The organism is Agromyces sp. PvR057 (genome assembly GCF_040547485.1).
Classification (GTDB): domain Bacteria; phylum Actinomycetota; class Actinomycetes; order Actinomycetales; family Microbacteriaceae; genus Agromyces.
Map to the genome: position 1 here is coordinate 55,956 of NZ_JBEPPT010000001.1, position 227,100 is coordinate 283,055.

General features: G+C 70.9%; 200 protein-coding genes, 6 tRNA genes and 2 pseudogenes (2 of these 208 running past the window's edge). 138 read left to right on the top strand and 70 right to left on the bottom strand.

The window, feature by feature from the left end:
• Together ABIC29_RS00255 and ABIC29_RS00260 are read left to right on the top strand one after the other, a co-directional pair.
• On the top strand, positions 1-555 hold the 3' end of the coding sequence (locus ABIC29_RS00255) for an allophanate hydrolase (RefSeq protein WP_116080368.1). It extends 1,119 nt beyond the left edge of the window; only the last 555 of its 1,674 coding nucleotides appear in the window; its start codon lies off the left edge, out of view; the stop codon is at positions 553-555.
• Positions 556-559: 4 nt separating this feature from the next.
• Positions 560-1,183, top strand: a complete 624-nt coding sequence (locus tag ABIC29_RS00260; RefSeq protein WP_055854685.1) for a TetR/AcrR family transcriptional regulator — start codon at positions 560-562, stop codon at positions 1,181-1,183.
• A 56-nt stretch (positions 1,184-1,239) separates the two neighbouring features.
• Here the strand turns inward: ABIC29_RS00260 and ABIC29_RS00265 are convergent, their stop codons facing one another.
• Positions 1,240-2,763: a high affinity choline transporter 1 gene (locus ABIC29_RS00265; protein ID WP_055854688.1), complete on the bottom strand. Its 1,524-nt coding sequence runs from the start codon at positions 2,761-2,763 to the stop codon at positions 1,240-1,242.
• A gap of 206 nt (positions 2,764-2,969) precedes the next feature.
• Between ABIC29_RS00265 and ABIC29_RS00270 the strand changes: the two genes are divergently transcribed.
• Entirely contained in the window at positions 2,970-3,995 is a 1,026-nt protein-coding gene (locus ABIC29_RS00270) for a LacI family DNA-binding transcriptional regulator (RefSeq protein ID WP_116080370.1), read from the top strand.
• Between the two features lie 103 nt (positions 3,996-4,098).
• On the top strand, positions 4,099-5,457 hold the full coding sequence (gene gdhA, locus ABIC29_RS00275; protein ID WP_354241675.1) for an NADP-specific glutamate dehydrogenase: 1,359 nt from the start codon (positions 4,099-4,101) through the stop codon (positions 5,455-5,457).
• A 31-nt stretch (positions 5,458-5,488) separates the two neighbouring features.
• On the opposite strand, the gene ABIC29_RS00280 is transcribed toward gdhA, so the two are convergent.
• Positions 5,489-6,997 (bottom strand): MFS transporter, encoded by a 1,509-nt coding sequence (locus ABIC29_RS00280; protein WP_116082105.1) that lies wholly within the window; start codon positions 6,995-6,997, stop codon positions 5,489-5,491.
• A gap of 5 nt (positions 6,998-7,002) precedes the next feature.
• The gene (locus ABIC29_RS00285; protein ID WP_116080372.1) at positions 7,003-7,428 is read right to left on the bottom strand and encodes a MarR family winged helix-turn-helix transcriptional regulator; all 426 of its coding nucleotides are present in this window, start codon (positions 7,426-7,428) and stop codon (positions 7,003-7,005) included.
• 122 nt (positions 7,429-7,550) lie between these two features.
• On the opposite strand from ABIC29_RS00285, the gene ABIC29_RS00290 reads away from it, so the two are divergent.
• From ABIC29_RS00290 to ABIC29_RS00305, 4 genes are read left to right on the top strand one after another with little or no spacing between them, the layout of a single operon-like run.
• Positions 7,551-9,335 (top strand): circularly permuted type 2 ATP-grasp protein, encoded by a 1,785-nt coding sequence (locus ABIC29_RS00290; protein ID WP_354241678.1) that lies wholly within the window; start codon positions 7,551-7,553, stop codon positions 9,333-9,335.
• On the top strand, positions 9,329-10,258 hold the full coding sequence (locus ABIC29_RS00295) for an alpha-E domain-containing protein (protein ID WP_116080373.1): 930 nt from the start codon (positions 9,329-9,331) through the stop codon (positions 10,256-10,258). The genes ABIC29_RS00290 and ABIC29_RS00295 overlap by 7 nt, the downstream gene beginning before the upstream one ends.
• Positions 10,255-11,100, top strand: a complete 846-nt coding sequence (locus ABIC29_RS00300; protein ID WP_116080374.1) for a transglutaminase family protein — start codon at positions 10,255-10,257, stop codon at positions 11,098-11,100. Before ABIC29_RS00295 ends, ABIC29_RS00300 begins: the two co-directional genes overlap by 4 nt.
• 57 nt (positions 11,101-11,157) lie before the next feature.
• Entirely contained in the window at positions 11,158-12,006 is an 849-nt protein-coding gene (locus tag ABIC29_RS00305; protein WP_354241682.1) for an alpha/beta hydrolase, read from the top strand.
• Positions 12,007-12,031: 25 nt separating this feature from the next.
• On the opposite strand, the gene ABIC29_RS00310 is transcribed toward ABIC29_RS00305, so the two are convergent.
• A complete protein-coding gene (locus ABIC29_RS00310) occupies positions 12,032-12,676 on the bottom strand; it encodes a histidine phosphatase family protein (protein WP_354241685.1) in 645 nt (214 codons plus the stop codon).
• Positions 12,677-12,734: 58 nt separating this feature from the next.
• Between ABIC29_RS00310 and lplAB the strand changes: the two genes are divergently transcribed.
• From lplAB to ABIC29_RS00330, 4 genes are all read left to right on the top strand, one after another.
• Positions 12,735-13,784 carry a lipoate-protein ligase LplAB gene (gene lplAB / locus ABIC29_RS00315; protein ID WP_116080377.1) on the top strand — a complete coding sequence of 350 codons (1,050 nt, stop codon included), beginning with the start codon at positions 12,735-12,737 and terminating at the stop codon, positions 13,782-13,784.
• A gap of 68 nt (positions 13,785-13,852) precedes the next feature.
• Positions 13,853-14,173: a hypothetical protein gene (locus ABIC29_RS00320; RefSeq protein ID WP_055854714.1), complete on the top strand. Its 321-nt coding sequence runs from the start codon at positions 13,853-13,855 to the stop codon at positions 14,171-14,173.
• A gap of 38 nt (positions 14,174-14,211) precedes the next feature.
• Entirely contained in the window at positions 14,212-15,081 is an 870-nt protein-coding gene (locus ABIC29_RS00325) for a DNA-methyltransferase (protein WP_354241689.1), read from the top strand.
• Between the two features lie 108 nt (positions 15,082-15,189).
• Positions 15,190-17,085 (top strand): MDR family MFS transporter, encoded by a 1,896-nt coding sequence (locus ABIC29_RS00330; protein WP_354244544.1) that lies wholly within the window; start codon positions 15,190-15,192, stop codon positions 17,083-17,085.
• Between the two features lie 7 nt (positions 17,086-17,092).
• Here the strand turns inward: ABIC29_RS00330 and ABIC29_RS00335 are convergent, their stop codons facing one another.
• From ABIC29_RS00335 to ABIC29_RS00355, 5 genes are all read right to left on the bottom strand, one after another.
• The gene (locus tag ABIC29_RS00335) at positions 17,093-18,097 is read right to left on the bottom strand and encodes a LacI family DNA-binding transcriptional regulator (protein WP_116080380.1); all 1,005 of its coding nucleotides are present in this window, start codon (positions 18,095-18,097) and stop codon (positions 17,093-17,095) included.
• 116 nt (positions 18,098-18,213) lie between these two features.
• Positions 18,214-19,686: a GH1 family beta-glucosidase gene (locus tag ABIC29_RS00340; protein ID WP_116080381.1), complete on the bottom strand. Its 1,473-nt coding sequence runs from the start codon at positions 19,684-19,686 to the stop codon at positions 18,214-18,216.
• Positions 19,683-20,615, bottom strand: a complete 933-nt coding sequence (locus ABIC29_RS00345) for a carbohydrate ABC transporter permease (RefSeq protein ID WP_116080382.1) — start codon at positions 20,613-20,615, stop codon at positions 19,683-19,685. The genes ABIC29_RS00340 and ABIC29_RS00345 overlap by 4 nt, the downstream gene beginning before the upstream one ends.
• Positions 20,612-21,709 carry a carbohydrate ABC transporter permease gene (locus ABIC29_RS00350; protein WP_116080383.1) on the bottom strand — a complete coding sequence of 366 codons (1,098 nt, stop codon included), beginning with the start codon at positions 21,707-21,709 and terminating at the stop codon, positions 20,612-20,614. Before ABIC29_RS00350 ends, ABIC29_RS00345 begins: the two co-directional genes overlap by 4 nt.
• A gap of 83 nt (positions 21,710-21,792) precedes the next feature.
• Positions 21,793-23,064 (bottom strand): ABC transporter substrate-binding protein, encoded by a 1,272-nt coding sequence (locus tag ABIC29_RS00355; RefSeq protein ID WP_199471211.1) that lies wholly within the window; start codon positions 23,062-23,064, stop codon positions 21,793-21,795.
• 218 nt (positions 23,065-23,282) lie between these two features.
• Between ABIC29_RS00355 and ABIC29_RS00360 the strand changes: the two genes are divergently transcribed.
• The 3 genes from ABIC29_RS00360 (at position 23,283) to ABIC29_RS00370 (ending at position 27,182) form a co-directional block, all read left to right on the top strand.
• The gene (locus ABIC29_RS00360) at positions 23,283-24,113 is read left to right on the top strand and encodes a M15 family metallopeptidase (RefSeq protein ID WP_354241695.1); all 831 of its coding nucleotides are present in this window, start codon (positions 23,283-23,285) and stop codon (positions 24,111-24,113) included.
• A 28-nt stretch (positions 24,114-24,141) separates the two neighbouring features.
• Positions 24,142-25,545 carry an MFS transporter gene (locus tag ABIC29_RS00365; RefSeq protein ID WP_354241698.1) on the top strand — a complete coding sequence of 468 codons (1,404 nt, stop codon included), beginning with the start codon at positions 24,142-24,144 and terminating at the stop codon, positions 25,543-25,545.
• A 98-nt stretch (positions 25,546-25,643) separates the two neighbouring features.
• On the top strand, positions 25,644-27,182 hold the full coding sequence (locus ABIC29_RS00370) for an amidase domain-containing protein (protein ID WP_354241701.1): 1,539 nt from the start codon (positions 25,644-25,646) through the stop codon (positions 27,180-27,182).
• Between the two features lie 135 nt (positions 27,183-27,317).
• Here the strand turns inward: ABIC29_RS00370 and pgm are convergent, their stop codons facing one another.
• Together pgm and ABIC29_RS00380 are read right to left on the bottom strand one after the other, a co-directional pair.
• On the bottom strand, positions 27,318-28,946 hold the full coding sequence (pgm, locus tag ABIC29_RS00375; protein ID WP_354241704.1) for a phosphoglucomutase (alpha-D-glucose-1,6-bisphosphate-dependent): 1,629 nt from the start codon (positions 28,944-28,946) through the stop codon (positions 27,318-27,320).
• 63 nt (positions 28,947-29,009) lie between these two features.
• Positions 29,010-30,299 carry a DUF445 domain-containing protein gene (locus tag ABIC29_RS00380; RefSeq protein WP_116080387.1) on the bottom strand — a complete coding sequence of 430 codons (1,290 nt, stop codon included), beginning with the start codon at positions 30,297-30,299 and terminating at the stop codon, positions 29,010-29,012.
• Between the two features lie 81 nt (positions 30,300-30,380).
• Here ABIC29_RS00380 and pheA point away from each other — a divergent pair, with 81 nt between their 5' ends.
• Both pheA and ABIC29_RS00390 read left to right on the top strand, forming a co-directional pair.
• Positions 30,381-31,337, top strand: coding sequence for a prephenate dehydratase (gene pheA / locus ABIC29_RS00385; RefSeq protein ID WP_116080388.1), 957 nt, complete (start codon positions 30,381-30,383; stop codon positions 31,335-31,337).
• A gap of 47 nt (positions 31,338-31,384) precedes the next feature.
• On the top strand, positions 31,385-32,095 hold the full coding sequence (locus ABIC29_RS00390) for a hypothetical protein (RefSeq protein WP_354241708.1): 711 nt from the start codon (positions 31,385-31,387) through the stop codon (positions 32,093-32,095).
• 310 nt (positions 32,096-32,405) lie between these two features.
• On the opposite strand, the gene ABIC29_RS00395 is transcribed toward ABIC29_RS00390, so the two are convergent.
• The gene (locus ABIC29_RS00395) at positions 32,406-33,422 is read right to left on the bottom strand and encodes a diacylglycerol/lipid kinase family protein (RefSeq protein ID WP_116080390.1); all 1,017 of its coding nucleotides are present in this window, start codon (positions 33,420-33,422) and stop codon (positions 32,406-32,408) included.
• 46 nt (positions 33,423-33,468) lie between these two features.
• Here ABIC29_RS00395 and serS point away from each other — a divergent pair, with 46 nt between their 5' ends.
• The 6 genes from serS (at position 33,469) to ABIC29_RS00425 (ending at position 38,840) form a co-directional block, all read left to right on the top strand.
• Positions 33,469-34,737 carry a serine--tRNA ligase gene (gene serS, locus ABIC29_RS00400; RefSeq protein ID WP_116080391.1) on the top strand — a complete coding sequence of 423 codons (1,269 nt, stop codon included), beginning with the start codon at positions 33,469-33,471 and terminating at the stop codon, positions 34,735-34,737.
• Positions 34,734-35,564, top strand: coding sequence for an HAD family hydrolase (locus ABIC29_RS00405; RefSeq protein ID WP_116080392.1), 831 nt, complete (start codon positions 34,734-34,736; stop codon positions 35,562-35,564). Before serS ends, ABIC29_RS00405 begins: the two co-directional genes overlap by 4 nt.
• 185 nt (positions 35,565-35,749) lie before the next feature.
• Positions 35,750-36,955, top strand: a complete 1,206-nt coding sequence (locus ABIC29_RS00410) for an LCP family protein (RefSeq protein ID WP_116080393.1) — start codon at positions 35,750-35,752, stop codon at positions 36,953-36,955.
• Between the two features lie 212 nt (positions 36,956-37,167).
• A tRNA-Ser gene (locus ABIC29_RS00415) sits at positions 37,168-37,252 on the top strand.
• A 66-nt stretch (positions 37,253-37,318) separates the two neighbouring features.
• A complete protein-coding gene (locus ABIC29_RS00420; RefSeq protein ID WP_354241714.1) occupies positions 37,319-38,638 on the top strand; it encodes an LCP family protein in 1,320 nt (439 codons plus the stop codon).
• A 113-nt stretch (positions 38,639-38,751) separates the two neighbouring features.
• A tRNA-Ser gene (locus tag ABIC29_RS00425) sits at positions 38,752-38,840 on the top strand.
• A gap of 395 nt (positions 38,841-39,235) precedes the next feature.
• Here ABIC29_RS00425 and ABIC29_RS00430 read toward each other — a convergent pair.
• The gene (locus ABIC29_RS00430; RefSeq protein ID WP_354241717.1) at positions 39,236-39,661 is read right to left on the bottom strand and encodes a MarR family winged helix-turn-helix transcriptional regulator; all 426 of its coding nucleotides are present in this window, start codon (positions 39,659-39,661) and stop codon (positions 39,236-39,238) included.
• 152 nt (positions 39,662-39,813) lie between these two features.
• On the opposite strand from ABIC29_RS00430, the gene ABIC29_RS00435 reads away from it, so the two are divergent.
• The 6 genes from ABIC29_RS00435 to ABIC29_RS00460 all read left to right on the top strand — a co-directional run bounded on the left by ABIC29_RS00435 (position 39,814) and on the right by ABIC29_RS00460 (position 47,284).
• Positions 39,814-41,289: an MFS transporter gene (locus ABIC29_RS00435; RefSeq protein ID WP_354241720.1), complete on the top strand. Its 1,476-nt coding sequence runs from the start codon at positions 39,814-39,816 to the stop codon at positions 41,287-41,289.
• Positions 41,290-41,682: 393 nt separating this feature from the next.
• Positions 41,683-42,684 (top strand): ABC transporter permease, encoded by a 1,002-nt coding sequence (locus tag ABIC29_RS00440; protein WP_354241723.1) that lies wholly within the window; start codon positions 41,683-41,685, stop codon positions 42,682-42,684.
• Positions 42,681-43,580, top strand: coding sequence for an ABC transporter permease (locus ABIC29_RS00445; protein WP_354241726.1), 900 nt, complete (start codon positions 42,681-42,683; stop codon positions 43,578-43,580). Before ABIC29_RS00440 ends, ABIC29_RS00445 begins: the two co-directional genes overlap by 4 nt.
• Positions 43,581-43,696: 116 nt before the next feature.
• A complete protein-coding gene (locus ABIC29_RS00450) occupies positions 43,697-45,250 on the top strand; it encodes an ABC transporter substrate-binding protein (RefSeq protein WP_354241729.1) in 1,554 nt (517 codons plus the stop codon).
• Positions 45,251-45,315: 65 nt separating this feature from the next.
• Positions 45,316-46,314, top strand: a complete 999-nt coding sequence (locus tag ABIC29_RS00455) for an ABC transporter ATP-binding protein (RefSeq protein WP_354241732.1) — start codon at positions 45,316-45,318, stop codon at positions 46,312-46,314.
• Positions 46,304-47,284: an ABC transporter ATP-binding protein gene (locus ABIC29_RS00460; protein ID WP_354241735.1), complete on the top strand. Its 981-nt coding sequence runs from the start codon at positions 46,304-46,306 to the stop codon at positions 47,282-47,284. Before ABIC29_RS00455 ends, ABIC29_RS00460 begins: the two co-directional genes overlap by 11 nt.
• 100 nt (positions 47,285-47,384) lie before the next feature.
• Here ABIC29_RS00460 and ABIC29_RS00465 read toward each other — a convergent pair whose 3' ends face one another.
• The 4 genes from ABIC29_RS00465 to ABIC29_RS00480 form a co-directional block, all read right to left on the bottom strand.
• Entirely contained in the window at positions 47,385-47,990 is a 606-nt protein-coding gene (locus ABIC29_RS00465; protein ID WP_354241738.1) for an SDR family NAD(P)-dependent oxidoreductase, read from the bottom strand.
• Positions 47,991-48,052: 62 nt separating this feature from the next.
• Complete coding sequence (locus ABIC29_RS00470) at positions 48,053-49,057, bottom strand: cyclase family protein (protein WP_354241741.1); 1,005 nt, start codon at positions 49,055-49,057, stop codon at positions 48,053-48,055.
• 67 nt (positions 49,058-49,124) lie between these two features.
• Positions 49,125-49,328: a ferredoxin gene (locus tag ABIC29_RS00475; RefSeq protein ID WP_354244550.1), complete on the bottom strand. Its 204-nt coding sequence runs from the start codon at positions 49,326-49,328 to the stop codon at positions 49,125-49,127.
• Positions 49,329-49,330: 2 nt separating this feature from the next.
• Positions 49,331-50,500: a cytochrome P450 gene (locus tag ABIC29_RS00480; RefSeq protein ID WP_354241744.1), complete on the bottom strand. Its 1,170-nt coding sequence runs from the start codon at positions 50,498-50,500 to the stop codon at positions 49,331-49,333.
• Positions 50,501-50,668: 168 nt separating this feature from the next.
• Here ABIC29_RS00480 and fdxA (ABIC29_RS00485) point away from each other — a divergent pair, with 168 nt between their 5' ends.
• From fdxA (ABIC29_RS00485) to ABIC29_RS00525, 9 genes are all read left to right on the top strand, one after another.
• Positions 50,669-50,983, top strand: coding sequence for a ferredoxin (fdxA, locus tag ABIC29_RS00485; protein WP_354241747.1), 315 nt, complete (start codon positions 50,669-50,671; stop codon positions 50,981-50,983).
• Between the two features lie 345 nt (positions 50,984-51,328).
• Positions 51,329-51,457, top strand: coding sequence for a hypothetical protein (locus ABIC29_RS00490; RefSeq protein ID WP_354241750.1), 129 nt, complete (start codon positions 51,329-51,331; stop codon positions 51,455-51,457).
• Between the two features lie 77 nt (positions 51,458-51,534).
• On the top strand, positions 51,535-52,410 hold the full coding sequence (locus tag ABIC29_RS00495; protein ID WP_354241753.1) for an SDR family oxidoreductase: 876 nt from the start codon (positions 51,535-51,537) through the stop codon (positions 52,408-52,410).
• Between the two features lie 123 nt (positions 52,411-52,533).
• Positions 52,534-54,027 carry an aldehyde dehydrogenase gene (locus ABIC29_RS00500; protein ID WP_354241756.1) on the top strand — a complete coding sequence of 498 codons (1,494 nt, stop codon included), beginning with the start codon at positions 52,534-52,536 and terminating at the stop codon, positions 54,025-54,027.
• Between the two features lie 250 nt (positions 54,028-54,277).
• A complete protein-coding gene (locus ABIC29_RS00505) occupies positions 54,278-55,567 on the top strand; it encodes a cytochrome P450 (RefSeq protein WP_354241759.1) in 1,290 nt (429 codons plus the stop codon).
• Positions 55,567-55,779 (top strand): ferredoxin, encoded by a 213-nt coding sequence (locus ABIC29_RS00510; RefSeq protein WP_354241761.1) that lies wholly within the window; start codon positions 55,567-55,569, stop codon positions 55,777-55,779. Before ABIC29_RS00505 ends, ABIC29_RS00510 begins: the two co-directional genes overlap by 1 nt.
• On the top strand, positions 55,776-56,195 hold the full coding sequence (locus tag ABIC29_RS00515; RefSeq protein ID WP_354241764.1) for a Zn-ribbon domain-containing OB-fold protein: 420 nt from the start codon (positions 55,776-55,778) through the stop codon (positions 56,193-56,195). Before ABIC29_RS00510 ends, ABIC29_RS00515 begins: the two co-directional genes overlap by 4 nt.
• Complete coding sequence (locus tag ABIC29_RS00520; protein ID WP_354241767.1) at positions 56,192-57,340, top strand: thiolase family protein; 1,149 nt, start codon at positions 56,192-56,194, stop codon at positions 57,338-57,340. The genes ABIC29_RS00515 and ABIC29_RS00520 overlap by 4 nt, the downstream gene beginning before the upstream one ends.
• Positions 57,337-58,566, top strand: coding sequence for a CaiB/BaiF CoA transferase family protein (locus tag ABIC29_RS00525; RefSeq protein ID WP_354241770.1), 1,230 nt, complete (start codon positions 57,337-57,339; stop codon positions 58,564-58,566). The genes ABIC29_RS00520 and ABIC29_RS00525 overlap by 4 nt, the downstream gene beginning before the upstream one ends.
• Positions 58,567-58,695: 129 nt before the next feature.
• On the opposite strand, the gene ABIC29_RS00530 is transcribed toward ABIC29_RS00525, so the two are convergent.
• The 6 genes from ABIC29_RS00530 to ABIC29_RS00555 form a co-directional block, all read right to left on the bottom strand.
• Entirely contained in the window at positions 58,696-59,109 is a 414-nt protein-coding gene (locus ABIC29_RS00530; protein WP_354241773.1) for a VOC family protein, read from the bottom strand.
• A gap of 57 nt (positions 59,110-59,166) precedes the next feature.
• Positions 59,167-60,324, bottom strand: a complete 1,158-nt coding sequence (locus ABIC29_RS00535; RefSeq protein WP_354241775.1) for an Mrp/NBP35 family ATP-binding protein — start codon at positions 60,322-60,324, stop codon at positions 59,167-59,169.
• Entirely contained in the window at positions 60,317-61,678 is a 1,362-nt protein-coding gene (locus ABIC29_RS00540) for an FAD-dependent oxidoreductase (protein WP_354241777.1), read from the bottom strand. Before ABIC29_RS00540 ends, ABIC29_RS00535 begins: the two co-directional genes overlap by 8 nt.
• A gap of 2 nt (positions 61,679-61,680) precedes the next feature.
• The gene (fdxA, locus tag ABIC29_RS00545; protein ID WP_354241780.1) at positions 61,681-62,004 is read right to left on the bottom strand and encodes a ferredoxin; all 324 of its coding nucleotides are present in this window, start codon (positions 62,002-62,004) and stop codon (positions 61,681-61,683) included.
• Positions 62,005-62,039: 35 nt separating this feature from the next.
• Positions 62,040-63,272, bottom strand: a complete 1,233-nt coding sequence (locus tag ABIC29_RS00550; protein ID WP_354241783.1) for an NAD(P)/FAD-dependent oxidoreductase — start codon at positions 63,270-63,272, stop codon at positions 62,040-62,042.
• A gap of 157 nt (positions 63,273-63,429) precedes the next feature.
• Entirely contained in the window at positions 63,430-64,251 is an 822-nt protein-coding gene (locus ABIC29_RS00555; RefSeq protein WP_354241786.1) for an IclR family transcriptional regulator, read from the bottom strand.
• Positions 64,252-64,440: 189 nt separating this feature from the next.
• On the opposite strand from ABIC29_RS00555, the gene ABIC29_RS00560 reads away from it, so the two are divergent.
• Genes ABIC29_RS00560 through ABIC29_RS00575 form a run of 4 tightly spaced genes read left to right on the top strand, consistent with a single transcriptional unit; the run spans position 64,441 to position 67,101 of the window.
• On the top strand, positions 64,441-65,235 hold the full coding sequence (locus ABIC29_RS00560) for an SDR family oxidoreductase (protein WP_354241788.1): 795 nt from the start codon (positions 64,441-64,443) through the stop codon (positions 65,233-65,235).
• A 14-nt stretch (positions 65,236-65,249) separates the two neighbouring features.
• Positions 65,250-65,894 carry a carboxymuconolactone decarboxylase family protein gene (locus ABIC29_RS00565; protein WP_354241791.1) on the top strand — a complete coding sequence of 215 codons (645 nt, stop codon included), beginning with the start codon at positions 65,250-65,252 and terminating at the stop codon, positions 65,892-65,894.
• Positions 65,891-66,376: an HtaA domain-containing protein gene (locus ABIC29_RS00570; RefSeq protein WP_354241794.1), complete on the top strand. Its 486-nt coding sequence runs from the start codon at positions 65,891-65,893 to the stop codon at positions 66,374-66,376. Before ABIC29_RS00565 ends, ABIC29_RS00570 begins: the two co-directional genes overlap by 4 nt.
• A 2-nt stretch (positions 66,377-66,378) precedes the next feature.
• Positions 66,379-67,101 (top strand): TetR/AcrR family transcriptional regulator, encoded by a 723-nt coding sequence (locus tag ABIC29_RS00575; protein WP_354241797.1) that lies wholly within the window; start codon positions 66,379-66,381, stop codon positions 67,099-67,101.
• 68 nt (positions 67,102-67,169) lie between these two features.
• Here the strand turns inward: ABIC29_RS00575 and ABIC29_RS00580 are convergent, their stop codons facing one another.
• A complete protein-coding gene (locus ABIC29_RS00580) occupies positions 67,170-68,222 on the bottom strand; it encodes an SDR family NAD(P)-dependent oxidoreductase (protein WP_354241800.1) in 1,053 nt (350 codons plus the stop codon).
• 59 nt (positions 68,223-68,281) lie between these two features.
• Between ABIC29_RS00580 and ABIC29_RS00585 the strand changes: the two genes are divergently transcribed.
• The 3 genes from ABIC29_RS00585 (at position 68,282) to ABIC29_RS00595 (ending at position 71,932) form a co-directional block, all read left to right on the top strand.
• On the top strand, positions 68,282-69,916 hold the full coding sequence (locus ABIC29_RS00585) for a flavin-containing monooxygenase (RefSeq protein WP_354241803.1): 1,635 nt from the start codon (positions 68,282-68,284) through the stop codon (positions 69,914-69,916).
• A 56-nt stretch (positions 69,917-69,972) separates the two neighbouring features.
• On the top strand, positions 69,973-70,314 hold the full coding sequence (locus ABIC29_RS00590; protein WP_354241806.1) for a hypothetical protein: 342 nt from the start codon (positions 69,973-69,975) through the stop codon (positions 70,312-70,314).
• A gap of 133 nt (positions 70,315-70,447) precedes the next feature.
• Positions 70,448-71,932, top strand: a complete 1,485-nt coding sequence (locus tag ABIC29_RS00595) for an MFS transporter (RefSeq protein ID WP_354241809.1) — start codon at positions 70,448-70,450, stop codon at positions 71,930-71,932.
• Positions 71,933-71,976: 44 nt separating this feature from the next.
• Here ABIC29_RS00595 and ABIC29_RS00600 read toward each other — a convergent pair whose 3' ends face one another.
• On the bottom strand, positions 71,977-72,669 hold the full coding sequence (locus ABIC29_RS00600) for a hypothetical protein (protein WP_354241812.1): 693 nt from the start codon (positions 72,667-72,669) through the stop codon (positions 71,977-71,979).
• A gap of 281 nt (positions 72,670-72,950) precedes the next feature.
• Between ABIC29_RS00600 and ABIC29_RS00605 the strand changes: the two genes are divergently transcribed.
• Together ABIC29_RS00605 and ABIC29_RS00610 are read left to right on the top strand one after the other, a co-directional pair.
• On the top strand, positions 72,951-74,447 hold the full coding sequence (locus ABIC29_RS00605; protein ID WP_354241815.1) for an MFS transporter: 1,497 nt from the start codon (positions 72,951-72,953) through the stop codon (positions 74,445-74,447).
• A gap of 58 nt (positions 74,448-74,505) precedes the next feature.
• On the top strand, positions 74,506-76,143 hold the full coding sequence (locus ABIC29_RS00610; RefSeq protein WP_354241818.1) for an MFS transporter: 1,638 nt from the start codon (positions 74,506-74,508) through the stop codon (positions 76,141-76,143).
• Between the two features lie 63 nt (positions 76,144-76,206).
• On the opposite strand, the gene ku is transcribed toward ABIC29_RS00610, so the two are convergent.
• On the bottom strand, positions 76,207-77,130 hold the full coding sequence (ku, locus tag ABIC29_RS00615) for a non-homologous end joining protein Ku (protein ID WP_354241821.1): 924 nt from the start codon (positions 77,128-77,130) through the stop codon (positions 76,207-76,209).
• 57 nt (positions 77,131-77,187) lie between these two features.
• On the opposite strand from ku, the gene ABIC29_RS00620 reads away from it, so the two are divergent.
• A complete protein-coding gene (locus tag ABIC29_RS00620; RefSeq protein ID WP_354241824.1) occupies positions 77,188-79,590 on the top strand; it encodes an ATP-dependent DNA ligase in 2,403 nt (800 codons plus the stop codon).
• Between the two features lie 58 nt (positions 79,591-79,648).
• Here the strand turns inward: ABIC29_RS00620 and ABIC29_RS00625 are convergent, their stop codons facing one another.
• From ABIC29_RS00625 to ABIC29_RS00635, 3 genes are all read right to left on the bottom strand, one after another.
• A complete protein-coding gene (locus tag ABIC29_RS00625) occupies positions 79,649-80,620 on the bottom strand; it encodes a DNA topoisomerase IB (protein ID WP_116080398.1) in 972 nt (323 codons plus the stop codon).
• Between the two features lie 5 nt (positions 80,621-80,625).
• Positions 80,626-80,892, bottom strand: coding sequence for a DUF7218 family protein (locus ABIC29_RS00630; protein WP_116080399.1), 267 nt, complete (start codon positions 80,890-80,892; stop codon positions 80,626-80,628).
• A 67-nt stretch (positions 80,893-80,959) separates the two neighbouring features.
• Positions 80,960-81,841: an SDR family oxidoreductase gene (locus tag ABIC29_RS00635; RefSeq protein WP_116082116.1), complete on the bottom strand. Its 882-nt coding sequence runs from the start codon at positions 81,839-81,841 to the stop codon at positions 80,960-80,962.
• A 316-nt stretch (positions 81,842-82,157) separates the two neighbouring features.
• On the opposite strand from ABIC29_RS00635, the gene ABIC29_RS00640 reads away from it, so the two are divergent.
• Both ABIC29_RS00640 and ABIC29_RS00645 read left to right on the top strand, forming a co-directional pair.
• Entirely contained in the window at positions 82,158-82,322 is a 165-nt protein-coding gene (locus ABIC29_RS00640; protein ID WP_199471216.1) for a hypothetical protein, read from the top strand.
• Positions 82,323-82,445: 123 nt separating this feature from the next.
• The gene (locus ABIC29_RS00645; protein WP_354241830.1) at positions 82,446-82,838 is read left to right on the top strand and encodes a DUF7882 family protein; all 393 of its coding nucleotides are present in this window, start codon (positions 82,446-82,448) and stop codon (positions 82,836-82,838) included.
• A gap of 84 nt (positions 82,839-82,922) precedes the next feature.
• Here the strand turns inward: ABIC29_RS00645 and ABIC29_RS00650 are convergent, their stop codons facing one another.
• Positions 82,923-83,246, bottom strand: a complete 324-nt coding sequence (locus ABIC29_RS00650; RefSeq protein WP_354241833.1) for a DUF7882 family protein — start codon at positions 83,244-83,246, stop codon at positions 82,923-82,925.
• A gap of 75 nt (positions 83,247-83,321) precedes the next feature.
• On the opposite strand from ABIC29_RS00650, the pseudogene ABIC29_RS00655 reads away from it, so the two are divergent.
• From ABIC29_RS00655 to ABIC29_RS00665, 3 genes and pseudogenes are all read left to right on the top strand, one after another.
• Positions 83,322-83,960, top strand: a pseudogene (locus tag ABIC29_RS00655) (LacI family DNA-binding transcriptional regulator); the annotation flags it as partial.
• Between the two features lie 132 nt (positions 83,961-84,092).
• The gene (locus ABIC29_RS00660) at positions 84,093-84,494 is read left to right on the top strand and encodes an MmcQ/YjbR family DNA-binding protein (RefSeq protein WP_116080401.1); all 402 of its coding nucleotides are present in this window, start codon (positions 84,093-84,095) and stop codon (positions 84,492-84,494) included.
• Positions 84,495-84,602: 108 nt separating this feature from the next.
• Positions 84,603-84,675, top strand: a tRNA-Arg gene (locus tag ABIC29_RS00665).
• Between the two features lie 133 nt (positions 84,676-84,808).
• Here the strand turns inward: ABIC29_RS00665 and ABIC29_RS00670 are convergent.
• Together ABIC29_RS00670 and ABIC29_RS00675 are read right to left on the bottom strand one after the other, a co-directional pair.
• Positions 84,809-85,081 (bottom strand): hypothetical protein, encoded by a 273-nt coding sequence (locus ABIC29_RS00670; protein WP_116080402.1) that lies wholly within the window; start codon positions 85,079-85,081, stop codon positions 84,809-84,811.
• Between the two features lie 103 nt (positions 85,082-85,184).
• Positions 85,185-86,198 (bottom strand): sulfite exporter TauE/SafE family protein, encoded by a 1,014-nt coding sequence (locus ABIC29_RS00675; RefSeq protein WP_354241837.1) that lies wholly within the window; start codon positions 86,196-86,198, stop codon positions 85,185-85,187.
• Positions 86,199-86,495: 297 nt separating this feature from the next.
• Here ABIC29_RS00675 and ABIC29_RS00680 point away from each other — a divergent pair, with 297 nt between their 5' ends.
• Together ABIC29_RS00680 and ABIC29_RS00685 are read left to right on the top strand one after the other, a co-directional pair.
• Positions 86,496-87,995 (top strand): hypothetical protein, encoded by a 1,500-nt coding sequence (locus tag ABIC29_RS00680; protein ID WP_147309099.1) that lies wholly within the window; start codon positions 86,496-86,498, stop codon positions 87,993-87,995.
• 13 nt (positions 87,996-88,008) lie between these two features.
• Positions 88,009-88,332 carry a GNAT family N-acetyltransferase gene (locus ABIC29_RS00685; RefSeq protein ID WP_116080405.1) on the top strand — a complete coding sequence of 108 codons (324 nt, stop codon included), beginning with the start codon at positions 88,009-88,011 and terminating at the stop codon, positions 88,330-88,332.
• A 358-nt stretch (positions 88,333-88,690) separates the two neighbouring features.
• On the opposite strand, the gene ABIC29_RS00690 is transcribed toward ABIC29_RS00685, so the two are convergent.
• Positions 88,691-89,173 carry a MarR family winged helix-turn-helix transcriptional regulator gene (locus ABIC29_RS00690; protein ID WP_354241841.1) on the bottom strand — a complete coding sequence of 161 codons (483 nt, stop codon included), beginning with the start codon at positions 89,171-89,173 and terminating at the stop codon, positions 88,691-88,693.
• Between the two features lie 447 nt (positions 89,174-89,620).
• Here ABIC29_RS00690 and ABIC29_RS00695 point away from each other — a divergent pair, with 447 nt between their 5' ends.
• Positions 89,621-90,184 (top strand): dihydrofolate reductase family protein, encoded by a 564-nt coding sequence (locus ABIC29_RS00695; RefSeq protein ID WP_354241844.1) that lies wholly within the window; start codon positions 89,621-89,623, stop codon positions 90,182-90,184.
• A gap of 39 nt (positions 90,185-90,223) precedes the next feature.
• Here the strand turns inward: ABIC29_RS00695 and ABIC29_RS00700 are convergent, their stop codons facing one another.
• Positions 90,224-91,003 (bottom strand): winged helix-turn-helix domain-containing protein, encoded by a 780-nt coding sequence (locus ABIC29_RS00700; protein ID WP_116080407.1) that lies wholly within the window; start codon positions 91,001-91,003, stop codon positions 90,224-90,226.
• Between the two features lie 549 nt (positions 91,004-91,552).
• Positions 91,553-92,185: a uracil phosphoribosyltransferase gene (upp, locus tag ABIC29_RS00705; protein WP_354241847.1), complete on the bottom strand. Its 633-nt coding sequence runs from the start codon at positions 92,183-92,185 to the stop codon at positions 91,553-91,555.
• A 43-nt stretch (positions 92,186-92,228) separates the two neighbouring features.
• Here upp and tadA point away from each other — a divergent pair, with 43 nt between their 5' ends.
• Entirely contained in the window at positions 92,229-92,696 is a 468-nt protein-coding gene (tadA, locus tag ABIC29_RS00710; protein ID WP_354241850.1) for a tRNA adenosine(34) deaminase TadA, read from the top strand.
• Here tadA and ABIC29_RS00715 read toward each other — a convergent pair.
• Positions 92,683-93,303: a TetR family transcriptional regulator gene (locus ABIC29_RS00715; RefSeq protein ID WP_116080409.1), complete on the bottom strand. Its 621-nt coding sequence runs from the start codon at positions 93,301-93,303 to the stop codon at positions 92,683-92,685. The genes tadA and ABIC29_RS00715 overlap by 14 nt on opposite strands.
• A 115-nt stretch (positions 93,304-93,418) precedes the next feature.
• Here ABIC29_RS00715 and ABIC29_RS00720 point away from each other — a divergent pair, with 115 nt between their 5' ends.
• Positions 93,419-94,204, top strand: coding sequence for an SDR family NAD(P)-dependent oxidoreductase (locus ABIC29_RS00720; protein WP_116080410.1), 786 nt, complete (start codon positions 93,419-93,421; stop codon positions 94,202-94,204).
• A 159-nt stretch (positions 94,205-94,363) separates the two neighbouring features.
• Here the strand turns inward: ABIC29_RS00720 and ABIC29_RS00725 are convergent, their stop codons facing one another.
• Together ABIC29_RS00725 and ABIC29_RS00730 are read right to left on the bottom strand one after the other, a co-directional pair.
• A complete protein-coding gene (locus ABIC29_RS00725; RefSeq protein WP_354241854.1) occupies positions 94,364-95,104 on the bottom strand; it encodes a glutamine amidotransferase in 741 nt (246 codons plus the stop codon).
• Positions 95,101-96,063 carry a cation diffusion facilitator family transporter gene (locus ABIC29_RS00730; protein ID WP_116080412.1) on the bottom strand — a complete coding sequence of 321 codons (963 nt, stop codon included), beginning with the start codon at positions 96,061-96,063 and terminating at the stop codon, positions 95,101-95,103. Before ABIC29_RS00730 ends, ABIC29_RS00725 begins: the two co-directional genes overlap by 4 nt.
• Before the next feature lie 22 nt (positions 96,064-96,085).
• Between ABIC29_RS00730 and proC the strand changes: the two genes are divergently transcribed.
• The 4 genes from proC to ABIC29_RS00750 all read left to right on the top strand — a co-directional run bounded on the left by proC (position 96,086) and on the right by ABIC29_RS00750 (position 100,086).
• On the top strand, positions 96,086-96,937 hold the full coding sequence (proC, locus tag ABIC29_RS00735; RefSeq protein WP_354241857.1) for a pyrroline-5-carboxylate reductase: 852 nt from the start codon (positions 96,086-96,088) through the stop codon (positions 96,935-96,937).
• Positions 96,934-98,280: a beta-N-acetylhexosaminidase gene (locus ABIC29_RS00740; RefSeq protein ID WP_354241860.1), complete on the top strand. Its 1,347-nt coding sequence runs from the start codon at positions 96,934-96,936 to the stop codon at positions 98,278-98,280. The genes proC and ABIC29_RS00740 overlap by 4 nt, the downstream gene beginning before the upstream one ends.
• A 112-nt stretch (positions 98,281-98,392) precedes the next feature.
• Positions 98,393-98,782: a YciI family protein gene (locus tag ABIC29_RS00745; protein WP_116082124.1), complete on the top strand. Its 390-nt coding sequence runs from the start codon at positions 98,393-98,395 to the stop codon at positions 98,780-98,782.
• On the top strand, positions 98,779-100,086 hold the full coding sequence (locus ABIC29_RS00750) for a DUF6596 domain-containing protein (RefSeq protein ID WP_354241863.1): 1,308 nt from the start codon (positions 98,779-98,781) through the stop codon (positions 100,084-100,086). Before ABIC29_RS00745 ends, ABIC29_RS00750 begins: the two co-directional genes overlap by 4 nt.
• A 73-nt stretch (positions 100,087-100,159) precedes the next feature.
• On the opposite strand, the gene rlmC is transcribed toward ABIC29_RS00750, so the two are convergent.
• Entirely contained in the window at positions 100,160-101,296 is a 1,137-nt protein-coding gene (rlmC, locus tag ABIC29_RS00755) for a 23S rRNA (uracil(747)-C(5))-methyltransferase RlmC (protein WP_116080415.1), read from the bottom strand.
• A 33-nt stretch (positions 101,297-101,329) separates the two neighbouring features.
• Between rlmC and ABIC29_RS00760 the strand changes: the two genes are divergently transcribed.
• Complete coding sequence (locus ABIC29_RS00760; protein ID WP_354241866.1) at positions 101,330-101,911, top strand: DUF402 domain-containing protein; 582 nt, start codon at positions 101,330-101,332, stop codon at positions 101,909-101,911.
• A 45-nt stretch (positions 101,912-101,956) separates the two neighbouring features.
• Here ABIC29_RS00760 and ABIC29_RS00765 read toward each other — a convergent pair whose 3' ends face one another.
• Genes ABIC29_RS00765 through ABIC29_RS00795 form a run of 7 tightly spaced genes read right to left on the bottom strand, consistent with a single transcriptional unit; the run spans position 101,957 to position 109,893 of the window.
• Complete coding sequence (locus ABIC29_RS00765; RefSeq protein WP_116080416.1) at positions 101,957-102,664, bottom strand: response regulator; 708 nt, start codon at positions 102,662-102,664, stop codon at positions 101,957-101,959.
• A complete protein-coding gene (locus ABIC29_RS00770; protein ID WP_116080417.1) occupies positions 102,661-105,165 on the bottom strand; it encodes a DUF4118 domain-containing protein in 2,505 nt (834 codons plus the stop codon). The genes ABIC29_RS00765 and ABIC29_RS00770 overlap by 4 nt, the downstream gene beginning before the upstream one ends.
• Before the next feature lie 5 nt (positions 105,166-105,170).
• Positions 105,171-105,779 (bottom strand): potassium-transporting ATPase subunit KdpC, encoded by a 609-nt coding sequence (gene kdpC / locus ABIC29_RS00775; protein WP_116080418.1) that lies wholly within the window; start codon positions 105,777-105,779, stop codon positions 105,171-105,173.
• Positions 105,780-105,805: 26 nt separating this feature from the next.
• Positions 105,806-107,983 (bottom strand): potassium-transporting ATPase subunit KdpB, encoded by a 2,178-nt coding sequence (gene kdpB / locus ABIC29_RS00780; protein WP_354241871.1) that lies wholly within the window; start codon positions 107,981-107,983, stop codon positions 105,806-105,808.
• Between the two features lies 1 nt (position 107,984).
• Complete coding sequence (gene kdpA, locus ABIC29_RS00785) at positions 107,985-109,658, bottom strand: potassium-transporting ATPase subunit KdpA (protein WP_354241874.1); 1,674 nt, start codon at positions 109,656-109,658, stop codon at positions 107,985-107,987.
• Positions 109,658-109,747: a potassium-transporting ATPase subunit F gene (locus ABIC29_RS00790; RefSeq protein WP_022891167.1), complete on the bottom strand. Its 90-nt coding sequence runs from the start codon at positions 109,745-109,747 to the stop codon at positions 109,658-109,660. Before ABIC29_RS00790 ends, kdpA begins: the two co-directional genes overlap by 1 nt.
• Positions 109,744-109,893 (bottom strand): hypothetical protein, encoded by a 150-nt coding sequence (locus tag ABIC29_RS00795; protein WP_158551730.1) that lies wholly within the window; start codon positions 109,891-109,893, stop codon positions 109,744-109,746. The genes ABIC29_RS00790 and ABIC29_RS00795 overlap by 4 nt, the downstream gene beginning before the upstream one ends.
• A 166-nt stretch (positions 109,894-110,059) precedes the next feature.
• Between ABIC29_RS00795 and ABIC29_RS00800 the strand changes: the two genes are divergently transcribed.
• Complete coding sequence (locus ABIC29_RS00800) at positions 110,060-110,455, top strand: hypothetical protein (protein WP_354241879.1); 396 nt, start codon at positions 110,060-110,062, stop codon at positions 110,453-110,455.
• 76 nt (positions 110,456-110,531) lie between these two features.
• Here the strand turns inward: ABIC29_RS00800 and ABIC29_RS00805 are convergent, their stop codons facing one another.
• A complete protein-coding gene (locus tag ABIC29_RS00805) occupies positions 110,532-111,200 on the bottom strand; it encodes a potassium channel family protein (protein WP_055854866.1) in 669 nt (222 codons plus the stop codon).
• Positions 111,193-112,638: a TrkH family potassium uptake protein gene (locus ABIC29_RS00810; protein WP_354241883.1), complete on the bottom strand. Its 1,446-nt coding sequence runs from the start codon at positions 112,636-112,638 to the stop codon at positions 111,193-111,195. The genes ABIC29_RS00805 and ABIC29_RS00810 overlap by 8 nt, the downstream gene beginning before the upstream one ends.
• Positions 112,639-112,711: 73 nt before the next feature.
• On the opposite strand from ABIC29_RS00810, the gene ABIC29_RS00815 reads away from it, so the two are divergent.
• The gene (locus ABIC29_RS00815; RefSeq protein WP_116080423.1) at positions 112,712-113,152 is read left to right on the top strand and encodes an ArsR/SmtB family transcription factor; all 441 of its coding nucleotides are present in this window, start codon (positions 112,712-112,714) and stop codon (positions 113,150-113,152) included.
• Between the two features lie 24 nt (positions 113,153-113,176).
• Here ABIC29_RS00815 and ABIC29_RS00820 read toward each other — a convergent pair whose 3' ends face one another.
• Positions 113,177-113,686 (bottom strand): GNAT family N-acetyltransferase, encoded by a 510-nt coding sequence (locus tag ABIC29_RS00820; protein ID WP_116080424.1) that lies wholly within the window; start codon positions 113,684-113,686, stop codon positions 113,177-113,179.
• A 118-nt stretch (positions 113,687-113,804) separates the two neighbouring features.
• Between ABIC29_RS00820 and ABIC29_RS00825 the strand changes: the two genes are divergently transcribed.
• From ABIC29_RS00825 to ABIC29_RS00855, 7 genes are all read left to right on the top strand, one after another.
• On the top strand, positions 113,805-113,903 hold the full coding sequence (locus ABIC29_RS00825; protein ID WP_003792170.1) for a 30S ribosomal protein bS22: 99 nt from the start codon (positions 113,805-113,807) through the stop codon (positions 113,901-113,903).
• Positions 113,904-113,986: 83 nt separating this feature from the next.
• Positions 113,987-114,262, top strand: a complete 276-nt coding sequence (locus ABIC29_RS00830) for a glutaredoxin family protein (protein WP_354241888.1) — start codon at positions 113,987-113,989, stop codon at positions 114,260-114,262.
• 143 nt (positions 114,263-114,405) lie between these two features.
• Positions 114,406-116,763 carry an arylsulfatase gene (locus ABIC29_RS00835; RefSeq protein ID WP_354241890.1) on the top strand — a complete coding sequence of 786 codons (2,358 nt, stop codon included), beginning with the start codon at positions 114,406-114,408 and terminating at the stop codon, positions 116,761-116,763.
• A 99-nt stretch (positions 116,764-116,862) separates the two neighbouring features.
• The gene (locus ABIC29_RS00840; protein WP_354241892.1) at positions 116,863-119,223 is read left to right on the top strand and encodes a sulfatase-like hydrolase/transferase; all 2,361 of its coding nucleotides are present in this window, start codon (positions 116,863-116,865) and stop codon (positions 119,221-119,223) included.
• Between the two features lie 114 nt (positions 119,224-119,337).
• A complete protein-coding gene (locus tag ABIC29_RS00845) occupies positions 119,338-121,674 on the top strand; it encodes an arylsulfatase (protein WP_354241895.1) in 2,337 nt (778 codons plus the stop codon).
• Positions 121,674-122,606 (top strand): HAD family hydrolase, encoded by a 933-nt coding sequence (locus tag ABIC29_RS00850; RefSeq protein ID WP_354241898.1) that lies wholly within the window; start codon positions 121,674-121,676, stop codon positions 122,604-122,606. Before ABIC29_RS00845 ends, ABIC29_RS00850 begins: the two co-directional genes overlap by 1 nt.
• Positions 122,603-124,225 carry a SulP family inorganic anion transporter gene (locus tag ABIC29_RS00855; protein ID WP_354241901.1) on the top strand — a complete coding sequence of 541 codons (1,623 nt, stop codon included), beginning with the start codon at positions 122,603-122,605 and terminating at the stop codon, positions 124,223-124,225. Before ABIC29_RS00850 ends, ABIC29_RS00855 begins: the two co-directional genes overlap by 4 nt.
• Here the strand turns inward: ABIC29_RS00855 and aspS are convergent.
• Complete coding sequence (aspS, locus tag ABIC29_RS00860; RefSeq protein ID WP_199471219.1) at positions 124,222-125,580, bottom strand: aspartate--tRNA(Asn) ligase; 1,359 nt, start codon at positions 125,578-125,580, stop codon at positions 124,222-124,224. The genes ABIC29_RS00855 and aspS overlap by 4 nt on opposite strands.
• 146 nt (positions 125,581-125,726) lie before the next feature.
• Between aspS and ABIC29_RS00865 the strand changes: the two genes are divergently transcribed.
• The 8 genes from ABIC29_RS00865 to pulA all read left to right on the top strand — a co-directional run bounded on the left by ABIC29_RS00865 (position 125,727) and on the right by pulA (position 140,328).
• Positions 125,727-126,371, top strand: coding sequence for a histidine phosphatase family protein (locus ABIC29_RS00865; RefSeq protein ID WP_116080430.1), 645 nt, complete (start codon positions 125,727-125,729; stop codon positions 126,369-126,371).
• Positions 126,371-126,991 (top strand): TlpA family protein disulfide reductase, encoded by a 621-nt coding sequence (locus tag ABIC29_RS00870; protein ID WP_116080431.1) that lies wholly within the window; start codon positions 126,371-126,373, stop codon positions 126,989-126,991. Before ABIC29_RS00865 ends, ABIC29_RS00870 begins: the two co-directional genes overlap by 1 nt.
• A 1-nt stretch (position 126,992) precedes the next feature.
• Positions 126,993-127,748 carry a cytochrome c biogenesis CcdA family protein gene (locus ABIC29_RS00875; RefSeq protein ID WP_502915436.1) on the top strand — a complete coding sequence of 252 codons (756 nt, stop codon included), beginning with the start codon at positions 126,993-126,995 and terminating at the stop codon, positions 127,746-127,748.
• A complete protein-coding gene (resB, locus tag ABIC29_RS00880; RefSeq protein WP_116080433.1) occupies positions 127,732-129,519 on the top strand; it encodes a cytochrome c biogenesis protein ResB in 1,788 nt (595 codons plus the stop codon). Before ABIC29_RS00875 ends, resB begins: the two co-directional genes overlap by 17 nt.
• Positions 129,520-129,571: 52 nt before the next feature.
• Positions 129,572-130,585, top strand: coding sequence for a c-type cytochrome biogenesis protein CcsB (gene ccsB / locus ABIC29_RS00885; protein WP_116082136.1), 1,014 nt, complete (start codon positions 129,572-129,574; stop codon positions 130,583-130,585).
• A 203-nt stretch (positions 130,586-130,788) separates the two neighbouring features.
• Positions 130,789-133,380, top strand: a complete 2,592-nt coding sequence (locus ABIC29_RS00890; protein ID WP_354241906.1) for an ATP-binding protein — start codon at positions 130,789-130,791, stop codon at positions 133,378-133,380.
• Positions 133,381-133,496: 116 nt separating this feature from the next.
• Complete coding sequence (locus ABIC29_RS00895) at positions 133,497-133,742, top strand: hypothetical protein (protein ID WP_354241909.1); 246 nt, start codon at positions 133,497-133,499, stop codon at positions 133,740-133,742.
• 514 nt (positions 133,743-134,256) lie between these two features.
• Positions 134,257-140,328 (top strand): pullulanase-type alpha-1,6-glucosidase, encoded by a 6,072-nt coding sequence (gene pulA, locus ABIC29_RS00900; protein WP_354241912.1) that lies wholly within the window; start codon positions 134,257-134,259, stop codon positions 140,326-140,328.
• A 51-nt stretch (positions 140,329-140,379) separates the two neighbouring features.
• On the opposite strand, the gene ABIC29_RS00905 is transcribed toward pulA, so the two are convergent.
• Both ABIC29_RS00905 and ABIC29_RS00910 read right to left on the bottom strand, forming a co-directional pair.
• A complete protein-coding gene (locus tag ABIC29_RS00905) occupies positions 140,380-141,012 on the bottom strand; it encodes a hypothetical protein (protein ID WP_116080436.1) in 633 nt (210 codons plus the stop codon).
• Between the two features lie 136 nt (positions 141,013-141,148).
• Complete coding sequence (locus ABIC29_RS00910) at positions 141,149-142,153, bottom strand: o-succinylbenzoate synthase (RefSeq protein ID WP_354241915.1); 1,005 nt, start codon at positions 142,151-142,153, stop codon at positions 141,149-141,151.
• Between the two features lie 170 nt (positions 142,154-142,323).
• On the opposite strand from ABIC29_RS00910, the gene metH reads away from it, so the two are divergent.
• Both metH and ABIC29_RS00920 read left to right on the top strand, forming a co-directional pair.
• Positions 142,324-145,860, top strand: coding sequence for a methionine synthase (gene metH, locus ABIC29_RS00915; RefSeq protein WP_502915458.1), 3,537 nt, complete (start codon positions 142,324-142,326; stop codon positions 145,858-145,860).
• A 223-nt stretch (positions 145,861-146,083) separates the two neighbouring features.
• Entirely contained in the window at positions 146,084-147,175 is a 1,092-nt protein-coding gene (locus ABIC29_RS00920) for a TerC family protein (RefSeq protein ID WP_354241921.1), read from the top strand.
• Here ABIC29_RS00920 and ABIC29_RS00925 read toward each other — a convergent pair.
• Together ABIC29_RS00925 and ABIC29_RS00930 are read right to left on the bottom strand one after the other, a co-directional pair.
• Positions 147,153-150,302 carry an ATP-binding cassette domain-containing protein gene (locus ABIC29_RS00925; protein WP_354241924.1) on the bottom strand — a complete coding sequence of 1,050 codons (3,150 nt, stop codon included), beginning with the start codon at positions 150,300-150,302 and terminating at the stop codon, positions 147,153-147,155. The genes ABIC29_RS00920 and ABIC29_RS00925 overlap by 23 nt on opposite strands.
• A 22-nt stretch (positions 150,303-150,324) precedes the next feature.
• Positions 150,325-150,888: a hypothetical protein gene (locus ABIC29_RS00930; RefSeq protein WP_116080441.1), complete on the bottom strand. Its 564-nt coding sequence runs from the start codon at positions 150,886-150,888 to the stop codon at positions 150,325-150,327.
• Between the two features lie 80 nt (positions 150,889-150,968).
• On the opposite strand from ABIC29_RS00930, the gene ABIC29_RS00935 reads away from it, so the two are divergent.
• The 3 genes from ABIC29_RS00935 to ABIC29_RS00945 are packed head-to-tail and all read left to right on the top strand — an operon-like array spanning position 150,969 to position 154,208.
• Positions 150,969-151,895, top strand: a complete 927-nt coding sequence (locus ABIC29_RS00935) for a 1,4-dihydroxy-2-naphthoyl-CoA synthase (protein ID WP_116080442.1) — start codon at positions 150,969-150,971, stop codon at positions 151,893-151,895.
• 34 nt (positions 151,896-151,929) lie between these two features.
• Positions 151,930-153,174 carry an AMP-binding protein gene (locus ABIC29_RS00940; protein ID WP_199471225.1) on the top strand — a complete coding sequence of 415 codons (1,245 nt, stop codon included), beginning with the start codon at positions 151,930-151,932 and terminating at the stop codon, positions 153,172-153,174.
• Between the two features lie 47 nt (positions 153,175-153,221).
• Complete coding sequence (locus tag ABIC29_RS00945) at positions 153,222-154,208, top strand: 1,4-dihydroxy-2-naphthoate polyprenyltransferase (protein WP_116080443.1); 987 nt, start codon at positions 153,222-153,224, stop codon at positions 154,206-154,208.
• A gap of 105 nt (positions 154,209-154,313) precedes the next feature.
• Here ABIC29_RS00945 and ABIC29_RS00950 read toward each other — a convergent pair whose 3' ends face one another.
• Positions 154,314-154,637: a DUF4229 domain-containing protein gene (locus ABIC29_RS00950; RefSeq protein ID WP_158551731.1), complete on the bottom strand. Its 324-nt coding sequence runs from the start codon at positions 154,635-154,637 to the stop codon at positions 154,314-154,316.
• Between the two features lie 72 nt (positions 154,638-154,709).
• On the opposite strand from ABIC29_RS00950, the gene ABIC29_RS00955 reads away from it, so the two are divergent.
• The 3 genes from ABIC29_RS00955 to ABIC29_RS00965 all read left to right on the top strand — a co-directional run bounded on the left by ABIC29_RS00955 (position 154,710) and on the right by ABIC29_RS00965 (position 157,912).
• Positions 154,710-155,156 carry a PLD nuclease N-terminal domain-containing protein gene (locus ABIC29_RS00955; RefSeq protein ID WP_116080445.1) on the top strand — a complete coding sequence of 149 codons (447 nt, stop codon included), beginning with the start codon at positions 154,710-154,712 and terminating at the stop codon, positions 155,154-155,156.
• Entirely contained in the window at positions 155,149-156,939 is a 1,791-nt protein-coding gene (gene menD / locus ABIC29_RS00960) for a 2-succinyl-5-enolpyruvyl-6-hydroxy-3-cyclohexene-1-carboxylic-acid synthase (RefSeq protein ID WP_116080446.1), read from the top strand. The genes ABIC29_RS00955 and menD overlap by 8 nt, the downstream gene beginning before the upstream one ends.
• 118 nt (positions 156,940-157,057) lie before the next feature.
• The gene (locus ABIC29_RS00965) at positions 157,058-157,912 is read left to right on the top strand and encodes a PPK2 family polyphosphate kinase (RefSeq protein WP_116080447.1); all 855 of its coding nucleotides are present in this window, start codon (positions 157,058-157,060) and stop codon (positions 157,910-157,912) included.
• Positions 157,913-157,933: 21 nt separating this feature from the next.
• Here the strand turns inward: ABIC29_RS00965 and ABIC29_RS00970 are convergent, their stop codons facing one another.
• Entirely contained in the window at positions 157,934-159,253 is a 1,320-nt protein-coding gene (locus tag ABIC29_RS00970; RefSeq protein WP_354241935.1) for an isochorismate synthase, read from the bottom strand.
• A 65-nt stretch (positions 159,254-159,318) separates the two neighbouring features.
• The gene (locus ABIC29_RS00975; RefSeq protein ID WP_354241938.1) at positions 159,319-159,603 is read right to left on the bottom strand and encodes a DUF427 domain-containing protein; all 285 of its coding nucleotides are present in this window, start codon (positions 159,601-159,603) and stop codon (positions 159,319-159,321) included.
• Between the two features lie 130 nt (positions 159,604-159,733).
• Here ABIC29_RS00975 and ABIC29_RS00980 point away from each other — a divergent pair, with 130 nt between their 5' ends.
• The 6 genes from ABIC29_RS00980 to ABIC29_RS01005 all read left to right on the top strand — a co-directional run bounded on the left by ABIC29_RS00980 (position 159,734) and on the right by ABIC29_RS01005 (position 165,943).
• Positions 159,734-160,441, top strand: a complete 708-nt coding sequence (locus ABIC29_RS00980; protein WP_116080449.1) for a class I SAM-dependent methyltransferase — start codon at positions 159,734-159,736, stop codon at positions 160,439-160,441.
• A gap of 169 nt (positions 160,442-160,610) precedes the next feature.
• Positions 160,611-161,735: a polyprenyl synthetase family protein gene (locus ABIC29_RS00985; RefSeq protein ID WP_116080450.1), complete on the top strand. Its 1,125-nt coding sequence runs from the start codon at positions 160,611-160,613 to the stop codon at positions 161,733-161,735.
• Between the two features lie 60 nt (positions 161,736-161,795).
• A complete protein-coding gene (locus ABIC29_RS00990) occupies positions 161,796-163,175 on the top strand; it encodes an FAD-dependent oxidoreductase (protein WP_116080451.1) in 1,380 nt (459 codons plus the stop codon).
• A 149-nt stretch (positions 163,176-163,324) separates the two neighbouring features.
• Positions 163,325-164,020, top strand: coding sequence for a prepilin peptidase (locus ABIC29_RS00995; protein ID WP_354241941.1), 696 nt, complete (start codon positions 163,325-163,327; stop codon positions 164,018-164,020).
• 27 nt (positions 164,021-164,047) lie between these two features.
• Positions 164,048-165,058: an alpha/beta hydrolase gene (locus tag ABIC29_RS01000; RefSeq protein WP_354241944.1), complete on the top strand. Its 1,011-nt coding sequence runs from the start codon at positions 164,048-164,050 to the stop codon at positions 165,056-165,058.
• A 42-nt stretch (positions 165,059-165,100) separates the two neighbouring features.
• The gene (locus ABIC29_RS01005) at positions 165,101-165,943 is read left to right on the top strand and encodes a hypothetical protein (protein WP_354241947.1); all 843 of its coding nucleotides are present in this window, start codon (positions 165,101-165,103) and stop codon (positions 165,941-165,943) included.
• On the opposite strand, the gene ABIC29_RS01010 is transcribed toward ABIC29_RS01005, so the two are convergent.
• Together ABIC29_RS01010 and ABIC29_RS01015 are read right to left on the bottom strand one after the other, a co-directional pair.
• Positions 165,927-166,415, bottom strand: coding sequence for a YajQ family cyclic di-GMP-binding protein (locus tag ABIC29_RS01010; protein ID WP_092964035.1), 489 nt, complete (start codon positions 166,413-166,415; stop codon positions 165,927-165,929). The two genes, ABIC29_RS01005 and ABIC29_RS01010, sit on opposite strands and share 17 nt — an antisense overlap.
• 174 nt (positions 166,416-166,589) lie before the next feature.
• The gene (locus tag ABIC29_RS01015; protein WP_116080456.1) at positions 166,590-167,609 is read right to left on the bottom strand and encodes a LacI family DNA-binding transcriptional regulator; all 1,020 of its coding nucleotides are present in this window, start codon (positions 167,607-167,609) and stop codon (positions 166,590-166,592) included.
• A 161-nt stretch (positions 167,610-167,770) separates the two neighbouring features.
• Between ABIC29_RS01015 and ABIC29_RS01020 the strand changes: the two genes are divergently transcribed.
• From ABIC29_RS01020 to ABIC29_RS01040, 5 genes are all read left to right on the top strand, one after another.
• Entirely contained in the window at positions 167,771-167,938 is a 168-nt protein-coding gene (locus ABIC29_RS01020) for a hypothetical protein (RefSeq protein ID WP_170298535.1), read from the top strand.
• Between the two features lie 4 nt (positions 167,939-167,942).
• Positions 167,943-168,665 carry a PH domain-containing protein gene (locus ABIC29_RS01025; protein WP_116080457.1) on the top strand — a complete coding sequence of 241 codons (723 nt, stop codon included), beginning with the start codon at positions 167,943-167,945 and terminating at the stop codon, positions 168,663-168,665.
• A 147-nt stretch (positions 168,666-168,812) separates the two neighbouring features.
• Positions 168,813-168,894, top strand: a tRNA-Tyr gene (locus tag ABIC29_RS01030).
• 133 nt (positions 168,895-169,027) lie between these two features.
• On the top strand, positions 169,028-169,909 hold the full coding sequence (locus ABIC29_RS01035) for an inositol monophosphatase family protein (RefSeq protein ID WP_116080458.1): 882 nt from the start codon (positions 169,028-169,030) through the stop codon (positions 169,907-169,909).
• Positions 169,910-170,170: 261 nt separating this feature from the next.
• The gene (locus ABIC29_RS01040; protein ID WP_147309101.1) at positions 170,171-171,679 is read left to right on the top strand and encodes a peptidoglycan DD-metalloendopeptidase family protein; all 1,509 of its coding nucleotides are present in this window, start codon (positions 170,171-170,173) and stop codon (positions 171,677-171,679) included.
• Between the two features lie 262 nt (positions 171,680-171,941).
• Here the strand turns inward: ABIC29_RS01040 and ABIC29_RS01045 are convergent, their stop codons facing one another.
• Positions 171,942-173,648: a glycoside hydrolase family 13 protein gene (locus tag ABIC29_RS01045; RefSeq protein ID WP_116080460.1), complete on the bottom strand. Its 1,707-nt coding sequence runs from the start codon at positions 173,646-173,648 to the stop codon at positions 171,942-171,944.
• Between the two features lie 271 nt (positions 173,649-173,919).
• Between ABIC29_RS01045 and ABIC29_RS01050 the strand changes: the two genes are divergently transcribed.
• From ABIC29_RS01050 to ABIC29_RS01065, 4 genes are all read left to right on the top strand, one after another.
• Positions 173,920-175,149, top strand: coding sequence for a sugar ABC transporter substrate-binding protein (locus ABIC29_RS01050; protein WP_116080461.1), 1,230 nt, complete (start codon positions 173,920-173,922; stop codon positions 175,147-175,149).
• A gap of 144 nt (positions 175,150-175,293) precedes the next feature.
• On the top strand, positions 175,294-176,934 hold the full coding sequence (locus ABIC29_RS01055; protein WP_116080462.1) for an ABC transporter permease subunit: 1,641 nt from the start codon (positions 175,294-175,296) through the stop codon (positions 176,932-176,934).
• On the top strand, positions 176,934-177,917 hold the full coding sequence (locus ABIC29_RS01060; protein WP_116080463.1) for a sugar ABC transporter permease: 984 nt from the start codon (positions 176,934-176,936) through the stop codon (positions 177,915-177,917). The genes ABIC29_RS01055 and ABIC29_RS01060 overlap by 1 nt, the downstream gene beginning before the upstream one ends.
• Before the next feature lie 118 nt (positions 177,918-178,035).
• Entirely contained in the window at positions 178,036-179,949 is a 1,914-nt protein-coding gene (locus ABIC29_RS01065) for a glycoside hydrolase family 13 protein (RefSeq protein WP_354241954.1), read from the top strand.
• A 48-nt stretch (positions 179,950-179,997) separates the two neighbouring features.
• On the opposite strand, the gene ABIC29_RS01070 is transcribed toward ABIC29_RS01065, so the two are convergent.
• Together ABIC29_RS01070 and ABIC29_RS01075 are read right to left on the bottom strand one after the other, a co-directional pair.
• Positions 179,998-180,315 (bottom strand): PAAR domain-containing protein, encoded by a 318-nt coding sequence (locus ABIC29_RS01070; protein ID WP_116080465.1) that lies wholly within the window; start codon positions 180,313-180,315, stop codon positions 179,998-180,000.
• Complete coding sequence (locus ABIC29_RS01075; RefSeq protein ID WP_147309102.1) at positions 180,315-181,589, bottom strand: COG1470 family protein; 1,275 nt, start codon at positions 181,587-181,589, stop codon at positions 180,315-180,317. The genes ABIC29_RS01070 and ABIC29_RS01075 overlap by 1 nt, the downstream gene beginning before the upstream one ends.
• Before the next feature lie 176 nt (positions 181,590-181,765).
• Between ABIC29_RS01075 and ABIC29_RS01080 the strand changes: the two genes are divergently transcribed.
• The 5 genes from ABIC29_RS01080 (at position 181,766) to ABIC29_RS01100 (ending at position 189,394) form a co-directional block, all read left to right on the top strand.
• Positions 181,766-182,389 (top strand): helix-turn-helix transcriptional regulator, encoded by a 624-nt coding sequence (locus tag ABIC29_RS01080; protein WP_116080467.1) that lies wholly within the window; start codon positions 181,766-181,768, stop codon positions 182,387-182,389.
• A gap of 181 nt (positions 182,390-182,570) precedes the next feature.
• Complete coding sequence (locus ABIC29_RS01085) at positions 182,571-185,876, top strand: hypothetical protein (protein WP_147309103.1); 3,306 nt, start codon at positions 182,571-182,573, stop codon at positions 185,874-185,876.
• A complete protein-coding gene (locus tag ABIC29_RS01090) occupies positions 185,873-186,493 on the top strand; it encodes a Pvc16 family protein (protein WP_116080469.1) in 621 nt (206 codons plus the stop codon). Before ABIC29_RS01085 ends, ABIC29_RS01090 begins: the two co-directional genes overlap by 4 nt.
• A 1-nt stretch (position 186,494) precedes the next feature.
• Positions 186,495-188,546 (top strand): ATP-binding protein, encoded by a 2,052-nt coding sequence (locus ABIC29_RS01095; RefSeq protein ID WP_354241959.1) that lies wholly within the window; start codon positions 186,495-186,497, stop codon positions 188,544-188,546.
• A gap of 173 nt (positions 188,547-188,719) precedes the next feature.
• The gene (locus tag ABIC29_RS01100) at positions 188,720-189,394 is read left to right on the top strand and encodes an eCIS core domain-containing protein (protein ID WP_354241962.1); all 675 of its coding nucleotides are present in this window, start codon (positions 188,720-188,722) and stop codon (positions 189,392-189,394) included.
• A gap of 11 nt (positions 189,395-189,405) precedes the next feature.
• On the opposite strand, the gene ABIC29_RS01105 is transcribed toward ABIC29_RS01100, so the two are convergent.
• Complete coding sequence (locus ABIC29_RS01105; RefSeq protein ID WP_158551733.1) at positions 189,406-190,167, bottom strand: hypothetical protein; 762 nt, start codon at positions 190,165-190,167, stop codon at positions 189,406-189,408.
• A complete protein-coding gene (locus ABIC29_RS01110; RefSeq protein ID WP_147309104.1) occupies positions 190,164-192,350 on the bottom strand; it encodes a hypothetical protein in 2,187 nt (728 codons plus the stop codon). Before ABIC29_RS01110 ends, ABIC29_RS01105 begins: the two co-directional genes overlap by 4 nt.
• A gap of 135 nt (positions 192,351-192,485) precedes the next feature.
• Here ABIC29_RS01110 and ABIC29_RS01115 point away from each other — a divergent pair, with 135 nt between their 5' ends.
• The 14 genes from ABIC29_RS01115 to ABIC29_RS01180 all read left to right on the top strand — a co-directional run bounded on the left by ABIC29_RS01115 (position 192,486) and on the right by ABIC29_RS01180 (position 209,892).
• Positions 192,486-193,328: a class II glutamine amidotransferase gene (locus tag ABIC29_RS01115; protein WP_116080474.1), complete on the top strand. Its 843-nt coding sequence runs from the start codon at positions 192,486-192,488 to the stop codon at positions 193,326-193,328.
• 118 nt (positions 193,329-193,446) lie between these two features.
• Positions 193,447-197,052 (top strand): phage tail protein, encoded by a 3,606-nt coding sequence (locus ABIC29_RS01120; RefSeq protein WP_116080475.1) that lies wholly within the window; start codon positions 193,447-193,449, stop codon positions 197,050-197,052.
• 139 nt (positions 197,053-197,191) lie between these two features.
• On the top strand, positions 197,192-198,772 hold the full coding sequence (locus tag ABIC29_RS01125; RefSeq protein ID WP_354241967.1) for a phage tail sheath family protein: 1,581 nt from the start codon (positions 197,192-197,194) through the stop codon (positions 198,770-198,772).
• A 40-nt stretch (positions 198,773-198,812) separates the two neighbouring features.
• Positions 198,813-199,259: a phage tail protein gene (locus ABIC29_RS01130; RefSeq protein WP_055854967.1), complete on the top strand. Its 447-nt coding sequence runs from the start codon at positions 198,813-198,815 to the stop codon at positions 199,257-199,259.
• Between the two features lies 1 nt (position 199,260).
• Entirely contained in the window at positions 199,261-199,710 is a 450-nt protein-coding gene (locus ABIC29_RS01135; protein WP_116080477.1) for a hypothetical protein, read from the top strand.
• Positions 199,707-199,865, top strand: a complete 159-nt coding sequence (locus tag ABIC29_RS01140) for a DUF6760 family protein (RefSeq protein ID WP_199471231.1) — start codon at positions 199,707-199,709, stop codon at positions 199,863-199,865. The genes ABIC29_RS01135 and ABIC29_RS01140 overlap by 4 nt, the downstream gene beginning before the upstream one ends.
• Positions 199,865-202,498, top strand: coding sequence for a hypothetical protein (locus ABIC29_RS01145; RefSeq protein WP_354241971.1), 2,634 nt, complete (start codon positions 199,865-199,867; stop codon positions 202,496-202,498). The genes ABIC29_RS01140 and ABIC29_RS01145 overlap by 1 nt, the downstream gene beginning before the upstream one ends.
• Positions 202,499-202,511: 13 nt before the next feature.
• A complete protein-coding gene (locus ABIC29_RS01150) occupies positions 202,512-202,943 on the top strand; it encodes a phage tail protein (RefSeq protein ID WP_116080479.1) in 432 nt (143 codons plus the stop codon).
• A gap of 15 nt (positions 202,944-202,958) precedes the next feature.
• Positions 202,959-203,723, top strand: coding sequence for a CIS tube protein (locus ABIC29_RS01155; protein WP_354241974.1), 765 nt, complete (start codon positions 202,959-202,961; stop codon positions 203,721-203,723).
• The gene (locus ABIC29_RS01160) at positions 203,710-205,551 is read left to right on the top strand and encodes a VgrG-related protein (protein WP_116080481.1); all 1,842 of its coding nucleotides are present in this window, start codon (positions 203,710-203,712) and stop codon (positions 205,549-205,551) included. The genes ABIC29_RS01155 and ABIC29_RS01160 overlap by 14 nt, the downstream gene beginning before the upstream one ends.
• Positions 205,552-205,610: 59 nt before the next feature.
• Positions 205,611-206,021, top strand: a complete 411-nt coding sequence (locus tag ABIC29_RS01165) for a GPW/gp25 family protein (RefSeq protein ID WP_055854980.1) — start codon at positions 205,611-205,613, stop codon at positions 206,019-206,021.
• Positions 206,018-207,967, top strand: coding sequence for a putative baseplate assembly protein (locus ABIC29_RS01170; RefSeq protein WP_116080482.1), 1,950 nt, complete (start codon positions 206,018-206,020; stop codon positions 207,965-207,967). Before ABIC29_RS01165 ends, ABIC29_RS01170 begins: the two co-directional genes overlap by 4 nt.
• Position 207,968: 1 nt before the next feature.
• Positions 207,969-208,559: a phage tail protein gene (locus ABIC29_RS01175; protein WP_116080483.1), complete on the top strand. Its 591-nt coding sequence runs from the start codon at positions 207,969-207,971 to the stop codon at positions 208,557-208,559.
• A gap of 1 nt (position 208,560) precedes the next feature.
• Positions 208,561-209,892, top strand: a complete 1,332-nt coding sequence (locus tag ABIC29_RS01180; RefSeq protein WP_354241979.1) for a zinc ribbon domain-containing protein — start codon at positions 208,561-208,563, stop codon at positions 209,890-209,892.
• Positions 209,893-210,018: 126 nt separating this feature from the next.
• Here the strand turns inward: ABIC29_RS01180 and ABIC29_RS01185 are convergent, their stop codons facing one another.
• Positions 210,019-212,598 carry an AfsR/SARP family transcriptional regulator gene (locus tag ABIC29_RS01185; protein ID WP_354241982.1) on the bottom strand — a complete coding sequence of 860 codons (2,580 nt, stop codon included), beginning with the start codon at positions 212,596-212,598 and terminating at the stop codon, positions 210,019-210,021.
• A gap of 271 nt (positions 212,599-212,869) precedes the next feature.
• Between ABIC29_RS01185 and ABIC29_RS01190 the strand changes: the two genes are divergently transcribed.
• The 5 genes from ABIC29_RS01190 to ABIC29_RS01215 all read left to right on the top strand — a co-directional run bounded on the left by ABIC29_RS01190 (position 212,870) and on the right by ABIC29_RS01215 (position 215,351).
• Positions 212,870-212,941, top strand: a tRNA-Thr gene (locus tag ABIC29_RS01190).
• A 49-nt stretch (positions 212,942-212,990) separates the two neighbouring features.
• Positions 212,991-213,064 (top strand) — tRNA-Met (locus ABIC29_RS01195).
• Positions 213,065-213,197: 133 nt separating this feature from the next.
• On the top strand, positions 213,198-213,989 hold the full coding sequence (locus ABIC29_RS01200) for a CPBP family intramembrane glutamic endopeptidase (protein WP_116080486.1): 792 nt from the start codon (positions 213,198-213,200) through the stop codon (positions 213,987-213,989).
• Entirely contained in the window at positions 213,986-214,522 is a 537-nt protein-coding gene (locus ABIC29_RS18990) for a DUF1905 domain-containing protein (RefSeq protein WP_502915437.1), read from the top strand. Before ABIC29_RS01200 ends, ABIC29_RS18990 begins: the two co-directional genes overlap by 4 nt.
• Positions 214,523-214,529: 7 nt before the next feature.
• Positions 214,530-215,351 (top strand): siderophore-interacting protein, encoded by an 822-nt coding sequence (locus ABIC29_RS01215; RefSeq protein ID WP_354241985.1) that lies wholly within the window; start codon positions 214,530-214,532, stop codon positions 215,349-215,351.
• A gap of 117 nt (positions 215,352-215,468) precedes the next feature.
• On the opposite strand, the gene ABIC29_RS01220 is transcribed toward ABIC29_RS01215, so the two are convergent.
• Genes ABIC29_RS01220 through ABIC29_RS01230 form a run of 3 tightly spaced genes read right to left on the bottom strand, consistent with a single transcriptional unit; the run spans position 215,469 to position 217,808 of the window.
• Positions 215,469-216,209: a DivIVA domain-containing protein gene (locus ABIC29_RS01220; protein WP_116080489.1), complete on the bottom strand. Its 741-nt coding sequence runs from the start codon at positions 216,207-216,209 to the stop codon at positions 215,469-215,471.
• Positions 216,206-217,399 (bottom strand): globin domain-containing protein, encoded by a 1,194-nt coding sequence (locus ABIC29_RS01225; protein ID WP_116080490.1) that lies wholly within the window; start codon positions 217,397-217,399, stop codon positions 216,206-216,208. Before ABIC29_RS01225 ends, ABIC29_RS01220 begins: the two co-directional genes overlap by 4 nt.
• Positions 217,400-217,403: 4 nt before the next feature.
• Complete coding sequence (locus ABIC29_RS01230; protein WP_354241989.1) at positions 217,404-217,808, bottom strand: group I truncated hemoglobin; 405 nt, start codon at positions 217,806-217,808, stop codon at positions 217,404-217,406.
• A 176-nt stretch (positions 217,809-217,984) separates the two neighbouring features.
• Here ABIC29_RS01230 and ABIC29_RS01235 point away from each other — a divergent pair, with 176 nt between their 5' ends.
• On the top strand, positions 217,985-218,218 hold the full coding sequence (locus ABIC29_RS01235; protein ID WP_116080492.1) for a hypothetical protein: 234 nt from the start codon (positions 217,985-217,987) through the stop codon (positions 218,216-218,218).
• A 66-nt stretch (positions 218,219-218,284) separates the two neighbouring features.
• Here the strand turns inward: ABIC29_RS01235 and ABIC29_RS01240 are convergent, their stop codons facing one another.
• Positions 218,285-218,635: a hypothetical protein gene (locus ABIC29_RS01240; protein WP_147309106.1), complete on the bottom strand. Its 351-nt coding sequence runs from the start codon at positions 218,633-218,635 to the stop codon at positions 218,285-218,287.
• 100 nt (positions 218,636-218,735) lie between these two features.
• Between ABIC29_RS01240 and ABIC29_RS01245 the strand changes: the two genes are divergently transcribed.
• From ABIC29_RS01245 to ABIC29_RS01260, 4 genes are all read left to right on the top strand, one after another.
• Positions 218,736-219,056: a DUF7882 family protein gene (locus ABIC29_RS01245; RefSeq protein WP_116080494.1), complete on the top strand. Its 321-nt coding sequence runs from the start codon at positions 218,736-218,738 to the stop codon at positions 219,054-219,056.
• Positions 219,053-219,259, top strand: a complete 207-nt coding sequence (locus ABIC29_RS01250; protein ID WP_354241993.1) for a hypothetical protein — start codon at positions 219,053-219,055, stop codon at positions 219,257-219,259. Before ABIC29_RS01245 ends, ABIC29_RS01250 begins: the two co-directional genes overlap by 4 nt.
• Before the next feature lie 8 nt (positions 219,260-219,267).
• The gene (locus ABIC29_RS01255; protein ID WP_116080496.1) at positions 219,268-219,543 is read left to right on the top strand and encodes a hypothetical protein; all 276 of its coding nucleotides are present in this window, start codon (positions 219,268-219,270) and stop codon (positions 219,541-219,543) included.
• A 153-nt stretch (positions 219,544-219,696) separates the two neighbouring features.
• Positions 219,697-220,011 carry a DUF7882 family protein gene (locus tag ABIC29_RS01260; protein WP_354241996.1) on the top strand — a complete coding sequence of 105 codons (315 nt, stop codon included), beginning with the start codon at positions 219,697-219,699 and terminating at the stop codon, positions 220,009-220,011.
• Here ABIC29_RS01260 and ABIC29_RS01265 read toward each other — a convergent pair.
• On the bottom strand, positions 219,998-220,204 hold the full coding sequence (locus ABIC29_RS01265) for a hypothetical protein (RefSeq protein WP_116080498.1): 207 nt from the start codon (positions 220,202-220,204) through the stop codon (positions 219,998-220,000). The two genes, ABIC29_RS01260 and ABIC29_RS01265, sit on opposite strands and share 14 nt — an antisense overlap.
• 244 nt (positions 220,205-220,448) lie before the next feature.
• On the opposite strand from ABIC29_RS01265, the pseudogene ABIC29_RS01270 reads away from it, so the two are divergent.
• The 6 genes and pseudogenes from ABIC29_RS01270 to ABIC29_RS01295 form a co-directional block, all read left to right on the top strand.
• Positions 220,449-221,402 (top strand): annotated as a pseudogene (locus ABIC29_RS01270) (manganese catalase family protein); the annotation flags it as partial.
• 244 nt (positions 221,403-221,646) lie between these two features.
• Positions 221,647-222,687, top strand: a complete 1,041-nt coding sequence (locus ABIC29_RS01275; RefSeq protein ID WP_116080500.1) for a LacI family DNA-binding transcriptional regulator — start codon at positions 221,647-221,649, stop codon at positions 222,685-222,687.
• A 105-nt stretch (positions 222,688-222,792) separates the two neighbouring features.
• Positions 222,793-223,527: an L-ribulose-5-phosphate 4-epimerase gene (locus ABIC29_RS01280; RefSeq protein ID WP_354242000.1), complete on the top strand. Its 735-nt coding sequence runs from the start codon at positions 222,793-222,795 to the stop codon at positions 223,525-223,527.
• The gene (locus ABIC29_RS01285; RefSeq protein WP_354242003.1) at positions 223,524-225,164 is read left to right on the top strand and encodes a xylulokinase; all 1,641 of its coding nucleotides are present in this window, start codon (positions 223,524-223,526) and stop codon (positions 225,162-225,164) included. Before ABIC29_RS01280 ends, ABIC29_RS01285 begins: the two co-directional genes overlap by 4 nt.
• A gap of 31 nt (positions 225,165-225,195) precedes the next feature.
• Positions 225,196-226,719, top strand: coding sequence for an L-arabinose isomerase (araA, locus tag ABIC29_RS01290; protein ID WP_116080502.1), 1,524 nt, complete (start codon positions 225,196-225,198; stop codon positions 226,717-226,719).
• Positions 226,720-227,100 carry the start of an aldose 1-epimerase family protein gene (locus ABIC29_RS01295; protein WP_354242006.1) on the top strand. 543 nt of this gene lie beyond the right edge of the window, so only the first 381 of its 924 coding nucleotides appear in the window; its start codon is at positions 226,720-226,722; its stop codon lies off the right edge, out of view. It abuts the gene before it with no gap.

Here is a 227,100-nt window from a genome sequence, read left to right on the forward strand (position 1 = left end):
GCCAATGCGCGCATGGGACGGTTCACGAACTTCGCGAACCTGCTCGACTACGCTTCCCTCGCGGTGCCGGCCGGGGCCGTCGACGGGGTGCCGTACGGTGTGATGCTGACCGGCCCGGCGGGATCCGATCGTCAGCTCGCCGAGCTCGCGGGCCTGATCGCAGATGCGCCGCACGACCTGCTCGTGGTCGGCGCGCACCTGGAAGGTCAGCCGCTCAACCATCAACTCGTCGCTGCCGGCGGCCGGCTTCGGGGTCGCGTTCGCACGGCTGCCGAGTATCGCCTCCATGCCCTCGGCACCGTGCCGCCGAAGCCGGGCCTTCGCCGAGTAGCCGAGGGCGGCGAGGCGATCGACGGAGAGGTCTGGACGCTGTCGGCCTCGGGATTCGGTGCGTTCGTCGCCGGACTCCCGCAACCGATGACCATCGGACGGGTGACACTCGAGGACGGATCCTCCGTCGCGGGCTTCCAGGCCGAGCACCTCGCCGTCGACGATGCCGTCGACATCACGAGGTTCGGCGGATGGCGCCGATACCTGGAGCAGCAGGCACAATAGGGAAATGGCATCATCGACCGTCGGGCGGCCGCGGATCACTCCCGGCCGGCCCGAGGTCGACCCGCGCACCGAGATCCTCGATGCCGCCGCGTCGTTGTTCGCCGAGCGGGGATACGCCGGCACGAGCACGCGCCGGATCGCCGAGCGAGCGGGCATGCGGCAGGCGAGCATGTACTACCACTTCGCGGGCAAGGAGGAGATCCTGCTCGCGCTCCTCGAGCCGTCGGTCGCGCCGACCCTCGAGCGCGCGGCGGACTGTCTCGAGGCCGCGGACCCCGTGGCAGCGCTCTACGACCTCGCGCGTGCCGACGTGACCACGCTCCTCGATGAGCCTCACAACATCGGCACGATGTACCTCGCTCCGGAGGTCGCCGCGGAGGCCTTCGCACCCTTCCGTCGCGCCAGGGCCGAGCTGGCTGGGGTGTACGGCGCGCTCGCGCACCGCATCGAACCGACGCAGGAGGAGGCCTTCGCCGGCGCCTGCTGCATGCAGCTCGTCGAGCTCGTGATCCCGCTGCGCCGCGAAGGCGAGGTGCCCGACGGCCTGCCCGAGCGCATCGCCGAGGCCTGCCTGAGGGTCGCACATGTCGACGAGGCGGAGATCGCACGGGTGCGCGCCCGCGAATGAGCACCGAGGCGGGCCGGGACGAACTTCTCGCCCCGGCCCGCCTCGTGTCGCCTGGGTCAGGCCGGCACGGGCACTTCCTCGCGGCCGCTCGGCGCCTCGGCCTGCTCGGCGCGCAGCGACTCGATCTCCGCGAGTTCGTCGGCGAGCTCGGCCTCGGTGCGAGGGCTCAGCCAGCTGATGAGGAAGAAGGCCGAGAGGCTGACGCCGAAGGCGATCAGGGTCGCCCAGCCGTCCAGGTCCGCGGTCACGAGGTCGTTCGGCACGTAGAGGATGTCGTTCGGCACGCCGTAGATCGTCGGCTGCAGCACGAGCAGGGTCAGGCGCACGATGAGTCCGAGCGCCGCCGACACCAGCGTTGCGACCCGGCCGGGGCGTCGCCAGAAGACGCCCGCGATGAAGGGCGCGGCGAGGCAGGCGAGCATGAGGTCGAAGGCGAGGGTCAGCAGGACGCCGGTCTGGCTCACGTTGATCGCCACGAGCCCGCCCACGACCACGATGGGGATCATCGCGAGGCGGGTCCAGGTCAGCAGCGGGTCCCGTGCACCCTGGACGGTCGTGCGGCGCAGCTTGAAGATGTTGCGGACGATGACGGCCGAGGTCGCGAGGATCGCGCCCGACGCGGTCGAGAAGGATGCCGCGACGATGCCGGAGAGCACGAGGACCGAGATGAGCGGCGGCGCCCAGCCGTCGAGGAGTTGGTACAGCACCGGGCCGTCCGCCGCAGTGAGCCCGAGCACGGCGGAAGCGGTGAGGGCGACGAGCGCGAAGATCGTGCCGATCGCGGCGGTGAGCGCGGCTGCGGTGAAGCACGAACGTCGCGCCACCTCGGGTGAGCGCGCTCCGAAGATGCGCTGCATGAAGTCGATGGCCACGAGGTCGCCGATGCCGAGGGCGACGAGGGTCGCCCAGTTGATCGCGGCACCCTGGGCCGGGTCGGTGAGCTGGCCGAGGTCGAGCGGGCCCCGGCCCTCGGGGATCACGATGCCGAACGAGAGCGCGGTCCAGCAGAGCAGGGCCAGTGCGGCGATGACGGTGATCGTCGTCTGGATCGCGGCCGTGTACGCGTCGGAGAAGAGTCCGCCGGCGACCGTGTAGGCGACGACGAGCGCCGCGACGATGACGATGCCCCAGGCGTAGGGGATGTTCGCGAACCGCTCCATGAGGAACCCGCAGGCGACGAGGTTGCCCGCGAGCAGGATGGTGAACGCGAACGACATGATGATGCTCGCGGCCACCTCGGTCCGCCGTCCGTACCGGACGCGGAAGTAGTCGCCGAGCGTGTAGAGCCGCATCGCGTTCAGCGGCCTGGCGAGGAACAGGCCTGCCAGGAGGAGGCAGATCGCGAGGCCGATCGCGAGCGATGCGCCCGACCAGAAACCGAAGTCGGCGGTGAGGTCGGTGTTGCCGACGGTGGCGTTCGCGTCGACTGCGGCGGCGGTCAGCGAGACCGCGACCAATGGCACGCCGAGTCGGCGTCCGGCGACGAGGAAGTTGTCGCTGTCGCCGTCGACCTTCTTGGCGACGATGATTCCGACGCCGAGGACGGCGAGAACGGTGATGCCCACTCCGAGGATGATCATGGGGGCTCCAAAGGGGATGAGGGTTTCTGTCGGTTGATAGAAACCGATCCTCTCGGTCCCGGGTACCCCTCCGGTTTTCGGGGATGTATCGGTCTTGTGAACTCACGGGCGCTCGCCCGGGGATCGCTTCCGTGGCATTCCGACGGATTCCTGACATCATGACCGGAGCGCCGTCGCCGCGGCGCTGATCGAACGGAGGACACCGAGTGGCAGTCAGTGTGAAGGATGTCGCGCTCGCGGCATCCGTCTCGGTCGGCACCGTCTCGAACGTGCTCAACCGCCCCGAGATCGTCGCGCCGGCCACCGTCGAACGGGTCCAGGCCGCGATCGAGCGGCTCGGCTTCGTGCGCAACGACGCGGCCCGCCAGCTGCGCGCCGGCCGCAGCCGCAGCATCGGACTCGTCGTGCTCGACGTGCGCAACCCCTTCTTCACGGATGTCGCCCGCGGTGCGGAGGATCGCGCCGCCGAGGAGCACATGACCGTCCTGCTCGGCAACAGCGACGAGAACTCGACCCGCGAGGGCGCCTACCTCGACCTGTTCGAGGAGCAGCGCGTGCACGGCGTGCTCATCTCGCCGCTCGCCGACGACATGCCGAGGCTCGCCAGGCTGCGCGAGCGCGGCACCCCGGTCGTGCTCGTCGACCGCGAGTCGCCCGACCGCGAGTTCTCGTCGGTCGCGGTCGACGACGTCGTCGGCGGGGAGCTCGCCGTGTCGCACCTGCTCGACTCCGGGCGACGTCGCATCGCCTTCGTCGGCGGCCCGGAGGGACTGCAGCAGGTCGCCGACCGCCTCGAGGGCGCCCGGCGTGCGGTCGCGAAGGTGGCGGATGCCGCGCTCGAGGTCATCCCGACCGACTCGCTCACGGTGCTGCAGGGCCGGGCCGCCGGGGAGATCGTGCGCGACCGGCCGGAGGTCGAGCGCCCAGATGCCGTGTTCGCGGCCAACGACCTGCTCGCCATGGGCCTGCTGCAGGCCCTCACGATGCAGGGCGGGCTGCGTGTTCCCGACGACGTCGCGCTCATCGGCTACGACGACATCGACTTCGCGTCCGCCGCCGTGGTGCCGCTCTCGTCGATCCGCCAGCCGGCGACGCTCATCGGCTACACCGCGGTCGACCTGCTGCTGAAGGAGGCGGCCGCCACGGCATCCGGCGTCGACGACCACGTGCACGAGCATGTCGTCTTCCAGCCGGAGCTCGTGGTCCGCGAGTCGACCCGCACCCTGGGCTGAGGTCGCACGTCACACGAACCGAACGTCGTTCGGCGCTGGGTAGTGTGGAAGGGGCCGCGCGCGACAGGCACCACGTGGCATCCGTTCGACAGAAGGGCGCGCGTTGCAGAACCGCACTGCCATCGAAGACGTCTACGCGGCGACGCTGCAGCGCAACCCGGGCGAGGTGGAGTTCCACCAAGCCGTGCGCGAGGTCTTCGACTCCCTCGGCCGCGTGCTCGACAAGCACCCGCAGTACGTGCAGGCCTCGATCCTCGAGCGCATCTGCGAGCCGGAGCGGCAGATCATCTTCCGGGTGCCGTGGGTCGACGACGCCGGGCGGGTGCGCATCAATCGCGGCTTCCGGGTGCAGTTCAACTCGGCGCTCGGCCCGTACAAGGGCGGGCTCCGCTTCCACCCGACGGTGCTGCTCGGCACGGTGAAGTTCCTCGGGTTCGAGCAGGTGTTCAAGAACGCGCTCACCGGCATGCCCATCGGCGGCGGCAAGGGCGGAAGCGACTTCGACCCCAAGGGCCGCTCCGACGGCGAGATCATGCGGTTCTGCCAGTCGTTCATGACCGAGGCCTACCGCCACATCGGCGAGTACACGGATGTCCCGGCCGGCGACATCGGCGTCGGTGCGCGTGAGATCGGCTACCTCTTCGGCCAGTACAAGCGCATCACCAACCGCTACGAGTCCGGCGTGCTCACGGGCAAGGGCGTGACCTGGGGCGGCTCGCTCGTGCGCACCGAGGCAACGGGCTACGGCGCCGTCTTCTTCACCGAGCACATGCTCGCGACCCGCGGACGCTCGTTCGACGGCGCCCGCGTGCTCGTGTCGGGCTCGGGCAACGTCGCCGTCTACGCGATCGAGAAGGTGCACGCGCTCGGCGGCGTGGTCGTCGGCGCCTCCGACTCGTCGGGCGCGATCCACGACCCCGACGGCATCGACCTCGATCTGCTGCGCGACGTCAAGGAACGTCGCCGTGAGCGCATCTCGGTCTACGCCGACGAGCGCGGCGGGCGGGCCCGGTTCCTGCCGGGGGCCTCCGTGTGGGACATCGAGAGCGACGAGCGCATCGACGTCGCCCTGCCGTGCGCGACGCAGAACGAGCTCTCCGAGGCGCAGGCCGTGAAGCTCGTCGCGGCGGGTGTCGTCGCCGTCGCCGAGGGTGCGAACATGCCCACCACGCCGGGCGCGATCCGCGTGCTGCGCGAGGCCGGCGTGCTCTTCGGCCCCGGCAAGGCCGCGAACGCGGGCGGGGTCGCGACGTCGGCCCTCGAGATGCAGCAGAACGCGTCGCGCGACTCGTGGGGCTTCGAGCACACCGAGGAGCGCCTGTCGGAGATCATGGCCGGCATCCACGAGCGCACGGCCGCGACCGCCGACGAGTACGGCGTGCCGGGCGACTACGTGGTCGGCGCGAACATCGCGGGCTTCACGCGGGTGGCCGACGCGATGCTCGCCCTCGGCGTCATCTGAGGCGCGCGCCGGCGCCGCGCCGGGCCGGCGGTCAGCGGCGCGGCGGCGCGTCCGCGGGCTCGGCCCGCCCTGCGGGTTCGTCCTGCCCCGCGGGCTCGGCCCGCGCTGCACCATCCGCCCGCTCCGCCCGCTCCGCAGCCTCCGCTCGCCCGCCGGGGAGCTTCGGCAGCGGGATCGGCGACGTCATCGCGACCTGGTCGGAGAAGGCCTCGGGGTCGGCCTCGTCGTCGACGGCCCGGATGGACCCGGTGGCGGGCGGGGCGACGCGGTCGCCTTCGGCGATGGCCTCTGCGGAGGCCGCGAGGGCGAGTCCGAACCGCCACGGCTGCTGCGGCATCCGCGTGACCCGAAGGCCGCGCGCCACCACGAGCCAGCCGACCCCCACGGCGAGCGCGACGAAGGCCGCGAAGGCGCCGGCGCCGAGCGCCCAGCGGGGACCCGCGGCATCCGCGACCCACCCGATGACGGGGGCGCCGATGAGCGTGCCGCCCATGAGGATCGCGGTGTACAGCGCCATGACGCGCCCGCGCACCGCGGGGTCGGTCGTGGTCTGCACGTAGCCGTTGGCGGTGGTCAGCAGCGTCACGGTGCAGAAGCCGATGAACACCAGCGAGGCGGCGAACGTGCCGTACGTCGGCATCAGCGCGGCGGCGACCATCGCGAGGCCGAGCGCACCGGTGCTGAGCACGACCACGCGAAGGCGGGCGCGTGACCGGCGGGCGGCGAGCAGCGCGGCGGTCAGCGACCCGATCGCGAGGATCGACGAGAGGATGCCGTACTCGCCGGCGCCCTCGCCGAACATGACGGCCATCGTCGAGGCGAAGATCGGGAAGTTCATGCAGAACGCGCCGACGATGAACACGATCGTCATGACCACGACGACGTCGGACCGGCCCGCGACGTAGCGGAAGCCCTGCACGAGCGCGTTGCCCTCGCGCGGCCGCCGCGCGTGCCTGATGAGCTCGCGCTCGCGCATGGCGAGCAGCGCCCCGATGAGGGCGAGGAACGTGAACGCGTTGATGAGGAACACCCAGCCCGAGCCGACGAGCACGATCAGCCCGCCGGCGACGGCCGGGCCGATGAGGCGCGCGACGTTGAACGAGGCCGCGTTCAGGGCCACGGCGTTCGACGCGTTCGGCCCGCTCACGAGGTCGGAGACGAAGGTCTGGCGTGCGGGGGCGTCGAAGGCCGAGGCGACGCCGAACGCGAGCGCGAAGCCGTAGAGGTGCCACAGCTGCGCGTGCCCGCCGAGCAGCAGCAGGCCGAGGCCCACGGCGAGCAGCATGAGCGCGGTCTGCGTGACGAGGAGCACCCTGCGCCGGTCGAAGCGGTCGATGACGGCGCCGGTGACGGGAACGAGCAGGAGCTGCGGCCCGAACTGCAGCGCCATCGTGGTGCCGACGGCGGCGGCGTTGTTGTGCGTCAGCTCGGTGAGCACGACCCAGTCCTGGGTGGTCGCCTGCATCCAGCCGCCGATATTCGAGATGATCGCGCCGATGAACCACAACCGGTAGTTGCGGCTCGCGAGCGATCGGAACATCGCGCTCACTGCGTGGCGATCCGATCCATGATCTCGGATGCCGCGAGCAGCGTCGCGCGTTCGGCCGGGGTGAGCTCGTGCATGCGTTCGGTGAGCCACGCGTTGCGCTTGTGCAGGGTCGCGGCGACGATCTCGCGGCCGGAGTCGGTGGCCGTGATGTTCGTCTTGCGGCGGTCGACGGGGTCGGGCGTTCGCACGACGTGCCCGTCGGTTTCGAGGCAGTCGACCGTGCGGTTCATCGAGGGCGCGCTGATGCGCTCGGCCTCGGCGAGTTCGGAGAGGGTCAGCGAGCCGTGCTTCGAGAGGTGCATGAGCACGGTCATCTGGCTGTCGGTCACGCGGTCGTCGGACTTCTGCGCACGCAGGCGCCGGGAGAGGCGCACGGCCGCGAGTCGCACCTGCGAGGCGGCCTGGTCCGGGAGTTCGGTCACGGATGCTTAGCCTAGCTCATTAGCGATGCTAAAGAAATCGGCGCCCGTCTCGACGGCGGGATGGCGCGGGCGCGACCCACGATGGAAACAGCCCGGAAACCGCGGAGTGGAATTCTCTGGTCATGGCGACACTCTTCGACGGATATGCCACCGCGGGCACCGACCGTGCCGGCCGCAGGCGACGTGCGGGGCGGCCGTGGGACGAGATGTTCCCCGACGGCGCCACCGGCGTGCGCGAGCCCTACCGCGAGCTCTACCCGGCTCTCGCCCGCATGTCGCAGGACGAACTGCGCGGCCGCACCGATGCGCTCGCGAGCTCCTACCTGGCGCAGGGCGTCACGTTCGACTTCGCGGGCGAGGAGCGCCCGTTCCCGCTCGACGCGGTGCCGAGGGTCATCTCGGCCTCCGACTGGGCGAGAGCCGAGGCGGGCGTCTCGCAGCGGGTCAGGGCGCTCGAGGCGTTCCTCGCCGACGTGTACGGCCCGCAGCGCGCGGTCGCCGACGGCGTGATCCCGGCGGCGCTCATCAGCTCGTCGACGCACTACCACCGTCAGGCGGCCGGCATCGTCGGGGCGAACGGCGTGCGCATCCACGTCGCGGGCATCGACCTGATCCGCGACGAGCAGGGCGACTGGCGGGTGCTCGAGGACAACGTGCGCGTGCCGAGCGGCGTGAGCTACGTGATCTCGAACCGGCGGGTGATGGCGCAGACGCTGCCCGAGCTGTTCACCTCGATGCGCGTGCGGCCGGTCGGCGAGTACCCGAACCGCCTGCTGCAGGCGCTGCGGGCGAGCGCGCCCGAGGGCATCGAGGACCCGACCGTGGTCGTGCTCACGCCGGGCGTGCACAACTCGGCGTACTACGAGCACACGCTGCTCGCGCGGCTCATGGGCGTCGAGCTCGTCGAGGGCCGCGACCTGTTCTGCTCGGGCGGCCGCGTGTGGATGCACACCACGGCGGGCCCGACCCGCGTCGACGTCATCTACCGCCGGGTCGACGACGAGTTCCTCGACCCGCAGCAGTTCCGGCCAGACTCGGTGCTCGGCGCCCCCGGCCTCATGCTCGCGGCGCGCCTCGGCCACGTCACGATCGCGAACGCGGTGGGCAACGGCGTCGCCGACGACAAGCTCGTCTACACCTACGTGCCCGACCTCATCCGCTACTACCTGGGCGAGGAGCCCGTGCTCCCCAACGTCGACACCTGGCGCCTCGAGGAGCCCGACGCGCTCGCCGAGGTGCTCGATCGACTCGACGAGCTCGTCGTGAAGCCCGTCGACGGCTCGGGAGGCAAGGGCCTCGTCATCGGGCCGGATGCCTCGAAGGCCGAACTCGACGAGCTTCGCGTGCGCCTGCTCGCCGACCCGCGCGGGTGGATCGCGCAGCCCGTGGTGCAACTGTCGACGATCCCGACCCTCGTCGAGGACGGACTGCGGCCCCGCCACGCCGACCTGCGGCCGTTCGCGGTCAACGACGGCACCGAGGTGTGGGTGCTGCCCGGCGGGCTCACGCGTGTGGCCCTGCCCGAGGGGCGCCTCGTCGTGAACTCGAGCCAGGGCGGCGGATCGAAGGACACCTGGGTGCTCGAGTCGAGGCCGCTGCCCGGGTTCGACACCGCCGGCCTGCCCGTCGTGGCCGAGGCCGCCGTCATGCCCCATCGCTCCGCAGGCGCGCTCGTCGCCGACCAGGCCTCGCCGAACACGCCGCCCGCGACGGGGCTGCACGGCGCCCAGGGCACGTACGCGCCGCCCGCCGCCGCTGTCGGCGAGACGCGCACGGCCTCGCCAGTGACCTCGTCGCCGCAGGACGAGGACGCCCCCGTGCGCCAGCAGCAGCAACAGCAGCAACAGCAACAGCAGCGGATGCCGCGGCATCCGATCGTCGAAGGCCGGGAGGTCGCATCATGCTGAGCCGCATCGCCGAGTCGCTGTTCTGGATCGGCCGGTACATCGAGCGCAGCGACGGCACCGCTCGCATCCTCGACGTGCACCTGCAGCTGCTGCTCGAGGACCCATGGATCGACGAGGACACCGCCTGCCGCGCCCTGCTCTCGGTCATGGGCAGCGAGGCCGAGGGCGACGAGCCGATGGGCCGCGACGACGTGATCACGCTGCTCGCGGTCGACCGCAAGCATCCGGCGTCCATCGCGCACTCGGTCGCCGCAGCCCGCGAGAACGCCCGGCGCGCCCGCGAGATCGTCTCGACCGAGCTGTGGGAGGCGCTGAACCACACGAACGCACGCATGCCGCACCGCGTCGCGAGCGACAAGACGCACGAGTTCTTCCGCTGGGTGCGCGACCGATCCGCGCTCGCGCTCGGCGTCGTGGATTCCGCCACGAGCCGCGACGAGGCCTGGCACTTCTTCGCCCTGGGCCGGGCGATCGAGCGCGCCGACATGACCGCGCGCCTGCTCGCCACCCGCTCGCTCACCGAGGCGAGCGGCCCGAGCTGGACCACGATCCTGCGCAGCTGCGGCGGCTACGAGGCCTACCTGCGCAGCTACCGCGGCGTGCCGTCGAGCGAGTCGGCGGCGGAGTTCCTGCTGCTCGACCGCCTGTTCCCGCGCTCGATCATCTCGAGCGTCATCCGCGCCGAGGAGTCGCTCCGCGAGATCGACCCGAGGGCCGGCCGCGTCGGCGTCACCGACCAGGCGAGGCGGCTGCTCGGCCAGATCCGGTCGGAGCTCGAGTACCGGCCCATCGCCGACATCCTCGTGGACCTCACCGGCCACATGGAGCACCTGCAGGGCGTCACCTCGGCGACGAGCGAGGCGATCAGGGCGCGATACTTCCCGACGAGCGTCGTCCCCGTCTGGATCGGAGAGGTCTCATGAGTCGCATCCGCATCGTGCACCGCACGGGGTTCACCTACGCCGAGCCGGCGACGGCGTCGTACAACGAGGCGCGCATGCTGCCGCACTCCGACGGGCACCAGTTCGTCATGCAGGCCGGCCTCGACATCCGCCCTGGCGCGAGCCAGCACTCGTACCTCGACTACTGGGGCACGCGCGTGTCGACGTTCGAGGTGCTCACCCCCCACCAGGAGCTCTCGGTCACGGCCACGAGCCTCGTCGAGGTGCACCCGGCACCCGTGCCGCGCTCCGAGCTCGGCTGGGACGAGCTCGCCGTCGCGGCCGCATCGACCGTGACGCTCGTCGAGTCCACGGGCCGTTCGCGGCAGACCGAACCACCGGCGGACGTCCGGGCGCTCGCCGCCGAGATCGTCGCCGAGGGAGGGGGCGTCAGCGAGACCGCCCTCGAGATCTGCCGCGCCGTCGGCTCCTCGATGGAGTACATGCGCGGCGTCACGGGCGTGCACTCCACGGCCGCCGAGGCGTGGGCCGAACGCAAGGGCGTCTGCCAGGACATCACGCACGTCGCGCTCGGCGCCCTGCGCTCGGCGGGCATCCCCGCGCGCTACGTGTCCGGGTACCTGCACCCCGACCCCGAGGCATCCGTCGGCCAGACCGTGGTCGGCGAGTCGCACGCGTGGATCGAGTGGTTCGCGGGGGAGTGGCGCGGCTACGACCCCACCAACCTCGTCGAGGTCGGCGACCGGCACGTGCTCGTCGGCCGCGGGCGCGACTACGGCGACGTGCCGCCGCTCCGGGGCGTCTACGCGGGCCCCGGCGCGTCGGAGCTGTTCGTCTCGGTCGAGATCACGCGCGTCGCCTGAGCAGGACGTTCGTCGCGGCACCTGTCGAGCGGATGCCGCGCCTGCCATGATGTGCGCATGCCGACGTTCACCGATGCGCACGGGGTCCACATCCACTACCAGGCGTGGCGGGTGCCAGAACCGACCGCGGTGATCCAGCTCGCGCACGGCGTCGGCGAGCACATCGGACGCTACGGCGAGCTGATCGCGGCCCTGAACGAGGCCGGCTACTCCGTCTGGGCCGACGACCACCGGGGGCACGGACAGACCGGGTTCGAGCAGCACGGCGGCGACCTCGACCGCATCGGCCGGCTCGGGCCGGGCGGCCTCCGGGCCACGATCGACGCCGTGCACCAGTTCACGGGCGTGATCCGCGAGACCGAGGGGCACGAGCTTCCGCTGGTGCTGCTCGGGCACTCGTGGGGCTCGCTGATGTCGCAGATCATCCTGAACCGGTACCCGCTCGACTACGACGCGGTCGTGCTCACCGGCACCGCCTACCGAACGCTGTTCGACATGAACGGCGGCGACCTCAACGCGCGGCACAAGCACCTCGGGCCGACGCCCGTCGAGTGGCTGAGCCGTGACCCCGCCGTGGCGCCGGCGTTCATGGCCGACCCGTACACGACCGAGGTGCCGCTGCGGAAGCTCTTCGGCACGCTCGACGCGATGCGCCTACTCGGTCGCCCGGCCCGGCACCTGCCCGTGGAGCTGCCGCTGCTCATCATGGTCGGCTCCGATGACACCCTCGGCGGCGAGGCGAGCGCCGTGAAGCTCGCACGGGCGTACGCGCGGCGCTCCGGCCTCGTCGACGTGACGCTCGTGGTCTACGACGACGCCCGCCACGAGGTGTTCAACGAGACGAACCGCGAAGAGGTGCGCGGCGACCTCATCACCTGGCTCGACGAGCGGTTCGCGACCGACTGATCCGCGACCGGCTGATGCGCGAGCGCTACATCTTGGCGTGCCACGGCGGCACGTCGTAGCCGAGCAGGCGGATGCGCGGGTGGTGCGAGGCATCCGATTCCGTCGCCCACGGGTAGACGATCGTCGTGACATGGCAGTTGCCGAGCACGGGGAGCAGGTCGCGGTAGCCGTCGGGGTCCATGCCGGCCAGCTCGCAGAACAGCAGGCGGATGAGGGTGGCGTGCGCCACGATCAGCACCCGACCGTCGGGGAACTCCTCGACGAGCTCGTCGAACACCGGAACCGCCCTGGCGATGCCGGCGCGGCCGGTCTCGCCGCCGGGGAACGGATTGCTGGCCGGTGCCCGGCAGAACGCCGACCACTCGTCGGGGTACTGCTCGGCGAGCTCGTCGGGCGTGAGGCCCTCGGCGTCGCCGAAGTCGATCTCGACCAGGCGTGGCTCGCTGCGCACCGGCAGCCCCGTCGTCTCTGCGGCGGGTGCCGCCGACCGCTGCGCCCGGCTCAACGGCGATGCGACGATCGCATCGAGCTCGGAGTCGACCGCCCAGGCGCCGAGCGCGGCCGCCTGCCCGAGTCCGTGGCGCGTGAGCGCGACGTCCGAATTGCCGGCGTACCGGTGGTCCGCGTGCCAGACCGTCTCGCCGTGCCGCGCCAGGTAGAAGGTCGTCATATCGCCAGCGTACGCATTCGAGGGTGGAACCGGCCGAGACATCCGTAGGCTGTCCCTCATGCACGGTGAGTACAAGGTCCCCGGTGGAAAGCTCGTGGTCGTCGACTTCGACGTGGTCGACGGCGTCATCCGCTCGCCCCGGGTCGCGGGCGACTTCTTCCTCGAGCCCGACGAGGCGCTCGCAGACATCGACGCGGCCCTCGACGGCCTCGCCGCGGCATCCGATGCCAAGAGCATCGCCGCCGCCGTCGCCGCCGGGCTCCGACCCGATGCGGTGATGCTCGGCTTCTCGCCGGAGGCCGTCGCGGTCGCCGTGCGGCGTGCGCTGACGGATGCCACGAGCTGGTCGAACTACGAGTGGGAGGTCATCCACGACCCCGCCGTGTCGCCGCGCGTGCACCTCGCGCTCGACGAGGTGCTCGCCACGCGCGTCGGCGACGGACGCCGCAAGCCGACCCTGCGCTTCTGGGAGTGGGACGAGTCGGCCGTCGTCATCGGCAGCTTCCAGTCCGTGAAGAACGAGGTCGACCCCGAGGGCGCCGAGCGCAACGGCTTCGATGTCGTGCGCCGCATCTCGGGCGGCGGCGCGATGATGATGGAGCAGGGCAACGTCGTCACCTACTCGCTCTACGTGCCCGCCGAGCTCGTGCAGGGCATGAGCTTCGCCGACTCCTACGCGTTCCTCGACGACTGGGTGCTGCAGGGCCTGCGCGCGATCGGCATCGAGGCGACCTACCAGCCGCTGAACGACATCGCGAGTCCGCTCGGCAAGATCGGCGGCGCCGCGCAGAAGCGCCTCGGCTCCGGCGGCGTGCTGCACCACGTGACCATGGCGTACGACCTCGACAACGAGAAGATGCTCGAGGTGCTGCGCATCGGCCGCGAGAAGATCAGCGACAAGGGCATCGCCTCGGCCGCGAAGCGCGTCGACCCGCTGCGCTCGCAGACCGGGCTCAGCCGTGCCGCGATCATCGAGGCGCTCATCCAGACGTTCACCTCGCTGTACGGTGCGACGCCCGGCACGGTCGCCCCCGACGAGCTCGCCGAGGCCGAGGCGCTCGCCGAGTCGAAGTTCGCGACGAAGGAGTGGCTCTACCGCGTGCCCTGAGCCGGCGCCGGCCCGCGGCATCCGGGACCCTGTGAGGAAGGCTCAACCGCCGCAGGTAGACTCGCCGGATGGATTGGTGGATCTGGCTCGTCGGCGCCGTGCTCGTCGCGGCCGTGCTGACGTACGCGGTGCGTCGCGGCTGGATCGACCTCTCGGACAAGACGCGCAAGGGCAAGCCGAGCGGCAGCGCCGTCATGATGATCGGCGACGAGGTCTTCGCGCCGCGCAAGTACGAGGCGCAGATCGAGCAGGAGCGCCAGGCCCGGCTGCCCGTGCCCGCGCCGGTTCCCGGTGACGGCGACAAGGGCATCTCGTATGCCGCGGCCGACGCCGACGACGGCGACCCCGACCGCTTCAAGGGCCGCATCCGCCTCGACGTCGAGCGCTGACCCGACCGGGCCCGCTCGGCCCTGCCAGACTGGAGCCCGTGACCCACGACGAGCCCGACCGCATCATCCACGCGGACAACCTCGCCGTGCTGCCGACCTTCCCCGACGGCCGCTTCACGCTCATCTACCTCGACCCGCCGTTCAACACCGGGCGCGCGCAGACGCGTCGTTCCACCAGCCATGTCAGGGTCGAGGAGACGGATGACGCCGCGCCACCGCCATCCGGAACCATCACCGGATTCGCGGGCAGGCGCTACGAGCGCATCCGGGGCGACCTGCTGCGCTACGACGACCGCTTCGACGACTACTGGGGCTTCCTCGAGCCGCGCCTCGTCGAGGCCTGGCGCCTCCTCGCCGACGACGGCACGCTCTACCTGCACCTCGACTACCGCGAGGCGCACTACGCGAAGGTGCTGCTCGACGCGCTGTTCGGGCGGGAGTGCTTCCTCAACGAGCTGATCTGGGCGTACGACTACGGCGCGAAGGCGAAGCGCAAGTGGCCGACGAAGCACGACACGATCCTCGTGTACGTGAAGAACCCGTCGTCGTACTGGTTCGACTCGACGACCGTCGACCGCGAGCCGTACATGGCGCCGGGGCTGGTGACGCCCGAGAAGGCCGAGCTCGGCAAGCTGCCGACGGATGTCTGGTGGCACACGATCGTGTCGCCGACGGGCCGAGAGAAGACGGGGTACCCGACGCAGAAGCCCGAGGGCATCCTGCGCCGCATCGTGCAGGCGTCGACGCGCGAGGGCGACTGGGTACTCGACTTCTTCGCCGGCTCTGGCACGACGGGAGCCGTGGCCGCGACCCTCGGACGCCGGTTCGTGCTCGTCGACGAGAACCCCGAGGCGATCGCCGTGATGCGCGCACGCTTCGCGAACATCGAGGGCGTCGAGTTCGCCTGAGGCGGTCACCCGTGGGCGCATCGCCCTTCTCGTAACCCCCTCTGGGGGAGTAGCGTCGGCCGGGTGACGGCTCCTGAACAGCACGCGCAGAACGCACCGGCACCGCTCATGACGCACCGGCAGATCCTGCTGGTGATCTTCGGGCTGATGTCCGCCATGTTCCTCTCGGCGCTCGACCAGACCATCGTCGGCACGTCGATGCGCACGATCGCCGACGACCTCGGCGGCCTCGAGCTGCAGGCGTGGGTGACGACCGCCTACCTCATCACGGCGACGATCACGACGCCGATCTACGGCAAGCTGAGCGACCTGTTCGGGCGGCGTCCGCTCTTCATCATCGCGATCGCGATCTTCCTGCTCGGCTCGCTGCTCTCGGGCATGTCGACGTCGATGTACGAGCTCGCGATCTTCCGGGCCATCCAGGGCATCGGCGCCGGCGGCCTCATGGCGTTGCCGCTCGCGATCATGGGCGACATCCTCGCCCCGCGCGAACGCGCGAAGTACCAGGGCTACTTCCTCGCGGTGTTCGGCATCTCGAGCGTGATCGGGCCGCTCATCGGCGGCCTGCTCTCGGGCACCGAGGAGATCCTCGGCGTGGCGGGCTGGCGGTGGGTCTTCCTCGTGAACCTGCCGGTCGGCGTGCTCGCGCTGTTCATGGTCATCCGGTACCTGCACGTCCCACGCTTCCACTCGGATCGCAAGGTGCGCATCGACTGGTGGGGGGCCACGTTCGTGATCATCGCGCTCGTCCCGCTCCTGATCGTGGCCGAGCAGGGCAGCGAATGGGGCTGGGGCTCGGCCTGGGCGATCGGATGCTACGTGGTCGGCGCGATCGGCATCGTCGCCTTCATCCTCATCGAGATCCGGATGAAGCAGGACGCCCTGCTGCCGATGAAGCTCTTCCGCATCCCGACCTTCTCGGTGGTGGCCGGCCTCGGCCTGCTCGTCGGATTCGCGATGTTCGGCGCGATGATGACGATCCCGCTCTACCTGCAGCTCGTCGAGGGCGCGACGCCCGCCCAGAGCGGCTTGCTGATGCTCCCGATGATCCTCGGACTCATGATCTCCTCGATCGCGAGCGGGCAGATCATCGCCCGCACGGGTCGGTACCGGATGTTCCCGATCCTCGGCACGGCGCTCATGGCGCTCGGCTACCTCTGGCTGACCTTCCTCACGGCCGACCGGGACATCTGGTTCATCATGGTCGGCATGGGCATCATCGGCCTCGGCCTGGGGCAGCTCATGCAGACGCTCACGATCGCCAGCCAGAACGCCGTGACCGCGCGCGACATGGGCGTCGCGACGAGCGCGTCGACGTTCTTCCGCCAGATCGGCGGCACGCTCGGCACGGCCGTGTTCTTCTCGCTGCTGTTCTCGCGCCTCGCCGAGACGCTCACCGCGGCGTTCAGCGACCCCGCGCTCACCGGGCCGATGGCCGAGGCGATGCAGGACCCGGCGGTGCAGGCCGACCCGGCGAACGCCGAGATCCTCGCGCTGCTCGGCACGCAGGACCCCGCACAGATCGGCGCCGCGCTCGACACCGACAGCTCGTTCCTCGTCGGCGCCGATCCGCGCCTGGCCGAGCCGTTCCTCGTCGGATTCAACGACGCGACGGTCTCGGTCTACTGGCTGGGCTTCATCGTGGCGCTGGCCGCGTTCGCGGTGGCCTGGTTCGTGCCGGCGCTGCCGCTCCGCCAGGTGTCCGCAATGCAGGAGGAGGCCGACGCGAGCGCCGCGGAGGCGGTGGCCGTCGCGCAGATCGGCGTCGCCGAGGAGCTCGACGAGGCGAGGGCCCTGAACGAGGCGGGAGGCCCCGACGAGCGCGAGCGGCGAGCGGATGCCGCATCCGGCCGCCACGCGATGGCCGGCGCGCCCGTCCCCGAGGAGGAGATCGACGAGGTCGCCCATCGGGCGGCTCGGCTCGCGGGATCGCCGATCGAGCCGACGACGACGGGATCGATGCACGCGATCGACGTCGACGGCCCGGCCGACCGCCGCAGATGATCGGGGCTCAGGCCGAGGCGCGGCGCACGAGGTGCGTCGGCATGATGTTGCGGCGGGGCACGTCTTCGCCGCCGAGGTGACGCAGCAGCAGGTCGGCCATCTCGAAGCCCATCTGCTCGGACGGCTGGTGCACGGTCGTCAACGGGATCGCGGACGAGGTCGCGGCCGGGCTGTCGTCGAATCCGACGACGGCGACGTCGCCGGGAACGGTTCGGCCGCGCTCGCGCAGCACCGAGAGGGCCCCGGTGGCCATGATGTCGCTCGCGACGAAGATGCCGTCGAGGTCGGGCACGCGCTCGAGCAGGCGCCGCGTGGCGGCGACGGCCCCGGCCGACGTGAAGTCGGCGGTCTCGACGGCGTCGGCGGGCAGGTCGGCTGCGCCGAGCGCTCGCCGGTAGCCCTCGAGGCGGTCGACGCTCGCGGGCATGTCGAGCGGACCGGTCACGGTGCCGATGCGGCGCCGACCCAGGTCGATGAGGTGCTGCGTGCCGATCGCACCGCCGTCGACGTTGTCGACGTCGACGAAGAAGTGGTCGCCGGGCTGCGAGGGGCGACCGCCGTAGACGAGCGGGAGCAGCATGCCGGCCTCGTGCTGCAGGTCGTCGCCCTCGTGGTGCGAGATGACGAGGGCCCCGTCGACGACGCCGGAGCGCAGGTACCGCACGGTCTTGTGGCTCGGATCGGTCGACGCGACGAGCAGGTTGAGCAGGTAGTCGCTCACGTCGAGCCGGCGCGTGATGCCCTGCACGATCGCCGCGAAGTAGGGATCGCCGAAGAAGAACGCCGTGTCCTCGGGAACGATCAGCGCGATCGCGCCCGACGTGCGGCTCGCGAGCGATCGCGCGGCACGGTTGGGTACGTAGTTCAGCTTCGCGATGGCCGCATTGACGGTGGTCACGACATCGGGTCGTACCTTGGGGGAGCCGTTGACGACCCGACTGACGGTGGCGCGCGAGACGTTGGCCTCGCGTGCGACCTCCTCGAGGGTCGGCACGGCGGGTCGTGTCTTCATGTCGTCACCCCCCTGCATTCGGTCAGTCTATGTGTGCGTCGACGGCCCCGCAGGCGGTGGAGGCCTGCTGGGGCCGCGGCTGCGGAGCCGTCGACGGATGCCGCGGTGGCTGCCGGTCAGGTGGCCGATGGGCCCGCCGGGAGCGACCGGCTCTCGATGATGGAGGAGTAGGAGTGCGCGCTGAGCTTCGGCGTGCGCTCCTGCGTGTCGTAGTCCACGCGCACGAGCCCGAAGCGCTTGTCGTAGCCCCATGCCCACTCGTAGTTGTCCATGAGCGACCAGTAGAAGTAGCCGTGCACGGGCACGCCCTCGTCGATCGCGTCGAGGATCGCGCCGAGGTGGCCGCGCAGGAACTCGGCGCGCTCCGCGTCGTGCACCGAGCCGTCGGGCTCCACGACGTCGTCGTAGGCGGCACCGTTCTCGGTGACGTAGAGGCGCACGCCCGCGGCATCCGCGTATTCCTCGTGGACGCGCTTGAGCAGCCGGCGAAGGCCGTCGGGCTCGACCTCCCAGTCCATCGCCGTGAGCGGAAGGCCCTGGGGGTGCCAGTGCACGTTCTCGGCGGCCGGGAACGGCGACCGCGTCGCACGATCGGTGGGCGCGGAGCCCGCGAGCACCTCGGCCGGCGCATGGCCGCTGACGTACTCGCCGTGGTAGTAGTTCACGCCGAGCGTGTCGATGGGCGTCGAGATGATCTCGAGGTCGCCGGGCTTCACGACCGCGTCGAGGCCGAGTGGGCCGAGGTCCTCGACCAGGTCGGCCGTGTACTCGCCGCGGAAGATCGGGTCGAGGAAGAAGCGGTTGAACTGGCCGTCGATGCGTCGTGCGGCGTCGACGTCGGCCGGGTCGGTCGGGTCGACCGCGTGCACCGGCGCCAGGTTCAGCGTGATGCCGAGCTCGAGCTCGGGGTCGCGCTCGCGCAGCGCCTGCACGGCGAGGCCGTGGGCGAGCATCAGGTGGTGGCCCGCGGCGATCCCGTCGGGCACGCTCTGGCGCCCAGGGGCGTGCGCGCCGCCGGTGTAGCTGAGGAACGACGAGCACCACGGCTCGTTGAGCGTGGTCCAGACGCCGACCCGGTCGCCGAGCGCGTCGTGCACCGAGAGCGCATAGTCGCGGAAGAGCTCGGCGGTGTCGCGGTTCGCCCAGCCGCCCTTCTCCTCGAGGGCCTGCGGCAGGTCCCAGTGGTAGAGCGTGAGCCACGGCTTGATGCCCGCGCCCAGGAGTTCGTCGACGAGGCGCGAATAGAAGTCGAGCCCCTCGGGGTTGACCGCGCCGCCGTCGGGCCGGATGCGGGCCCACGAGGTCGAGAACCGGTAGGTCTGCAGGCCGATGCGCTGCATGAGCGCGACGTCGTCGGCGTAGCGGTGGTAGTGGTCGCAGGCGACGTCGCCGTTGTCGGCGTTGATGACGGCGCCCGGCACGCGGCTGAACGCGTCCCAGATGGAGTCCTTGCGTCCGCCCTCGTGGGCCGCGCCCTCGATCTGGTAGGCCGCGGTGGCCGCGCCGAACAGGAAGTCGGCGGGGAAGGGGCGGTTCTCGGTGGCAGCGTCGTTCACAGCGCTGAGGTCCTCTCGGAGTTCGATGGTCATCCCTTCACGGCTCCCGCCATGATGCCGCTGACGAGCTGCTTGCCCGCGAAGACGAAGAGGATGAGCAGGGGGATGGTCGACAGCAGCACGCCGGCGAGCACGATGGAGTAGTCGACGAAGTGGTTCGACTGCAGCAGCGAGAGCGCCACGGGCAGCGTCGGGTCGCTGCGGTCGAGCACGATGAACGGCCAGAAGAAGTTGTTCCACGCGGTGACGAACGTGAAGAGGCCGAGCATGGCCGCCGCGGGGCGCGCCGCCGGGAGGCCGACCGTGAGGAACGTGCGGAACGAGTTGGCGCCGTCGACGCGGGCGGCTTCGAGCAGCTCGTCCGGCACCGACTGCTGGATGTACTGGGTCATCCAGAACACGCCGAACGCCGTGACGAGCGCGGGGATGATGATCGCGCCGATGTTGCCGGTCCAGCCGAGGTCGGCGAACAGGATGTAGAGCGGCACGACGCCGAGCTGCATCGGCACGGCCATGGTGGCGACGACGAAGACGAGCAGCCACTTGCCGCCCTTGAACTTCAGCTTCGCGAACGCCCAGCCGGCGAGGGTCGAGAAGAACACGACCGACAGGGCGATGAGCGCCGAGCTGTAGATCGAGTTCCAGAGCGCCCGCCAGAAGTTCACGGCCGGGTCGTTGACGACCGTCAGGGCGTTCTCGATGAAGTTGCCGCCCGGCAGCCACGACATGTTCGGGTCGCGGATGGTGCCGGCGTCGCCCGATCCGATGAGGAACGACCAGTAGTACGGGAAGATCGCCGAGCCGAGCACGATGGCGAGGGCCGTGTAGACGAACCATCCGGGGCGCGAGCCGCGCACGGGACGCGAGCGCAGGCGGCGCTTGGGGTCCTTCGCATCCACCGTCACCGCCGCGACGGTGTTCAGGCTGGTGGTCGCCTGGGTTGCGGGCTCCGTGGCGGTCATCGTGCCACCTCCGTGGTCTTGTCGTTGGTGTCGGCGCGGTGCTCGAGCTGCTTGCGGGCCGCTGCGGCGGCCGCGCGGCGACTGCGGCGGCTGACGCCGTCGCGAGTGCCCTCGTCTCGGACGAGGCGGTTGGTCACGAGCATGTTGATGACGCCGATGGCGAGGATGATGATGAACAGGATCCAGGCGAGCGCCGCGGCGCGGCCGAAGTTCCACTGCCCCCATCCGATGTCGTACAGGTAGAGCGAGATGGTGAGCCACTGCGAGTTCGCGCCGCCGGTGCCGTACTGGTCGTACATGCGCGGCTCGTCGAAGATCTGCAGGCCGCCGATGGTCGAGGTGATGATGACGAAGATCAGCGTGGGGCGCAGGCTCGGCAGCGTGATCGCCGTGAACTGGCGGAAGCGGTTGGCGCCGTCGATGGACGCCGCCTCGTAGTAGTCCCGCGGGATCGCCTGCATGGCGGCGAGCAGGATCAGCGTGTTGTACCCGGTCCAGCGGAAGTTCACCATCGTCGAGATGGCGATGTGGCTGGCGAAGGCGTCGCTGTGCCACATGACCGGCGGGAGGCCGAGGTCGGCGAGCGTGGTGTTCACGAGTCCGTACTTGTCGCCGAACATGTTGCTGAAGATGAGGGCCACGGCGACGGGGGCCATGACGTAGGGCAGCAGCACGCCCATGCGCCAGAAGGTCTTGGCGCGGATGTTCTGGTCGAGCATCGTCGCGATGAAGACGGCGAGGATCAGCTGGGGCACGCTCGAGAGCAGGAAGATGCTGAACGTGTTGCGCAGCGCGATCCAGAACTTCGGCTGCGTGAGCACGTAGACGTACTGGTCGAAGCCGATGAAGGTGCCGCTGTTGCGCACCAGGTCCCAGTCCATGAAGGAGATCACCGCGGTGTACGCGATGGGGAAGAGCCCGGTGATCGCGAACAGGATGAAGAACGGGGAGATGTAGAGGTAGGGGGAGAGCTTGAGGTCCCACTTGCTGAGCTTGTGCCCGAAGGCGATGCGGCGAGGGGTGCGCTCGGTGCGGTCGGGCCGTGCCTGCTCGGGGCTCGGGGCGGACGGCGGAGCCGTTTTTGTCGAGGTCACGGTCGTTCCTTCGAATTCAGGTGGGGGCGAGGATCGTGGCGGGCCGGGAATGCCCGACCCGCCACGTGAGAGGTCGGCTCAGATCAGCCGATCGCCTCGACCTCGGAGACCCACTGGTCCCACGAAGCCTTCTTGTCCTGCGTGCCGTCTTCGACGCGCGTGAGGGCCTTCTGCATGGCGTCGTTCACCTGGAAGTAGAACTGTCCCTTGAAGGGGGCGACGGTGACGGCGTTGGCGCGGTCCGTGAGGATCTGGCCGACCGGAGCGTTGTTGAAGTACTCGTTGGTCGAGCCGAGGAGCGTGTCGGACGTCAGCGCGTCGTTCTGGCTCGGGAAGGTGCCGGCGTTCTCGAAGGCCTTGACCTGCTGCTCGGGGGCGGTGAGCCAGTCGGCGAGCTTCTGGGCCTCTTCGACGTTGGCGCCGTTGGCGGGGACGGTCAGGTACGAGCCGCCCCAGTTGCCGCCGCCGTTCGGGAACGTGTTGGCGATGTCCCACGTGGTGACGTCCTCGGCGTTGCCCGAGATGACGCCGAGCATCCAGCCGGGGCAGAGCATCGTGGCGAAGGCGCCGTTGGAGAGGCCGGCCATCCAGTCGTCGGACCACTGGCCGAGGTGAGCGGACTGCGTCGCGCTGGCGTCGAGCACCTGGTTGTAGATGTCCTCGACCTCGGCGTTCTCGGTGGCCGTGATGTCGCCCGACTCGGGGTCCTCGTAGGCTGCATCGACCTGGTTGATCATGCCCTGGTAGGTGCCGCCTGCGGAGTCGAAGAACGCGTTGCCGGTCGCGGCGGTGTACTGCGCGCCGACCTCGAAGTACTTCGCCCAGTCGCCGTCGAGCAGCTTGGCGACCTCTTCGCGGTCGGTCGGGAGGCCGGCCGCGGCGAACAGGTCGGAGCGGTAGCAGACGCCCTCGGGGCCGATGTCGGTGCCGTAGCCGATGAGGTTGCCGTCGGCATCGGTCGCCGCCTCGGTCTTCCAGTCGAGCCAGCGGTCGTTCAGGTCCTCGGGAACGGGTGCGAGGAGGTCGGAGTACTGCATGACCTCGGGCAGCCAGTCGACCTCGATGGCCTCGACGTCGGCGAGGCCCTTCTTGCCGAGCTTCTGGAAGTAGTTGGCGCGTGCGTCGTTCGACGTCGCGGCGACGTTCTGCACGACCTTCACGTTCGGGTTGGCGTCCATGTACTCCTGGAGGAGCTCGTCGGTGTACCCGAAGTCGTTGAACGTGGCGACCGTCAGTTCGACCTTGCCGTCGCTCGAGCCCGAGTCGGACGAGGGGGCGCAGCCCGCTGCGATGATGGCGATGGATGCGGCGCCGGTGACGGCTGCGATCGCCCTGGTGCGTCGTGAAAGCTTCACGGTCACTCCTTTGTGTGCGTGTGATGGGTAACGGAATGGTCACGTGAGGACGCGCCGACCCACTGGGTGAGAGCGCTCTCACGATGCAGCCATGACTTTACGAGAGCGCTCTCACGAATGTCAATGAGAGCGCTCTCACCCACGGGCTTCGTTACCGAAGCGTGACCTTCGTGTCACCCCGACGAGGGGTGGGCCGAGCCCCGGCGTAGACTCGGGTGGTGTCTGCAGACGAGCCCGACCAGCCCTCCGAGGCCGTGCAGCGGCGGCGCCTGACGGTCGCCGGCGTCCTCAGCCTCGTGCTCGTGGCAGTCGCCGCGGTCGTCATCGGCGCCGTGGCCGGATCAGCGCAGGGCGCGACATCCGGGTCCCATGCGAGCGCGGGCGAGGGCGCGGTCGGCGGCGATCCGAGCACCGGTGCGACGCCCCGCCCGGCACCGTCCCAGCCCTCCGCACCGGCCGCCGTCGACACCTTCGACACGACGGCCAGGTCGATCGACGACCCTGCGAGCATCTGGGTCGTCGTCAACAAGCTGCGCCCGCTGAACCCGCAGGACTACGAGCCCGACGACCTCGTCGAGGTGCCGGTGGCCCACACCTGGGCGCCGCTCATGCGCCAGGAGGCGTCCGACGCGGCCGTCGCGATGTTCCAGGCCGCCGCCGACGAGGCCGACCTGTACCTCGCGTCGAACAGCGCGTTCCGCAGCTACTCGACGCAGGTCGACCTGTACGGCGACGGCAGCGACCCGACGACGGCCCCACCGGGTGCGAGCGAGCACCAGACCGGTCTCGCGATGGACATCGGCGCCGAGAACGGCTGCACGTTCGAATGCCTCGAAGACAGCCCGGAGGGCGAGTGGCTGCGCGCCAACGCGTACCGGTTCGGCTTCCTGCTGCGGTATCCGGCCGACAAGGTCGACGTCACCGGGTACCCGCACGAGGCCTGGCACTACCGCTACATCGGCGTCGAGCTCGCGACCGAGATGCACGACACCGGCTTCACGACCCTCGAGGAGTTCTTCGGGCTCCCGGCGGTGCCGCTGAGCACGTGATGTCCGTGGCGCGTGCCATGATCGGGCGATGAGCGAGCGGATGCCGCGGCCGGCCGGCACGGGTTCGCGTCGCTCGCGTCGCGGGCTCGCCCTGTCGGTGCTCATCGTCAACCAGCTGCTCGCGGGCATCGGCGTCGCGACGGGCATGGCGCTCGCGGCCATCCTCGTCGCCGACCTCACGGGCGTCGTCGCGATGGGCGGCCTCGCGCAGTCCGCGAGCGTGCTCGGCGCGGCGATCGTCGCGATCCCGCTCGCGCGCCTCGCCGTGCGTTCCGGGCGGCACGTCGCGCTGGCCGCGGGCTACGGGCTCGCCGCCGTCGGGGCCCTGCTCGTGGTCGCGGCGGCCACGAGCGGCTGGGTCGTGCTGGTGTTCGTCGGGCTCGCGGCGTTCGGGGCGGCCGCCGCGGCCGGGCTGCAGGCCAGGTTCGCGGCGACCGAGGTCGCGGCGCCGGGCTTCGAGGCGCGCTCGATGTCGCTCGTGCTCTGGGCCACGACGATCGGGTCGGTCGCCGGCCCGCTGCTCTCCGAGACCGGCGACCGCGTGGGTGCCGCGTTCGGGCTGCCGCATCTCGTCGGATCGTTCGTCTTCTCGGCGGTCGCGTTCGCGACCTCCACCCTGCTCGTCGCCACGCTCCTGCGCATGCCGCGCGCCGGCGTGCTCGAGACCGACGCGATCCCGGATGCCGCGGGGGGCCCGGTCGATCCCGTTCCCGGCCTCGTCGGGGTCGCCCCCGACCCCGGCGCGGGGAGCGCCGCCGGGGCCGAGGTCGCGGCTCCCGCTGCCGACCCCGCTGCCGGTGCCGGTGCTGCCGACGCCCCCGGGCAGAAGCCCGTCGGCTCGTTCGCCGCCCTGCGAGCGGCGTCGCGCTCGCCGCGTTCGCTCTTCGCGATCCTCGCGGTCGTGTGCTCGCACACCGTGATGGTGGGGGTCATGGTCATGACGCCCATCCACATGACCCAGCACGGCATGTCGCTGAACCTCGTCGGACTCGTGCTCAGCATCCACATCCTCGGCATGTACGGGGCGAGTCCGCTCATGGGATGGCTCGTCGACCGTGTCGGCTCCGTGCGGGTGATCCTGCTCGGCGTGGCGATCCTCGTCGTGGCGGCGGTCATCGGCATCCTCGCCCCGGGCGGCGACGTGATCTTCGTGCCGCTCGCCCTCGGACTGCTCGGGCTCGGGTGGTCCGCCGGCATGATCGGCGGATCCACCCTGCTCACCACGTCGGTCGACGCGAGGTTGCGCGTTCCGCTGCAAGGGGCGACGGATGCCGCGATGAACGTCGCGGCCGCGGCATCCGCAGCACTCTCCGGGTTGGTGCTCGGCGCGTTCGGATTCGCGGGTGTGAACATGGTCGCGTTGCTCGTGCTGGTGCCGCTCGCGGTGGTCGGGCTGCGGATGGCGATGCTCCGCCGCGCGGTCTCCGCGTGAACGCGCTCTCATAGGTCTCCCAGCGTTCGAGAGGGATCCTCACAAATTCGCGTGTTGGGCTGGGTGTCCCCCCGCACGACGACCCGAAACGCCACGGTTTGCTGAATCCCTCCGATCTCCCCGTCCTTCGCCGCGCCACCTTCCGGGCACCCGCCCTCGAATCCGAGCCCGAGCACGCACCCTCGAAGCGACGCCGCACGGCGCGCTCGAAGGGCGCTGCCGACGGCGTCGAGGCCGCGACGACGGTCGAGCTGACGGCGGAACCCGCCTCGATCGACGCGACCCGCGCGACCGAGACGACCCCCGTGATCCAGCAGGCCGTGGCGACCGCGACCGTCTCGATCGCCGCCGCCGAGACGGTGCCGGCGATCGAGGCGACCGCCCCCGCCGAGACGGCGACCGACGACGCGACCGAGCCGGCCGATCCGACCGAGACGGACACCGACGAGCTCGCCGCCGACGGCCCGGTCGAGGTCACGGACACGCGACGCGGAACGACGACGCCGCGACACCGCGCCGAGCGCGTGCGCAACCGCCGCGCCGTGGCGGGCAAGCCGGGCAAGTCGGCAGGCAAGGGTGCTGGGGCGTCCGTCCGACGCACGGCCGCACTCGGATCGGCCATGGCGTTCATCGGGCTCAGCGCGTTCGGCGCGCTCATCCCGGCCGACGCGGAGGCCTCCGACTCGGTCGCCGAGAGCGCGACCGCCGACCTGAGCGCCGACAGCATCGAGACCATCGCCGAGGCGACGAGGGCGGCGACCAAGGACTCGCTCACCCCGGCCGTCGCGGCCGAGCCGCTGCCCGCGATCACGAGCGGGCTCTCCACGGCGGCGGCCCCGTTCACCGGCGGAACGCAGGTGACCGTACAGGGCCGCTCGCTCGACGAGGTGGCCTCCGTCACGGTCGGCTCCACGCCCGCGACCATCGTCGCCGTCGACGACGCGCAGATCACGTTCCAGGTGCCGGCCGTCGCGCAGGCCTCGACCGGCGCGGCCGTCGACGTGACCATGACCGATGCGGCCGGCCAGCCGGTCGAAGTCGTCACGACCGAGGCGCCCGCCTCGTCGGTCGCGGGCCTCATCTCGTCGGTCGCGACCGCCGAGGTGAAGGGTGCCGCGACCGTCGGCGAGAAGACGGCGGCGCCCCTCACGCTCACCTACACGAGCGACGCCGGCATCGACGCGCAGCTGGCCTACGTCGCCACCTACTGGAGCAGCTACAACTCGGCCCAGTACCCCGTGTTCGGCGGCGTCGACTGCGCGAACTTCGCGAGCCAGTCCCTCGTGGCCCGCGGCTGGGCGATGGACGGCGGCTGGTTCTACGACGGGTCGACCGGCACGATGTCCTCGAGCTGGTCGAGCTCCACCGCGTTGCGCGACTACCTCCTGAGCCAGCCCGCCAGGGCGACGGCGCTCGACGACTCGCAGCGCGCCCAGGTCAAGGTCGGCGACATCGCCCAGTTCGACTGGGACTCCTCCGGCGACCGCGACCACACGGCCGTCGTCACGCGCGTCGAGCAGACCGACGCCGGCACCAGGGTGTGGGTCGGCGGGCACACGAAGGACATCGACTACTGGGATGTCGACGAGGCGCTGGCCTCGGGCGGCGGATCGGTCACGTACTTCTCGATCCACTGATCCCGGATGCCGCGCGGCGCACTCGCGCCGTCGCCGGTCGAGTAGGCCCGCCAGGGCCGTATCGAGACCCGTTGGCGGGCGGGGTCTCGATACGCTCCTGCGTCGCCACTCGACCGGCGATACGGCCCCGCAGGTTCAGCCGCCGAGGGCGGCGTCCACGACGCGCTTGGCCTCCTCCTGCACCTGCGCGAGGTGCTCGGCGCCCTTGAACGACTCGGCGTAGATCTTGTAGACGTCTTCCGTGCCGCTGGGGCGCGCCGCGAACCACGCGTCGGCCGTCTCGACCTTGACGCCGCCGATGGCCGCGTCGTTGCCCGGCGCGTGCGAGAGCTTCGCGGTGATGGGCTGCCCGGCGAGTTCGGTGGCCGAGATCGCATCGCCCGTGAGCTTGCCGAGGGCCGCCTTCTGCGCGGGGGTCGCCGCGGCATCCTTGCGCTCGTAGGCCGGATCGCCGAACCGCTCGACGAGGTCGGCGTAGAGCTCGGAGGGGGAGCGGCCCGTGACCGCGCGGATCTCGGAGGCGAGCAGGCACAGCAGGATGCCGTCCTTGTCGGTCGTCCAGACCGTGCCGTCGAACCGCAGGAACGACGCGCCGGCGCTCTCCTCGCCGCCGAACCCGACCGAGCCGTCGACGAGCCCGGGCACGAACCACTTGAAGCCGACCGGCACCTCCCAGAGCCGGCGCCCGAGGGCCGCGGCGACGCGGTCGATCATCGAGCTCGACACGAGGGTCTTGCCGATCGCGGCATCCGCACGCCACTCGGGCCGGTGCGCGAACAGGTACTCGATCGCGACCGCGAGGTAGTGGTTGGGGTTCATCAGGCCGCCGTCGGGCGTCACGATGCCGTGTCGGTCGGCGTCGGCGTCGTTGCCGGTGAGGATGTCGAAGCTGCTGCCGTGCTCGAGCACCGACGCCATCGCGCTCGGCGACGACGGGTCCATGCGGATCTTGCCGTCCCAGTCGAGCGTCATGAACGACCACGCGGGGTCGACGCGCTCGTTGACCACCGTGAGGTCGAGGCCGTACGCGTCGCGGATCGCGGCCCAGTAGTTGACGGATGCCCCGCCCAGCGGGTCGGCGCCGATCCTGATGCCGCTGCGCTTGATGGCCTCGACGTCGATGATGTTCGCGAGGTCGGCGACGTACGCGGTGCGGAAGTCGTAGGTCTCGACCGCGCTCGGCTCGGCCTGCTTGACCTCGCGGAGGCCGTCGGCGATGAGCTCGTTGGCCCGGTTCGCGATCCAGCCCGTCGCGTCGGAGTCGGCCGGGCCGCCGTGCGGCGGGTTGTACTTGAATCCGCCGTCCTGGGGTGGGTTGTGCGACGGCGTGATGACGATGCCGTCGGCCTCGCCCTCGGCGCGCTTGGCCGGGTCGTTGTTCCACGAGAGGATCGCGTGCGAGAGCGCGGGCGTCGGCACGTAGTCGTCGAACTGGTCGACGAGCACGCGCACCCGGTTGCCGACGAGCACGTCGAGCGCCGTGGTCTGCGCGGGCGCGCTCAGCGCGTGCGTGTCGGAGCCGATGAACAGCGGCCCGGTGATGCCCTGCGCCGTGCGGTACTCCACGATCGCCTGCGTGATCGCGAGGATGTGGTGCTCGTTGAAGCTCGTCGTGAACGAGGAGCCCCGGTGGCCCGAGGTGCCGAACGCGACCCGCTGCTCGGGCACGGAGGCATCCGGTTTCTGTTCGTAGTACGCCCTGATGAGCGCTTCGACGTCGATGAGGTCGGACTCGGTGGCCGGGGTTCCCGCGCGTTCGTGCATGCGCCCAGTCTGGCGCGACTCCGCGCCGGCCGCACCTTGGGGAGGTGCGAAACGCGCGAGCGCTCAGACGACGGCGTGCAGCGCCGTCGCGACGGAGAAGATCGCGAGCCCGGCGAGGGCGCCGACGACCGTGCCGTTGATGCGGATGAACTGCAGGTCGCGTCCGACCTGCAGCTCGAGCTTGCGGGTCGTCTCCGCGGCGTCCCAGCGCTCGACGGTCTCGGTGATGACGCCCGCGATCTCGTGCCGGTAGGTGCGCACGACGTAGGCCGCGGCATCCGTCACCCAGGTGTCGACCTTCGCGGCCAGCGTCTCGTCGGTGACGAGCCGGGTGCCGACCTCGACGATCGCGGAGCGCAGGCTCGCACGCAGCTCGCTCTCGGGGTCGGCGAGCGAGTCGTCGAGGGCGGCCTTCACGGCGGTCCAGGCCTCGCCCGCGAATTCGCGCACGCGCGGGCTCTCGAGCAGGTCGTTCTTGATGCCCTCGACGCGGGCGATCGTGGCGGGGTCGTGCTGCAGGGCCTCGGCGAGATCGGCGAGGTAGCGATCGATCGCCTCGCGCAGCGGATGCCGCGGGTCGTCGCGCACCGCGTGCACGAAGGCGAGCACCTCGCGGGCCGCACGATCGTCGACGAGCCGGTCGACGAAGCCGGGCATCCATCGCGGCAGGCGGTCGGAGACCATGCTGCCGAACGCCTCGGGATGCGCGACGAGCCACTCCTCGGCCTTGTCGAGCAGGCCGTCGACGGCGGCACGCTGCTGGTCGGCGGCCACGAGGCGTGCGCCGACGCGGCCGACCGACGGCGCCCACTCCGGCTCGAAGAGGTGCGTGCGTGCGAGGCGCTCGATGACGTCCTCGACGTCGTCGTCGCCCAGGAGCTCGAGAACCCCGCGGGCGGCGACGGATGCCTCCGCGGTCAGCCGCTCGGCGTTGGCGGGCTGCGCGAGCCACCCGCCGAGGCGGCGCGAGATGCCGATCGAGCGGAGCTTGCCGAGCACGACCTCGTCGGAGAGGAACTCGTCCTCGACGAAGGCGCCGAGCGTCGCGCCGATCTCGTTCTTGCGCGTCGGGATGATCGCGGTATGGGGGATCGGCAGGCCGAGCGGATGCCGGAACAGCGCCGTGACCGCGAACCAGTCCGCGATCGCGCCGACCATCGCGCCCTCGGCCGCCGCCCGCACGTACGCGAGCCACGGGATCTCGTCCTGCAGGGCGAAGGCCACGGCGAACACGATCGCGGCGAGGACGAGCAGCCCGGTCGCGAGGCGCTTCATGCTCCGAAGGGCCCGCAGGCGCTCGGCATCGGTCGGCACGGCTCGACGGCGGGCCGGCGTCTCGAGGGTCGAGGTCATGGCGTCCTCCTCACGGTTGGCGTGTCGCGGACGATCTCGACGCTAGCCCTTCGGCGCCCGACCGCTGGCTAGGCTTGCTGCATGACGGATGCCGCAGCCACGCCCCCCGACGAGACGTACTCGTACCTCGGGCCGGCCGGCACCTTCACCGAGGCCGCGCTGAAGCAGGTGCCGGAGGCGGCCGGCAAGACGTGGCGGTCGGTCAACAACGTGGGCGAGGCCCTCGCGGATGTCACGAGCGGTCGCTCGGTCGCCGCGATGATCGCGATCGAGAACTCGATCGAGGGCGGCGTCTCGGCGACGCAGGACGCGCTCGCGACGGTGCCCGGCCTCCGCATCGTCGGCGAGGTGCTCGTGCCCGTGAACTTCGTGCTCGTCGCCCGCCCGGGCACGACGCTCGCCGACGTGCGCACGGTCAACGCGCATCCCGTGGCCTACGCGCAGTCGCGCGGCTGGCTCGAGCGGCACCTGCCGGAGCACGGGCACATCCCCGCCTCGAGCAACGTGCAGTCGGCGGCATCCCTCTTCGACCCGGACAACGCGGCCGATGCCGCGGTCGCCCCGCCCGGCATCACCGACCACCACGACGTCACCGTGCTCGCGCGCGACATCGGCGACAACCCCAACGCCGTGACCCGGTTCGTGCTCGTGTCGCGCTCGCGCGCCCTGCCCGAGCCGACCGGGGCCGACAAGACGAGCCTCATCGTCGAGCTGCCGAGCGATGAGCCCGGCGCGCTCCTCGCCATGCTCGAGCAGTTCTCGACGCGAGGCGTGAACCTCTCGCTGCTCGAGTCGCGTCCGATCGGCGACGCCCTCGGCCGCTACCGCTTCGTCGTCGACCTCGACGGACACGTCGCCGACGAGCGCGTCGCCGACGCCCTGCTCGGCCTGCGCCGCACGAGCCCCAACGTCATCTTCCTCGGCTCCTACCCCCGCGCCGACCAGCGCGAGATCGAGTACCACGCGAAGTACGATGACGAGATCTTCATCGAGGCGCGCGACTGGCTGCGCGGCCTGCTGAGCGGCGAGCCCGACTGAGCGGCCGTCCGAGACCGGGCCAGGCCACCGACACCGAAGGACACGCGATGAGCAACGAGGCCGCGCGGGGCATCGACCCGAGGTTCGATCCGAGGTTCCAACGCGGGTACACGCCGGATGCCGCGGCGACCGCCTCGCCTCAGGCGTCCGTCGCGGAGGCCGCCACCGAACCCGCACTCGCCGAACCCGCCGCCGGTCGGGCGTCGCAGCGTCGTGAGACCGGCATCCGTGCGGAACCGGCCGTCGGACGCGAGGTCCGACCTCCTGAGCGCGTCGTCAGGCCGGATCAGCTCGACGACGACCATGCCGCCGCACTGCTGGCCTACTTCGGCCCCCCGGCCGACCGCGCGGCGGCCCCAGACGCCGCCGAATCCGACGAGCCGCAGCATCGGGGCCGCATCGGGCCGTCGCCCGCACCCGCCGAACCTGCCGACTCCGGATTCGACCGCCGACATGGCGAGCACGTCGACGTCGACGCGGACTCCGAGAGCGAGTCGCCGTTCGTGCGGCATCCGTCGCTCGCATTCTGGGTCGCGCTCGCCGCGAGCATCGGGTTCGTCGTCGTGGGCGTCGTGGTCTCGTGGAACGTGAGCCTCGAGCAGATGCGCCCCACCGGTCGCATGAGCGGGGCCGAGACGCAGGCGTTCCTGAGCGCGCTCTCCGCGCTCGGCATGGGCCTCGTGCAGGCGGGGGCGCTCGGCACCGTCGTCGTGCTCGCGATCTGGGCCGTGCAGTCCGGGCGCCGGCGGCACTCGTGAGGCGCTCGTCGACGCTGCTCCGCACCCCCGCGGTGATCGCCCTCGCCGCCGTGTTCGTGCTCTCGCTCGTCGGGCTGCAGGGCCTCTCGCGCGTGATCGCCGAGGGGTACGACGCCCTGAACTCCTGGGGCGGCGAGGCCATGTCCGAGGCGGACATGCTCGCGATGAACGAGCACTGGGCGATGCTGGGTGCGCTCGGCCAGGCCAGCGGTGCGCTCGGCGTGCTGGCCGCGGCATCCGCATTGGCCCTCGTGTTCGTCTGGTGCTTCTGGCCGCGGGGTGCACGCCCGACCGAGGTGCCGACCGGCGTTCAGTCGAGCGAGGACACGCGCACGATGAGCGCGGCGGGGTCGACCGTGAACCTGGCCGAGACCACGGTGCCGAACTCGTCGCCGTCGATCTCGAACTCCTCGGCGCCCTCGCCGATCTCGATGTCGACCGAGCGACCGCGCGAGTAGACGATCTCGCGTCGGCGGCTGCCGCCCGTGAGGTCCATGATCTGGCGGCCGAGCGCCGACTTGCGCAGCACCGGGTTCTCCCATGTCACCTTGCGCCAGATGAAGATCCACTCGAGGAAGTTGCGCGGCTGCAGCACGGCCATGTCGAGGCGACCGTCGTCGAGCTGCGCGTCGGGGATCAGCTCGATGTTGCCCGGCAGGTAGCCGAGGTTCGCCACGAGGATCGTCGAGACCTTCGACCGGTGCAGCCGCCCGGCATCCGTTCGGTAGTAGGCGCGGTAGGGCTTGGATGCCGGCAGGGCGCGCAGCCCGGCGTCGACGTACGCGAGCCAGCCGACGCGCTTCTTCAGGTCGGGGTTCGTGCTCGAGATCATGGTGGCGTCGATGCCGATGCCGGCCATCACGAGCGACGTGTGGGTCTCGGTGTCGCCATCGGGTCGCGTGATATCGGCGACGACGACGTCGACGGCACGATCGAGGCCCGTGAAGGCGAGCACCGCCGCGGCGTGCATGTCGTTCACCGGGATGCCGACGTTGCGCGCGAACAGGTTGCCGGTGCCGATCGGCACGATGCCGAGCGGGATGCCGCTCTCGCGGAGCCCGGCCGAGACCGAGCGCACGGTGCCGTCGCCGCCCGCCGCGACGACGAGGTCGACCTTCGCCGCGCGCGCCTCGAGGGCCATGCCCTTGCCCGGGTCGTCGACGGTCGTCTCGATCCAGGTCGGCTCCGCGAAGCCGTGCTGTTCGGCGACCTCGACGATGGTCGTGCGCAGGGTCTCGACGCCCTGCTTGCTCGGGTTGAAGATCACGGCGACGCGCGGTCGGTCGCCTGCGGACTTCGCCGCCTTCCGCATCTCGCCCCGCGCCACGGTGCCAACGGTATTGCATGCGGGCGCCGCGGATAGACTTGCACGCGTGATCGACCCCGTGCTGCTTCGAGAGAACCCCGACCTGATCAAGCATTCGCAGGAGCTGCGTGGCGAGTCCGCGGCGCTCGTGGATGCCGCGGTCGACCTCGATGCGCACCGCCGCAAGGCGATCTCCGCCTACGAGACGCTCCGCGCCGAGCAGAACGCCTTCGGCAAGCAGGTCGCCAAGGCGCCGAAAGACGAGAAGGCCGCGCTCGTCGCGCAGGCCCAGGAGCTCGCCGCCAGGGTCAAGCACGCCCACGCCGAGACCGCCGTCGCCGAAGAGGCGTTCACCGAGGCCGTGCGGCGCATCGGCAACGTCGTCGTCGAGGGCGTGCCCGCCGGAGGCGAAGACGACTTCGTGCTGCTCCGCGAGGTCGGCGAGCGCCCGACGTTCGACTTCGAGCCGCGCGACCACCTCGAGATCGGCGAGCTCCTCGACGCCATCGACATGCAGCGCGGCGCCAAGGTCGCCGGCGCGCGGTTCCACTATCTCAAGGGCATCGGCGCGCGCCTCGAGCTCGCGATCATGAACATGGGCCTCGACCGGGCGCTCGCGGCGGGATTCACGCCGCTCATCACGCCCACGCTCGTGCGCCCCGAGATCATGCAGGGCACCGGGTTCCTCGGCGCCCACGCCGACGAGATCTACCACCTGCCCGCCGACGACCTCTACCTCACGGGCACGAGCGAGGTCGCGCTCGCCGGCTACCACGCCGACGAGATCATCGACGTGTCGAACGGGCCCATCCGCTACGCGGGCTGGTCGACGTGCTACCGCCGCGAGGCGGGCTCGGCCGGCCGCGACACCCGCGGCATCATCCGCGTGCACCAGTTCAACAAGCTCGAGATGTTCAGCTACATCGACCCCGCCGACGCCGAGGCCGAGCACGAGCGCCTGCTCGCCTGGCAGGAGGGCATGCTGCAGGACCTGGGCCTCAGCTACCGCGTCATCGACACCGCCGCAGGCGACCTCGGTTCGAGCGCCGCCCGCAAGTACGACGTCGAGGCGTGGGTGCCCACCCAGGGCGCGTACCGCGAGCTCACCTCCACGTCGAACTGCACGACCTTCCAGGCGCGTCGCCTCGACATCCGTCACCGCACCGAATCGGGCAAGACGGCGCCGGTCGCGACGCTCAACGGAACCCTGGCCACCACGCGCTGGATCGTCGCGATCCTCGAGACGCACCAGCAGGCCGACGGGTCGGTGCGCGTGCCGGAGGCGTTGCGCGGGTACCTCGGCGGCCTCGAGGTGCTCGAACCCGTCACGCGATGAGCGAGCGGATGCCGCGGGCCGACCTCGTGACCGACCCGTGGTTCGTGGCGCTCGACGTCGACGGCACGATCATGCACGAAGACGAGTCGATCGACCCCGCGGTCGCGTCGGCCGTGGCCTCCGCCCGCGATCGCGGACACGAGGTCACGATCGCGACCGGCCGCTCGTGGTCCGGCACCTCGCCCGTGCTCGAGACGCTCGGGCTCCGGCCCGAGTACGTGGTGTGCGCGAACGGCGCGGTCACGATGAAGCGCGACGACGCGGCATCCGACGGGTACGTGCGAACGCACATCGAGACGTTCGACCCGTCGGCGGCGCTCGAGCGCATCCGCTCGTTCCTCCCCGACGGCCGGTTCATGGTCGAGCTCCCCGACGGCGACCGCCTCTACACCGCCGGCATGGACACGTGGAACCTCGACTCCGCGCGCCAGGTCGAGTTCGAGGGCCTCTTCGTGCCGAGCGCGACGCGCGTCGTCGTCGTCTCGCCAGAGCACGGCACCGACGAGTTCATGGACATCGTCGCCGGCATGGGCCTGCACCAGGTCAGTTACGCCATCGGCTGGACCGCCTGGCTCGACATCGCACCCGACGGCGTGAGCAAGGCGACCGCGCTCGAACGCGTCCGCGGCTGGCAGGGGCACGACCTCGACCGGGTCATCGCCGTCGGCGACGGACGCAACGACATCGAGATGTTCGCCTGGGCCGGCGCCGCGGGCCGTGCCGTCGCAATGGGGCAGTCGCCCGACGAGGTCAAGGCCGCCGCGACCGAGGTCACGGGCGGCATCGACGAGGCCGGCCTCGCCGTGGTGCTCGACACGCTGCCCTAGACGACGCGGAACCCGTCGATCGCGCCGCCTCCTTCTGGTCACCGGCTCGCAGAGTTACACTCGGCACTGGTGGGGGAGGGGGCCTCTTGGGCGATCACGGCGAAGGGTCCGATGGCGCCGATCCGGGCGTCCCGGGGCTGCCGCCGGCGCGGCCGCTGAAGCCCGTACCGCCACGGCACGGGCGGATGCCCCGGCACAGCGGATGGATCTCGGGCGCCAAGCTCGTGGGGGCGATCGTGGCGATCGTCGCCGTGAGCGGCATCGCGGTGGCGGCCTTCGCCGCCGTCGACCTCGTCTCGACCGCGGTCGCGAAACCGGCGCTCACCCTCGCGAACGAGGAGCTCCTCGAGGGCGTGCCCGACATCGGGGCCATGGAGGGCGGGCTCAACTTCCTGCTGGTCGGCAGCGACAAGCGGCCGGCCGACGGCGCCTTCGGCGACCCCGAGGAGGACTCGGCGGTGCTGAACGACGTCACGATGCTCGTGCACATCTCGCAGGACCACTCGCACGTCGAGGTCGTCAGCTTTCCGAGGGACATGCTCGTCTCCGTGCCCGAGTGCCCCGATCCCGCGGATCCGTCCGGCGAGCCGCTGTCGGCGCTCTCCTCGGTCAAGATCAACACCGTGCTCTCGTACGGGGGGTTCGGCTGCGTCGCCGCCACCGTCGAGGAGCTCACGGGCATCACCATCCCCGTCGGCGGCATCGTGGAGTTCTACGGCGTCGCGGCGCTGGCCGAGGCCGTCGGCGGCGTGGAGGTCTGCGTGGCCGAGGCGATCTCCGACGACTACACCGGCACCTACCTCGACCCAGGGATGCACACCCTCACCGGCATGGCCGCATTGCAGTTCCTGCGCACGCGGCACGGCGTCGGCGACGGCAGCGACCTCGGGCGCATCTCGAACCAGCAGGTGTTCCTGTCCGCGCTCATGCGCACGCTCCAGTCATCGGGGACGCTGAACGACCCGGTGAAGCTCTTCGCGATCGCGAAGGCGATCCTCTCGAACATGACGCTCTCGTCGGCCCTGCAGAACCCCACGAGCCTGATCTCGATCGCCCGTGCGGTGCAGGACATCGATCTGTCGAAGATCGCGTTCGTGCAGTATCCGACCGTCTACACGGATGACTTCAGCGCCGTCGAGCCGTCGGCATCCGCCGACGCCGTGAACACCGCGCTGCAGACCGACCAGCCGATCGTGCTCGACCCTGCGGCGACCTCGGAGTCGGAGTTCGGCACGGCGACCGATCCCGGAGCGGTGCCGCCCGCCACCGAACAGGCGCCGGAGGGCGACGGCACCGAGGAGGCGCCGGCGACGACGCCGGGAACACTGCCCTCCGATGTCACGGGCCAGACCGCGGCCGAGGTGCGCTGCTCGAGCGCGAACGAGGGCTGATCGGGCGCGGCCGGTCGGCCGGATGCGCTCCGAGCCGGTCGCGGGCGGTGCTCGGCCACGCCGTCGTCCGAGCCCTCGTCCGGGCTGTCGTGCGCGCCCCGAGTGCGCCTCAGCACGTTCACAGGGTGCCCTGCGAGGCTTGCTGAGATGCGAGTCGGCTAGAATCGTGGCCTGTCCGCCCCGGAGGTCGTCCCATTTCTCCGATGCGGCAAGGAGGGCTGTCCGAGCGGCCGATGGAGCTGGTCTTGAAAACCAGTGGGCAGAAATGTCTCGTGGGTTCGAATCCCACGCCCTCCGCTCTCGCGCCGATGTCCCCCTGCCGCCCCGAACCGTTCGCCCGCCGAAACGACGATCCCGAGAGAGGTGACCGTGACAGACGACCGCCAGTACAGTTCCCGGAACGCAGCGAAGAACCCCGCCATCGCCCGTCACGGCCGGCTGAAGCCCCACAGCGTCTGGCGCTCGTTCGCCAAGGTCGTCGCCTCGGTCGCCGCGGTCGCCCTCGTCTCGGGCACCGCGGTCGCAGCCTATGCGGCATGGGATCTCGCGAGCACGGCGCAGCCGACCGTCACCCTCGGCAACGAGAAGGTGCTCGAGGGCGTGCCCGACGTCGGTGCCATGGAAGGCGGCATCAACCTCCTGGTGGTCGGCAGCGACAGCCGGGAGGGCCAGGGCGAGTGGTTCGGCGATCCCACCGAGGAGACCGCCGTGCTGAACGACGTCACGATGCTGATGCACATCTCCGAGGACCACACCAACGCGTCGGTCGTCAGCTTCCCGCGTGACATGCTCGTCGACGTTCCCGAGTGCACGGATCCCGAGGATCCCGCCGGAGACCCGCTCTCCGAGCTCAGCGACGTGAAGATCAACACGGTCCTCTCGCACGGCGGACTCGGATGCGTCGTGAAGACCGTCGAGAACCTCGTCGGCGTGACGGTCCCGTTCGCCGGCATCGTGCAGTTCATGGGCGTCGCAGGCCTGTCCGAGGCCGTCGGCGGCGTCGAGGTCTGCGTCGCGGACCCCATCGAGGACGAGTACACCGGCACCTTCCTCGACGCGGGCATGCACACGCTCTCCGGCGTGGACGCACTGCAGTTCCTGCGCACCAGGCACGGCGTCGGCGACGGCAGCGACCTCGCCCGGATCTCGAACCAGCAGGTCTTCCTCTCGTCGCTCGCGCGGACCCTGCAGTCCAACGGAACCCTGACCGACCCCACGAAGCTCTACGGCATCGCGAAGGCCGCGCTCGCGAACATGCAGCTGTCCGACAGCCTCATGGACCCGACCCGCATGATCTCGATCGCCAAGGCCCTCAAGGACACCGATCTGAACAAGATCGCGTTCATCCAGTACCCGACGGCGTATGTCGAAGGCGGCGGCGCCGTCGCCCCGACCGACTCGGCCGAGTACGTGAACACCGCCCTCCAGAACGACATGCCGGTGGTCTTCGATCCGGTCGCGCAGGAGTCGGCGTTCGCATCGGCCGGTGACCCGAACGCCGTCCCGCCCGCCGAGGGCACGGAGCCCGTCGCCGATCCCGCGACCGAGGAGACGACGGATGCCGCGGCGCCCGTCGATCCCGCCGCGCCCGCCCCGACGGCCGAGGCGCTCCCCGGCGACGTGTCCGGCCAGACCGCGGCCGAGACGCGCTGCTCCTCGGGTCGGTCCCTCGACGACCAGTAGTCGCGACCCCGTGGCGGGCGTCCGAGCGGCGGGAGATCGCCGAGGGGCCCCGAATCGTGTTTCGCGGCATCCGCGGGTTATGATGGCAGTCGCGCGCGTGCAAGCGTTCGCGAGGAGACGTCGCATAGTCCGGCCGAGTGCACCACCCTGCTAAGGTGGAGTCCCCGTAAGGGGACCAGGGGTTCAAATCCCCTCGTCTCCGCGCTCTGGGCTGTTGAGAGAATTCAGCCCTTTCGTGAGAAGAACTTGCTTCAAAAGAAGCCCCCGACGTAACGTCGGGGGCTTCTTTTGCTTCTGGCAAGGAGCTTCGAGGAACTTCTGTCGCCCTGAGGGTGAAGAAGCGAATGGATCGCGTGTTTCGGGGCCTTTCCGGCGCGCCAATGGGGCTCGTGATGCGGGATGCGAGGGAGCAATGGTCCGAGGTGAATCGGCCGGCCACGAGGTTTGCGGCGACGGTGGCGCCCACGCTGGTTCTCCTTACGCGTCGATGACGTCTTCAACCGCCAGCGTCGTCGACGTCGGGCGTCCGAGGCCCGAGCCAAGGAATCCGCCGCGCGCCGTGGGAGGCACGAGGAGTTCAGCAATGCGTGCGCGTTGTTAACTCGCCGCGGTTCGCCTGCGTGCCTCGCGCGTCGCCGCGCTGTACTGCTCGATGTCCTGGTTGAGGCGATGCAACAGGTCGGCGAACGTCGCGACGTCTTCGTCTGACCAGTCCGACAGGATGTCGTCGAGTGCGCGCACCGATCGCTCGCGCACCTCCGTGAGGCTCGTCAAGCCAGCCCCCGTCAGTGCGAACTTTCGTGCGATGCCGCCGTCGGGATCCGGGATGCGCTCGATGAGGCCCGCACGCATTGCGGCGCTGGTTTGGCGCTGCACGGTCGAGGTATCGAGGCGGAAGAACTCGCTCAATTCTCCGATGGACTTCGGACCTTCGGCGTGGATGCGGCTGAGCAGGAGGTATGCGCTGCGCTCGAGGCCGTCCGCGGATCGGTGCTGAGCGATGGTGTACCGGCTGTGCAGCATCTGCTCGTACTCGATGTCGGCGACGCGACGTTGCATGGCGTTCCTCCCTTGGGTGGTGCCGAGTCTAGCGGAAAGTGTATAGTGCATATGCACAGCACATATGCATGATGCATATCTGCTGCATGATGCATAATGCAAGAGTTGGAGAACGCATGACTTCGCCCAGGGCCGTGGCTCGACCGGGCCTCATCGTCGCCGTCCTCGCGTTCGCGGGCATTGCGTCGTCGATCACCCAGACGATGGTCACGCCCTTGATCGCGCAGTTCCCCGTCATCTTCGACACGCCGTCATCGAACACCGCATGGATCGTCACGGCCACGCTGCTGGCTGCGGCCGTCGCGGTGCCGATCTCCGGCCGGCTCGGTGACCTGTTCGGCAAGCGTCGGATGATGCTCCTGCTCGCGCTGCCGCTCATCGTCGGCGGCATCGTCTGCGCGATCGCGCCGTCGGTCGAGATCATGATCGTCGGGCGGGCACTGCAGGGCATCGGATCCGGCATGGTGCCGCTCGGCATCGCGCTGCTGCGCGACGTCGTGCCGAAGGAGAAGCTGTCGTCGGCCATCGCGACGGTGAGTGCCACGCTCGGCGTCGGCGGCGCGATCGGCATGCCGCTTTCAGCCGCCGTCGTGGAGTTCGCCGACTGGCGCGTCCTGTTCTGGGCCGGGTCGGGAGTGACGGTGCTCGCCGCGCTCGCGATCTGGTGGCTCGTGCCGGTGCTTCCGGCAGGCGCATCCGGGCAGCGGTTCGACGGCCTCGGCGCCGTCGGCCTCGCCGTCGGTCTCATCGCCCTCATCCTCGCGGTCTCGAAGGGCTCGGAATGGGGCTGGGCCTCGTGGCCGACCCTCGGCCTGCTCGGCCTCGCGGTCGTGGTGTTCGCGCTGTGGGGGCTGTGGGAGACGCGCACGAAGGATCCGCTCGTCGACCTGCGCACGACCGCCCGGCCTCGGGTGCTGCTGACGAACATCGCGTCGATCTTCGTCGGGTTCGGCATGTACGCGAGCATGCTCGTGATGCCGCAGCTGCTGCAGTTGCCGTCGTCGACCGGGTACGGCCTCGGCCAGTCGATCCTCGCGGCCGGTCTCTGGATGGCACCCGCCGGCCTCATGATGCTGCTGCTCTCGCCGATCGGCGGCCGCATCACCGACGCGCGCGGCCCCAAGTTCACCCTCGTGCTCGGCACGGTGATCCTCGCGGCCGGCTACGGTGTCGCGCTCGTCGGCATGGGGAGCACCTGGGGCCTGCTCGCCACCAGCCTCGTCATCAACGGCGGCGTCGCGTTCGCATACGGGGCCATGCCCGCGATCATCATGGGCGCGGTGCCGCGCAGCGAGACGGCCGCGGCGAACGGCTTCAACACGCTCATGCGCTCGCTCGGCACGACGATCGGCGCCGCGATCATCGGGGTCGTGCTCGCGCAGATGACCGTTCCCCTCAGTGGTGTCGCCGTGCCGTCGGAGGCCGGCTTCCGCACGGCGCTCCTGATCGGTGCCGGCGTCACGCTCATCGCAGCGCTCGTGGCGGCCTTCATCCCGAAGTCGAAGCCCACGTCCGAGCCGGCGGATGTGAAGGTGAATGCCTCGATCGACGCGGTGCCCGGAGTGCTTGTCGGCGCCGGCACGAACGTGTGAGAAGGGTGCCCGTCGTCCGGTAGGCACGAGAAACGTCATGTCGCGCCTCGGAATGCCAGTTGTGCGGCGGCGGGCAATTATCGGATCAGTCGCTTAGTTCCTGCGCTACCAAGGGTGAGTCAATACCCCTGCCTTCTGGCGCCAGAGTTCTTGAAGCACACTGTCGTTCGACCCGGGGGACGGACCCAGGGCCAACAAATTGAGCGAAGGTGCTCAATAGTGGTTGACAAGCGATGAATGGGCCTGACACACTCCTCCTGTGTTGCGTTGTGTGGCGACATCGTTCTGTTCAGCAGAACGTCGGTGATGCAGCAAATCGCCGTCCGCTCGACAAAGGAGTCCGAGTGCAAGATCACGTTTCCAGCCGAGCTGATGCGCAGCGAGGTGCTTGCGATGTGGACTGACGTCTTCCGGCGCGTCGGGTACGCGCTCCTCGTCATCCTGCTCGTCACCATCGGCGTGCAGGCGCTCATGGCTCTTGCGCCGGGCTCGGTCGCCGAGGTGATCCTGGGTGAGGCGGCGACCCCCGAGGCGGTTGCAGCCATGAACTCGGAGCTCGGCTACGACCGGCCGTTCATCGTGCAATACCTCGACTGGCTGTTCTCCGCGCTGCAGGGGGACCTCGGCGTCTCTCCGATCACGCACATCCCGGTCATGGAGGCGATCATGCAGCGCCTCCCCGTGACGCTCGAGCTCGCGGTGCTGGCGCTGGGCATCGCACTCATCGTGGCCATTCCCCTCGCGGTGTTCTCGGCGGCGTTCCCGAACAGCCCCCTCGATCGCGGGATCAACGGCGTCACCTCCGCCTTCCTCTCGATTCCGGCGTTCGTCGCCGGACCGGTCCTCGTCTACCTCTTCGCGGTGACGATGAAGTCCCTCCCCGCACTCGGGTGGACGCCGATCAGTGAAGGCCTGGGGGAGAACCTGCGCAGCGCCATCCTCCCCGCGCTCGCGGTGGCGTTGACCGAGATCGCCGCGTTCCACCGCGTGCTGCGCGCCGACCTCATCGGCACGCTTCGCGAGGACTACGTCGCCGCGGCGCGATCGAAGGGCATGTCCCGGTCGTACGTCATGTTCCGCCACGCTTTCCGACCGTCGTCGTTCTCGCTGCTCACGATCTCGGGGCTCAGCCTCGCCCGGCTCATCGGCGGAACGATCATCGTCGAGTCGCTGTTCGTCCTGCCGGGCATCGGGCAGCTCATCTCGACCTCGATCATCCAGCGCGACGTCGTCACGGTGCAGGGCGTGGTCGCGTTCATCGCCATCGGATTCGTGGTCATCAACATGGTCGTGGACCTCGGCTACGGCGTCATCGATCCGCGCGTACGGCGTGCCCCTCGGGCGAGGAAGTCGCCGACCGCTGCCAAGGCCTCAGGAAAGGCGGTGCCGGCATGACCGTCGTCACGCGAAGCATCTCCGCGGTCTCCGCACCGCCGCCGGCACGATTCGGAACGCCGGTCGTCGCCCCGGCCAAACGCCGGTGGTCCGTCCTCGTCTGGTTCTCCTACTTCTGGATCGGACTCGTCGTGTTCCTCGCGATCTTCGCATCGGTGCTGCCGATCGCCTCGATCGACCAGGTCGTCGGGCCGCCCCGCCAGCCGCCGCAGCTCGGTTCGCTCGACACGCTGCTGGGAACCGACGGCACCGGCCGCTCCATGCTCTCCAGGCTGATCTACGGCGGCCAGGTGTCGCTCGTGGTCGGCAGCGTCTCCGCTCTCGGCGGGGTGCTCGTCGGCACCGCGCTCGGACTGTTCGCCGGGTACTTCCGCAGGGGCGTCGACTGGACCGTGACGCTTGTGGCCGACGTGCTCCTCTCCTTCCCCGCGCTCGTGCTCCTGCTGGCGATCACCTCGATCTTCTCGCCCAGCGTCCCGACACTGCTCGTCGGGCTCGCCCTCACGAGCACGCCGACCTTCATCCGGCTGGCTCGTGCGAACACCATGGCGTGGTCGAGTCGGGAATTCGTCCGCGCGGCCCGAAACATGGGCGCATCCGACGGCAGGATCGTGCTCCGCGAGATCCTGCCGAACGTCCTCCCGACCATCGCGGCCTACCTTCCACTGGTCGTCGCGGCGCTCATCGTCGCGGAGGGTTCGCTCAGCTTCCTCGGGCTCGGCGTTCCGCCGCCCACGCCGAGCTGGGGCGGCATGATCAACGCCGGCGCGACGGAGATGCGGACCTCGCCCCACCTCGTCTTCGTTCCCGCGACGGTGCTGTTCCTCACCGTCTTCGCCCTGAACCAGGCGGGGGAGCACCTCCGCCTGCGGTTCGACCGCACCCTGCACGACTGACCGAGACGTCTGAGCACGGTCGAGCGGCTTGCTCCGACCGCCCTTCGCCGTCCCGTTCAGCTGTCCGATCCGCAGCACCGACCCACCAAGAGAGAGACAGGATGACCATGATCACCATGAAGCGATCAACGTTGATCGCCGTCGTGACGGCGGCAGCTCTGCTGCTGACCGGCTGCGCCGGCGGAGGCGATGCGGCGACGAGCGATGGCGTCGCGGCGAGCGGGCCCGTATCCGGAGGCACGCTGCGTGTGCTCGAGGTCGTGCAGCCGACCGGCTTCGACCCCGTGCAGGTGTTCAGCTCGACGTCGATGCCGATCACGTACACCGCGCTCTATGGGCAGTTCGTCATCGCGAACGAGTCGACCGGCGAGTACGACTGCGGTCTCTGCGAATCGTTCACGACGAGCGACGGCGGCGCCACCTGGGACGTCGTCACCCGTGAGGGGATGACGTTCACCGACGGCACGCCCTTCGACGCGGCCGCCCTCAAGTACAACTGGGACCGGATGAAGGACCCCGCCCTCGGCTCGGCGAGCGCCGGTGTCGCAAGCCAGATCGAGAGCATCGAACTCGTCGACGAGCGCACGGCGAAGCTCCACATGGTCGTGCCGACGCCGGGCCTCCTCGGTCTCATGCCGATCTACTCGTTGCAGTGGATCGCCTCGCCCACCGCCCTCGAGCAGGGCCAGGAGGCGTTCAACAAGAACCCGATCGGTGCCGGGCCGTACGTCTTCGAGAGCTGGACGCAGGGCGGCACGCTCAAGCTGACGCGCAACGAGGACTACGCCGGCGACCCCGGCTACGTGGATGCGATCGAGGTCCAGGGCGTGACCGACAACACGCAGAGACTGAACGCGCTCATCTCCGGCCAGGCCGACATCATCCTGAACTCGGACGCGTCGACCTTCGTCGAGGCTGAGGCTGCGGGGTACACCAACGAGATCGACATCTTCAACGGCGGCATCGGCTTCATGTTCAACACGAAGAAGGCCCCGTTCGACGACGTCCGGGCTCGGCAGGCGGTCGCGTACGCGCTCGACCTCGAGCAGGTCTCCGATGCCGTGAACCGCGGCAACGGCAGCGTCCCGAAGACGTTGTTCACCAAGGAGTCCCCGTTCTACGAGGACATCCCGCTGCAGACCTACGACCGGGAGAAGGCACAGGAGCTCTTCGACGAGCTCGCTGCCGAAGGCAAGCCGGTCGAGTTCGCCTACACGGTGTTCCCGGGCACCGGCCCCGCCACGTTCGACGCGCTGCAGGCCCAGCTCGCGCAGTACGACAACGTCACCGTCACGGCGGACCAGCGGGATGCCTCCGAGCAGGGCGTCGTCACGACGACGGGCGACTACAACCTGGCGATGTCCTCGCTCGCGTTCGTGGACCCGGCCTCGCGCCTCTGGGGGGCGCTGCACGGCGACGCCAACCGCACGAACTACTCGGGCATCGACGACGCCGAGCTGAATGCGGCGCTCGACGCGGCGCTCGCCACGACCGACCCTGACGAGCAGAAGGCGCAGTACAAGATCGTGCAGGAGCGTCTGGCCGAGGTCGTTCCGTACGTGCTGTACCAGCAGTACCTGAACGGCGCGACCGTCACCGACCAGGTGCATGGCGTCGAGATGTACGGCTACACGCAGCCGGCGGCCGCCGGCATCTGGCTCCAGCAGTAAGCCGAGTCCGGGGCGCGGGCCGACCGCCCGCGCCCCGGTACCCATCGTTCAAGGAAGGAGCAGCGATGAGTGAAGACATGCTCTTGGAGGTCACCGACCTCCACGCGTACATCGGATCACCCAAAGGTGTGGTGAGGGCCGTCGACGGCGTCTCGCTCCGGTTGCGCCGCGGCGAAGCGCTCGGCATCGTCGGTGAATCCGGCTCGGGCAAGTCGGTCATGGCCCGCGCGATCATGGGCCTGATGCCCGCACGATCCGACCGTACCGGGGAGATCCTCTTCAAGGGGCGCGACCTGCTCGGGTTGTCGCGCAGGCAGCTCGAGGAGATCTGGGGGCCGCAGATCGCGATGGTGTTCCAGGATCCCGGCCGTTCCTTGAATCCGGTCGTCCGCGTCGAGCGGCAACTGACCGAGGGCATGCGCCGCCATCTCGGGGTCTCGCGCAGCGAGGCGGCGACGCGGGCACTCGACCTGCTGAAGGAGGTCGGCGTCCCCGACCCGGAGCGACGGCTCCGCGCCTACCCGCACGAGTTGTCCGGCGGCATGCGACAGCGCGTGATGATCGCGGTCGCGCTGTCCTGCGAACCCGACCTGCTCATCGCCGATGAACCGACGACGGCACTCGACGTGACCATTCAACGACAGGTGCTCGACCTGCTCCGCCGCGTGCAGATCGAACGGCGGATGTCGCTCATGCTGATCTCGCACGACCTCCACGTCGTCGCCGGCAGCACCGACCGCACCGCCGTGATGTACGCCGGCCGGCTCGCGGAGATCGGGGAGAGCCGCGAGGTCTTCGAGGACCCGCGGCACCGCTACACGAGCGCACTCCTGGCGGCGACGCCGTCGATCGACCATGCCCGGCACGCGCCGCTCGATGTCATCACCGGATCGTTGCCGTCGCCCACCGACCCGCCGACGGGGTGCCGCTTCGCACCCCGATGCGCAGCGGCATCCGAGGCATGCGAGTCGTCCCAACCGGCGATGCTCGAGGTCGCGAACGACCACGCCGTGGCCTGTTTCCACCCAACCGAGATGAGAGAAGGTGAGCTCGTTGGCCGGTAGCGGCAACGCGCACCTGCGCGGCGATGGGGCGATCCTGTCCGTCGAGGACCTCGACGTCGAATACCACACGGCACACGGCGCGTTCAAGGCCGTGGCGGGGGTCAGCTTCGATCTCCTGCCCGGCGAGACGCTCGGCATCGTCGGCGAGTCGGGCTGCGGGAAGTCGACCACCGGTCGCGCCGTGCTCCGCCTCGATCCCATCGCGGGCGGCACGGTCAGATATCGCGACGAGCGCATCGAGTCCGCGTCGCCTGCGCGCATGCGGGAGTTGCGTCGCGACATGCAGATGATCTTCCAGGACCCGGTGAGTTCGTTGAACCCGCGCCGGGCCGTCAAGGATCTGGTGATGGAGGGCGCCGCGATCGGCGGGGTCCCGAAGGCGCAACGCGACCTCGACGCGCCCGAGATGCTCTCGCAGGTCGGCCTCCCGAGCGAGCGATTCGCCGAGATGCTGCCCCGCCAGCTCTCGGGAGGCCAGGCCCAGCGCGTCGCGATCGGGCGGGCACTCGCCGTCAGGCCCGGACTGCTGATCTGTGACGAGCCGGTCTCGGCATTGGACGTCTCGGTGCAGGCCCAGGTGCTGAACCTGCTCGAGGAGCTCAAGCAGAAGTACGACCTCACGATCGTCTTCATCGCCCACGATCTGGGCGTCGTGCGGAGCTTCAGCGACAAGGTACTCGTGATGTACCTCGGCAAGACGTGCGAATTCGGCGACTCCGTCGAGGTGTACGCCCGTCCCGCCCATCCCTACACGCGCGGACTCCTCGACTCGGTGCCGTCTCCCGAGAGCGAGGACGGCTTCACCGGTCCGGCGCTGAAGGGCGACATCCCTTCGCCGCTCAATCCGCCGTCAGGGTGTCGATTCCGCGCTCGCTGCCCGATCGCGCAGGATCGATGCGCCGTCGAGGAACCCCAGATGCGCGAGGTGCGTCCGGGACAGTTCGCGGCCTGCCACTTCCCGCTCGACTGAACCGGCGTCGGGCGGGAGTGAAGGCCTGACCCGTGCAGATCGAAGAAGAAGGCGGCGTTCCGCACGAGCGGAACGCCGCCTTCGGCGTCTGCGGTCGGGATCAGTCGATCGAGGTCGTCGACACCGAGGCGCCGCCGTCGACGGCGATGATCGAGCCGGTCATGAAGGAGGCGGCTTCGGACAGCAGGAACACCACCGGTTCGGCGATCTCCTCGGGCTCCGCGAGGCGCTTGATGACCTGCCCGGCGGTGACCGGACCGATGTACTCCTCGGGGAGGTCCTTCGTGAGTCCGGTGCGCACCACCCCCGGGCACACCGCATTCACGCGGATGCCGTACCGTCCGTACTCGAGGGCGGCGGACTTGGTGTACCCGACGACGCCGTGCTTCGCCGCGGTGTACGGCGCGGTGAGCGGGGAGGGGAACAGCCCGGCGAGCGAGGCGGTGTTCACGATGGAGCCGCCGCCGTGCTCCTTCATGTACCGCAGTTCGTGCTTGAGGCAGAAGTACGGGCCTTCGAGGTAGAGCCTGATCGCCCAGGCGTTCAGGTCGTTGTCGTACTCCGCGAGTTCGTGCGTCGGGATGCTGCCCGCCGCGTTGTTGTGCGCGAAGTCGAGTGATCCGTAGCGCTCGACGACCGATTCGACCATCCGGGCGACGGATGCCTCGTCGGTGATGTCCGTGTTCGTGGAGGTTGCGCCGGACACGCCGGTGGGGCCGCCGTCCGTGCAGGACAGCGGCCCCTGGTGCGCGGCGCTTCGACTGCGGCTCAGTAGAGGAGCAGCGGGTTGATGAGGACGCCGGTCGAGCGGTGGATCGCCGTGGGAGCGGCGACCACCAGGCCGGTCGACGTGCCGGCCTCGCGGAGCGTCGCGACGGCCGGACCGAGCAGGCAGTTGTCGACGATGCCGAGGCCGATCGCGGAGATCAGGTTGTGCACCTCGAGCGATCCGCGCGCGTTGTGACGCGCGTCGTGGAAGTCCCACAGCAGCAGCCCGGGCTCCTTCGCGGCGATCCAGGCCGAGCCGTCCTCGCCGATGCCCGGACGGGCGACGGCTGCGGCCCCGCTCGGGTACACGTTGCCGGCGGCCTCGTAGCGGTCGCGCCCCTGGTAGACGACGAGGGCGTCGCCCGGCAGGAGGTCCACGCCGGTCGCCGCGAGGGCCGCGTCGAGCTCGGCCGCCGTGACCGGCTCCTGGGCGGTGACCCAGTCGACCCCGCGGACGGCGGTGATGTCGAGCACCACGGCGCGCGTGGCGATGCCGTGCTGCGCCCAGTTGACCATCGTGTCCTCGTCGGTCTGCGAGTTCCCGGCCGGGATCGGGCCGTGCCACGCGGCATCCGCACCGATGTGGGCCAGCCCGTCGAGGTGCGTGTTGTGCACGCCGTGCGCGTCGTACGAGATGACATCGCCGCCGTGTGCGTGACGTCCGTGCAGGCCGACCGTCACCTTCAGGTCGACGCTGCCGTGACCCTGGGGGAGGTCGGCGTTGCCGAGGGCGCGCCACTGCGCCGCTTCGGCCTCGGCGATCTCGCGGCCGTCGGCGAGCCGGTCGGGCCGGGTCTCGACTTCGCGCTCGAGCGAGATCGCCCGTCCGAGCCGTACCTCGGCGATGCCGCGCAGGCGAGCGGCCTCGTCGATGAGTGCGACCGAACCGCGGCACTGGATGCCGGGCACGTGGTGCGCGGCCTCGTGGTCGTTCGCGATGCGTCGAAGCCAGGGGTAGTACGGGTCGGGGCCGGCCAGTGCGGGCGCGGTCTGCTCGATCGTCATCGGGTGTTCCATTCTCGAGTTGCGGATGCCGCCACGTGCAGCGATGCGGAGGTCGCGGACCTACGGGTCACGGTGCTTCCCCGCTCAGGGCCAGCGAGCGGCTCGGGCAGATGTGCACGGCCTCCTTCGCCGCCGCGAGCTCGTCGGGGGACGCGGGCGCCGGGCGCAGGACCATCACGAGGCCGTCGTCGTCCTGGTCGAACGTGTCGGGGTCGGTGAAGACGCACTGCCCGGACCCGATGCAGGTCGACCGGTTCGCCGTGATCTGCATGGTCACCAGGCCACCGGGAGCTTGTAGACGCCGTAGTTCGGACCGTGCTCCTTGAACGGGATCTCGTCGAACGGCACCGCGAGGCGGAGGGTCGGAAGTCGGCGGACGACCGCTTCGAGCACGATCTCGAGTTCGAGGCGGGCGAGGTTCTGGCCGAGGCACTGGTGGGGGCCGAAGCCGAAGGCGACGTGGTTGCGCGCACCGCGGGTGAAGTCGATCGTGTTCGGTTCGGGGAAGACCTCGGGATCGCGATTGGCGACGTTCGCGAAGGCGTAGACCGCCTCGCCGGCGCGGATGAGCGTTCCGTCGATCTCGATGTCGGCCGTTGCGAGGCGCTGGTGCCCGACCTCGGCGATGGTGAAGTAGCGGAGCAGTTCCTCGACGGCGCCCGGCATGAGCGAGGGGTCGTCGCGGAGCTGCTTGAGGAGCTCGGGCCGGTCGAGCAGGGTCGCGACGCAGAGCGAGATCATGTTCGCGGTGGTCTCGTGCCCGGCGATGAGCAGGAGGAATCCGAGCCCGGTCAGTTCCACCGGGTCTGCGCCCGCCGCGAGCTGACGGCTCAGGATGTCGTCACCGGGAGAGGTGACGCGCGAGGCGACGAGCTCGCCGACGTACGCCTTGAGCGCCCCCATCGCGGCGACGCGACCCTCCATGGGCGTGTCGATGTCCACGAAGGTCGCGCTGTTCTCCTGGAAGAATCCGTGGTCCTCGTAGGGGACTCCGAGGAGGTCCGCGATCACCATGGACGGGACCGGAAGCGAGAGCGCCTCGACGAGGTCGGCTTCGTGGCCGCTCGCGAGCATGGCGTCGATGGTCTCCTCGACGATCTCCTCGATGCGCGGGCGCAACGCGGCGATCTTCTTGACCGTGAACTCGCCCATGACGCGAAGTCGGTGCTGCGTGTGCTCCGGCGGGTCCATCGCGATGAGCTGCTTGAGGTCCGAGCCCGTCACGTAGCCGGAGTTCATCGGGTGCCCGGGGAGCGTGCGATCGGAGCTGAACCGGGCGTCGCCGAGCACCGCCCGGACGTCGGCGTGCTTGGTGATGGCCCAGATGGTGCCGGTGTTGGCCCAGGGTACCTGGGAGATCGAGTCCTCCTGCTGCAGCCGGAGGTGCTCGGCGGGTGGGTTGTACGGGTCGACGCGTTGCATCGAGAAGGTCGCTGTCGTCATCGAGCTCTCCTGTCGTGAACAGCCTTGGTCACTGTGATTCGTGTATTCGGGGCTTCCCGGTGTTAGATTTGAGAACCAACGCTTAGAAGTGTCGTCAGTGTACCCGTCCCGAGTGGGTGAGTCCAGACGGCATCCGCTCGGACGACGAAGTCGAGAAGGAGAAACGAAATGGCCTTTGTGGTGACCCAAGCCTGTGTGGACGTCAAGGACCGCAGTTGCATCCAGGTCTGCCCGGCCGATTGCCTCTTCGAGGGCGGGCGGATGATGTACATCAACCAGGACCTCTGCATCAACTGCGGCGCCTGCGAGGCGGTGTGCCCGACGCAGGCGATCCGGTACGACGATGAACTCGACGGTGACGACGAGCAGTTCATCGCCGTCAACGAGCAGTTCTTCGAGGGGCTCGACATCTCGAAGGGCGGCCGCAAGCTCGGGCTCATCGAGCACGATGCGGACTTCGTGCTCGGGCTGCCGAAGGGCTGACCGGAACGACGCGAAGGGCCCGGCGAGCGACGCTCGTCCGGGCCCTTCGTCATGGGCGGGCAAGATCGGAGGCGCACCAAAGTTGAGCGGAAACGCTCAAAACCGTTCTTTGGTGAACGCAATTGACACGCGAAGCGTCGTGGCTCACACTGGTCCTGTTGTAAGGATCAGTCGTTCGTTACAACCGAACGATATCAGAGCAACGGAACCAGCATCAAGCGGTGGCGACGCAGCCACCGCGGACTCGACCCAGAACGCGGGACGAGCGCGGGCGGGCGATCGACCCGCAGCGCGCACGTTCCAACGCCTCGTCGGCGCAGCCGACCCTCAATGTGGAGAACGGCAATGACCTCACCTCAGACCGAGTCCGCGCCACTCGTGCGCCGACCGCTCGGATTCCTGATCGCCGTCCTGATGCTCGTCGCCATCGATGCCAGCGAGGAAGACGCGGTCCTCCTCACTCAAACGCAGTGAGCGACCACTCCATCCTTGGTGCCGAGGTCGTCCGACCCGGCGTCACCCGCCAAGAACCATCAGCAAAGGAGCTACTCATGACTGACCACTTCGGATACGCCGGCAAGACGGTCGTCGTCACCGGCGCGGCATCCGGGATGGGCCGGGCGCTCTCCGAGATCCTCGTCGATCTCGGTGCGAACGTGTACGCCCTCGACCGCGTCGAGCCTCAGGTGCCCGGCCTCACGAGGTCCATCATCGCGAACCTCGGCGAGCAGGCGTCCATCGACGCCGCGTTCGCGGAGATCCCCGATCGGATCGACGCCTTCTTCGGCATCGCCGGCATCTCGGGCGTGCACAACTCGTTCCTCGAGACCCTGACCGTGAACTTCATCGCGAACAAGTACGTGACCGACACCTACCTCGTCGACCGCGTCGTCGCGAACGGCTCGATCACGTTCGTCACCTCGAACGGCGGCCTCCGTTGGGAGAACCCGTCGGTGCGGGAGGAGCTCGTGCCCTTCGTCCGCGGCGGCGATTGGGACGACCTCGTGCGCGTCACGCAGGAGTTCGAAGCCGAGTTCGGCACGGTGCCCGGGTCGCTCGGCTACATCCTCTCCAAGCGGGCCCTGAACCTCTGGGTGGCGGAACAGGTCTCCCCGCTCGCGGACCTCCGCAAGATCCGCATCAACGCCGTGCTCCCGGCCATGACCGTCTCGGGCATGCTCTCCGAGTTCGCCGAGATGAAGGGCGGCCAGGACAAGGTCGAGGCCGAGGTCGGCCCCGCCGGCCGCCTGGCGGAATCCGTCGACATGGCCAAGGCGCTCGCCTTCCTCGGCAGCGACCTCGCGAGCTACGTCTCGGGCGTGCACCTCTCGGTCGACTACGGCATGAACGCCCTCGAGCTCGCCGGCCTGCAGCCCGATCGGCTCAGCTGGACCCTTCGCGGCGTGCTGACCCGGCAGGCCGCCTGACCGACATCCGACCGGTACCGACATCCGATGATCGGATGCCCGTGCCCCGGGGCCGAGCGGCCCCCCATCGACGCTCGCGGCGGCCGCCCCGAGCCGGCAACACAATGAAGTGAGGAGAGAGACGTGACCGACGTTCTCACAGTCCGCGACACCCCCATCAGCCTGCAGCACCCCGATCGCCTGTACATCGACGGACGGTGGGTCGCCCCGGCGGGCTCATCGACGCTCGACGTCATCGACGCGACGACGGAGGAGACGTTCTTCCGAGTGGCCGAGACTACGCCGCAGGACATGGATGCGGCGATCGCCGCCGCTCGCCGTGCATTCGACCACTCGCCCTGGCCGTTCCTCGAGCCGCGCGAACGTGCCGAGTACCTCCGCAAGCTCGCCGCCGGCCTGCGGGCTCGCACCGAGGAGGCGGCGACCTTCTGGACCCGCCAGACGGGCCCGGTCTGGCGCATGTCGCTCGGATCGATCTCCCGGGTGCCGAACCTGTTCGAGTACTACGCCGACCTGGCCGACACCTACCCTTGGGAGACGCTGGACACCCCGGAGTTCGCCGCGTTCGGCGCCGTCGTCAACGAGCCCGTCGGCGTCGTCGGCGCGATCGTGCCGTGGAACACGCCGCTGTCGCTCGCCGCGTACAAGATCGCGCCCGCCCTGCTCGTCGGCTGCACGGTCGTCCTCAAGGCTCCGCCGGAGGCGCCGGGCGAGCTGCTCATCCTCGCCGAGATCGCCGACGAGATCGGGCTGCCGCCGGGCGTGCTCAACGTCGTCAACGGCCACCGCGACGTCTCCGAGCAACTCGTTCGGGACCCCCGCGTGGACAAGATCGCATTCACCGGCTCGAGCGCGGTCGGCCGTCAGATCGCCGGGCTCGCCGGCAGCCGCCTCGCCCGGTACACCCTCGAGCTCGGCGGCAAGTCCGCCGCGGTCCTCCTCGACGACTACGACCTCGCGACCGCCGCGGCGTCGATCTCGCAGCAGGAGTGCTCGCTGAACGGCCAGGTGTGCATGTCGCTGACGCGCGTGATCGTGTCCAAGCACCGCCACGACGAGTTCGTCGACGCGCTCGCCTCGACGTTCGGGTCGGTGCGGGTCGGCGACCCGTTCGACCCCGAGACGCAACTCGGCCCGCTCGCGCTGGCCAAGCAGCAGCAGAGCGTGCTCGGCTACATCCAGCAGGGCATCGCCGACGGAGCCCGCCTCGTGACCGGCGGCAAGCGTCCGGCGCACCTCGATCGCGGCTACTTCGTCGAACCCACGGTGTTCGGCAACGTCGACAACCGGTCGACGATCGCCCAGGAGGAGCTCTTCGGGCCGGTCATCTCGGTGATCCCGGCCGAGAACGAGGAGCACGCGATCGAGCTCGCCAATGACACGCAGTACGGCCTGAACAACGCCGTCTTCACCGGCGATGTCGACCGCGCGTACCAGGTCGCCCGCCGCCTGCGCTCTGGGACCGTCGGCCACAACGGCTTCAAGACCGACACCCGCATGGGCTTCGGCGGCTTCAAGCAGTCGGGTGTCGGCCGCGAGGGCGGCATCCAGGGCGTCGCTCCCTACCTGGAGTCGAAGACGGTGCTGCTCGACGGTACGCCGACCCGCTTCCAGTGAATCGCCGGTTCGCCCCGGTGCGCACGCGCATCGGGGCGAACCTGTTCCATCCGTGAGTCGCTTGACAGCCACGCGGCGACACGCGAAGCTATTCGTACCGTTCTACGGTACACATGTTCGTTATAACAGAACACACGCATACCGTTCTCCCATAGGACACGCAGCGGCACCGCAGCCGCGTCGGGGCGCTGAATCGAAGAGGTTTCAGCCCGACCCCCGCACCGCGGTCGCGCAGAGAGAGGAACCACAGATGACCACCGTCGAGATCTCCGCCACGGAAACCGACTTCTTCACCGATCCCGAGGTCGCCGAGAAGGCGGAGCCCTACTTCGACCACATGCTCGCGAACCACCCCGTGTTCCGCGAGCCGAAGTACGGCGTGGTCATCGTCACCGGGTACGAGGAAGCCCTGCAGGTCTACCACCAGCCCGACGTCTACTCGTCGATCAACCGCACCGGCGGCCCGGTCGTCGATCTGCCCTTCGAGGTGGTCGGCGACGACATCTCCGAGCTCCTCGAGCAGCACCGGGACTTCTTCCCGCAGAACGACCAGATCGTCACGTTCGACCCGCCGATGCACACCGACCACCGGTCGATCCTGATGGGCCTCATCACGCCGAAGCGCCTCAAGGAGAACGAGCAGTTCCTGAAGGACACGGCCGACCGGTACCTCGACGAGTTCCTGCCGAGCGGCAAGGGCGAGTTCATCTGGGACTACTGCAAGGGCTACACGATCCTCGCGGTCGCCGACCTGCTCGGCGTCCCCGTCGAGGATCACCAGATGCTGCTCGACCTGCTCGCATCCGAACCCGGCCCCGTACTCGGCAACCTGGAGCTCCAGGCCAACCACCACAACAGCCTCGTGCGGCTCTACGACTACTTCGTCGCCAGGATCGAGGAGCGCCGCGCCGAGCCGAAGGGCGACGTCCTCACGGGAATGGCTCTCGCGACGTTCCCCGACGGCTCGCTGCCCGAGCCGATCGAGGTCGCCCGCATCGCCTCGAACATGTTCGCGGCCGGCCAGGAGACCACGGTCCAGCTCATGGGCATCACGATGCAGCGCATCGCCGAGGATGCCGAGCTGCAGCAGCGGCTCCGCGACGACTTCTCGCTCATCCCCAAGTTCATCGAGGAGACGCTCCGCGTCGAGGCACCGATCAAGGGCTCGTTCCGCCTCACCAAGCGGCCGACCGAGCTCGGCGGACTCGAGCTCGCTCCCGGCACCGTCGTGATGCTCCTGCACGGGGCATCCGGTCGCGACGCCCGCGTCTTCGAGAACCCGACCGAGTTCATCGCCACCCGCTCGAATGCACGCCAGCACCTCGCGTTCGGCCGCGGCATCCACACCTGCCCGGGAGCCCCGCTCGCACGGGCCGAGGCGGTGTTCACGATCCAGCGCATCCTCGAGCGCACGACGAGCATCACGATCGACGCGTGGCACCACGGCCAGGCGGATGCTCGTGAGTGGAACCTCATCCGCAGCTACAAGTTCCGCGGGCACACCCACCTCTACCTCCAGTTCACCGAGGCGGTGGCGTGATGTCCGAGAGCCTCACGGTCGATCGGGACCGCTGCATGGGGTCAGGCCAGTGCACGTTCTACGCGCCGGCGACCTTCGACCTCGACGACCTGAGCATCGCGTACGTCGTCGACGACCATGGGGACGCCGAGGCGGACATCAAGATGGCCATCGAGGTCTGCCCGACACGTGCCATCGCGAGGGCGCTGGAATCGAATGAGGCCTCCGCATGAGCGCCGTCGAGGTGTCCACCGAAGCGCCGGTCTCGCTCCCGGTTGCCGACCTCGAATCCGACGGCCTCCTCGGCAGCTTCGCGGAGGGTCCGCGACTGGTCGGGACGCAATGCGACTCGTGCGGTCGGACGATGCTCGGTGCCCGCGTGGTCTGCAGCCGATGCGTCGGAACCGACGTGACTCGCGTGGCACTCCCGACCCGCGGGGTGCTGTACTCCTTTACCCGCCTTCATGTCGGCACGGGCGGCGTCCGCGTTCTCGGATACGTCGATCTCGCCGGTGACGTACGCACGCTCGCAGATCTTCGCGAGGACGACGGCCCCATCCAGCCCGGGGCAGTCGTCGAACTCCGGATCGATGGCGACGACTGGTACTTCGCCGCCACCGACGACGCCACTGCAGAGGAAGCCCGATGACCGAGAACGTCCACGTGATCTCCGCGGCCATGGTGCCGTTCGGCAAGCACCGCGCGTCCTCGTATGTGGGGCTCGCCGTGCCGCCGCTGATCGACGCGCTCCGCCGCGCCGGCGTCGAGAAGTCCGACGTCGACGCCGTCTACGTCGGCCACTCGTACGGCGGCATGATGACGGGACAGCGCATCTGCAAGGAGATCGGCCTCGGCACCGTGCCGACGGTCAACGTCGACAACGCCTGCTCGAGCGGTGCCACCGCGGTCCACGAGGCATGGTCGGCCATCGCGCAAGGGCTCATCGACGTCGCCGTCGTGATCGGCGTCGAGAAGCTCACACAGTTCGGCGGCGGCACGCTGCCGCTGTCTCCTGAGGACCGCGAGGTCAAGCAGGGGATCGTGATGCCGGCCGTCTACGCGATGCGTGCAACGCGCTACCTCTACGAGACCGACGCGACGCCCGAGGACCTCGCCCTGATCAGCGTCAAGGCGCGCCGACACGGTGCGCTCAACCCGTATGCGCAGTACCGCCAGGAAGTCACCGTGGAGCAGGTGCTCGCCGCCCGTCCGGTCGCCGACCCGCTCACCTTGCTCATGTGCTGCCCCACCGGTGACGGCGCCGCCGTCGTCGTCCTCGCCTCGGAGCGCGCACGCGCACGGCTCGGCATCTCGTCGAGCATGCGCGTCGCAGCCTCAGTGCTGCACTCAGGAGAGGTCGCCGAGGGGTACCGCGACATGACGAGCCCCGCGATCAGCGCGCACTCCGCCCATGACGCGTACGAAGCGGCCGGCATCGGGCCCGAGGACCTCGACATGATCGAACTCCACGACGCGTTCTCGATCGCCGAGCTCGTCTACTACGAGGCCTTCGGACTCGCTGAACGAGGCCGCGGCATCGACCTCATCCGAGACGGACGAACCACTTTCGGCGGCGATGTCGTCGTCAACCCGAGCGGCGGCCTCCTTTCCAAGGGTCACCCCGTCGGTGCGAGCGGGGTGGCGCAGATCGCGGAGGCGTATTGGCAGCTCACCGGCGCCGCGGGCGCCCGCCAGATCGACGGCGCACGCTGGGCGATGACGCACGTCACCGGAGGCGGAACGGCCGGCCTCGACCACGGTGCGTGCACGGTCCACCTCTTCGAGGCGGCATGAACGCCGTGCACCGACCGCCGCTCGAAGGAGTGAGGGTCGTCGACCTGACGACCTTCCTCTCCGGCCCGTCGGCGACACAGCTGCTCGGCGACCTCGGTGCCGACGTCATCAAGGTCGAAGCGCTGGCGGGGGACTCCAGCCGCGCCATCGCCGGTCCTGAAATCGCTGGAGACAGCGCGTACTACCTGGCCAACAACCGGAACAAGCGCAGCATCGCCGTCGACCTCAAGTCCCCTCGCGGGCTGGAGGTCGCGCGACGGCTCATCGCGGGGGCAGACGTGGTCGTCGAGAACTTCCGGCCCGGCGTCACCGCCCGGCTCGGCCTCGACCCCGAGCGCGTGCTGGCGGAGCATCCGTCACTCGTCTGGGCCTCGATCAGCGGCTTCGGCCAGGAGGGGCCATGGCGAGACCGACCCGCCTACGACATGGTCGTGCAGGCGCTCAGCGGAGTGATGAGCCTCAACGGGCACCCCGGTGCTCCGGCGGCTCGCCTCGGCATTCCGGCGGGAGACGTCGTCGCCGGCCTGTATGCCGTGATCGGCATCCTCTCCGCGCTGCAGGCACGCGCCGAGACCGGGCAGGGACGGATCGTGGATGTCTCGATGCTGCGCGGGCAGCTCGCCATGCTGTCGTACCAGGCGCTGTACACGCACGTGAACGACGCGGCGCCCGGCCCTCAGGGTGCGGCGCACGATTCGATCGCCACGTACCGCTCGTTCCGCGGCCAGGACGGCCGCGAGTTCGTGGTGACGGCGAACACACCGCGCATGTGGGAGGACTTCTGCGGGGTGCTCGGGCTCGAATCGCTCGTCGTGGACGATCGCTTCGTCGACGCGGCGGCGCGGCTGCGGAACAAGCGCGAGCTCTGGGATTTGCTCGAAGCGCGCATCGCCGAGCGACCGGCCGCGGAATGGGTGGACCTGCTCGGCGAGGCGTCGGTGCCCGTCGCGCCCGTGAAGAACGTGCTCGAAGCGCTCGTTGATGCCCGCGCTGCCGACGACGGTTCGCTCCTGACTGTGCGCAACGACGCGGTCTCGTTCGAGAACGTCGCGACCCCGATCCGGTTCGTCCGCACCGCGGAGGTCGAGGCGGCGTATCCTCCTGCGCTCGGCGGCGACACGATCGCCATTCTCAGGGGCGAGCTCGGGTACCCCGACGACGATGTCGCCATGCTCGTGGCGGACGGCGTCGTCGGCGCCGGAGTTGTACCGGTGGGCGTGCGCTGAACGACGGCGCGTCCGCGATGCCGTCGAGCCCGGGCCGTTCCCAGCGGCGGCGTCGCCGCGACCACGCCCGCGCCGCTGCGGGAACTCGTGTCAACGAACCTCCGGAGAGAACACCGCCTGTGGACGGCCCTACCGAGGGGACCGTTGCAGCGGGGTCCGATCGCCCACCGACCAACGATGGCCGAAAGGATCGGTGAAACCTCCCTGACGGTGGGCACCCCATGGCGTGTCGTAGTCGGTGGCCTCCTCGACCTCGGTCGCGCCGGCCTGCGCAGCTCGCTCGATGAGGTCATCGGGAGCGGCGACGAAGACCTCGATGCGAGTTGTGGTGAACCCTGCATCTCCTGGACTCCGCTCCTGCCCCTTGCCCGGCACGGCTTCGTGGAGAAAGAATGGCGCGCCACCGAGCTCGAGCCCGGCAACGCCGCCCAAGTCCCAGAGTTGGGCGGCGCCGAGCGCGGTCGTGTACCACCTCACCGCCGCATCGGCGTCGGACACGATCAACATCACGGAGATGGTCGGTTGCACATCCGAGTCGTCCATGGCGTTGAGGGTAACAGGAATAACAGGCCGCTGATCAGGTACTTCTGATCAAGTCACTCAGGCGACGCTGAGCGGCAGCTTGACGCCTGCGAGGCCGCGCGATCGCACGGCGAGGCTGGCGGCGAGTGCGGCGAACGCGAGTGCTGCCGGGTCCTCGGGCTGCTCGGCGACGACCGGGAGGCCGGCGTCGCCGCCCGTGCGCAGGGCGGTACTGAACGGGATGCTCGCGACGGCGCGCACCTCCTCATCGGGCGACGACAGGCGCTCGGCGACCGCTCGGCCGCCCCCTGAGCCGAATGGCTCGAACGTCGAGCCGTCGGCGAGCATCGCCGGCGACATCGTCTCGACGACGCCGATGATGCGCTGGCCGAGCTGGCGGGCGAGTTGCCCGCTGCGGACCGCGACGCTCGAGGCCGCGGGCTGCGGCGTCGTGACGACGAGCACCTCGGCATGGGGGAGCAGGTGCCCGACCGAGATCGCCGCATCGCCGGTGCCGGGTGGCATGTCGATGAGGAGTACGTCGAGATCGCCGAAGAAGACGTCGGCGAGGAACTGCTCGAGGGTGCGGTGGAGCATGGGGCCGCGCCACGGCACCGCCGAGTCCTCGGAGCCGGGGCGGAGGAACATGCCGATCGAGATGGTCTTCACGCCGTAGGCGACTGGAGGCAGGGCAAGCTCGTCCACGTGGGTGGGACGAAGCACCCGGCCGTCCGCGTCGTGCAGGCCCAGGAGGCCCGGGATGGAGAACCCGTGCACGTCGGCGTCGATGAGGCCGACCCGGAGTCCGCGGTTCGCCAGGGCGACCGCGAGATTCGCGGTCACCGTCGACTTTCCCACCCCGCCCTTTCCGCTCGTGACCGCGATCACCCGGGTGAGCGAGTCCGGCGTGAAGGGCGTCGTCGCCGCCGGTCGGCCGTCGCGCAGTCGGGCGGTGAGGGCCGCCCGCTGCTCGTCGTTCATGACGCCCACGTCGACCTGTACCTCGCGGATGTCGGCGACGGCTGCTGCTGCGGCCGCGACATCCCGCTCGATGCGCTGGGCCATGGGGCATCCGGCGATCGTCAGCAGGATGCCCACGGTGGCGACGCCGTCGTCGACGGTCACCGAATCGATCATGCCGAGCTCGCCGAGCGGACGGCGAAGCTCGGGATCGACCACCGCTCCGACCGCCTCGCGGACGGCTGACACGATGGCCTCGATGGCGTTCTCAGCCATGGCCTGGAGCGCCCACCAGCGATCGATGGGCAGCGGCCACCCGGAGCATCTCGTCGCGGTCATGCAGCTTGACGCGCTCCCGGCCGACGCTCGCGCCGGTCGCGCCCTCGGCCTCCTCGATCGCACGCCAGCCATGCCAGTCGACGACGTCGACCCCGCGGGAGCTCAGCAGCTCATCGACCTCGGCAGCGGTCGACGCGGTCGAGGTGTGCTCGCGCGCCGCGACATCCTCGAGGACCGAGGTCACGGTCTCGAGCGCGCACTTGCGGTTGGTGCCGACGACGCCGTTCGGGCCGCGCTTGATCCAGCCGGCCACGTATACGCCGGGCACGACGACCTCGCCGTCGACGACGCGGGAGTCCAGGTGCGGCACCGTGCCGGTGCGCTCGTCGAAGGGCAGGCCGTCGAGCGGCTTGCCGAGGTATCCGACGGACCGCAGGGCGAGCTGGGTCTCGAGTACCTCGGTCGTCGAGGGGTCGCTCGTCTTCGCCAGGCGGATGCCGCTGAGGGTGCCGTCATCGCCGACGAATCCGATCGGCGTGCGATCGAACAGGAACCGGATGGACTTGGGCCGGCCGAGGATACCGCGGTCAGCAGCCTTCCGGAAGGTCGTCAGCAGTCGCCTGGCTGCCGGGTCGGCATCGACATGCGCCTGCTGCGCGGCATCCAGTTCGAGGTCGGCGGGGTCGATGACGATGTCGGTGCTCTCGACCTCGAGCAGTTCGATGAACTCCTTGTTCGTGAACTTCGCGAAGCCGGGGCCGCGGCGGCCGATGACGACGACCTCCTCGAAGGTGCTCGCGGCGAAGGCGTCGACGATGTGCTCGGGGATGTCGGTGCGCCGCAGGTCGTCGATCTCCCGCACGAGCATGCGTGCGGCGTCGAGGGCGACGTTGCCGACGCCGACGACGACGGCGCGCCGGCCGTCGAGCACGAATGCCTCGGCGGACTGGTCGGGATGGCCTTGGTACCAGGAGACGAACTCGCGGACCGCGTGCACGCGGGCGAGTTCTTCACCAGGCACGTCGAGGCGACGGTCGAGCGGGGCACCGTGCGCGAAGACGACCGCGTCGTAGTGGCTGCGGAGCTCGTCGATCGAGACATCCGCGCCGACGTGGACGTTGCCGAGGAATCGCAGGCCGGGGGTGTCCTCGAACACCTCTGCGAACGAGGTCGTGATCGACTTGACGCGCGGGTGATCGGGGGCGACGCCGTAGCGGACGAGGCCGAACGGCGTCGGCAGGCGGTCGAAGACGTCGACCTCGACGGGGGACTCGGACTCCTCGGTGAGCAGTTGCGCGGTATACGCGCCCGAAGGTCCAGAGCCGATGACGGCGACACGGGTGGTCGACATGTTCAGGCCTTTCCGCGCGGCGCGAGGGCCGCGATCTCGTCGACGTCGAAGAAGATCTTCCCGGCCTTGCGGCCGCTCTTGGGAGTCTCGACCTCGGCGAAGAACCGCTCATTGAGTTCGAGATACGGCTCCTGGTCGGCCGGCAGTTCGGCGTCGTAGAAGACGGCGTCGACGGGGCACGCGGTGACGCAGGCGCCGCAGTCGATGCAGAGGTCGGGATTGATGTAGCTCATCCGCCCGCCCTCGAAGATGCAGTCGGCGGGGCATTCCTGCATGCAGCTCTTGTCCTGCACGTCGACGCAGGCTTCGGTGACCACGTAGACCATCGCGTGTCCTTCCTTCAGGTTTGCGGCGCGCGCCGTCAGGCGGCGCGCAGGCCGAGTTCTTCGACGATGGCCTCGGCCGAGCGTCGGGCGAGGAGGTGGCGTCGCACCTGGTTGAGCGCGCGCACCCAGTTCACGGTCACGGCACCGCAGGCGATGCCGTCGGCGTCCGCGTGGATGACGGCGACGCGGCCGTCGGCGGCGAGGTCGCCGACCAGGATCGAGGTTCCGGCCGGGTCGCGTCGACCGACGGAGTGCACCTTCCAGGCGTACTGGTCCGACCAGACGTAGTCGGCCGAATCGAAGGCGGCACTCGCGCCCTGCGTGATCGCCGCCGCGACGTACCGCGCTTGGTCACTCGCGTTCGTCCAGTGCTCGGCGCGGATGTCGATGCCATGACCGGGGTGCGGCCAGCGGGCGACGTCGCCGATCGCGTAGACATCCTCCGCGCCGATCGCTCGCAGGTAGGGGTCGGTGAGCACGCCATTGGCGAGCGTGAGGCCGGAGCCTTCCAGCCAAGCGGTGTTGGCGACGGAGCCGATGCCGACGATCGCGGTCGATGCGGCCAGCTCGGAACCGTCGTCGAGCACGACGGTGAGGTCGCCGGCCTCGCCGCGGATGTCGGTCACGCCCACGCCGAAGCGGGTCACGGCCCCGTTGGCGTGGTGGAGGTCGACGAGGGCGCCCGCGATCTCGGCGCCCACGAGGCGGGTCATGGGTTCGGGCACGGGGTCCACGACCGTCACGGGGCAGCCGAAGCCGATCGCGGCCGCGGCGATCTCGGTGCCGATGAAGCCGCCGCCGACGACGACGACGTGCTCCCGGCGGGCGAGGCGTTCGGCGATGGCCCGCGAATCGGCCAGCGTCCGCAGCTGGAGCACCCCGGAGGGCGGAGTCCAGGGGGAGGGACGGGCGCCGGCTCCGGTCGCGATGACGAGCCGGTCGTAGCCGACGGAGGTGCCGTCGGCAAGGATGACGGTGCGCGTCGACGTGTCGAGGCCGGTCGCGGCGACGCCGAGGCGGAGGTCGATGTCGAGTTCGACGATCTCGGCCTCGGTGATGAGTCGCACGCCAGCGACGGACTCGTCGGACCAGTCGGAGCGCAGCAGCTCCTTCGAGAGCGGCGGGCGGTCGTAGGGCAGCTCGTCCTCGGCGCCGATCAGGGTGATTCGGCCGGCGTGGCCATGGGTGCGCAGGCCCTGTGCGGTCCGCGTGCCGGCCAGCGACGCTCCGATGATGACGACATGGCTGTCGACGCCGCGTTCGCTCATGGTGGTGGTCCTCAACTTCACTGTCGGGGTAACGATTGATGCGTACAACCGAACAGAAGATCGGTATTACGCAACAGCGAGTATCCCCGCAGGGGTCACGGATGTCAACCGGACAGGAGTGTTCGGCGTCGGCGTCGGCGGGGCCGGCGGAGGTGCGTCAGCGCTCGAGGCGCTGTCCGCTGATGTTCGCGGTGATCTGCGCGGCGGCAGCGCGCACCTTGATGGCGAACTCCACGGCTGTCGATTCGTCGAATCGTGACTCGGGGATCGAGACGCCCGCCGCGCCGGCCACGTCGCCGGGGACCAGGCCGAAGACGGGTGCGGCGATGGCGACGGCACCGGTGATGCGCTCGCCCCGGGTGATGGCGTAGCCGTCGCGCCGAATCTGCGCGAGGCGCTCCAGGAGCGCGTCGGGAGTGGTGACGGTGTCGGGCGTGAGCTGGGCGAGCGGCCCATTCGCGACCTCGCGCTGCACCGAGTCGGGCAGGAAGGCGAGGATCGCGAGCCCGCTCGCACCGCCGTGCAGTGGCATCCACTGTTGCAGCGGGAGCGTGTACCGGAGTGGATGCGTGGACTCGACCGTCGACGTGAACATCATCTGGCGACGCTGATCGTCGTAGAGCGACGAGAACGCGGACTCGCCGGTCTGCGCCACGAGGTCTTGCAGCACCCCGAGGGCGAGCTCCTGCGACGGGTAGCGGCCCGTCGTGAGCCACGCCAGGCGCAGGAACTCGAGCCCGAGACGGTACGACGTGCCGTTGCCGGCACGGCGCACGAGTCCGAGCTTCTCGAGGTCCGTGATCAGGCGGTGCGCGGTGCTCGGGCTGACGCTCAGCCGGGTGGCGAGCTCGCGGACGCCGTGGGCGTCCTTCGGGCTCTCGATCATGTGGGTGAGCAATTCGATGCCGCGGGCCAGTGGCTGGCGTCGACGACCTGCCTCGCCCGCGTCGCTCTCGGCCGCATCCGTCGCCATGCTCATCGCCCGCCCATTTCGTCTCGAGGTCCGCCAACAGCGGCTTGACATCCGACCGTTGCGCAAGCATTCTATTTGCAGTCACTCAACAGAACAGATGTTCCGTTCAATGACACTAGCGTCACGGGGCGCGCAAGACCCTCAGCGATGAGACGTGTCCGATTGCCCCGGCCTTCAATGGAGAGGAAGTACGACATGTCGATCGCCGAAGTATCGGTCGAAGCAGCAGATCACGCAGCCCGCGAGCGGAGGGTCGCCGTCGTCACCGGTGCCGCGGGGGGAATCGGGCTCTCGATCGCCGAACGGCTCGCCGCGGACGGCTTCGCGGTGGCGGTCATCGGTCGCACTCCCGGCACCGCCGCGGCCGCGGCGGACGCCATCAACGCCAACGGCGGGGTGGCCAGGGGCTACGACGCCGACGTCGCCGACCGCGAGCAGGTCGATGCCGCGCTCGCTGCGATCCGCGCCGACCTCGGCGCAGTCTCCGTCGTGGTCGCCAACGCGGCCGTCGCGCCGCAGCAGGCGTTCCTCGAGATGACCCTCGACCAGTGGAACACCGTGCTCGGCATCAACCTCACCGGCACGTTCAACACGGTGCAGGCGAGCCTGCCCGACCTCATCGACGCCGGGTGGGGTCGCGTCATCCTCATCTCCTCGTCGAGTGCCCAGCGCGGTGCGCCCCGAATGGCCCACTACGCCGCCTCGAAGGGCGGCCAGATGGCGATGACCAAGGCGCTCGCCGTCGAGTTCGGCAAGGCCGGCATCACCGTCAACACCGTCGCGCCCTCATCGGTCGACACCCCGAGTGTCGCGAAGAAGCGCGCGGCCGGCACCATCCCGTCGGCCGACGACATGGCCAAGTTCATCCCGGTCGGCCGAGTCGGCGTCGGGGAGGACATCGCGGCAGCGGTCTCCTACCTCGTCTCCGACCAGGCGGGCTACGTGACCGGCCAGACGCTCAGCGTCAACGGCGGATCCTTCATCGGCTGATCGGAGCGAATGACATGAGCGACACCATCGAGACCATCGAGATCACGAGCCCCCGTGTTCCCCCGCGGCCCACCGACGAGTGGACCGACGACGTCGACGAGGCTTTCTCAGCGCTCCGCGCCCATGCCCCGGGCGGTGCCTCCGTAGACGGACCGGCGCAGCGCCCGAAGGCGAACATCCTCGGCATCTACGCTTGGCACCCCGACTTCATCCGTGGGTGGATGCCCTTCTCCAACCACCTGCGCCACTCGACGCTGTCGGATCGCCAGCGCGAGATCGCGATCCTGCGCACCACGTGGCTCGGCTACGGCGAGTACGAGTGGGCCCAGCACGTCTGGATGAGCACCGCGAGCGGCGCACTCACCGAGGCCGAGGTCGCCGCCCTTTCCGAGGGTCCGGATGCCGCGAGCTGGTCGGTCGAGGACGCCGCCCTCGTTCGGGCGATCGACGAGATGGTCACCGGCGACAGGCTCATCTCCGACCCGACGTGGGCAGCGCTCGCATCCCAGCTGGACCGTCAGCAGCTCATCGACTTCGTGTTCACGATCGGCACGTACGACATGCACTGCATGGCCTTCCGCAACCTCGGACTCGAGCTCGAGCCCGGCATGACCGGGTTCCCGGCCGGCCACGCGCCCGAATCGGACGCGCGGCCATGAGTGTCGTGACGGCCGTCGGCGAGGCCCTCCACTGGGCCGTACGCGACTCACTCATCCGGTACGTCACCGACATCGCCCGCGGCACGTACTCCGTCGACGGCGGGGCGACCGAAGGCGAAGGCGGCGTCATCGCATTCCCACTTCGCGCGGCGCATCGGGAGGGCGAAGACTGGCGGATGTCGTTCCAGGGGTCGGTGCGGTTCCTCGCCCACCATGGGCACTTGGACATCCTCATCAAGGATCCCGAGGTCGTGGTCGGCCCGAACGGCGGGGTCCTCGCCACGCACACGGTGGACGACCCGAACGAACTGCTCGCCGTGGTCGCCATCGGGGCGGGGGATCCGACGGGCTCGGATGCATCGCTCGTCTGGCACGGCCTTGCAACGCAGCTCGCACCGAGCGCGGTCGACCTCTTCGGTACGGTGTACCCGGCTGGAACGGAAATGGCCCCGATTGGGATCCGCATCGCGCTAGATTCCTAACCATGTCTCAATCCGCGCCTGAGCGCGCACCACGTCGGAGCACCCGTCGGCCCACTGGAGAGCGCGGGAACGTGCGCGGGGAGGCGACGCGACAGCTCATCCTCGTCGCTGCCGAGCGGCTTTTCGCGGAGCACGGGATTTCAGCTGTGCCGCTGCGAGACATCGGAATGGAAGCCGGCCAGCGCAACCATGCGGCCGTGCAGTACCACTTCGGCGACCGCGACGCGCTCGTCAAGGCGATCATGGAGTTCCGCGGCGCCGAGAGCGAGGACGACCGCGCCGAACTCGTCGCCGGCCTGATGGTCGGCGGCGAGGTGCCGACCATCGCCGACGTGGTCGGCGCGTTCGTGCGGCCGCTCGCCATCCACATCCAGCCCGACAATCACTATCTGGCCTTCCTGTCGCTGTACATCACCGAGGAGGGCGGATACGAGGGGCTGCGTCCGCAGGGCGTGCATACCGGCGCATCCGTCATCACGCTCCGAGCGCTCCTCGCGCGACTCGCCCCCGACATCCCGGAACTGATCCTCGATGAGCGGTGGTGGGTGACGTTGACGAGCGCTGTGCATGCGCTCGCGCGGTATCAGGCAGCGCAGCAGAAGCGCGCACAGCCGGCGAAGATGGGGATCCTCATCGACGACCTCGTGGTCTTCCTGGCTGCCGGCCTCGTTGCGCCGATCGTCGAGGGCGATCCGAGAGCGGTCGCCGCGTCGGCAGGCGCCTAGGCACTACGACGGAGGGGCTCGATCGATATTCTCGATCGAGCCCCTCCGCCGTGCAGGCGGTTCGCCGTTCAGCGGCCCAGGTGCGCCATGAACCGTGAAGACCAGTCGGTGAGGCTGGCGGGCACGTAGTAGCCGTCCTGATCATTGATCTCGTCCCAGTTCTCGGCGACCTCCTCGATCGTCGGCGTGCCGTCGGAGAGCCAGCCGGGCGTGATGCCGAGGAACCATCGCGAGAAGCGCTTGGCGCCGGCAACGAGGATCTCGCCATTCACCGGGCATGATTCATGCGCCAGGAAGGCGACCATCGGCGAGACGAGACCGGTCTCCATCGCCTCGAGAATGGCCGAGTTCGGCGGCGTGGCCGTGACGATGTTCGGCTTCGTCGCGGACTCGCTCGGGCGCGTGATCGCGTTCGGGGCGATGGCGTTGACGAGGATGCCCTTGGGTGCGCCCGCGACTGCGAGGCTGCGCGTGAAGCCGATCAGCGCGCCCTTGGCCGTCGCGTAGGCGAGATTGTCGGCCAACCCGAGCATGCCGGTCGACACGGTCGTGATGACGCGACCATACCCCTGCGCCTCGAAGTGCGGCCAAGCGGCGCGGGTCGTGTGCCACGTGCCGCGGAGGTGCACATCGAGGGTGCGTTCGAGGTTGTCGGCGTCGGCCTCGGGAAAGCTCGCCCAACGGGAGATCCCGGCGTTGTTGACGACGATGTCGAGACGACCGAACTCACGGATCGCCGTGTCGACGAGGGCGTGGCAGTTCGCCTCGACGCCGATGTCGCTCGTCTCCGCGATGGCAATGCCGCCGGCAGCGGTGATCTCGGCCACGACGTCGTTCGCCGGCCCGCTGTCGCTGCCGACGCCCTCCTTCGAGCCGCCGAGATCGTTGACGACGACCTTGGCGCCACGTTCGGCCAGCAACAGGGCATGGGCGCGCCCGAGGCCCCGTCCGGCACCCGTGACGATGGCGACCTGCCCGTCGAATCGAAGGTCAGCGCGTGCGTTCATCATTCTCCCTTGACGTGATCTTCGTTGGATTTCATCACACTCGCTCATATCTTGCAACGCCACAAACGGGCCGAGTTCCCTGAAATCAAGATGGATATTGCCACTTTGCAGCAACTATGCTTAGCTTTCTGCCGATGGTCAGATGACCAGAACATGAAGCGGGAGCGGTGCGCATGGCGGGTAAGTCGGACAACGAAGTCGACGTCGAAGTACTGGTGATCGGAGCCGGTGTCGTCGGCATCTACGCGCTCTACCGGGCCATCGACGCCGGATTCTCCGCGCTCACGCTCGAGGCGGGCGATGGCGTCGGCGGCGTCTGGTACTGGAACCGGTATCCGGAAGCACGCTTCGATTCCGAGAGCTACACCTACGGCTACCTGTTCTCGAAGGAACTCTTCGACGACTGGAAGTGGAAGGAAGAGTTCGCGACGCAGCCGGAGATCGAGGGGTACCTCAATCACGTGGTCGACCGCTTCGGCCTGCGGCCGCACATCCGCACCGGTCAGCGCGTGGCATCCGCCACCTGGGACGAGGATGCCTCGCTCTGGGTCGTGACCACCGAAGCCGGCACGACGCTGCGCGCTCGCTGGGTGATCTCCGCGACCGGCGGGCTCTCCGTCCCGCACTACCCCGAGCTCGAGGGGCTCCAGGACTTCGCGGGAGAGGCGCACCACACCGGCGCGTGGCCCCACTCGCCGATCGACTTCGCCGGCAAGCGGGTCGCGATCATCGGCAACGGCCCGAGCGGTGCGCAACTGCTGCCCGCGATCGTCGACCTGGTCGAACAGGTCGACCTCTACCAGCGCACGCCCACCTGGACGACGCCGCTCAACAACGCCGACCTCACCGAAGAGAAGCGCCAGTGGCTCAGCGAGAACTTCGAGCAGGTGGTCGAGATCCTCAGCACGAGCCCCACCGGGTTCATGCACGAGCCGGCCGGAAAGTTCTCGACCGCGGACAGCCCTGAGGAACGCCAGGCGTTCTACGAGAAGATCTGGCGAGCACCCGGCTTCGGCAAGCTCACGTCGAACTACTACGACATGACCACGAACCGCGAGGTCAACCTCGAGTTCTGCGAGTTCCTCGCGAACAAGATCCGCAGCATCGTCAACGACCCGGTGACCGCGGAGCGCCTCATCCCGACCGATCACCTGTTCGGAGCGAAGCGTCCGCCGTTCGTCGCGAACTACTTCGAGTCGTTCAACAAGCCGAATGCCTCGCTCATCGCACTCCGCGAGACGCCGATCGTCCGCGTCGACGCCACCGGCATCGAGACCACCGACGGGCATCGCGATTACGACGTCATCGTCTACGCCACCGGGTTCGACTTCGGCACCGGCGCGCTCACCCGCATGGGCGTCACCGGGCGCGACGGCCTCGACCTCAGCGCCGACTGGACCGACGGCCCTTCCGACTTCGCGGGGTTCAGTGCTCACCGCCTTCCCAACTTCTTCTTCCCGGGGGGCCCGCACGGTGCCGGTGGCGGCAATTACCCGCGCTACTCGCAGGACCAGGTCGACTGGATCGCGGACACGCTCGTCTACGCCCGCGACCACGGATTCGACCGCTTCGAGCCGACGTCGGAGCAGGAGGACGCGTGGATGAGCATGGTCGAGACGCTCGCCCCGCTCTCGATCTTCTCGGCCGAGCACAGCCACTACTACGGCGCCAACGTGCAGGGGAAGCCCAAGAAGTTCCTCCTCAATCCCGGCGGCCGCGCCAAGCTCCACGAGATGCTCGGCGAGCTCTCCTCGACCGAGGACTACGGCGGCGCCCTCGCCTCGACCCGAGACCGCGTCGCCGCCTGACATCAACGCCACGACCAGCGCTCCAGCTGGACGCCGAAACGAAGGGGTACGAGAGCATGACCGACACCGACAGCACCGATCTGAAGACCGAACCCAGCACGACGACCCGGGAAGCGCTGATCACCCTGGTCAATTCGGTGCCCGGAAGGGACGCCGAGTTCAAGGAGTGGTACTGGGGCACCCACGTGCAGGAGGTCCTCGCGCTCCCCGGATTCATCGGCGCCCGAACGCTGCGCCTGACGGAAGAGCCGGGCGGTCCGGCACCCTTCCGGTACGCGACGATCTACGAGGTCGAGGGTGCCGCGTCCGACGCCCGCAACCTCATGTTCGGCTCGGGTCTGAGCACCAGTGACGCCATGGACCTCAGCGCCATGATCGTCGCCCCGTTCACCGCATAACCGCGGACCGCTCTTGCGGGTCGGCCGGACCGTCGGCCGGCCCACGAGCGTTCAAGATCACCTGCACCAGAGCATCAGCCGCGGCTCTGGTGCAGCGCGACCTCTCCGACAACGACGTTAGGAAGTCATCACGATGTCCCTCACCACAGCTCCGGCGAAGGTCAGGCCGTTCCCGCTGATCATCGCGATCTTCATGATCATCGAACTCACGCCGATCTTCGAGGTGACGATGATGTACGCGGCCATCCCCACACTGATGGGGGTCTTCGAAGCCGACGCCGCCACGATCTCGTGGGTGATCACGATCTTCCTGCTGGTCGGTGCGGGAACCGCGGCGATCTCCGGACGTCTCGGCGACATCTACGGTCGAAAGCGAGTCCTCATCGTCCTGATGGTGATCTCCGCCGTCGGCTCCATCATCAGCGTCGTCGCGGGGAACCTCGAGGGAATCCTGATCGGGCGCGCCTTCCAAGGCACGAGTGCGGGGCTGTTCCCCCTGCTGATCGGGCTCGCGCGCGAGGTCGCACCGGCCCGCAAGGTACCGCTGCTCATCAGCCTGACGTCGGGCATCGGCCTGATCGGCGGATCGGTCGGCGCTCTGGCGGCTGGAATCCTGCTGCAGACCTCCGGCTGGCACAGCATGTTCGTGGTCTCGGCAGTGCTCGCGGTCGCAGCCATCCTGGTTGCGCTCATCCTGCCGAAGTCAGTCGTCGCCGTGACGGTACGCGGTCGCCTCGACGTGCTCGGCGCGCTGGTGATGGCTCCCGCGATCGCAGCGATCCTCTTCGGCTTCACCATCTCGCGCAGTCAGGGCGCAAGCCCGGTCGTCGTCGGCCTGATCGTGGTCGGTGCCGTGCTGTTCATCTTCTGGGTCGTCTGGGAACTGCGGATCAAGAACCCCATGTTCAACCTTCGCCTCTTCCGCACGCGCTCGCTGGTGCTCACCCTCATCGCCACCGCCTTCGCCTCCATCGGCATCCTCTCGGCACCCGCCCTGCTCACACCGATCCTCCAACAGACCCCGGCCGACATGCCCGTCGGCCTTGGCCTGACCCCGACGCAAGCAGGCCTTTACGGGCTGATCTCCGGCACGATCGCATTCATCCTCTCGCCACTGGCGGGCCGAGTCGCAGGTCGACGTGGAGGCAAGATCGTGTTGGCCGTCGGTATCGTGCTCGGCGTCATCGGCTACGCCAGCTTCCTCTTCTCGGTGCACAACCTGCCGCTGGCGATCGTCGGAATCGTCGTGGGCTCCGTCGGCACGGTCTTCATCACCGTCAGCGTCCCGATCGTCATCGTCGAGAACGTGGAGGCCCGCGACACGAGCGAGGCCGTCGCCTTGACCTTCACCGTCGGTCGAACGATCTTCAGCGCCATCGGCACGGCCGTCATCGGGATCGTGCTCGCCTCGAGCACGGTGCCCGACACGACGGCACCGACGATCGAATCCTGGAATGCCGGAATCGTCCTCGTCATCATCGCGGGTGCGATCGCGCTCGCCGCGACCATCGCCATCAGGAAGTCCACGCCGATGAGCCAGCGTGGAGAGGTCATCGAGGCGATCGCTCAGGACGACACGACCTCGGACCAGGAAGCTGAACCCGTCCGCGTCAACTGACCGCCGCCTCTGGCACTGTCGGACTCGGCCGGGCTGCTGACGTCTTATCGATCACCGATGGCGCGCCCACGGACGATCGAACCGATCACGAGGTAGAGGCCGCAGAGAACGGTGGATCCGCCGAAGAGCATGGCGGAGATCCCAACACCCCACGAGGAGTCCGCGGTCGATGCGAACGAGAGGATCGCGGCCTGTGCGAGGACGAGCAGGATCAGACCGCTGCCGAGGTTGACGATCCGGATGCTCTTCACGAGCGGTTGCTTGGAATGGCGGGTTCGGATGGTGCCGGTGATCGCGACACCGAGCTCGACGAACGCGATGAGCGCGAGGATCTCCGCAATCAGCGGCTCGAACGCGAAGCCCACCTTCGTCTCGATCAGGAGCGGCAGGCAGAGGGCGATGTACAGGATCGCAGATCCGGCCAGCACTGCTCCGATCAGCGTCGAGGCGCGGTACTGATCCCCGATCGAAGGTCCCGTGTCAGTTGCAGACCGCCGCGATCGGCGGTAGCTGCCGACTGCGATCGCCTTCGCGGCCCCTACGCCCAGGGAGAAGAGCACGTTCGCGAGCAGGAACAGGTTCGGTTCGAGGAGGAACAGGACCAACTTGGCAACGGCGAACAGCATGTTGAACAAGGCCGAGACGCCTGCATAGAAGAATGAGCGCTCCTCAGCGGTCGCCAGCCACCACGGAGCAGCCGGCTGCTTCCCGGGTGGAGATGCTCGGCGACTGGTCACCGCACCATCCTTGCCTTGATCGAGCCCACGACCAACGGTTCCGAGGTGCGGGGTTCACATCTATTCCCTGCCTGCGGCGGCAGAGTTCGCCGAATACGCCCGCTCTTCCTGAAAGCCCCTCCTCGTGAGGGGCTTTCAGGAAGAGCGGGGTCTCCCGGCCGCGGCATCCGGTACTCTGGAAGACCTGTCTGGCCCCCGGCCAGAGCGGTCACGCAGCGTTCAGCACGTGGTCCGAGGCTTGAAACCTCCGGCATCCTCATACGACACCCGGAGGTTTTTCCATGTCCTCGCGCGCCCGAATCCCGAACGCCCGAATCCCGAACGCCCGAATCCCGAACCGCTGGCTGGGGCTCGTCGTGCTCTCGCTGACCCAGCTCATGGTCGTGCTCGACGGCACCATCGTCAACATCGCGCTGCCCGATGCGCAGCTCGAACTCGGACTGTCCGACGGCATGCGGCAGTGGGTCGTGACCGCGTACTCGCTCACGTTCGGCGCGCTGCTGCTGCTCGGCGGGCGCATCGCCGACTACTGGGGGCGCAAGCGCACCCTGCTCGTCGGCATGGTCGGCTTCGGTGCGGCATCCCTCTACGGGGGCCTCGCGCAGTCGGCCGCCGAACTCATCATCGCGCGCGGGCTGCAGGGCGCGTTCGCCGCGCTGCTCGCCCCGGCCGCGCTCGCGCTGCTGACCGTCACGTTCACCTCGGGGCGGGACCGCAACGTGGCCTTCGCGGTGTTCGGCACCATCGCCGGTGCCGGCGCGGCGGTCGGTCTCGTGCTCGGCGGGCTGCTCGCCGAGTTCGTCGACTGGCGCTGGTGCCTGCTCGTGAACCTCGTGTTCGTGGTGATCGGGTTCATCGGGGGACTCTTCTTCCTCTCCGAGAGCCGGGCCGACGGCGAGAACCGCTACGACCTCGTCGGGGCGGTCACGGTCACGCTCGGCCTCGGCTCGCTCGTGTACGGGTTCAGCCTCGCCGAGGGCGGTTGGGGCCAGGTCTCGACGATCGGCTTCCTCGCGGCCGGCGTGGTGCTGCTCGCGCTCTTCCTCTGGATCGAGACGAAGGTCGCGCAGCCGCTCCTCCCGATCCGGGTGATCGCCGACCGCATCCGTGGCGGCGCGTTCCTCATCCAGGCCGTGGCGGGCAGCGTCATGATCGGCGCGACGCTCTACCTCACCTTCCACCTGCAGATCGTGCTCGGGATGTCGCCGCTCAGCGCCGGGCTCGCGAGCCTGCCGCTGACGCTCGCGATCATGGTCACGGCGCCCGTGGTCACCCGCCTGCTGGCGCGATTCGGCCCCCGGTCCCTCCTGATCGCCGGCCCGCTCGTGGTGGCCGCAGGCCTCGTCTGGCTCAGCTTCATCACGGCCGACGGCGTGTACGCGATGCAGGTGCTGCCGGGCATGGTCCTGATGGGCATCGGCATGGGATTCGTCTTCGTGCCGTTGCAGAACCTCGCACTGCTCGGCGTCGCGCCGCACGACGCGGGTGCGGCATCCGCGACCGCGAACTCGGCGATGCAGATCGGCGGCTCGATCGGGGTCTCGATCTTCACCGCCGTCTACGTGGCCGTCTCCACGTCGAGCGAGGCAGCCGGTGCCGACGCGGCGACCTCGTTCACCGACGGCTACGGGGCGACCTTCATCGCCGCCGCGATCGGCATGGTCGTGGCATCCGTCATCGCGATCTGCATGGTGCGCGGCGCCCGACTGCGCGAGCTCGCCTACGACGCCGAGTCATCGGACGCCCAGGCGGCGCCGGTCGCCGTGGCCGTGCACTGACCGACCGGCCGGGCATGGCGGCGAGGGCGGTGCGGGACGAGCGGGCTAGGGTTCCCTCGTGAGCTCATCTCCGCGCCGCCGCTGGTTCGGCCTCGTCTTCATCAGCATCGCCGTGTCGCTGATCATCGTCGATTCGACGATCGTCAACGTGGCGATCCCGGCGATCGTCGACGACCTCGGCATCACGTCCACGCAGGTGCAGTGGGTGCAGGAGTCGTACACGCTCGTGTTCGCCGCGCTGCTCCTCGTCTTCGGCACGCTCGCCGATCGGTTCGGGCGCCGGCGGATGCTGCTCATCGGCGTCGTGATCTTCGCGCTGTCGTCGGTGGCGGCCGCCTTCGCGACCACGGGCGAACTGCTGATCCTCGCGAGGCTCGTGCAGGGCGTCGGCGGCGCGATGATCCTGCCGACGACGCTCTCGCTCATCAACGCGACGTTCCGCGGGCGCGAGCGGGGCATCGCCTTCGCGGTGTGGGGCTCGACGATCGGCGGCATGGCGGCGATCGGCCCGCTGCTCGGCGGCTGGTTGACGACCGACTTCTCGTGGCGCTGGGCGTTCGGCATCAACATCCCGTTCGCGATCATCATCATCATCGGCGTGCTGCTCACGATCGACGAGTCGCGTGCCCCTGGCGAACCGCGGCGCATCGACGTCGTCGGCGCGGTGCTCTCGGTGATCACGAGCGGTGCGCTCGTGTTCGCGCTCATCGAGGGGCGCACCTACGGCTGGTGGCTCGCGGAGGACGACATCTCGTTCGGCGACTGGGAGTGGCCGTTGGCGATCTCGCCGATCCCGTTTGCGTTCGCGATCGCATTGCTCGGGCTCGTCTCGTTCGTGCTCTGGGGCCGTCGGCGCATGCGCCTCGGCAAGCCCACGATGCTGCCGTTCGCGCTCTTCGCCATCCCGTCGTTCCGCAACGGCAACATCGCCGCCCTCATCGTCTCGCTGGGCGAGTTCGGCATCATCCTCTCGCTGCCGCTCTGGCTGCAGTTCGTGCTCGGCTTCGACGCCCTGCAGACCGGGTTCGTGCTGCTCGCGCTCGCCGTCGGCTCGTTCGGCGCGAGCGGCTTCGCGGGTGCGATGTCGGGCCGCCTCCCGGCCGTGTTCATCGTGCGCCTCGGCATCGCGCTCGAGATCATCGGCGTCGTGTGGGTCGGCCTGGTCATCGCTCCGGATGCCACGTGGCAGTGGTTGCTGCCGGCGCTCTTCGTGTACGGGTTCGGCGTGGGCCTCGCGACCGCCCAGCTCACCGGGGTGGTGCTGCAGGACGTGCCTGTGGCCGAGAGCGGTGCCGGATCGGGCACGCAGTCGACCTCGCGGCAGCTCGGCTCGGCGCTCGGCATCGCGATCCTCGGCACGGTGCTGTTCACCACGACGGCGAACGTGCTCGACGCCAGCCTCGACGAGCGCGGGCTGCCAGAGGCGCAGCGCGACCAGACCGTCTCGGCGGTGGTCGACAGCGCGGGCGCGGCGATCGCCGGGCTCGAGGCGAATCCCGAGACGGCCGACGTCGGGGCGGATGCGGCCGAGGCGTTCAGCACCGGCACGCGCTACGCGGCGTTCTCGGCCGCGGGGTTCCTGGTGATCGGCTTCTTCGCGACGCTGTCGCTGGGCTCGGGCCGTCGCGACGAGCACGACGGCGACGGCGACGACCGCAGTGACGCCGACGCCGAGGCAGCCGAGCGCGAGTCCTGACCGACAGGACCCGCGCTCGGGGTGGTCCCGTGCCCGCGATCGGGCACGGGAGTGCTCCCGTTCTCAGGATGCGGCCTTGCGGGCCTTCGACTTCTCGGGCTTGGCCTTCTTCGCCGCGGACGTGCCCTTGGCAGCGCCCTTCGCGCCGCCCTTCGGCGACGTCGCGGCGGACCCCTCGGACGCCTCGCCCGCGGCATCCGCCCCTCCGCGCTTCGAGGCGATCGAGCGGCGCAGGGCCTCCATGAGGTCGATGACCTCGCCGCCCTCCTCGTCGGGCTGCTCGCCGAACGTGGCGGCGGTGTCGAGGGCGTCGCCCTGCTCGAGCTTCGCGGCGATGAGCGTGCGCAGCTCCTGCTGGTACTCGTCGACGTACTCGTCGGGCTTGAACTCGGCGACGAGGCTCTCGACGAGCTGCTTCGACAGGTCGAGCTCCTTCACCGTGACCTTCACGGCCTCGTCGAGCGCGGGGAACGCGGCCTCTCGCACCTCGTCGCTCCAGAGCAGGGTCTGCACCATGAGCACCTTGCCGTGCACGCGCAGGGCCGCGAGCCGGGTCTTCTGCCGCAGCGCCATGCGCACGATCGCCGTGCGGTCGGTGGACTCGAGCGTCTCGCGCAGCAGCACGTACGCCTTCGACGACGCGGAGTCTGGCTCGAGGTAGTAGCTGCGGTCGAACATGATCGGGTCGATCTGGTCGGTCGGCACGAACTCGACGACCTCGATCTCGCGGCTGCGCTCGGCGGGCAGCGACTTGAGGTCCTGATCGGTGATGACGACCGTGCGCTCGCCGTCGTCGTAGGCCTTGTCGATGTTCTTGTACTCGACGACCTGCCCGTCGATCTCGCAGATGCGCTGGTACCGGATGCGCCCGCCATCGGCGTCGTGCACCTGGTGCAGGGACACGTCGTGGTCCTCGGTGGCGCTGTAGAGCTTGACGGGCACATTGACCAGGCCGAATGTGACCGCCCCTTTCCAGACGGCTCGCATGCCTCAAGTGAACACCCGTTCCCGCCGCCGGGGAACCCCCGATGGCAGGATGGGGGCATGGCCGAGGGTGCGCGGCAGTTGGTGGAGGTCGACGGCCGGAGGCTCCGGCTGACGAACCTCGACAAGGTCATGTATCCCGAGACGGGCATGACCAAGGGCGAGGTCATCGCGTACTACGCCGAGGTCGCGCCCGTCATGGTGCCGCTCATCGCCGGTCGGCCCGTGACCAGGCTCAGGTGGGTGCACGGCGTCGGAACGGCGGATGCCCCGCAGCAGCCGTTCTTCGAGAAGACGCTCGACGAGCACGCGCCCGAATGGTTGCGCCGCGGGGTGATCCGCCACTCCGACGGCGACAAGCCGTATCCGATCGCGGGCGACCGGCCCTCGCTCGTGTGGCTCGCGCAGCAGGCGTCGCTCGAGGTGCACGTGCCGCAGTGGCGGTTCGCGCCAGACGGGCAGCCGGCGAATCCCGACCGCATCGTGTTCGACCTCGACCCGGGCGAGGGCATGGGACTGGTCGAGTGCGCCGAGGTCGCGCGGCTCGTGCGCGACCTCATCGCCGGCATGGGGCTGGACGCCGTGCCGGTCACGAGCGGCAGCAAGGGCATCCACCTCTACGCCTCGCTCGACGGGCGGCAGACCTCTGAGCAGGTGTCGGAGGTCGCGCGCGAACTCGCGCGCGCACTCGAGGCCGACCACCAGGGCCTCATCGTGTCGAGCATGAGCAAGCTCGTGCGCTCGGGCCGCGTGCTCATCGACTGGAGCCAGAACAACGGCAGGAAGACGACGATCGCGCCGTACTCGCTCCGCGGGCGCGCCCGCCCGACGGTGGCCGCACCGCGCACGTGGGACGAGCTCGACGACCCCGGCCTGCGACACCTCGAGGCGCACGAGGTCCTCGAGCGCGTGGCATCCGGCATCGATCCGATCGCCGAGCTCGTGGACTCGGGCGCCGCCGCGGCCGGCCCGCTGACCACGTACCTCTCGATGCGCACGCATGGCGCGACCCCCGAGCCCATGCCGGGCTCGAGCTGGGGCGAGTCCAGCGGGGGAGCGCCGCGATTCGTGATCCAGGAGCACCACGCGCGGCGCCTGCACTACGACTTCCGGCTCGAGCGCGACGGCGTGCTGAAGAGCTGGGCGGTGCCCAAGGGTGTGCCCGACGACCCCGGCGTGAACCACCTCGCCGTGCAGACCGAGGACCACCCGATGGAGTACGGCGGGTTCGAGGGCACGATTCCGGCGGGGGAGTACGGCGCCGGCTCGGTGACGATCTGGGACTCGGGCACGTTCGCGACCGAGAAGTGGCGCGACGACGAGGTCATCGTCGACGTGCAGGGGCAGCCGGGCGGCCCGCTCGGTGCCGTGCGGCTGGCGCTCATCCGCACCGACGGCGAGGGCGAGAAGAGCACGTGGCTCATGCACCGCATGAAGGACCAGCGGCCGGCCGCGGAGGCCGAATCGGTCGGTCGAGCGGACGTCCCGCCCGGCGAGGTCGAGCCCATCCTCGTGCGCCCGATGCTGGCCTCGCCGGGCACGCTCGGCCTGCTCGCCCGCGGCGACTGGGCGCTCGAGCACAAGTGGGACGGCATTCGCGTGCTCGCCCGCGTCGACGGCGACGGCCTGCGCATCATCAGTCGCAACGGCAACGACGTCACCGCGCGGTATCCCGAGCTCGCCGGCCTGCCGCGGGCGCTGCGCGGCGACGCGCTCGTCGACGGCGAGCTCGTCGCGCTCGACGACGACGGGCGTCCGAGCTTCGAACTGCTGCAGTCGCGCATGAACCTCACCCGCCTTCGAGAGGCGCAGCGGCTCGCGGCCTCCGCTCCGGTGCGCCTGCTGCTCTTCGACGTGCTCGAGATCGCGGGCGACGACGTGACGGATGCCCCCTACCGCGAGCGTCGGCGTCGGCTCGAGCGGCTCGTGCGACCCGGGCACGGCGCGCCCGTCGAGGTGCCGGCGCTCGCCGAGGGCGATCCGGCGCAGGCGCTCGAGGAGGCCAGGCGCCTCGGGCTCGAAGGGCTCGTCGCGAAGCGGCCCGACTCGACCTACGCGCCCGGCACGCGGTCGGAGCAGTGGCTGAAGCTCAAGCTCACGCGCACGCAGGAGGTCGTGATCGGCGGATACCGCAAGGGCATCGGCTCGCGCACGGGCCGCATCCGCTCGCTGCTCGTCGGCATCCCGGGAGCTGGCGGACTCGACTACGCGGGGCGGGTCGGCAGCGGGTTGCGCGAGCTCGAGACCGAACGCCTGCTCGCGCGGCTCGACGCGGCACGGCGCGACACCTCGCCGTTCGTCGCCGTGCCCGAAGCGGATGCCGCGGACGCCGTCTGGGTCGAGCCGCAGCTCGTCGGCGAGATCGAGCTCGCCGAGTGGACGAGCACGGGCGTGGCGCGGCATCCGCGTTGGCGGGGGCTCCGACCCGACAAGGCGCCCGACGACGTCTCGCGGGAAGCCTGAGGGCGGGGCGGCCGGCACGGTCAGCGCGGCCCGGTCGCGTCGTCGTCCTCTGTGCGCCTCAGGCGTCGTCGTCGGCGAGCAGTTCGAGCAGGGCCCGTTCGCGCGCTCCCCGCAACGAGATGGTGCGCTGCCGTTCGTAGGCCGCGAAGACGCGAGGGTCGATGTAGCTGCCCTTCGCGATCGTCGGCGTGTTGCCGAGCACGGTGCTCGCGTGCTCGACGGCATCGCGCATCGCGTCGCGCGCGGCCGTCGCGGTCGTCGTCGTGCCGAGTTCGGCGAGGCGTTCGGCCGCGGCCACCGTACCCCGCAGCGTGCGGAAGTCCTTCGCGGTGAAATCGCCGCCGGTGCGTTCGCGCACATGCTCGTTCACGTCGACAGGTCCGAGCGCACGGGCCCGCCGCCCGTCCAGCCATGCGAACAGGCGAGCCGCCGCCGCGCGCTCGCCGGCCCGGTCGACGAACCCGGCGAGTCCGGCATCCGGGATCACGAGGTCCTGCCGGATGCCGCCCTTCGCCCGGAAACGGAGTCGCACCGCCTCGCCGTCGACGGCCGCGTTGCGCACGAGCAGGGTCGTCAGCCCGCGGCTGCGGAAGCCGGCGAGCGACTCCTCGGAGCCCACGCGGATGGCGCCGGCGTCCAGCGTGCGGAACGCCGCGGCGAGCACGCGCTCGCGCGGGAGGTCGGGGAGCGCGAGGTCGCGTTCGACCGCACGGCGCGCGCCAGGCAGCACGCGCGCGAGCTCGAGCATCCGCTCGAACTTCAGGGCGTCCTGCGCCTCGCGCCAGGCCGGGTGGTAGAGGTACTGTCGTCGCCCGGCGGCATCCACGCCGACGGCGAGGATGTGCGCGTTCGGCGCATCGGCGATCCACACCTCGTTCCATGCCGGGGGGATCGCCAGGTCGGCGATCCTCGCACGCTCGGTGCGTCCGGCCGAGCCTCCGTCGGCGTGCACGTAGGCGAACCCGCGACCACGCCGCACCCGGGTGTATCCGGGTGCGGCGTACGGTTCGACGTGCCGGAGCCGCGGCATCCGACTCAGTGGTCGCGCAGGGCCGAGATCAGCTCGGCCTTGCGCTTGCGGCTGTAGCCCGTGAGGCCGAGCTCCTTCGCGCGCCTCCTCAGGTCGTCGACGGTCCAGTCCTCGTAGTCGCCGCTCTCGCCGCCCTTGCGTCCGATCGTACTGCGGCCCTGCGCGGCGGCGGCGTTCGAGATGCGCGCCGCCTTCTCCTTCGAGGCCCCGTCGTCGCGGAGCGCCTCGTAGAGGTCGGGGTCCTTCAGCGAGGCGTTCCTGCGTCCGGGCATGGCGGGCGCTCCTCTCCGTGTTCGCGGTTCGCGGCTCCGGGCTGGAGGGCGCGGGAGGCGGACGGGGTCACAGTCCCCGCCCGCCCGTCACCGGCAGCACCGCGCCCGAGACGTACGACGCGTCGTCCGACGCCAGGTAGACGTACGCGCCTGCGAGCTCCGCGGGCTGGCCCGCTCGACCGAGCGGGGTGTCGTGGCCGAAGTCGGGGAGGTGGTCGGGCCATCCGGTGGCTGGAATCAGGGGGGTCCAGATCGGCCCGGGCGCCACGGCGTTCACGCGGATGCCGCGCGGCCCCAGCTCCTCGGCGAGGGCCTTCGTGAACGCGACGAGCGCCGCCTTCGTCATGGCGTAGTCGACGAGCGACGACGACGGGTCGAAGCCCTGGATGGACGACGTGGTGATGATCGACGCCCCGGCCTGCATGTGCGGCACGGCCGCGCGCGCGAGGAAGACGGGCGCGAACAGGTTCACTCGCATGACCCGCTCGAAGTCGTCGGTCGGGATCTGCTCGATGCCGCCGCGGTCGCGCTGGTGGGCGGCGTTGAGTACGAGCAGGTCGAGTCCGCCGAACGCCGCCTCGGTGTCGTGGACGAGCTCGATGCAGTGCGCCTCGCTCCGCAGGTCGCCCGGCAGCAGCAGCGGGTCGCGGCCGGCATCGGCGACCCAGACCGCCGTCTCCTCGGCGTCGGCCTGCTCGCTCGGCAGGTACGAGATCGCGACCTGCGCGCCCTCGCGGGCGAAGGCGATCGCAACGGCGCGCCCGATGCCCGAGTCGCCGCCGGTGATCAGCGCGCGCCGCCCGTGGAGGCGGCCGTTGCCCTGGTAGCTCTGCTCGCCGTGGTCGGGCTGCGGCGTCATCCGGCCGGTGAGGCCGGGGGGATCCTGCTCCTGCTTCGGGAACGGATCGGTGGTGTGCTTGGTGGTCGGATCGACCAGTTTCGTGTTCATCAGCATCGTCGACGTCTCCCTGCGATCCGTCTTCACGCTACGGGCGCCCGCGACCCTCCGCCGAGGGGTTGACAGCGCAGGGTGGGGCGGTTCGCCGGCTCCGGACCGCACTGCGCACCGACGCACGACGAAGGAACGCGCCCGTGATCTAGCAGGTCGCGCGGCGACCGGTCAACCCCCAGCACCCGATCGGCCGGTCGTCCTAACGTGGAGTGCACGGAGCGCATCCGCCCCGAGGTTCCGGCGATCGCAGATCAGCCGGAGGCCGAACGTCCGTCGCCCGCATCCGGGCGGCGGATCATGAGAAGGAGAGATCATGAACATCCTCGTCGCCATCATCGCCATCGTCGCCATCATCCTGCTGTTCACCGGCGGATTCGTGCAGTCGCTGAACTTCCTGCTCTGGGTCGGCCTCGTGCTCCTGGCCATCGCGGTCATCGTGTGGCTCGTGCGCTTCATCGGCGGTCGCAAGACCGTCTGATCGACTGAGACTTCGCGGCGCGGGCACCCTTCGGGGCGCCCGCGCCGTCGTCGTCTGCGCGCCGCGCGGCTCATCGTCCGGGAGTTGTGTTCCGAAGGCCGTCGGCGGATCTATGATTCTCCGGTGGGAACCCTCTACTACGGCGACTCCGGTACGCCCATCGGCATCGAAGATCGCGCGCTCGCGCACGTGAAGGTCGCGATCACGACCAAGCTCCGCCGCGGCGAGAGCTTCACGCTCTCGTGGCAGCACACCGACGACCAGCCCCGGGGCCGCAGCACGCTCTGGCTGCACCCGTCGATCCCGCTGCGATTCGTCTTCGACGAGCCGGAGACGCCCGAGCTCAGTCGCGAGTGGATCGAAGACCTCATGCGCTCGGCCAACAGCACGGGCGGCATCCGCCTGGTCCCCGAGCACCTCGACACGAACCCCATCGCGACGATCGCCGACCAGCCCGTGCAGGTGGGCGTCGACGTGCAGCCCGTCGAAGGCGCCCAGCCCGAAGCCACGGCCTGAGTCCTGCGCCGCAGGCGGGTGGGCCGGTGGCGCCTCGTCCGGTCCGCGCCCCGGCCGGACCTATGGTCGGCCGGGCCGGTCTCGTCAGTCCGCGTCGATCGGGTCGTCCTCGTCGGGCTCGGGCACGTACTGCAGTCCCGACGTGCTGTTCGCCGTCAGCAGCAGCTGCTCGATCCAGAGCCGGTTCAGCTTCGGCGGACGGTTGCCGCTGAACACGAACTGCAGCGGGATCGACTCGTGGATCCAGAACGTGGTGCGACCGCTGCCGTTCGAGACCCCGTGCTCCCAGGTCATCGAGAAGCTCTCGGACCTGCGCAGCTTGTTGAGGATCGCGACTCGCAGGTGGGCGAGCGTGCGATCTTCGATCTCGATTTCGCGCGGCGAGGAGTTGTAGATGAGCTTGCCCATGTCGAGACTGTAACCGACCGGCGCCGGGATCCACGACGCTGTCGAGTTCTTGCGTCGTCCCGCTGGCATGGCGCCATGTCGAGAAGACTCGCGGATCTCGCGCGCAAGGTCGGTGTCAGCGAGGCCACGGTCAGCCGGGTGCTGAACGGCAAGCCCGGCGTCTCGGCCTCGACGAGGGACGCGGTGCTCACCGCGATCGACGTGCTCGGCTACGAGCGGCCGACGAAGCTGCGCGGGGAACGGGCGAGGCTCGTCGGCCTCGTCATGCCCGAGCTGCAGAACCCGATCTTCCCAGCGCTGGCCGAGTCGATCGGCGGCGGTCTCGCGCAGAACGGGTACACGCCCGTGCTGTGCATCCAGACGGCGGGCGGCATCTCCGAGACCGACTACGTCGAGCTGCTGCTGCACCATCAGGTGTCCGGCGTGATCTTCGCGGGCGGCGCGTACGCGCAGGCCGATGCGAACCACGAGCACTACGAGCACCTGCGTGAGCTGAAGCTGCCGACCGTGCTCGTGAACGCGCCCGTCGACGGCATCGGGTTCGCCACGGTCTCGTGCGACGACGTCACGTCGCTGGAGCAGGCCTTCGGGCACCTGGTGCAGCTCGGGCACGAGCGCATCGGCATCCTCCTCGGGCCGCGCGACCACATCCCCTCGCGGCGCAAGCACGAGGTCGCCATGCGCATGGCCGAGCGGCACGGGGTCGAGCTCGACGTGTTCCTCGCGGCGCTCGCGATCTCGACGCTGATCCCCGTCGTGCTGTTCCTCATCTTCCAGCGGCTCTTCCTGCGCGGAGCGGGGCTGCGGCGATGACGGATGTCGCGGGGCGGGCGTAGTCTGCACGCCGTGGAGCATCCCCAAGTCGTCGACCCGCGGCATCCGCTCGTCGAGCGCGTTCGGAGCCTCTGCCTCGAGCTGCCGGAGGCCGTCGAGGTCGAGGCATGGGGTCGGCCAACGTTCCGCGCGGCCAAGCCGATCTTCACCTACCTCGGCGCGAGCATGGATCGCCCGTTCTCGATCGTCGTGAAGACCGACCCCGAAGAGCATCGCGCGCTCGTGCAGGACGACCGGTTCTACGGCGTGCCGTACTTCGATCGCAACCACTGGGTCGGCACCGACCTCGACGCTTCCCGCACCGACTGGCAACTGCTGGCCGAGCTCATCGAGACCTCCTACCGGCAGGTCGCGCTGAAGCGCCAGCTGGTGGCGCTCGACGCGCTGCGGCCGGCTCCTGAGCGCTCGCTGTGAACGTTCGGGGCGGTTCGCGCTCGATTGGCGCCCGCGCGAAGTGTGGGATAGAGTAACGGGGTTGCCTGCTGCTGGACACAGCGCAGAGCAGCACCAAACTCAACATACGCGCCCGTAGCTCAACGGATAGAGCATCTGACTACGGATCAGAAGGTTGGGGGTTCGAATCCCTCCGGGCGCACGTGCATCGCACCAGTACTGGTTGAGACAGTGCAGAACGGCCCGCCTCGGCGGGCCGTTCTTCGTTTCCCGGCTGCACCGCGGTCGTCAGCGGCCTCCCGCTGTCGCGCGACTGCGCGGTCGGAACCGCAGCCTCATCCGCCTGACGGGTTCTCGATGGGCGCGCCGTCGGCGTCGGTGCCCGTCTCCAGGTCGACGTCCTCGGGCTTGGTGGGCGCGTCGGCGTCGCGTCCGTCGTCGGGTTCGCCGCCCGAGGCGGTGTCGGTGTCCTGCTCGGGATCCTCGGTCGCGTCGCCACTCGGGGAGCCGTCGCCGAGGCGCTCGGTGTACCGCTTCCGTTCCTCGGAGATGTTCGTCGAGCCGTCGGGTGCGTCTGCGGGCGGGGTGGGGTGATCGGTGTCGCTCATCCTGCGACCGTACGTCGTGCGCGCCGAAGCGGCACGGGCTTGACAGAGACGAGCGAGGCCCCCGTTCCGCGGATCGGGGGCCTCGCTCGTCGTGCCGTGTCGGTCAGCGCGGGTCGGGGCCCGTGCCTCCCGCGTTCTCGGCGACCAGGCGCTGGTCGGCGGAGGCGGTGCCGTCGGAGGAGGCGGTCGCTGCGGCATCCGTCACCGAGTCGGCCTCGGAGGCGTCGGCGTCGGACGTGGCGGCCTCGGCCTCGAGGCGACGGTCGTTGCGCAGCGTGCGGACGGCGAAGGCGACGGCGGCGGCCCAGATCACGACGATGGCGATGAGCACGGAGTTCGTGACGAGCGGCGACGCTTCGACGGTGATGAGGATCGTGCGGGCGTTCGTGAAGACGATGAGCCCGCCGACGAGCGAGCCGAGCAGGCGCGGGGGCAGTTTGCGCACGAGCCACGCGGCGAGCGGGGCGGCGAGCACGCCGCCGACCAGGAGCGCGAGCACCCAGCCGAGGTCGAAGCCCTCGGCGCCGAGGCCGATGAAGAAGCCGATGCTCGCGGCGACCGAGACGAGGAACTCGCTGGTGTCGATCGAGCCGATGACCTTGCGGGGCTCGATGCGGCCCGAGGCGAGCAGGGCGGGCGTGCCGACCGGGCCCCAGCCGCCGCCGCCGGTGGCGTCGAGGAAGCCGCCGATCAGGCCGACGGGAGCGAGGAACCGCGTGCGCAGCGGCTTCGCGGAGTCGACCTTCGGCAGCGCGCGGAAGGTGAAGCGCACGAGCAGGTACGCCCCGAGGGCGAGGAGGATGCCGGCCATGAGCGGCTTCGCGGCGTCCGTCGACAGCGACGACAGCACGGTCGCTCCGAGGAACGCGCCGATCGCGCCCGGGATGCCGATGCGGAGCACGACCTTCCAGTCGACGTTGCCGAAGCGCCAGTGGGAGGCGCCAGAAGCCAGGGTCGTGCCGATCTCGGCGAGGTGCACCGACGCGCTCGCCGCGGCGGGGTTGGCGCCGATCGCGAGCAGCAGCGTGGTCGACGTGACGCCGTACGCCATGCCGAGCGCGCCGTCGACGAGCTGGGCGGCGAACCCGACGAGCGCCAGGAGGACGAGGGTCTGCATCACGCCTTCTTTCCGAGAGTTGAGGACTGGATCATCCGGGAATCTATGAGGGTGCGTGCCGGGCCGACAACCGTCATGTCGAAGCAAGTCCCCGCGTGACGCAGCGCGACGTAATACGGGAACGCCTGCGTCGACGGCCGGTCGGACGCGAGGTGCGAGCGGTGCGGAGGGGAGTCTCCGCATCCTGTGGATTCGCTGTGCAGCGCCTCCATCGGACAACGCGGGACTACCCTGTGCCGGTCTGTCCGGTTACGCTCGGGTGCAAAGTTGTGGAACAAGTCCGCGAAGGCTCGGAGCATGGCCGTACGGTTCTCAGGGGGTCTTCGGGTGGCGTCGGCAGAGACGACCGCCGTCATCGACGAGCGGTCCATGCTCGGCGTGGCGCGACCTGATGCACGTCGCGACGTCGAGGGAGCGATCGACGTTCGGGGGTCGATCGCGGCCCCGTGGCATCCGGACGTGCGGCAGGGCGAGCGGGATGCCGCGGCCAGGCGTCGCGAGGCCCGCCGGCGCCTCGACGCGCTCCGGGACCACGCCACCGCGACCGTCATGCGGCGCGTGCTCGCGATCCTCATCGCGCTGTTCCTCGGCGTGGCCGTGTTCCAGATGTTCGCCCCGCGGCTGGGCATGCCCGTCGACGCCGCCTGGCACGACCGGCACGCGGGCGCGATCCTCATCGGCGTGAGCGCCGGAGTCGCGGTCTTCGTGGCCCTCACGATCGCGTCGGCGTCGCGCGCGGGCGTCGACCTGCTGCACGACTTCGGCTTCCACTCGACGCCCGAGAACCGCGCGGTGCTCGCCGCCGGCTCCTGGTTCGCCGCCGCGGCGCTCGGCGTGCACTTCTCGGCCGCGGCCTTCAACCCGGTGCCTGGCGGCCAGTGGGTGGTCGCCGCGGTGCTCGGCGGTGGGCTCGCGCTCGCCGTCTTCTGCCTGCACCGGGTGGCCGTGCACGATCATGCGTACCGCACGTTCAACCTCGCGGCGCTCACGCTCGCGGCCGGCGCGATCGCGAGCATGAGCCTCACCGGCACGGGCTCGTGGTGGGCGTTGAACTTCAGCACGCTGGGCACGACCGACGACGTGGCGGCCTTCTCGTTCAACGCCGGTGCGGTGCTCTCGGGGCTCGCCATGGTCCTGCTGGCCCGCGCGCTGACGAGTGGACTCGCGTCGCCCCGCTTCGGGGCCTCGGCGGGCGGCATCCGGGTGCTGCGGGTCTGCGTCGTGCTGCTGGGCCTCTGCCTCGCCGGCGTGGGACTGGTGCCGATCGACACCGCGACGGGCGTGCACGACGCCTTCGCCCTCGGCGCGGCGGTGTGCTTCGCGGTGCCGGCGCTGAGCCTGCGGCTGCTCGTGCCCGCCGCGCCGCGGCGACTCGTCGTGCTCTCGGTCGGCTTCGTCGTGGTCGAGGCGGGCGCGATGGTGCTCTACGACGGGCTCCACCAGTTCAGCCTCACGGTCTTCGAGATCGTCGCGTTCTCGCTCATCTTCATCTGGCTCATCGCGATCACGGTCATGTCGCATGAACCGGCCACCATCAAGGCCACGGCGACGGATGCCGCGGGCGCGGCGCTCGCGGCCCTGCACGTCGCCCAGCGCGGCGTCGCCCGTCGGGTGCGCAGCGCCAGGTCGGAGCCGCCCGCCGGTCCTGCGGTGTCCCGACCCGCTACGGCCCGCGTCTTCGCGCCCGGGGCCCGAGTGGGCGGTGGGCGTCTCGCGACGCGGGTGCGCGGCCCCGACTCCTCGTCGATCCACGATCACCCGCCCGAGGGTGCAGAGTTGGAACCCACCCCGAGTTGAGGAGCGACCTACCATGAGCGATGCAGTGCGACCCGAACCCAGCGACGGCGACGAGGCCATCGAGATCGAACGACAGGATGCCGCGCGCCGCTACGTCGTGACCGTCGACGGCGTCCAGGCCGGCGTCGCGGTGTTCGTGCCGTCGCCGTCGGCGGTGACCTTCACGCACACGGTCGTGGATCCCGCGTTCGGCGGGCGTGGCATCGGGAGCCGCCTCGCGAAGTTCGCGCTCGACGACACCGTGGCCCGTGGGCTCCGGATCGTGCCCCGGTGCCCCTTCATCGCGGAGTACCTGCGCCACCACGCCGAGTACGAGTCCTCCGTCGACTGGCCCTGAGGATCCGCCAGATTGCCCCTCATTCGGGGCGGTGTGCGCGGGGACGCGCGGGGATACGATTCGATCAGACCAGAGTCGGCCCGTAACCGACCGGTCCGCCCTGCGCGGTTCGGGGATCAGGAAATGACCCACTCCCTCTGGACAGCCTCGCCGAGCTCAGTTCGGGTCGCTCGGCCGGGGGTGGCCTCCAGAGAGGCCGCAGTGGGGCGGGAGGTAGGGTTCCCGTCCCACTGTCCCGCCTGCCGGGCGATGCGATGCGCTCCAGCGGAGCCCGGGTCCGCCGCGCGAGCTCGCTGCGGAAGCAGTGCCGGTGTGGCGACCGGCGACCGGCGATCGGCGACCAGCAATCGGCGATCGATCAGGCGTGATGTGCGGGTGACTCGGTCGGCTCGCCGATGAGCGGCTCGGCGATCGCGAGTCGCATGCGACGGCAGAGGTCGGTGAGGGCGAGGAGCTCGTCTTCGTCGAGGCCGGCGGCGACGTTGCGCTCGATCGCGACCATGTGCTCGATGGCGACGCGACGGTAGAGCGCGAAGCCCTGCTCGGTCATCGCCACGATGGTGCCGCGGCCGTCGTCGGGATCGGGCGACTTGGTCACGATCGCGCGAGCGGCGAGGCGGTCGAGCATGCGGCTCACGCTCGGCTGGCTGATGAGCACGGAGCGGTTGAGGTCCTTGAGCCGCAGCCGGCGGCCGGGCGAGCGCGAGATGTTGAAGAGCACGTCGTACTCGTTGAGGGAGATGAGCCCGGTCGGAAACGTGTCGGCCAGCGCGCGCATGACCGTGACCTGCGCGCGGAAGAGGGATTCCCAGGCTGCGACGGCGATCACTCGATCGGTCACGCGACTCCTTCGACTCGATGTACGGCGGCGGAGTCCACGCGGCGACGCGAGGCGGCGATGCGATGCGGCGTCGGGGACCCGGTATCCAGAATAGGCAACCGAGTGCGCGAAATGGGTCAGGCCCGGAAATGGATGAGGGCCGGACGTAGAGGCTGACGTCCGACCCTCACCCTTGCACCAAGAGTGTCCTGCAATCACATTCCACACCGACCGCCACAGCAAACAGTCGGTGCACAACGAATATATAACGGATAGGTAACGGGCGCTAGTTATCAATCTGTGATTTTTCAGCGAGGTTTCCCCGAGGGGGCCGTGAGGGGAGGATCGCGAGGGTCCGGGCCTTCAGGTCGAGCGTCACGAGGCGTTCGACGGCGTGCCCGTCGGCTGTGGTCGGTCGGGGTTGCCGAACGGACCGGATCGGGCCATGATCGCCCGAAGGGGGCGCTCATGGGCAGGCTGGTCTACACGGTGATCGCATCGCTCGACGGCTACGTCGCCGATGCCGACGGCGGGTTCGACTGGGCGATGCCGCCCCTCGACGTGCACGCGGCGGCCAACGCGCAGCAGCGTGAGATCGGCACCATGCTGCTCGGCCGGCGCATGTACGACGTGCTCGTGGCGTGGGAGCACATGCCGGTCGACGGCGCACCGGAGGTGATCCGCGAGTACGCCGAGCTCTGGCGGGCGACCGACAAGGTGGTCTACTCCGCGACGCTCGATCGGGCCACGAGCGCCCGGACGCGCGTCGTCCGCGCGTTCGACCCCGAAGCCGTGCGCGAGCTGCTCCAGGCGTCCGCGGCGGATGTCTCGGTGGGCGGTCCGACGCTCGCGGCCAACGCCCTGCGGGCCGGGCTCGTCGACGAGATCGGGCTGTTCCTCTCGCCGGTGATCGTCGGCGGCGGAACCCCAGCGCTGCCCGCCGGCATCCGGCTGGACCTGGAACTGGTCGACGAACGTCGATACAGCGGCGGCGTCGTGTACCTCGCCTACCGGCCGCGACGCGGCGGGTAGCCCGCGACGCGTGCGGCCGTGCGGATCAGGCGGTGCGGATCAGTACAGGTCGGGCGAGGGCGTCGAGGCCTGGCGGATCGACACGTCGGCGTGACGGTCGAAGCGGTAGCCCACGCCGCGCACGGTGCGCACGATGTCCTGGTAGTGCGCGAGCTTGGAGCGCAGACGACGCACGTGCACGTCGATGGTGCGCTCGCTCGGCACCTCTTCTTCACCGGCCCAGAGGTTGTCGATGAGCTCGTGGCGGTCGATCGTGCGACCCTCGCGGAGCACGAGGAACTGCAGCAGCTCGAACTCCTTGTAGGTGAGGCCGGCCGGCTCGCCGTCGAGCAGCACGCGCTTGCGCGAGATGTCGATGATCACGCCGTTGGGGTGGCGGTCGGCGTCGGTGCGGGCGTCGCCGGCGTCGCGCTGCTTGGCGAGGGCGGCCGGGTCCTGGAGGGCGAGGCGCACGACGTCGACATCGCGACCGCCGGCACCGGCCGGGGCCAGGGCGACCGCGGCGTAGGTCTCGGCCGACGGGGCGATTTCGCCGGTGAGTGCGCGGAGCGCCTCGACGATGCGGTGCAGCGTGGTGCCGTCGGTGTCGGCCTTCGACTCGTCGATGCCGACGTAGAGCACGAAGCCGCGCGCCTCGGTGCCCTCGGGCACGGCGCGGACGCGGGGTGCCCGCTCGGCGAGGGGGGCGGCGGCCGGCGCGGCCTGGAGCGGGGCGGCGCTGCGGATGGCCGAGCCGCTGATGCGAGGGGCCCCGGTGCGCGCGGACTCGGCGCGGTCGATGGCGGCGGAGGTGCGAACGGGAGCGAGAGCGAGAGACATGATGGATTCCTTGCGTGAAGAAGGTGCAGCGAACACCCCGTACGACGGGGTGGAGCGATGGCCGGAGGGCCGGAGTTCGAACCCGGGTGAACGGGGTTCGGGGAGTCGCTGCCGATCGAAGAGATGATCGGCGACGGCGACTCGGCGGTCAGGTCGCGGTCAGCGGCACATTCGACAACACATGGGCGCGCGCGCCGACATCATCATGCCGGTCGTCCTGAGAGCCTCGGGGGCGGTCAGGGTGCGTGCGGTGTCAGTCATGAGCGATAGTCAATCCGACGCGCCCCGATGTGTCAATCCGTGACGATCGCATGACGCATCGTGACGGCGCAGACGGTGCAGGCTGCGTGGCGGCATCCGGGAGGATCAGCCGAGCCGACCCCTGCTGCGGAAGAAGCTGCGAAATCGGGCCTTCGAAAAAAATGATCTACGACCGATTCTGGCCCTGCGGCGAATCAGCCGAAGATCCTTCGGCCAGCGGCGAGTGGTTCGCGCAGCATAGACCGCGCGCGAACGTCATGCGCACGACGTCGGCGAACGCCCGAAGGGTCAGACGGTTCCGTAGAGGCGGTCGCCGGCGTCGCCGAGTCCGGGCACGATGTAGCCGAGCTCGTTGAGGCGCTCGTCGAGGGCGCCGAGCACGATCGTCACGTCGTGGCCCTCGAGCTCCTTCTCGAGGAAGGCGAGACCCTCGGGCGCTGCGAGGATGCAGATGGCCGTGACATCCGTCGCCCCGCGCTTCACGAGGAACTGGATGGCGGCCGCGAGCGAGCCGCCCGTGGCGAGCATCGGGTCGAGCACGAAGCACTGGCGGTCGGAGAGGTCGTCGGGCAGGCGCTCGGCGTACGTCGTGGGCTCGAGCGTCTCTTCATTGCGGGCCATGCCGAGGAAGCCGACCTCGGCGCTCGGGAGCAACTTGACCATGCCCTCGAGCATGCCGAGCCCGGCGCGGAGGATCGGCACGATCAGCGGCTTCGGCTCGGCGATGCGCAGGCCCGTGGTCGGCGCCACCGGGGTGACGATGTCGACCGGCTCGACGCGGACGCCGCGCGTGCCCTCGTAGGCGAGGAGCGTCATGAGCTCCTCGACGAGCGACCGGAACACCGGCGACGGGGTGTTCACGTCGCGAAGCACCGTCAGCTTGTGGGTGATGAGCGGGTGGTCGGCAACGTGGACTCGCATAGGCTCGAGTCTAGTTCGCAGCGTCATCGCAGAGGGAGGGCCGATGGAGCAGTCGATCCATCGCGAGTGGATGCGAGCCGCACTCGCCGAGGCCGAGCTCGCGCCGGCCACGGGCGACGTGCCCGTCGGGGCGATCGTCGTCGACGCCGAGGGCCGCGTGATCGCGGCACGGCACAACGAACGCGAGCTCACGGGCGATCCGACCGCGCATGCCGAGGTGCTCGCCCTGCGCGATGCGGCGGCCGCTCACGGCGAATGGAGGCTCGAGGGCTGCACGCTCGTCGTCACGCTCGAGCCGTGCGTGATGTGCGCCGGCGCGATCCTCGCCGCGCGGGTGCCCACGGTGGTCTTCGGCGCCTGGGACGACAAGGCGGGGGCGGCCGGCTCGCTCTACGACGTGCTGCGCGACCGGCGCCTCAACCATCGCGTCGAGGTCTACGCCGGCATCGAGGCGGATGCCGCGGCGAAGGTGCTGCTCGACTTCTTCGGGGATCCGGTCAGGCGTCCCTGAGGCCGGCCGAGAGGCGCCTGAAGTTCCGTGCCGCGAGCGCTGCGGGGCCATCGGGGCCGTGCGGAGGGGCATCCGTCTCGGCCCAGGTCTCGAACGCGACGCGGATCGCGTCGGTCGCCGCGGCGGCGACCAGCCGCGTGGTGACCGCGTCGATCGCGGGTTCGGACAGTTCGGCGATCACGCCGTGGAGCTTCGCCTCGGACTCGCGGTTCACGCGGTACCAGACGGTCATGAGCGCGGGGTCGTCGGCACCCGCGCGGAGGAGACCGCGCATCCAGTGCGCACCGTCGATCTCGTCGTCCGTCGGCGAGAGGGCCTCGACGATCGCGTGCTCGATCGCGGTCAGCGGGTCGAGCGAGCGGTCGGATGCCGCGAGCAGGGCTCGCCACCGGTCGGCGCCGACGGTGAGCAGCGGGGCGACCGCGTCCTCCTTCGTGCGGAAGTACCGGTAGAACGTGCGGAGGGCGACGCCGCCGGCCGCCGCGATCTCCTCTGCCGTGGTGGCGTCGGGCCCTCGGTCGGTGAACAGGCGGGCGGCTGCGTGGGCGAGCTCGAGCTGCGTCGCGGCCTTGCGGCGCTCGGTCAGCGTCGGGGGTTTCTCGTCCACCCTCGAAGCGTACGCGATCGGGGTTCGCTCGTGGCGTATCGCGCCTAAGTGACACAACGTGCCATGCAGGCGTAGCGTGTATGAAAACGTCACCCGACTCGAAAGGTCGCCAGCAATGAACCGCTACGAAGGTCGCCGCGCACTCGTCACCGGAGGAGGGTCCGGCATCGGCCAGGCCACCGTCCTCCGCATCCTCGCCGAGGGCGGCACCGTCGTCGCCGCCGACGTGAGCGAGGCCGGTCTCGCCGACACCGTCGCGAAGGCCGGCGAGCACGGCACGCGCCTCACCACCGTCGTCGTGAACATCTCCGACGAGGCATCCGTTCGCGAGGGCGTGGCCGCAGCCGTCGCCGCGCTCGGCGGACTCGACGTGCTCGTGAACGCCGCCGGCATCCTGCGCTCCTCGCACACCCACGAGACGACGCTCGAGCAGTTCCGCCAGGTCATCGACGTGAACCTCGTCGGCACGTTCCTCATGATCCGCGAGTCGATCCCCGCGCTGCTCGAGGGCAACGGCTCGGCCGTCGTGAACTTCAGCTCCACGTCGGCGGCGTTCGCGCACCCGTACATGTCGGCATACGCGGCCAGCAAGGGCGGCGTGCAGTCCATGACCCACGCGCTCGCGGCCGAGTACGCGAAGCAGGGCATCCGCTTCAACTCGGTGCAGCCCGGGTCGATCTCGTCGGGCATGACCGACGGATCCGGCGAGAGCAAGCAGAGCCAGGGCCCCGGGCTCCCCGCCGACGCCGACTTCGGCCTCTTCATGAAGCTCGCGCCCGCCATCACGCAGGGGTTCGCCGGACCCGAGGCCGTCGCCGGCGTCGTCGCGATGCTCGCGAGCGAGGACGGCGCCTTCGTCACCGGCACCGAGGTGCGCATCGACGGCGGCACGCACTTCTGAGCCGGTCGGCGGCGCCTGATCCGGAGGGACGTGCCGGATCAGGCGAACGTCTGATCAGGCGAAGGTCGCCGGCTCAGGACGGATCACGCGATTCCATCCTGATCCGGCGTCGTTCGCCTGAATTGCGTGCGATGCCTTGCGTGGATGAGTGCGCGCGGGTCAGGCGGCGGCCTCGGCGCGCGACTCGATGCCGTCGAGGTAGTCGCCGAGCAGGGCTGCGGATGCCGCCTCCGCGCGAGGTCCGAGGTGCGCGCGCTCCGCACGCAGCTGTGCGCTGGTGAGCCCGTACGCGGGCAGCTCGTCGCCCCAAGCCGTGAGCCAGTCCTCGTGGATGCGGGCCGTGACCTCGGGGTGGAACTGCACCGCGAGCAGCCACTCGCCCCGGCGGAACGCCTGGTTCGCGTACTGGTCGCTGGAGGCGAGCCGCTCGACGCCCTCTGGCAGGTCGAACGTGTCGCCGTGCCACTGCACGGCCGGCACGCCGGCGAAGTGCCGGACGGGGGAGCGCTCGCCCGCGGCCGTCGGGGTCACCTCGAGCCAGCCGACCTCCTTGCGCTCGCCGCGGTACACGCGGGCGCCGAGCGCCGCCGCGAGCAGCTGAGCGCCGAGGCACACCCCGAAGACCGGGGCCTCGGCGTCGATGCGCGTACGCAGCAGCCGCAGCTCGTCGGCGAGGTAGGGGTAGCGGTCGGTCTCGTAGGCGCCCTCTTCGCCGCCGAGCACGACGACGAGGTCGGCGGCCAACGGGTCGAGCGCGGCGACATCCGTCACGGGGGCGTCGATCGTGACGACGTCGTAGCCGTGCGCCTCGAGCGTGGGCCCGAGGTTGCCGAGGCCGATGGTGGAGTCGTGGCGGAGGACGAGGGCCGTGCGGCGGACGTGCGCCGCGGCATCCGTCATTCGAGGCCCTTGATGACGATGGCGTCGGTGGGCGGGGCGACGAGGTTCGGGTCGACGTAGACGTCGGGCTCGATGTAGATGACCCGCGCCGACGGGACGGCCGTGCGGATGCGCTGCTCGATGACGTTCGTGGCCGCCGCGACCTCGAGCAGGGGCTGGTCCGAGCCGAAGCCGAGCTTGGCGGCGACGAGCAGCTCGTCGGGGCCGAGGTAGAGGGTCTTCATGTGGATGATGCGCTCGATCTCAGGGCCGGCGTTGATCGCCTGCTCGATCTTCGCGACGTCGTCTTCGGTCGCGCCCTCGCCGACGAGCAGGCTCTTCGTCTCGATGCCGAGGATGACCGCGACGAGCACGAGCAGCGCGCCGATCGCCAGGGTGCCCACGGCGTCCCACGTCGGATCGCCCGTGAGCACGGTGAGGCCGACGCCGAGGAGCGCGAAGACCAGGCCGGTGAGGGCCGCGACGTCCTCGAGCAGGACCACGGGCAGCTCGGGGGCCTTCGCCCGGCGCACGAACTGCACCCAGCTCATGCGGCCGCGCAGTGGGTTGGACTCCTTGACGGCGGTGCGCAGCGAGAACGACTCGAGCACGATGGCGACGGCCAGCACGAGCAGCGGCAGCCAGGCGTTCGTGAGCTCGTGCGGGTGGGTCAGCTTCTCGATGCCCTCGTAGATCGAGAACACGCCGCCGACGGAGAACAGGATGATCGACACGACGAAGGCGTAGACGTAGCGCTCGCGGCCGTAGCCGAACGGGTGCTCCTTGTCGGCGGCCTTCTTCGCCTGGCGGCCGCCGAGCATCAGCAGGAGCTGGTTGCCCGAGTCGGCGAGGGAGTGGATGCCCTCGGCGAGCATCGACGCCGAACCCGAGAAGAACCACGCGATGAACTTCGTGATGGCGATGCCCAGATTCGCGAGGAGTGCCGCGACGATCGCCTTGCTGCCGCCCGATGTGCTCATGCGCCAATCCTAGGATGGACGCATGTCGGACCGAGCCCCAGTGACGCTGCCCACGATCGCCTTCCTCGGCGCCGGATCCATGGCCAAGGCCGTGCTGCACGGCCTGCTGCAGCCGGGCGTCGAGGTCGAGGGCGGCATCCGAGCCACGAATCGCTCGGCGGCCAACGCGGACGAGCTGTCGTCGCTCGACGGGGTCACGGCGTACGCCACCGAGACGGATGCCGCGGCCAACCGCACGGCCGTCGCCGGCGCGAAGATCGTGGTCGTCGCCGTGAAGCCAGCGATGGTGCCCGACCTGCTGCGCGAGGTCGCGGACGCGCTCGAGCCCGACGCGGTCGTCGTCTCGGTCGCCGCGGGCGTCACGGTGGCCACCTTCGAGTCGCTGCTGCCGTCGTCGGTCGCCGTGATCCGCTCGATGCCGAACACGCCCGCCCTCGTCGGCCGTGCGGTCACCGGCGTCGCCGCGGGCACGCGCTCGAGCGACGAGGACCTCGCGCTCGCCGTGGCGCTCTTCGAGACCGTCGGCGACGTGATCGTGGTCCCCGAGGAGCAGATCGACGCGCTCTCGACGATCTCGGGCTCCGGCCCCGCCTACGTCTTCTACCTCATCGAGCAGCTCACCGCCGCCGCCGTCGGCAAGGGCTTCACGCCCGAGCAGGCCGCGCTCATGGTGCAGGGCACCTTCCGCGGTGCGAGCGAGCTGCTCGCGGCATCCGACGTCGACCCGACCGAGCTGCGCCGGCGCGTCACCAGCCCCAAGGGCACGACCGAGCGGGCCGTCGCCGTGCTCGAGGGCGCCGGCCTCGAACGGCTCTTCGACGAGGCGACGGATGCCGCGCTCGCCCGGGCCCGAGAGCTGGCGGCGGGGGCGTGAGCGAGCCCGAATCGGTGGCGTCCGCCGCATCGGAGGTGCCGCCCGCGCCGCTCGACCTCGACGGCGAGCCGCGGTTCGCCTGGCGCGGCGTGATGCTCGACGTGGCCCGGCACTTCCGGCCCCTGCCCGACCTGCTGCGCTTCGTCGACCTCCTCGCCGCGCACGGGCTCAACGTGCTGCAGCTGCACCTCACCGACGATCAGGGCTGGCGCTTCGAGGTGCCGGCGTATCCGCAGCTCACCGCGGTCGGCGGTCGGCGATCGGAGTCGCAGCTCGGGCACGGGCCGGAGTCGACGCTCGACGGCGTGCCGCACGAGGGCTCGTACACGCAGGCCGAGCTGCGCGAGCTCGTCGCCCACGCGGCCGCCCGCGGCATCCGCGTGGTGCCGGAGGTCGACGTGCCGGGCCATGCCAAGGCGATCCTCGCGGCGTACCCCGAGTTCGGCGTCGGCGACGTCGAGGCCGTGCGGGCGCGCAACGCCGAGCCGTGGACGCGCTACGGCATCAACGACGAGGTGCTGAACGTCGAGGGCGCGACGCTCGCGTTCGTCTGCGCGGTCTTCGACGAGCTCTGCGACGTCTTCGACTCCGACGTGGTCGGGTTCGGCGGCGACGAGGTGCGCAAGGATCGCTGGGCCGCCGATGCGCGCACGCAGCAGCTCATGGCCGAGCGCGGACTCGCCACCGAGGAGGAGCTGCAGGCGTGGTTCCTCGCGCAGGTCGCCGGGCACCTCGCCTCGCGCGGACGACGCGTCATCGGCTGGGACGAGATGCTCGAGGGTGCGGATGCCGCGGCATCCGCCCTTCCGGCCGACGCCGTCGTCGCGTCGTGGCGCGGGCCCGTCGGCGCCGAGCTCGGCGCGCGCCTCGGCCACGACGTGGTGCTCTGCCCCGATCTCTGGACCTACCTCGACTACCGGCAGTCGGATGCCGCCGACGAGCCGATCCCGGTCGGCACCGTGCTCTCGCTCGCCGATGTCGCGACCTTCGACCCGGTGCCGTCCGATGCGCCGTCCACGCTCCGCGAGCGCGTCGTCGGCGTGCAGGCGAACGTCTGGACCGAGCACCTCGACAGCCGCGACCGGCTCGATTACGCCGTGTTCCCGCGGCTCGGGGCGTTCGCCGAGGTCGCGTGGAACGGCGGGCCGCTCGACTGGGCGTCGTTCGAGCAGCGCCTGCCCGCGTACCTCGCATGGCTCGACGAGCAGGCCGTCGCATACCGGCCGCTCGACGGCCCACGACCCGACCAGCAGCGGCCCGGCGTGCCCGGCGCGCCGCGGAACCGGGCGTCGCGCATCGACGAGCTCGAGCGGTTGACGTCGAGCCTGCGCAGGGCCCGCTGATCGCACGGATCGGATCATTTCGGCTCGGATGTCGATTTCCGGGCGGTCTTCTCGTCACCATGGTGTGACGGACCTCGTCACGAACGTCACTGGCGAAGACCAAGGAGCGATCATGACCGACACGTACCTGTACCTGATCCACGAGCCCGACTGGGACTCCGATGCGTTCCTCGGCGGCGGCACGGGAGTGCCCGGCGGAGAGCCCCACAACAACTTCGCGGAGCACCGCGTGTTCCAGGAGGCCGTCGAGCGCCTCGGTGCCCGCATCGTCGGGGCCTCCGCCCTGCAGAACGCACGGCACGGCGGCCGCGTGACGCCCGGCGCGGGCGACCGCGTCGAGACGGACGCGGTCTACTCCGACGGGCCGTACCCCGACACGAGCGAGGTCGTGTCCGGGTACTACATGGTCGAGACCGACGACGAGGCGCTCGCCCGTCGCATCGCCGCACTCGTGCCGACCGGCGGCCACATCGAGTGGCGCAAGGTGTTCCCGATCTCGTGACCGACCCGATCGCCGACCTGGGCGAGGACTTCGTCGACGCCTGGCCGCGGATCGTGCGCGCGCTGGCCGCCTACACGGGCAGCCTCGACGACGCGCAGGAGTACGCGGCCGAGGCGATCGCACGAGCCGTCGCCCAGGCCGGCGACGGCGGGCGGCCGCTGGGGTCGCTCGCCGCCTGGTGCACGGCGGTCGGCAAGCGGGCGTGGATCGACGACCGCCGGCGAGCCGCCGTCGAGCAGCGGCACGTGCAGAGGCTGGCCGGCGACCTCGCGGGCGCGCTGCGGCAGGACCTCGCCGACCCGGACGCCTCGCCCGAGACATCCGCTCGCGACCTGCCCGTCGCGGACGCCCTCGACGACCGGGTCGCGCTGCTGTTCGTGGCATGCGACCCCGCGCTCACCGAGCAGGCGCGGCTCGTGCTCGCGCTGCGCGTGGTGTGCGGGCTCGACGTGCCGCGCATCGCGGCGCATCTCGGCATCCAGCCGTCCGCCGCCGCCGCGCGACTGACCAGGGCGAAGCGCGCGCTCGCCGAAGCCAGCGGGCGCTTCCACGTGCCGGAGGCGCCCGAGCGCCGCGTGCGCCTGCCCGTGGTCCTCGCGAGCGTGGCCGGCATGTTCACGGTCGCGCACCGCGACGTGCTCGACCCGCAGAGCCCGCTCGACGACCTCGGCCGCCAGGCGCTCTCGATCGCCGACGCGCTCGTCGCCGAGTACCCCGACGACGCCGAGGTGCGCGGACTCCGCGCCGTCGTGCGGCTCGGGCTCGCGCGGCGACCGGGCCGCCTCGACTCGGAGGGCGCCGCGCTGCCCCTCGACGAGGTCGACCGGAGCCGCTGGGACCGGCGGCTGGTCGAGGCCGGCCTCGACGACGCCGCGGCGGCGGCCGACCGCGGTGACGGGCGCTTCGTGCTCGAGGCCGCGATCGCCGGCCTGCACACCTCGGCACCGAGCTTCGCCGAGACCGACTGGAACCGGGTCGTCGCCTTCTACCGCGCGCTCGAACGCGTCTGGGGCTCGCCGTCGGTCACGGCCGGACGCCTCGCCGCCGAACTGCACCGCAGCCTGCTCGCACCGGAGTCCGGCGAGCGCACCGCGGCCCTGCGCGGCATCCGGGTCGACCTGCAGGCGCTCGCCGACGGCTCGGCGCCGTATGCGGCACTCGACGCGAGCCTCGCGCTCGCGGACCTCGCCTGGCGCACCGGGCACCGCGAGCAGGCGGCCGTGGAGTACGCACGGCTCGCGGAGGTCGTGCCGACCGAGCCCGTGCGCCGGTTCTGCCTGGGGCGGGCGGGGGCCGTGCACTGAGGTCGTGGAATCGGCGGGGGCTCGAGACGCTCCTGCGACGCTCCTCGACCGACGCGGCATCCTGCAGACGCCGCTACGCGACCGCCGCGGCGCGCTCGAGCAGCACCATCACCTCGAAATGCGTCGTCTGCGGGAACATGTCGAACACCCGCCCGCGCACCGGCCGCAGCGACGGCATCGCCTCGAGGTCTCGGGCCAGCGACGCGGCGTTGCAGCTCGAGTAGAGCACGTGGCGCACGTCGGACGCCTCGAGCCATCCGCTGAGCTCGCGACCGATGCCGCGGCGCGGCGGGTTCACGATCACGAGGTCGGGGGCCGCCTCGGCGCCGAGGGCGAACGCCGTGGCATCACCGGACTCGAACCGCACCCGTGAGAGCGCGGCATCCGTTCGACTGAGCTCGGCGCTCGCGACGGCCTCGACGCTGGTCTCGATGCCCGTGACGGATGCCGCGGCATCCGCGATGTGCAGCGCGAAGCCGCCCACGCCGGAGTAGAGGTCCCATGCCGAGTCGGGCGCGAGCGCGCGCACCCAGTCGCGCGCTTCGACGTAGAGCGCCTCGGCGATCTCGGTGTTCGTCTGGAAGAAGCTCTGGGGGCGCAGGTGCATCGTCACGTCGCCGAGGCGCATCGGCAGCGTCGAGGCCTCGGTGAACACGATCTCGTGCTCGCCCTCGAGCACCGCCTTGTGCTCGGGCAGCACGTTCGCCGTGACGACGCGGGCGTTCGGCAGCTCGTCGAGGAGCCACGGCAGGTGCTTGCGGATGCGGCCGACCGGCTCGGTCGAGCGCACGACGAAGCGGATCATGAGCTCGCCGTCTGGCGACTCGGTGAGGATCAGGTGCTTGAGCTCGCCCGTGCGGCTCGGCACGTCGTAGGGCGTGAGCCCGGCTCGCGTGATGAACGCGGCGATCACGGGGAACGCCGCCCGGTGGCCGGGGGAGCAGATGCCGCAGGCCTCGAGGTCGATGCCGTGGCCGTCGGCGTCGAGGATGCCGATGGTGGGCGCCGCCGTCGTGCCGCCGATCACCATCTTCGCCTTGTTGCGGTAGCCGCCTTCGCGACTGGCGATCGGGGCCAGCCAGTCGAGGCCGTCGTGGGCGGCGAGCAGTTCCTCCGCATGCCGCTGCTTGCCGGCGAGCTGCGACGGGTAGGGCTGTCCCATGAGCGAGCACGATCGGCAGCGCCCGGCGTCGAAGTAGGAGCAGTCCACGGGTTCCAGCGTAGGCGCGGATACGGTGGTCGGGTGAGCGACGCCGACGACCGACCCATCGCCTCAGCACCTCATCGCGTGCCGGGCGAACCCGTGCGCGTGCGCGCGACGAAGTGGCTCGAGCGGCCCCACTGGGCGTTCGACGGCGTCTGGCTCGGCGCCGACGCGCACGGCGACTGGGTCGGGTTCCCGGCCGGCACCGCGTTCGCGCGCCCCGGGCACGGGTTCACGGCGACGTGGGACTCCGTATCGCTCTTCCCGCGCGCCGGCTGGGCGGCCGCGTTCAACGCCGGCCATCCGCGCGGGCTCGGCACCTACGTCGACCTCGCGACCGCTCCCGAATGGCGAGCGGATGCCGCGGGCTCGACGGTCTCGTACGTCGACCTGGATCTCGACGTCGTCGAGCGCGCCGGAGCGCCGGCGTTCATCGACGACGAGGACGAGTTCGCCGAGCATGCGCTCGAGTTCGGCTACCCGCCGGAGCTGGTGGCGCGGGTGCGGGCCGACGCCGATGCGGTGCTGGCGGCCGTGCAGCGACGCGAACCTCCATTCGACGGGGCGACCGCCGCCGCGTGGCTTGCGCGGCTGGCGGGGCTGCGGCCTGCAGAGGAGTGATGGTCGGGCTCCGCGGAGCGGGGGTCTCGATACGCGCCTTCGTCGCTACTCGACCGGCGGAGCGGCCCCCGGCTCGAAGCGGTACCCCATGCCCGGCTCGGTGAGGAAGAACCTCGGCTCCGAGGGCGTCGGCTCGAGCTTGCGGCGCAGCTGGGCGACGTAGAGACGCAGGTACCCGGCGTCGTTGGCGTGGAACGGACCCCACACCTCGCTCAGCAGCATCTGCCGGGTGAGCAGCTTTCCGGGGTTCTTGAGGAACAGCTCGAGCAGGCGCCACTCGGTCGGCGTCAGGCGAATGGAGGTCTCGCGCCCCGAGGCATCCGTCGACCTGATCGTCTTCGCGGCGAGGTCGACCCTGAGCGAGCCGATCGCGTGGGCCGCGGCATCCGCCTCACCGGTGGTCGACCTCGCCCTGGCACGGATGCGGGCGAGGAGCTCGTCCATGGCGAACGGCTTCGTGACGTAGTCGTCGGCGCCCGCGTCGAGCGCCTCGACCTTCTCGGCGGAGTCGGTGCGCCCCGAGAGCACGAGGATCGGCACCTTCGACCACGCGCGCACCGCCCGGATCACGTCGATGCCGTCGACCTTCGGCATGCCGAGGTCGAGGAGGATCAGGTCGGGGTGCGCGTTCGCGGCGAGGTCGATCGCCTCGGCGCCGTCATGGGCGGCGACGATCTCGTAGCCCCTGGCCGCGAGCGTGATGCGCAGCGCCCGCTGCAGCTGGTCGTCGTCGTCGGCGAGGAGGATCCTCATCGCAGCTCCTCGGTCGTCGTCGGCGGGGTCGTGGCGGAGGGCAGGGTGACGACCATGGTCAGGCCGCCGCCGGGGGTGTCCTCGACCTCCAGCGTGCCGTCCATGCCCTCGATGAAGCCCTTCGAGAGCGCGAGGCCGAGCCCGAGGCCGGTGTCGTTGTCGGTGTCGCCGAGGCGCTGGAAGGGCGTGAACACCTCGTCGCGGCGCTCGACGGGGATCCCCGGGCCGCGGTCGACCACGCGCACCTCCGTCCGGCCCTGGAACGAGCTCGCGGCGAGGCGCACGCGCTCGTCGCCTGGACTGTGGCGCACGGCGTTCGCGAGCAGGTTGACGACCACGCGCTGCAGCAGCACGCCGTCGGCGAGCACCGGGGCGAGATCGTCGGCGAGGTCGAGTTCGACGTCGCCGGGCCCGAGCGCGAGCTCGTCGAGGGCGGGCAGCACGACGTCGGCGACCTCGGTCGGCGCGAGGGTGACGGCGAGCGCCCCGGCCTGCACCCGGCTGACGTCGAGCAGGTTGGTGACGAGCTCGGCGAGGGCGTCGAGGCTCTCGGCGGCGGTCGCGAGCAGCTCGTCGCGTTCGGCGGCCGGCAGCTCGACCTCATGGGATCGCAGCGCGCTGACGGCGGCCGACGCCGAGGTGAGGGGGCGCCGCAGGTCGTGGCCGACCGCGGCGAGCAGGGCCGAGCGCACGCGGTCGGTCTCGGCGAGGGCGTCGGCCGCCGAGGCGGCGGTCGCGAGCGCACCGTGTTCGATCGCGGCATCCATCTGGGTGGCGATGACCTGCAGCAGGCGGCGTTCGGATGCCTCGAGGTCCTGCCCGTGCAGTTCGAGCACGCCGCGGGAGCCGATCGGGATCTCGGTGACGCGGTCGTTGCGGGTCGGCTCGCCGTCGGCGACGCGGACCTCGCCGTCGACGACGAGGCGCACGCCGGTGAGGCCGAAGGCCTCGCGGGTGCGGGTCACCATCGCCTGCAGGGCGTCCTCGCCGCGGAGCACGCTGCCGGCGAGGGTCGCGAGCAGCTGCGACTCGGCCGCCGCGCGGCTGGCGATCCGGGTGCGCCGCGCAGCCTGGTCGACGACGTAGCTCACGAGCAGGGCGTTGGCGACGTAGAACACGAGGGCGAGCAGCTGCCTCGGGTCGCTGATCGTGAGCGTGTACGTCGGCTGCACGAACAGGAAGTTGAGCGTGAGGCCCGAGAGCACGGCTGCGAAGAGCCCGGGCCAGATGCCGCCGATGAGGGCGACGACGATGACGAGCAGCTGGTAGGCCAGCACGTCGCTCGTGATCGACGCCTCGGTGTGGAACGTGACGAGGAGCCAGCTGAGCAGCGGTCCGACGACGAGCGCCACGGCGAAGCCGACGACGAGCCGACGACGGCTGAGCGCCCCGCCGAGCTTCGGGAGGGAGAACCCGGATCCCGCGGCGGCGTGCGTCACGATGTGCACGTCGATGTCGCCCGACTCGCGGATGACGGTCGCACCGATGCCCGGGCCCGTGAACGCCGCTGCGAGCCGCGACCGGCGGCTGACGCCGATGACGAGCTGGGTGGCGTTCGCCGCGCGTGCGAAGTCCACGAGGGCGCGCGGCACGTCTTCGCCGACGACCTGGTGGAAGGTGCCGCCGAGCTGCTCGACGAGCGTGCGCTGGCGGTCGAGGGCGCCCGGATGCCGTGCGCGCATGCCGTCGGGGTTCGTGACGTGCACCGCGATGAGTTCCCCGCCCGAGGAACGCGAGGCGATGCGCGCCCCGCGGCGGAGGAGCGTCTCGCCCTCTGGCCCGCCCGTGAGCGTGACGACGACGCGTTCGCGCGCCTCCCACTTGCGGTCGATGCCGTGCTCGACCCGGTAGGCCTTGAGCGCCGAGTCGACCTCGTCGGCGAGCCAGAGCAGGGCGAGCTCGCGAAGTGCGGTGAGGTTTCCGAGCCGGAAGTAGTTCGACAGGGCCGCGTCGATGCGCTCGGCCGGGTAGACGAGCCCGCCCGCGAGCCGATCGCGCAGGGCCTGTGGTGCGAGGTCGACGACCTCGATCTGGTCGGCCGCGCGCAGCACGGCGTCGGGGATGGTCTCGCGCTGGGCGACCCCGGTGATCTGTTGCACGACGTCGCCGAGCGACTCGATGTGCTGGGCGTTCACCGTCGAGATCACGTCGATGCCGGCTTCGAGCAGCTCGTCGACGTCCTGCCAGCGCTTCGCGTGCCGCGAGCCCGGCGCATTGGTGTGCGCGAGCTCGTCGACGAGGGCGATCTCGGGCCGTCGCGCGAGCACCGCATCGAGGTCCATCTCGTCGAGGCCCATGCCGCGATGCTCGACGGTGGTACGCGGCAGCACCTCGAGGCCGCTCACCATCGACGCCGTGGCCTTGCGGCCGTGCGTCTCGACGAAGGCGACGACGACGTCGTGGCCTTCGCCCCGCAGCCGCCGGCCCTCCTCGAGCATCGAGTAGGTCTTGCCGACGCCGGGGGCGGCGCCGAGCAGGACCCGAAGCCGCCCCCTCCGCATCGTGGCTACCCCTCCAGCTCGGCGAGGGCGAGGTTCAGCTGCAGCACGTTGACGGTGGGTTCGCCCAGGTACCCGAGATCCCGTGCCTGAATCCTAGACTCCACGAGTTCGCGCACCTCTGATTCGGGGAGCCCGCGCTCGCCGGCGACCCGTGCAACCTGCAGCAGGGCGTACTCGGGGCTGATGTGCGGGTCGAGACCCGACGCCGAGGCCGTGACCGCGTCGGCAGGGACATCCGTCTCTGAGACGCCGTCGAACTCGGCGACCTGGGCCTTGCGTTCCTCGATCGCGGCGATGAGGTCGGCGTTCTCAGGGCCCCAGTTGCTGCCGCTCGAAGCGCCGCCGTCATATCCGTCACCGGCGGCCGACGGGCGGGGCTGGAACCACTCCGGAAGCGGGTTGCCGTCGGCATCCGCGAACGACTGGCCGATGAGCGCGGAGCCCACGACCTCGTCGCCCTCGCGGACGACGGAGCCGTTCGCCTGAGCCGGCAGCACGAGCTGTCCGATGCCGGTGACGACGAGCGTGTAGGCGATGCCGAGCACCGCGGTGAAGACGAGCATCGCGCGGACCGCCACCCAGTGGGTGCGGACCGTCGTGCGAGTGGAGCTCATGGTGTCGTTTCCTTTCGCGCCCGGGCCTAGAACCCGGGGATGAGGCTGATGACCAGGTCGATCAGCTTGATGCCGATGAAGGGGGCGATGATGCCGCCGAGGCCGTAGACGAGCAGGTTGCGGCTGAGGATCGCTGACGCGCCACCCGCCGTGTACTTCACGCCGCGGAGTGCCAGCGGGATCAGGATCACGATGATGATCGCGTTGAAGATGATCGCCGACAGGATCGCCGAGGCGGGGGAGTGGAGCTGCATGACGTTCAGCACCTCGAGGCCCGGGAAGACGCCCGCGAACATCGCGGGGATGATCGCGAAGTACTTCGCGACATCGTTCGCGATCGAGAACGTCGTGAGCGCGCCGCGCGTGATGAGCAGCTGCTTGCCGATGCGCACGATCTCGATGAGCTTCGTCGGGTCGCTGTCGAGGTCGACCATGTTGCCGGCCTCCTTCGCGGCCGACGTGCCCGTGTTCATCGCGACGCCGACGTCGGCCTGCGCGAGTGCCGGGGCGTCGTTCGTGCCGTCGCCGGTCATGGCGACGAGGTTGCCGCCCGCCTGCTCGCGCTTGATGAGCGCCATCTTGTCCTCGGGCGTGGCCTCGGCGAGGTAGTCGTCGACGCCCGCCTCGGCCGCGATGGCCTTCGCGGTGAGCGGGTTGTCGCCCGTGATCATGACGGTTCGGATGCCCATGGCCCTGAGCTCGGCGAAGCGCTCGGTGAGGCCGTCCTTCACGACGTCCTTCAGGTGGACGACGCCGAGCAGGCGCGCCGCGCCGTCGGCGTCCTTCGCCGCGACCACGAGGGGGGTGCCGCCGCTGTTCGAGATCGCCTCGACGCGCTGCTCGAGCTCGTCGCGGGTGCTCGACGCGATGCGACCGGATGCCTCGACCCAGGCGATGACCGCCGAGCCGGCGCCCTTGCGGATGCTCGAGCCGTCGGGCAGGTCCAGGCCCGACATGCGGGTCTGCGCCGTGAACGGCACGACCTCGCCGGCGGGGGCAGTGTCGAAACGGATGTCGCGTGCCGCCGCCAGGTCGACGATCGACGATCCCTCGGGAGTGGGGTCCGCGAGCGACGACAGCGCCGCGGCACGCTCGAGTTCCGTGGGGTCGACGCCGGGCATCGGCACGAACTCGCTCGCACGACGGTTGCCGTACGTGATGGTGCCCGTCTTGTCGAGGAGCAGCGTCGTGACGTCGCCCGCCGCCTCGACGGCGCGGCCAGACATCGCGAGCACGTTGCGCTGCACGAGGCGGTCCATGCCCGCGATGCCGATCGCCGAGAGCAACGCACCGATCGTCGTCGGAATGAGGCAGACGAGGAGCGCGATGAGCACCGGGATCGAGACCGGCGTCGCTGCGTACGAGGCGATCGGGTTCAGCGTGAGGGTGACGATCACGAAGACGATCGAGAGGCTCGCGAGCAGGATGTTCAGCGCGATCTCGTTCGGCGTCTTCTGGCGCGAGGCGCCCTCGACGAGCGCGATCATGCGGTCGACGAAGGTCTCGCCCGGCTTCGAGGTGATGCGCACGACGATGCGGTCGGAGAGCACGCGGGTGCCGCCCGTGACGGCCGAGCGGTCGCCGCCCGACTCCCGCACGACCGGGGCCGATTCACCGGTGATCGCCGACTCGTCGACTGACGCGATGCCGTGGATGATGTCGCCGTCGCCCGGGATCGATTCGCCCGCCGTCACGACGACGACGTCGCCGAGTCGCAGGTCGCCCGAGGAGATCTCGGCGACCGCGGATCGCTCGGCCGCGGCATCCGCGACCTCGTCGTAGGCCGTGACGCGCCTTGCGACGGTCGAGGTTCGGGTCTGCCGCAGGGTGTCGGCCTGGGCCTTGCCGCGGCCCTCGGCCACCGACTCCGCGAGGTTCGCGAAGAGCACGGTGAGCCAGAGCCAGACGGCGATCGCCCAGGTGAAGGAGAGCGGCACGGCCGTGCCGCCCGACGACTCCGGGCCGCCCAGGAACGGCTCGGCGATCGCGAGCACGGTCGTGAGCGCGGCGCCGACCTCGACGAGGAACATGACGGGGTTGCGCCACATCAGCCGCGGATCGAGCTTGCGGAAGGCGCCGGGCAGGGCCTGCGCGACCTGCGCCGGCCCGAAGGCGCCGGCCGGCCGCTTCGAGGGGGAGCCCGTCGGTCGGGGCGCGTGCTCTGCCACGGGTTCGGGGGCCGATGCGGTGGAGATGGTGGACATGTCAGTTCAGCCCTTCAGCCAGGGGACCCAGCGTGAGAACGGGGAAATAGGTGAGCGCGGTCACGATGACCGTGACGCCCACGAGGAGGCCGACGAACTGCGGCCGATATGTCGGCAGCGTCCCTGCGGTGGCGGGCACCTTGTCCTGCGCGGCGAGGGAGCCCGCGAGCGCCAGGACGAGCACGATCGGCACGAACCGGCCGAGCAGCATCGCGACGCCGAGCGCCGTGTTGAGCCACGGCGTGTTCGCCGTGAGACCGGCGAACGCCGAACCGTTGTTGTTCGACGCGCTGGTGAACGCGTAGAGCACCTCGCTCATGCCGTGGATGCCGGGGTTCCAGATCGAGACCGACTCGACGTCCTCTCGGATGCCAGGGATCGCGAAGCTGAGGGCGGTGCCCACGAGCACGAGCGTCGGCGTGACGAGGATGTAGAGGCTCGCCAGCTTGATCTCGCGCGGCCCGATCTTCTTGCCGAGGTACTCGGGCGTGCGGCCGACCAGGAGTCCCGCGATGAACACGGCGATGACCGCGAGCACGAGCATGCCGTAGAGGCCCGAACCGACGCCGCCGGGGGCGACCTCGCCGAGCATCATGTTCAGCATCGGCATCATGCCGCCGAGGGCGGTGAACGAGTCGTGCATCGAGTTCACGGCGCCGGTCGACGTGAGCGTCGACGTCGTGCCGAAGAGCGCCGAACCGAAGATGCCGAAGCGCGCCTCCTTGCCCTCGAGCGCGCCACCGGCGAGCTCGGGTGCCGTGCCGTTGCCGCCGGCCTCGAGCGCACTGAGCGCGACGAGGGAGATGACGTAGAGCGTCGCCATGACCGCGAGGATCGCGTAGCCCTGCTTGTTGGAGCCGACCATCTTGCCGAACGTGCGGGGCAGGGCGAACGGGATCGCGAGCATGAGCACGTTCTGGAACAGGCTCGTCCACGCACTGGGGTTCTCGAATGGGTGGGCCGAGTTCACGTTGAAGAAGCCGCCGCCATTCGTGCCGAGTTCCTTGATGACCTCCTGCGATGCGACCGGGCCGCCCGGCAGATTCTGCGTGTTGCCGGCGAGGGTCGTGATCTCGGTGAAGCCGTTGAAGTTCTGCACGACGCCGCCGATGATGAGCACGATCGCCCCGATGATCGAGAGCGGGAGCAGCAGGCGGAGCGAGCCTCGGAACAGGTCGACCCAGAAGTTGCCGATCGTGCCCGAGTTGCGACGGGCGAATCCACGCACGAGCGCCACGGCCACGGCGATGCCGACGGCCGCCGAGACGAAGTTCTGCACCGCGAGGCCGGCAAGCTGCACGGTGTACCCCATGGTGAGCTCAGGGGAGTACGACTGCCAGTTGGTGTTCGAGACGAAGGAGGCCGCGGTGTTGAACGACAGGCCCTCGGGCACGGCGGGCAGCCCGAGCGAGTACGGCAGCACGGCTTGGGCGCGCTGCAGCACGTAGACGAACAGCACCCCGACGACCGAGAACGCGAGTACGCCGCGCAGGTAGGCCGGCCACGACTGCTCCGAGCGCGGGTCGACGCCGATGAGGCGATAGAGGCCGCGTTCGATCCTCCAGTCTCGGTCGGTCGTGTAGAGGCGCGCCATGTAGTCGCCGAGCGGGCGGTACAGGAGGGCGAGGATGAGGGCGAGAGTGGCCGCCTGCAGGACGGCGAAGAGGACGTCCATCAGAACCGCTCAGGTTTGACGAGGGCGTACACCAGGTACACCACAGCGGCGACACCCAACGCGGCAGCGAGGAGTTCGAAGAAGATCACAGCTTCTCGACCCCCCTGGCGATGAGGCCGACGAGTACGAACACGGCGAGGATGCCGAGAAGGTAGACGACGTCGAGCACGAAGGACTCCAGATTCACGAGGTCGCGAGCCGCGGACACGGCTGGCGGGCAGCTGGGGTGCTGCACCACTGATGCAACACCGGAGCAGGTGCGTCGGCGCCGATCCTCATGGAGCCCTAACGCCCCGGCGGGTGATCCGAATGCGCCGCTCATGGCCGTGGCGCCGGCGTCCTGCGGCGCGTCCGCGGCATCCGTCGGAGTGGCACTCTCGCGGGCCGGTAGCGTTCTCGTCATGAGCGCGTGGGAGACGATCGGGGCGATCGCCGAGGTCATCGGCTGGGTCGGCCTCGCCGTCGGCCTCGGATGCCTGCTGGTGGTGCTGCTCATCCGCATCGCCGACGGGCGCTGGCTGCCGACCGACGCGGTCATCGTCGACGAGGCGGGCGGCAGCATCGTGCGCTGGTTCGCCGAGGGGGAGTTCCACTCGCGCAGGCTCAGCGCCGACGAGCGGCACCACGTCGCGAACCCGCAGGAGGAGCCCGCGTTCTACCGCGAACGCGAGCCCGAGCACCTGCGGCTGCACGAGCCGCCCGCGGGGCGCCGCGTACTGCGACTGCTCGGACTCGTGTTCCTCGCGCTCGCCGTCGTCGCGGGGGTCATCGGCATCATCGCCATGCTCGTCGCCTGACGTACGCCACGCCACGCCACGCCAGGGCACGCCACGGCGTACGCTGCCGGGCGGACGCCGGCCTGCGGCATCCGCCCTACTCGAGCGCGGCGAACTTCTCGATGTCGCCCTCGGTGCCCGAGACGATGATGAGGTCGTGGTTGGAGACCACCGTCTGCTCGGTCGCATAGGTGAACGGCTTGCCGGGGCTCTTCACTCCGACCACGGTCACGCGGTGCTTCGAGCGCACGCCCGACTCGGTGAGGTTCTTGCCGCGGATGGGCTTCGGCGGGTACATCTTCACGAGCGCGAAGTCGTCGTCGAACTCGATGAAGTCGAGCATGCGCCCCGACACCAGATGCGCGGTGCGCTCGCCGGCCTCGCGCTCGGGGTAGATGACGTGGTTCGCGCCGATGCGCTCGAGGATCTTGCCGTGCGATGCCGAGATCGCCTTCGACCAGATCTGCGGGATCTTCAGGTCGACGAGGTTCGCGGTGATGAGCACGGAGGCCTCGATCGACGAGCCGACCGCGCAGACCGCGATCGAGAAGTCCTGCGCGCCGATCTGGCGGAGGGCGTCGATGGACTTCGCGTCGGCGACGACGGCGTGCGTGACCCGCTCCGACCACTTCTGCACGAGGGCTTCGCTCTCGTCGACGGCGAGCACCTCGCGGCCGAGGCGGTCGAGCTGACCGGCGGTGGCGGCGCCGAACCGGCCGAGGCCGATCACGAGCACCGGGGCGTCGTGCTTGATGCGATCAACCAACGATGGGCCTCTCTTCGGGACGCTTGAACAACTGTCGTCGCTGGCTCGCTGCGAGGGCCGCGGCGAGAGTCACTGTACCAACGCGGCCCATGAACATCGTGGCGGCCATGACGTAGACGCCGGATGGCGGCAGGTCGGCGGTGAGGCCGGTCGACAGCCCGCACGTGGCGAACGCCGAGATGACGTCGAAGAGCACGTTCTCGAACGGCGCCTTCGTGATCTGCAGGATGATGATCGAGGCCGCCGCGACGATCGTCGCGCCCCACAGCACGACGCTCACCGAGAGTCGCAGCATGTCGCGAGGGATGCGGCGGCCGAACGCCTCCATCGAGGGCGCGCCTCGCGCCTCGGCCACTCCGGCGAGGAACAGCACGGCGAGGGTGGTCACCTTGATGCCGCCGGCCGTGGAGGCCGAGCCGCCGCCGATGAACATGAGCATGCTGCTGACGAGTTGGCTCGAGCCGTAGAGGTCGTGCATGTTCACGGTCGCGAACCCGCCCGACCTCGTCATGGCCGACATGAAGAACGACTGGAAGACGGTCGCGCCCGCGTCGAGTTGCCCGTACGTGCGGGGGTTGGCGTGCTCGAGGAGCACGAACATGCCGGCGCCGAGCACGAAGAGGATCATGGTCGTGGTGAGCGTGAGCTTCACGTGCAGGCTCCACCGCCGAGGCGCGCGCCAGTAGCGCGCGAGCGCGAAGATCACCGGGAATCCCAGGCTGCCGAGGAACACGCCGGCCATGAGCAGCGTCTGCATCCAGTAGTCGTGCTCGAACGGCTCGAGGCCGCCGGGGTTGGGACTGAACCCGGTATTCGTGAAGGCCATCGCCGAGTAGTAGAAGCTGTACCAGACCGAGTGGAAGGCGTCGTATCCCGCGGCGAGCATGCTGGGGACCATCGCGATCGCGATCGTCACCTCGATGACGAGCGCGCTGATCGCGACGGTCACGAGCAGCCCGCCGACCTCGCCGAGCTTCACCGCCTGACGTTCGGAGACCGGGCCGACGTGGATGCGCGACGGGTTCGTGTCGCTCGCCGCCATGAGCTTCGAGCGCAGGCCGAGGCGTCGCGAGATGACCAGGCCGAGGATGGATGCGAGCGTGAGCACCCCGACGCCGCCGATGTTGACGCCGATGAAGACCAGCAGGTTGCCGAAGGGCGACCAGTACGTCGCCATGTCGACGGTCGCGAGACCGGTCACGCAGATCACCGAGACGGCGGTGAAGAGGGCATCGTGCAGTGGGGTGCCCGAGCCCTCGCCGGCGCGCGCGACCGGGAGCGAGAACAGGAGCGTGAAGATGAGGATCAGACCGGCGAAGATGACGATCGCGAACCTCGAGGGCGAGCGCTTGACGAATCCGTCGACGGCGTCGCGCAGGCGTCCGAGCCATGATCGCTGGTCGAACCGACCGCCGCGGCCCATCGGCTGAACGCGCATCGACCCCCCTCAGTGCCGTCGTCGGAATGCGTGAGTCATGGTACTCCCCGCCCGGAATGACTAGCCTTGCAGCATGGCGGACATCTTCGACGTGGTGGCAGATGCGACCCGACGCGACATCCTTGCGGTCCTGCTCGAGCGCGAGACGACCGCTCCCGAGTCGAACGGCGAGATCAGCGTGTCCGAGATCGTCGCGTCGCTCGGGCTCAGCCAGCCGACCGTCTCGAAGCACCTCAAGGTGCTGCGCGAGTCGGGTCTGGTGAGCGTGCGCGAAGAGGGCCAGCACCGCTACTACCGCCTCGACCGCGGCCCGCTCGAGACGCTGGAAGACTGGCTGATCCCGTTCATGTCGTCGGATGCCGCGGCCGACGCCGCGACGCTCGCGGGCGCCGGGGCGATCGACTCCGAAGACCTCCGGGCCGAGCAGCTCGCGTTCGCCTCGCGTCTCGGCAAGGCGTTCGCCGAGACGGCGCACCAGGTCAGCGCGGTCGTCTCGCCGAACAAGCGCAAGTAGCCGCGCGGGCTCAGAGCTGCGGGCTCAGCGCAGGCGTTTGATCATCTCGAGCTCGAGTCCGCCCGGCTCCAGCTCGTACGCGCGGGTGTGCCCGGTCAGGCTGAACCCGAGCTTCTCGTAGAAGGCGATGGCCCGCGGATTCGCCTCGTGCACCTCGAGTCGCAGGGCGTCGCCGAACTCGAGCGTCCACTCCTCGACGGCCTCGAGCAGCCGACGCGAGACGCCGCGCGAGTCGCCCCGGTACGCCGGGCTCACATAGACCCCGACGAGGAGGGGGCCGGATGCGGCATCCGGAATGTACCCGCCCATGTGGCCGATCCAGCGCTCGCCGTCGATCGCGACGACCGAGGTCTGGCCCGGCGTCGTGCCGCGCGCGCCGCGCAGGCGCCAGACCGCTTCGCCGAGCGATTCGGCGTGCTCGAGCGTCTCGGCGAACGCGATGGGCGTGTCGCGCAGCATCTCGAGCCGGAGCTCGCGGACCTGCTGCCAGTCCTCTTCGCGGGTGGTTCGGATGGTGGGCTCGCGGTGGCGCATCCCTCGACGCTAACGCACGGTGATCAGGGGTGCGGTTCGAATCCGCTAGACTATCCCGAGGCTTTCTGCCTGCGGCTGCGACTCGCGCGGCCGACTCGATCTTTTCTGTGAGGTTCTGATGGGTTCCGTCATCAAGAAGCGCCGCAAGCGTATGGCGAAGAAGAAGCACCGCAAGCTGCTTCGCAAGACGCGCCACCAGCGTCGCAACAAGAAGTAGTCCGCTGCTTCACCGCTGAGAGCGTCAGGCCCCCGGCCTGGCGCTTTTCGCTGTACCCGGCGACGGTGCCTAGGCTTGGGGGCATGCCCCGCGACATCCGCCTCACCCTCATCGGCAAGCCCGGATGCCACCTCTGCGACGACGCTCGCGAGGTGGTGCAGGCCGTCATGGCCGAGGTCGAGGCGACGGATGCCGCTGGGTCGCCGTCGGTCGCGCTCGTCGAGGTCTCGATCCTCGACGACCCCGCGCTCGCCGAGCGGTACGCCGAGGAGATCCCCGTGCTGCTCGTCGACGGCACGATGCACGCGTACTGGCGCGTCGATCCGGTGCGCCTGAAGACGGCCCTGCTCGCCCGCTGATCGGCGCGGAACGCCGCGCGCGCCCGTCGCAGCTCGGTTGCCTGCGCGTTCGCCGGACCCGGCTTGTCTTTCGCGAACCCGCATGAAACGGTGGGAGCAGCGCCGCCGGGGGGTGGCGCGTTCGCATGCGGGGAAGGCGATCGATGAGCGACGTTCTGCCAGGGGGAGTCCTTCCGATTCCCGACCAGGTCTACACCGGGCCGATGGTCATGGACGCGAAGAAGATGGACGAGAAGCTTCCGCCCATCGAGATGAAGCGTCCGCCGAAGCAGGCGCCGAACGTGCTCCTCGTGCTGCTCGACGACGTGGGCTTCGGGGCGTCGAGCGCCTTCGGCGGGCCGGTGCCGATGCCCACCGCCGAACGCCTCGCCGGCGGCGGCCTGCGCTACAGCCGCTTCCACACGACGGCGATCTGCTCGCCGACGCGCGCGGCGATGCTCTCCGGCCGCAACCACCACCAGGTGGGCATGGGCCAGATCACCGAGACCGCCACCCCGTCGCCCGGCTACCGCTCGACGAGGCCGAACTCCTGCGTGCCGCTGCCCGAGATCCTCCGGCAGTCGGGCTACAACACGGCCCAGTTCGGCAAGTGCCATGAGGTGCCCGTCTGGGAGAGCGGTCCGACCGGCCCGTTCGACCACTGGCCGGCGTTCAGCGGCTTCGAGAAGTTCTACGGCTTCATCGGCGGCGAGACCAACCAGTGGACGCCGGCCCTCATCGACGGCGTCGGGTTCATCGAACCGCCGACGGATCCCGACTACCACCTCATGCCCGACCTCGCCGACCAGACGATCCGGTACATCAACCAGCAGAAGGCGCTCACGCCCGACAAGCCCTTCTTCGTCTACTTCGCGCCCGGCGCGACCCACGCACCGCACCACGTGCCGAAGGAGTGGATCGCCAAGCACGAGGGCAGGTACGACCAGGGCTGGGACAAGCTCCGCGAGGAGACGTTCGACCGCCAGAAGGCGCTCGGCGTGATCCCCGACGACGCCGTGCTCACCGAGCGCTCGGAGGGCATCCCGGCCTGGGAGGACACCGACGAGGCCATGCGGCGGATCCTCGCCCACCAGATGGAGGTCTACGGGGCGTTCCTCGAGTACGCCGACCACCACACCGGTCGCGTGATCGACGCGCTCGAAGCCCTCGACATCCTCGAGGACACGCTCGTGCTCTACATCATCGGCGACAACGGCGCCTCGGCCGAGGGCGGCCTCAACGGCGCGTTCATGCTCTCGACGGCGGCCAACGGCGGCGCCGAGTACGAGACGCCCGAGTTCTGGGCCGAGAACCTCGACAAGATCGGCGGACCCGAGGCCTACAACCATTACGCGGTGGGATGGGCGCACGCGATGTGCACGCCGTACCAGTGGACCAAGCAGGTGGCCTCGCACTACGGCGGAACCCGCAACGGCACGATCCTGCACTGGCCGTCGAACGTGAAGGCCCAGGGGGAGGTGCGCAACCAATGGCACCACGTCATCGACATCGCGCCGACGATCCTCGACCTCGCCGGCCTCGCGCAGCCGCACACCGTGAACGGCGTCACGCAGGTGCCGATGCACGGCGTCTCGATGGCGTACTCGTTCGACGACGCATCCGCCGACGAACGGCACACCACCCAGTACTTCGAGATCATGGGCAACCGCGGCATCTACCACCGCGGCTGGACCGCGCAGACTCGGCACCGCACGCCGTGGGACGTCGTGGGCGCCGCGCCCGACTTCTCCGACGACGTCTGGGAGCTCTACGACACCACCGTCGACTGGACCCAGTCGAACAACCTCGCGAAGCAGAACCCCGAGAAGCTCGCCGAACTGCAGCAGCTCTTCCTCATCGAGGCGACGCGCTACAACGTGATCCCCCTCGACGACCGGGCGGCGCAGCGCATGAACCCCGAGTTCGCCGGCCGGCCCACGATCGTGCAGGGCCAGACCCTGCGGCTCTACGAGGGCATGACGCGCCTCAACGAGAACGTCGCGATCAACGTCAAGAACCGGTCGTGGTCGGTCACCGCCGAGGTGGTGGTGCCCGACGACGGCTCGCTCGACGGCGCGATCGTCGCGCAGGGCGGGCGCACCGGCGGCTGGTCGTTCTTCGCCGAGGGCGGCAGGCTCGGCTTCCACTACAACTTCTGCGGGCTGCTGCGCTCCACGGCGTTGAGCGACACCGAGATCGGTGCGGGCACGCACCAGGTGCGGGCCGAGTTCGCGTACGACGGCGGCGGCATCGGGCGCGGCGGCACCGTCACGCTCTTCATCGACGGCGCGGCATCCGGAGCTCCGGCGACCGTGAAGCGCACCCACCCGATGTACTTCTCGTTCGACGAGGGCCTCGACGTCGGCGTCGACACCGGCATGCCGGCCTACGAGGGCTACGCGACCGAGCAGGGCCGGTTCACCGGCACGATCGACTGGGCCCAGATCGATCTCGGCACCGACGACCACGGCCATCTCATCGACCCGGAGGAGTGGCTGCAGGCGGCGATGCGACACCAGTAGGACGAGCGGATGCCGCGTGGCGCTGCCCGAACCACGCGGGACCGTTGCTCCGGGCACGATGATGGCGGGGGCCCGCCGCGAGGGGAAGCGAAGACGCATATGGCGAAGAACGAGGACATCCAGCGGGGGGCACTGCCGATCCCCGATCTCGCGTACACGGGAACGGTCACGTACGACGCGACCGACCCCGACACCCACTACCCGCCGATCGAGCGGCTGCTGCCGCCCGAGGGGGCGCCGAACGTGCTCGTCGTGCTCATCGACGACACCGGCTTCGGGGCGTCGAGCGCCTTCGGCGGCCCGGTGCAGACGCCGAACTTCGAGCGCATCGCGGCGCTGGGCCTCAAGTACACGCGATTCCACACGACCGCGCTCTGCTCGCCGACGCGTGCTGCACTGCTCTCGGGGCGCAACCACCACACCGTCGGCATGGGCGGCATCACCGAGATCGCGACGAGTGCGCCGGGCTACAGCTCCTTGCGGCCGAACAACTGCGCCCCCCTCGCCGAGACGCTGAAGCTCAACGGCTACAGCACGGCGCAGTTCGGCAAGTGCCACGAAGTGCCGGTCTGGGAGTCCAGCGCCGTCGGGCCGTTCGACCACTGGCCCCACCCGGGCGGCGGGTTCGAGTACTTCTACGGATTCATCGGCGGCGAGACGAACCAGTGGTACCCCGCGATCTACGAGAACACCTCGCCCGTCGAGCCGTGGGGAACGCCCGAAGAGGGGTACCACTTCATGGCCGACATGACCGACAAGGCCATCAACTGGACGAAGCAGCAGAAGTCGCTGGCACCTGACAAGCCGTTCTTCACGTACTTCGCGCCGGGCGCGACCCACGCCCCTCACCACGTGCCCGAGGAGTGGGCCGACAAGTACGCCGGCAAGTTCGACCAGGGGTGGGACGCGGTTCGCGAGGAGACGTTCGCCAGGCAGAAGGCGGCCGGCGTCATCCCCGAGAGCGCCGTGCTCACCGAGCGCAGCCCGGGCATCCCCGCGTGGGACGAGATGAACGAGGCGCTCAAGCCCGTGCTCGCCCGCGAGATGGAGGTCTACGCCGGGTACCTCGAGTACGCCGACCACCACGTCGGACTCCTCATCGACGCGCTCGAGGAGCTCGAGGTGCTCGACGACACCCTGATCTACGTGATCATCGGCGACAACGGCGCCTCGGCCGAGGGCACGATGAAGGGCACCACCAACGAGGCGTTCGTCATCAACCACATGGAGGAGCTGGAGGACGACGCCTACCTGATCGCCCACAAGGACGACCTCGGTACGCCCCGGTCGTACAACCACTACGCCATCGGCTGGGCGCACGCCATGGACACCCCGTACCAGTGGACCAAGCAGGTCGCCTCGCACTGGGGCGGCACGCGCAACGGCACGATCGTCAGCTGGCCGAACGGCATCGCCGCACGCGGGGAGATCCGCGACCAGTTCGCGCACATCATCGACGTCGCCCCGACGGTGCTCGAGGCCGCCGGCATCCCCGAGCCGTCGACCGTGCACGGCGTGACGCAGCGGCCCTACGAGGGCACGGCGATGAACTACTCCTTCGACGAGAAGGGCGCCGACGAGCGGCACACCACCCAGTACTTCGAGATGCTCGGCAACCGCGCCATCTTCCACAAGGGCTGGACGGCCGTGGCCAAGCACAAGGACCCCTGGCTGGCCTCGAGCCACGGGCTCGACGACGACGTCTGGGAGCTCTACAACGTCGAGGAGGACTGGACGCAGTCCAACGACCTCGCCGCCCGGGAGCCCGCGAAGCTCGCCGAGCTGCAGCGCCTGTTCCTGATCCAGGCCGCCCGCTTCAACGTGCTGCCGATGGACATCCGCTCGGCCGAGCGCTTCAACGAGGAGATCGCCGGCCGTCCGGCGCTCGTGCGCGGCACCAGTCAGACCCTGTACGCGGGCATGAAGCGCCTCAGCGAGAACTCGTTCATCAACATCAAGAACAAGTCGTTCACGGTCACGGCCTCCGTCACGGTTCCGGATGTCGGCGCCGCGGGCGTCGTGATCGCGCAGGGCGGTTCGTACGGCGGGTGGAGCTTCTACGCTCACGACGGCGCGCTCGCGTTCGCCTACAACATCCTCGGCATCGACACCGATTACGTCCGATCCGACGTCGCCCTGACCCCGGGCAAGCACGAGATCCGCGCCCACTTCGCCTACGCCGGAGGCGGCTTGGGCAAGGGCGGCACGGTCACGCTGTTCGACGGCGACACCGTCGTCGGCGAGGGGGAGATCGCGCGCACGCTCCCGTTCTTCTTCTCGATGGACGAGACCGTCGATGTCGGGGCGGATGTCGCGTCTCCCGTCTCGGCGGACTACGGGTCCCGCGGCAACGAATTCACGGGCCGTATCGCGTGGGTGCGCGTCGACGCCGGCGATGACAGCCACGACCATCTCATGGACCCGGATCACCGCATGCAGATCGCGATGACGCGGCAGTAGCGCCCACAGGGACGCAAGGGAACCTCGCCATGCCCTCCTTGCCTCACCGCAGGGCGCATGGCAGCGTGGTTCGCAGACCGTCGATGCTCGGCGGCACTCGGGGGAGGTTCGTACGTGGCCAGGGAATTCAACGGGATCATCGAGCTCGACGTGCGCGATTCGACGCCGGACTGGGACGCGTTCCTTCCTGAGAAGGCGCCCGAGGGCGCACCGAACGTGCTCGTAGTGCTCTTCGACGACACCGGGCAGGCAGCCTGGTCGCCCTACGGCGGGCGCATCCAGATGCCGACCCTCGACCGGCTCGCCGCGAACGGCCTCACGTACTCGCAGTGGCACACGACGGCGCTCTGCTCGCCGACGCGCTCGACGTTCCTCACCGGGCGCAACCACCACCAGAACGGGTTCGCCTCGATCTCGGAGTCGTCGTCGGGGTTCCCGGGCTACAGCTCCCACATCCCGAAGTCCAACGGCACCATGGCCTCCGTGCTTCGGGATGCCGGATGGAGCACGTACTGGGTCGGCAAGAACCACAACATCCCCATCGACGCGTGGTCGGCCGGAGGCTCGAAGAAGGATTGGCCGCTCGCGCAGGGCTACGACAGGTTCTACGGCTTCATCGGCGGCGAGACCAACCAGTGGTATCCGTCGCTCGCCGAGGACAACCACTACATCGACCAGCCCTACATGCCCGAAGACGGGTACCACCTGTCGGCCGACCTCGCCGACAAGGCGATGCAGTTCATCCGCGACTCCAAGCAGACCGAGCCCGACAAGCCCTGGTACCTGTGGTTCTGCCCGGGGGCGAACCACGCACCCCACCATGCGCCGCAGGAGTACATCGACAAGTACAAGGGCATGTTCGACGACGGCTACGAGGCCTACCGCGAGTGGGTGCTGCCGCGCATGATCGAACGCGGCATCCTTCCGGAGGGCACCGAACTCACGGAGCTGAACCCCATGGCGGAGGGAACCTACGCGCCCGGCGACGCCGTGCGGCCGTGGGACACGCTCTCTGACGACGAGAAGCGGCTCTTCAGCCGCATGGCGGAGGTCTACGCCGGCTTCTCGGAGTACACCGACGCCCAGGTCGGTCGCATCATCGACTACCTCGAGGAGTCGGGGCAGCTCGAGAACACCCTCATCGTCTACGCGGCCGACAACGGCGCGTCCGGTGAGGGCAGCCCGAACGGATCGGTCAACGAGGGCAAGTTCATCAACGGCTTCCCCGACACCGTCGAGGAGAATCTGAAGTACCTCGACGTCCTCGGATCGCCCGATACGTACAACCACTACCCGACCGGATGGGCCGTCGCCTTCTCGACGCCGTACCGGATGTTCAAGCGGTACGTGTACCAGGGCGGCATCGCCGATCCCCTGGTCGTGTCGTGGCCCAAGGGCATCGCGGCCCGCGGCGAGGTCCGAGGTCAGTACCACCACTCGACCGACATCGTGCCGACGATCCTCGAGGCATGCGGCGTGACGTTCCCCGATGAGATCGACGGTGTCACGCAGACGCCGCTCTCCGGCGTCTCGATGGCCTACAGCTTCGAAGATGAGTCCGCGCCGACCGCGAAGACCACCCAGTACTACGAGATGTTCGGCAACCGCGGCATCTGGCACGAAGGCTGGAAGGCGGTCACCGAACACGGACCGATCACGGGCATCGGGGCGTTCGAGCGCGATCGCTGGCAGCTCTTCCACACCGACGTCGATCGTGCCGAGGGGCACGACCTGGCCGACGAGCACCCCGAGAAGCTCGCCGAGCTGCAGGCCCTGTGGCTGAGCGAGGCGAAGGCCAACAATGTGCTGCCGCTGAACGACCTCGCCGTCGCGGGCAAGGATCTCGAGGTGTTCCTCGCGATGGAGTTCAGCGTTCCGGTGCCGCCCAGTGGCCAGTACGTCTACTACCCGGGCACGAGCGAGATCCCCGAACGCAATGCGGCCAACACGCACGCGGTGTCGTTCAAGGTGCTCGGCCAGGTGGTCACGACGGCGCAGACCGAGGGCATCATCTTCGCGCAGGGATCCCGATTCGGCGGGCATGCGCTCTTCGTCAAGGACGGGCAGTTGCACTACGTGCAGAACTTCCTGGGCATCGGCGAGCCGCAGAAGCTCTCGGCCCCGATGCCGACCGCCGGGGAGCACGTGCTCGGCATCGAGTTCGAGAAGGAGCGCATGGGCGACCACCACGAGTGGTACGGCACGGCCACGCTCCACATCGACGACCAAGCCGTCACGTCCGCCGAGATCCGAACCATGACCGGGCATTTCGCGCTGTGCGGCGAGGGCCTCTGCATCGGCTACGACTCCGGCGACAGCGTCTCGGCCGCCGACTACCTCGGGCGGTTCGACTACACCGGCGGCGAGATCCGCAAGGTGATCTTCGACGTGGCCGACGACGCGTACGTCGACCTCGAGGCGCACCTGGCCGCAGCGATGGCGCGCGACTGATGGCCGCCTCATTGCCGTCCTGGAACGACACCGCCACGCGCTCGGCCATCGAGTCGTTCGTCGAACGGGTCGCGACGGGTCCGAACGCGGTGCCCGAGTCCGAGCGCATCGCCGTGTTCGACAACGACGGCACGCTCTGGACCGAGAAGCCCATGCCGACGCAGCTGCACTACATCGTGGAGCAGTGGCGCAGACAGGCGGAAGCCGACCCCTCACTCGCCGAGCGGCAGCCATACACGGCGGCCGTCACGCACGACTTCGGCTGGCTCGGCGGCGCCGTCGACAAGCACTACGAGGGCGACGACAGCGATCTCAAGGTGCTCATCGGCGCGCTCGTCGGCGTCACCGCCGGCATGAGCGTGGACGACTACGCGGCATCCGTCGCCGACTTCTACGAGAACGCGAAGCACCTGACGCTCGGTACGCCGTATGCGGATGCCGTCTACCGCCCCATGGTCGAGCTGCTGCGCTACCTCGAGGTGCACGGCTTCACGACGTACATCGTCTCGGGCGGCGAACGCGACTTCATGCGCCCGATGACGCAGGAGTACTACGGCATCCCGCCCGAGCACGTCGTCGGGTCCGCGATGGGCCTCGCCTACGACGAGGGCTCGCACGAGGTGCGGTACACCGCCGGCCTCGACTTCTTCGATGACGGCCCCGAGAAGCCCGTGCGCATCTGGAGCCGCATCGGGCGGCGGCCGCTCATCGCGTGCGGCAACTCCAACGGCGACCAGCAGATGCTCGACTTCACGCGCAAGGGCGACGGCCTGGCGCTGCTCGTGCACCACGACGACGACACCGGTCGCGGCGATACGCCCTACGACAAGGGGGCGGATGCCGCGCTCGCCGCAGCGGCCGACCGTGGCTACACGATCGTCAGCGTCAAGGAGGACTGGGCGAGCGTCTTCGTGGATCCGGCGGCAGGGTGAGTCCGGGCGTCGCCGCGGGCCACCGCCGGGTCCTGCTGCCGACGTTCGCCGGATACCGGCGGTCGTGGCTCGGTCCTGACGTCCTCGCCGGCCTCTCGGCGGGCGCCGTCGTCATCCCGCAGGCCATGGCGTACGCGACGATCGCGAACCTGCCCGTGCAGGTCGGCCTCTACACCTGCATGGTGCCGATGCTGGTCTACGCGATGCTCGGCGGTTCGCGGGCCATGAGCGTGTCGACGACGTCGACCATCGCGACCCTCACGGCCACGACCCTGGTGTCTGCGGGCGTCGCGGCAGGCTCCGACGACCCGCTGGCCGACCTCATGGCGCTCACCCTGCTCGTCGGCGTGATCCTCCTGCTCGCCCGCCTCGCGAAGCTCGGATCCCTCGTCGAGAACATCTCGAAGGCCACGCTCGTGGGCGTGCAGATCGGCGTCGGCGCGACCGTCGCGGTCGGCCAGTTGCCGAAGCTGCTCGGCGAGACGACGAACTTCTCCGGGCACGGGTTCATCAGGTCGCTCGTGGCCGTCGCCGAGGCGCTGCCCGCGGCGAACCCCGCCACGGTCGCCCTTTCGGCCGGCTCGATCGTCGTCCTGGTGTGGCTCAAGCGCTGGCTGCCGCGGGTGCCGGGGCCGCTCGTGGTCGTGGCCGCCGGCATCCTCCTCGTCGCGTTCGGGGGCATCGACGCCGCGGGCGTGGAACTCATCGCTCCCGTGCCGCAGGGGTTCCCGCCGCCCGAACTGCCGTCGTTCGCGCATCTCGGGGCGCTCCTGCCCGGCGCCCTCGCCATCGCCGTGATGGCCCTGCTGGAGTCGGCCGCGGTCGCCCGCGGCATCCGCAAGCCGGGCGAAGCCCAGATCGACAGCAACCAGGAGCTGTTCGCGACGGGGGCGGCGAACGCCGTCGGGTCGTTCTTCCAGACGCTGCCGGCCGCAGGCGGGTTCTCGCAGAGCGCGGTGAACCAGGCGGCGGGCGCGCGGACGCAACTGGCGTCGATCACCACCGTGGTGCTCGCCCTGCTCGTCGTGCTGTTCCTCGCGCCGGTGATCAGCCTCCTGCCGCAGGCGACGCTCGCATCGCTGGTGTTCGTCGCGGTGATCGGGCTCATCGACATCCGCTCGCTCGTGCGCTTCGCGCGCATCAGCCGGGTCGACTTCTGGATCGCGCTCTCGACGGCCGCCGTCGGCCTCACCGCCGGCCTGCTGCCCGCCGTTGCCGTCGGCGTGGTCTCGACGCTGATCGTGGTGCTGCGTGAACTGAACCGCCTGCGGGTCGTCACCGATGCCGTCGTCGACGACGTGCTGCCCGTACGCCTCGAGGGACCGCTCTACACGGCGAACGTGCTCGCGAACGAGAACGCCGTGCTCGCCGCGGTCGACGCGACACCGGGCGTGCGGGCCGTGGCACTCGAACTCACGCACCTCGTCACGACGTCGATCACCGTGCTCGACACGCTGGCAGACCTCGACCGGGAACTCGCCGACCAGGGCATCGAGCTCCGCCTCGCGGCAGTGCCAGCGGGCGGTGCCGAGATCGCCCGTCGCACGAGCTGGTTCAGCGGCCTCGAGGCGGCCGGGCGCGTGTACCCGACGCTCGAGGCCGCCTGCGTCGCCGACTAGGGCAGGAGGCGCGTCGGGCCGCGGAACAGGTACGTGGTCTCGCGGATCGAGGACTCGCCCAGCATGAGCATCAGCACGCGCGCGAGGCCCATGCCGAAGCCGCCGTGCGGGGGAACGCCGTAGCGGAAGAAGTCGAGGTAGAACTCGAGCTCCTCGGGGTCGAGCCCCTTCTCCTTCGCCTGCTCGACGAGCACGTCGATGCGGTGCTCGCGCTGCGCGCCCGTCGAGATCTCGACGCCGTTGTAGATGAGGTCGTAGGAGTTGGTGAGGCTCGCGTCGCCCTCGTGGCGCATGTGGTAGAACGGCCGGATGCTCGACGCGTAGTCGGTGAGGAACACGAAGTCGTGGCCGAGCTCCTCCTTCACGTACGTCGAGATCTGGCGCTCGCCCTCGGGGTCCATGTCGGCGTCGGCGCGCGGCACGACGTAGCCGCGGTCGGCGACGATCTGCTTCGCCTCGGCGAGGGGGATGCGCGGGAACGGGCGCGAGGGCACCTGCAGCTCGATGCCGAAGTACTCCTGGATCGCGGCGCCGTGCGCGTCGACGACGGCCTGGAAGCCGGCGACCATGAGCTCCTCATGCAGGGCCATGACGTCTTCGTGCGAGTCGATCCAGCTGATCTCGGTGTCGACGGAGGTGAACTCGGTCGCGTGGCGCGAGGTGAACGAGGGGTCGGCGCGGAACGCCGGGCCGACCTCGAAGATGCCGCCGAAGCCCGCGGCCTGCGCCATCTGCTTGAAGAACTGCGGGCTCTGGGCGAGGTACGCCTTGCCCTCGAAGTAGTCGACCTCGAAGAGCTCGGCGCGTGACTCGGAGGCGGACGCCATGAGCTTGGGCGTCTGGATCTCGATGAGGCCCTTCTCGACCCAGACCCCGCGCAGCGCATGCAGGAACGTGGTCTGGATGCGGAAGATGAGCGCCTGCTTCGGGTTGCGCAGGTCGAGGAAGCGCCAGTCGAGGCGCTTGTCGAGGCTCGAGTCGGCCGCGATCGGCGTCTCGGGGTTGGCCTCGGAGACGACCTCGAGCGAGGCGAGCTTGACCTCGAGGCCGCCGAGCTTCACGCGCTCGTCGTGCTTGAGCTCGCCGGTCACGCGGATGAACGAGCCGTGCGCAAGGGCCGAGATGGCCTCGGTGGTCGCCAGGCGCGCGGGGGCCGTGTCGTCGGCCGCCTCGCCCTCGACGGGCTCGGGGAGTTCGCGGGTCGCGGGGTTCACGACCTGCACGGCACCGGACTCATCGCGGAGGATGACGAACTGCACCTTCTTCTGGTCGCGGACGGTCTCGACCCATCCGGCGATCGTGACGGGGCCGTCGGGCAGGGCGGCGAGGTTCTTGACCAGGGTGCGTTCGTTCACGAGGGTCAATCCTACTGGGGCCGGACCGGTGCGAACGGGCTAACCGGTCAATGCGGTGCCCGCGACCGGATCCGGCGGCATCCGAGGGGCCCGCGCGCCCGAACGCTCGGCGATTTCAAAGGATCGCGCTCCCTAGACTGGAGACCGTGCCTGCCGAGCAGATCCATCTCGTGCGCCATGGCGAGGTGTTCAACCCCCAGGGCGTGCTCTACGGACGACTCCCGGGCTACGGCCTCTCCGACCTCGGGCGCAAGATGGCGCAGTCCGCGGCCGATATGCTCGTCGCGGCCGAGCGCCCCGTGACCTCCCTGATCGCATCGCCACTGCAGCGCACCCAGCAGTCCGCCGAGCCGATGGCCGCCGCCTTCGGCCTCGAGCCCGCGCTCGAGGAGCGCGTCATCGAGCCCGAGAACCGGTTCGAGGGCAAGCGCATGACCGGCCCGGGCGGTGCGCTCGGCGATGCGCGCAACTGGCGCTTCCTCATCAACCCGTGGGAGCCCAGCTGGGGCGAGCCGTTCGGCTCGATCGCCGCGCGCATGCTCGCCGCCGTGCACGATGCGTGGCAGGGCGCCGACGGCGGAGACGTCGTCATCGTCAGCCACCAGCTGCCCATCTGGATGGTGCACCGCAGGCTCGCGGGCCTCTCGCTCGCGCACGACCCGCGCCGACGCCGCTGCGCGCTCTCGAGCATCACGACGCTCGAACGACGCGGCGACCGCTTCGTCGAGGTCGACTACCGTGACCCCGCCTCCGGCCTCGCCGCGCAGGCCACCGACGTGGGAGCCGTGTGATGCGTCGAACCCCTCTCGGGCGCAGGCCCGTCATCGCCGTCGCGGCGCTCGTCGCGGCATCCGCGCTGCTGCTCACCGGCTGCGCGAGCGACCCGCTCGCCGACCAGTTCCGCGAGGGCAGCGGCAAGAACTACATCGCCGGCGACGGCAGCATCTCGGAGTACGAGCAGGCCGACCGCGGGGAGCCCATCTCATTCACGGGCGAGACCGTCGAGGGCGACGCCTTCGACTCCGCCGACACGCTCGGCGAGGTCACGGTCGTGAACTTCTGGTACGCCGGCTGCGCGCCGTGCCGGGTCGAGTCGCCCATCCTCGAAGAGGTGCACCAGGGCTACGAGACCGACGACGCCGACGTGGCGTTCATCGGCGTGAACGTGCGCGACCAGGCGGGCACCGCGGCATCCTTCGAGAAGAAGTACGGCGTCTCGTTCCCGTCGATCCTCGATGTCGAATCCGGCGAGGCCCAGCTCGCGTTCGCGGGCCCCGTACCGCCGGCGGCCGTGCCGACGACCATCGTGCTCGACCGCGAGGGGCGCGTCGCCGCACGCGTGCTCGGCCAGCTCACCGAGGCGTCGATCCTCGAGTCGCTCGTCGACCGCGTCCTCGACGAGCAGGCCTGACGTGGGCGGCATCGGCGAGATCGTCCTGAACGGGCAACTGCTCGCCGCCGTCCCCATCGCGCTCGCCGCGGGCATCGTCTCGTTCCTCTCGCCGTGCGTGCTGCCGCTCGTCCCCGGCTACCTGGGGTACATCGGCGGGTTCGTCGAGGCGTCGGCGGATGCGGCGGAGGAGCGTCGATACCGTCGCCGCCTCGTGTTCGGCGTGCTGCTGTTCATCGCCGGGTTCACGGCCGTGTTCGTGACGTTCAACCTGCTCGCGGGCGTGGCCGGCGCCTGGTTCAACGCGTACGGGGACGTCATCACGCAGGTGCTCGGCGTGGTGCTGATCATCATGGGCCTCGTCTTCATCGGGCAGTTCACCTTCCTGCAGCGCACGATCAAGCCGTCGTGGCGTCCGACGACGGGGCTCGCCGGCGCGCCCCTGCTCGGCGTCGTGTTCGGCCTCGGCTGGACCCCGTGCATCGGCCCGACCCTCGCGGTCGTGCTCACGCTCAGCGCGGACTCCGGGTCGGTGTGGCGGAGCGTGCTCCTCGGCCTCGCGTACTGCATCGGCCTCGGCATCCCGTTCCTGCTCGTCGCCCTCGGCTTCGGCTGGGTCACCGGGTCGCTCGCGTTCGTGCGCCGCCACATCCGGACCATCAACATCATCGGCGGGTCGCTGCTCATCGCGATCGGCCTGCTCATGCTCACAGGTCTCTGGACCATCTGGATGTACGAACTGCAGGCGGTGATCTCCGGCTTTGTCCCCGCGATCTGACCCGGGCGCGCTCTCGCGCCCCGACGACCACATCGACTCGCCCGAACCCTCGGCCGACGCGGCATCCGTCACCCAACCCAAGCTCGGCTTCACCGGCTGGGTGCGCTTCGCCTGGCGACAGCTCACGAGCATGCGCACCGCGCTGCTCCTGCTCCTGCTGCTCGCGATCGCGGCGGTGCCGGGCTCGCTCGTGCCGCAGCGCTCGAGCGATCCGAACGGCGTCACGCAGTACTTCTCCGACAACCCCCGGCTCGCGCCCGTGCTCGACAACCTGCAGATGTTCGACGTCTACACGTCGGCCTGGTTCTCGGCGATCTACCTGCTGCTGTTCGTCTCGCTCATCGGCTGCATCATCCCGCGCACGAAGCACCACTTCGACGCCCTGCGCGCCCGCCCGCCGCGCACGCCCGCGCGGCTCGCGCGGCTGGCCGGCTACACCGAGCGCGCCCTGCCCGAGGGCGAGACGGCGGATGCCGCGATCACGCGTGCTGCGGCCGAGCTCAAGCGCGCCGGCTACCGCGTCGAGCGCTACGACCTGCGCGGCGAGCCGTCGGTGTCCGCCGAACGCGGGTACCTGCGCGAGACCGGCAACCTCGTGTTCCACACCGCACTGCTCGGCATCCTCGTGGCCGTCGGCATCGGCGGCGGGTTCGGCTTCGCGGGCCAGCGGGTCGTCGTCGAGGGGCAGTCGTTCGTGAACACCCTCTCGGCGTTCGACTCGTTCAACCCCGGACGCTTCTTCAACGACGCGAACCTCGACCCGTACCGCCTCAGCCTCACCGACCTCGAGGCCGTCTACGAGACCGAGAACCAGAAGGCGCTCGGCCAGCCCGTCGACTTCACCGCGAGCGTCGAGATCACCGGCCGCGACAGCGACGAGACGGTCGACGGCGAGGTCAAGGTCAACCACCCGCTGCGCGTGCACGGCACCGACGTGTACCTGCTCGGCAACGGCTACGCCCCCACGATCACCGTGCGCGACGCCGAGGGCGAGGTCGTCTTCACCGACGCGATCCCGTTCCTGCCGCAGGACGCGAACCTCACCTCGATCGGCGTCGTCAAGGTGCCAGACGGAATGCCCGAGCAGCTCGGCATGGTCGGCTTCTTCTACCCGACGCAGACCACGCTCGACTCCGGCGCGTACTCCTCGAGCTACCCCGACCTCGTGTACCCCGTGCTGACGCTCAACGTCTACGCGGGCGACCTCGGCATCGACGGCGGCAAGCCGACCTCGGTCTACACGCTCGACCCGTCGACCATGGAGCAGCTCACGGGCGGCGCGACCGGCGTCGACTCGATCGAGCTCATGCCGGGCCAGACGCAGGACCTGCCGAACGGCCTCGGCACGGTCACGTTCGAGGACGCGACCCCCGATGGCGAGCCGAACGCCGCCGACGGCGACTACTCGCAGAGCGTCGACCGGTTCGCGAGCTTCGACATCCACCGCGATCCGTCGCAGGGCTGGGTGCTCGTCTTCGCGATCCTCATCATCGCGGGCCTGCTCGTGTCCCTCTTCATCCCGCGCCGCCGCGTCTGGGTGAAGGCCGCGAAGCGCCGCGACGGGCAGGTCGTGCTCGAGTACGCCGGGCTCGCGCGCGGCGAGGACCCCGGCCTCGACGAGGCCGTGGCCGCGTTCGCCGACCGGCACGCCGGACCCGCGCCCGCCGCCGACCCCGACCATGCCCACGATGCCGACGACGCGGCCCCTGCGTCGTCCGAAGGGTCCGTAGCCCCCGAATCCGCCGGTGACCCGGCGAAACCGACGACGTAAGGTTGTAGCCGTGACGCTCGACGAGATCTCCATCACCCTCGTGTACTCGGCCATGGCCGTGTACGCGATCGCGTTCATCGCCTACGCGATCGACCTCGCGCGCCGTTCGGCGGTCGCCGCGAGTGCCGCCGACGCCGCGGCCGCGTCCATCGCATCCGCGGAGGCCCCGGCCACCGTGGGCGCCCCCGCCACCGTCGGCGCGACCGTGTCGGGCGGCGGCACGGGTGCCGTCGCATCGGCGAAGGGTGGGCGCGGCGCGGCATCCGCAGCCCTGTCGGACGGTGCCTCGGTGGCCTACGGCCGCTCGCCGTCGCTGCGCGTGGGCGTCGCCATGACGGTGCTCGCGTGGGCGCTGCACCTCGCCGCCGACATCACGCGCGGCCTCGCGGCAGGCCGGGTGCCGTGGGCGAACATGTACGAGTTCGCCCTCACCGGCACGCTCATCATCACGAGCGTCTACCTGCTCGTGCTCGTCGTCTCGAAGCACGACCTGCGCTTCCTCGGCACGTTCATCACCGGCCTCGTGCTCGTGCTCCTCGGCATCGCCACCGTGAACTTCTACGTCAGCGTCGTGCCGCTGCCCCCGGCACTGCAGTCGGCCTGGCTCGTCATCCACGTGTTCGTGGCGACCTCGGCGGTCGGGTTCCTCGCGCTCGGGTTCGCGCTCTCGGTCGTGCAGCTCATGCAGTCGCGCCGCGAGACGATGCTCGCCACGGCGAAGCAGGTCAAGCGGTCGTTCCTCGCGACGCTGCCCGACTCGGCGACGCTCGAGAACCTGGCCTACCGCGTCACCATCATCGGCTTCATCCTCTGGACCTTCACGCTCATGGCCGGCGCCATCTGGGCCGAGGCCGCATGGGGCCGCTACTGGGGCTGGGACACCAAGGAGGTGTGGACCTTCATCATCTGGGTGGTCTACGCCGGGTACATCCACGCTCGCGCGACCCGAGGCTGGCGCGGCTCGCGTTCGGCATGGCTCGCGATCATCGGATTCTCGACGGTCATGTTCAACTTCACCGTCGTGAACCTGTTCTTCAAGGGACTGCACGCCTACTCGGGTCTCTGATCCGCACCGTCGCACGGCTCGGCGAGCCCGACCCGCACCGGATTCTCCGTCAGATCCGCCGGCAGGGCACCCGCCACCGCTCTGGCTCCTCCCATTTCAGGACCACATCGGTCATGGCTGCACTCTGCGGGTATGAGCGATCTGGTCCTGAAAAGGTGCGTCGTGCATTGCGAGGTCCGAGGTAGCCGGAGCACCATCGCTGTATGGAGCTGCAGAGGCTGCTGGAACGCGAGCGCGAACTCGACGAGCTCGTCTCCGGCGCGCGTGCGTCGCTGGCCGGGCGAGGCGAGGTGCTGCTCGTGCACGGCGAGGCCGGCATCGGCAAGTCGAGTCTCGTGCAGGCGCTCCGCACCGATCCGCCGAGCGGATGCCGCGTGCTGGTCGGGTCGTGCGACGCACTCGCCACGCCGCGAACCCTGGGCCCGCTGCGCGACCTGATCCCGTTCGTCGGGGAGCGCCTGGCGGCGGCGCTCCGCGCGGGCGATCGCGAGGAGGTCTTCGACGCGCTGCGCGACGAGCTCGCCGAGGCCCCGGGCACCGTGCTCGTGATCGAGGACGTGCACTGGGCCGATGAGGCGACGCTCGATGCCCTGACCTTCGTCGCCCGGCGGGTCGAGACGCTTCCGGTGCTCGTCGTGCTGACCTACCGCGACGACGAGATCGACCATGGGCATCCGCTCGCGCGCCTGCTCGGCGACCTGCACGTGAACGTGCGGCACCTCGCCGTTCCGCGGCTGACGCCGGGGGCCGTCGCCGCCATCGCGGTCGATCGCGGCCTCGACCCGAAGCAGGTGTTCGACCTGACGCAGGGCAACCCGTACTTCGTCGGCGAACTCGTCGCGTCGGCGGATGCCGTGCACGTGCCGCGCTCGGTCGTCGACGCGGTCACGGGTCGGCTCCATCGCCTGCCGGTCGAGGCTCGAGGCCAGGTCGAGCAACTCGCCGTGATCCCTTCGGCGGTCGCGAGTGCCGAGGTCGCGCGACTCGTGCCGGGGGGAGCCGCGGCGCTCGGCGCGGCCGAGGAGCGCGGACTGCTGACGGTGCGGCCCGACGGCGTCGCGTTCCGGCACGAGCTGACGCGCCGGGCGATCGTGGACGCGATGCCGGCCGCACGGCGCATCGAGGTGAACGCCCGCGTGCTCGAGGTCCTGCTCGACCTCGGCGCGGATCCCGCGCGCATCGTGTCGCACGCCATCGCGGCCGGCGACGGCGAGGTCGTGGCCGTCTGGGCGCCGCGGGCTGCGCGCGATGCGGCCGTGAACGGGGCGCACCGGCAGGCCGCGGTGCACTACCGTGCGGCGCTCGATCAGGCGGGGCCGCGCGATCCAGTCGAGCGCGCCGACCTCATGCAGGCCTACGCGATCGAGCTGTACACGCTCGGCGCCGACCAGGAGGCGGTCGCCGTGCAGTCGGAGGTCCTGCGGGAACGGCGGGCGGCCGGAGACGCGACGGCCCTCGGCGCGAGCCTCCGCTGGGCGTCGCGCTTCCACTGGCTGGCCGGGCAGCGGCCCGAGGCCGAGGCCACGGCTCGTGAGGCATCCGCATGCCTCGCAGACTCCGACGACCACGCGCTGTTCGCGCTCGCGCTCAGCAACGAGGCGCAGCTCGCGATGCTCGCGCACGACCTGCCCCGCACGCTCGAGCTGGCGCCGCGAGCGGTCGCGATCGCGCGTGAGACCGGTGACCGACGGGCCCTCTCGCACTCCCTGAACAACCTCGGCACGGCCCGCCTGCTCCTGAACGACGAGGCCGGCATCGCGGAGCTCACGGAGGCGGCCGAGGTCGCCGCGGCCGGGAACCTCATGGACGACGCGGCCCGCGCACACGTGAACCTCGTGTGGAGCCTGCTCGACCAGTACCGGCTCGATCTCGCCGAACGCCATCTCGACGCCGCGCTCGAGTTCTCGGAGCGCGCCGAGGTGATGGGGCTCTGGACGTACCAGAAGGTGGAGCGCGCGCGACTCCATCTCGCGCGCGGCGAGTGGGACGAGGCGCTGGCCGCGGCCTCGTTCGGCCGCGAGGCGTTGCCGCACGCGCACTGCGTTGCGCTCACGGTCATCGGCACCGTGCAGGTGAGGCGGGGCGACCCGCAGGGCGACGAGACCCTCCGCGACGCCCTCGAGGTGGCGACCAGGCTCGGGGAGCTGCAGCGCACGGGCCCGGTCGCCGTGGCCATGGCGGAGGCGGCGCTCCTGCGCGGGGCTCCGTCCGAGGCGATCGCCGTGGCGAGGCCGGCCTACGAGGACGCGGTGCGGCTCGGCGCCGTGAACCAGCGTGCCGAGCTCGCCGTCGTGCTGCGGAGGGCCGGCGCCGCCGATGTGTCCGACGCGATGCCGCCCGACGTCGACCATCCGGCCGCGGTCCAGGCGCGGGGCGACTGGCGACGGGCTGCCGACCTCTGGCACGCGGCGGGCGCGCCCTACCAGGAGGCCGACGCGCTGGCCGAGAGTCCGCACGCCGACGATCTGCTCGAGGCGCTCGCGATCCTCGACCGGCTCGGGGCGATGCCGCTCGCCCGTCAGGTCAGGGCCGAGCTGCGTGCCCGTGGCGTCCGCAGCATCCCGCGCGGGCCCGCGGGCACGACCAGGCGCAATCCGGAGGGACTCACCGACCGCCAGCTCGGGGTGCTCGTGCTGCTCGCCGAGGGACTCACGAACGCCGAGATCGCCGAACGGCTGGTGGTCTCGGTGCGCACGGTCGACAGCCACGTCGCCGCGATCCTCATGAAGCTCGACGTGACGACACGGCAGGACGCGGTGCTGGCGGCGCGCCGTCTCGGGATGCTCTCGACCTGATCTCGGTAGGCCCGACGCGGGATCTCGGTATCCGTCGCCGATGAGCGGCGGGCATGCCCGGCCGTAGAACTGAGGTGTGCTCGAGAACGGGCGCAGTCGAGCGAATCGAGGACAACATGAACATCGCAGGCGTCGACCCGGGCCGGGTGCCCGCCGGCCCGATCACCCCGGTCGGCACCAGCAGCCTGATCGGTCGGATGTCGCGGCGCATCGGCATGCTCGTCGCCTCCGCGGCCGACGCGCGCCGCCGACGCCCCGCCCCGAGCCGTGAGGAACTCATCGAACTGCACGAGCGCCGTCAGGTCGCCCAGCGCCTCCGCGAGGAGCAGTTCCAGAGCGTCGTGGTCGGCCGACTGCTGTGAGCGGCGACCCGAACGGAGCACGTGAACGAACGAGAGGGCGGCGCCGGAATCCCGACGCCGCCCCTTCCCAGCTCGCGGCGCCGAAGGTCTCGGCAGCCGCGAGGTCTCTCAGCTACATGGGTTGCCGCGGCGTCGGCGGACTCGTCGGCGGGCGACGGCGCGGTCGTGAGGAGCGCCGCGATGAGCGCCCCCAGAAGGAACGTTGCGACGAATCGCAAGCGTTTGCGGGGGGCGACGACACCGGACGCGCGGTCGATCGGATGGTCTGACATGGGAATGAACCCTTCGCAGATCAGCGATTCTCCGGCCGGGAGTCCGGGTGATTCGCGTCACCAGCGCGTCGATGCGGCGGCCGCGTCACGATGAGGACTGCCCCCAAAGATAGGCACAGGGCGGAATTCAACGCAAGCGGTTCGTCGGAATTCTGCAAGCGCTTGCATTAACCTTCCGGCCACTGCTAGCTTCGGCTCCAATGTCGGTGGCACGCAGTCGTGCCCGGAATCGGGAGTCAAGGATGACGCAACAGGCACGTGCTCGAAGCTGGTTCGCACTCGCCGTCTCGACCGCCCTCGCAGCATCCGCCCTGGCCGTCGTGCCCGGTCTTGCTGCTGCGGCCGAGGAGCCCCGCACGTTCGCCCTCGTCGGCTCGCTGCAATCGGAGCTCGGCTGCGCCGACCTCGGCGCGAGCGCCGGCGGCGACTGGGAGCCCGCGTGCCCCGAGACCGAGCTGCTCGCCACCGCGACGCCCGGCGTGTACGCGGCGGACTTCACGGTTCCCGCCGGCACGTACGAGTACAAGGTCGCGGTGAACGACACGTGGGGGGAGTCGTACGGCGTGAACGGCGGTGGCGACAACATCCCGCTCACGGTCGCGGGCGACACGGCGGTCCGCGTGGTCTTCGACGACACCCTCAAGCGCGTCGGGCTCGAGTCCACCGGCATCCGGGGCGCCTACGCCGACGAGGCCGACGCCGCGCTCGTGGCCGACCCGGTGCGCCAGCCGGGCAGCGACGAGACCTTCTACTTCGTCATGACCGACCGGTTCGCGAACGGCGACCCCTCGAACGACCAGGGCGGTCTCACGGGCGACGCGCTCACGACCGGCTTCGACCCCACCCACAAGGGCTTCTACAACGGCGGCGACCTGCAGGGCCTGCGCGATCGCCTCGACTACATCGACGGCCTCGGCACGACGGCGATCTGGCTCACCCCGAGCTTCAAGAACCGCGCGGTGCAGGGCGAGGGCGCGAACGCGAGTGCCGGCTACCACGGCTACTGGGTCACCGACTTCACCCAGATCGACCCGCACCTCGGCACGAACGCCGAACTCGAGGCCCTCATCGCCGAGGCCCACGACAAGGGCATCAAGGTCTACTTCGACATCATCACGAACCACACGGCCGACGTCATCGACTACGAGCAGAAGGAGTACTCGTACATCGACCAGGCGACGAGCCCGTACACCGACGCCGACGGCGCTGAGATCGACCTCTCCGACTACGCCGACGGCACCACGCCGTTCCCGACGCTCGACGCGGCGACGAGCTTCCCGTACACGCCGGTCGTGCGGCCGGAGGATGCCGACCTCAAGGTCCCGGCCTGGCTGAACGACCCCACGCTGTACCACAACCGCGGTGACTCGACGTGGGAGGGCGAGTCCGTCACCTATGGCGACTTCGTCGGCCTCGACGACCTCATGACCGAGCACCCGACCGTCGTCAACGGCTTCGTCGACGTGTACGACCAGTGGATCGACCTCGGCATCGACGGGTTCCGCATCGACACCGCGAAGCACGTCAACTTCGAGTTCTGGGAGCAGTGGTCGACGCAGGTGCTCGACTACGCGCACGCGCACGACAAGCCCGACTTCTTCATGTTCGGCGAGGTCTACGACGCCGACCCGCAGAAGCTCTCGCCCTACGTGCGCAAGACCGACATGAACTCGGTGCTCGACTTCACCTTCCAGTCGCAGGCCGTCAGCTTCGCCGCGGGCAACTCGGCGAAGAACCTGCAGTCGCTGTTCGCGGGCGACGACTACTACACGACCTCCGACTCGTCGGCGACGGCATTGCCGACGTTCCTCGGCAACCACGACATGGGCCGCGTCGGCTCGTTCCTGCAGTCGACGGATGCCCCGCTCGAACGCGACGAGCTCGCGCACGAGCTGCTCTTCCTCACGCGCGGCCAGCCGGTCGTCTACTACGGCGACGAGCAGGGCTTCGCGGGCATCGGCGGCGACCAGAGCGCCCGCCAGACCCTCTTCGCGAGCCAGGTCGCCGAGTACCAGGACCAGCCGCTGGTCACGGGCGAGAACGCGGGCAGCGTCGATCGCTACGACACGGATGCCCCGCTCTACGAGCACATCGCGGCGCTCTCGGCGCTGCGCCAGGCGCACCCCGCCCTCGCGACGGGCGCCCAGATCGAGCGCTACGTCGACAACGGCGCGGGCGTGTACGCGTTCAGCCGCGTCGACCGCACCGAGAAGGTCGAGTACCTCGTCGCCGCGAACAACGCGAACGAACCGCGCACCGTCGAGGTGCCGACGCTCACCGTCGGCGGCCAGTTCTCGGTGCTCTCGGGCGACGGCACCGCGGTCACGGCCGACGCCGACGGCGTGGCATCCGTGACCGTGCCGGCGCTCGGCGCCGTGGTGTGGAAGGCCGATCGCACGGTCAGCGCACCCGACGCGGCAGCCGCCATCACCGTCTCGACCCCCGCGGCGGGCGCGGGCGTCACCGGCATCACGCCGGTGGTGGCCGACGTCGACGACGACACGTGGCAGGAGACGAGCTTCGCCTGGCGCGTGGCCGGCGCGACGGGTGACGACGCCTGGCACGCGCTCGGCACCGCCGAGGACACCAGCCCCCGCGTCTTCCACGACACGGCGGGCCTCGCGAACGGCACCCTCCTCGAGTACCGCGCGGTGTCGACGGATGCCGCTGGCCACCGCTCGGCGGCCAGCACCTACGCGAGCGTCGGCAACGCCGTGAACCTCGTCGAGGAGGAGGAGCCCGAGCAGCCGATCGACCTCGTGACGATTCCGGGCAGCCACAACTCCGAGATGGGCTGCGCGGGCGACTGGGCTCCGGGCTGCGAGGTCGCGAAGCTCACGAAGCGCGCCGACGGCATCTACGAGGGCACCTTCACGATCCCGGCGGGCGACTACGAGTACAAGGTCGCGGTCAACGGCAGCTGGGACCTCAACTACGGCGCGAACGGCGAGCCGAACGGCGGCAACGTCTCGTACACGACCGACGGCACCCAGCCCATCATCTTCTTCTGGAACCCCGAGACCCACGTGGTCTCCTCGACCGCCGAGGGCCCCGTCGTGACGCTGCCCGGCAGCTTCCAGTCCGAGGTCGGCTGCCCGGGCGACTGGCAGCCCGAATGCCTCGCCTCGCTCATGCAGGACGGCGACAAGGACGGCGTCTACACCTTCTCGACCAGCCGCATTCCCGATGGGGCATACGAGACGAAGGTCGTGCACGGCCGCAGCTGGGATGAGAACTACGGCGTCGGCGGCGCGCCGGGAGGCGGCAACTACGCCTTCACGGCGACCGGCGGCAAGCTCGTCGAGTTCCGCTACACCCTCGCGACGCACGTGCTCGAGATCATCGTGAGCGACCCGCCGCTCGCGGGCACCGGGCAGACGCGCGCGCACTGGGTGAGCGAGGACACGCTGGCCTGGCCGGCCGAACTGCTCGGCGCGGCATCCGCCGATGACACCGTGTGGACCCTGCAGCACTCCGACGAGGCGACCCTTGCGGTCGTCGACGGCGAGGTCACGGGCGGCGGCGAGCCGATCGAGCTCGAGCGCGACCCCGCGGGCCTCACCGACACGCAGCTGGCGAAGTTCCCGGCGCTCGAGGGCTTCGTCGCGCTGCACCCGGTCGGCCTCGACCGCGGTGACGTGCAGCAGCTCCTCACCCGTCAGCTGGCGGTCGCGCAGACGACCGACGGCGAGCTGAGCGCCTTCACCGGCGTGCAGCTGCCCGGCGTGCTCGACGACCTGTACGCCGACGCCGTGGCATCCGCGGCCCTCGGCACCGGCTGGCACGGGAAGAAGGCCGATGCGACGCTCTGGGCGCCGACGGCCCGCGACGTGGCACTCGAGCGATGGGATGCCGGCGCCACCGGCGACCCCGAGCTGCTCGCCGCCGAGTGGAACGCCGAAGACGGCACCTGGACCGTCGAGGGCCTGCGCAAGGGCGACGAGTACCGGTGGTCGGTCGACGTCTTCGCCCCGACCACGGGCGCCTACGAGACGAACTCGGTGACCGACCCGTACTCGGTCGCGCTCACGCCGAACTCGGCACGCACGGTCGTCGTCGACCTCGACGACGCCTCGCTCGCCCCGAAGCAGTGGACGAAGGCGAAGGCGCCGGTCGTCGAGCGCCCCGTCGACCGGGCGATCTACGAGCTGCATGTTCGGGACTTCTCGATCACCGACGAGTCGGTGCCCGAGGACCAGCGCGGCACGTACAAGGCGTTCACGGCGGACTCTGCCGGCACGGCGCAGCTGAAGCAGTTGGCGGCCGCGGGCATCAACACCGTGCACCTGCTGCCCACCTTCGACATCGCCACGATCGAGGAGGAGCGCGACGCGCAGGCGACGCCCGAGTGCGACCTCGCGTCGTACGGGCCGGCATCGCCCGAGCAGCAGGCGTGCATCGACGCGATCCGCGATCTCGACGGGTTCAACTGGGGCTACGACCCGTTCCACTTCCAGGCGCCGGAGGGCTCCTACTCGGTCGACGCCGACGGCGGCGCCCGGGTCGAGGAGTTCCGCGAGATGGTCGGCGCCCTGCACGGCATGGGCCTGCAGGTCGTGCTCGACCAGGTGTTCAACCACACCGCCGAGGCCGGCCAGGGCCAGAAGTCGGTGCTCGACCGCATCGTGCCGGGCTACTACCAGCGCCTGAACGCAGCCGGCGCGGTCGAGACCTCGACCTGCTGCCAGAACGTGGCCACCGAGCACGAGGTCGCCGAGAAGCTCATGGTCGACTCGGTCGTGCTCTGGGCGAAGGAGTACAAGGTCGACGGCTTCCGCTTCGACCTCATGGGCCATCATTCGAAGGCGAACATGCTCGCGATCCGCGCGGCGCTCGACGGGCTCACGCTGAAGAAGGACGGCGTCGACGGGTCGAAGGTCTACCTGTACGGCGAGGGCTGGAACTTCGGCGAGGTGGCGAACAACGCGCTCTTCGAGCAGGCCACGCAGGGTCAGCTCGGCGGCACGGGCATCGGCACGTTCAACGACCGGCTGCGCGACGCCGTGCACGGCGGCAGCCCGGTCGACGGCACGTCGACGTTCCAGCAGGGCTTCGGCACCGGCCTCGGCACCGACCCGAACGGACAGCCGGGCACGCCGTCGCAGGCCGACCAGCTCGCCGACCTCGGGCACCAGACCGACCTGGTCAAGCTCGGGCTCGCGGGCAACCTGCGGGCGTACGAGCTGACGGATGCCGCGGGCGAGACCGTGCGCGGCGACGAGCTCGACTACCGGGGAGCGCCCGCGGGCTACGCCGACCAGCCCGACGAGGTGATCAACTACGTCGACGCCCACGACAACGAGACGCTCTACGACCTCTCGGTGTTCAAGCTGCCGACCGACACGTCGATGGCCGACCGCGTGCGCATGAACACGCTGTCGCTCGCGACGGTGACGCTCTCGCAGTCGCCCTCGTTCTGGCACGCCGGCACCGAACTGCTCCGCTCGAAGTCGCTCGACCGCAACAGCTACAACTCGGGCGACTGGTTCAACCGCATCGACTGGACCGGCCAGGAGTCGACGTTCGGGTCGGGCCTGCCGAACGAGGCCGACAACGGCGAGAAGTGGCCGATCATGACGCCGCTGCTCGAGAACGCCGCGCTGAAGCCGGCGCCCGCCGACATCGCCGCGGCCGAGGCTTCCGCCCTCGACCTGCTGCGCGTGCGCTCGTCGGTCGACCTGCTGCAGCTGGGCTCGGCTTCGCTGATCGACGAGAAGGTCTCGTTCCCGAACAGTGGAGCGGATGCCACGCCGGGCCTCATCACGATGCTCGTCGACGACCTGGTCGGCGCCGACGTCGACCCGGAGCTCGACGGCGCCCTCGTGGTGTTCAACGCCTCGCCCGAGGCGGTCACCGAGCAGGTCGACGGCCTCGAGGGTCGCGGGTTCGCCCTCGCGAAGGGCCAGGCATCCGGTTCCGACGCGGTCGTGAAGACGACGAGGTGGGATGCCGCGACGGGCTCGGTCACCATCCCGGCTCGTTCGGTCGCGGTGCTGGTCGACGAGCAGCCGCCGCCCGCCGTGGCGACGGTCACGGTCGCAGCGCCGAACAAGCTGCTCGCGAAGGCCGGATCGGCGGTCAAGGTCGTCGGCCAGACGTTCGCGGTCGACGGCGGTCGCCCGGTCGGCACGATCACCGTGCTCGACGGTGGCACGGTCGTCGCGACGGCGACCCTGAAGGCGTCCGACCGCGGTCGCTTCCAGCTCGACCTGCCGAAGCTCGGCAAGGGCCTGCACCTGATCCGCACGTCGTTCGACGGCGGCGAGGGCTTCGGCGACTCGAGGTCGCTGCCGATCCCGCTGCTGATCTGGTGATGCCTGCGCCGGTCGAGGAGGCGGCCTCCTCGACCGGCGGAGCGTCGGCCGTCAGCCGCGCGCGAGGGTGAGCGGCACGGTGCTCGCGCCGGTCGAGAAGTGGATCACCGGCGTCGCGCCCGAGCAGTCGTACGGGGCCGACGTGATCGGCGAGGCGAGGATCTGCTCGGTCACGGGCGTGCCGTCCATCGCGACGCCGTCGACCGTGACGTCCATCGAGAGCGCGTTCGTGTCGTTGCTGGTGCGCAGCGTCTCGCCGTCGACGGCGTACTGGCCCGACAGGGTTCCGCCGAGCGTCGCCTCCGCCGGCAGTCCCGCGATGTCGACGGCGAGCGTCAGGGCGGGCGTGTACGCGTAGGTGCCGTCCTCGGCGAAGGACAGGCCCGCGCTGCCGGTCGGGTCGTAGACGATCGCGTACTCGGCGAGGTCGACGTTGACCTGGTCGTAGTAGCGCTGCATCTGGTCGTCGGAGAGCACCCAGTCGCCGACGAGGCAGTTCGAGGGCTCAGCGCCGGCGGCATCGTCGGTGGCGGCATCCGTCGCCTGGCCGGTCGCGGTCGGCTTCGGGGAGCCGGAGGGTGCGTCGCTCGCGTCGCCGGAGGGGGATGCCGTGCACCCAGCGAGCGTCAGCGCCGCGAGCGCGACGATCGTGCCGGTCAGGGCGAGCCGTGGACGAGCCTGCATCAATGCCTCCTGTAGGGGGAACTCCGTGGCGCCCGCGCGCCGACGGGCGAGTGCGTGCATTCTCTCACCGGGCGGTGTCCGTTCGGGGTGCTCCGGACGAGGTTCCGGCACGTCGAGGCGCGGTGGCGACGTGCGATCAGGCGCCGGAGGTCGAGGCAGCCGCCGCGAGCACCGCATGGCAGCGGCCGACGCGCTCGAGCCACCAGTCCGTGCGCTCCGGCGAGGCCGCGTACCGGTCGAGCAGGGCTGCGTCGGGCACGACCCGGCGCACGTCGATCGCGCCGTCGACCGGCAGCAGCGGCGAGCCCGTGACCTCCGCCGCCAGCAGCGAGGCCGTTCCGAGCCCGCAGTCGTAGTCGAGCTCGGGGACGGATGCCGCGAGCGCCGCGCCCATCGCGAGCCCGACGCTCGTGTCGAGCGCGCTCGAGACGACCACGGGCAGGCCGGCGAGTTCGACGATGCGGAGCGCCCGGCGGATGCCGCCGAGGGGCTGCGCCTTGATCACGAGCAGGTCGGCCGCGCCCGCCTCGGCGACGGCGAGCGGATCTTCGGCCTTGCGCACGCTCTCGTCGGCGGCGATCGGGATGCCCATGTACGTCGTGCGCAGGCGGATCTCGACGAGGTCCTCGATGCTGCGGCACGGCTGCTCGACGTACTCGAGGTCGAACTCGGCGAGGGCGTGGATCGCGTGCTCGGCCTCGTCGACGTTCCACCCGGCGTTCGCGTCGAGACGGATGCGGCCCTCGGGGCCGAGCACCTCGCGCACGGCGCGCACCCTCGCGACATCCTGCGCCAGGGTCTGGTCGCTGGCCGCGACCTTCACCTTCGCGGTGCGGCAGCCGGGGAAGCGGGCGAGCACGGCGGCGACGCTGTCGGGGTCGACGCCCGGCACGGTCGCGTTCACGGGGATCCGGTCGCGCAGGGCGGGCGGGGTCGCGTTCCAGCCGTAGTCGATGGCACCCACGAGCCAGGCGGATGCCTCGTGGTCGTCGTACTCGACGAACGGGCTGAACTCGGTCCAGCCGTGCGGCCCCTCGAGCAGCAGTGCCTCGCGCACGTCGATGCCGCGGAACCGCGTCACGAGGGGCAGCGCGACGACGCGGGCGGTGGAGAGCAGGTCGTCGAGCTCAGGCAGTGTCATGAACACATCATCGCAAGCGGCCACCGGCACTGCTCATTAGACTCGCGCGAGTGACCGGCACGTTGATCGAACCCCGCTTCCCGCTCGACATCGACGGCGTCGCGCGCCCGTCGCGATCCCAGGCGCTGCTCGACGCGGTGCGGGTGAACGTGGTCATCGCCGACGGCGCGATGGGCACCATGTTGCAACGGCACGAGCCGACGCTCGACGACTACCGCCAGCTCGAGGGCTGCAACGAGATCCTCAACGTCAGTCGTCCCGACATGATCGCCGACATCCACGACGAGTACCTCGCCGTCGGCATCGACGCGATCGAGACGAACACGTTCGGCGCGAACTGGTCGAACCTGTCGGACTACGGCATCGACGACCGAATCCACGAGCTCGCCGAGGCCGGCGCCCGCATCGCGCGCGAGCGCGTCGAGGCCGCCGAGGCCGCCGACGGCCGCGTGCGCTGGGTGCTCGGGTCGATGGGGCCGGGCACGAAGCTGCCGAGCCTCGGGCACACCACGTACGACCACCTCAAGCAGACCTTCGCGCTGCAGGCGGAGGGACTCATCGACGGGGGCGCCGACGCGTTCCTCATCGAGACCTCGCAGGACCTCCTGCAGACCAAGGCCGCCGTCAACGGCTGCAAGCAGGCCATCGTGAGCCGCGGCATCCGCCTGCCGATCTTCGTCGAGGTCACGGTCGAGACCACCGGCACCATGCTCATGGGCAGCGAGATCGGCGCCGCGCTGACGGCCCTCGAGCCGCTCGGCGTCGACGCGATCGGCCTCAACTGCGCCACCGGCCCCGCCGAGATGAGCGAGCACCTGCGGCACCTCTCCAAGCACTCGCGCGTGCCCGTGGCGTGCATGCCGAACGCCGGGCTGCCCGTGCTCGGGGCGAACGGCGCGCACTACCCGCTCGAGCCCGCAGAGCTCGCGACCGCGCACGAGCAGTTCGTGCGCGAGTTCGGCCTCGGCCTGATCGGCGGATGCTGCGGCACGACGCCCGAGCACATGCAGGCCGTGGTCGACCGACTGCGGCCGCTGCGCGCCTCGCTCACCGCAGGGGCGGATGCCGCGGCATCCGCTCGCGACCCGAAGCCCGAGGCGGGCGTCGCGAGCCTCTACCAGCACGTGCCGCTCCACCAGGACGCGTCGTACCTCGCGATCGGCGAGCGCACGAATGCGAACGGGTCGAAGGCGTTCCGCGAGGCGATGCTCGCCGGCGAGTGGGACGAGTGCGTCGAGATCGCGCGCAACCAGATCCGCGTCGGCGCGCACCTGCTCGACGTGTGCGTCGACTACGTGGGCCGCGACGGCGTCGACGACATCCGCGAGGTCGTGTCGCGCTTCGCGAGCGCCTCGACGCTGCCGCTCGTGATCGACTCGACCGAGCCCGCCGTGATCGCCGCCGGACTCGAGCTCATCGGCGGCCGACCCGTCGTGAACTCGGTCAACTATGAAGACGGCGACGGCGCGACGAGCCGGTTCGGGCGCATCATGCCGCTCGTGAAGGAGCACGGCACGGCCGTGATCGCGCTCACGATCGACGAGCAGGGCCAGGCCCGCACCGCCGACGACAAGATGCGCATCGCCTCGCGTCTCGTCGACGCGCTCGTCGACGAGTGGGGCATGCGCGTCGAGGACCTCATCGTCGACTGCCTCACGTTCCCGATCGCGACCGGGCAGGAGGAGACCCGCCGCGACGCGATCGAGACGATCGAGGCGATCCGCCGCCTCAACGAGAAGTACCCGGGCATCCACACGACGCTCGGCGTCTCGAACGTGTCGTTCGGCCTCAACCCGGCCGCGCGCAGCGTGCTGAACTCGGTGTTCCTGCACGAGGCCGTCGAGGCCGGACTCGACTCCGGCATCATCGACGCCGCGAAGATCGTGCCGCTCGCCTCGCTCTCCGAGGAGCAGCGCAAGGTCGCGCTCGACCTCGTGTGGGACCGCCGCGAGTACGACGCCGACGGTGCGACGACCTACGACCCGCTCTCGAGCATGCTCGACCTCTTCGCGGGCGTCGACACCGCCGCCCTGCGCGACCAGCGGGCGGCCGAGCTCGCCGCGCTGCCCGTGGGCGAGCGCCTCGAGCGCCGCATCATCGACGGCGCGTCGAAGGGCCTCGAGGCCGACCTCGACCTCGCCCGCGAGGGCGGCCTGAGCGCGCTCCAGATCATCAACGACCACCTGCTCGAGGGCATGAAGGTCGTCGGCGAGCGCTTCGGCTCCGGCGAGATGCAGCTGCCGTTCGTGCTGCAGTCCGCCGAGACCATGAAGGCCGCGGTCGCCCTGCTCGAACCCCACATGGAGAAGGCCTCGTCCGGCGGCAAGGGCAAGATGGTCATCGCCACCGTGCGCGGCGACGTGCACGACATCGGCAAGAACCTCGTCGACATCATCCTCACGAACAACGGCTACGAGGTGATCAACCTCGGCATCAAGCAGCCGATCGCCGACATCATCGCGGCGGCAGAGGAGCACGACGCCGATGTCATCGGCATGTCGGGCCTGCTCGTGAAGTCGACCGTCGTGATGAAGGAGAACCTGCAGGAGCTGCAGTCGCGGGGACTCGCGAAGAAGTGGCCGATCATCCTCGGCGGCGCCGCCCTCACGCGCGCCTACGTCGAGGACGACCTCGCGAGCCTCTTCGACGGCGAGGTCCGCTATGCCCGCGACGCGTTCGAGGGACTCACGCTCATGGAGCCGCTCGTGAAGGTCGCGCGCGGCGCCGACCCGGCGCAGGTCGGGCTCCCGGCGCTGAAGAAGCGCATCCACAGTGCGGGGTCGAAGCTCACGCTCACCGAACCCGAGGCCATGCCGGGGCGGTCGGATGTCGCATCCGACAACCCGATCCCGGCGCCGCCGTTCTGGGGCACGCGGATCGTGAAGGGCATCGCGCTCGCCGACTACGCCGCGTTCCTCGACGAGCGGGCGACGTTCATGGGGCAGTGGGGCCTGAAGCCCGGGCGAGGTGAAGACGGCCTCTCCTACGAGCAGCTCGTCGAGACCGAGGGGCGCCCGCGCCTGCGGTACTGGCTCGACCGCATCCTCGGCGAGGGCATGCTCGACGCGTCGGTCGCCTACGGCTACTTCCCCGTCGTGAGCGAGGGCGACGACCTCATCGTGCTGCACCACGGCGACGACCCCACGGGCGCACTCGGGCCGGCCGGCCTCCTCGCGCCCGACGGCGGCTCGGGCGGCGCGCCTGGGGAGGAGCGGCTGCGCTTCCACTTCCCGCGGCAGCGCCGCGACCGTCACCTGTGCCTCTCGGACTTCGTGCGCTCGAGGGAGTCGGGCCAGGTCGACGTGCTGCCCGTGCAGCTCGTGACCGCGGGTGCGCACATCGACCAGGTCACCGCGAAGCTCTTCGCCGAGAACCGCTACCGCGACTACTACGAGCTCAACGGGCTCGTCATGCAGCTCACCGAGTCGCTCGCCGAGTACTGGCACGCCCGCATCCGCTCCGAGCTCGGGTTCTCAGCGGAAGACCCGACCGACACCGCCGGCCTCTTCAAGCTCGAGTACCGCGGTGCGCGGTTCTCGCTCGGCTACCCGGCCTGTCCCGACATGGAGGACCGCCGCAAGGTCGTCGAGCTGCTGAAGCCCGAGCGCATGGGCGTCGAGCTCAGCGAGGAGCTGCAGCTGCATCCCGAGCAGTCGACGGACGCGTTCGTGTTCCACCACCCCGAGGCGAAGTACTTCTCGGTCTGAGGACGGTCGGTCGGCGGACCCGGTCTCGACGATCTCGGTGAACCCGGCGTCTTCTCAGGAAGGAATCGGCCGCCGCCCGTAGGCTCGCAAGTCCAAGGGGAGTACTCCGACACGGTCGGCTCGTCATTACGGATGCAGGGCGCATCCCGGGCCACCGGTCCTCGTTCACGAGGATGGAGAAGACCTTGACGTCCATCAGCGACGCCGAGGTCTGGAGCACCCGTTGAGCATCTCCCCACTCGTGTGGATCGTCACGATCGCCGTCACGATCGCCTTCTTCGTCTACGAGTTCTTCGCGCACGTGCGCAAGCCGCACGAGCCGTCCGTCGGCGAGTCGGCTCGCTGGTCGGCGTTCTACATCGGCCTCGCCGTGCTGTTCGGCGTCGGGGTCGGAGTGGTCTCGGGCTGGACCTACGGCGGCGAGTACTTCGCCGGCTACCTCACCGAGAAGGCACTGTCGATCGACAACCTCTTCGTGTTCCTCATCGTGATGACCGGCTTCGCGGTGCCGAAGATCTCCCAGCAGAAGGTGCTGATGATCGGCATCGCGATCGCGCTGATCCTGCGCGGCGCCTTCATCGCGGTCGGCGCGACCCTGATCGAGAACTTCTCGTGGGTCTTCTACCTCTTCGGCGCCCTGCTGCTCGTGCTCGCGTACCGCCAGGCCTTCAGCGGCCACGAGAGCGACCCGTCGCAGGGGCGGTTCATGCGCCTCGTACGCCGCATCCTGCCCGTCAGCGACGAGTACGCCGAGGATCGCCTGACGGTTCGCAAGGGCGGCCGCCGGTTCGTCACGCCGATGATGCTGACGATCATCGCGATCGGCTTCGTCGACCTGGTCTTCGCCGTCGACTCGATCCCGGCGATCTACGGGCTGACCGAGGAGGCGTACCTCGTCTTCACCGCGAACGCGTTCGCCCTCATGGGCCTGCGACAGCTCTACTTCCTCATCGGCGGGCTGCTCGCGCGCCTCGTGTACCTCGCGCAGGGCCTCGCCGTCATCCTCGCGTTCATCGGCGTGAAGCTCGTGCTGCACGCCATGCACGTCAACGAGCTGCCGTTCGTCAACGGCGGCGAGCCGATGCTGTGGGCTCCCGAGATCCCGATCTGGTTCTCGCTGCTGTTCATCGGCGCCACCATCGCGGTCGCGACGGCAGCGAGCCTGCTGAAGACCCGTGGCGAACGCGGTCGTTCAGATGCGGTCGCGGAATCCGGCGACGTGGACGCCGGAACCGCCGACGTGGATGGCGGACCCGAAGACGCGCCGGCCGGACCCGAAGATCTGGGCGCCGTCAGCGCCCGGTCGACGAGCTGACGAGGCGGCTCGTCGAAGCCTCGCCGGCATGCGCCGACGGACCCGCCTTGCCCGATGCGCCGGGCCCGACGGGCTTGGCGCGCCGCAACGCGGCGAGCACGGCCGAGCCGATCACGACGAGGCCGATCACGGTCGTGACCGCCCGCAGGGTGTCCCAGGTGATCGTCGAGGTCACGAGCGAGTACAGCAGGAAGCTCGAGAGGTTCTCGCCGAGCGGCGCTCCGGGCTCGTAGGAGATGCCCGACCCGGTGCCGACCGCGAACGGCCAGAACCACAGGTTCATGATGAGGCCGAAGGCGTACGACGCGAGCACGCCGTAGACGGCGAGCATGGCGATCTCGGCGCGCCGCGGCATCCGCCCACCGCGTCGACCCGGGAGCCGTCGGGGAAGCAGCCCCGCACCGGCGCCGACCCACGCGCACGCGAACATCTGGAACGGGGTCCACGGCCCGAACGTACCGGTGACGATCGTCGAGAGCGCGATCGTGAGCAGGCCGAGCAGCAGTCCGAATCGCGGCCCGAACGCGCGCCCCGCGAGGATCAGGAGGATGAACACGGCCTCGACGCCGCCGACGCCGGTGCCGACGATGCGCACCGCGGCGCCGATCGCGGCGAGCGTGCCGAGCAGGGCGAGCGTATGCGCGCTGCGGACGGATCCGTCGAGGGCCGCGAGCACGACGACGGCGGCCAGCGGGGCGAGTGCGAGCGCCGCGACGGGCGCGGCGGCGGCGGCCTGCGACGGCAGGGCGGCCGCGACGAGCGGCCACGTGAAGGCCGCGAGCGCGACGAGGTTCGCGACGGCCAGGGCGATGACGGCCGAGCGGATGCCGCGTGCCGGGCGCTTCGGCGCGGGGGCGGCCGCCGTGCGTGTCCCTCCCGGGGCGGGCCGGACGGGCTCCGGCGTCGGCGCAGGGGCGGATGCCGACGGCGCCGGCGTCGCAATCCGGGCGGCGGATGCCGCGGCGGGCGCGGTACCGGTCGCGGGAGTCGAGGAGGCGACGTCGCCCAGCACGCCCGGCTCCGCCGCGCCGAGCCGCCCGCCCGACATCGGCAGCACGCGATCCGCGAGCGCGGCGACGAAGTCGGCGTCGTGCGTGGCGACGAGCACCGCGGCACTGCCGTCGGCGGCCCGGCACAGGGCGGTGGCGACGAGGGAGCGCGCGTCGGCGTCGAGCCCCCTGGTCGGTTCGTCGACGAGGAGGACGGCGGGGGAGTCCGCCGACTGGACGGCGATCGCGAGGCAGCGGCGCTCGCCGACGGAGAGGTCGCGCGGGTGCCGCGCGAGGCGTGCCGCGAATGCGGGCGAGTCGGCGTCGCGCCCGAGGAACGCGGCCAGCCGGCTGCTCGTCGTGCCGTGGGGGAGCCGCGCCCTGCGGTCGGTCCGCGCGCACTCGGCCGCCACGGTCGTCGCGGCGAACAGGTCGTCCGAGGCATCGGGCACGAGCGCGATGTCGCCGTTCTGCAGCCGTCGCCGCAGGCCTCGCCTCGTGACGCCGTTCTGCAGCGCGACGACCTGTTGCCGCGGCTCCGGCGGCATCGTGGCCGCGCGAATCGTCGTCACGCCCTCGTGGCCCATGGCCAGCGCGACGAGCAGGCTCGACTTGCCTGCGCCGTTCGGCCCGGTGAGCGCGACGATCTCGCCGGCCCGGAGCTCGAGGCTCGCGGCGTCGACCGCGAGGTTCGCGCCGTGTCGCACCGAGAGCTCGCGGGCACGCAGCACGAGGTCGCCGGGAATACCCGGCGTGCGAGGCTCGAGGCCGGGCGCTGAGGCCATCGCGTGGTCGGGCGCCCCGCCGCCGTCCGGTGCCGCGGTCGACGGCGGCACGCCCGCGGCATCCGTCGCGGTCGGAGTCCCTGCCGGGACGTCCGTCGCCCCGACCGCGCCGGCATCCGCAGTCGCGTCCGTCGCGCCCGCTTCGCCCACGAGTTCCCGGGCGCACCCGCCCGACACCGCGATGCGCCGGTCGGCGACGCCCGCGAACTCGGCCTGGCGGTGCTCGGCCACGACGACGCAGATGCCGGCGTCGTGCGCGAGCGCGGCGAGCAGCGCGACGATGCGCCCGCGCATCGCCGTGTCGAGGTCGGCGAGCGGCTCGTCGACGAGCAGCAGGATGGGGTGCTCGGCGATGGCCGCCGCGATCGCCACGAGGGTCGCCTCGCCGGCCGAGAGCCCGCGCAGCTCGCGCCCCAGCAGGGCACGGATGCCGATGCGCGCCGCGATCTCGTCGACCCGCGCCCTGACGATGACCGGGTCGACGCCGCGCAGCTCGAGCGCGAGGCCGATCTCGTCGTCGACCTGCTCGGTGGCGAAGCCCTCGCGTGGATGCTGCAGCACGACTCCGACGGTGCGGGCCGTGTCGCGCGGGGGCGTGAGCCCACGCTCGTGGCCGACCACGAACAGCTCGCCGTGCACGGTGCCGCCGTCGAGGTGCCCGTGCAGGCCCGCGATCGCACGGAGCAGGGTCGACTTGCCGCTGCCGGTCGCTCCCGTGACGAGCGTGAGGGTGCCGGGGGCGAGGTCGAGGGCGGGAACCACGACGGCCGCGGAGGCGTCATCACGGTGCGCGATGGCCAGGTCGCGGGCCTCGACCGGGCGCTCGCAGACGCCGTCGACCGGATGCCCCGCGAGGCCGCGCAGCTCGAGTGCCGCGGCCACCGCGGTCGCCCGCTCGAGCGTGCGCTCGAGCACTGGTGCGAGCAGCCGTGGTCCGCCGCGCTCTCCTCGCAGGCGCTGCGCGAACCGCACTCGGCGCACGGCGTCGGCGAGCGCGGGCAACCCGGCCCAGGCGACCGCGAGCGTGCGGGCGACCCCGCGCAGCGGTCCGCGCCGCGCGCCCCGCGCGAGGAGCCTCGGAACGTCGAGCACCGCGTTCAGCACGCCGAACGCGAGGATCGCGAGCGCGATCGGGACCGCGCTGAGCGCGGCATCCGCGAGCCCGTCGAGGGTCGCCGGGCCGAGCAGCACGACGTGGGAGAACGGTCGCGGAAGCGGGATCTCGGGCAGCGGCAGCACGACCGGGCCCGATCCGTCGGCGCCGTGGAAGAGCACCCGGTACACGACCCGGACCCCGATGAACCCGGCGGCGATGAGCGCCGCGGTGCGAAGGGGAGCGGGCCGCAGGGTCACCGCGTCTGGCCTGACGCGGAGGTCATGCGCTCGGGGCGGCGGGCTCGTCGTTCACCGTGAAGAGCAGCGCGAGGCGTTCGCCAGGCTGGACCTGGAGGGTGGCGAGGCCCTCCTGCGCGTAGCCCCACTCGCCGTCGACCGGCTGGGTCCAGAGCGACCAGTACGCGAAGGCGGCGGGCATCGAGGCGCACGTCTCGAAGTAGTCGGTGCCGTCGGGTGCCGTGATCGCGAAGTCCTCGGCGGGCACGCCGTCGACCCGGCACACGACCTGGTCGCCGTACTCCTCGGTGCCCTCGGTCGTGAGGCCGGCCTCGGCGACGGCGTCGCTCGCGGCGATCGGGGCGTCGGCCTCGATGCAGGTGACGCCCGCGGGCGACTCGTCGAGCTCGATCGCGGCGGAGAGCTCGACGACGACCTCGACGCCGGCGCACGCGTCGCCGTCGCCGTCGGCGCCGGCTTCGGTGGACGCCGAGGCGGATTCCGTGGGCGACTCGGTCGGCGCCCCGTCGGAGGGTGCGCACGCGGCGAGCGTCAGCGTCAGCAGGAGGGCGGCGGTGGCGGCGAGGGCGCGCGAAGTCGTGGTCACGTTCCAAGGGTAGAGGGCGTGCGAGCCGGTCGCGGATCTGTGTCACCGTGCGTACGGCGGCGGGTCGTTAGGCTGGAGAGGTGAGCGTTTCCGAACTGTTCGATGCGAGCGAGTGGGTCGACGCGGCATCCGCCGTCGCCGGTGACGCGGGGCTCTCCGACATCACCTACCACCACTCGACCGACGGGCGCATCGCCCGCATCGCGTTCGACCGGCCGGAGGTGCGCAACGCGTTCCGGCCGCACACGGTCGACGAGCTGTACCGCGCGCTCGAGGATGCGCGCACGAACCCGCGCATCGGCGTCGTGCTGCTGACGGGCAACGGCCCGAGCGCGAAGGACGGCGGCTGGGCGTTCTGCTCGGGCGGCGACCAGCGCATCCGCGGTCGCGACGGCTACCAGTACTCCGCCGACGAGTCCGAGGTCGTGCGCGATCCGGGCGCCGCCGCGAGCACCGGGCGCCTGCACATCCTCGAGGTGCAACGGCTCATCCGCTTCATGCCGAAGGTCGTCATCGCGGTCGTGCCCGGCTGGGCGGCGGGCGGCGGCCACTCGCTGCACGTGGTCTGCGACCTCACGATCGCGAGCCGCGAGCACGGGCGGTTCAAGCAGACCGATGCGGATGTCGGCAGCTTCGACGCCGGCTACGGCAGCGCCTACTTCGCCCGCCAGATCGGGCAGAAGTTCGCCCGCGAGGTGTTCTTCCTGGCCGAGGAGTACTCGGCCGACCGCGCCCACGAGATGGGCGCCGTGAACCGGGTCGTGCCGCATGCCGAGCTCGAGCGCGAGGCGATCGCGATGGCCCGCACGATCCTCACGAAGTCGCCGACGGCGATCCGCATGCTGAAGTTCGCGTTCAACGCGGTCGACGACGGCATGGTCGGCCAGCAGGTGTTCGCCGGCGAGGCGACGCGCCTGGCCTACGGCACCGACGAGGCCGTCGAGGGCAGGGACTCGTTCCTCGAGAAGCGCGACCCCGACTGGGGCCCGTACCCCTGGCACTACTGATGCCGGTTACCGCAAACCGGTCGAGCAGGTTACGGTGACGGCCCCGAAACCCCTCATCAGGGTCGCGGCCGGCGACACCGCTGCGTTGGTCGCCCAGTTGCGCGAGGCCGTGCTCTTCGACGAGGCCGCGCTCGCCGTGCTCCCCGTGCCCGGCGATGCCGAGCCGTCCCGCGACGACCTCATCGCCGCGCACGTGCCCCCCGACGTCGCCCTCGTCGTCGAGACGAGCGGGTCGACGGACGCCCCGAAGCGCGTCATGCTCTCGGGGCACGCCCTGAGGGCGAGCGCCCACGCGACCGAGCAGTGGTTCGGCGGGCAGCGCGGACAGTGGCTGCTCGCCCTGCCGGCCACCTACATCGCGGGAGCCCAGGTGCTCGTGCGCTCGATCCTCGCGGGCACCACGCCGGTCGTGCTGCCGCAGGGCGGCTTCACGCCCGCCGCGTTCGTCGAGGCCGCGCGCACGCTCGACCCCGACCATCCGTGGTTCACCTCGCTCGTGCCGGTGCAGCTCGCGCGCCTCGTCGAGGCCGCCGAGCACGATCGGTCGGTCGGCACCGCGCTCGGGTCGTTCGACCGCATCCTCCTCGGCGGTCAGGCCGCTCCCGCAGGACTCGTGGAGCGGGCCCGAGCGCTCGGCGCGCACGTGCATCGCACCTACGGGTCGAGTGAGACCGCCGGCGGCTGCGTCTACGACGGGCGGCCGCTGCCCCGCGTCGACGTGCGCGTGGTCGACGGCGAGGTGCAGCTCAGCGGTCCGATGCTCGCGAGCGGCTACCTGGATGATCCCGAACGCACCGCCAGGGCGTTCACGACGGATGTCGACGGCATGCGCTGGTACCGCACGGGCGACCTCGGCGAGCTCGTGCCCGACGAGAACCCCGATCACCACCCGCTCGAACGCCTGCGCATCACCGGCCGCGCCGACGACGTCATCATCTCGGGCGGCGTCAAGGTCGCGCTCGGCGAGGTCGAGCGCGCCGTGCGCGCCGTCGCCGGGTTCGCGGCCGCCGTCGTGCTGCCCGCGGCCGACGCCGAGTGGGGCGAGCGCCCGGCGGTCGTCGTCGAGCGAGCGGATGCCGCGGCATCCGTCGCCCTCGAGGCCCGCACGCCCGAGACGCGCGCCCTCGAGACCCTGGCCGCCGCCACCGATGCCGCCGGCCTGCCGCCCGCCGCGCGCCCGGTGCGCCTCCTCGTGCTCGAACGGATGCCGCAGCTCGCCTCGGGCAAGCCCGACCGCCGTGCGCTCGCCGCCCTCCTCGCACGCGAAGCGGGGTCATAGGAACGGCGAACTACCATGATCGTGTGGCACGCCCGAAACCCCAGCGCATGAACCAGGCCGACCCCAAGCGGCGCCCGACCGCCGTCTCCCGCTCCGGCAACCCCGCGAAGGCCGCCGAGGCCGCGAAGGCCGGCCCGGCACGCGCCGCCCGCACGCGCCTGACGCCAGGCGACTGGATCGCGGGTGCGCGGCTGCGCACGCTTCCGCTCGCCATCGCGCCGGTCGCGCTCGGCACGGGAGCCGGCGTGGTGGCCATCGCCGACGGCGCGTGGCATCCGACCCGCTTCGCGCTCGCGCTCATCGTCGCGCTCGCGCTGCAGATCGGCGTGAACTACGCCAACGACTACTCCGACGGCATCCGCGGCACCGACGACCACCGGGTCGGGCCCGCACGGCTCACCGCCTCCGGCCTCGTGAAGCCGAAGGTCGTGCTCGCCGTCGCGCTCGGCTTCTTCGGCGTCGCCGCGCTCGCGGGCCTCGCCCTCACCGTGATCACGCAGCAGTGGTGGCTGATCGCGGTCGGCGCGGTCGCGATCGTCGCGGCCTGGTTCTACACCGGCGGCAAGCGCCCCTACGGCTACGCGGGCCTCGGCGAGGTGTTCGTCTTCGTGTTCTTCGGCCTCGTCGCGACCGCCGGCTCCGCCTACGTGCAGGCGCTCACCGTCAACCTCGAGGCCTGGCTCGGCGGCGTCGGCGTCGGCCTGCTCGCGTGCGCGGTGCTCATGGCGAACAACCTGCGCGACGTCGATCAGGACCGTCTCGCCGGCAAGCGCACCCTCGCGGTGCTCGTCGGGCCGATCGCCGGACGGATCCTCTTCGTCGTGTTCATGCTCGTGCCGTTCGCCATCGTCGGCGCGCTCGCGCTGTTCTACCCGACGGCGGTGCTCGTGTTCTTCGCGCTGCTGCTCGCCCTGCCGGCGTGCCTCATCGTGATCACCGCCAGGACGCCGCGCGAGCTCATCCTGGCGCTGCAGCTCGCGAGCTTCACGGCGCTCGCCTACGGCATCGGCCTGGGGCTCGCGATCGCGCTCTGAGGCGCCGATGGGCTGAGGCGCCGATGGGCTGATGCGCCGATGGCTGCGTCGTCGACGCGGTCAGCCGTCGAGGCGACGGCAGCGGATGCCGCGGGCGGCCCGCGCTCAGTCGCGCGCGGTCTCGGCGGTCGGGCCGTCGTGCGGTGCGCGTGCCGACGGCCGCACGGGCGCGGCGTCGATCGCGGCATCCTCTTCGGCGTCGTCGTCGTGCACGAGCGGGGTCTCGCGGTGCCGTGCGGCGTACAGGTCGCCGGACATCGACTCGCGAGGGCGTCGCAGGAAGATCAGCGACGCGCTCAGCCCGAACAGCGCGGCCACCAGGGCGGCGATCCAGCCGGGAACCCCGGCGATGAGCAGCACGATGAGGGGCACCGCGAACAGCAGGATGCGCAGGGCGGTGTACCAGATCCAGACGGGCACGGACTTCACCATCCAAGTGTAGGTCGGGCAGCCTGTGCGCACTCCCAGCCGGATCGCCGCGCACACGCCTAGACTGACGGGATGTTACGGGTCTGGTTCGTCGTCGGCATCGCCGCCGTGATCTTCTGGATCTACGCGATCGCCGACTGCGCGTTCTTCGATCGATCCCGCATCCGCGGCGTGAGCCGGGGCTGGTGGGTCGCGATCGTCGTGCTCATCCCGGTGATCGGCGCGATCCTCTGGTTCATCATCGGTCGCGGCCGTGCCTATCGCCAGGGCGGCAAGGGGCCGATCGCGCCCGACGACGATCCCGACTTCCTCCGCGGGCTCCGGGCCGACGCCGAGCAGGACGAACGCATCCGCCGCCTCGAGCAGGAGCTCGCCGACCTCGACGGCGACGACGGCAAGAAGGGCGGCCCGAAGAAGGCCGGCCCGAAGGGCGAGCCGCAGGAGCCGCAGGAGCCGAAGCACCACGACGGTCCCGACGCCACGGGCGAGGCGGGAGCCTCCGGCCGGCCGAATGGCTGAGGCGTCGGGCGCACGCCCGACCCCGCACGACCGCAGCCCCGCGTCCGCCTCGGCCCTCGCGCTGCTCACCGGGTTCGTGCGCGCGGGCGTGCGCGACGTCGTCGTCGCTCCCGGGTCGCGGTCGCAGGCGCTGGCTCTCGTCGCCGCCGAGCTCGAGCGGGTCGGTGCGATCCGCCTGCACGTGCGCATCGACGAGCGGAGCGCCGGATTCCTCGCGCTCGGCCTCGCGGTCGAGTCCGGGCGGCCGGCGGTCGTCATCGTCACGTCGGGCACCGCGGTCGCGAACCTGCACCCCGCCGTGCTCGAGGCGCACCACTCCGGCGTGCCGCTCATCATCTGCTCCGCCGACCGGCCGGTCGAACTCCGCGGCGTGCGGTCGAACCAGACCACCGTGCAACCGGGCATCTTCGCGGGTGCGGTGCGACTCGAGCGCGACGTTCCGGCGCCCGTCGGTGCCCCGACCGAACTCGACGCCGCCGCTCGACTCGCGCGCGTCGCGGTCGCCGTGTCGCTCGGCCGCGACGATCGGGGGGTGCCGTCGCCGCATCCGGGTCCCGGTCCCGTGCACCTGAACCTGCAGCTCACCGAGCCGCTCTCGACGGCGGTGCACCTCGACGAGGCACCGACGCCCGACCCGGGCGACCCGGTGACGACCGCTGCGACGGCCGCCTCGGCATCCGTCGATCCCGGTGCGGAGGGCGGGCCGAAGGGCGCGCTCATCGCGGCGGGCCCCCGCACGGTCGTCGTCGCCGGCGCCGGTGCCGGTCCCGGCGCGGAGCAGTTCGCCCGCGACGGCGGATGGCCGCTGCTCGCCGAGGTCACGAGCGGTGCCCGATTCGGGCCGAACCTCGTCGTCGCGTCGCGCGAGCTCCTGAACGAGCCGGGCTTCGGCGATCGCATCGAGCGCGTCGTGGTCTTCGGACACCCCACGCTGTCGCGCGAGGTCCCGGCGCTCGTGCAGCGACGCGACGTGGAGTCGATCGTCGTCGCCCCCTCCGGCATCGAGTGGTACAACCCCGGCAGGCGCGTCCGCCGGTTCGAGCGTGCGGTGCGCGCCGAACCGCAGCCGACCCCGCTGCCGCCAGGGGCCCGCGAATGGCTCGGGCGCTGGGTGCACGCGAGTCGGTCGATCGTCGATGCCGGGCTGCCGCAGACCCTCGGGCTCATGAGCGGCGTCGACGAGACCGGACACGTCTCCGACTACGCGGCGCAGCGCGAGTACATGCGCGCGCAGCTCGCCGCCGTGCGCGAACCCGTGTCGAGGCGCATGCTCGTCGACGCCGTCTGGGCGGCGACGTGGCCGCACGATCGGCTCGTGTTCGGGGCGTCGAGGCTCATCCGCGACGCCGACCGCGCCGTCACCGGACGCCGCATCACCGTGCACGCCAACCGCGGACTCGCCGGCATCGACGGCACCGTCGCGACCGCGCTCGGCATCGCCATCGCGAGCGGCGGCGTCACGCGCGCCGTGGTCGGCGACCTCACGCTGCTGCACGACGTCGGCTCGCTGCTGCTCGGCGTCGGCGAGGCGCGTCCACGCCTGCAGGTCATCGTCGGCAACGACGGCGGCGGCACGATCTTCGACGCGCTCGAGGTGGCCGGCTCGGCCGAGACCGAGGCGTTCGACCGCGTGCAGTTCACGCCGCAGGCGGTCGACCTCTCGGCGCTCGCCACGGCCTACGGCTGGGGCTACGCGCGCGCCACCACGCGCGGCGAGCTGAGCGATGCGCTCGCCGCTCCCGTCGACGGCCCGACCCTGCTCGAGGTGCCGCTGCCGCGCTGAGCCGCTGCTGCCCTGGGCCGCTGCCGCGCTGAGCCGCTGCTTCAGGGCCTTGCCGCGGCATCCGCTCGCTCGACAGGATGGAAGCCTGCGCGGCGCCGCGTCGCGCGAGGGGAGTTCCATGAACCACGCGCCGCACTGGACCGCCGACCCGATCGACCTGCTGCGCGTCGGCGCGGGGTTCCGCCTCGCCGACGTCGACCCCGGCGGCTCGCCCGGATTCGAGGGGGGCAAGGCCGCGGGCGCCGCGGCCCTCGCCTCGGGACTCGCCCGACTCGCCGACCTCCAGGAGCAGCTCTTCGCGAGCAGCCGCATGGGCGACGAGCGGCGCATCCTGCTCGTGCTGCAGGCCATGGACACCGCGGGCAAGGGCGGCATCGTGAAGCACGTGATGGGGTCGGTCGACCCGCAGGGCGTGCAGCTCGCGAGCTTCAAGAAGCCGACCGAGGAGGAGCTCGCACACGACTTCCTCTGGCGCATCCACAAGGAGGTGCCCGGCCCCGGCCTCATCGGCGTGTTCGACCGGTCGCACTACGAGGACGTGCTCATCGCGCGCGTGCGGGCCTTCGCCGCGCCCGACGAGATCGAGCGGCGGTACGGCGCCATCAACGACTTCGAGCGCGAACTCACCGCAACCGGCACGACCGTCATCAAGGTCATGCTCCACATCTCGCCCCACGAGCAGCGCGAACGCCTGCAGGACCGCCTCGACCGGCCCGACAAGCACTGGAAGTTCAACCCCGGCGACATCGACGAGCGACTGCTCTGGAACGACTACCAGCAGGCGTACCAGGCCGCCTTCGACCACACCGCGACGTCGGATGCCCCGTGGTACGTGGTTCCCGCGAACCGCAAGTGGTACGCGCGGCTGGCCGTGCAGCACCTGCTCACCGACGCGCTCGAGCGCATGGACCTCGACTGGCCGAAGGCCGACTACGACGTCGAGGAGCAGAAGGCGAGGCTCGCGGCGAGCTGACGCGGCCGGCCGGCACGGTCGCTACCCGCCGAACGCCTCGACGATGGGCCGGAACTTCATGTCGGTCTCGGCGAGTTCGTCGGCGGGCACGGAGTCGTGCACGATGCCGCAGCCCGCGTAGGCGCGCACGGTGCCATCGGCGTCGATCTGCGCGCACCGCAGGGCGATCGCCCACTCGCCGTCGCCGTCGCCGTCGACCCAGCCGACCGGGCCCGCGTACCGCCCGCGGTCGAAGCCCTCGAGCCCGGCGAGCACCGAGAGCGCCACCCGGCGCGGCGTGCCGGCGACCGCCGCCGTCGGGTGCACGGCGCGAACGAGGTCGAGCGCGGTCGACCCGTCGCCCAGCGTGCCCTTGAGGTCGGTGGCGAGATGCCAGAGGTTCGGCAGTTGCAGCGTGAACGGCTCCGGGCTCGCGTCGAGGCGGGCCGTGTGCGGCTCGAGGCGCTTGACCGCGCTCGCGACGGCCAGCGCGTGCTCGGCGCGGTCCTTGGCGGACTCGGTCAGGGCGACGGCGCGTTCGCGGTCGGAGGCCTCGCCGGCGCCGCGCGACGTCGTGCCCGCGAGCACGCGTGCCGAGACCGTGCCGTGGTCGACCCGCACGAGCGTCTCGGGGCTCGCGCCGATGAGCCCGTCGACCGCGAACACCCACGTGTCGGGGTAGTCCTCGGCGAGCCGGTTGATCGTGGCACGCAGGCCGTCCTCCTCGTGCAGCTCGCCCACGAGCTCCCTCGCGAGCACGACCTTCGCGAACTCGCCGGCGTCGATACGGCGCACCGCCTCGGCGACCGCGGACTCGTAGCGCTCGGGCGGCACCGCGCCAGGCGCGAAGGTCACGCGCGGCACGCGGCGGCGAGGCGCGGGCTCGGGGATCTCGAGCGAAACGGTCGCCGCGGCATCCGCCTGGCCGTCGTGGTCGATGTCGGACCCGTCGTCGTCCGCTGCCTGCTCCGACAGTGCGATGCGGGTGACCCAGGCGCGGCCGTCGCGGCGCCCCAGCACGAGCTCGGGCACGACGAGCACGCTCGTGGACTCCGACTCGTCGGCGAACGCGAACGCCCCGAAGGCGACGAGCCCGGTGCCCGGAAGCCCGACGCGGTCGTCGATGTCGGCGTCGGCCGAGAGCTCGGTCCAGACGGCGGCCGCGTCGGCGACCCGGTCGACTCCCGACGTCTCGATGCGCAGGGTCTCGCCGAGGCCCACGATTCCCTCGCCCCGGCGCATCCAGAGCAGCGGATGCCGCGGGTCGGCGCGCGGGATGAGCGGCGCGAGTTCGTCGACCGGTTCGGTGCGCACCACCAGGCGCGACCGGGAGCGCTCGGGCGCGGCATCCGTGTTCGTCACCGGATCAGCCTACGACTCGGCTGCTGGATGCCGGTCGAGGACCGCAGGCGCCGCCGCCGGCCGGCTCAGCCCCCGACGACCTCGACGCCGCGCCAGAAGGCGACGTGCCCGGCGATCTCGGACGCGGCCTCGGACGGCGTCGGGTAGAACCACGCCGCGTTCGGGTTGCGCGCCCCGTCGACCTCGACGTGGAAGTAGCTCGCGGTGCCCTTCCAGTGGCAGACGCTGCGGTTCTCGCTCGAGCTGAAGTGCGCGTCGACGATCGACTCGCGGGGGAAGTAGTGGTTGCCCTCGACGACGACCGTGTCGTCGGACTCGGCGATGACCGTGCCGTTCCAGATGGCCTGCATGCGTGCTCCTCGTGCTCGGTGGGCGGTGGGGCCGGATCGCGACCCAAGGGACCCAACGCCGGCGGGCCCGCGCGCATTCCACCGCATGCTTCCCAGCGGATGTACTGCGTCCGCGGCCTAGGATCGAAGGATGACGCGCGCAGATCTCGGCAAGGATCCCGGCCAGGTTTCGGCGATGTTCGACCGGGTCGCCGCCCGCTACGACCGCACCAACACCGTGCTCTCCATGGGCAACGCGCCGCTCTGGCGCGTGGCGACCACGCGCGCCGTCGCGCCGAAGCCGGGCGAGCGCATCCTCGACGTGGCGGCGGGCACGGGCACGTCGAGCGCGAGCCTGGCCGCGTCGGGGGCATCCGTCGTCGCCGCCGACTTCTCGCCCGGCATGATCGAGGTCGGGCGGGCCCGTCAGGAGCACGTGCCGAACCTCGTCTTCGTCGAGGCCGACGCGACGAACCTGCCCTTCGGCGACGATGAGTTCGACGCCGTGACGATCTCGTTCGGCCTGCGCAACGTGAACGGGCCCGAGAAGGCGCTCGCCGAGTTCCTGCGCGTGACCAAGCCCGGCGGCCGCCTCGTGATCTGCGAGTTCTCGCAGCCGCCGGCGCCCATCATCCGCCTCGGCTACCACGCCTACCAGCGCTACGCCATGCCGACGCTGGTGCGCCTCTCGAGCTCGAACGACGACGCCTACGACTACCTCAACGAGTCGATCGAGGCCTGGCCGGAGCAGCCCGAGCTCGCGGCGCTCATCCGCAGCGTCGGGTACACCGACGTCGCGTGGCGCAACCTCACCGGCGGCATCGTGGCGCTGCACCGGGCGCGCAAGCCGCGCTCCTGAGCCGTCCGGCGCTCGTGACCCGGCCGGGCCCACCGCCGCACCCCGAACGCGGTCCGGCGACGGACGCCGCGACGCGACATCCGTCACTCGCCCGCGTGTCCAACGCGGGGGCTCGCCGTGGAACCGGCGTCGACCGGGTGCACAGGTCCACCCCGATAGACTCGACAACGTGAATCCGAGCCATCCGGTCGCGCGACGCGGCTCAGCGCTCGCTGCGAACCTCGGTCTGAGCGAGCGCCTGTTCGCGTCATCCGCCGACAAGGCGATGGCGAAGGCGATCGACGAAGGCATCGATCGGGTCGAAGCGGGTCTCGTCCGTGAGGTCAGTTTCGCCGATTCGATCGCGGATGCCTCGACGCGCTACCTGCTCGACGCGGGCGGCAAGCGCGTGCGCCCGATGCTGACGCTGCTCACCGCGCAGCTCGGCGCGGGCATCACCGACGACGTCGTGACGGCCGCCGAGGCGATCGAGATCACGCACCTCGGATCGCTGTACCACGACGACGTCATGGACGACTCCGAGCGGCGGCGCGGCGTGCCGAGCGCGCAGACCGTCTGGGGCAACTCGGTCGCGATCCTCACCGGAGACCTGCTCTTCGCGCGCGCCAGCCAGCTCATGGCCGAGCTCGGCGAACGCGCCATCCGCATGCAGGCCGGCACCTTCGAGCGCCTCGTGCTCGGGCAGCTGCACGAGACCGTCGGCCCCGGCGAGGGCGACGACCCCATCGAGCACTACATCCAGGTGCTCGCCGACAAGACCGGTTCGCTCATCGCCGCCGCCGCGCAGTCCGGGCTCGTGTTCTCGGGTGCGGACCCGGCCTACGAGGCGCCCGTCGTCGAGTTCGGCGAGAAGATCGGCATCGCCTTCCAGCTCATCGACGACGTCATCGACCTGTCGCCGCAGCCCGAGACGACCGGCAAGGTGCCGGGCACCGACCTGCGCGCCGGCGTCGTCACGCTGCCGGTGCTGCGCCTCGCAGAGCTCGCGAAGACGGATGCCGCGTCGGCCGACCTGCTCAGGCGCATCGAGCGCGACGTGATGGTGCTGGCCGACCCCGCGGATGCCGGCGACCCGCACGACACGAACACGCTCGCCTCCCGCATCGTGCCGTCACGTGAGGCCGTCGACGCGATCGTGGCCGAGCTGCGCGGTCACGAGGCGACCACGGCGACCCTCGACGAGGCGCACCGCTGGGCGCGCGAGGCGATCGAGGCACTGGCACCCCTGCCAGAGGGCACCGTGAAGAAGGCGCTGATCCGCTTCGCCGAGACGGTCGTCGACCGGGCGAGCTGACGGCACGAGGCGCGACCGCGCACCGGCAACCGGAAATCCGATGATGGAGGAACGAGCACCGTGACCAGGAACAAGCTACGACTCGCGATCGTCGGTGCCGGGCCAGCGGGCATCTACGCCGCCGACATCCTGCTGAAGGCCGAGCGCAACTTCGACGTCTCGATCGACCTCTTCGACCACCTGCCGGCGCCCTACGGGCTCGTCCGCTACGGCGTCGCGCCCGACCATCCGCGCATCAAGGGCATCATCACGGCCCTCCGCGAGGTGCTCGACCGCGGCGACATCCGCATCTTCGGCAACGTGCGCTTCGGTGAGGACCTCACGCTCGACGACCTGAAGCACCACTACAACGCGGTCATCTTCGCCACCGGCGCGGTCAAGGACGCCTCGCTCAGCCTGCCGGGCATCGGCCTCGAGGGCTCGTACGGCGCCGCCGAGTTCGTGAGCTGGTTCGACGGGCACCCCGACGTGCCGCGCACCTGGCCGCTCGAGGCCCGCGAGGTCGCCGTCATCGGCAACGGCAACGTCGCGCTCGACGTCTCGCGCATCCTCGCCAAGCACGTCGAAGACCTGATGGTCACCGAGATCCCCGACAACGTCGCGGCGGGGCTCGCGGCGTCGCCCGTGACCGACGTGCACGTGTTCGGGCGCCGTGGCCCGACCTCCGTCAAGTTCACGCCCCTCGAACTGCGCGAGCTCGGCGAGCTGCGCGACGTCGACATGATCGTCGACGACGAGGACTTCGACTACGACGACGCGGCGCGCGCGGCGGTCGCCGGCAACAAGCAGGTCTTCGTCATCGACAAGGTGCTGCAGCAGTGGCGGCAGCGCTCGGTCGGCGAGGCGAGCCGCCGGCTGCACCTGCACTTCTTCGCCAAGCCGCTCGAGATCGTCGACGACGGCACCGGCCGGGTCGGGGCGATCCGGTGGGAGCGAACGAGGTCCGACGGGGCGGGCGGTGTCGTCGGCACCGGAGAGATCCGGGAGCTCCCGATCCAGGCCCTCTACCGGGCCGTCGGCTACTTCGGGTCGCAGCTGCAGGGCGTGCCGTTCGACGAGCAGCTCGGCGTGATCCCGAACCATGAGGGGCAGGTGCTCACGCGCGACCCAGAGACCGGTGAATCGCGCCAGATGTACGGCGTCTACGCCACCGGCTGGATCAAGCGCGGCCCCGTGGGCCTCATCGGGCACACGAAGTCCGACGCCATGGAGACCATCAAGCACGTCATCAACGACCTCGGCAACTGGTGGACCCCCGAGTCGCCCTCCGAGGAGTCGGTGCTCGAGCTGCTCGACTCGCGCGGCATCGCCTACACCGACCTCGACGGCTGGCACCGACTCGACCAGCACGAGCGGTCGCTCGGCGAGGCCGACGGTCGAGTGCGCATCAAGGTCGTGCCCCGCGACGACATGGTGCAGGTCTCGCGCGGCGATGCCTGACCGGGCCGCCCTGACCGCCAGCACTGATCTGCCGCGCCGACCCGGGCGTCCTGACCCGTCGTCCTCCACGAACGGATGTCGCGGGCGCGGCATGCGCTCCTGTGCACGGCGCTCGGGTCGGCGTCGGCCGAGCCGATACGCTGCCCTCCGTGCCGTACGAGTCCGTGATCGTCACCGCGCTGGGGTGCGCGGTGCTCGGCGCCGCGCTCGGCTGGTGGCCGCTCGCCGCGCGGACCGCGCGATCGCTGCGCTCGCCGAGCGGTCGTCGGGGGTCACTGCGCACGCTGCGCATCGCCGCCGCCGTGGTGACCGCCGCGACCTTCGGGGCGCTCACCGCCCGGCTCGGGGCGACCTGGGTGCTGCCCGCGGTCCTCGCGTTCGCGGCGGGCGCGACGGTGCTCGCCCTCGTGGACCTCATCGAGCACCGGTTGCCGAACGCCGTCGTGTTCCCGACGCTCGCGGCCGTCGCCGTGCTGCTGCTGCCGGCCTCGATCATGGCCGGCAGGCCGGGCGCGTTCGTCTGGGCGCTCGTCGGTGCCGCCGCCATGTTCGCGGTGTTCCTGCTGCTCGCCCTGATCTCGCCCGGATCGATGGGCATGGGCGACGTCAAGCTCGCGCTGCTCATCGGCCTCGTGCTCGGCTGGTTCGGCCTCTCGGCCTGGGTGATCGGGCTCCTCGGCGCGTTCGTCGTCGGCGGCGCGACCTCGATCGTCGCGCTCGCGACGCGCCGCGTCACCCTGCGCGGTTCGATCCCGTTCGGACCCTCGATGCTCGCCGGTGCGGTCATCGCGCTGCTCCTGGCAGGCGACGCCCCGTCGCTCCTCGGGATCCCGGCGATAGGCTGATCCCACCGAGACCCCGGGGGAGGTGTCGTGGCGGATCCGCAGTCCGAGGCGTGGCGTCCCGACGTGCTCGGGCCGGGATTCGAGCAGCTCACGCTGCCGCTCGGCACCGACGACGAGGGTGACGTCGTCGCGACGCTCGTGCGCCACGTGCCCGGGTTCCGGTGGCCGCTGCGGCGCGGCGCGGCATCCGGCATCGACGTGCTCTACGTGCACGGCTGGAGCGACTACTTCTTCAACCCCGAGCTCGCACGCTACTGGTCCGACGCGGGAGCCCGGTTCTTCGCGCTCGACCTGCGCAAGTACGGCCGGAGCCTGCGCCCCGGGCAGACCCCCGGCTTCGTCACCGACCTCGCCACGTACGACGACGACCTCGAGGCGGCGCTGACGGCCATGGGGCACGGGCGCGGCGCCGCGGCATCCGCCCGATCGCTCGTGCTGCTCGGCCACTCGACCGGCGGACTGACGCTCAGCCTCTGGTCGGCGCGCAACCAGGGGAGGGCGGCGGCGCTCGTGCTGAACAGCCCGTGGCTGGAGTTCCAGCTGAGCAGCGCCGGCCGTGCGGCGCTCGCACCCGTCATCGGGTGGGGCGCGCGCGTGAACCCGCTCGGCCCGATGCCGAACGTCGATCTCGGGTTCTACACGCGCACCGTCGCGAAGGAGTTCGGCGGCGAGTGGGAGTACTCGCACGAGTGGCGGCCCGACCGCGGATTCACGGTGCACCCGGCCTGGCTCACGGGGGTGCTCGCCGGGCACGCGACCGTCGCCGGCCGCATCGACGTCGGGGCGCCCGTGCTCACCCTGCTCTCGAAGCGGTCGACGCTGCTGCCCCGGTGGGACGAAGCCATGCGCTCATCGGACATCGTGCTCGTCGTCGACGAGATCGCGGAGCGCACCCTCAGGCTCGGGCCCCAGGTGACGGTCGCCCGCATCGACGGCGCGCTGCACGACGTGTTCCTCTCGCGCGAGCCCGTGCGGGCCGCCGCCTACGCCGCGATCACGCGCTGGCTGCGGGGCTACGCGCCGCGCCGCGCGCGCTAGCCCGCGCGCCTCCCCTCTCCCTGCCCCGTCGCGGCCGGAGTCGTGGAGCGCGTGCGTCGCGGCGTGTACGCGGCACCGCTGTCCGGCGATCCCGAGTTCGCGAAGGCGAGCGAGTCCGAGCAGCGTGCGCTCGAATACCGCCGGTTCGTCCTCGCCGCCGCGCAGACACTGCGGGCGCCGATCTTCACGTCGTACTCGGCGATCGCAGTGCACGGACTCCCGATCGTGGGGTCGTGGCCGATGCTGATCACGGTGCTGGCCGCCGATCACCAAGGGTATCGACGTCGCGGCGTCGACTCGATCGCGCGGACCTCGGGCTACCGTCCGGCGATCGAGGTCATCGAGGGGGCCGCGGTCACCTCCGTCGAGCATTCGCTGATCCAGCTGTGTCGCGCCGCGCCGTTGGGTGCGGCGCTGACCGCGGTCGATGCGGCGCTTCGCACCACCCGCAGTCGAACCCATCCGCCTCGAACGACCTTGGAGCGGCTGAACGCCGAGCGGCAGCGCATGGGACGCTTCATCGGGAGTCGAAGGGTGGCTGCGGTGCTCGGGCGCGCGTCCACCGGAGCCGACACCCCGCTCGAGACATGCAGTCGACTCGTGATCGAGGAGTGGGGCTTTCCTGCGCCGACGCTGCAGCATCGACTCTGGTTGCCGGAGCTCGGGCGGAGTGCCCACCTCGACTTCTCCTGGGAGGCGTATGCCGTCGGCGCCGAAGCCGACGGCAACGGCAAGTACTTGGGCAACGGCGGCGCCGAGGCATCCGCCCTCGCCGTCATCGGCGAGAAGGACCGCGAGAATGCGGTCCGGAGACAGCTCAAGGGGTTTCGTGAGATGTGTGCGACGGCGGGTATCCGCCGCGCGCCGATCAGCGGAAGTTCGTGAACTGCAGCGCGACCTCGAGGTCCTTGCCCTTGAGGAGGGCCATGGTCGCCTGCAGGTCGTCGCGGCTCTTGGACGAGACGCGCAGCTCGTCGCCCTGGATCTGGCTCTTGACCGACTTCGGGGCCTCGTCGCGGATGATCTTCGAGATCTTCTTCGCGTTCTCGCTGTCGATGCCGTTCTTCAGCGAGATCTCGATGCGGAACTCCTTGCCGGAGGGGTAGGGCTCGCCCGTGTCGAGCGAGCGCAGCGTGATGCCGCGCTTGATGAACTTCGACTCGACGACCTCGAGCACGGCCTTGACGCGCTCGTCGGTCTGGGCCTTCAGCAGGATCTTCTCGCCCGACCACTCGACCGAGGCGCCGACGTTCTTGAAGTCGTAGCGCTGCTCGACCTCTTTGCGCGCCTGGTTGACGGCGTTCTCGGCCTCCATGTGGTCGACCTTGGAGACGATGTCAAACGTGGAATCAGCCATGCGGGCCAGTCTACCGAGGGCCTCGCCCATGCGAACAGCGGATGCCGCGTGCAGGCGCCCGGGCGTCTGATCCTGCCGGTCGGGGTCGCTCCCCGTCATGGCGCGGCCGGTCGCCGTGCGCGGGCGGGCGCCGTGCGCGGTCGGCGCGGTCGGCGCGGTCGGCGCGGGCGACCGTCAGGCCGACGGCGGGGTGGCCGTCGACGAGCGCACGCGCAGCTCGAACGGGAGGGGCGTCGAGGCGGGCGCCGCGGCATCCGACCCGGGTTCGAGCTGTTCCATGAGGATCTCGACCGCCTTCTCGCCCTGGAACCGCGGGAACTGCGCGACCGTCGAGAGCCCGAAGAAGTCGGCGAGGTCGTGGTCGTCGATGCCGATGATCGACACATCGCGGGGCACGACGAGGCCGAGCTCGCGTGCGGCGAGGATCGATCCGATCGCCATCTCGTCTGATGCCGCGAAGATCGCCGTCGGCCGGTCGTGCGGCACGCCCAGCAGCTGCTTGGCCGCGTGGAAGCCGCCGCGGATGGTGAAGTCGGCCGGGGCGAACAGGCGGCCGTCGACCTCGATGCCGGCGTCGCGCAGGGCGTTCTCGTAGCCGTGACGGCGGTTCGTGGGCAGGTGGAAGTCGAGGTCGTTCTCGAGGTCGCCGCCGATGTGCGCGATGCGGCGGTGGCCGAGCGCGAGCAGGTGCTCGGTGGCGAGCCTGGCGACGGCGACGTCGTCGATGGTGAGGGTGCGGACGCCGGTGATCGGACCGCCGACGCCGACGAGCGGCTTGCCGAGGTCGTGGAGGCGAGCGACCTCGGGCTCGGTGAGCTCCAGCGAGACGGCGATCACGGCGTCGACGCGCTGGCGGAGCAGGAAGTGCTCGAACACGCTCGAGCGCTCGCCGCCGTCGCCCGAGAGGTTGTACAGCGTGAGGTCGTATCCGCGGCGGAGGAGCGCGCCCTGAGCGCCCTCGAGCACCGAGGAGAAGAACCAGCGATTGAGGAACGGGATCACGACGCCGATGTTGCGCGTGCGCCCCGAGGCGAGGCTGGAGGCGTTCGAGGAGACGACGTAGCCGAGCTGCGCGGCGGCGTCGAGCACCTTCGACTTGGATGCGGCGGAGACGTGCCCGCGCCCGCTCAGCGCCCTCGAGACGGTCGCCGTGGACACGCCGGCGAGCCGTGCGACCTCTTCGATGCCGGCCATCGCGCCTCCATCCGGGTCTGGCGGAACCTCGACATCCTATCGTCGCAGCCCTGCGTGGCGCGTTGTCCGACCCGCCCTCGTAAGGTAGACAGGCACGGTCGGGCCCACGTTCGGGGGAGGGGCGGTGTCCGCCAGCCACCGAACCGAAGGGAATCACGCACGTGAAGTGGGTCAAACGAATCGTCCTCACGCTCGTCGTGGTGTTCGCCGCGTTCTACGTGATCACGCGCCCCGAAGAGGCCGCGAACATCGTGCAGGGCGCGTTCGGCGCCGTGTTCAGCGCGACCGAGGCGATCGGCCAGTTCTTCAGCACGCTCGCCTCCTCCTGAGCCCATGGGCTTCCTCGGAGACCCGCGCGTCGAGCGGCACCTGATCGCCGACGAGGGCGAGTTCGTCGTCGACGAGGTGCGCAAGCACTGGGCCGCGGTCGTGGGTGCGATCCTCGAGGCGGCAGCGGCCGTGCCGGTCCTGCTGCTGATCCTCTGGCTGCCGTCGGAGGCGTACTGGGTGCCGCTGCTGCTCGCGCTCGGCCTCGTGCTGCATGCGTCGTGGCGCATCATGGGCGCCCGCATGGACCGCTTCGTGATCACGAACATGCGCGTGTTCCGCGTGCACGGCATCCTCACCCAGAACATCGCGACCATGCCGCTCGCGCGAATCCTCGACATCTCGGTGCACCGGCCGCTCATCGGCCGCATCCTCGGGTACGGGCACTTCGTGTTCGAGTCCGCGGCGCAGGAGCAGGGACTGCGCGACATCCGCTTCGTGCCGAAGCCGAACGAGCGCGGGCTCACGATCCAGCGGGTCATCCAGCGCGCGGGCCTTCGCGGCTCGGCGCAGGCGTGGCGCGCGGCCGACGAGCGCCGTGAGCGGGATGCGGCGGCTGCCGCTGCGGCCGCCTCGGGTGCCGCTCCGCAGCCGACCACGACCGCCGCGCTGCCGACCGTCGGGCTGCCGACCGGCGCGCCGGCGTACTCCGCGTCGAGCGATACCGCGGAGTTCCCGTCCGAGGATCACAACACGACGGCCGAGATGCCGTGGTGGCGCTCGCAGTAGGCGGCCGACGGCCCGCGTGAATCCGGGCGTCACGCGGTGCGAACGGATGCCGCGGCATCCGCTTTCGGCCTCGATTTCACGACACGCCACCTCATGGGTATCCTTGACAGGCCCCCGGTTGTGTGCAGAACGCGGTCGGGTGCGACTGGCGAGTTACCCAAGCGGCCAAAGGGATCTGACTGTAAATCAGCTGTCATCGACTTCGGGGGTTCGAATCCCTCACTCGCCACCGAAAGCCCCGGTCAGACGCCTCGCGAACTGAGTCGGGGCTTCGTCGTTGTCGGGCGGGGCGGTTCGCGGGCTCCGAACCCGCGCTCCGGGGAGCGGGGAGCGGGGAGCGGGCGGCCGCGTAGTTTGGGGTCATGACGTCGACCCCGGTTTCCGCAGACCTGCTCGCCCTCGCTCACGGGATCGCGGTGCGCGCCGCGGAGTTCGCGCTCGAGGCGCGGGGACGCGGCGTGAGCGTGGCGGCGACCAAGTCCACGCCGACCGACGTGGTGACCGCGGTCGACCGCGACACCGAGGCACTCATCCGCTCGCTGATCCTCGACGCACGCCCCCACGACGGCATCGTCGGCGAGGAGGACGCCGCGCACATCGGCACGAGCGGCCTCGACTGGATCGTCGACCCCATCGACGGCACCGTGAACTTCCTCTACGGCATCCCCGCGTGGGCGGTCAGCATCGGCGTCGCCGAGCGCGGAGGGGCGGATGCCGCGACCGGCCCCGGCGGCATCGAGGGCGCGACCCTGGCCGGCGTGGTGCTCAGCCCGGTGAGCGGCGAGCTGTTCGAGGCGAGCCTCGGCGGAGGAGCGTGGTTCGGCGGCGGCGCGGGTGGCGGCGCGGCCGGCGGCCCGGGCCCGGCCGGAGGCCGGCTCACCGTGAACGAGGAGGTGCCGCTGCACCAGGCGCTCGTCGCGACCGGATTCGGCTACGCGCAGGACCTGCGCCGCCGACAGGCCGAGGTGCTGCTCGAGGTGCTGCCCGGGGTGCGCGACATCCGCCGCGGCGGGTCGGCTGCGCTCGACCTCGCGGCACTCGCCGCCGGTCGCGTCGACGCCTACTACGAGCGCGGGCTGAACGCGTGGGACCATGCCGCGGGTGCCCTCATCGCCCGAGAGGCGGGCGCCGTGGTCACCGGACCCCGCGGCGGTCGCGAGAACTCCGAACTGCTCGTCGCGGCGGCCCCGGGGCTCCACGAGGAGCTCGTCGCGCTGCTGCGCCGAGCGGGCCTCGACGCCTGAGTCTCGAACCGCCGCCCCGCCAGTTCCGGTGCTCCGGGATTCGCAGGTGTTTCGCAGGATGCGGCGGCATCGTCGCCCCCTCGCGGCGCACTGACGCGGTCGCTGCGGATTACGTCGCGGAACGGCTCCCGCGCGACGGATCAGCCCCGGATCCGATGGCGCGCGGGGACGGGTTCGGGGTAGCCTTTACCGATCTGTAATCTCGGCACGGAGTCGGGATGCCACCTCCGCCCCCTGTTCCCCTGTCGAAGGTTCCCCCACGTGCTCGAGTCCCCCCTCGTGCCTGACGACTCAACGCCCGGCACCATGGATCCGCTGCGGTCCGCGCGCCCCCTGACGCGTCGGGAACTCCGCGAACGCGAGGCCGCCCAGGCCGTCCACGAGGTCCAGGCGGGACAGGCGGCCACCGCGACTCCGGCGGCGCCGGTTGCCCAGGCGGCATCGACTCCGACGCAGGCGCCGGTTTCGGCGGCTCCTCCTGCTCCGGTACGTCCGGCGTTCGACGACCTGTTCGGCGGCCGCCCCGCGGCAGCGCGGACGCAGCCCGCGCAGCCCGCCCGACCCGCACAGCCCGAGTCCGCCGCGCGGTTCACCGGCGCATCCCCCACCGGGGCCCCGCAGACCGAGCGGGCGCGTTCCGAGGGCCCCACTGCCGGAACCGAACGTCCCGCGTCGTCGGCCGGCGTCGAATCCTCCCGTCGAGCGCGCCGCGCCTTCGATCCCGCCCAGCAGGCGCCCGCCGTCCCGCCCATCCCCACGGCCTCGCCGCTCGCGATCCCCGCGGCGACCGAGATCACCGGACTCGACATCTTCGGCCTGCAGATCGAGGCCGAGTCGCCCGCGGCCGAGGCTGCGGCGACCGCCGCCGTGCCGGCCGCCGAACGACGTCAGCGCCACCCGGCCAGCCGGCAGGCAGAGGCATCGGCCCACTCCCCGCGCCGGGCGGCGAGCGCTGCCGGTGCGGGCACCGCGCCGCATCAGGGCCGTCGACGCAGCACGTCCGACGCAGGCGCCCGCGTCGACCAGGCAGCTCCGACCCGCTCGATCAGCGCCAAGCCGTCCCGTCGTCGCGCTCGCGGCCTCGCCAGCATCGTCGCCATGAGCTTCGTGGCGATGCTCGCCGTGGCCACGACGATCCCCGCGTTGTCGTTGCTCTCCGAGGACGACGTGCAGGCGCTGGCGCTCTCGCAGTACGGCACGGACTCCATCGACGGCCAGCGCATGCTCATCAACGGCGACGTCGTGGCCCAGTCCGTCGATCGCGAGGGCTACGCGTCGCAGACGATCGAGGAGTACGCCGAGGCCGCCGGCATCCGACCCGAGGCGACCTTCACCAACAACCCGAGCGGCACCATCCAGTGGCCGTTCGCGGTCGGCGTGCACATCGGCGACCGATTCGGCTACCGCGACTGCGCCGGCTGCTCCGAAGACCACCACGGCCAGGACTTCAACCCCGGCTACGGCGCGGAGATCCAGGCGATCGCCGACGGCGTCGTGTCCGAGTCGACCGATGAAGGCGGATCCCTCGGCGTCGTCACGATGATCGACCACCAGATCGACGGCCAGACCATCACGAGCGTGTACGCGCACATGCAGTACGACTCCCGGCGCTTCGAGGTCGGCGACACGGTGCATGTCGGCGACGTGCTCGGCAACACCGGCACGACGGGCATGTCCACCGGCCCGCACCTGCACTTCGAGATCCGCATCGGCGGCATCAAGGGCGAGTGGGTCGACCCGCTCGACTGGCTCTACGCCAACACGAACTGACGCGGCTCGGGGCTCCGGTTCGTCCGTGCCCTGATCGGTCGAGCGGATGCCGCGGCGACCCGGTCGGGCGCACGCGCACCGCTGTGCCCCTTGCGCCGTGCCACGACCTGTTGCGTGTCCACGACGTCTGCAGAGGCGTGCAATGGATCGTGGCGCGGCGAAACGTCGTGGCGCGCGAAGGCGCGGCGAGGGTGCGTGGCACACGAACGGGCCGGCCTCCGCGAGTGCGGAGGCCGGCCCGTTCGTTCGTCGGGTTCGTCGCTCAGGCGGCGATCCAGGCGGTCGTGTCGCCGGGCAGCGCACCGGCGTCGAGCGGTCCGCTCGCGAGCAGCAGCTCGCCGGCGGGCAGTGCCACGGCATCCGAGCCGGTGTTCGCCACGACGAGCACGTCGCCGTTGCGGAAGGCCAGCACGGACGGGTCGTCGACGCCGTCGAGCTCGGTCCATTCGAGGCGTCCGGCGCCGAGGGCGTGCTCGCGCCGCAGGCGGAGGGCCGCGCGGTAGAGCTCGAGCGTGGAGTCCGGGTCGCCGCGCTGCGCGTCGCGGGCGAGCGTGCCCCACAGCTCGGGCTGCGGCAGCCACGGCGTGCCGGTCTCGCCGAAGCCGTAGTTCGCGGCATCCGCATTCCAGGGCAGCGGCACGCGGCATCCGTCGCGCCCGTAGCGCTCGCGGTCCGTGCGGAACCAGGTGGGGTCCTGGCGCGCCTCGTCCGGCAGGTCGATGACCTCGGGAAGGCCGAGCTCCTCGCCCTGGTAGAGGTACGACGAACCGGGCAGCGCGAGCATGAACGCGGTGGCGGCGCGGGCGCGGCGCACACCGGCCGCGTACTCGGGAAGGCCCTTCGAGCGCGCGCCGAGGCCGTGACCCTGCGGGTTCGCCTCGGTCAGCGCGAGGCGGGTCGCGTGCCGCACGACGTCGTGGTTCGAGAGCACCCACGTCGAGGGAGCACCGACCGCGCCGAACGCCTCGAGCGAGGCGTCGACGACCGTGCGCAGGGCCGCGGCGTTCCACGGGGTCTCGAGGTACGCGAAGTTGAACGCCTGGTGCATCTCGTCGGGACGCACCCACTTGGCCACGCGGGGGAGCGGGTCGACCCAGGCCTCGGCGGCGAGGATGCGCTCACCCGCGTACTCGTCGAGCAGCGTCCGCCAGTCGCGGTAGATCTCGTGCACGCCGTCCTGGCCCCAGTACGGCGCGCCGTCGCCCTCGTCGCTGATCTCGGGTTCGAGTGCGACGCCGGCGGCGTCCCCGGCGTCCCCGGCGACGCCGCCCGCTCCGCCCATGCTGCCGCCCTCGGCGGGCGGGGTGTAGTCGGGCAGGCCGTCGGCCTTGATCATGCCGTGCGCCACGTCGACGCGGAAGCCGTCGACGCCGCGGTCGAGCCAGAAGCGGAGGATGCGGCGGAACTCCTCGCGCACCTCCTCGTTCGTCCAGTCGAAGTCGGGCTGCGAGCTGTCGAAGAGGTGCAGGTACCACTGCCCGGGCGTGCCGTCGGCCTCGGCGATGCGCGTCCACGCGGGGCCGCCGAACACGGACTCCCAGTTGTTGGGCGGCTCGTCGCCGGCGGGGCCGCGCCCGTCGCGGAAGAGGTAGCGGGCGCGCTCGGCGCTGCCTGGGGCCGCCGCGAGGGCGGCCTGGAACCACTCGTGCTCGTCGGACGAGTGGTTCGGCACGAGGTCGACGATGACCCGGATGCCTCGGGCATGCGCCTCGGCGAGCATCGCGTCGAAGTCGGCGAGCGTGCCGAACAGCGGGTCGACGTCGCAGTAGTCGGCGACGTCGTACCCGGCGTCGCGTTGGGGCGACGTGTAGAACGGCGACAGCCAGATGGCATCGATGCCGAGTTCCTGGAGGTCGGCGAGGTGCGCGGTGATGCCCGCGAGGTCGCCCATGCCGTCGCCGTTCGCGTCGGCGAAGGAGCGTGGATAGATCTGGTAGATCGTGGCGGTCCGCCACCACTCGGAAGTCATGGCGCCACTGTACGACATGCGTCAAGCATATGGAAACGCTTGCATAACCTGTTGGAAACGTCGATGGTCACAAACCCGTATCGATAGAGCGCTCCCGGTTTGGCGATTGACATGAGGGAAGGTATACCTGTAATCGCTTGCATTTCCTGCGGGCATTTCACACGGAAGAACGGCCTTTCGGTCACGGTGCACGTCCTCTCCCCAGAACTGGGCACAGGAACCGGCGCCCGGCGAAGGCGCCGGTCTCACGCACACTGAGAAGGGCACACCAATGAGGGTGAACACGAAGAGCCTCCTCGCCGCAGGCGCTGTCGCGGTCGTCGCGACGCTCGGCCTCGCGAGCTGCGCCGGCGCCGACAGCGGCTCCGAGAGCGAAGCCTCGGCCAGCGGCACGCTGACCGTCTGGGTCGACGCCGAGCGCGTCGACGCACTGAAGGGCGCTGCCGACGCATACACCGAGAAGACCGGCGTGAAGGTCGACCTCGTCGGCAAGGACAACGCCGACATCAAGGACGACTTCATCCAGCAGGTGCCGACCGGCAAGGGCCCCGACATCACGATGGGCGCGCACGACTGGCTCGGCGAGCTCTCGACGAACGGCGTCGTCGCCCCGCTCGAACTCGGCGACTCCGCCGCCGCGTACCTCCCCGTCGCGATCGACGCCTCGACCTACGACGGCACCGTCTACATGCTCCCGTACGCGGTCGAGAACATCGCCGTGCTCCGCAACGCCGACCTCGTGCCCGAGGCCGCCACGAGCTTCGACGACATGATCGCGAAGGGCAAGGCCGCCGGCCTCGCGCAGCCGTTCGTCGTCGAGCAGGGCGCCGAGGGCAACCCGTACCACCTGTACCCGTTCCAGACCGCGTTCGGCGCTCCGGTGTTCGGCAGCGACGAGAACGGCTACAACGCCGAAGACCTGCAGCTCGGCAACGCCGGCGGCGAGGCGTTCGCCACCTGGCTCGGCTCGCAGGGCAAGAACGGCACCGGCGTCTTCAACACCGACATCGACGGCGACATCGCCAAGCAGGCCTTCATCGACGGAACGGCCGCCTTCTGGCTGACCGGCCCGTGGAACGTCGGCGCAGCCGTCGACGCCGGCATCAACGTCGCGGTCGACCCGACCCCGAGCCCGACCGCAGACCCGGCACAGCCGTTCGCCGGCGTCAAGGGCTTCTTCATCTCCGCGGAGTCGAAGAACAAGGTCGCCGCGAACGACTTCCTGGTCAACTACCTCGGCAGCGAGGACACGCAGCTCGAGCTGTTCAAGGCCGGCAACGTCCTGCCCGCGAACGCCGCGGCCGCCGAGACCGCCTCGAGCGACCCGATCATCGAGGGCTTCGCCGCCGCAGGCGCCGACGCCGTGCCGATGCCCGCGATCCCGGCCATGGGCCAGGTGTGGCAGTACTGGGGCATCGCCGAGGCCGACATCATCAACGGTGCCGACCCCGTGGCGACGTGGCAGAAGCTCGCCGCCGACGTGCAGGCGGCGATCGGCTGATAGCCGGTTCACCGCTGTCGGTCGAGTAGCGACGGAGGAGCGTATCGAGACCCGCGTCACGCGTGGTCTCGATACGCATCCTCCTTCGTCGGCTGCTCCTCGACCGGCGGCTCCCACCCGCGTACGACAGGAAGACCAGGCAGCATGAGCACCACGACCGAAGCGGCGGCCACGGCCGGCGATCCCACCACGGGCGGCCCGGGCGGCAAGCCACCCACCCGCCGACAGCGACAGGCCGCAGGCATCGCCGACGCGGCATCCGTCGGCATCAAGGTGCTGCTCGTGAAGCTGCTCGGGCTCGGCATCGTCGATGCGCTCGCGATCTTCGGCGTCATCATCCTCGTCGGGGCGGGCCAGTGGCTCGTCGCGGCGATCGTCGCGGCCGTGGCGATCCTCGTCAACTGGATCTACTTCTCGCGTCGCAAGCTGCCGGCGAAGTACCTCACGCCGGGCGTCATCTTCCTCGTGATCTTCCAGGTGTTCGTGCTCGTCTACACGGGCTACATCGCCTTCACGAACTACGGCACCGGCCACAACGGCACGAAGGAGCAGGCGGTCTCGTCGCTCATGGCCTCGTCGCTCGAACGCGTCGAGGACTCGCCGACCTACCCCGTGACCGTGGTCGACCAGGGCGGCGAGCTCGGCCTGCTCGTCACCGACCCCGACGGCGAGGCGCTCGTCGGCACCGCCGAGCAGCCGCTCGAGTCCGTGAACGCCGTGTTCGACGGGTCCAAGGCGGTCGCCGCCGACGGCTGGACCACCCTCAGCTTCGCCGAGGTGCTCGCGCGCACCGACGAGATCACCGCACTCGCGGTGCCCTTCTCCGACGACCCGAACGACGGCGCCGTGAGCACGCCGGACGGATCCAGCGCGTACCTCTACGTCTCGACCCTCGAGTACGACGAGGCCGCCGGAACGATGACCGACCTCGAGTCGGGAACGGTGTACTCCGACATCGGCACGGGCGCCTTCACCTCGGAGGACGGCGAGGAGCTGCTGCCCGGCTGGCAGATCGTCATCGGCTTCGACAACTTCGTGCGCGCGGTCACCGACGCGCGCCTCGCCGGCCCTCTCGTCTACGTCACGCTCTGGACCTTCGCCTTCGCCCTCATCTCGGTGGCATCGACGTTCTTCCTCGGACTGTTCCTCGCGATCGTCTTCAACGACCTGCGCATGCGCGGGCGCATGGTCTACCGCGTGCTGATGATCCTCCCGTACGCGATCCCCTCGTTCCTGTCGGCGCTGATCTGGGCCGGCATGATGAACGAGAGCTTCGGCTTCATCAACCAGGTGCTCTTCGGCGGGGCATCCATCCCATGGCTCACCGACCCGTGGCTCGCCAAGGTCTCGGTGCTCATCGTGAACCTCTGGCTCGGATTCCCGTACATGTTCCTGGTGTGCATGGGCGCCCTGCAATCCATCCCCGACGACATCCTCGAGGCCGCGAAGGTCGATGGCGCCAGGCCATGGGCGATCTTCCGCCTGATCAAGCTGCCGCTGCTGCTCGTGAGCGTCGCGCCGCTGCTCATCGCGTCGTTCGCGTTCAACTTCAACAACTTCAACACCATCTACATGCTCACCGACGGCGGTCCGCGCGACTCGAACGCGCCCATCCCCGTCGGCTTCACGGACCTCCTGATCACGATGGTCTACAAGGTCGCGTTCACCGGGCAGACCCGCGACTACGGCCTTGCGAGCGCCTACTCGATCCTCATCTTCCTCATCGTCGCCGTGATCTCGATCATCGCGTTCCGCCGAACCAAGTCCCTCGAGGAGCTGAACTGATGGCCCGCAAGCCCGTTCCCGGAACCCAGGCCGGCCTCGTCGTGGGCGAGCTCGAGGAGTTCGACGACTCGACCCGGGCGCACAGCACGCTCGCCGCCGGCCCGGTGCGCGACCTGCCCAAGCGCCCGTTCAACTTCAGGAGGTGGCTCGCGGCCACCGGTTGGCGCCACGTCGTCGGCATCGTCATGGTCGCGTTCTCGCTGTTCCCGATCGTGTTCGTGATCTCCTCGTCGCTGAACCCCAATGGCACGCTGACCGGCTCGAACGCCCTGTTCTCCAAGATCGGGTTCGACAGCTACGTTCGGATCCTCACCGACCCGCAGGTTCCGTTCACCACCTGGTTCGCGAACACCCTCGTGATCTCCGGCATCACCGCGCTGCTCACGGTGTTCCTGGGTGCGCTCGCCGCGTACTCGTTCTCGCGCATGCGCTTCACGGGCCGCCGGTTCGGCCTCATCGGCATCGTCGTCGTGCAGATGTTCCCGCAGCTGCTCGCGGTCGTCGCGATCTTCCTGCTGATGAGCGCGATCGGCGACCTCTTCCCGGCGATCGGCCTGAACACGCACATCGGCCTGATCATGGTCTACCTCGGCGGCGCGCTGGGCGTGAACACGTTCCTCATGTACGGGTTCTTCAATACGATCCCGGTCTCCATCGACGAGGCGGCGAAGATCGACGGTGCGGGCCATGCACGCATCTTCTTCACGATCGTGCTGCGGCTCGTCGCGCCGATCCTCGCGGTCGTCGCGCTGCTCTCGTTCATCGCGTCCGTGAACGAGTTCGTCGTGGCCTCCGTGCTGCTCATCGACACCGACAAGCAGACCCTCGCGGTCGGCCTCACGAAGCTCGTCTCCAACCCGCGCTATGCGGACTGGAGCGCCTTCTCGGCCGGAGCGGTCATCGCCGCCCTGCCGGTCGTCGCGCTGTTCCTCTTCCTGCAGAAGTACATCGTGGGCGGCCTCACGGCGGGCGCGGTCAAGTAGGGCGGATGCCGCTGGGCGGCGTCATGCGGCCGGGCGGCCTCGATACGACGCCGGGGCGCCGACGACCGGCGTGGCGCGAGTTCATGCCGATGTCACACCGACATGGAAAGGTGAGCGCATGTCCGTTCAGCCGAGTCCGCTGGTTCCGCATCACGACGGATCGCCCCTGCACGTCTCGAATGCCGCGCCGGTGCTCGGCGAGACGGTGCTCGTGCGGCTGCGCGTGCCCGAGGGGGCGCTCGCCGCCGACGGGACGACCATCGGCCCGCTCGCGTGGGTGGGCACCCGGTCGAACCCGAACCGCGAGCCGCGCTTCGCCGAGGCATCCGTCGTCGCGACCGTCGACGGATGGGCCTGGTGGCAGGCCGAGGTCGAGGTCGAGAATCCGGTGCACGGCTACCGGTGGCTGCTCGTCGGCGCCGACGGCCGCCAGCACTGGCTGAACCAGGTCGGGCCGAGCGGCACCGAGACGCGCGACCGCGACGACTTCCGGCTCGTCGCGCACGAGCCGGCGCCCGGGTGGGCGGCGTCGAGCATCATGTACCAGGTCTTCCCCGATCGGTTCGCGCGATCCGCCGCCGCCGACGATCGCCCGGCGCCCGACTGGGCGTTCCCGGCCGAGTGGGGCGACCCCCAGCGCCTCGACCCGCCGTACCGCTCCGGGCAGTTCTACGGCGGCGACCTCGACGGCGTGCGCGAGAAGCTCGACCACCTCGTGTCGCTCGGCGTCGACCTGCTCTACCTGACGCCGGTCTTCCCGGCCCGGTCGAATCACCGCTACGACGCCTCCACCTTCGACCGGGTCGACGACCTGCTCGGCGGCGACGAGGCGCTCGTGCGGCTCGTCGAGGCGGCGCACGCCCGCGGCATCCGGGTGATCGGCGACCTGACGTCGAACCACTCGGGCGATGCGCACGAGTGGTTCCGGGCGGCGCAGGCCGACCCCGCGGCATCCGAGCGCGAGTTCTACTTCTTCCGCGACGAGGCCGACGGCGGCGGCTACGAGTCGTGGCTCGGCGTGCCGAGCCTGCCGAAGTTCGACTGGAGTTCGGCCGAGCTGCGGCGCCGGTTCATCGAGGGGTCCGACTCGGTCGTGGCCCGCTACCTGCAGGCCCCGTTCGGCCTCGACGGCTGGCGCATCGACGTGGCGAACATGACCGGGCGTCTCGGCGCGGCCGACCTGAACGCCGAGGTGCGGCAGACCATCCGCCGCACGATGCTCGACGTGAATCCCGACACGATCCTGCTCGGCGAGTCGACGAACGACGCCGCGAGCGACTTCCAGGGCGACGCATGGCATGGCGCGATGACGTACACGCCGTTCACGCGCCCGTTGTGGAGCTGGCTGCTCGAGCCCGGCAGCCCGGGCGGCGGCGGGATCGGCTTCGCGCTCGGCCGGGTGCCGACGTTCACGGGCGGCGAGTTCCTCGCGACCCACCTGAGGTTCGCCGCCGAGTTCCCGTGGCGCACGCGCGCGGCGACCATGAACGCGCTCGACACGCACGACACCCCGCGCTTCGCGACGCACGCGCGCCCGGGCACGGTGCCCGTCGCGCTCGGCCTCGCGGCGACGCTGCCCGGCATCCCCGTGGTGTGGGCCGGCGACGAGTTCGGCCTCACGGGCGAAGACGGCGAGGCGTCGCGCACGCCGATGCCGTGGGGGAGCGAGACCTCGCCCGAGGCGGCGCCCGTGCTCGCGACCTACCGCGCCCTGCTCCGGCTGCGACGCGAGCACCCCGTGCTTGCGGGCGGCGGCATCCGCTGGCTCGCGGTCGGCGACGACGCCGTGGCGTTCGTGCGCGAATCCACGGAGGCCTCGGTGCTGGTGTTCGCGGCGCGTGCGGCCGCCGTGCTCGAGTTCGACGCTGCCGCGCTGGGCGGCCTGGGCGCGGTCGCGGGCGTCGAGCACGCAGCGACGGCACTGTACGGCGACGGCCGGCTCGTGGCATCCGACGACCTCGTGCAGCTCGTGAGCGACGCGGCCTCCTTCACCGCGTGGCTGCTGCCGGGGGTGGCGTCGCCGGAGTGGTGACGAGGCGATACCGGGCCCGGCGCGGCGCACGGCGCGGCGACGCGGTGCTCACCCGCCGATGATCACCGTCGGCGCGCCCGGCCCCGGCACGATGGGCTGGCCGTGCATGCTGAGGTCGCCGACACGCGCCGCCGGGAACCCGCCGATGAGCACGGTCACGCTGCCTTGGGCGATGCCGTTCGGCGCAGGCGAGACGCAGACGATGCCGCCGGGCACGGCGTTCGCGACGGCGGCGGGCATGTTCGCGATGAGCACCGTCATCACCGCGGCGGCCGGGGTGATCGGTCCGCCGACGTGCGGCTTCGGTCCGTCGAACAGGGCGCACAACGCCGTGTCGCCGGCGCGGAGCGCAGGCCCGGTCGGCATCAGCCGGTCTTCGTGACGACGGCGGCGGTGATCAGCACGGTCGCACCGCACTCGGTGCGCGCCGGGCCGGTCAGGGGCGGGGCGATCCTCGCGCAGTCGAGCGTGGCGAAGAGCTCGTCCTCGGCCGCCAGTTGCAGCGGGGTGACGAAGTGGAAGTCGATGTCGCGGAAGTTCTCGAGCCCGGTCGTGAAGATCGGCGCCACCACGTCGCGATTCTCGATCGTCAGCGTGCCGAAGTCGCCGCGGGGATTGCTGATCACCACGTCGGTGATGCGCAGCACCGAGTTGGCCGGCACGATCCACCGGTCGCTCTCGTCGGGGGCGCCGCCCGGCGCGTCCGCCATCTCGAAGCGGATGTCGACGTCGGTCGTCGTCGACGTGGCGACGGGCACGACCGGCTCGGGCGTCTCGCCGACGGCCTCGAGCGCGTCGTTCGCCTTCTGCGCGGCGGAGTCGGCCTGCTGCGCCGCGGAGTCGGCCTTGTCGTTCGCCTGCGCCAGCGGTTCCTCGACCGCGTCGCGCGCGGCGGACTCGATCGTCGGCTTCAGCACGAAGAACCACAGCGCGAGCAGGAGCAGGAGGAGCGCGAGCAGGGCGAGGAGCAGCTTCCACAGCCACTTCGGGAACACGCGCTCCTGCACGTAGCTGCCCGGCAGCACGAAGGGCTCATCGGCGCCCTCCGGCGCGACGATCACGCTGAACTGGTGCGTGACGGGGTCGCCGCGCCAGACCCGCTTGACGGGTCGGAGGTCGATGTCGACGAACTCGGTGTGTCCGGGATCGACCGAGACGTCGGGTGTCGGCGTCGAGAGGCCCAGCCGGTCGTCGCTCTGGCCGGCGATCGACGCGACCAGCGGCATGTTGCCACGGTTGTCGATCGCGACCCGCACCCGCTTGCGCCCGCGACCGTGCGCGATGCGGGGGAGCAGCTCGGCCTCGGTCTCGGCGAACGGGGTGACGGTGAGCATGGCCTCGGCGACGACCTGGACGTCCGGTTGCTCGACCGCGCGGGCGCGGATGCCGAGCGCGACCTGCCCCACGAGCGAGTCGGGCGACCGGGGCGCGAGCACCGTGACCGTCGCCGTCTCGGTCTGGCCGGGGTAGATCGTGAGCGTCGCCGGCTCGATGCGCGTCCACGCCGCGGCCCCGCCGAGCGCGGCCAGCTCGAAGGACTCGACGAGGAGCGTGTCGTTGAGCACGCTGACGGTGAGGGTCGCCGCCATGCCCGGATCGATGGACAGGGCGGCCGGGGCGATGGTCGCACTGGTTGCCATGGCGTCACCGTATTGGCGCGGTGCCGGCGCGATGCAGGCTTCGCGGTCAGCCGGTCGCGCATCCGACGTTGCCCGTTGAGCGGATGTTGAGTGCGCGAAGAGGACGACGCGGCATCCTGTTCGTATTCCCCCTGCACGAGTGCACTGCTGCACGCCATTCCGATCCAGGGGGAGTCATGACCAGAACGACCGTGCGGGTCTACGCACGAGATCCGATCTCCGAAGCGGGCGTCACGAGCGCGCTCCGGCCGAGGCCAGAGGTGCGTGTCGTCGGACCCGACGACCCGGAGGCGCCGGAGGTCGTGCTCGTCGTCGTCGACGAGTTCGACGACGAGACGATGAACAGCCTGCGGTTCCTGCGCCGAAACGGCGAGGCCCGCGTGATCCTCGTCGCCGCGCAGCTCGACGACCGGGTGCTCGTCGACGCCGTCGAGTGCGGCGTCGTCGGCCTGCTGCGCCGTTCGGAGGCGACGACCGACCGCCTGCTCACGGCGATCACGGCGGCGGCCGCCGGCGAGGGCACGGTTCCGCCCGACCTGCTCGGCCGCCTGCTCGACCAGGTCGGCCGGTTGCAGCGCACGGTGCTCGACCCGCGCGGCATCACGTTCAGCGGTCTCGCCTCGCGCGAGGTCGAGGTGCTGAAGCTCGTCGCCGAGGGGTGGGACACCGCGCAGATCGCGAAGGAGCTCTGCTACTCCGAGCGCACCGTGAAGAACGTGCTGCACGACGTGACCACTCGCCTGCAGCTGCGCAACCGGTCGCACGCCGTCGCCTACGCGGTGCGCGAGGGTCTCATCTGAGCGGATGCCGCGGGCGGGCGCCCGGGCCGCCGCCGGCGCGTGAGCCGGGGCGGGGCCCGGGTGCCGGATCGGGTGCTCGGGCCGGTGCCCGTCGGGGCATCCGCGCATGCGCGGAAGGGTGCCCCGCGTCTGATGCCGCGCAGCGCCGCTGCCTCGAATGTTGGAAGGTCGGAGGAGGACCGTGACGAGCCGGAGCCGGATCGCCTGGGCGAGTGTCGCCATGACGCTCGCCGTGCTGCTCAGCGCGTCGATGCTCGGGCCGATCTCCGTCGCGGCCGCGGCCGACGAGCCGGCCTACTCGGTCGACGTGGTGACCGCGCCGAAGTCGGCGGCGGGCGGCAGCCGGGTGACGGCGACGGTGTCCGTGACGACGAATCGACCAGACGCGTACCCCGACCTCGACCTGCTCAGCGTCGGGGTCGACTGGAATCCGGCCGCGGGGCTGTCGCTGCGGACCACGGGCGACGATGCGCCCGTCGGGTGCTCCGGGTTCCGCACGGCCGACGGGTCGTACTCGGCCGCACCCGTGCGGGGGGGTGCCTGCGACGTCGCGCCCTCGCCGACCGTCGGCGGCATCGTGTCGTTCACCTACGTCTTCGCGCTGAGCGGGGTGCCGCCGTCGCTGCCCGTCGTGCAGGCGGCCACCGTTCGCGGGTGGGAGGACACCGGCGACGGCTACGCCAGCTTCGACCTCGTGGCCGAGGACGTCGTCGGCGACCAGGACTACTTCGAGATGGCCCCGGTGTTCTCCGCCGCGGTCTCGGTCGACCGGAAGGTGTCGACGACGGGGATCGGCGAACGGGTCACGGCGACCTTCACCGTGGTGCACGCTCCGAACGCGTCCCCGACCATGGACGGGTCGCAGGTGCTGTTCGCGATCAACTGGCCGACGTTCTTCACCCCGGTCGGCGGCACGACGCCGGCCGACGCCTGCGACGACGGCCTCACCAACGGGTTGTGCGCGATCACCGAGCCGACGAACGCGCGCAAGACGAGCGTGTTCACGATGCAGTTCGACGTCCCGCCGGGCAACGGCGGGCAGGGAGCCGTCTCGATCATCGGGCAGGGCGGTTGGTACGTTCCGCCCGGTCCGATCATCTCGATCGCCCCGTTGCAGCAGGATGCCTCGACCCGGCTGGCGGCCGATGGCGAGCGCGGTGCCGGCGCGGGCGGCGGCTCGGGTGGTGCCCGCGCGGGCGGCGGCGGCTCGGGCGGCCCCGGCGGTGTGCGCGGCGCGGCCGTCGTCACCGCGGCCGACGTACGCCCGGCGATCGTGAAGGCGGCCCCCACCCCTCGGCCTCCGGGGGCGCTCGACATCCCCGGCACGTGGACCGGGGTCGACGCGGCATCCGTCATCGCCCTGTACCGGCCGTTCCCGATGGAGATCGAACTGCGGCCGCAGCTCTCGACGCTCGGCGAGGAGGGCATCGAGGGCGTCGTGCGGGTGCGGCACGACGAGGCCGCCGCGGTGACGCTATTCGGACTCGAGCTCGACGTCGACCTGTCTCCCGACGCCGCGCTCGTACCGGTCGGCGATCCGGTCGGGTGCGCGACGTACGTCGCCGGCATCTGCACGATCGTGGGGCTCGACGCGCCCGGCTCCGAGGTCGAGATCACGATGGCGTTCGCGCCGCCCGACGAGGTCGGGGTCGGGTTCCTCGCTGCGGATCAGGTCGCGGGGCGATTCGAGTTCGACGGCGGCGTCGTCGCGGCGCCGGACCCCTGGCTCGAGTCCGCCGACGACTCGCAGATCACCGATGCCGAGCTCGTGGCGCTCGACGTCGTGCTCAGCGAGGACTACGTCTGGGAGGGCGGACCCATGCTGTCGGCGCTGGTCACCCCGACGCGGGCGGCTCGGGAGGTCGAGGAGGACAGCTCCTCGTACGAGCTCTGGGGCACGCTCTTCGTCAGGATGGCGATCACCTGGCCCGACTACCTCACGCCGATGAGCACGCCGACCGGATGCACGCCGCAGGTGACGGGAATGGTGTGCGAGGTCGTACTGGAGGAGCCGGGTGCGGGCCCGACCGTCGCCCTGGCCTTCTCGATCGGACCGGGCGTGGTCGACGGACTGGTGGCCGCCGAGGGCGTCTTCCTGCAGAACACCTTCGGCGATGAGAGCACCGACCTGCCCGTGGAGTGGATCGTGCCCGACGACGAGCCGCTCGGCCCCGTCGAGCCGTTCATCCCGCTCGACGTCGAGGTCGAGCGCGATCTCGTCTGGGAGGGCGGCGACGACGTCGGCGCGACGATCACGGCGACGCGCAACGCGTTCGTCACGGGCTCGCTGCGCGACCCCCTCGGGTCGCTCGTCGTCGAGGTGGCGATCACGTGGCCGGCCTTCCTGCATCCGACCGCCCCGCCCACGGGCTGCGAGTCGTGGGACGGCACGATCTGCACGATCACCCTCTCGAAACCGGGCGCCGTGGCCGAGATCGGGCTGGAGTTCTCGGTCGGTGGTGCGCCACCCGGCAGTGTGCTGACGGGCGACGTGCGCGCCGAGGCGACCCGGCTCTTCGAGCTCAACGCCGACGGCCCGCAGGAGCTGCCGACCGAATGGGTGACGCCCGATGCGGACCCGGTCACCCGCGTCCGCGCGACCGTCACGCTCGACCTCGCGCTCGACCGCGATCCCGGCTACACTGGCGGCAAGCAGCTCGTCGTCACGACGACCATCACCCGGGAGAGCCCGGGCGCCACCCTCCCCGGTCTCGAGGTCGGCCTCGACTTCGATTGGGCGGGGTACCTCACGAAGACGGCCGACACGGGGTGCGCGAGCTTCTCCGCCACGACGTGCGTCGTGACGGGACTCGACGAGCCAGGGGCATCCGCCGTGGTCACGCTGACGTTCGCGATGCCGTTGCCGACCCTGCCGCCGACGCCCGAGGTGCCCCCGCGCACGGACGACCTCGCCGTCGACGGCGTGAGCCTCTCGTTCGTGCCCCCCCCGCCACCGGCGCCCGAACCGCCACCGGAACCCGAGCCGTGGCCGCCCGACGGCTGCTTCATCAACGACGAGGGCGAATGCGTGTGCACCGACGAGTTCGTCGTGTGCCCCACGCCGCCGCCGGTGCTGCCGGAAGAACCCGCCCCTGCGCCCGAGCCGCTCGACGGCACCCTGCCGCCCTCGTGGATCGGCCAGGACCGCGAGCCGTTCACCGTGCTGCAGCCGAACCTCCTCATCGCGCAGCCCGTGGCGGCGCCGGGCGACGTGGTCGCCGCGTACGGCAAGTACCTGCCGCCGGACGCGGACATCACGCTGCGGTGGGAGGGGCTCGCGACGATGTCGGCCCTGCGGTGGCCGAACCCGGACGATCCGGCCGCGGGCCGGTGGTCGCTCGTGATCCTGCGCTGGCAGTTCGCGGGTGCGCGCACGCTCATCATGCACAGCGAAGACGGCCAGTTCGCCGACATCCCGTCGAGCAACCGACTGCTCGTGGTGCCCCGTTCGGCGATGGGCCCCGACCTCGTGGGGAGAGGCGGATGATCGGCGAGATCGACGAAGCGCTGCGATCGCTCGTGAAGGCGTCGGACGGCATCGCCGCCGATATCGACATCGCGCTCGACGCCCCCACCAAGGACTGGGCGGCGAGGCGCAACGCGCCGACCGTCGACCTGTTCCTCTACGACATCCGCGAGGACGTGCGGCGTCGCGAGTTCGGCTTCATCGAGTCACGCGACGAGCAGGGCATCGTCGTCTCGAGGGCTCCGGCCCCGCGCTACTTCAAGTTGTCGTACCTCGTCACCGCGTGGACGCAGCGGCCCGACGACGAGCACCGCCTGCTCGACGCGCTCCTGCGCTGCTTCCTGCGCTTCGACGCGATCCCCGACGGGTTCGTCGTCGACACGCTCGCGGAGACCGGCCTGCCCTGCTCGATCACGATCGCGCAGCCGCCGCCGGAGGACCGCGCGTTCGCCGACGTCTGGTCGTCGCTCGGCGGCGAGCTGAAGCCGTCGCTCGACGTCGTCGTGACCGCGCCGCTCAGCAGGGCGATCGCCTACCACGTCGGCCCGCCCGTCACGGCCGGCGTCGGCGCCAGTTTCGAGGCCATGGGATTCGGGAGTGAAGATGCCAGGTTCGAGCCGGCCTCCGACGAGGACTGACATGGCGCAGGACCCGGGCCTCGCGCACCTGCTCGGGCGCCTCGGCGCGATCGAGGACCGCATCCGCCGCCTCGTGGCCGCACGGCGGGCGGTCGACCCGCAGCCCGACGACCCGTTCCGCGGCCTGTACCTCAGCGACGAGCTCATCGACCGGATGCTCGAGGGTGCCCCTGGCGTGCCCGACTGGTCGGATGCCTCGGCCCGCCTCGCGGCGTGCGAGCAGGCCGCCGACATGGCCGAGGCCGCCGGGCACCCGGTGCGGCTGCGGCGACTCGCCGACGAGTTCGGGCTCGCCCCGATCGACGTCGACCTGCTCGTGATCGCGCTCGCCGCCGACCTGGACCCCCGGTTCGAGCGGTTCTTCGGCTACCTCAACGACGACGTCGGGCGTCGGCGCCCCTCGGTCACGGTCGCGCTCGAGCTCTGCGGGGTGCCGCTCACGAACGCCGCCGACCGCGCGCGCCTGCTCACGGGGCCGCTCGTCACGGGCGGACTCGTGATCGTCGAGGACGAGGATCGGCCGCTCCCCGGCCGCGCGGTGCGGGTTCCCGATCGGGTCGTCGGCCACCTGCTCGGCGACGACACCCCCGATCGGTCGCTCGACGGCGTGCTCGTGGACGCCGAGGAGATCGAGTGGGGCGACGACCGCCGCCTGCGGAATGCGCTGGCGGGCGGCATCCGCCTGATGTACCTGCGCGAGACCGCGACCGGCTCGGGCGAGGCGATCGCGCGACGCGCCCTGCGCGCGAGCGGACTCGGCACGGTGCAGGTCGACCTGCCGCGACTCGGTCGCGAGGCGGATGCCGTCGGCCTGGCGCGGCTCGCGGTGCGCGAGGCCCGGCTCACGGGGCGCGGCATCGTCGTCTCGCCCGTGACGCTCGAGACCGAGCCGGCGCTCATCGAGGTGCTCGCGGACTCGGCGCGCCCGACCGTGCTCGTGGGCGAGCCGACGTGGGATCCGGGGTGGTTCCGCGAACTGCCCGCGATGGACGACGTGGGGGCCTCGACGACCGAGGAGCGCACGGCGCTCTGGACCAGGGCGCTCGGCCCGGCCGGCGAGGGGCTCGACGTCGCCGCCGCGACCGCGCAGTTCCGGTTGCGCCCCGAGCAGGTGCTGCGCGCCTCGGCCACCGCTCGCACCCAGGCCTCGCTGTCGGTCACGGGGGAGGTGACGTCGGCGGATCTCGCCACGGGCGCCAGGGCCGAGAACGCGTCGGCTCTCGACCGGCTCGCCCGCAGGGTGACGCCGCGGGTCGGCTGGGTCGACCTCGTGCTGCCGCCGATCACGCTTGATGCGCTGCAGGAGATCGAGGTGCGGGCCCGGCATCGGGAGCAGGTGCTCGGCGACTGGGGCATGCGGCCGGGGGGCGGGCGCGGGCACGGCGTGGTCGGGCTGTTCGCGGGCGACTCCGGCACGGGCAAGACGATGTCGGCCGAGGTCGTCGCCGGCGAGCTCGGGCTCGACCTCTACGTCATCGACCTGTCGTCGGTGGTCGACAAGTACATCGGCGAGACCGAGAAGAACCTCGAGCGCATCTTCGTCGCGGCCGCCGGCACGAACGCGGTGCTGCTCTTCGACGAGGCCGATGCGGTGTTCGGCAAGCGCAGCGACGTGAAGGACTCGCACGACCGTTACGCGAACGTCGAGAGCGCCTACCTGCTGCAGCGCATGGAGACCTTCGACGGCCTCGCGATCCTCGCGACGAACCTGCGCGCGAACATCGACGAGGCGTTCACCCGTCGGCTCGACGTGATCGTCGACTTCCCGATGCCGGATGCCGCGCACCGCACCCGCCTCTGGGATCGCAGCCTCGGGTCGAGGCTGCGGCGCGGCGACGACCTCGACCTCGTGTTCCTCGGCGACGCGTTCGAGCTCGCGGGCGGCGGCATCCGGTCGGCCGCGGTCACCGCGGCCTACCTCGCGGCCGCCGACGACGGCATCGTGCGCATGCGGCATCTCGTGATCGCCGTGCACCGTGAGTACCGCAAGCTCGGCCGGCTCGTGGTCGAGCGCGAGTTCGGCCCGTACTGGCCGGTCGTCGCGGGGCGGTGACGTGATGCCGGATGCCGGTGACGGGCGCGACGGGCGCAGTGGGCGTCGCGGGCGCGACGGGCGCGGCGCCCAGGACGCGCGATCGAGACGCAGGGGATGCCCGATCGGGCAGATTCCGTGCCGGGCGGCCCGCACGGCGGTGGAATGGAATCGGGCGACCATGGAGGTGCACCATGCACGCACACGACTACGACGGCATTGACCTCGACGTCGGGCGGAGGGCGGCCGAGTCCGCGCGCGAATCCGACGTGAAGACGGCAGGGCTCGCCGAGCGACGACCGGACGTGCTCGGACCGGCCGGCATCATGCGGCTGCAGCGCGAGGCCGGCAACGGCGCCGTGAGCGATCTCGTCGAGGAGCAGCGTTCACCCGTGCTCGACGTCGTCGGCTCGTCGGGCGCGCCGCTCGACGCAGGGGTGCGCACCGACATGGAGTCGCGCCTCGGCGCCGACTTCGGCGATGTCAGGGTGCACACGGATGCCGCGGCGCACGAGTCCGCGAAGTCGGTCGGTGCGAACGCGTACACGGTGGGCAGCAACGTGGTGTTCCAGCGCGACGCGTACGACCCGGGATCGCTCGCGGGCCAGACGACCCTCGCCCACGAGCTCACGCATGTCGTGCAGCAGCGCTCCGGCCCGGTGGAGGGCACGCCGAGCGCGGGCGGCGTGAGCGTCAGCGACCCAGGCGACCGGTTCGAGCGCGCCGCGTCGGAGAACGCCTCTCGCGTGATGAGCGAGCCGGCACCCGTGCAGCGGCACGCCGAGGGTGAAGAGGAGGAAGCGCCCGTGCAGGGCAGCTTCGTGCAGCGCGAGGAGGCGGCCGAGGAGGAGGAAGAGGCGGCGGGCTGACCGCCGTCCCCTCAGCCGAGTGCGCCCTTCGGAACGACCTGGACTCCTGCGCCCACGGTGAACGGCTGGCCGCCGACCGCGGCCCACGGCCCCGCCAGGGCGAGCGAGCCCGATGCGGTGGCGAGCGCGCCGTCTCCGCTTGCGGGGAACGGCAGCGAGCAGGTCGCGCGACGCCCGGGCGGCAGTTCGGCGATCGCCCTGAAGCCGTCGCGCAGCGAGCCGTCGGCATCGACGAGGCCGAGCGTCGGGGTCGGGAACGCGACGGCCTCGCCCGAGGCCGAGGTCACCGCCAGTCGCTCGGCGTCGAGGAACAGCGACGTCGGCTCGGTGCCGAGCGAGGCGAACGTGAACCCGAGCATGGCGCCCATGCCCGGCACGTCGACGACGTGCGCCTCGAGCCGCACCGCCGCGACCGGGCTCTGCAGGGCGCGGGCGATGAGCGGGTCCACCGCGGCATCCAGGCCCTCGTCCACCGCGGAGCCGTGCGAGACGAGCGCGCTCCGGTCCTCGAGGTCGATCGACCAGCCGACGTCGCCGCGCTCGCGGTCATGCTGTGCAGCCAGTGCTCGACGTGCGGCCTCGACCGCGGCATCCGCTTCGCCGCTCGAGCAGGTCGCGCGGAACGTGCCGACCGTGTCGCCCGGCCCGCCGCCCCCGCCGGGGCGCCGCAGCACCCCGACCCAGCACGCGACATCCGTCACCGCGAAGGCGAGGTCGCTCTCGGGGCCCCGAACCCGCGCCACCAACCGCGGTGGGCCCTCGACCGTGCTCACGCCGCACCCATCTCGACGTGGAAGTCGCCCTCGCGGCTGCGCTTCAGGCCCGACCCGTTGAACGCGGTCGCGAGGTCGGCGAACTGGTCGGCGCGGAAGATGTCGGTGTTGTCGCTCATCATGTTCACCGTGCTGTACGTGACCTCCTGCGCGGGTGCGGCCGTTCCGGGGTTGACCCCCGTTCCGCCGCTGACGATCTGCGAGACCGTGGCGCCGGCCTTGGCCAGTGCGAACCGGGCGGACATGGCCGAGGCGATGCCGGCGATCGCCGGGTCGCGCGGCGCGGTCTGGGCGAGCTTCTCGGCGGGCGTTCCCATGATGCGCGTCACCTCCTCGCCGATGGCGGTCATCAGCGAACCGGTCGATCTCGTGATCACGGGCTGGACCTCAGAGGCGAGGAACGTGCGGACGGCGTTCTCGCTCGCCGCCTTGGCCGCGGTGCGAGCCGCCGCGTTCAGCCCGGCGACGAACGTGCCGAGCCGCGCGGTGGTCGTGGGAGCGGCCGTGCCGGCGAGGATCGGGCCGACGCGGGCGATGAACGCGCTCGCCAGCGACTGTTTCACGTCGTTGGTCACGGTCGCGACGGACATGGACGCGGGCGCACCACCCGCGAGCGCCGCCCATCCGGCTGGCAGCGAGGTCAGGTCGCGGAGGATCGACCCCGAGGCGCGCAGCGGGGGGATCCGCCCCGTGCGGGAAGCGCCGGCGACCTGGTCGACGGCGGCCGAGAGATCCCCTGCCGCTGCCGGTCCGCCCGCCCAGAGCCCGGTCGCTCCGCCGCCCGTTGTCGTGCCGTCGGGGTTGAGGCCCGAGCTGCCCTCGACGGTGATGTGCATGCCGAGGTTCGCCCCGACATCCGTCACCCCCGTCGCCGCGGTGTCGAGCGACGAGGCGTAGAGCCGGCGCAGCATCGCCTCGATCGGCGCCGGGGCGAACTCGGCGGCCACCGCCGTCGCGGCGGGCGCCGTCGTGTTCGCGGGGTTCCTCGCGGCAGCGGCGAGCGTTCGCGGGACGTACGGGGCGAGCCTCGCCGCGGCCGGCGGCACCGCGATCTGGAGGGCGGCGACCGTCGTCGGGTCCGCCATCGCGGTGCGCACGCTCGCGCCGAGCGCCGAGCGCACCGGGCCCTGCGAGCGGAGGAACTGCTGCGAGATCTCTCCGGCCGCCCCCGCCACGCGCGCGTGCAGCTGCGGAACCAGCGATGCGAGGATCATGCGTCGAACGGCCTCGCGGTCGAGCGCGGCACCCCGCTGCGCCGAGGTCGCCGGGTCCATCTCGTGCATGAGCGCGTGCATCTGCGGGTTCGACTGCGAGTACTCGTCGGAGAGGCCGATGAGGTGGCCGTACTCGTGGGCGTAGATCGCCTCGGCGTTCGCAGCCCCGTAGGCGGCCACGTTCATGTAGTAGTTGCCGGCGTCGATGGGGTGCGTGTTGCCGCCGGCCGCCTGCGCCTGCGGGAAGAGGCGCACGGTCGGGTAGCCCTTGTCAGCGCCGCTGAGGTCCCACACCGGCTCGGCCCGGAATCGCAGCGGCAGCCGTACGGGCCCGCCGCGATCGTCGCTGAACTGCCGCACGAGCCAGTTCGGGGCGGAGCGCTCGCCGACGAGCACGGCGCGGTTGTTCCAGTGGCCGGGAGCGGTCGTGCACGTCGTCACGCCGAACGCACGTCGTGCATCGCCCGCCGGGATCACCCGCTCGGTGTCGGCGACCATCGTGCCCCCGGGGCCCGCCACCGGTGTTCGCGACTGGTCGACGAACCTGATGTGCACCGTCGCGGTCGCCACCTCGGGCGTGCCGCCCCTGGTCATGTCGAGGTTGCGGCCCCGTGCGCTGCCGTACACCCTCGCGCTCGCGACGCCCGGCGCGCCGGCCGTGCGGTTGTTGAACAGCGTCTCCTGTCGCGACGGCACGGTGACCGGCACGCGCTGCACCATCGCCGTCGGGTTGGCGGATGTCGCGTGGCGCGCGCCGCCGGGCCGTGTCGAGCCGCCACCCGCTCGCTGGTGCTGCCGCTGCACGAGCGCGCTCACGGCGCGGTTGCCGGCGGTGCGCTGCAGGGCGACGAGGTCGAGCACCCGCCCGTCGGGCAGCCGGGTCGGCGCATTCGGCGTGGAGCGGCTCGGCGCGGCCCGCGAGCCGTGCGCGCGGGCCGACGCGGATGCCGCCATCGCAACCGTCGTCACCCCTCCAGACTGGACTCCTCGACGGCCTTCGCCGCAGGTGCTGCACGTTCGGGCATCGGCCTGTGCCCGAACGGGATCCCGGGCCGCGCGGTTCATGAAGGTCTATCATCTTCCGTAGACCGAAGGGGGTCTGAGATGTGCCGATGGCTGGCGTATTCGGGCGAGGCGATCCACCCCGCACTGCTCATCCTCGAACCGAGGCACTCGCTCGTCGCGCAGTCGCTGAACTCGCCGCTCGGCGCCGAGACCGTGAACGGCGATGGGTTCGGCGTGGGCTGGTATCCCGCGACCGATGAGCTGATGCCCGAGCCGGCGCTCTTCCACAGCATCGAGCCCGCCTGGCATGACGAGAACCTGCGCGAGCTGACGCAGGCGATCCACTCGCCGCTGTTCTTCTCGCACGTCAGGGCGGCGGGCGGCCCCCCGATCCAGCAGACGAACTGCCATCCGTTCCGCCACGGCCGCTGGATGTTCATGCACAACGGCGTGATCGCGGACCACCTGCGGCTGCGTCGCGACATGATGCTCGCACTCGACCCCGAGCTGTTCCCGCTCGTGCACGGCACGACGGACTCCGAGGTCGTCTTCTACCTCGCGATCACGTATGGCCTGCAGGACGACCCGATCGCGGGCCTCGGTCGCGCCCTCCGCCGTATCGAGGAGATCGGCCTGGCACACGGGGTGCCGAAGGTCGTGCAGGGCACGTTCGCCGTCTCGGACGGAGAGACGATGTGGGCCTTCCGGTACTCGTCGACGCACCGGTCGCGCACCCTCTACTACTCGGTCGACATGCCGACGCTGCAGGAGATGTACCCCGAGGTCGATCGCCTGCGCCTCTTCGGCGCCAAGGCGCGGGTCGTCGTCTCCGAGCCACTGACCGACCTGCCCGGCGCGTTCGTGGAGGTCGAGGAGTCGACGGTGGTCACGCTCGACGCCGACGGGTTCAGGGAGGACGGCTTCCTGCGGGACTCCGCGTAGTCCCGGTCGAGCGCCTCAGCCGCCGACTCGGTGCGTTGCCCGTTCGGGCACCCGGCTGTGCCCGGACGGGATCCCGGATGTCGCCGCGCCGCGCGCCGATGTGCGAGGGAATGGAGGCATGACCCTGCTGGGTGCTGGCCGCGCCCGCGCCGACCACGCGCGGGCCCCCGCGGCGCGCGGCGCAGCACCGGTCGGATCCACGTCGGGCAGTGCGGGCACCGGTGCGGGCCGGGCGCCCATGCTCATGCGCCTGCAGGCGTCGGCCGGCAACGCCGCCGTCGCGGCGATGCTGCGGCCCGCGACGGCGCCAGGGCCGGCGCCGGTGGCTGCGGCCGCGGTCGCGCCGACCCCTGCCGCGGGTCCCGCATCCGCCGCCTCCGACGTCGCGGCAACGCCGGCACCCGAGGCGGCAGGCCGCGTGCAGCGGCTCGTGCGCGGCGCGATCCCGCCGCCGCCGGTTCCGCCGCCCACGCCGAACCCGGCCGCGCATCCGGGCCTCCGCCTCGCGAACGGCTCGATCCGCTCGGCCACCCGGCGCGTGGCGCAGCACCCGTCTCCCACGACCAAGGCGGTCGAGGCGCAGCACGCCGCCCAGCCGCCGGCGGGTGACCGCGAGGCACAGGCGAAGGCGGCCAAGGCCGACGCGCTCGGAGCCGTGCCGGCCGGAGGGTTCGACAAGGCCGCGTTCGTCGCCGCGGTGAAGGCTGCGATCGACAAGCAGACGCCCAAGACGCTCGAGGACGCCGACGAGTTCGGCAAGTCCGGCAAGGCCGACCAGGTCGGCACCGAGGTGCGCGGCATCGCCGGTCGCAACGCGCAGGCCGCCGCACGACCCATGAACGAGGCATCCGCTCGGCCACCCGACCCGTCGCGTGCGGTCGAGAAGGAGGTCACCCCGATTCCGACCGAGGCCCCGCCCGGGCCGACGAAGATCGACGCGGCCCAGGCGGCGCCGTCGCGCGCGCCACCTGAGCAGACCGATCTGCGCAACGGCCCCGCCGAGACCGACCGGAAGATGGCCGACGCGGGGGTCACCGAAGACCAGCTCCGGCGATCGAACGAGCCGGAGTTCACGGGTGCGCTCGCCGCGAAGTCGCAGGCCGAGGCGCACTCCCTCAGCGCGCCCGCACAGCTGCGCGCGCAGGAGGCGCAACAGCTCGGGCAGGCGCAGCAGGGAGCCGCGAGCGCCGGCACCGCGGCATCCGCCGGTCTCATGGGTGCCGGAGCGGCCAGCCGCAGCGGCGTCGCCAGAGGCCAGCAGGCGGCGCGCACGAAGGACGAGCAGGAACGAGCCGCGGTGACGGCCAACGTCACGCGGCTCTTCGACGAGACCAAGACCGCCGTCGACGGCATCCTGAACGGCATCGACGCGAAGGTCGACCTGGCCTTCAAGGACGGCGAGGGGGCCGCGAAGAAGGCGTTCACCGAGCAGCACACGCGCGAGATGAAGGCGTTCCGCGACAAGCGCTACTCCTACGACACCATCGGCGCCATGCGCTGGGCCGCCGACCTGCTGCTCGGCCCCGAGCCAGAGGTCGTCGAGATCTTCAAGCGCGCCCGCGCCACCTACGAGCGCGAGATGTCGAAGGCGATCGACCGCATCGCCGACCTCGTGGGCGGCGAGCTGAACGCCGCGAAGACGAAGATCGCCGAGGGCAAGGCGAAGATCGACGCCTACACGAAGAGCCTCAAGCCCTCGCTGCAGAAGGTCGGAACGGATGCCGCGAAGGAGGTCGGCGGCCGGTTCGCCGAGCTCGAGGCATCCGTCGACGAGAAGGGCCAGGCGCTCGCCGAGGACCTCGCGACGAAGTACGTCGAGGCGCGCACCGCCGTGGACGACGAGATCAAGGCCATGCAGGAGGCCAACAAGGGACTCGTCGACAAGGCGAAGGACGCCGTCGTCGGTGCGGTCGAGACGATCCTGAAGCTCAAGACGATGCTGCTCGGCGTGCTCGCGCGCGCGGCCGGAGCCGTCGAGAAGATCATCAAGGACCCGATCGCGTTCCTCGGCAACCTCGTGAACGCCGTGAAGAGCGGCGTCATGGCGTTCGGCACGAACATCGCCACCCACCTCAAGAACGGCCTGCAGACGTGGCTGTTCGGCGCGCTGTCGGCGGCGGGCATCGACCTGCCGGCGAAGTTCGACCTGCAGGGCATCCTGAAGCTGGTGCTCTCGATCCTCGGGCTCACCTGGGCGAACGTGCGCGCCCGCATCGCGGCGAAGCTGCCGCCGGGGGCGATCGAGCTCGTCGAGCAGGGCTTCGACGTCGTCAAGCTCATCGTGAAGGAGGGCCTCGGCGGCATCTGGCGCATGATCCTCGAGAAGGTCGGTGACATCAAGGAGATGATCATGGGCCAGGTCAAGGAGATGGTGGCCGTCGAGATCATCAAGGCCGGCATCGTCTGGCTCGTCTCGATGCTGAACCCGGCGTCGGCCTTCGTGAAGGCCTGCAAGATGATCTACGACGTCGTCATGTTCTTCGTCGAGAAGGCCGAGCAGATCAAGGCGTTCGTCGACTCGATCCTCGACTCGGTCGAGTCGATCGCGTCGGGCGGCGTCGGCGCCGTCGCCGGCTACATCGAGAACACGCTCGGCCGCATGGTGCCCGTGATCATCGGCTTCATGGCCTCGCTCCTCGGCCTCGGCGGCATCAGCGGCAAGATCAAGAAGATCATCGAGGCCGTGCAGAAGCCCGTGAACAAGGTCATCGACTGGGTCGTCGGCAAGGCCATCGCCTTCGGCAAGAAGGCCATCGCGCTCGGCAAGCGCGCCCTCGCCAAGGTCAAGGCCAAGGGCAAGGAGGCCTGGGGCAAGCTCAAGAAGAAGATCGGGATCAAGGAGAAGACGCCCGAGGACAAGGAGAAGGCCGGTGCGGCGGCGGGCGTCGCGGCGATCAACCGCTTCGCCGGCAAGCGCGTCGGGCAGCACCTCCTGAAGCCGGCGTTGGCTTTCGCCCGGGTCCGGAACGGGCTCGCGGTGCTCGAGGCGGTGCCGGGTGAGAAGCACTGGATGGTGCGGGCGTCCGTGCAGCGCGAATCGACGGCCGAGAGCAACGTCGACAGTTCGGCCGGCGCCGGAGCGCTCTCGTCCGCGTCGATGACGCTGACCGAGGCGGTGAGTACAGCCGAGGAGTTGCCCGAAGGCGTTGTACGCCTCGGGCCGGCTGAACGAGTACTGCTCGCGGGTGAATGGACCAAACTCGCGAAGGCAGAGGCCGATGCCGTCAAGAGAGCGAAGTACCTCTCGCGGGCAGCAGTCGTGTCGTCCTCCGGCCTTCCTACGTGGCGAGCATCCGAGCAGGAACTCGCGTGGTTGTACGCCGAAATCGGCGGAAGCGATCAGGGGGCGTACATGAGCAACCGGTCGGCTGAGCACCGACCCAAAGGTCATGTTCGACCGGACATTCAGCAGGGCGGATGGCAGATCGAGACGAAGCGATACATCCTCTCGCGGCCAGGTGGTGAGGAGTCACTCGTCAAGAAACTCAAGGAGCAGTACTCACGGCGCATCGAACACCTGCCATACAGCCACAGGCTTCAGGCGATCATCGTCGACCTTCGAGGCCAGGGGATCGAACCCGCAAAGGCGCAGGCTCTCCGCGCCCGCATTCAAGCTGAGGTTGTGCAGTCCTGCTACTCCGAGGCGATCGCCGCCGGCAAATGGCAGGTCGCTTCGGGGGCTTCCCCTCCTGGTCCGGATGCCGTGACCATCGTCATCGGTTGAGCGGCCAGTAGCCAGGCCTGCCCGATCGCGCACGCCTCGCTACCCACTTGCACGTCCCGCCGGACAGCGCCGGGGCGCGGCATCCGTTCGATGCTGAACGCGAGCATGCGAACCGCTGCGAACCGCGAAGGAGCTTCCGATGCCCACCTATCTCTCCCCAGGCGTGTACGTGCAGGAGATCGAGGCTGCGACGAGGCCCATCGAGGGCGTCGGAACCGCGGTCGCGGCCTTCGTCGGCATGGCGCCGAAAGGCCCTGAGAACGCCCCGACGCTCGTGTCGAACTGGACCCAGTTCGTCGACACGTTCGGCGGGCTGTATCCGGGCGCCTACCTCGCGTACTCGGTGTACGGGTACTTCCTGAACGGCGGCGGCAACTGCTACGTCGTGCGCATCGGCACGGCCGCGGCGGGCGGTGGTGGCGGCGGCAAGAACGCGAGCAAGCGCGGCGAGCCGAAGTCGCTCGCGTCGGGCCCGCAGACCGCGGCGATCGGCAACTACGTCTTCACGGCGAAGAACGCCTCGCCGAACGCGAAGCCGATCTCGGTCGAGATCGCCGACCCGGGCGGCGAAGAGCCCGAGGAGGGCGCCTTCAAGGTCGTCATCACCGTCGACGGGCGCTCGCCGGAGGTCTACGAGCAGGTCTCGCCGAAGCCCGACAGCGCCGCCTACGTGGTGACGAAGATCTCGGCCGACTCGAAGCTCGTGACCGTCGAGGAACGCGACCCGGCATCGGCCGGCGTCACGCCCCGCACGGGCACGTTCGACCTGGTCGTGCCAGAGCCCGAGGAGCAGCCGATCGTGCTCGACGGCATCTCGGCGGCGAACTACATCGGCAACTCGGCCGACCGCACCGGCTTCGGCGGCCTCGAGGAGATCGAGGAGGTCACCATGGTGGCCGTCCCCGACCTCATGGCCGCCTACGAGCAGGGTGCCGTCACCCTCGAGATCGTGAAGTCCGTGCAGCTCGCCGTCATCGCGCACTGCGAGCTGATGGGCGACCGCATGGCGATCCTCGACCCGCCGCCGAACCTCTCGGCGCAGGAGGTGCGCGAATGGCGCCGAACGGGCGCCGGCTACGACTCCAAGTTCGCGACCCTCTACTACCCGTGGATCAAGGTGCTCGACCCCGTCACCTCGACGAACCGGTTCATGCCGCCCTCCGGCCACATGGCCGGCGTCTGGGCCCGCAACGATGCCGAGCGCGGCGTGCACAAGGCTCCCGCGAACGAGGTCGTGCGCGGCGCGGTCGAACTCGCGACGCAGTTGACCCGCACCGAGCAGGAGTTGCTGAACCCGATCGGCGTGAACGCGATCCGGGCGTTCCCCGGGCGCGGCATCCGCGTGTGGGGTGCCCGAACGCTGTCGAGCGATGCCGCCTGGCGGTATGTCAACATCCGCCGCCTGTTCAACTACCTCGAGAAGTCGATCCTCGGCGCCACGCAGTTCGCGGTGTTCGAGCCGAACGACCAGGCGCTGTGGGGCAAGCTGCGGCGCTCGATCTCGGCGTTCCTGGTGAACGAGTGGCGCAGCGGCGCCCTGTTCGGCGCGACGGCCGACGAGGCGTACTTCGTGAAGTGCGACGAGGAGACCAACCCGGCCGAGGTCATCGACGCCGGACAGGTCGTCTGCCAGATCGGCGTCGCCCCCGTGAAGCCCGCGGAGTTCGTGATCTTCGAGCTCTCGCAGTTCTCGGGCGGCACGAGCCTCGTGAACGAATGATCCGACATCCACACCACATCTCAGCGAAGAGGAGCACACCATGGGACTCGCGGATCCGTTCGACTCGTCACCGGCCTACGCCTTCAAGGTCACCATCGACGGCATCGAGTTGCCGAAGGTGACCGAGGTGTCGGGCCTGAAGAACGAGGTCGACAAGATCGAGTTGAAGCAGCAGCTCGCCGACGGCAAGTACGTCGCCCGCCAGCTGATCGGTCGCGCGAAGACGGGGGAGTTCACCGTCACCCGTGGCCTGACCGACTCGAAGACCATCTCCGACTGGCTGGGTGTCGTCATGAAGGGCGACGTCGCCGGTGCCCGCAAGACCGCGTCGGTCGAGCTGCTCGACTACGCCGGCGCCACGATCAAGAAGTACGAGTTCCGCAACTGCTGGGTGCGCAGCGTCGAGGTCAATTCCCTCAAGGCCGGTGCGACCGAGCAGGCGACCGAGAAGTTCACGGTGTGCTTCGACGAGTCCGAGGTGAAGTGACATGCAACGCGTCATCGCCACCAGGCCGAGCACCGAGGGGACGGATGCCTCGGGCGCACCCTCGGCGGCCGACGACGGGGTGATGCGCACCGAGTTCGCCTTCGAGCTGCCGCGCGGGTACGTCGGCTCGGACGGCACCGTGCATCGCCGCGGGGTCATGCGCCTCGCGACGGCGCGCGACGAGCTCCTGCCGCTCTACGACGCCCGCGTGCAGGAGAACCCCGCCTACACGACGGTGGTGCTGCTCGGTCGGGTGATCACCTCGCTCGGCTCGCTCGGCGCGATCGACGCGTCGGTGGTCGAGAACATGTTCGCCTCGGATGTCGCGTTCCTGCAGGACTTCTACCGGCGGGTGAACGCCGAGGGCCACACGCGCATCGCCGTGACCTGCCCGGAGTGCTCGCACCGGTTCACCGCGGACCTCGCGGGCGGCCGCCTGGGGGAATCATGACGTACTCGACCGACCGCATCCATGAAGAGGTCGCGTACGTCGCCTTTCACTTCCACTGGTCGCTCGACGACATCCTCGACATGGAGCACGCGGAGCGCCTGCGCTACGTGCGCGAGATCGCGGCGATCAACACAAGGCTCACCGAGGAGCAGTGATGCGCTGGCCGTGGCAGCGCATCACTGCCGACGACGGCGGGCGGGCGCAAGGATCCGGTGACGGCGCCGCGGCGCGTGCCGCCGGGACGGACTCGACGGCGTTCTCGCCCGCGGGCTGGGCGTTCCTGCCGCCGATGCAGCGCCAGATCGCGGATGCCCCGCCCGCGACGCTCCGCGCCGGGTGGGTCGACGCCCTGCCGACGCGCGTGATTCCGAGCCGGGTGGCCGAACTCACGCATGTCGTGGACTCCGCGGCGCCAGCTGGCACGGTGGCCGCCGCGGCGAGCGACCTCGGAGTGCCCGTGCAACGGGCCGCGGTCGCCGACCTCACCCTGCGTCCGCCGCAGACGGCGGCCGAGCAGGCGCGCGAGCGGCGCGTCGCGGTGCAGCGCCAGGCCGCATCGGCGGGCTCGACGCCGAGCCCGATGGCGACCACGGCGCTCCCGAGCATCCCGCCTTCGGCCGGACCCATGGCGGAGGCCCGGACCGCCGTCCAGGCGGAGTCCGAGGCCCGAGCGGAGGGCGCGTTCGAGCAGACCCCCGTCGTGGCTGCGTCGGCGAGCGAGCCGGCGATGACCGAGCCGGCGATCGGCGAGACGTCGCTCATGGGCGAGCGGATGCCGGTGGCCGACGCGTCGGAGCAATCCAGCGGCAGCACCGCGAACGCCGACCCCGGGGTCGCCCTGGTTCCGCCCGACCTGTCGCTGCCGAGCGTGCAGCGCCTGCCCGCGGAGGACGTCGTCTCCCGCACGCCTGCCCCGCCGACGGACGAATCGGCATCGGCGCACGGCCTGCCGGCGGCATCCGACCCCGTCGAGATGGCCGAGACGCCGACGATCGCGGCCGCGCCGCCTGAGCGCGACCCCGGCCGGTTCGGCCTCGCGGCTCCGCTGCCGCGACCGTCGACGTCGCCCACCGCGCTGCCGGCGCAGCCGTCGCACGCCCCCGCCCCGGTGCAGCGCTCGACGGCCGCGACGCAGCCGGGCGGTCGGCGCATGGGCCTCGGCGCTCCGCTGCCGGCCGGCGGGCGCATCGAGCGTTCCGCGCCCGGATCCGTTCCGATCCGCGGTGCGGAGACGGGGTCGGTGCCCGAGATCGTGCCGATCGGCACCGCCGCAGAGGACGGGCCGACGTCGATCCCGTCGACGCCTGCCGTGCAACGCGAGGCGACCGCCGCCCCCGATGCGGCCGTCTCGCCCAGCCTGCCGGCCATGCCGACCGCCCGCGCTGCCGGCGGGGACCCCGGTGCGCCGACGAGTGACGGCGGCGAGCCGTCGATCCTCGGCGACGCCGCCGAACGGCCGGTGGGATTCCCCGGCGACGGCGACGGCGACGGCGCAGGTGCGGGCGGCCTCGCGCCTGTCGCGGGCTCGGGTGGCTGGGCGGCGCCGGTCGACCTCGTGCTGCAGCGCACGTCGAGCCGGGCCGACGGCGAGGCTCAGGGCGAGGTCGGGCTCGCGGCATCCGACGTCGCACCCGATGTCGGGAGCGGCGCTCCCGCGGACGACCGGGCACCGGCACCGCTGGTCGTTCCGCTCATCGCGCAGCGCGCACTCGAGAGCTCGTTCGAGACGGTGGCGTCGTCGAGCGGGCCGGTGCGCCCGCGGGCCGTTCCGGCGACGGCGGTCACCGTCGACCCGCTGCCGTCGTCGGCGCCCGGCTTCACGGCCGCGGCGACCGTCCATGCTGCCGCGATCCAGCGTCAGGCCTCGAGCGTGCACCGTGAGGCGGGCGCGCCGAGCGGCTCGACCGGGCCGACCGCGCCCAGCTCGGAGCGCGCGCCCGCGGCCCCGTCCGGGTCCTCCGGCGGCGTGTTCGGCTGGGTGCAGCGGACGCTCGGGCTCTCGGCCCCGCGCTCGACCGGTGCCGCAGACGCGCCGCTCGCGGATGGCGGGTTCGACGCGGCCGTCACGCCCGTCGACGACCCGTTCGACGGCATCGGCATGCTCACGCCCGTCGACGACGCCACCGGAGCCGGCGGTGCCGACGCCGTAGGCGGCACCGGGGCCGGAGCCCCCGGACTCCCCGGACTCGCCGCACACGCCGCGCACGCCGCCGACTCGCCCGCTCGACCCGGGACGACCTCCGGCTCCGGCGCTCCGGCGCTCGTCGTGAGCCGCCTCGCCGCATCCGACGCCCGGGCCCCGGCCCGGTCGGCGCTCGCCGGCACGGCACCGGGCGTGCTCCGGAACCCCGCCGCGACCCCGGTCGCCGTGCAGCGCGCCCCGCAGACGATCGCAGGGCCGCCCGCGGTATCCGCCTCGCGCATGGTGCTGCCGGTCGTGCCGCCGGCGCCCCCACGTCGCTCGGAGGGCGGCGCCTTCGATGGCCCCGACGCCGCGGCCTGGTCCGACGCCGCGGGCTGGTCGGGCGGCACCTCGACGGGCCCGGTCGTGCAGACCGCGGTCGACCCGGGATCGGCACCGCCCGCCGAGCCCCCGGGGGAGACCGCCTCCGCCCCGGCGGCCGGTGGAGCAGCCGCCGCAGCCGGCGGGGCGCCGGGCGGCATCGACACCTCGCCCGCGGGCATCGAGACGCTCGCCGCCCGACTGTACGGCCCGCTCGCGCGCCGCCTGAAGGCCGAGTTGCTGCTCGATCGGGAACGCCGCGGCATCCGGATCGACGGAATCTGAGGGGGGAGGCGACATGATCGAGGACACCAAGATCGCCGTCGGCGTCAGCTATGTGGTGAAGATCGACGGCGAATCGCTCGGCGAGTTCGCGAGCTGCGAGGGGCTCGGCGTCGAGGTCGTGCTCGAATCCCGCGAGGAGGGCGGCAACAACAGCTTCGTCTGGCAGCTGCCGACGCGGCTCAAGTTCTCGAACGTGAAGCTCTCGCGCCCGGTCGGCAAGGGCACCTCGGGGCCGATCCTCGCGTGGATCTCGAAGGCCCCGGCGCTGAAGCCGAGCACCGCCGAGATCCAGGCGCAGAACGCCTACGGCGAGAAGATCGCGACCTGGTACCTGCAGCGGGTCGTGCCGGTGCGCTGGACCGGCCCGTCGTTCACGGCCGACCAGCCGAAGGTGCTGACCGAGACCCTCGAGCTCGCCCACCACGGCATCGACGCCGACGGCTGACCCGAGGAGCATCCCATGCCCGTCACGAAGACCGACACCACGAGCGCGAGCCTCACGCACGCCGTGCTCGAACTGCTCGAGCCCGGCAAGACGCCCGGCGTGCCCGGCGGTCCGATCGGCTCGATCGAGTTCCAGATGAACCCCAAGGAGCTCACGATGGCGAAGTCGGCGAGCTGGAAGACCGAGAAGCAGAAGAAGGCCTCCTCCGCGCCGCCCGCGACCTACCAGGGGCCCGAGGCGCAGAAGCTCTCGGTCGAGATGTTCTTCGACGACACCCAGGGCTCTGGCGGCGACAGCGTCGTGCAGCGCGTCGAGAAGCTGTTCCAGGCGTGCGCGCCGACGAAGGACTCCAAGCGCAGCGACACCCCCTCCGCGCCGTGGGTGCGGTTCAAGTGGGGCGTGCTCTCGGGCTTCGTCGGGTACATCAAGTCGGTTTCGGCGAAGTACACGCTGTTCTCGCCGACCGGCACGCCGCTGCGCGCGGTGTGCTCGGTCTCGCTCGAGGAGATCGCCGAGGAACCCGGCAAACAGAACCCGACGTCCGGCGGCCTGCGGCCGAGGCGCGTGCACACGCTCAAGGAGGGCGACACGCTGGCCGGGATCGCCTACCGCGAGTACGGCAGTGCCGCGATGTGGCGCGTGCTCGCCGACGTCAACGGCATCGACGACCCGATGCGGCTCGTGCCGGGTCGCGCGGTGTTCCTGCCGGCCGCCGACGAACTCGTGCGACCGGCAACCCTGGTCGTCGTGCGCAAGGAGGTCGCGAATGCCGGCCGTTGACACCTACACGAGCCTCCTGCTCGTCTCGGTCGAAGGGCGGCCGATGCCCGCGGGGGCGTCGAGCCTGCTCGTCACGGGCCGGGTGACGGATGCCGCGAACCTGCCGGACTCGTTCGAGCTCGAGTTCGCCGACCCGGCGGGAACCGTGCTCGCCGATGCCGGGTTCGCGATCGGCAAGGCCGTGCTGCTCACGGTCTCCGAGAACGGTTCGCAGGGTCCGCAGCGCCTGCTCGACGGCGAGGTGACCGCGATCGACCGTGAGGATGTCGCGGGCGCCCTGCGCACGAGGGTGCGCGGGTTCGACCGGTCGCACCGGCTCTCGCGCGGGCGGCGGGTCGCGGCGTACCTCGACAAGACGGTCGACGACATCGTGCAGGAGGTCGCCCGCCGGGCGAACGTGCGCGTCAAGCAGGTGCAGGCGCCAGACACCAGCGTGATCGATCACGTCACGCAGGACAACGTCAGCGACTGGGTGTTCCTGAAGCGCCTCGCGGATGCCTCGGGCTGCACGTTCTCGGTCGTCGAGGACGGCCTCGTGTTCGCGCCCCGCACGATGGCGAACGAGGCCCCGGCCGGCGCCGAGTCGGCGCGCGACGACCCGGTCGTCATCGAGCACGGCATGAACACGCTGTGGCTCACGTCGACCGTGACCGCGGCGAGCCAGGTGCCCGACGTCGAGGTGCGCGGGTGGGATCCGAAGCAGAAGCAGGCGGTCATCGCCAAGGCGAAGCCCGAGACCAGGTCGGTCGACCTCGCGACGCTGAAGCCGGCCACGGTCGCGAGCGCGTTCGGGTCGCCCGCGTACGTGTCGGCCCTCGGCGACGGGCTGCAGCGCGCGCAGGAGAGCCAGGCGAAGGCGGTCGCCGACCGCATCGCGGGCGGATTCGCCGAGGTCGAGGCGAGGCTCCTCGGCAACTCGCAGATGCACTCCGGCACCGCCGTGTCGCTGAAGGGCTACGGGGCCCCGTTCGACGGCCGGTACACGGTCACCGAGGCGACGCACGAGTTCTCGGCCGAGTCGGGGTACACGACGACCGTCACGGTGAGCAACGCCTCGGACCGTTCGCTGTTCGGCCTCGCGAGCGGCGGCGGCGCGCTGGCGGGCGGCGGATCGGCCGCGGGTGCCGCGCGCATGCCCGGCGTCGTCTCGGCGCTCGTCAGCGACATCGACGATCCGCAGCAGGCCGGCCGGGTGAAGCTCACCTTCCCGTACCTGTCCGACGACTACGTGAGCGGATGGGCCCGCACCGTGCAGGCGGGAGCTGGGCCGAAGCGAGGGTCGGTCATCGTGCCCGAGGTGGGCGACGAGGTGCTCGTCGCGTTCGAGGGCGGCCGGTTCGACCGCCCCTACGTGATCGGCGGCCTCTACAACGGGAAGGACGAGCCGGCCACGACGTGGGCCGAATCGGTCAAGGGCGGCAAGGTCGTCAAGCGCTCGTTCACCTCGCGTACGGGCATGGAGGTCGTGTTCACCGAGGAGTCCGGCACCGAGACGCTGACCCTCTCGACGACCGACCGCAAGCAGCGCGTCACGCTCACGCAGTCGGGCGGGAAGGGCATCGAGATCATCTCCGAGGGGCCGGTCACGGTGACGGCCAAGGCCGATGCGACGGTCAAGGCCGATCAGGGCAAGCTCGCGCTCTCGGGCTCGAGCATCGAGATCAAGGCCACCGGCGAACTGTCGATCGAGGGGGCGTCGCTCGCCCTGAAGGGCACGGGCAAGACCGAGATCGAGGGGGCGACCCTCGCGCTGAAGGGCCAGGCGACCGCCGAGCTCTCGGCATCCGGCATCACGACCGTCAAGGGCAGCGTCGTCAAGATCAACTGAGTGGGGGCCGATCGGGTCGAGTGCGGCCGGGTCGCGATCACGGGAAGGGAGCGGGGCGGATGTCTCGAGAGTTCGTCGGGCACGGCTGGTCGTTCCCCGTGCACGCCGATGCCACGGGTCGCATCGCGCTCACCTCCGACGAGCGCGAGATCGAGGAGAGCATCCGGCTGATCCTCGCGACGGCGCCGGGGGAGCGGCCGATGCGCCCCGAGTTCGGCTGCGCGGTGCACGACTACGTCTTCGCACCCGCGGATGCCTCGACCGCCGGCGCGATGGGCGTCGCCGTGCGTGCGGCGCTGCGGTTCTGGGAGCCGCGCATCGAGCTCGGCGAGGTGTCGGTCTCGCTCGAGCATGCCGAGGACGGCGTGCTCTACATCGACATCGGCTACATGATCCTCGGCACGAACGACCCGAGGAACCTCGTCTTCCCGTTCTACGTCATCCCGCAGGAGCAAGGAGCGCCCTCATGAACCTGCCCGCCCCGAACCTCGACGACCGCAGGTTCCAGGACCTCGTCGACGACGCGAAGCGGCTCGTCGCGCTGCGCTGCCCCGAGTGGACCGACCACAACGTGTCCGACCCCGGCGTGACCCTGATCGAGGCGTTCGCGTTCATGACCGACGAGCTGCTCTACCGCCTGAACCGGGTGCCCGACCGGCTCTACCTGGCCTACCTCGACCTGCTCGGGGTCACCCTGTTCCCGCCGGCGAACGCGAGCACCGAGCTCGTCTTCTGGCTGTCGGCCCCGCAGACCTCGACGGTCGTCGTGCCCGCCCGCACCGAGGCCGGCACCCCGCGCACCGAGACCTCGGAGTCGATCGTGTTCACGACCGTCGACGACCGCGAGATCCCGCCCCGGTCGCTGATCCGCATCGGCAGCCAGCCCGCAGCGGGCGACCCGTGGGTGCGGGACACGAAGCTGCAGGGCGACGAGCTCGACGCGTTCCAGAAGGTCCCGGTGATCGGCGACGCCCTGCTCCTCGGGCTCGACGACCCCGCACCCGGGCTCGCGGTCTCGCTGCACCTCGACTGCGCGGTGCGCGGCGTCGGCGTCGACCCGCTCGATCCGCCCATCGTGTGGGAGGCGTGGTGCGGATCCGAGTGGCGTGCGTGCGACGTCGTGGCGGATGCCACGGGCGGGCTCAACCGCCGCGGCGACGTCGTGCTCATCGTGCCGGCGGGGCACGCGGCATCCGTCATCTCGGGGGAGCGCGCCGGCTGGATCCGCACGCGCCTCGAGGAGCGCGAGGCCGACGTGCCCACCTACAGCGCGTCGCCGCTCGTGCGCTCGGCCGCGGCCGACACGGTCGGCGCGGTGGCGAACGCGATCCACGCCACGACCGTCGACGACGAGATCCTCGGGCTCAGCGAGGGCGTGCCCGGGCAGGAGTTCGGGCTCGCCGTGCGGCCCGTCGTCGACGACGGCTCGCCCTTCGAGGTCGAGGTCGGCACGGGCGCCGAATGGGAGACCTGGACCGAGGTCGACGAGTTCGCCGATCAGGATGCCGATGCCCGCGTCGTGCGCATCGACCGCACGCGTGGCGTGGTGACGTTCGCGCCCGCCGTGCGCGAGGCCGACGGGGTCATGCGCTTCTACGGTGCGGTGCCGCCGAAGGGCGCGCCGATCCGGGTGCCGAGGTACCGCGTCGGCGGCGGTGCGCGCGGCAACGTCGCGCCGGGCGCCGTGTCGGTGCTGCGCTCGACGGTGCCGTTCGTGAACCGCGTGGTGAACCGGCGGTCGGCGCACGACGGGGTCGACGGCGAGACCGTCGAGGAGGCGAAGGCGCGCGGACCGCTCACGCTGCGCACGCTCGACCGGGCGGTGACGCTCGAGGACTACGAGCAGCTCGCGAAGCGGGTCGCCCCGTCGATCGCCCGGGTGAAGGCCGTGCCCGCGACGGGCGCGGGGTCGGAGCAGGGCGTTCGGCTGCTCGTCGTGCCCGCGGCCGTGCACGCCGCGGACGGGCGCGTGGAGTTCGCCGACCTGATCCCGTCGAACGAGGTGCTCACGGTGCTGGCCGAGGACCTCGAGCATCGCCGCACGGTCGGCGCCCGGCTCGCGATCGAGCCGCCGCTGTACCAGGGCATCACCATCGTCGCCAAGCTCATCGCCCGGCCTCGCGTGGCCGTCGAGCGGCTGCGCGAGGACGCGGTCGCGGCCCTCTACACGTACTTCGACGCGGCGCGCGGCGGCGCGGAGGGCGGGGGGTGGCCGTTCGGGCGGCCGGTGCTCGCCGGCGAGGTGTACGCGGTGCTGCAGGCGCTGCCGGGCACGGAGCTCGTCGACGAGGTGCTGCTGTTCGGCGCCGACCCGGTGACCGGCAAGCGCGGAGATCCGGTGCAGCGCATCGACCTCGAACCCGACGCCCTCGTGTTCGGCTTCGAGCACCGCGTGCGCGTGACGGCGGGGGTGTGACGTGCGCGGACTGGTCCCACAGCTCGAGAATCCGTCGCCGTACGTCATGCGGCTGCCGGCGGTGCTGCAGGAGGACGAGTTCCTGCAGCGCTGGCTGACCGCGTTCGACGCCTCGATCGCTCCGGTGCTCTCGGTGCTCGACAACCTCGATGCGTACGTGCGGCCGGGTACGACCCCCGAGGACTTCCTCGACTGGCTCGCGACGTGGGTCGACGTCGAGCTCGACGAGGAGTGGTCCGTCGAGCAGCGACGCCGGGTCGTCGCCGACGCGGCCGGACTGCACCGGCGAGCCGGGCGCTTCGACGGCGTGCTCGAGACCGTGCAGCTCGTCGCGGGCCCGGATGCCGCGGTCGAGGTGGTCGAGAGCGGCGGCACGTCGTGGTCGGCGACCGCGCACGGCGCCCTTCCCGGCTCATCCGACGGCGCGGTGCGGATCTCGATCACGCCGCCGAAGGTGGCGGCCCCGAAGGCCGGATCGCCGAAGGTCACGCCCGAAGCGGCGGCCGAGGCGCTGCGACGGCGCATCGATCGGGCGGCCCGCCGGGTCGTGCCCGCGCACATCCGCATCGAGATCGAGATCGCGGGGGCGTGACATGGCCGGGGGCATGGTGTGCGAGGAGTGCGGCACCCAGAACGACGAGGGCGACGACTTCTGCGGCCAGTGCGGCGCGTACCTCGCCTGGGACCGCGGAGCAGGAGCGTCGGATGCCGCGGGGCCGCCGACTGCCTCGTTCGAGGACGTCTGGGAGCCGGAGCCGGAGCCGGAGCCCGAGCCGGAGCCCGAGCCCGAGCCGGAGCCCGAGCCGGAGCCCGAGCCGGAGCCCGAGCCGGAGCCCGAGCCCGAGCCCGAGCCGGAGCCCGAGCCGGAGCCCGAGCCGGAGCCCGAGCCGGAGCCGGAACCGGACCCCGAGCCGGACCCCGACCCCGAGCCCGAACCGGAGCCGGAACCGGACCCCGAGCCGGACCCCGACCCCGAGCCCGAACCGGTCTCAGACCCCGACCCCGAGCCCGAACCGGCCGCAGAACCCGCCAAGACCGCCTTCGTCCCCGTCCCTGTCGCTGCCGCCGCCGCCGTGGTCCCGGCCCCGGCCAGCGTGGCGAGCGTGCCGAAACCGGTCGCACCGACATCCGCATCGACCTCCGCTCCGGCGCCGCGGAAGCCGACGGCGGTGCCGCAGCGTCCGGTTCGTCGCAAGGCGGGCCCGCTCGACGCGCCGAAGCCGGGCGACCTCGTGTGCCCGGCCTGCGGCGCAGGCAACGCCCCCGGACGCCACTTCTGCCGTCGGTGCGCGACGCCGCTCGAGCCGGAGCCCGATCGCTCGCCGCCGGCCTCGCGTCAGGCCGCCGCCGGCACGAGGCCGAAGCGGCGGCGCCGGTTCCGCGTGGGCTGGATCGTCCTCGTGCTCGTCCTCGCGGCCGCGGCCGGGGGCACCTGGTTCCTCCGCGTCGAGATCCTGGCCTTCGTGGCCACCGCGGCCGACCGCGTGGTCGACTCGAGCGCGCACAACCCGTCGGGCATCACCGCGTCGAGTTCGGCCGACGGCCGGGGGCCCGAGCTCGCGCACGACGGCTTCTCGGATCTCTCGTGGGCGCCTGCGCCCACCGGGCCCGCCGTCGGCGAGTGGCTGGCCGCGACGTTCGATGCGCCCTACCGACTCGTCGCGGTGCAGATCTCACCGGGGGCTTCGGTCGAGCAGGCCGACTTCCTCGCGCAGGCCCGCCCGTCGTCGATGCTCGTGACGACGACGGATGCCGCGGGCGCGACGCGCGACGTCCGGGTCGAGCTCGCCGACGAACCGGGTCCGCAGCGCTTCGACGTCGGCGTCGACGACGTCGTCGCGGTGCAGTTCACGATCGAGGGCGCCTACGGCGCGTCACCCGACACGCACGTCTCCGTCGCCGAGGTGGAGTTCTACGGGCGCTGACCCGCCGCGGTGCCAGGGGGCATCCGCGGTGCGCCGTCGTACGAGGTCGTCGATGCCGATGCTCCCTCGACCTGGCCGTGGGATGAGGTCCCGGCTCGGGAGCGCTGGACGTAGAACCCGGCCCGCTCACTCCGCCTCGAGCGCGTTGCGCATCGTGCGGTAGCCCTCCTCGGCGCGCCGGGCGGCGATGACGTTGCCGGCCCGGTCGTGCATCGTCACGAGGGTGCGCCACGAGTCGTCGAGCCAGGGGTCGATCTCCACGGCGCGCCTGGCCACGGCGACCGCGGCCTGCGTTTCGCCGAAGTGGGAGTGCAGGTGCGCGAGCGACGAGGCCGCCTCGCCGGCCCGGTGGCGGTACCGCTCGCGCGCGCCCACCGCCCACTCCGCGGGGCCGTCCTCCGGCAGCACGTCGCCCCGGTAGAGCTCCAGTGCGGTGACGAGCCGGTCGCGGGCGACGCCGGGATCCCGCCGTGCCTTCGCGATCGCCGCCTCGCTCAGGTGCTCGTCGAAGTCCGCGAGGTCGCAGTCGTGGTTCGCCGCGATGCCGATGCGGTAGGCCTCGCCGACGCGCTCGACGATGCCGCCCTGCCGGCCGGAGGCGGGCAGCATGCGGCGCAGGCTCGACACGCTCACGTGCAGGGCGTGCAGCGCGGACTCGCTGCCGAGGTCGGTCCAGAGCAGGTCGGCGATGAGCTCGCGGTGCAGCGGGGCGCCGGCGTTCAGGGCGAGCATGCGCAGCAGCATCCTGGCCTGGGGGCGCACGAGCCTGAGGTCCGCCTCGACCCCGTCGAGCTGGAGCCGGAAGCCGCCGAAGCACGTCACCGCGACGCGCACCCCGGTCGGCTGCGGCGTCTCGACGCGCAGCCGCGCGCGCCGGGGGAGCGTCATCGGCAGGCGGGGCAGCCCGGTCTCGAGTGCCGTGCGGCGGGCGATGCCCGCGTGCGCCGCCGCGGCATCCGCATCGGTCGAGCGGAGCGCGGCGGCCGCTTCGAGCAGCGCCCTCGGCCCGGGCAACCGGAGCGTGATCGTGGCGGCATCGACGGCGGCGATGAGGTCGGGCGCCCGCCGGTCGTCGGTGATCGCAGCGCCGACGGCGGCCATGGCACGGCCCCAGGTCGCGACATCCGCGAGTCCGAGTCGGTCGCAGCGCTCGGCGAACGCGGTCGCGCGCTCGGTCTCGAAGACGCCCCGACGGAATCGGTCGACCACGTCGACGGCGATGACGATGCCTGCCCCGATGGCGTCGCCGCGAAGCTCGAGCTGGTCGAACACCTGCGCGACGGTGCCGCGTTCGCGCGCGGTCGTGATGGCCGCGATCGCACCGCGTGTGATGCGTGCGAGCCCGCCGAGCGCATGCTCGACGCACTGGCGCTCGAGGGCGAGCAGCCCGTCGAGCGTCTCGCGCTGACCGGCGATGGGTGCGCGGATGACGAGCAGCGCGAGTTGGGCCGTACTGCGGTCCGCGACGGATTCCGCGGTTCGGGCGGTGCGACGAAGGCTCGGCACGGCTCCGGCGAGGTCGCCTCGGCGAATGCGGTCGAGCGCATCCGAGAGCACGGGGTGGTGCTCGAGCGGGGCGGATGCCGCGTGCCCGGCGGCCGACGGGGGCGTCACCGTGATGCGGTCGTCGGCGCTGGCCGCCTCGAGCGCCGCCGCGATGCCGGGCGACCTGCGCAGGGCCTGCCGCGAGGGCTGCTCGGCCCACAGTGCCGCACCTCGCCGGGCGGCCGGGTCGCCGCGGAGCAGGTCGTCGAGCTCGGTCCACGCCCGGCCTGCCGCGAGGGCGTCGGCGGCTTCGGCGGTGGCGCCCTCGTCCAGCAGCACCTGGCACGCCGTCTTCGAGGCGACCGTCCGCGTGAGCGGGTCCATGCTGCGCAACAGGTGCCGGCGCAGCATCGGCGGCAGGGCGCGGCGCCCGCCGTCGCGGCGGGTGTGCATGACGACTCCGGCGTCGAGCGCGCCGATGAGGGCGATCGCGCCCTGGTGGCCGAGCAGGCCAGCGGTGCGCGCCAGGTCGAGCTGCGGCAGCGCGCTCGTCATCGTCAGGGCATCGACCAGCGTCGACGGGAGATCCGCCAGCACCTCCTCGATCCAGCCCGCGGCCGTGTCGCCGTACACGGCGTCGGCCAGCCAGGCGTCGAGCGCCTCGTCGGAGCCCTGGCCCGCCGTCGTCGCGAGCTCGCGCACCAGCTGCGCCCATCCGGCCGTCTCGTGGCGCACGCGCGACGTGGTCTCGGGGTCGAGCCTGCGGTGGCACACGGCGCGGAAGAGCCCGGCGACGTCGGGCAGCCGCAGCGCGAGCGCCGGCGCGGTGACGACGGTCTCACGGGTGATCGCGAAGGTCGGCGGTCGGCGTGAGACCACGATGAGGCGCCCGAGTCCGGATGCCGCGACGAACGCCTCGAGCACGGGTTCGGCGGCCGTGCCGATGAGGTGCTGCGCGTCGTCGACGGCGAGCGTGCCGTTCGACCCCGCCGCGGCGTCGAGGAGTGCCCGGCGCGCGACATCCGGATCGCTCCAGTCACGGGTCGCCGAGATGAACGCGCCCTCGGCCTCGAGCACCAGCCGCCGCGCGAGCGTGGACTTGCCGCTGCCCGCGGCGCCGATCACGTAGGTGACGGGCGCCGGGCCGCGGGGCGTGCGCGCAGGCCGACCGGCACCGGGGCGAGACCCGGAATCGATGACATCCGTGAAGGTCGAGAACACCGTCACCCCCAAAACTGACGGACCCACTCGCGGGAATGCGATGAGGGTACTGCGGCGTCCGGCGCGCGGCATCGGTGCGAGCACTGATCGGGACGCTCGGCCCCTCCATTCGGGCCGTATGCCCCCCGGTCTGGGGTGTGCCGGGCGTCGGCTCCTGCGCTGCGGGCGTCGGTTCGGGCTCCGCCGGCCCTCGGTACGGGCGGCGCCGACCCGTGGTTCGGAACCTGGCCCCGGAGGTGATATCCTCTTCAGGTTGCCGATTACGGCACACGCCCCGATAGCTCAGTGGTAGAGCACTTCCATGGTAAGGAAGGGGTCGTCAGTTCAATCCTGACTCGGGGCTCTGGTTTCTCTCGGTTCGGCCTCGCGGCTGAACCGGCGAAGGCCTTCCCGGCGGGGTAGCTCAGGTGGTTAGAGCACACGGCTCATAATCGTGGTGTCGCGGGTTCGAGTCCCGCCCTCGCTACAAAACAGCCCTGGATTTCTTCGGAAGTCCGGGGCTTTCGTGTTCGGGCGGTGCGTGTTCGAGTGCGCGTCCTCGGGCGGCGCTCCTGCGCGAATGCCGGGACCGTCGCGCGGCTGGCGATATCGTGCAAGCCATGACCGTCGATCACGCGCCCCGCATCGCGCCCCGCGTCTGGCTCGGGGTCCTCGCCTACCTGCTCTACCTCGCCGTGTTCTGCGGCGTCTGGATCTTCAACGGCATCGATTACACGCACATCGGCGACAGCGAGGACACGCTCTGGAAGTGGTACGTCGCGCCGCTCCTGGCGGGCGCCGTGGTGATCGTCGTCATCGTGTCGGTGTACGGATGGTGGCGTCCGTCCCTCTTCGATGAGCGGCAGCGGATGCCGGCATGGGTGTGGGTGTTCCCGGGCGCGCTCGCCGTGGTCGCGATCGCGAACGTCCTCCTCGGCGACACCTCCGCGCTCACGCCGACGATGTGGCTGCTGCTCACGCTCGGCAGCCTGATCGTGGGGTTCAACGAGGAACTCGTCACCCGCGGTCAGCTCATCGTGGCCCTTCGCAGCCGATTCGGCGAGCTCGGCGTCTGGTTCTTCAGCACGCTCCTCTTCGGGCTCCTGCACCTGCCCAACACGCTCTTCGGCACCGGTCCGTTCGGCGTCACCCAGGTGTTCATCACCTTCGTGCTCGGGAGCGCCCTCTACCTGCTGCGACGGGTCAGCGGCACCCTGATCGCCGCCATGCTCCTCCACGGACTCTGGGACTTCTCGACGTTCGCCGCGAACTCCGGGCTCACCGGCCTCTTCGGCATTCCCATCGGCATCGCGGCGGTCGTCGTCGCCATCGTCCTGACGCGCCGTGAGGGTCGAGCCGCCACGGCATCCGGACCGAGCTCCGCTGAGGCCGAGCAGGGGGGAGCGCGATGACGGAGTTCCGGGCGGTCGTGGAGCCGCACGAGAAGATGCGGGGGCTCGAGGTTCCCGAGACGGCGGTCGAGGAGCTCGGCGGGGGCCGGCGTCCGCGTGTGTCCGTCACCGTCAACGGCCACTCGTGGGAGACGCGCGTCGCGATCATGCTCGGGCGCAACCTCATCGGGCTGAGCCACGCCAACCGCGCGGCGGCCGGGCTCGAGGTCGGCGACGAGGTCACCGTGCGGCTCGAGCTCGTCGCCGAGCCCGTCGACGCCGACGTGCCCGACGACGTCGCGGCCGCTCGATGCCGATCCGGCGGTGCGCGCCAGGTTCGACGCACTGACGGTCAGCCAGCGGCGCCAGCAGGTGCGCGTCATCGACCAGGCGAAGACGGCACCGACGAGGGAGCGCCGCATCGCGAACCTCGTCGACGAGCTGAGCGGCCACGGCGGCTGAGCGCCCTCGTCGGCGTCGGCGTGCGGCGTCGGCGTGACTTCGGCCGTCGATCCTCCGGCCGCGGACGGACCACCCCGCTCGGCATGATGTGATGGGAGGATGCCGACCACTCGCCTCGCCGTGACGGGCGCCACCTGGATCACGCCGAACCTCCGCCGGCTGCACCTGCGCAGCGACGACCTCTCGGCGTTCGCCGACAGCGGGTTCACCGATCGCTACCTCAAGCTCGTCTTCCCGAAGCCGGGCGTGACCTACCCCGACCAGATCGACGTGCGCGAGCTGCGCGGCACGATGCCGGCCGAAGACCTGCCGGTCGTGCGCACGTACACGGCGCTGCATCCGGATGTCTCGGCCGGCACGCTCGACATCGACTTCGTCGTGCACGGCGATGAGGGGGTCGCCGGGCCGTGGGCGGCGAACGCGAAGCCGGGCGACACCCTGCTCGCCAACGGGCCCGGCGGAGCCTACCGTCCGCTCGCCTCCGCCGACTGGCACCTGCTCGCCGGCGACGAGTCGGCCGTGCCTGCCATCGCGGCCGCGCTCGAGGCGCTGCCGGCCGACGCCGTGGCCAGGGTCGTCCTGCTCGTGGAGTCGGCCGAGCATGAACCACGGCTCGCCCTGCCGAGCGGCGGCACCGTCGTCTTCGTGCACCGCGACGGCGATCGCGGCGACAGCCTGCTCGCCGCCGCCGTGCGTGCCGTCGACTGGCTCGACGGGCGCGTGCACGCGTTCGTGCACGGCGAGGCCGAGGAGGTCATGCGGGGTGTGCGGCCCTACCTCCGCACCGAGCGAGGGCTCGGCCGCGAGCAGCTCTCGATCTCGGGGTACTGGCGCCGCGGGCGCACCGAGGACTCCTTCCGGCAGTGGAAGGCCGACTTCGCGCGTGCCGAGGGCGACGAGCGGGAGGAACGCCGGCCCTGAGGCATCCGCTCGCCTCCGCGCCGCTCGCGGCCGCAGCCCCCGCGGCCGCGTCGGCACGGCTGCGCTCGCCCGCCTCGCGGATCGAACCGATCCGGTCGGCGAGCGAGCGCGGTCAGGTCACGGACTGACGTACGACTGCCGCTGCTTCGTGGGCTGCGGCGGGACCGCCGGCAGCCAGTCCGGTTCCTCGTCGGGGTACTCGTCTTCGGGGGTCGAGGACGAGGCAGCCTGCTCGGCCGACTGCTCGACCGCCTCGGGCTGCGGCAGCGTGCCGAGGCGATCGACCTGTTCGGTGAGCGCATCGAGCACCGAGCGCAACTGGATCTGCGCGACCTGCGCGTAGGTGCGCACGTACTCGATCTCGGGCATCGACGGCAGCGTGATGCTGCCGCTGGCGGTGCTCGGCTCGGCAGGGGCCGCGGCCGCCGCGTCGGCGTTGCGCTCCTGCGTCTCGCGGTACTGCGTGCGCGCCGTGAGCACGAGATCCCGTGCGTACGCCTCCGCGTCGGCGACCGCCTTGTCGGCGATCATCTGCGCCTGCGAGAGCAGGCCGACCGCGCCGAGCGTGACCTCGTGCTCGAGGTCGGCGTTGTCGGTGCTCCGGAGCTTCGTGTTCTCGGCTCGGAGCTCTGCGAGCTCTCGACGGTTCTCGTCGAGTGCCGCGCGGACCGCGTCGACCGCCTGCGAGAGGTCGGCCACGAAGGCATCCACCTCGGCGCGGTCGTACCCGCCGAGCGGCCGCGAGGCGAAGCGCACGGAGCCCGACTCCGGCAGGCGCGAGACGGCGGCGACGAGGCCGCCTTCGGACGCCGGCGGTTGGGGGATCGGGAGTTCGTCTGCGTCGTCCCAAGTGGTCATCGGGCACTTCCCATCGGTTGCTCAGCGAGCGGCGACGGCTGCGGGGCGGGGAGCCCCGGCTCATCCTCGAGCTGGGCGAACAGTTCGAAACGGAGATCGGGGGAGGCCACGCCGAGGTCGCGCAGCCGTGAGGCGGTGTGACGCACCATCGAGCGCGATCCGCACACCATGGCGAGGGCGCCGGGGATGACGCCGTGCTCGGCGACCGCGTCGCTGACCAGGCCCTTGCGGCCGGGGTAGCTCGGGTCGTCGGACACGACCGGCGTGTAGGTGAACCACGGCCGACCGGCCAGGCTCTGCATGAGCCGGTTCTCGTACAGGTTCCACGGCACGCGGGCGCCGTGGAACAGGTGCACGCGCGGGGCGTCGCCGGTCGCCTGCCACTGCAGGTCGATGCGCTCGAGGTGTGCGCGGAGCGGGGCCAGGCCCGTTCCGCCCGCGACCATGACGAGATCGCGACCGCGGTCGGCCTCGTCGAGCGTCAGCTCCTGTCCGACCGCGGACCCCAGGCGCAGCACGTCGCCGGCCTTCAGCCGTCGTACGATCGCGCCGGAGACCTGCCCGCCGGGCACCAGTTGCACGTGCAACTCGATCGTGCCGTCGGCGCGCGGTGCGTTGGCGGGGCTGAAGTACCGCCACAACCGCGGCGCGTAGGGCGTCTCGACCGCGAACGACTGCCCGGGCTCGAACGCGAGATCGGGCTCGGGGCGCACGTGCACGATCGCGATGTCCATGCTGCGGCGCTCGACCCCGATGACATGGCCGGCCCAGGACGGCGGACTGCTCAGCTCCGATTCCTCGGCGGCCTGCACCATCGCGGTCGCGATGACGCCATACGCCGCCGCCCAGTCCGCGGCGAGCTCGGGGGTCCAGAGCTCGCCGAGGAAGTGCTTCAGCGTGGTGAGCAGCGAGAGCCCGACGGCGTCGTAGTGCTCGGCGATGACCTCGAACCTGCGGTGATCGCGCCCGAGTTGCTGGATGAAGGCGGTCACCTCCTCGAGCTGGTCGACGTTGGAGACGATCCGCCCGAGCGCGCCGACGAGTCGGTCGCGCTGGGTGGCCATCGCGACCGGGAACATCGCCCGGAGCTCGGGGTGCGTGTAGAAGAGGTGCGAGTAGAAGAAGAGCGGCACCTCGTCGCCGAGCGTCTCGGCCAGCGACCAGGTGTGCTTCAGCGCGGCGGTGTCCACGCGCTCACGCCTGGGCCGCGGGGACCTCGACGATATCGGGCTGGGTCGCGGCCACCGCGGACACGGTGCGGTCGATGATCTCGGCCGGCACGCCGGCCTCGGTCAGCGCGGCGATCAGGTGCCCGGCGACGGCGCCGAACTCCTCGGCCGTGATGCCCATGTTCGCGTGGGCCGCGCGCAGCTCGCGCCCTTCGTAGGCGACCGGTCCGCCCATGACCTGCGAGACGAGTGCGACCTGATGCCGCTTGAGGCGGACCATCTCGATGCCCTCGAAGTGCTTCGCCAGCAGGTCGTCGCCGAGCACGAGCTCGTAGAACCGGTTGACGACGGCGGTGACGGACGGTGCGCCGCCGACGGCCGCGTAGTCGCTCTGGGCTTCGGGTTCGGTCTGCAGGTCGAGGGAGGTCATATCGGGTCGTCCGTTCAGTAGGGGGGTTTGGGACCTCCCTTTCCTAGCAGAAGGGAAACGATCAGATCAAAGCTTTTCGGGTATCTCACATCGCTTCCATAGGGCGTGCGGTGCGCTCGCCCGGGAGCCGGGGCTCCCGGCCACTCCGGGCCGGCGGTCGCGGGTAGGCTGACCGGGTGGAACCCGGCCTGATCTTCGCCCTGGCATGGGCCGTGCTCGCCCTCGTCGCCGGCGTCGCGCTCATCGTCCGCCGCCGTTGGCTCGCCGAGACGATCACGGCCGAGCGGCAGTCGAACGTGGCGCGGGCCGGAGCCCGTGGCCCGAGTTCGAACGTGTTCCTGATCGTGGGCCTCGTCTTCGTCGCGATGGGCCTGTTCATCCTCGTCTGGTGGGCGTCGGCCGCGTTCTGACCCGCTGACCCGCCGACCCGCCGACCTGCTGGCACGCCGACCCGCGCGGCCGGCCACCGGCATCCGTCACTCGGCGAACGGTTCGACGACCTCGTCGGCATCGAGCAGGATGTCGCTCATCTCGTCGGGCCATGCGATGGTCGAGGGCTCGATGCGTCGGGTGCGCTGTTCGAGGTCGGCGACGAGCGCCGCGTCGGTGAACTCGCCGATCGAATCCGCGATGTGGGTGGAGTAGAGCTGGCTCGCAGGACCGAGCAGCACGTGCGCGGTCGTCACGGCGCCGGCCTCGCCGAGCACCGGGATCGTCACGACATCCGAGGTGTGGGCGTCTGCGAGCGCACGGGCGTAGCGGAGCACCGCCTTGCAGACGGCATCAGGCATGATCATGTACCCGTTCGCATAGTGCAGTCGCCTCATGGCCCGAGTATGCGCGTGCGGCGCCGCAGCGCAAGGGGGGTTGCGCATGGCGAAAACGGTGTGAGACTGTGCGCGACGGCAATCCGGAAGAAGGCGCGACGTGGGCAAGTTCATCTACGAGACGCTTCGAGTCGACTTCGAGGATCGCGTCCTCGCGCATCTCCAACACGTGATCGGGGCCAAGCTGCGACGCGGCGAGTCCTTCCACTTCTCGTGGCGGGACGACGCGTCGATCGGGAACGGCCGAACGACCATCTGGATGCACCCGTCCGCGATGATCGTCTACAAGTACTACGGCTCCCGACCGCCCTCGATCAACCGGGCCTGGATCGAGGCGCTCAGCCAGGTCGCGAACTCGGGTGCCGGGCTCCACCTCGTGCCCGAACCGGCCGACGGCCCGACGAGCGGGAGCGATTCATGAAGCGCATCGACATCTACTACGCCGGACAGCACTACTCGGTCTCGGGGCGCGAGTACGAGGAACTCCGGCAGGAGATCCTCGATGGCGTCACGGCAGGGCGGGCCTGGCTCCGGGTGAACATCGGCGAGGGCCAGAACGTGCCGTGCGACCTGCTGATCTCACCGGGCGTGCCGATCTCGCTCGTGCCGATCGCGGCGACCTAGGCCGACCGATGCTGCGCACCAGGTTGATCATCGACGGGCGGGACTACCTCATGCCCTCCGAAGATGACCCGGAGACGGTCATGGCGAACATCACGGCCCTGGTGAGGGCCGGGGGCGGGTTCGTGGAGACGGTGCGCACCCTCGATCGAACGGTGAGCGTCTTCGTCTCGTCGGGCGCGAGCATGTCGGTGGAGGTGACCGAGATCGAGGGCGATTCGCCCGAAGGGCTGGCGGAGGAGGCGTGGGCGATGCACTCGGCGTTCGACGCGTACGACCTCGAGTGAGGCGCGTGCCGACCGTACGTCCCACGTATCCCCTGGATGAGGGCCATCGCGCCTAGCCTCGGAGGAGCACCTGCTCCGCCGTGAGGCTCTCCCGGCAAATCGGTTGCGGCCCCGGCGACCGTTCCAACTGGAACGGCACGGAGGCGACGCGCCATGGGCATCTTCATCTACGACACGAAGCTCGAGCTCCCGGTCGACGATCGGCTGCTCGCACACCTGCAGATCGTGATCGTCGACAAGTTCCGTCGCAACGAGACGTTCGCGATGAGCCTCCTGCACGAGGGTCGCGCCATCACCCTCTGGATGTCGCCGCAATCGCGAGTGCAGTTCGTCTACGCGGGCAATCGCCGCCCGTCGATCAATCCCGCCTGGCTCGACGTGCTCTCCGACAGGGCCGGGATGTCGGGAGTGCTCCGCATCGTGCACGAGCCGTCCGCTCGCATCGAGCCCTCCCTCACGAGGGCGTGACGAGCACCCAGGTCTCGCCGCACAGCAGGCACATCGCCATCGACGGCGGATGGATGAGTCCGGCCTTCGCCGATGAGGCGCGCACGACGCGCACGCTCGGGGAGCCGCAGTTCCGGCAGGCCACCTCGCCGCGGGGATGGCGGCGTGCGTTGGGCGGTGGCGGCACGGGGTCCGTCGTCGGCGTGCTGGTCATGATCGTGTCCCATCTCGATTCGGCGGCTCGTGGCCACGCCCGGCCAACCGTAGGCGTTGGGCAGGTCGGGAGATAGAGGCTTGACATCCGCGATCCGACCGAACGTCTCGGCGTGGGGCCTCGCGAGGCCTCCGGTGCCGTGTCGGCGGCCGGGCGCGGCCCGGTGTCAAGCCCCTGCTGGTGGCGACGGGCGCCGACGTAGCCTTGCCGCCCGCAACGACGCAAGGGGCCCAGGGGGTACCAGATGTTCTTCCACGTGCAACGACTGATCAACGAGATCGTGCCCGACGAGCCGGATCCGGCCGCCGCCAACGCGCTGCAGGAGGGTCTCGGCGGGCAGTTCGGCGAGATGCGCACGATGATGCAGTACCTGTTCCAGGCCATGAACTTCCGGGGCCCGACGGGCAAGCCCTATCGCGACCTCCTCCAGGGCATCGGCACTGAGGAGATCAGCCATGTCGAGCTCATCGGCACCACGATCTCGCGACTGCTCGACGGATCCCCGCGGTACCAGGGCAAGCCGTCCGACCCGCTCGACGAACCCGGTGCGGGCGGCGCGACGCCGCTGAAGATCGCCCTCGACGAGGGCAACATCCATCACTACCTCGTGGGCGCCCAGGGCGCCCTGCCCGTCGATGCCGCAGGCAACCCGTGGAGCGGCAGCTACGTGTACAACTCGGGCAACCTGCCCCTCGACCTGCTCTACAACCTCATGCTCGAGTCGACGGGCCGGCTGCAGAAGTGCCGCATCTACGAGATGACCGGCAACGCGACCGCTCGGTCGACGATCGCGTACCTGATCGTGCGCGACCAGGCGCACGAGAACGCGTATGCGAGGGCGCTCGAGTCGCTCGGCGTGAAGTGGAAGGCCCTGCTGCCGATTCCGAAGACGAACGCCGAGCAGTTCCCCGAGGTCAAGCGGCTGCTCGACCTCGGGCTGCAGAGCAAGCAGTTCACGTTCGACCTCGCGGGGCAGTCCGAGGCGGGCCGGATCTTCCGCGGCATGTCGCCCTCGAACGACGGCACCGAGCTCGACGCGCGCGAGCAGGCGCCGGAGGGCGTTCCGTCGACGATCGCCCCCGAGCGCTTCGAGGAGTTCTCGCCGGGCCTCGATCCCGACCTCCTCGCGCTCGTGCAGGCGACCGCCGAGATGGAGATGGCCGAAGCCGCCGACCCGCTGTTCGGGCCCGTGGCCCCGGCCGCGACCTCCGCCGCCGCATCCGGAACCACGGCCGGGTCGAAGACGAAGGCCGCGTCGAAGACGCCGGCGAAGTCGAAGGGCCACGCCAAGTCGAAGACGTGACGCACGCGCGAGCCGGCAGATGCCGGCTCGCGCGTCGGCGGCGGGACGGTGCGGCACCACGGGAGGCGACGCTCGCCCGGTGGCACGACGCGTCGGATACGCTCGGGTTCGAATCCACGCGGGCGACGAGGGACGGCACATGCAGGCATCCGGCACCGAGCGCGCGCCGGGTGCGCCGGCGGCCGCCCCGACGCGCGCGGTCGGCGTGCGCGACGTCGCGGTGCTCGCGGGGGTGTCGCGGCAGACGGTGTCGCGGGTGCTGAACGAGCATCCGCAGATCAAGGAGTCCACGCGGCGCCGCGTCATGGACGCCATCGCCGAACTGGAGTACACCCCGAACTTCGCGGCACGCGCGCTCGGCACGAAGCGGTCGCGCACGATCGGCGTGCTCGCGTCGGACTCGCGCCACTACGGCCCGTCCACGAGCATCGCGGCGCTCGAGGCCGCCGCGCGCGCCGCGGGCCACTGGGTGAGCACGGCCTACGTCGACTCCGAGGACCTGGACTCGGTCTCGGCGGGCATCGCGCACCTGCGCGGGCAGGCCGTCGACGGCATCGTCGTGGTCGCACCGCACGTGCGCGTGCTCGAGGCGCTCGACGAGCTGCGCGTCGACGTTCCCGTCGTGACCCTGCTCGCCGGCGGTCGCGACGACCGCAGCCCGGCCGTCGACCAGGTCGAGGGCGCGCGCATCGCCACGCGCCACCTCGTCGAGCTCGGGCACACCCGCATCGCGCACCTCGCCGGGCCGTCCGACTGGCTCGAGGCGAGCTCGCGCGAGCACGGCTTCGCGATCGAGCTCGACGCGCACGGGCTCGATGCGGTTTCGGTGATCCGCGGCGACTGGTCGGCGCGTTCGGGGTACGACGCGGGCGAGCTGCTGATGGCGGATGCCCCGACCGCCGTCTTCGCCGCGAACGACCAGATGGCGCTCGGCCTCGTGCGCTTCGTGCGCGAGCGCGGCGGCGACGTGCCCGGTTCGCTCAGCCTCGTGGGCTTCGACGACATCCCCGATGCGGAGTTCTTCTGGCCGCCGCTCACGACCGTGCGCCAGGACTTCGACGAACTCGCCCGGCGTGCCGTCGCCACCCTGGTCGAGGGTGCGAGTGGGGCGGATGCCGCGGCCGGCCGTCCCATGCTCGTTCCGGAGCTGATCGTCCGTGCGTCGACCGCGACTCGCTGAGTGCCGCGCCCGGCCCGCCCGGAGCCCCGGTCCGATTGACAGCGAGGAGCGTCTGAGTCAGAATGTGACCGGTCACAGTGGCCCGATCGCGATGGAGGACGCCCCGTGAATGCAACATCCCAGAAGTTCGGGGCGGAGGTCGAGGCGGCCATCGCGCGTGTGCGCGCAGACGTCGCGAAGCTGCACGGTGAACTCACGCGGTACGGCCTGGTGGTGTGGACGGGTGGCAATGTCAGTGGTCGGGTTCCGGGTGCTGAGTTGTTCGTGATCAAGCCGTCGGGTGTGAGCTATGACGATCTGGCGCCGGAGAACATGATCCTGTGCGATCTGGACGGCAATGTGATCGAGGGCACGCCTGGTGCCGAGCGCAGCCCGTCGAGCGATACGGCGGCGCATGCGTACGTGTATCGGAACATGCCCGAGGTCGGTGGTGTGGTGCACACGCATTCGACGTATGCGGTGGCGTGGGCGGCACGCAATGAGGAGATCCCGTGCGTGATCACGGCGATGGCCGATGAGTTCGGCGGTCCGATTCCGGTGGGTCCGTTCGCGATCATCGGTGATGACTCGATCGGTCGGGGCATCGTGGAGACCCTGTCGGGGCATCGCTCGCGTGCGGTGTTGATGGCCAACCACGGCCCGTTCACGATCGGCACGTCGGCGAAGGATGCGGTCAAGGCTGCGGTGATGGTCGAGGATGTCGCGCGCACGGTGCACCTGGCGCGTGAGGCGGGCCCGTTGGTGCCGATCCCGCAGGACTCGATCGACCGGTTGTACGACCGGTACCAGAACGTCTACGGACAGAGCACCGACGCCCGACGGAAGGAACCCAAGGCATGAGCGACTCCACCCTTCAGCAGACGGCTGATCTCGATACGGCGCCGGGGCGCCCACTCGATCGGCAGTCCATCCTCGACGGGCGCACGTCGCTCGGCATCGAGCTCGGCTCCACGCGCATCAAGGCCTGCCTCGTCGACGCGGCGGACCCCACGAGCGTGCTCGCCGTCGGCAGCCACGAGTGGGAGAACCGCTTCGAGGATCGCGTCTGGACCTACTCGCTCGAGGACGTCTGGTCGGGCCTGCAGGCGGCTTACGCCGACCTCGTCGCCGACGTGCGGCGCCGCTACGACGCGACGCCCGAGACCTTCGGCGCGATCGGCGTCTCGGCGATGATGCACGGCTACCTCGCCTTCGACGAGCGCGACGAGCTGCTCGTGCCGTTCCGCACCTGGCGCAACACCTCGACCGGTGAGGCCTCCGCCGAGCTCAGCGAGCGCTTCGGGGTGAACATCCCGCTGCGCTGGTCGATCGCCCACCTGCACCAGGCGGTGCTCGACGCCGAGGCGCATGTTCCCGACGTCCGCTTCGTGACGACCCTCGCCGGGTACGTGCACTGGCGCCTCACCGACCGCAAGGTGCTCGGCGTCGGCGACGCCTCCGGCATGTTCCCGATCGACGCGGCGACCCACGACTACGACGCGACCCTCGTCGCCTCCTACGACGCGCTCGTCGGCGACCGCGCCCCGCGGCCACTCGTCGAGCTGCTGCCGCAGGTGCTCGAGGCGGGCGTGCCGGCAGGCGTGCTCACCACGGGCGGTGCGGCCCTGCTCGACCCGACCGGCGGCCTGAAGCCGGGCGCGCTGCTGTGCCCGCCCGAGGGCGACGCCGGCACCGGCATGGTCGCGACGAACTCGGTCGCCCCGCGCACCGGCAACGTCAGCGCCGGCACGAGCATCTTCGCGATGGTCGTGCTCGAGCGGCCCCTCGAGCACGCGCACCACGAGCTCGACCTCGTGACCACGCCCGCGGGCGACCCGGTCGCGATGGTGCACTGCAACAACGGCGCGAGCGAGCTCGCCGCGTGGGCGGGCGTGTTCGGGCAGTTCGCCGCGGCATCCGGAACCCCGATCGGATCCGACGCCGTGTTCGAGGCGCTGTTCACGGCCGCGCTCGAGGGCGAGGCCGACGCCGGCGGGCTGCTCGCCTACAACCACCTCGCGGGCGAGCCCATCGCGGGCCTCACCGAGGGGCGCCCGCTCGTCGTGCGCACGCCCGACAGCCGTCTCACGCTGCCGAACTTCATGCGCGCCCAGCTCTACGGCGTGTACGGCACGCTCGCGCTCGGCATGCGCGTGCTCGAGGGCGAGGGCGTCGAGCTCGAACGCATGTTCGCGCACGGTGGCATGTTCCGCACCGCGGGCGTCGCCCAGCGCTTCCTCGCGGGCGCCCTCGACGCACCCGTCGCGGTGGGCGAGACCGCCTCCGAGGGCGGCGCGTGGGGCATCGCAGTGCTCGCGTCGTACCTCTCGGCCGCCGCCGAGACCGACCTCGGCGCCTACCTGGACGACCGCGTCTTCGCCGATGCGGGCTTCGAGACGGCCGATCCCGACCCGGCGGATGTCGCCGGCTTCGCCTCCTACCTCGACCGCTACCGGGCCGGCCTCGCGGCCGAGGCCGCCGCCGTCGAAGCCCTCTGACCTCCACCACCTCACCACCGAAGGACCGCTCATGACCCGCACCCCGCTCACCACCTCGCTCGACCAGTACGAGGTCTGGTTCCTCACCGGCAGCCAGCACCTCTACGGCCCCGAGACCCTCGCACAGGTCGCCCAGCAGTCGGAGCAGATCGCCGCGACGCTCGACGCGGCATCCGACGTGCCGGTGAAGATCGTCTGGCTGCCCGTGCTCACCGACTCGGCCGCGATCAAGAAGGTCGTGCTCGAGGCGAACGCGGCCCCGAACGTGATCGGCCTCGTCGCGTGGATGCACACGTTCAGCCCCGCCAAGATGTGGATCGCGGGCCTCGACGCCCTGCAGAAGCCGCTCGCGCACCTGCACACGCAGGCCAACGTCGAGCTGCCGTGGGCCGACATCGACTTCGACTTCATGAACCTGAACCAGGCCGCGCACGGCGACCGCGAGTTCGGCTACATCCAGACCCGCCTCGGCGTGCCCCGCAAGACGATCGTCGGCCACGCGAGCGACCCCGTCGTGCAGCAGCAGCTCGGCGTCTGGCAGCGCGCCGCCGCCGGCCTCGCGGCCTCGCGCGACCTGAAGCTCGCGCGCTTCGGCGACAACATGCGCTACGTCGCCGTCACCGAGGGCGACAAGACCGAGGCCGAGCTGCGGCTCGGCGTGCAGGTCAACACCTGGGGCGTCAACGAGCTCGCCGAGGCCGTCGCCGCGGCGGCCGAGGCCGAGATCGACGAGCTCGTCGCGGTCTACGAGCGCGAGTACGACGTGGTGCCCGAACTGCGCAAGGGCGGCGAGCGCCACCAGTCGCTGCGCGACGGCGCCGCGATCGAGATCGGCCTGCGCTCGTTCCTCGAGGAGGGCGGCTTCGGCGCGTTCACGACCTCGTTCGAGGACCTCGGCGAGCTCAAGCAGCTGCCCGGCCTCGCGGTCCAGCGCCTCATGGCCGAGGGCTACGGCTTCGGCGCAGAGGGCGACTGGAAGACGGCCGTGCTCGTGCGCATCGCGAACGTCATGGGCGCCGGCCTGCCCGGCGGCGCGAGCCTCATGGAGGACTACACCTACGACATGACGCCCGGCGACGAGCTCATCCTCGGCGCGCACATGCTCGAGGTCTCGCCCTCGCTCACGACGGCCAAGCCGACCCTCGAGGTGCACCCGCTCGGCATCGGCGGCAAGGACGACCCGGTGCGCCTCGTCTTCACGGCCGACCCCGGCCCCGCCGTCGTCGTCGCGATGAGCGACATGCGCGACCGGTTCCGCCTCACGGCGAACGTCGTCGAGAACGTCGCGCCGCGCGAGTCGCTGCCGAACCTGCCCGTCGGCCGTGCCGTCTGGAAGCCGGCCCCCGACTTCCGCACGAGCGCCGCCGCGTGGCTCACCGCCGGTGCCGCGCACCACACGGTGATGTCGACCGCGGTCGGCGTCGACGTGTTCCGCGACTTCGCCGAGATGGCCGAGATCGAGCTGCTCGTGATCGACGACGAGACCACGCTGCCCGGCTTCAAGCACGAGGTGCGCTGGAACCAGGCCTACTACCGTCTGGCGCAGGGCCTGTAAGTGGGCAACGCGCTCTCCGGGTACCAGCACGAGATCGGTGCGCACGGCTACGTCGCCGTCATCGCGAGCGTCGGGGCCTCCCTGCGTTCGCTGACCTACGAGGGTCGCGACCTCGTCGTGCCCTTCGAGGCCGAGGAGGTGCGCCCGGCCTACCGCGGCGTCACGCTCGTGCCGTGGCCGAACCGGGTCGTCGACGGCCGCTACCGTTTCGGCGGGGTCGACGAGCAGCTGCCGCTCACCGAGCCCGAGCGCGGGCACGCCCTGCACGGACTCGCCGCCTGGCTCGACTTCGAGCCCGTGCACCGCGAGAGCGCGCGGGTCGTGCTCGCCGCGACGATCGAGGCGCAGGCGGGCTACCCGCACCGGCTCGCCGTCGAGGTC

What these genes read in the sequence shown, in the direction of transcription:
- ABIC29_RS00260 (WP_055854685.1), top strand. Translation starts at nt 560, where the DNA reads ATGGCATCATCGACCGTCGGGCGGCCGCGGATCACTCCCGGCCGGCCC.
- ABIC29_RS00265 (WP_055854688.1), bottom strand. Translation starts at nt 2,763, where the DNA reads ATGATCATCCTCGGAGTGGGCATCACCGTTCTCGCCGTCCTCGGCGTC.
- ABIC29_RS00280 (WP_116082105.1), bottom strand. Translation starts at nt 6,997, where the DNA reads ATGTTCCGATCGCTCGCGAGCCGCAACTACCGGTTGTGGTTCATCGGC.
- ABIC29_RS00290 (WP_354241678.1), top strand. Translation starts at nt 7,551, where the DNA reads ATGGCGACACTCTTCGACGGATATGCCACCGCGGGCACCGACCGTGCC.
- ABIC29_RS00295 (WP_116080373.1), top strand. Translation starts at nt 9,329, where the DNA reads ATGCTGAGCCGCATCGCCGAGTCGCTGTTCTGGATCGGCCGGTACATC.
- ABIC29_RS00300 (WP_116080374.1), top strand. Translation starts at nt 10,255, where the DNA reads ATGAGTCGCATCCGCATCGTGCACCGCACGGGGTTCACCTACGCCGAG.
- ABIC29_RS00305 (WP_354241682.1), top strand. Translation starts at nt 11,158, where the DNA reads ATGCCGACGTTCACCGATGCGCACGGGGTCCACATCCACTACCAGGCG.
- ABIC29_RS00310 (WP_354241685.1), bottom strand. Translation starts at nt 12,676, where the DNA reads ATGACGACCTTCTACCTGGCGCGGCACGGCGAGACGGTCTGGCACGCG.
- lplAB (WP_116080377.1), top strand. Translation starts at nt 12,735, where the DNA reads ATGCACGGTGAGTACAAGGTCCCCGGTGGAAAGCTCGTGGTCGTCGAC.
- ABIC29_RS00320 (WP_055854714.1), top strand. Translation starts at nt 13,853, where the DNA reads ATGGATTGGTGGATCTGGCTCGTCGGCGCCGTGCTCGTCGCGGCCGTG.
- ABIC29_RS00330 (WP_354244544.1), top strand. Translation starts at nt 15,190, where the DNA reads ATGACGCACCGGCAGATCCTGCTGGTGATCTTCGGGCTGATGTCCGCC.
- ABIC29_RS00335 (WP_116080380.1), bottom strand. Translation starts at nt 18,097, where the DNA reads ATGAAGACACGACCCGCCGTGCCGACCCTCGAGGAGGTCGCACGCGAG.
- ABIC29_RS00340 (WP_116080381.1), bottom strand. Translation starts at nt 19,686, where the DNA reads ATGACCATCGAACTCCGAGAGGACCTCAGCGCTGTGAACGACGCTGCC.
- ABIC29_RS00345 (WP_116080382.1), bottom strand. Translation starts at nt 20,615, where the DNA reads ATGACCGCCACGGAGCCCGCAACCCAGGCGACCACCAGCCTGAACACC.
- ABIC29_RS00365 (WP_354241698.1), top strand. Translation starts at nt 24,142, where the DNA reads ATGAGCGAGCGGATGCCGCGGCCGGCCGGCACGGGTTCGCGTCGCTCG.
- pgm (WP_354241704.1), bottom strand. Translation starts at nt 28,946, where the DNA reads ATGCACGAACGCGCGGGAACCCCGGCCACCGAGTCCGACCTCATCGAC.
- ABIC29_RS00380 (WP_116080387.1), bottom strand. Translation starts at nt 30,299, where the DNA reads ATGACCTCGACCCTCGAGACGCCGGCCCGCCGTCGAGCCGTGCCGACC.
- pheA (WP_116080388.1), top strand. Translation starts at nt 30,381, where the DNA reads ATGACGGATGCCGCAGCCACGCCCCCCGACGAGACGTACTCGTACCTC.
- ABIC29_RS00390 (WP_354241708.1), top strand. Translation starts at nt 31,385, where the DNA reads ATGAGCAACGAGGCCGCGCGGGGCATCGACCCGAGGTTCGATCCGAGG.
- ABIC29_RS00405 (WP_116080392.1), top strand. Translation starts at nt 34,734, where the DNA reads ATGAGCGAGCGGATGCCGCGGGCCGACCTCGTGACCGACCCGTGGTTC.
- ABIC29_RS00410 (WP_116080393.1), top strand. Translation starts at nt 35,750, where the DNA reads ATGCCCCGGCACAGCGGATGGATCTCGGGCGCCAAGCTCGTGGGGGCG.
- ABIC29_RS00430 (WP_354241717.1), bottom strand. Translation starts at nt 39,661, where the DNA reads ATGCTGCACAGCCGGTACACCATCGCTCAGCACCGATCCGCGGACGGC.
- ABIC29_RS00435 (WP_354241720.1), top strand. Translation starts at nt 39,814, where the DNA reads ATGACTTCGCCCAGGGCCGTGGCTCGACCGGGCCTCATCGTCGCCGTC.
- ABIC29_RS00440 (WP_354241723.1), top strand. Translation starts at nt 41,683, where the DNA reads ATGTGGACTGACGTCTTCCGGCGCGTCGGGTACGCGCTCCTCGTCATC.
- ABIC29_RS00445 (WP_354241726.1), top strand. Translation starts at nt 42,681, where the DNA reads ATGACCGTCGTCACGCGAAGCATCTCCGCGGTCTCCGCACCGCCGCCG.
- ABIC29_RS00450 (WP_354241729.1), top strand. Translation starts at nt 43,697, where the DNA reads ATGAAGCGATCAACGTTGATCGCCGTCGTGACGGCGGCAGCTCTGCTG.
- ABIC29_RS00455 (WP_354241732.1), top strand. Translation starts at nt 45,316, where the DNA reads ATGAGTGAAGACATGCTCTTGGAGGTCACCGACCTCCACGCGTACATC.
- ABIC29_RS00470 (WP_354241741.1), bottom strand. Translation starts at nt 49,057, where the DNA reads ATGACGATCGAGCAGACCGCGCCCGCACTGGCCGGCCCCGACCCGTAC.
- ABIC29_RS00475 (WP_354244550.1), bottom strand. Translation starts at nt 49,328, where the DNA reads ATGCAGATCACGGCGAACCGGTCGACCTGCATCGGGTCCGGGCAGTGC.
- ABIC29_RS00480 (WP_354241744.1), bottom strand. Translation starts at nt 50,500, where the DNA reads ATGACGACAGCGACCTTCTCGATGCAACGCGTCGACCCGTACAACCCA.
- fdxA (WP_354241747.1), top strand. Translation starts at nt 50,669, where the DNA reads ATGGCCTTTGTGGTGACCCAAGCCTGTGTGGACGTCAAGGACCGCAGT.
- ABIC29_RS00490 (WP_354241750.1), top strand. Translation starts at nt 51,329, where the DNA reads ATGACCTCACCTCAGACCGAGTCCGCGCCACTCGTGCGCCGACCGCTC.
- ABIC29_RS00495 (WP_354241753.1), top strand. Translation starts at nt 51,535, where the DNA reads ATGACTGACCACTTCGGATACGCCGGCAAGACGGTCGTCGTCACCGGC.
- ABIC29_RS00505 (WP_354241759.1), top strand. Translation starts at nt 54,278, where the DNA reads ATGACCACCGTCGAGATCTCCGCCACGGAAACCGACTTCTTCACCGAT.
- ABIC29_RS00510 (WP_354241761.1), top strand. Translation starts at nt 55,567, where the DNA reads ATGTCCGAGAGCCTCACGGTCGATCGGGACCGCTGCATGGGGTCAGGC.
- ABIC29_RS00515 (WP_354241764.1), top strand. Translation starts at nt 55,776, where the DNA reads ATGAGCGCCGTCGAGGTGTCCACCGAAGCGCCGGTCTCGCTCCCGGTT.
- ABIC29_RS00520 (WP_354241767.1), top strand. Translation starts at nt 56,192, where the DNA reads ATGACCGAGAACGTCCACGTGATCTCCGCGGCCATGGTGCCGTTCGGC.
- ABIC29_RS00525 (WP_354241770.1), top strand. Translation starts at nt 57,337, where the DNA reads ATGAACGCCGTGCACCGACCGCCGCTCGAAGGAGTGAGGGTCGTCGAC.
- ABIC29_RS00530 (WP_354241773.1), bottom strand. Translation starts at nt 59,109, where the DNA reads ATGGACGACTCGGATGTGCAACCGACCATCTCCGTGATGTTGATCGTG.
- ABIC29_RS00535 (WP_354241775.1), bottom strand. Translation starts at nt 60,324, where the DNA reads ATGGCTGAGAACGCCATCGAGGCCATCGTGTCAGCCGTCCGCGAGGCG.
- ABIC29_RS00540 (WP_354241777.1), bottom strand. Translation starts at nt 61,678, where the DNA reads ATGTCGACCACCCGTGTCGCCGTCATCGGCTCTGGACCTTCGGGCGCG.
- fdxA (WP_354241780.1), bottom strand. Translation starts at nt 62,004, where the DNA reads ATGGTCTACGTGGTCACCGAAGCCTGCGTCGACGTGCAGGACAAGAGC.
- ABIC29_RS00550 (WP_354241783.1), bottom strand. Translation starts at nt 63,272, where the DNA reads ATGAGCGAACGCGGCGTCGACAGCCATGTCGTCATCATCGGAGCGTCG.
- ABIC29_RS00555 (WP_354241786.1), bottom strand. Translation starts at nt 64,251, where the DNA reads ATGAGCATGGCGACGGATGCGGCCGAGAGCGACGCGGGCGAGGCAGGT.
- ABIC29_RS00560 (WP_354241788.1), top strand. Translation starts at nt 64,441, where the DNA reads ATGTCGATCGCCGAAGTATCGGTCGAAGCAGCAGATCACGCAGCCCGC.
- ABIC29_RS00565 (WP_354241791.1), top strand. Translation starts at nt 65,250, where the DNA reads ATGAGCGACACCATCGAGACCATCGAGATCACGAGCCCCCGTGTTCCC.
- ABIC29_RS00570 (WP_354241794.1), top strand. Translation starts at nt 65,891, where the DNA reads ATGAGTGTCGTGACGGCCGTCGGCGAGGCCCTCCACTGGGCCGTACGC.
- ABIC29_RS00575 (WP_354241797.1), top strand. Translation starts at nt 66,379, where the DNA reads ATGTCTCAATCCGCGCCTGAGCGCGCACCACGTCGGAGCACCCGTCGG.
- ABIC29_RS00585 (WP_354241803.1), top strand. Translation starts at nt 68,282, where the DNA reads ATGGCGGGTAAGTCGGACAACGAAGTCGACGTCGAAGTACTGGTGATC.
- ABIC29_RS00590 (WP_354241806.1), top strand. Translation starts at nt 69,973, where the DNA reads ATGACCGACACCGACAGCACCGATCTGAAGACCGAACCCAGCACGACG.
- ABIC29_RS00595 (WP_354241809.1), top strand. Translation starts at nt 70,448, where the DNA reads ATGTCCCTCACCACAGCTCCGGCGAAGGTCAGGCCGTTCCCGCTGATC.
- ABIC29_RS00605 (WP_354241815.1), top strand. Translation starts at nt 72,951, where the DNA reads ATGTCCTCGCGCGCCCGAATCCCGAACGCCCGAATCCCGAACGCCCGA.
- ku (WP_354241821.1), bottom strand. Translation starts at nt 77,130, where the DNA reads ATGCGAGCCGTCTGGAAAGGGGCGGTCACATTCGGCCTGGTCAATGTG.
- ABIC29_RS00620 (WP_354241824.1), top strand. Translation starts at nt 77,188, where the DNA reads ATGGCCGAGGGTGCGCGGCAGTTGGTGGAGGTCGACGGCCGGAGGCTC.
- ABIC29_RS00625 (WP_116080398.1), bottom strand. Translation starts at nt 80,620, where the DNA reads ATGCCGCGGCTCCGGCACGTCGAACCGTACGCCGCACCCGGATACACC.
- ABIC29_RS00630 (WP_116080399.1), bottom strand. Translation starts at nt 80,892, where the DNA reads ATGCCCGGACGCAGGAACGCCTCGCTGAAGGACCCCGACCTCTACGAG.
- ABIC29_RS00635 (WP_116082116.1), bottom strand. Translation starts at nt 81,841, where the DNA reads ATGAACACGAAACTGGTCGATCCGACCACCAAGCACACCACCGATCCG.
- ABIC29_RS00640 (WP_199471216.1), top strand. Translation starts at nt 82,158, where the DNA reads ATGAACATCCTCGTCGCCATCATCGCCATCGTCGCCATCATCCTGCTG.
- ABIC29_RS00650 (WP_354241833.1), bottom strand. Translation starts at nt 83,246, where the DNA reads ATGGGCAAGCTCATCTACAACTCCTCGCCGCGCGAAATCGAGATCGAA.
- ABIC29_RS00670 (WP_116080402.1), bottom strand. Translation starts at nt 85,081, where the DNA reads ATGAGCGACACCGATCACCCCACCCCGCCCGCAGACGCACCCGACGGC.
- ABIC29_RS00675 (WP_354241837.1), bottom strand. Translation starts at nt 86,198, where the DNA reads ATGCAGACCCTCGTCCTCCTGGCGCTCGTCGGGTTCGCCGCCCAGCTC.
- ABIC29_RS00680 (WP_147309099.1), top strand. Translation starts at nt 86,496, where the DNA reads ATGGCCGTACGGTTCTCAGGGGGTCTTCGGGTGGCGTCGGCAGAGACG.
- ABIC29_RS00685 (WP_116080405.1), top strand. Translation starts at nt 88,009, where the DNA reads ATGAGCGATGCAGTGCGACCCGAACCCAGCGACGGCGACGAGGCCATC.
- ABIC29_RS00695 (WP_354241844.1), top strand. Translation starts at nt 89,621, where the DNA reads ATGGGCAGGCTGGTCTACACGGTGATCGCATCGCTCGACGGCTACGTC.
- ABIC29_RS00700 (WP_116080407.1), bottom strand. Translation starts at nt 91,003, where the DNA reads ATGTCTCTCGCTCTCGCTCCCGTTCGCACCTCCGCCGCCATCGACCGC.
- upp (WP_354241847.1), bottom strand. Translation starts at nt 92,185, where the DNA reads ATGCGAGTCCACGTTGCCGACCACCCGCTCATCACCCACAAGCTGACG.
- tadA (WP_354241850.1), top strand. Translation starts at nt 92,229, where the DNA reads ATGGAGCAGTCGATCCATCGCGAGTGGATGCGAGCCGCACTCGCCGAG.
- ABIC29_RS00720 (WP_116080410.1), top strand. Translation starts at nt 93,419, where the DNA reads ATGAACCGCTACGAAGGTCGCCGCGCACTCGTCACCGGAGGAGGGTCC.
- ABIC29_RS00725 (WP_354241854.1), bottom strand. Translation starts at nt 95,104, where the DNA reads ATGACGGATGCCGCGGCGCACGTCCGCCGCACGGCCCTCGTCCTCCGC.
- ABIC29_RS00730 (WP_116080412.1), bottom strand. Translation starts at nt 96,063, where the DNA reads ATGAGCACATCGGGCGGCAGCAAGGCGATCGTCGCGGCACTCCTCGCG.
- proC (WP_354241857.1), top strand. Translation starts at nt 96,086, where the DNA reads ATGTCGGACCGAGCCCCAGTGACGCTGCCCACGATCGCCTTCCTCGGC.
- ABIC29_RS00745 (WP_116082124.1), top strand. Translation starts at nt 98,393, where the DNA reads ATGACCGACACGTACCTGTACCTGATCCACGAGCCCGACTGGGACTCC.
- ABIC29_RS00765 (WP_116080416.1), bottom strand. Translation starts at nt 102,664, where the DNA reads ATGAGGATCCTCCTCGCCGACGACGACGACCAGCTGCAGCGGGCGCTG.
- ABIC29_RS00770 (WP_116080417.1), bottom strand. Translation starts at nt 105,165, where the DNA reads ATGCGGAGGGGGCGGCTTCGGGTCCTGCTCGGCGCCGCCCCCGGCGTC.
- kdpC (WP_116080418.1), bottom strand. Translation starts at nt 105,779, where the DNA reads ATGAGCTCCACTCGCACGACGGTCCGCACCCACTGGGTGGCGGTCCGC.
- kdpB (WP_354241871.1), bottom strand. Translation starts at nt 107,983, where the DNA reads ATGTCCACCATCTCCACCGCATCGGCCCCCGAACCCGTGGCAGAGCAC.
- kdpA (WP_354241874.1), bottom strand. Translation starts at nt 109,658, where the DNA reads ATGGACGTCCTCTTCGCCGTCCTGCAGGCGGCCACTCTCGCCCTCATC.
- ABIC29_RS00800 (WP_354241879.1), top strand. Translation starts at nt 110,060, where the DNA reads ATGAGCGCGTGGGAGACGATCGGGGCGATCGCCGAGGTCATCGGCTGG.
- ABIC29_RS00810 (WP_354241883.1), bottom strand. Translation starts at nt 112,638, where the DNA reads ATGCGCGTTCAGCCGATGGGCCGCGGCGGTCGGTTCGACCAGCGATCA.
- ABIC29_RS00815 (WP_116080423.1), top strand. Translation starts at nt 112,712, where the DNA reads ATGGCGGACATCTTCGACGTGGTGGCAGATGCGACCCGACGCGACATC.
- ABIC29_RS00820 (WP_116080424.1), bottom strand. Translation starts at nt 113,686, where the DNA reads ATGCGCCACCGCGAGCCCACCATCCGAACCACCCGCGAAGAGGACTGG.
- ABIC29_RS00825 (WP_003792170.1), top strand. Translation starts at nt 113,805, where the DNA reads ATGGGTTCCGTCATCAAGAAGCGCCGCAAGCGTATGGCGAAGAAGAAG.
- ABIC29_RS00830 (WP_354241888.1), top strand. Translation starts at nt 113,987, where the DNA reads ATGCCCCGCGACATCCGCCTCACCCTCATCGGCAAGCCCGGATGCCAC.
- ABIC29_RS00835 (WP_354241890.1), top strand. Translation starts at nt 114,406, where the DNA reads ATGAGCGACGTTCTGCCAGGGGGAGTCCTTCCGATTCCCGACCAGGTC.
- ABIC29_RS00840 (WP_354241892.1), top strand. Translation starts at nt 116,863, where the DNA reads ATGGCGAAGAACGAGGACATCCAGCGGGGGGCACTGCCGATCCCCGAT.
- ABIC29_RS00850 (WP_354241898.1), top strand. Translation starts at nt 121,674, where the DNA reads ATGGCCGCCTCATTGCCGTCCTGGAACGACACCGCCACGCGCTCGGCC.
- ABIC29_RS00870 (WP_116080431.1), top strand. Translation starts at nt 126,371, where the DNA reads ATGCGTCGAACCCCTCTCGGGCGCAGGCCCGTCATCGCCGTCGCGGCG.
- ccsB (WP_116082136.1), top strand. Translation starts at nt 129,572, where the DNA reads ATGGCCGTGTACGCGATCGCGTTCATCGCCTACGCGATCGACCTCGCG.
- ABIC29_RS00890 (WP_354241906.1), top strand. Translation starts at nt 130,789, where the DNA reads ATGGAGCTGCAGAGGCTGCTGGAACGCGAGCGCGAACTCGACGAGCTC.
- ABIC29_RS00895 (WP_354241909.1), top strand. Translation starts at nt 133,497, where the DNA reads ATGAACATCGCAGGCGTCGACCCGGGCCGGGTGCCCGCCGGCCCGATC.
- pulA (WP_354241912.1), top strand. Translation starts at nt 134,257, where the DNA reads ATGACGCAACAGGCACGTGCTCGAAGCTGGTTCGCACTCGCCGTCTCG.
- ABIC29_RS00905 (WP_116080436.1), bottom strand. Translation starts at nt 141,012, where the DNA reads ATGCAGGCTCGTCCACGGCTCGCCCTGACCGGCACGATCGTCGCGCTC.
- ABIC29_RS00910 (WP_354241915.1), bottom strand. Translation starts at nt 142,153, where the DNA reads ATGACACTGCCTGAGCTCGACGACCTGCTCTCCACCGCCCGCGTCGTC.
- metH (WP_502915458.1), top strand. Translation starts at nt 142,324, where the DNA reads ATGGGCACCATGTTGCAACGGCACGAGCCGACGCTCGACGACTACCGC.
- ABIC29_RS00945 (WP_116080443.1), top strand. Translation starts at nt 153,222, where the DNA reads ATGAACCAGGCCGACCCCAAGCGGCGCCCGACCGCCGTCTCCCGCTCC.
- ABIC29_RS00955 (WP_116080445.1), top strand. Translation starts at nt 154,710, where the DNA reads ATGTTACGGGTCTGGTTCGTCGTCGGCATCGCCGCCGTGATCTTCTGG.
- menD (WP_116080446.1), top strand. Translation starts at nt 155,149, where the DNA reads ATGGCTGAGGCGTCGGGCGCACGCCCGACCCCGCACGACCGCAGCCCC.
- ABIC29_RS00965 (WP_116080447.1), top strand. Translation starts at nt 157,058, where the DNA reads ATGAACCACGCGCCGCACTGGACCGCCGACCCGATCGACCTGCTGCGC.
- ABIC29_RS00975 (WP_354241938.1), bottom strand. Translation starts at nt 159,603, where the DNA reads ATGCAGGCCATCTGGAACGGCACGGTCATCGCCGAGTCCGACGACACG.
- ABIC29_RS00980 (WP_116080449.1), top strand. Translation starts at nt 159,734, where the DNA reads ATGACGCGCGCAGATCTCGGCAAGGATCCCGGCCAGGTTTCGGCGATG.
- ABIC29_RS01010 (WP_092964035.1), bottom strand. Translation starts at nt 166,415, where the DNA reads ATGGCTGATTCCACGTTTGACATCGTCTCCAAGGTCGACCACATGGAG.
- ABIC29_RS01015 (WP_116080456.1), bottom strand. Translation starts at nt 167,609, where the DNA reads ATGGCCGGCATCGAAGAGGTCGCACGGCTCGCCGGCGTGTCCACGGCG.
- ABIC29_RS01025 (WP_116080457.1), top strand. Translation starts at nt 167,943, where the DNA reads ATGGGCTTCCTCGGAGACCCGCGCGTCGAGCGGCACCTGATCGCCGAC.
- ABIC29_RS01035 (WP_116080458.1), top strand. Translation starts at nt 169,028, where the DNA reads ATGACGTCGACCCCGGTTTCCGCAGACCTGCTCGCCCTCGCTCACGGG.
- ABIC29_RS01045 (WP_116080460.1), bottom strand. Translation starts at nt 173,648, where the DNA reads ATGACTTCCGAGTGGTGGCGGACCGCCACGATCTACCAGATCTATCCA.
- ABIC29_RS01050 (WP_116080461.1), top strand. Translation starts at nt 173,920, where the DNA reads ATGAGGGTGAACACGAAGAGCCTCCTCGCCGCAGGCGCTGTCGCGGTC.
- ABIC29_RS01055 (WP_116080462.1), top strand. Translation starts at nt 175,294, where the DNA reads ATGAGCACCACGACCGAAGCGGCGGCCACGGCCGGCGATCCCACCACG.
- ABIC29_RS01060 (WP_116080463.1), top strand. Translation starts at nt 176,934, where the DNA reads ATGGCCCGCAAGCCCGTTCCCGGAACCCAGGCCGGCCTCGTCGTGGGC.
- ABIC29_RS01065 (WP_354241954.1), top strand. Translation starts at nt 178,036, where the DNA reads ATGTCCGTTCAGCCGAGTCCGCTGGTTCCGCATCACGACGGATCGCCC.
- ABIC29_RS01070 (WP_116080465.1), bottom strand. Translation starts at nt 180,315, where the DNA reads ATGCCGACCGGGCCTGCGCTCCGCGCCGGCGACACGGCGTTGTGCGCC.
- ABIC29_RS01075 (WP_147309102.1), bottom strand. Translation starts at nt 181,589, where the DNA reads ATGGCAACCAGTGCGACCATCGCCCCGGCCGCCCTGTCCATCGATCCG.
- ABIC29_RS01080 (WP_116080467.1), top strand. Translation starts at nt 181,766, where the DNA reads ATGACCAGAACGACCGTGCGGGTCTACGCACGAGATCCGATCTCCGAA.
- ABIC29_RS01090 (WP_116080469.1), top strand. Translation starts at nt 185,873, where the DNA reads ATGATCGGCGAGATCGACGAAGCGCTGCGATCGCTCGTGAAGGCGTCG.
- ABIC29_RS01095 (WP_354241959.1), top strand. Translation starts at nt 186,495, where the DNA reads ATGGCGCAGGACCCGGGCCTCGCGCACCTGCTCGGGCGCCTCGGCGCG.
- ABIC29_RS01100 (WP_354241962.1), top strand. Translation starts at nt 188,720, where the DNA reads ATGCACGCACACGACTACGACGGCATTGACCTCGACGTCGGGCGGAGG.
- ABIC29_RS01115 (WP_116080474.1), top strand. Translation starts at nt 192,486, where the DNA reads ATGTGCCGATGGCTGGCGTATTCGGGCGAGGCGATCCACCCCGCACTG.
- ABIC29_RS01120 (WP_116080475.1), top strand. Translation starts at nt 193,447, where the DNA reads ATGACCCTGCTGGGTGCTGGCCGCGCCCGCGCCGACCACGCGCGGGCC.
- ABIC29_RS01125 (WP_354241967.1), top strand. Translation starts at nt 197,192, where the DNA reads ATGCCCACCTATCTCTCCCCAGGCGTGTACGTGCAGGAGATCGAGGCT.
- ABIC29_RS01130 (WP_055854967.1), top strand. Translation starts at nt 198,813, where the DNA reads ATGGGACTCGCGGATCCGTTCGACTCGTCACCGGCCTACGCCTTCAAG.
- ABIC29_RS01135 (WP_116080477.1), top strand. Translation starts at nt 199,261, where the DNA reads ATGCAACGCGTCATCGCCACCAGGCCGAGCACCGAGGGGACGGATGCC.
- ABIC29_RS01140 (WP_199471231.1), top strand. Translation starts at nt 199,707, where the DNA reads ATGACGTACTCGACCGACCGCATCCATGAAGAGGTCGCGTACGTCGCC.
- ABIC29_RS01145 (WP_354241971.1), top strand. Translation starts at nt 199,865, where the DNA reads ATGCGCTGGCCGTGGCAGCGCATCACTGCCGACGACGGCGGGCGGGCG.
- ABIC29_RS01150 (WP_116080479.1), top strand. Translation starts at nt 202,512, where the DNA reads ATGATCGAGGACACCAAGATCGCCGTCGGCGTCAGCTATGTGGTGAAG.
- ABIC29_RS01155 (WP_354241974.1), top strand. Translation starts at nt 202,959, where the DNA reads ATGCCCGTCACGAAGACCGACACCACGAGCGCGAGCCTCACGCACGCC.
- ABIC29_RS01160 (WP_116080481.1), top strand. Translation starts at nt 203,710, where the DNA reads ATGCCGGCCGTTGACACCTACACGAGCCTCCTGCTCGTCTCGGTCGAA.
- ABIC29_RS01165 (WP_055854980.1), top strand. Translation starts at nt 205,611, where the DNA reads ATGTCTCGAGAGTTCGTCGGGCACGGCTGGTCGTTCCCCGTGCACGCC.
- ABIC29_RS01170 (WP_116080482.1), top strand. Translation starts at nt 206,018, where the DNA reads ATGAACCTGCCCGCCCCGAACCTCGACGACCGCAGGTTCCAGGACCTC.
- ABIC29_RS01180 (WP_354241979.1), top strand. Translation starts at nt 208,561, where the DNA reads ATGGCCGGGGGCATGGTGTGCGAGGAGTGCGGCACCCAGAACGACGAG.
- ABIC29_RS01200 (WP_116080486.1), top strand. Translation starts at nt 213,198, where the DNA reads ATGACCGTCGATCACGCGCCCCGCATCGCGCCCCGCGTCTGGCTCGGG.
- ABIC29_RS18990 (WP_502915437.1), top strand. Translation starts at nt 213,986, where the DNA reads ATGACGGAGTTCCGGGCGGTCGTGGAGCCGCACGAGAAGATGCGGGGG.
- ABIC29_RS01215 (WP_354241985.1), top strand. Translation starts at nt 214,530, where the DNA reads ATGCCGACCACTCGCCTCGCCGTGACGGGCGCCACCTGGATCACGCCG.
- ABIC29_RS01220 (WP_116080489.1), bottom strand. Translation starts at nt 216,209, where the DNA reads ATGACCACTTGGGACGACGCAGACGAACTCCCGATCCCCCAACCGCCG.
- ABIC29_RS01230 (WP_354241989.1), bottom strand. Translation starts at nt 217,808, where the DNA reads ATGACCTCCCTCGACCTGCAGACCGAACCCGAAGCCCAGAGCGACTAC.
- ABIC29_RS01240 (WP_147309106.1), bottom strand. Translation starts at nt 218,635, where the DNA reads ATGAGGCGACTGCACTATGCGAACGGGTACATGATCATGCCTGATGCC.
- ABIC29_RS01250 (WP_354241993.1), top strand. Translation starts at nt 219,053, where the DNA reads ATGAAGCGCATCGACATCTACTACGCCGGACAGCACTACTCGGTCTCG.
- ABIC29_RS01255 (WP_116080496.1), top strand. Translation starts at nt 219,268, where the DNA reads ATGCTGCGCACCAGGTTGATCATCGACGGGCGGGACTACCTCATGCCC.
- ABIC29_RS01260 (WP_354241996.1), top strand. Translation starts at nt 219,697, where the DNA reads ATGGGCATCTTCATCTACGACACGAAGCTCGAGCTCCCGGTCGACGAT.
- ABIC29_RS01265 (WP_116080498.1), bottom strand. Translation starts at nt 220,204, where the DNA reads ATGACCAGCACGCCGACGACGGACCCCGTGCCGCCACCGCCCAACGCA.
- ABIC29_RS01275 (WP_116080500.1), top strand. Translation starts at nt 221,647, where the DNA reads ATGCAGGCATCCGGCACCGAGCGCGCGCCGGGTGCGCCGGCGGCCGCC.
- ABIC29_RS01285 (WP_354242003.1), top strand. Translation starts at nt 223,524, where the DNA reads ATGAGCGACTCCACCCTTCAGCAGACGGCTGATCTCGATACGGCGCCG.
- araA (WP_116080502.1), top strand. Translation starts at nt 225,196, where the DNA reads ATGACCCGCACCCCGCTCACCACCTCGCTCGACCAGTACGAGGTCTGG.